Raw genomic sequence first — 222,670 nt, forward strand, 5'->3', positions numbered from 1 at the left:
CTGGTCGATTTCACGACAATCTTGTTACTCCCCGGCGCGCTGCCAGGTGCGTAGAGTCCTTCCCAACGCGCCGAACGCCGGCGCGGCAGAAAGGACGACGCGATGAGCACCTCCACCCCGCAGGCGAGCACGGCAGCGCGCCCCGCCGAGATCGTGCGCGAGTACGGCCCGTTCCCCGGCGGGAGCGCAGTGCACGGCGTGAGCTACGACGGCACCCGCGTCTGGGCCGCGACCGGCGAGAAGCTCCTGGCCATCGATCCCGCCAGCGGCGAGGTGCAGCGCACGCTGCAGCGCGCATGCGATGCCGGCACCGCGTTCGACGGCAAGCACCTCTGGCAGATCGCCGAGTCGCGCATCGACAAGATCGATCCCGCCACGGGCGAGGTGCTGGCGTCCATCCCCGCGCCCGGTGCGGGTGGCGACTCGGGGCTCACGTGGGCCGAAGGCAGCCTGTGGGTGGGCAACTACCGCGGGCGCAGGATCCAGCGCATCGACCCCGCCACGGGTGCCGTGCAACGCACCATCGAGTCGAACCGCTTCGTCACCGGCGTGACGTGGGTGGACGGCGAGCTCTGGCACGGCACCTGGGAGGGCGACGAGAGCGACCTGCGCCGCGTGGACGCGCAAAGCGGCGAGGTGCTCGATCGCCTGCAGATGCCCGCCGGCACGATGGTGAGCGGCCTCGAGTCCGACGGCGCCGACCTCCTGTACTGCGGAGGCGGCGGCAGCGGCAAGGTGCGTGCGGTGCGCCGCCCGAAGCCGAACCGCAAGTAGCCATTTCCGACTTTCCCGTTCGCGGCCTGCCCCGGGTCGGGCCGCCGCATGCCTTCATCAACCGGCTCGTCGAGCCAAGGAGCAAGCCATGACCACCGCCACGCATCCCGTCGCCAGCGACGCGCACTGGACCGAGCAGCGCCTGAAGCTGCTGGCCCGCGAAAAGGAACTCACGCGCCTGCGCGACGAGGTCGCGGCCGAACGCCGCGCGCTGCCCTGGCGCCGCGTCGCGAAGGACTACGCCTTCGACGCGCCGCAAGGCAGGCGCACGCTGGCGGACCTCTTCGGCGGCCGCCGCCAGCTGCTGGTGCAGCATTTCATGTTCGGCCCCGGCTGGGAGCAGGGCTGCCCCAGCTGCTCGTACATGGCCGACCACGTCGACGGCATGACGATCCACCTCGCGCACCGCGACATTTCCTTCGTCGCCGTCTCGCGCGCGCCGCTTGCGGACCTCCTGCGCTTCCGCGAGCGCATGGGCTGGAAGTTCGACTGGGTGTCGTCGCACGGCAGCGACTTCAACTTCGATTTCGGCGTGAGCTTCACGCCGGAGGAACTGGCCAGCGGCGAAGTGGCCTACAACTACCGCAAGGGCTACTTCCCCGCGGAGGAAGCACCCGGCATCAGCGTGTTCTGCAAGGACGACGCCGGCGCAGTCTTCCACGCGTACTCCACCTTCGGTCGCGGCGTGGAGGCGATGATGGGCGCGTACGTCCTCATGGACCTCACGCCGCAAGGCCGCAACGAGCGCGACGTGTTCTACAAGATGGAGTGGGTGCGGCACCACGACCGCTATGCGCCGGAGCACGCGTTCGAGCCTGCGCCGGAGAAGGCGGCGGCGGCCGCGTGCCAGCACTGCGAGGCCTGAGCTTCACCGCACGGCGCGAGGATGACGATGCAAAGCCTCTGGCCCTGGCTCGCCGTCGCCGCGGCGGGCGCGCTGCACGGGATGAACCCGGCGGCCGGGTGGGCGCTCCTTGCATGGGGCGGCCGCGCCAGGGCGATGCAGGCGCTGCTTGCACTTGCGGCGGGGCAGCTCGCCTCGGTCGCTCTCGTCGCGGCGGCGGTGCCGCTCGCCTTGCAGTGGCAGTGGGAGTTCCAGCCGCTGCTGCTGCAGGGCGCCGCCGCGGCGCTGCTGCTCTGGATGGCGGTGCGCCACCTGCGCGGCCGCCGGCGCGCCGCCGAGGCACATGCTGCCGTGGGGCTCTGGTCCTTCATCGTCGCCACCGCGCATGGCATCGGCTGGATCCTCGTTCCCGCGCTCGTGCCGCTGTGCGGGGGCGGCATGCCGGGGCGGGAGATCACCGCGTCCGGCTCCTTGTGGCTGGCGCTCGCGGCGGTGGGTGTCCACCTCGCGGCGATGCTGCTCGCAGCCGCCGCGACGGCTGCCGCCGTACGCCACGCGTGGCATGCCGCCTTCAGGCCCTCGCCGCCTCGATGACGCGGCGCAGGTCGTCCGCCATCTCCATGCGGCGGAACCCGCTCACGTCGGCACCGCCGGTATTGCCGGCAGGGACGAGGCCGAAGCCCGTGAACACCGCGGCCGCGGCAATGCGCCACGCCTGGCCGAGCGCCTCGCCCGGGCGGCGGTGATGCCAGGCGAAGCGCAACATGTGCCAGTGCACGCGCACGTGTTCGCGGGTCGCGGCCTGTCCCAGGACGTGGGCGCGTTCGAGGTGGAGGAAGGCGGCGTCCAGGTCGCCGCGGGCTTCGGCCTCGCGCGCGGTGACGAGTTCGGCCTGCACGTGGGGACGGATGCGGAGGGAGAAGGTGGTCATGGCGCGGATTCTTCGCGTCGCGGCCGGCGATGTCTTGAACGCAGAGGCTGTAAACATGTCATCCCGGGCTCGACCCGGGATCCATGAGGCGCCGGAAGAAGCGCCCTATGGATTGCGGGTCGAGCCCGCAAGGACGACGCGGGGAATCACAGCGGATTCGGCGCGTCGAACACCACGCGGATCGGCCGCTCCGCCCGTTTGCCCTGTTCCACCATCCACTTGCGCGCGAACTCGCGCACGGTCTGTTCCGCGGTGCGTTGCTGCGCGTCGAGGTAGGGCGGCGTCGCGCCACGGCTCGCCAGCTCGGGGCCGAGGTGGCGCAACGCGTTCTCGCGGTTCGGTGCCGCGGCCGGCGAGAACACGCTCTGCTCCGTCGTGAGGATCTCCATGCCGGCGGTGTCGAAGGCCACGGGCCGCTGCAGCTGCAGCGGCGGCACGGACAGCTTGTAGTGGTCGCCCTCCGGTTCCAGCCGCCATTGCGCGGCCAGCGGAATCCGGTACACGTAATGCGCGCGGGCGCGGATCTTCGACACGGTGCGCGGCAGGCTGCTGCAGTCCACGACCGGGCAGTCCCAGGTGGTGCGCCACGCGAACTCCTCCACCTTCGCCATCTCGCTGACCTGCAGGAAGCCGCCCGGCGTGCGAATCAGCTGCACCTGCGCGGGGTCGAGCGTGTCGACCTTCTGTTCGGTCGTCGAGCCGATTCTTCCCAGCTGGTGCCAGGCACCGAGGCCGGCAAGGACAACGAGCGTAGCCAGGGCGAGCGTGCGGATGGGCTTCATGGGCAGCCGGTGCATTGCAGGCATTCTGCGGGATTCGCCGCGGGCGGCGGTGCCGGGCAGCACGCAGCGGCGGCCGCGCGTCGCCCCGGGAAGGAAGAGGATGCGCAGAATCGGGCCCCATGAAGCGCTCCCTGTTCGCCACCCTCGCTGCCGCGCTGCTCTGCGCCTGCGCCGCCCTTCCGCCGGGAACCGCCGCCGCCCGCGACGCCGCCTGTTCGGCCACGGCGAAGCGCGCGCCGGGAGACCCGCGCATCCACCTGGCCATCGCCGAAGCACTGCGCCAGCACGAACTGTTCGGCGGCCAGACCATCGAGCGCAACGGCGGCATGTTCCGCGTGGGGCAGCACGAGGCGGAGTGGGGCCGGGCACCGGGCGACCCCACCGGCGTGTGGCAGCGGGTCGCCGCGTTCTGGCAGGCGCTGGATGCATCGGAGCCGCCGCGCGTGTTGACGAGCCAGGGCTGGGTGGAGCGCACGGAAGCCGCGGGGGGTGCCGCAACGATCGGCAGCAGGGCCGATCTCGCCGTGCGCGAGGCGTTGCTGCGCGCCGCCATCATCGATACGCCCTGGTCCGCCGCGTTCCTCAGCTACGTGATGAAGACGGCGGGCTTCGGGGCCGAGGAGTTCGTCTTCTCGGACAGCCACGTCGACTACGTGCAGGCTTCGTTCCAGGCGTCCGCCGCGGAGGCCGCGGGCAGCGAGGTGCGCTACGCCTACCGCGCCTGCGACGTCGCCACGACGCCGCCGCGCGCGGGCGACATGCTGTGCGCCACGCGCGCGAGCACCGCCGGCGTCGCGAGCTACCGGGCGCTTGCCGCCGCGCTATCGACGCGCATGGGCAGCGAACCTTTCCCGATGCACTGCGAACTCGTCGTGCGCGCCGACGCAGGCGGGGACGCGAAGCTGGAGACCATCGGCGGCAACGTCGTGCAGTCGGTGACCTTGTCGCGCATGACGCTGAATGCGGACAAGGTGCTGGGTGCCGCTTACTTCGCCGGCGCCGCGCCGGCCGCCGACTGCGTGCGCAGCGGGCAGGAGTGCCGCGAGCACCTCGGCCGGCGGCCGTGGGCCGTGCTGATGCAGTTGCGGCGCTGAGTCACGCGGCCGCGCGCAGGGCTCGCCGCGCCAGCAGGCCGACGACGAGCGAGAACACGATCACCACGACGAGGCCTGCCTTCAGCGAGCGCGCCTGCGCGATGAAGCCGATCAGCGGCGGGCCCACCATCATCCCGAAGTAGCCGACCGACGACACGGCGGCGATGGCGTGGGCCGGTGTCACGCCCGGCGTGCGGCCCGCGGCGCTGAAGAGCACCGGCACCATGTTCGCGAAGCCGAGCCCCACGAGGGCGAAGCCTGCCAGTGCCGCCCAGGGCTGCCCCGCGACGAGGGCCAGCGTCATGCCGATGGCGCCGAGCAGTCCACTCCAGCGCAGCAGCGGGACCGGTGCCATGCGGGCGCGCACGGCGTCGCCGGCGAAGCGGCCGGCCGCCATCGCCAGGCTGAAGCTGGCATAGGCGAGGCTCGCGCTGGCCGCGGGCGCCGCGAGTTCCTGCCGCATGTACAGCACGCTCCAGTCGTACATGGCGCCTTCGCCGACGAGGCCGATGGCGGCCATCAGCCCGAGCAGCGCCAACGATCCGCGCGGCAAGCTGAGGTGCCCGCCCTCCGCGTGGCCGTGCCGCTCCTGGCGCAGCATGCAGCGGCTCGCTGCCAGCGACAGCACGCCGAGCGCCACCGAAGCGCCCGCGAGGTGCGCGACGGGCAGCACGCCCGCAATGGCCAGCAGGCTCCACGTGCCCGCTCCCGCCAGCCCACCGAGGCTGAACATGCCGTGGAAGCCGCTCATGAGGTGGCGCCCCGTCGCCAGTTCGAGTGCCGTCGCCTCGTCGTTGATGGCGACGTCGAAGAGGGCCGCGGCCACGCCATAGGCCAGCATCAGCGCCAGCAGCACGGCGTAGCTCGACGTGGTCAGCAGGTTGCCGATGGCCGCCACGCACGCCAGCACCAGCGCGGGCGCGATCTTCCTGGGCGAGCGGTGGGCCAGCACGCGGCCGGCCTGCAGCAGCGCGAACACGGAGCCTGCGCCGCTGGCCAGCATGGCGATGGCGAGCGCCTGCTCGCCGAGGCCGTAGTGGTCCTTGATGCTGGGAACGTGCACGCCCCAGGTGGCGAAGAGGGCGCCGGCGACGAAGAATTGCGCCCGGAGGGCCCAGGCAGCGCGACGCAGGATCTGCGCCGCTTCGGGAGATTCGGTCATGCGACCGGCATGCTAGTGGACGCGGGCGGATCCGGGTTGGGCCCGCGCATGCGTGTCGATCCAGAAGGCCCACGCGACCAGCAGCCACTGCGACTGGCCGACCCAGGCGATCGCGGAGACGGTGGGTGGCGGCGGACCCACGAGGTTCATCGCATGCACGACGGCGAGGAACACGACCAGTGCGCCGAACCCCCAGCGCCCCCGTCGGTCCATCGTCGTCCATGTGCTGCGCGCGTAGAGCCAGGCACCGGCCGCGAAGACCGGCAGTTCGACCGCCAGCGTCGCGGGCATGGAGTTCCACAAGCCGAGGCCCACGCGCGTGGCGCCGCCCGGCGTGAGCGGCAGGTCGGGCACGTGCACGATGGCATCGAGCGCCCAGTGGCTCGCGACGAGGAGGGCGACGACGATGGCACCGCGTGCGTCCTTGCGCAGGAGTGCGTACGCCGCGCCGAGCACGAAACTCCAGCCGACGGCCGCGACGAGGCTGTGCGAGAACGGGTAGTGCTCGAACACGAGCGGCGTGACGGCGGTCGCGCCGGCCTGGATGCGCACGATCTCCCATCCGAGGAGCAGGAACGTGGGCCACAGCAGGTCCAGCCACTGGGCGGCCAGGAAGGCGGTGCCCAGCGACAGCCGCGGCGCCAAGCGCCTGGCGGCGAAGGCGATGCCGAAATGGCCGATGAACATGGGGCTGCCTCCTCGCCTCGATAATGCCAGCGATGAGTGGCAGCAACAGGAGGCGTGGCGTGTTGTGGTTGGGCGTGGTGCTGGCCGTTGCCGTCTTTGCGCTGGTGTTCGTCCTCGGGCGCGGCATCGAAAGCCGTCGCGACGCCGCGTGGCAGCAGGCCGCGGAGCGCCTGCAAGGGACGTTCCGCAGCGGAACGTCATGTGCGGAACTGGAACGCTTCGGCACGCCAGCACCGTGGGCGGAGTGGGCCAGCGACGGGGAGCTGCAATGCCTGCGCGCGATCCACGGCGCGGCGGGCGGCGAGCCCTGGGCGCTGGTGCAGGTCCGTTATTCCGTGCGCCAGCGGCGGGGCGAGGAGCAGCCGGATGCGTGGTACGAGGTCACCGTGGCTGCGCTGCGGCGCCCCGGCGCCGCCGAGGGCTTGTCACCCGTTCCTGCTCCCGAGGGGCACGTGGCCGTCCGCAACGCGCACTCGCTGTTCGTGTGGAAGAAGGGCTCGCCGGGCGCCGGCGCTTCCCTGGACGCGTCCGACTTGCCGCAACTCCTGCAAGCCGCCAGGCGCGTGCCTTCGTAGGGTGGCGCGGCGAAGCCGCGGAAGGTGAGCGCCGCGAACCCCACCGTGCAGCGCCCCTTCACGACCACCCGTCAGAACTCCGCGAGCAGCGCCTGCCGCCGGCTCGCGTACCAGCTGCGCAGGCATGCCGCGTCGCCGCACCGGTCGCGCTGGGCCGCGGCCTGCTCGGCGCGGCGGCGAAAACCCGCGGGGTCGTCGGTCACCGCTTCCGCCTGCGCGCGCAGGCGCGCCAGGTCGGAGGCGAGCTGCTGCAGGTCGGGGGCGGATGCCTGCAGGGCGCGGGCCGCGCGGGAGTCGGCGGCGGGCGGAGTTGCGTCGTCGGGTGCCGGCGGCTTCTCGAGCAGCACGGAGGGCGCCGGCGCCGTCTTGCGCGCAGGCTGTGGCTTCTGGGCCGGGGCTTCGTCGACACGTGCCACGTCCTGCAGCTGTGCCGGGTCCGTCTCGACATCCTGCTCCAAGGCGAGCAGCCGCTGCTGCATCTGTTTCGTCCGCGACGCGTTGGGGCCCAGCGCCACCGCGTAGGTGTCGGCGCTGCGCTGGAAGAGCTCGCGGGCGCGCGCCAGCAGCGCGTCGTGCAACTCCGGTTGCGCATCGGTGCGAGCCGCCGCGACGTACGCTTCGCCGAGGCGAGCCAGCACCCGCGCGAGCGGGACCGTCGGGCGGTCATATGCCAGCTCGTGCTGGCGGCAGGCGGCGATCAGCGCGACTTCCGCATCGCGGGGCCGGTGCTTCGCCGCGGCGACGTCGGCGGCACGCAGGAACACCTTTGCCTTCTCGCCCGGGCCGCCCGGGAAGGGATGCTCCATCCTCGCGCGCCCGTCCGCGGCGCTGCCCGGCGGCACCAGGGGCTCGAAGCTGCAGGCGCCACGCGCTGCCGGCAATGCGGTCGGTGCGGCTGCGGCCGCCAGCGCCTCCTGTCGAGGAGCTTCCAGCCGCATGGCATCGCGCCGCTCCATGGCCGCGTCGACCGCGGCGGTGGGCGACTCCTTCCAGAAACCCGGGTAGTAGTGCCACGCCAACGCGGCAGCGATCGCTGCGAGGGCGATGCCCAGGGTGAAGTCCCGGAGCGGACGCCAGCGGGTGGGGGCCCTGGTTGCCTGCACGACCCGTTGGACGCATGGGAACAAATACAAGTTCCGGCGGTCGGCCTGCCGAGCGTCGCGATCGTGCCGGCCAGGCATGCTCGAGCAGACAATGTGCGCCAGGCGCGCCTACCACGCGGCCGCCCTTCCGCATGACCACCGACCCGCCCGTCCGCCTGGCCCGGCCCGAAGACGCCGCAGAGATTGCGGCGATGTCGCGCGACCTGATCGAGCGCGGCCTGCCCTGGACCTGGCGGCCCGAGCGGGTGCTGAAGGCCATTCGCCATCCTGAAACCAACGTCGCGGTTGCGCGGGTGGACGACGAGCTGGCGGCGTTCGGCATCATGGAATACCTGGAAACCGATGCCTACCTGGCCTTGCTCGCGGTGGCGCCTTCACGCCAGCGCACGGGTCTGGGTACGGAGATCGTGGGCTGGCTCGAAGCGTCCGCCATTGCCGCCGGCGCGCGCCGCATCCGCGTCGAGGCCAGGCGCGACAACGTACCCGCGCGGAACTTCTACAACGAGCTCGGCTACCACGAGGTGGCGATCCGGCGCGGAAGGTACAGCGATGGGGTGGATGGGGTGGTGCTGGAGAAGTGGCTGAGGGGGGCGGGGGAGGGCTGAAGACCATGCAGGACGGCATCACTTCCGAGGCCCTTCTTGTCGTCTAACGGGGTATCGAGCTCCTCCCCTTGGGGGATGTGCGTGCAAAAAAGCCGCGCTTACAAAGCACTGTTGGCAAGAACCGCGGCGTAAGGAAAGCTGCGCATGGAGGTGTGAATGAATGGAGGTCGTTCACAAGTCGTCCGGTTTCTCGGCGCCGCCGCCCGACTCGCAGTGGTCATCGTTCCGCTCGCCTGGGTTCTGGCTCGCGCACAGACGCTGCCGCCGGATCAAACCGAGATTCGCACGCGCGTCGCGGAGGCGGTGCAAGTCGCGGCTTCCGATCTTGGAGTGTTCGTGGATCCGGGAGTCACCGAGGAGATCAGCAAGACTGTCGATGTCTTTGCGGGGAATTTCTGCTTTCCGGCTCATCATCCACCGTCGGTGGCCCGCTGCGAGCGAACCGTGCGACAGCGTGGCGTCCTGGTCGGGGCCGTCCGCGACTATCTTGAGTCTGCCTGGGCGCGAAGGCCGCCGGCCATGCTCTCCGTTGGTGCACGGATGGCTGAACGTGAGGGACTCTCATTCGCGCAGATCGGATGGCCTCCAGAGGTCCCGAACCGGGTGGCGGTCATTGAATTCTCCCGCACGCCCGCCGGTCGCGTCGCGCTGCGCACCGCCAGCGGTCCGGCGCCACTTGGCTCGTCGCGACGGTACGTGCTCACGACTCCTGGATTCCAGGAATTCGAAGTCACGGAAGGAACTGGGCGCAGTGTCGTGCGCGTCAACACCGCCGCCGCGCGCGTGACCCGTGCAGAGCTTGACGGAAATTCGGGTTCTACAATCGCTGCGCCACTTCGGATCGACCCGCCTGTTTCTCGATACTGCGTTGGCGGCTCGCAACCGCCGGCCAGCGGGGCCCTTGCGTTTTTCAACTGGGCACGCGCCACTTACGTGGAACCCGACGAGACCAAGCGTGCAAACCTTGCGCCCATCGCGCGTCAGCCGGCCATCGAAGTTTCGGTCAGAGACGATGCAGGCATCTGCGGTGACGCCTGCCGCGCCGGAGTTGCAACTGCTTTCGTGCAATCCATCGCCCTGTGGCGAGGAGGTTGCAGCCGGTGCGACCAGAATGCAATGAGTGTCGTGAAGGTTAACCAGGACGTGTGGATCGACGCGCGCCTGGCGAGCCGGTTGCGCGGCGACGTCACGTCGCTTGACCTGAATCGGACCGTTCCGTCGGAGACAGCGATAGCTGTCACGGCGCCCGCCATCTCCGTACCGACGAGCGCGATGTATGGTTACGAACCGGTCGTCACGGGCGAGGACATCGAACGGCGTCTGTGTTCCAGCAATATCGCGTCGTCAGGCGGCCCGATCGCGGAGGTTCGGCAGGTTGTCTGCAATCGCAGGTCGCCAGCAGGCGGTGTGCGAGCGACAGTCGTCTTCAGGTCGCGCACCTCCTGCGGGCCGGCCGCCGACTTCATCGCATGCGGGCGGCCGCTTGCGGAGGTAGAGCTCGCTACCGACGACACGCGCTACCGTGTCGCAACCACGGATGGAACCCGTCTTGCTGGCGCTGGCGCCGACGAACCCATTGAATTGCGCGACGTGATCCTCCACGAGGTCGGGCATTGGTTCGGTGTTCCCCACCTCGATGAAGCAGCGCCGGGTGCGGGAGTCGACATCATGTCCGGGACATACACGCAGGGACGCGCCTGCATCTCGGGCGCGAGTCTCGTGATGCTGAACAACGCGGCGGATCTGCGCTGGCCGTTTCGCGTGACGGAGGGGCGCGGGCTGCGCCGCGCCCCGGCGAGCGCTTCGCAACGGACAGCGGTGCCGGCAGCTCCCGCCCTTCCTGTGCCCGTGGCACCGCCTGTCCCACGGCCACCTCCAGGCTACTCCAGATGAGCAAGACCACACATTTCCTGTTCTTTGCCGCCGCTTCGCTTGCGGCGCCTGCTTTCGGATGCGACTTGCCCGACGTACAGGCGAGTGTCAACGAGGCACTGGGTGCACGCGAACGAGCAGGTGCTACGGTCACGCGCGCCGTGCGCGACGACCTGCTCAAGAAGTCGTGCGATGCTGCGAAGCAAGTGGTCGAGGAAAGGCGTGCGACCACGCAAGTCGTGGCGGGCAAGTTGCCGAACGTCGTTGCCAAGCACCTAGAGAGCCAGCTGGATCCTTCGGCTTCGGTGCAGACGGTCAGTGCGCTGCTGCGCAAGGAGCTGGGCGCTTCGGGCCTGTTCCGGCCGGCCGCACGCACTTACGCGATCGTGAAAGTCGCATACCAGGTCAAGGCGGACTGGATCGACGTAGCGGGTGAGCGGTTCAACCCGGCACGGGCAGAGCTCGTCGTGCCCATAGGCGCGTTCAGGCTGGCTGGGTTCGTCGGAGGTACGCAGGTATGCCGAGCCGAGGCGACGGTCGCTGCCGGCCAGCCCGAGACGATCACCTGCAGTGCGCGATGAAACGTTTCTGGCTGCCACTGTTCTACGTCATCCTCGTTGTCGGAGCGTCCATCGCATCGGGGTTCGTTGCGGATACAAGCGTGTTCACCCCGGACATCAAGCTGGCCGACCCGGGCAAGTCCACGCTGGACTATCTGGGCGAGATGATCAAGCTGGCCACCTCGCTGAACACAGCCATGTTCGGTGCCGCCGCGGCGCTCGCAATCAAGGGGAGAGAATGGAGTGCCCGATGGGGTGCGCTCGAGAGTGGGCTCGTCGTTGCGGCATTCGTTGCAGGAGCCATCGCCTACTACGGGATCTACCTCAGTCAGGTCACGATCCTCGAGATGGTGCAGGTGGGCGCCATCAGCCTCGAGCGCTCACGATTGAAGGTGGCGCTTGCGATCCAGTACTACGCGGTGCTGGTTGGGGTGTTCCTTCTCGGCTTTCTTTTCGTCCTTCTCTTGGGCGAGCGCACCGGGCCGAAGCCACCGGGCGGCTGAGACCAACGGACTGCTATCCCAGCGACCCTCGCTACCTCGCCCGACTCCTCATATCGATCACCTCCCGCCGATTCCGCAGCGCGCTCCCCGACCGATGGAACTCCATCTCCGGCATCGCGGCGGCAGGCTGCCTGGCCTTCGCAGCGCCCGCGACGCCGAACGACACGATGCGCCGGAAGGTCGACGCCACCGTGGCAGGGTCGTCGTCGAAGGCACCGTGGGCCATCGCCGTCGACAGCTTGTCGCGGTCCGGTGCGATGACCAGCTCGTGCGGCCCCCGCAGCAGCGGACGCACGGCGTCGAGGAACTTCTCCATCCCGAGCAAGGGCACGCCGTCGTCCCGGAAGAGGGGAATGCGGGGCTGCTTCTCGAAGGCGTTGGAGACGAGGTAGAGGAGCGACTTGTTGTAGATGTGGGCGCAGTGGTCGTCCTGCTCCACCTTGTCGCCCAGCACGTACAGCGCGAACTGGCCGATGCGCTGCTTCTCCAGGGCGGGCCGGTAGTGGTCCTCGAAGACTTCCATGTTGCAGGCCGGAGCCCACAGCGTGCAGGTCGCCACGTCGATGCCCGCCGCACCGAGCTGCGTCAGCAGCGGTGCCAGCAGGATGGAACCCGCGCTGTGCCCGACCAGGTGCACCTCGATCGGGCCGAGCGTCTTCTGCAAGCCGGCCAGGTGCTTCACCACCGCCAGGGCGCCGCCGCCCGCCTTGCTGGCCCGCAGAGCGTTCTCCTTCATCTCGTCCCAGGACGCCTTGCCGGTCAGCACGCGTGCGAGGGGTTCGAGTGCGTCGTCGAGCCGGTCCAGCATGAAGTCCTTGGCTGCGTCGAGCACGCCCTCCGGCCGGCGGCGGCGCACCGCATCCTGGAGCATGTTGGTGATGGTCGTCCAGTAGTCCGTCTTCCAGATGAACGCCAGCGGGTACACCTCGCCTTCGAGCAGGGCCGGGCGGTAGTCCGCCAGGCGCTGCACGGCGTCGGCCTCGCTCACCAGGCCGCCGTGCGCGTACAGCAGGATGCGGCGCTTGCCCCAGCCCTGCGTCACGCGCGGGATGTCCTGCTTGAAGATGGTGGCGAGGCCCGACTCGCTCGTGCCGTAGTCGCCACCCGGGCGCAGTTCCCCGTCGTTGCCGATCGCGACGATGTGCGGCCGCAGGTCGGAGAAGGCATAGGCGACGGATTCGCGCGCGGCCGCCGAGTGCGCGGTGGCCGTCGACTCCGCGGTGCGCAGGATCACGGGCGCGCCCAACCGGGCGACCCAGACGTCCGTGCCGTTGCGCAGCCAGTCGTCGTAGCTGATGCGCGCGAAGCCGCCGAAGCCCCAGTCCGGGCCCCACGAGTTCTGCAGCCAGAAGCCTTCGTCGTCGAAGGCGACGATGGCGAACGCGTGCCCGCCGAGCACCTTCTCCGACATGCGGATGATCCCCCTCTCGTCCACCTCGTCCCAGCCCTGGTGCACCGTGCAGGTCGCATAGAGGATGCCCACCTCCGCGATCGCCGAATGCATCGCCACGATGTCCTTGTGGTTGACGCGGAAGTAGGCGCCGAGCGGTCGGCGCCGTGCCTCGGAGGTGCGCTCGTCGGTGAGTTCCAGGCCGGTGTCCTTGCCTTCGGAGGAGTAGATCGACTCCGGACAGACGCCGTGCTTGTGCCATCCCTTCATCGCGCCGCGGGCGCTGGACCCGTCGTACTTCTCGCCCGGCCATTCGTCGTAGCGCTTGGCCAGGTGGTACAGCATGCGGGGGCTGACCGGCACGGCGTCCGGGATCACCTTGCGGCGCAGGAGCAGGTAGTTGCACACCGTCGCGAGGCCGTAGCCGGTGCACGCGCCCTCCTGGCCCTGGTCGAGGATGGGCACGGCAACATCGAGGTAGTCGCCGAGCGGGATGTGCGTGGGCACCTCGATCAGCGTCGGCACGTACATGATGTCGCGGAAGTCCAGCGTGTCCCGCCGCACGTCGAGGTTGCGCGCGGGCTTGCCCTTCGCCGGAGAGGGCGCCTTCTTCGCTCGTGCGGGAGGCGCGAGCTCGCGGACGGCCTCCGCGCCACGCTCCAGTGCTTCGGCCGGTGGGGCCGCCTTCGCCGCGCGGGGCGCTGCCTGCACCGGGAACACGGGGGCGAGCACCTGCAGGGCGATCTCGTAGAAGCGCTTGCGGTCCTCCAGCCCGTTGATCCCGCCGTTGATGCGGCGCGTGATGCCCTCGAAGTCGTCCGCATCGGCCAGGGCGTTCAGGCCGTTGCGGTTCCAGAACTGGCCGGCGACGCGGAAGCCGACGCTGGCGCTTGCCGCCTGGTCGGGGTCGCTCACCAGGTCCAGGTCCAGCAACTGGCCGTAGGTGGCGTAGTTCGCGCGTCCCGTGACCTGGATCGGTCCGCGCCCGCGATAGCGGAAGCCGTCGCCCTTCTGCGTGTTGCCCAGGCGCTTGGAGAGCGTGGTCACGGGCTCGTAGCGCTTCTGCGCCTCCGTGGGGCCCCACAGCTCCTGCATGAACCGGAACTGCCCCGATTCGTGCGCCAGCTGCGCGACGAAGGCCGCCGCCCGCCGCAGGTTCTGGTCGATCCCGAACTCGCGCATGGCGGCCTCGAGGTGCGGCGCGAAGTCCTTGAGGCGTTGCCGCGAGGCCTGGCGCATGATCTGTTCCAGATGGCTGGCGTCCAGCATGGTCCGTCTCCTGAGAGTGGCAGCCGAGCGGCAGGGACTTGCCGCGTCCGACCGCAACGGTGCCCGCGCAGGCGTCGGCCAGCATCATCCGTTCGGCTGAGTGCCGTGGCACCTTCACGGGATGGCGAGCCGCCGCAGCACCGAGCCTCTATGCTGCACGCATGAACCCCAAGTCCCTTCTCGTCGTCTATCACTCGATGACGGGGGGAACCGAACAGATGGCCCAGGCCGCCGCCGAGGGGGCGCGCGCGGAACCCGGCGTGCACGTCCGCCTGCTGCGCGCCCCGGAGGCGCAACCCGAGGACGTGCTGGGCGCGGACGGCTATGTCTTCGCCACGCCCGAGAACCTGGCCGCGATGGCCGGGCTGATGAAGGACTTCTTCGACCGGTGCTACTACGCCGCGCTCGACCGCGTGAACGGCCGTCCCTACGCCTTGCTGGTGTGCGCCGGCAGCGACGGCCAGAACGCCGTCCGCCAGGTCGACCGCATCGCGACCGGCTGGAGGCTGCGCTCCGTGGCGCCGGCGCTGATCGTGTGCACCCATGCGCAGACACCCGAGGAGATCGCGCGGCCGAAGCAGATCGCCGAGGCCGACCTCGCGCAATGCCGTGAACTGGGAGCCGCGCTGGCGGCGGGGCTGGCGCTCGGGGTGTATTGATGGAGGCGGAGCCCGGGTCCATGCGCCGTTGGTAGGCACGCGTCGCGGTCGCGCCTTCACGGGACCGGTGCCGACGCACATCGCCGAAGCGCGCGATGGAAGCGCGGGCGCCGCCGCCGTACAAACACGCTCCTTCGACGTCACCCAGGAGCGCAACGTGAATCGAATCGTTCTGGCACTTGCCCTCGCGACGACCCTTTCCGTCCATGCCCAGGATGCCGCCCCGCCCGACGGCAAGTGGGACGTGACATGGCAGGCGCCCAACGGCCAGTCGCGCACGGGCGCGCTGGAACTGCAGGGCGGCAATGGAACCTGGAGGTCCGTGGGCGTGATGCGCGGCGCGGACGCGTGCATCACCCGGCCCGCGCCGGCGAAGGTGGAGGTCCACGACGGGCAGCCTCACCTGCTGGTGGCGCGGTCCCAGGTCCTCGCGGGTTGCCAGGACAACCTCCTGAAGCTCACGGTGGAGGCCGACGGCGGCATGAAGTCGGCCTGGCCGGACGGCCGGCCCATCGTGTTCAGGAAGCTGTAGCGGCCGCGGCTCACGCCGCCGAGAACACCTTCAGGCCGACGATCCCCGCCAGGATCAGCGCGATGCACGCGAGGCGCGCCACGGTGGCGGGTTCGCCGAAGAGGACGATGCCCAGCACCACGGTGCCCACCGCGCCTATGCCCGTCCACACGGCGTAAGCGGTGCCGACGGGCAGGTGGCGCATCGCGAGTCCGAGCAGGACGACGCTGCCGACCATGGCGGCGGCAGTGCCCACGCTGGGCCACAGGCGCGTGAAGCCCTCCGTGTATTTCAGGCCGATGGCCCAGGCGATCTCGAGGAAACCGGCGACGGTCAGAAGAATCCAGGGCATGGCCCTCGCTCCACTTGGGGCCGTCCCCGTCGATGCTCCGGTGGGGTCGTCCCCACCCGCACGATTCTAGGGGCCGCGCGCAAGCGCGTGGCGCGCCGGGTCAATGGATTGGCGCCGGCGGTCATGCGCTGCCGCGTCCCTGCGCGCAGACTCGCGGCATGACACGTTACCTGGAACACGAAGGCGGCCGCATCGCCTGGGACGACACGGGCGGCACCGGCCGCGTCATGCTGGCCATCCCCGGCATGGGCGATCTGCGGTCCGAGTACCGCCTGCTGCGCCCGCTGCTGCAGCGCGCCGGCTGGCGCGTGCTCACGATGGACGTGCGCGGCCACGGCGAGAGCTCCGCGCGCTGGGACGACTACTCCGCACGCGCGGTGGCACGCGACGCCGTGGCCTTGCTGGAGCACATCGGGGCAGAGGATGCGGTGGTGCTGGGCAACTCTTTCGCGGCGGGTTCGGCGCTGTGGGCGGCGCGCATGGCCCCTGCCCGTGTCGGTGCCGCGGTGCTGCTCGGGCCCATCGTGCGCGACGCGAAACCTTCCATGCTGATGCGCGCTGCAGTGGCCGCGGGTTTCGCGGGACCGTGGCGGGTCTGGTTCTGGACGACCTACTGGAACAGCCTGTTCCCGCTGTGCAAGCCGGCGGACCACGCGTCCGCCCGGGCGGCACTGGCGCGCAACCTGCGCGAGCCGGGTCGCATGCAGGCCCTGCGCACGATGGTGGGGCTCTCCAAGGCGGACACGGAGGCCATGTTGCCGGAGAGTCGCGTCCCCGCGCTGGTGGTGATGGGCACGCGCGACCCCGACTTCCCGGATGCCGCCGCCGAAGCGCAGTGGCTGGCGACGCGCATCGATGCCGCCGTGATGGACGTCGAGGGTGCCGGCCACTACCCGCACCTCGAGGCGCCGGACCGGGTCGCCGCGAGGATCCTGGAATTCGTGCAGGTCAGCGCGCAGCCGCGCGGGCCGCAGCCGGCGTCCGTCCCGTCCAGCGCTTGAATGCGCGGTGGAAGGGGCTGGGTTCCGAGAACCCGAGCAGGTAGGCCACCTCGCCGATCGCCAGTCCCCGGTCCGCGACGTAGCGCAGGGCGAGTTCCCTGCGCACCTGGTCCACCAGCTCGGCGAAGCGCACGCCTTCCTGCAGCAGCTGGCGCTGCAGGCTGCGCTCGCTCAGGTGCAGGCGGCGTGCGGCGTCGGGCAGCGAGAGCGGACCGGTCGCCAGTTGCGCGGCAATCTCCTGCCGCACCCGGGATGCCACCGACACCTGCGCCGGCGGCAGGGCGGCGAGCAGGTGCTCTGCGTGCCGGGTCACGATGCGCGACAAGGCCGGGTCCGCCGCGGGCAGCGGTGCATCGAGCATGGCGTCGTCCAGGGTCACGGCGTTCACGTCGCGCGAGAACGCCGGCAGGACGCCGAACACCTGCTCGTACGCCGCGGGATCGCCGAGCGCCGCATGGGCGAACTCCACGGCGTGCACCGCGAAGCGGGGGGAGAGCTGCCGGCCGATCACCGCCAGCGACGCGAGCGTGAATTCCGCGGCCTGTGGACAGGCCGGCCGCGTCGCACCGAGCCGGTGTTCCACCCGCAGCAGCCTGCCGCGCGGCTGCAGGTCGAAGGTGGCGAGGTCGTGCACCAGCCGGTTGTAGCGCGCCAGGCGGCGCAGGCTCTCGCGCAGCGTGGGCGCGGTGCGCACGGCGTAGTCCAGCACGTCGAACTGGCCCGGCCGCAGCGACTGCGCGGCGTGCAGCCCGAACTGCGGGTCCTCGCAGGCGGTCGCGGCCTGCTCCCAGAGCGCTTCCTCCGTGGCCAACGGCACGCGGGCATCGGGGTCGGCCAGCACGGCGTCCGCGATGCCCGACGCATGCAACTGGCGGGCGAGCGAGACGCCCCGCGCCTGCGCGGCGGCGGCGATCAGCGAGAGGACGCGGGCGGAAACCGTGGGGGCTGGGGCCATCAGCGGCGCGAGTGTGCCACGGGCTCGATAATGGTCCCGTGTGCAGCAACTACCAGCCCGTCACCCGCAAGGACCGGCTCCTGAAGTTCTTCGGGGTCGAGCGCGAGCGTGACGACGCGCCGGTGGACACCTGGCCCACGGGGCTGGCGCCCTTCATCCGGCTCGCGCAGGAAGGCTCGGGCAACCGGCGCATCGTGCACGACGGCGTGTTCGGCCTGCTGCCCGCGTTCGCCAAGGAGCTCGCGTACGGCCGCCGCACGTACAACGCGCGCAGCGAGACGGTGCACCAGCTTCCCAGCTTCCGCGACAGCTGGCGGCGCGGCTGGCGCTGCATCGTTCCCGCCGAAGTGGTGTACGAGCCGTTCTTCGCGCACGACACGGCGAAGGCGGAACGCTGGGCCATCTACCAGCCGGGCGCGGTGCCGCTGGGCATCGCCGGCATCTACACGCAGTGGACGCACCCGGAAGGCCACGAGCTCTTCTCGTTCGCGATGCTGACCGTCAACGCGGACGACCACCCCTTCTATTCGCGCTTCCACCGCCCCGGCGACGAGAAGCGCATGCCGATCTTCCTGGACCCCGAGGACTACGACGCCTGGCTGGCGTGCCCCGTGAAGGAAGCGCCGAAGTTCTTCCGGCAGTGGACGGGCGAGCTGCTGGCGGAAGCCGCCCCGCTGCCGCCGCGCGCGCCGCAGGCCAGCAGCGTGCGCACGAGCCGCCCGCAGGCGCCGCCGCCACCGGCACCACCTCCGCCGGAGCAGGACGGGCTCTTCTAGCCCTTGCGTCCCGCCACCCGCTCCAGCACCGCATGCGCGGCGCGCACGCGGGCTTCGATGGGGAAGTTGCGGTTCGCCAGCATCACGATGCCCGCGCGGCGCGCAGGCACGAAGGCCGCGTATGCAGCGAACCCGTTGGTGGAACCCGTCTTGTTGTAGAAGGCGCGCCCCGTGGGCTCCGCGGTGGCGATGGCCACCGCGGGCTGCGGCTCCAGCGCCATCGCGGGCGCATTGCCGGCCAGCAGCCGTGCGAGCGGCACCAGGTCGGGGTATTGCTCCCACCCGAGGCCCTGCACCAGGGGTCCGACACGGAAATGCGGCACGTGCGTGGCTTCCACCGCCTGCCGCAAGCGCGGCGCGAGCAGTTCCGGGCGCAGGTTCGCTTCCACGAAGCGGAGCATGTCCGCGATGGTCGACTTCACGCCGTACGCCTGCGCGTCCAGCACGCCCGGGTTGACGCGCAGCCGCTGGCCGTCCTTGCCGTAGCCCCACGCGTAGTCGGGGATGGCGGAGGCAGGCACGCGCAGGTACGTGTCGCGCAGCCCGAGTTGCGGGAACAGATCGCCTTCGAGCAGCTCGCGGAAGTCGCGGCCCAGCGCCTTCGCGGCGACGAGCCCGAAGAGCCCGATGCTCGGGTTGGAATAGCGGCGCACGCGGCCCGGCGCGGCATCCGGCTTCCACGCGCGGAAGTACGCCAGCATCGTTTCGTCCGTCACCGCCTCCGGGAATTGCAGCGGCAGCCCACCCGCGGTGTAGGTCGCGAGGTGCAGCAGGGTGGCGGCGTCGAGCGCGCTGCCGCGCAAGGCGGGCAGGTAGCGCGAAGGTGGGTGGTGCAGCGAGAGCTTGCCGGTGGACAGCGCCTGGGCGCCCAGCGTCGCGGTGAAGGTCTTGCTGAGCGATCCGATCTCGAACAGCGTGCGCGTCGAGACCGGCTGCGCGTCCTCCTTCGAAGCCAGGCCGTAGCAAGCCACGTGCTGCCGGCCGTTCACCGACACGCCGACGGCGAGGCCGGGAATGCCATGCCGCGCCAGCAGCGGCTGGAAGGCGGCATCGACGATCGCGGCGACGTCGCCCCTGGCGCCGGCCGCATGTCCCGCCGCGGGGAGCAAGGTCGCCAAGGTGGCCGCGACCGCCGTGCGGCGGCCTGCATCGAAGCGTTCCGTCACGCGGACCCCGGCTTGCGCTTCGCCTTGCGCGGCGTCTTCGCCGCGGCCGCGCCCCTCGCGGGCTCGCGCGGCAGCTTCTCCACCGCGCGTTCCAGCCACTGCAGCGCCTCGATCTGCACGAGGAAACGCCGCAGGTACTCCGGCGACAGCTCGCGCATCAGCGCCAGAGAGCGCAGCACCAGCACGTGCGAGTTGAGCGGGCCCGCGTTCACGGGCTGGCGCGCCGTCGCGTGCGCGAGCTGCTCCAGCGCCTCCACGCCGTTCCACATGCGGCGAAAGCGCCGCACGCTGCGCAGCTCCTCCTCGTCGTGGGCTTCGCCGGGCTGCAGCGGCTCGGCCGCCTCGGCACGCGCGCGGCGGATGTGGGCGTGGAGATCCGCGAACGGGGAGGGCATCACTTCGCCTGCGCCGGCTTCGTGGCGCGCGGCACCGGCGCCATCTCCACGCGCCGGTTGAGTGCGCGGCCCTTCTCGTCCGCGTTCGAGGCCACCGGCTGCTCCGCGCCGAAGGCGGCGGCGAAGACCTCCGCGGACGGCATGCCTTCCTCGATCAGCGCCCGCGTGACCGTCAGCGCGCGCTGCGCCGACAGCTCCAGGTTGTCCGTGTAGCGGCGGCTGTTTTCCTGCACCTTGCGGTCGTCGGTGAAGCCGCTGACCATCAGCATCTCGTTGCGCTCGGCGAGGTACACGCGCAGGGGGTGCACGAGGCTCTTGAGCACTTGCCGGCCTTCGGGCCGCAGCTCGTCGGAGCCGAGGCCGAAGAGCACGCTGCCGCTGATGCCGATGCGGCCGTTGTCCAGGGTCACGCGGCCGGAAGCCAGGGGAATCGCGAGCGCCTTCTCCAGCGCCATGCGCCGCTGCTCCTCGATGCGGCGCTTCTCCACTTCCTGCTGCAGGCTGGTCACCAGGTCCATCTGCACCACCAGCACCCCGAGCAGCACCAGGACGAAGGCGCCCAGCAGGCCCGTCATCAGGTCGGCGAAGACCGCCCAGACCGGCCCGAAGGCGCCGCTGCTTTCGACGTCGTCGGCCTCGGTCATGCGCGCGCTTCCTCCAGCGCGGGCGCCGGCTTCGCGGCCTTGGGTGCCTGCACCTGCCGCAGCTGCTCCACGAGCGTCTGCTGCGAGCTGATGCTCAGGTCGATCACCTCGCGGGCCTGCGCCACGTAGTACGCGAGCTGCTCGTCGCTGCGCGCCGTGGACTGCACGAGCGAGGCTTCGATGCGGGCCAGCGTCGCGATGAGCTTCTCGTTGCCTTCCTGGAACTGCTGCACGCCTTGCTGGAAGTGCGTGGCCAGCTGGGCGACGTCGTGCGCGCCTTGCGCCACCTGCGCCGCGGTTTCGCCGGCCTGCGCGCCTTGCGCGGCGAGGACGTCGGTAAAGCGCGTGCCGGCCTGTTCCAGAACGGAGGATGCCGACGCGACGAGTGCTTCGGTGGCGGTGCGTTGCTCGCCCGCCGCCGTGTTCACCGCCTGCATCAGCGACCGGAGCTGCTCGAGCAGCTGCGTGCGTTCCTGCAGCGCCAGGTTGTCCTTCTCGCCGATGCGGCTCATCTCCTGCCGCAGCTCGGTGATTACGCCCGCGGCCGCCTGCGGCACTTCGGACGCGGTCTGCAGCAGGCGGGTGAGCGGGGCTTCCAGGGCCGCGCCGAGGTCGGCGAGGTGCTGCGCCACCGCGCCCTGCAGTTCGCCGAGACGCGCGACGGCGGCTTCGCCGCGGCGCGCTTCTTCCTCGCGCAGGGCGGCGAGACCGTCGCGCGAGCGTTCCACCAGCGCTGCGTGATCCTCGCGCGACTGGTCCACCAGCGCCGCGACCTGCGCGTGCGTGCGCTGCCAGTCCGACTGCAGCGACATCGCCAGCGTTTGCAGCGATGCCGTCCACGCGGACAGGCGTTCGCGCTCGGCCTTCGCCTGCGCTTCCTGCTGCCGGGCCAGCGTGGCGTTCACCGATTCCACGGTGCCCGCGAACTGCTGCGACAGGGCATCGGCCTGCGCCTGTGCCACGGTGGCGAGCTTCTCGTGCAGGCGCTGCGATTCGCCGACCACCTGCGCCATCGCGCTTTCCACGACCGGGCGGATCGCCGTGCCGGCCGCCTGCGCGCCGGCGGCGAGGCTTTGCTGCAGCGAACTGCCGACGCTGGTGGCAAGCGTTCCGTACGCCGTCGTCACTTCGCGCTGGAACTGCGCGTGGCGCTCCAGCAGTTGCGTGTCGAGCTGCTCGCTGCGGCGCTCGATGCGCTCCATGAGCGTGCGCAGCGTCTGCGCCACTTCGGGCAGCACGCCGGCCTGCGCCTGCAGCGCGCGCAGGCTCTCCTGCCGCTGGTGCGCCAGCGAGAAAGGCTGCAGCGTGGTGCCGATGCGCGCGTCGAGCGTGCGCGCCGACTGCAGGCGTTCCCGCCGCGCGATCGCCGACATGAGGCCCAGCATCGCCGAGGCGGCCACGCCTGCGACGGAAGTACCGAACGAGAGGCCGAGGCCCTTGATCGGCGCGGCGAGCGCGCCGCGGATCGCGGCGAGGTCCGTGGAGCCCTCCAGGGCGAACACCGCGCCCTGGAAGGTGACCACCATGCCGAGGAAGGTTCCGAGCATGCCCAGCATGACGAGCAGGCCGACGAGGTAAGGCGTCAACGCGGGGCCGGGCAGCACGCCGCGCTCGCCTTCCACGCGCATGCGAACCGGTTCGCGCAGCGATGCGGGCACGCGCTGCAGCCAGTCCGCCAGCCGCGCGGGCGGCTCGGAGAGGCCGGCGAGCGCGGCGTCGAGTCCGGCGGTGGCCGCGCGGAACTGCCGCAGCTCGTGGGCGCCGAGCAGGTACGCGCCGGCGATCAGCACGGTGACGGCCAGCGGCAGCCAGCTGGCGCCGACGAATCCGAGAGCGATCCAGGCGAGGACCGCGAGGCCGGCCGCGAAGGCGCCGGCGAAAGAGAGCTTGGTCATCGTGGGTTGTTTCCTTCGTTCCTTTGCGCGTCCACGAGGCCGGCGATCGGCTCGAGGCGCAGGTCGAGTTCCGTGAGCAGCGCCTGGCGCCAGTCGCGCTCGAAGGCCGCGCGCCAGGCGCCGCTGCCGTCGTCGGCGGCGCGCAGGTCGGCGAAGCGCCGCGCGAGCAGCGCGATCGTCTTCGGCAGCAGCGCCTCCTCGCGGCGGGCGAGCAGTTGTTCCATGGCGGCGTCGAGCGCCGCGAGTTGGCGCATGCGCGGCGAACCGCGCAGCAGCGTTTGCCGCGCGTGGTCGCGCAGCGCGCCCACCATCTGCTCCATCTGGCGCTGCAGTTCCTGGTGGCGGCGCTGCCAGGGCGCGTAGCCGGCTTCCGCCTTCTCCGTCGCGTCCAGGTCCGCCAGGGGATCGCGGGCGATGGCGTTGGCGAGCACGCCGCGGGCCTGGCGGAAGTCCTCCGCCAGGTCGGCGCGGCCTGCGCCCCGGCGCACCGGGGCAGCGGGAGGCACCGAGCGGATCGCCTGGTGCGCCGCCTGCAGGTGGATGGCGTCGAAGGCGTTGAGCCAGAGGCTCAGGCGCTCGGCGAAGTCCATCCCCGCGGGCTCCGCGTCCACGGACACCCAGCCGCCGAAATGGCGGACGAGGGCGGAACGGGCGGGGGTGTTGCGCAAGAAAGCAGATCCTCTGCACCCGGAGGTGCCGACGTGAAGAAGCAGGGTGGGGCGCGCGCCGGCCGGAGGCCGGGCGGGGCGGTTCCCGGGTCCGGGCCGCCTGGCGCGCCCCGTATTAGAAACGATCCGCCGAGGCGCTCCCCCCACGGGAAGCGGGGTTCCGGCTGGGCTGGCGGGGCGCAGGGGCGTCGCGGCGCCGTGGGCGTGCTTTTTTCATGGGCCCCGGCCCGCTCAATTTTTCACCCGGATTTTATTGACGCATGTAATTTGACCCGGGTAGAATTCGCTGATGCACCCCAACGCCCCCCACACCGCCTTCGCCGGAACCCGCCGCCTGGCCTCGGGCCCGCTGCGCGAAGTCGCGCTGGCCGTTCTGCAGGCGCAGGACCCGCAAGGCCCGATGCCGCTGGTGTTCAGCGACGCGACGGGCCGGCAGGTCGAGCTCGACCTGCGCGGCAGCGAACAGGAGATCCTGGCCCGCTACACCCCGGCAGCTTGCGAGGACGCAGCGCCTGCGCGCGGCCGCGGCCGCCCGAAGCTCGGCGTCGTCGCGCGCGAGGTGACGCTGCTGCCCGAACACTGGGAGTGGCTCGCGGCGCAGCCCGGCGGCGCGTCGGTCGCCTTGCGCAAGCTGGTGCACGAAGCGCGCCGCGCCGGGAGCCATCGCCACCGTGCCCGCCAGGCCCAGGAGCGTGCGTACCACGTGATGGCCGCGTTGGCCGGCGACCTGCCCGGCTTCGAGGAAGCGGGCCGCGCGCTGTTCGCGAGCGACCGCGAGCGTCTCGCCTCGCTCATGGCGCCGTGGCCTGCGGACGTCCGCGACCACGTCCTGCGCCTCGCCGATCCCGATTTCGATCCCGTGCCGCCAAGGAAACCGACATGACCACGCCCTCCCTTTCCAGCGCGGACCGCCGCGCCGCCGCGCGCCGCGCCCGCGACGCCTTTCCGCCCATGGGCGTCTACGCGATCCGCGACCGCGTGGCGGGCCGCGCGCGCGTCGGCTCCAGCCGCAACGTGCACGCGACCATCAACCGCATCGGGTTCGAACTGCGCCTGCGCACGCATCCCGACAAGGCCTTGCAGGCCGAGTGGAACGCCAGCCCGGACCGCTACTCCTTCGAGGTGCTCGCGCTGGTGAAGGAGCGCGACGATCCCGCGTTCGACTACGCGGAAGAACTGCGGACGCTCGAAGCGCTGTACCGCGAGGAGGAACAGGCATGAACGCGCTGAAGTCCTGCCTGGAGCGGCACCACGCGCAGGCGGCGCTCGCGCTCGTGCTCGATGAGGAACTCGGCACGCTGCACGGGCTCGCCTGGGCGGACTTCGTGCTGCTGGACGCGCTCGCCTGCGCCGGCGGCACGCTGCCCTCGCGCGAACTCGCGCGGCGGGTGAGCGTCACGCCCGCGCGGCTCGTGCTGCAGCTGCTTCCGCTGGAGAAGACCGGCCTCGTCGCGCGCACGCAGGTGCCCGGTGGCGGCCGCGAGGTCACGCTGCGAGGCAACGGCGCGCGCCTGCTGGCGGAAGCGCGCGACACTGCCGCGGAAGTGTGCGCACGCCCGCCCGCAGCGGCGGCGTGCGTCGGCGCTTTCGCAACGACGCTCGTCGCCGCTTCCTGACCGCGCGGCGGCGCACCGCAGGGCTCCGCCGGCTCGCCGGTATAACGGACCGGACGAATGTGCGGGAGGGCGCGCCATGTTGCGAAGGGCATCCGTTCTGCTGGGGCTGGCCGTGCTGCTGTCCCTGCTGTTCCCCGTCGGGGCCGTGCTGAAGGAAGGCGGGATCGAGCCGTCCGCGCTGCGCCTGCCCGGCATGGACCTGGCCGCGCTGTGCGCGGTCGTGGCCCTGCTGCCGGCCCTGCTGCTCGCACGCGATGCCAAGCTGGCGCTGCGCGTGCCGCGGTGGAATGCGTGGATCGCGCTGCTGCCGCTGTTCTCCCTTCTTTTCATCCTGTTGCACGTGAGCTGGTCGGGCGAACTCGCGGGCGCCTGGCTGCGCGACGCGATCGCGGAGGGAACCCTGCCGCTGCGCGTGTCGGAGGCCACGGTGCTGCGCGTCGCCGAACTCGCCGCGCGCCTGGGCGTGCTGGTGTGCCTGGTGGGCGTGCTGGTCAACCTGGAATCCGTGCCGGAGGAGGAGCCTCCGATGCCGCAGCGGCGGAGGAAGAAATGAAGCGCCTGTACGTCGGCCTCACGCTGCTGCTCGCGGCTTTCTTTTCCACGCTGGACCACGTGGATCGCGCGCACGGCCTCCTCGCGCGCATCGGCGTGCAACGCTGGATGACGGAACTGGCGATGGCCGCGGGGCTGGTGGCGCTGTTCGTGCACACGACGCACTTGCACCGGCGATTGCTGTTCCCCCGCCGAGGGCTGCGCATCCTGCTCGCCGGGATCGTGGTGTATGCGGTGGGCGCCGGCGTGGCGACGGGACTGCTGCCCCGCGCGATGGACCTCGTGCCGGTCGGCGATCCCGCCTGGACCGATGCGGCGCAGAAGTTCGCCACGCTGTCGCCGCTGCCGTTCTTCCTGCTGGCGGAGGTGCTGCTGCTGGTGGGTGCCTTCCGCGCCTTGACCAACCTCGTGCCGCCCGAGGAGTTCGCGGCGGATTACTAGCGCAGAGCTGCGCACTGTAGGCCGAGCGCGCAACCTCGCGCCGCGCGGCCCCACGGTGCAGTCGCGCTTCCTATACTGGCCCGCGCCATGGGAGCCATGTACCTCTTCCGTTTCCTCTCCGCCGCGCTGCTCGCGGCCTCTCCTTTCGCCGTGCGCGCCGCGCTGCTCGACCAGCCGATGCCGCCCGAGCAATTCCAGGCCTGCGTGCAGAACCTCGCGAGCCAGACGGCGCTGTCGGGGCGGCCCCTCACGCGCCAGGAGTTCGAGCAGGTCGCCGCGAACGCGCGCTACGACGACCGCGTGCGCCAGTCGCTGCTGGTGCAGGCGGGCGAGCCCACCTTCTGGTGGGACGAGCTCGCGGCCGTCACCGACGCGCAGCGCGTGCAGGACGGACAGCGCATCCTCGCCGCCAACCTGCCCACCTTGGAGCGCATCGAACAGCAGTTCGGCGTGCCGAAGGAGATCGTCGTCGCGATCTACGGCATCGAGACGAACTTCGGTCCTTCGCAGGGACGCATCCCGGTGGTCGATGCGACCTTCAGCCTCGCGTGCCTGCGGCCGTGCCCTGAAACCGCGACGGCGCCGGGCAGCTGCGCGTCGCGCGAGCGTGCGTTCGCCGCGGCACGCGTGCTGCGCGACAGGCGCGTGCATCCCGAGAACTTCGTCGGCTCCTGGGCGGGCGCGTTCGGCCGCACGCAGTTCGTGCCGGACAGCTTCGAGCAGCTGGCCGTGGACTTCGACGGCGACGGCTATGCGGACATCGTGCAGTCCGAAGCGGATGCGTGGGCCACCACCGCCAACCACCTCAAGACCCGCGGCGGCTGGGACATGAGCCTGCCCGTGTACGTGGAGGTGGCGGTGCCGCCCGCGATGCAGGCGGAGTTCAACACGGGTGGCGAGGCCAAGCGCCTCTCGGACCGCGTGCAGAAGCAGTCGCAATGGAACGCGCAAGGATGGATGGAAGTGCTGCCCGGGGGCGGCACGCGTCCGCTGCAACTCGCCGGCGACCCCGACCTGTACCCGTTCTTCCCGGTGGGCCTGCCCGGTCCCGCGTTCCTGGTCTCGCGCAACTTCGACACCATCCTGCGCTACAACCGCTCGGTGCGCTACGTGATGGAAGTGGCGCTGCTCGCGCACAAGATCGCGGGCGGTTCGGATTTCGCCACGCCCTGGCCGACGGACGATCCCGGCCTGAGCCGTGCGCAGGTGAAGGAACTGCAGGCCTGGCTGGTGCAACGCGGGCACGCGCAGGTGGTGCCCGATGGCGTGATGGGCCGCATCACCCGCGACGCGATCGCCGCCGAACTCACGGCGCGCGGCCTGCCGCCGCAGCGGCGTGCCGGCCAGCGCACGATGCAGCTGCTGATGCAGCCCTGAGGCGATGGCGCAGGGCGGCTACGAATGGGCGGCCTGCATCGGCCGCTTCCAGCTGTTCCACGACGCGCAGCTCGCGCTCCTGCGCAAGGCGCTGGAGCTGGCGCCGCGCGTCGCGGTGCTGGTCGGGTCGGCGCACCAGGCGCGCTCGCCGCGCAATCCGTTCACCTTCGCCGAGCGCGTGGAGGCCATTCGCCTCGTGCTGGACCCGTCCGAGCGCGAACGCGTCACCTTCCTCGCCGTGCGTGACGTCTACGACGAGAAGCGCTGGGTGCAGCAGGTGCGCGGCGCGATGGAGCAGCTCACGGGTTCGCCGAACACGCGCATCGTGCTGGTCGGCCACCGCAAGGATGCGACCAGCGACTACCTCGACGACTTCCCCGGCTGGCCCGTGCACGACGTCGGCCGCCAGGGCGAGGTGCACGGCAAGGCCTTGCGTGCGGCGCTGTATACGGCACCGACGGTGGAGGCGGGGCTCGCCGCGCTGGCGAGCCAGGTGCCGCCGCAGGTCATCGACTTCCTGCGGGGCTGGGCGCAACTGCCTTTCCTTGCGCGCCTGCGCGAGGAGTGGGCGGAGCTCGCGGAGGAACACGACAAGTGGGCCGGCTCGCCGTACCCGCCGGTGTTCGTGACCGTGGATGCGGTCGTGCGCGTCGCCGACCAGGTGCTCCTGATCCGCCGCGGGCGTGCGCCGGGCAAGGGCCTGCTGGCCGTGCCGGGCGGCTTCATCGAGCAGCGCGAGACGGCGTACCAGTCCGCGGTGCGCGAGTTGCAGGAGGAGACGGGGTTCGAGCTGCTGCCGTCGGAGATGGAGCATGCACTGAAGGCCTCGCGCGTGTTCGACCATCCGGACCGCAGCCAGCGGGGAAGGGTGATCACGCACGCCTTCTACTTCGACCTTGGCGAGCGCATGCTGCCGGAGATCGCCGGGAGCGACGATGCGGCGGAGGCGAAGTGGGTGCGCATCGCGGATCTACCGGCCATGGAAGACCAGTTCCACGACGATCACTTCCATATCCTCGATTCGTTCCTGGGGATTACGTGAGTGCTTGCTGGGGTGCACTCCGCGCAACCCAGCCTACAAAACCCCGCACGGCGCGTGCCCGTAGGCTGGGTTGCGCGCAGCGCACCCCAGCATCACCGCGGATGCCCGGTCACGAAATCATTGCCGGCGCGATCGACGCCCTTCAGCAGCCACAACGGCCGGCGCGCGAAGTTCACTGCGACGCCGGTCTTCCCGTCGGACGGCCGCAGGCTGCGGTCGAACAAGGACGTGGACGGCATGTAGCGCAAGGCCACGCCCGTGCGGCGCCGCTCGGACGTGTTCGGCCGCGCCCCGTGGATCATGTACACGTCGTGCAGCGACATCTCGCCGGGTTCGAGCTCCACGTCGACCGCCTGCGCCTCGTCGAAGGCACCCGTCGCCATGCGCTGGTTCAGCGTGAGATCGATTCGGTCCTCGTGCAGGTGCGGATGCAGCGTGCGCGCGGCGTGCGAGCCGGGCACCACGCGCAGGCAGCCGTTGCCGCGGTCGCTGGCTTCCAGCGCCACCCAGACCGTGCAGGTGGCCAGCGGACGGATCGGCCAGTAGTGGCCGTCCTGGTGCCAGGGCGTCTCGTAGCCGTCCACCGGCGGCTTGCAGAACACGTGGCAGCCCCAGAGGATCACGTCCTCGCCGACGACGCCGGAGACCAGGTCGACGATCTCGGGGTCGCGCGCCAGTTCCAGGAAGGCCGCGCTGCCGCGCACGCCTTCGCCGTTGTCGCCCTCGATGTGCGCGGACACCAGCTTCTCCGGCCGCACGCCCGGATTGCGCGCGATGAGCTCGTCGAGCGCCTCGCGCATCGCGTTGGTGCGATCGCGCGGCAGCCGCCACGCGGGCTTCACCCAGCCGTCGCGTGCGTACCGGGCGACCTCGTCGGAGGAGAGGCTGGCCATGCGCGGCTTACTTCGCGACGACCTGCCCGCGGATTTCCCCGCCCGGATGCGCGCGCGTATGCACGTTCACGTACCACCGCCCGGCGAGCAGGTCCGCTTCCTGCGCTTCGGTCAGCGTCGCTTCTCCCTTGATCGGGTCCGCTGGATTCGGGAAGGGGATCACGACGCCCGCGTTCTGTCCCGAGCTGGCGGGGCCGTGGAAGTGCGCGGCCGTCGCGGGGCCGCTCAGGCCGTTGTAGGTGACGGTGTACGTCAGCTTGCGCGTTTGCTTGTTGTACAGGCCTTCGAGCTGCCCCCGGCCCGCGGTGTTCACGACCGGGACTTCCTCCGAGCCCGTCAAGCTGCCCCCGACGCGCACGTGGTTCCAGGGCATAGAGGCGCAGGCGGTGAGCAGAGCCGCGGCGGCCGTGGCAAGGATCAGTTTCTTGGATGTGTTCATGGCGTCCTCTTGGGTGGCGACAGTGCCACCCGCGAGATTGCCATGCAATGGAGGCGGCGGCGAGAGGGATCCGCCCGACGCTCAGCGGCGGTGGTCGTGCGGGCCCGCCCCGTGTGCGTTCCCTTCCTCGTCGTCGTGGGGCGCGACGCCCTCGCGGGACTTGCGTTTCCAGTGGCGTCCGAGTTCCTCGTCGCGAGGAACGCCGTAGCCCTGGAAGTAGTTGCGGGACAAGGTCGCCTGCGCGCGCGGATCGCCCCCGTCGGCGGATTTCTTCAGCCACGCGATCGCGGTCGGCAGGTCCTTGCGCACACCCTGGCCAGCCTCGTAGGCGCCGTACAACGCCAGCTGCGCTTTCGGTGCGCAGCGATCCCTGGAGGTCGCGGTGCGCTGGTACAGCGAGAAAGCCTTGGCGGGATCCTTCGGAGCGCCACCGAGGCCGTCCTTGTAGAAGTCGCCCAGCATGCATTGCGCCGGCACGGATCCGGCCTCCGCGGCCTTGCGGAACCACTGGAACGACTGCGCCAGGTCCTTGCGCACCTGCTGGTTGCCGTTGAAGTAGACGAAGGCCAGCTCCACCTGCGCCGGCAGGTGGCCGAGCTCCGCCGCCTTGCGCAGGTGCACGTGCGCCTGCGCGAGGTCCAGCTTCTGCCCGGTCACGCCGCTGTTGATGCGCGCGAGCTCGTATTCCTTCAGCGCCTCGCCCGTCGCCGCCACCGCGGAGACGGACGCTGCCGTGCACAGCACCAGCAGCGTCCTTCGTATCGCGGTGTGCATCAGCGGAACGTCTGCGTCACGTCCGTGGGCACCACGATCTGGCTATCCCGCGTGAGGGACAGCGTGACCGTGCGGCCCGCGGCTATGGTCGCGAGGATCGCCTGCGCATCCGCCAGCGAGTTCAGGCGCACGGTGCGCAGGTACTCCGGCGGGTGGAAGGTGCCGCGCGCCGCATTCGTGGACTCGATCGGACCGCCCTGGTAGGTGATCGTCGTGCCCAGGCCGGGGCTCAGCTGCGTGAAGCCGTTCGGCAGGAAGCCGTGGTAGACCGGGTCCTGGACGTCGATCGCCACCTGCACGAAGAAGCCGCCCGGGTCGTTGGTGTAGCCGTCGGTGGCGTTCGGGATGCCGTTGGCGAGCAGCGGGATGCGCGGGTTCTTGTTCTGCGCGCCCACGAAGCCCTGGATGATCTTGCCGCCATCGAGCAGCTTCGCCTGCACGTTCACGAGCCCCGTCTCGCGCCCCGGCTTGAACGGGCCGGAGGTCTCGATGCTCTTGTAGCGCGTGTTGGCGGTGTCGCTCGCGGCGTACGTGATCACAGAGCGGCGCTTCTCCAGCTGGTTGGCGAACTCGGTCGTGATGTTCACGCCGTTGACCACCGGCGAGTCGAACACGCGGGAGCGCAGCGCGTCCAGCATCGTGAGCTGCTGGTTCACGTTGGCCGGGTCGCGGTTGTAGGCCTTCAGCGCCTGGTACACCTCGACGATCGGGAACTGGTTCGTGTGCTGGGGCGACACGAAGTCGGTGTCGATCGTGCTTTGCAGGTAGCTGAAGCCGTGCTGCCAGGCGAGGCGGCGCCAGCCGTTGGCCGCGGTCGGCGACTCCATGCCGTTGACGCCGTAGCCACCGTGGTAGCCGAAGGTGTAGAACTTGCCGTCGACGGGGTTCTTCACCTTGAACAGCATGTTGGTGGTGCCGGTGGTGTGGCCGGGCGACCAGATCACCTTGATCTGCACGTTGCCGTAGTCGTACCACTTGTCGAACTCGTAGTAGTTCGTGGTGCGTTCGCGGATCTCGGTTTCGGAAGCGGGCAGCGTGGGCGCGATGTTCCACTGGTTGCCCTGCAGGTCCGCCGTGATGCCGACGATGTCTTCCTTGGACCCCCACAGGCGCAGCGGCTTGCCCGCGTTGTCCATCATGCGGACCTGTTCGACGATGGTGCCGTAGTGGTCCCCGTGGGCGTGCGTGAGCCAGCTGTCGGTCACGGAGCGCGGGTCGAGGCCCAGGAGCTCCATGTTCTTCCAGTACTGGTAGCCGCTGTTGGGCCAGCCGGCGTCGACCTTGATCACGCGGTCGTCCGACGGGTCGGCCGTGCCCATGTCGGCCTTCAGCACGTACGAAGCGACTTCGTTGTCGCCCACGTAGTACATGGTGTTCTTCACCATCTCGAAAGGCTCGGTGCTGCGCGTGTACGGCGCCTGCGTGACGCCGGTGGCGTTGATGGTCGCGAAGGGCTGGCCGGAGACGGGGTCGTTGCCCTTGTCCGCCAGCAGCGGGCTCTGCGTGGGCACGTCCCACACGGGCTTGCCGTCGGAGGTGGTCTTCGGCGTGAAATACCAGATCGCGACGACCTTCGCCTTGTCGGCGTTCTGGTAGTTGTTGTCGAACAGCAGGTAGGCGGCCTGGCGCGACGTGGTGGCGTAGTTGTAGTCGGCGGTGACCGGAATGGACGCGAAGTCCGATGCGGCGCTCTTGCCGTAGTCGGACGTGTCGACGTTGAACACCTTCACGTCGGCGGAGACGGCGTACGTCTCCTCGTAGCGCTTGATCGGCGAGGCGTAGGCGCGGCTGGCCATGTCGGCCGTCACGATGCGGCCGTCGCCCACGGTGATGCTGCCGGAGCCCTTGGCATACACCCAGCCGGCGGCGACCATCGGGCCGGGAACGCCCTCGTTGCGCGTGACGGAGGCGCCGTACTTCGCCAGGTTGAACTGGGCGGCGGCGGAACTGCCCTTGGCGAGGATGACGTTGAAGGTCCGCGCCGCGTCCTCGGCCAGCTTCGCGGTGTTCGCCTCGGTGCCGGGCACCCAGTCCACCAGGTTGCCGGGCACCAGCGTGGCGCGCAGCGCGGTGACCTTGGCGGGATCCACGGGCGGTGTCTTGAGCGTGACGACGCCGGAGGCGGTCATGACGGGAACGCTGACGCTCTGGTCGGCGGCCGTGGTCGGCGCGCCCCAGACGAGGCCCGCTGAACGGAAGCTCTTGGTGATGTCGGGTGCCGGCGCGGGCGCGGGCGCAGGAGCCGGGGCGCCGACGTCGATGCCGCCGCCACCGCCGCCACCGCCGCAGCCGACGAGCGCGGCGGATGCGAAAAGCGCGGTCAGCAGGCTGCTGGGCCTGGTTGCTGTATGCACGATGAATCCTTGTGGGTTGAGATGGGAACGCTGCGCAGCGCCGAGGGATGTTAACGTTAACCAACCGCCGCCTCCGTGAGGGAAATCCCGCGCCTGCCCCTGCTAGCATCGGCACATGCCGTCGAGAAAAGCGTCCGCCCCCGTCACTACCGCGAATCGCGGCCCCACGGCGAAGGCGACGATCCGCGACGTCGCGGCGCTCGCCGGCGTGTCGCTCATGACGGTGTCGCGCGCCATGAAGCAGCCGCAGCAGCTCGCGCCGGAGACGCTGGCGCGCGTGCGCGCCGCGATGGACCAGGTGGGTTACGTGCCGAACATGGCTGCGGTGAGCCTGCGGCTGTCGCAGACGCGGCTCGTCGCGGCGATCGTGCCGACGCTCGCGACGCACGTGTTCGACACCATGCTCGCGGCCCTGACCGCCGCGCTGGCGAAGGAGGGCTATGAAGTCCTGATCGGCCAGACGCAATACCAGCCCGGGCGCGAAGTCGACCTGGTGCGCACGACGCTGGGCCGGCGGCCCGACGGCATCCTCGTCACCGGCTCGGTGCAGGACAAGACGGTGCGCAACCTGCTCGCCGCCTCGGGCATCCCGGTGATCGAGGCCGGCGACCTGGTGCGCAACCACGTCGACATGGCCGTCGGCATGTCCAACGAGAAGCTGGGCGCCGCCGTCTGCAGCCATCTCGCCGGCCTCGGCCACCAGCGGCTCGCGATCTTCAGCGGCGACGACGACCGCGCGCAGCGCCGCAACAAGGCTTTCGCTCGTGAAGCCGCGCGGCTGGGCCTGCCGCCGGTGCACGTCGTGCTGGTGCCGCCGCCGACCAGCCATCCCGTCGGCCGCAAGCTGATGGCCGACCTGCTCGATCACGGCCCGCGGGTCGACGCGATCTACTGCGGCTCCGACATGACCGCGGCCGGCGTGCTGAGCGAATGCCGCGAGCGCGGCATCGCGGTGCCGGGCGAGATCGCGGTGATCGGCACCGGCGACACCGACTTCGCGCAGGCCCTCTACCCGCCGCTCACCTCCGTGCGCGTGGACGGCGCCCGCATCGGCGAATGCGCGGCCGCGATGTTCCTGGAGCGCTTCGCGGGGAAGCCGCAGGAGCAGAAGAGCGTGGACGTGGGGTTCACGATCGTGGAGAGGGAGAGTACGCGGATGGAATCATCTGCCCGCCAACGGGAGTCATCGCGGGCTTGACCTCGGGTCGATGCGATTCCCCCGCGGTAGGCTGGGTTGCGCGTGAGCGCACACCAGCGTTGCGCGAAAAGCGCTGGGGTTCGCTGGCGCGAAACCCAGCCTACGCGTCCTACTCCGCCTTGATGCCGCCGTCGCGGATCAGCCGCCCCAGCCGGGCCGACTCCGCACGCAGGAAAGCTGCCAGCGGCTCGCCGGAAACGAGCGCCTCCGGCGCCGCCATTCCCAGCGTCTCCACCTGCTCCCGCAGCTCCGGCGCACGCCGCGCCTTCTCCCACGCACCCACCAGCGTCGCAATGCGCGCAGGAGGTGTCGCCGCCGGCGCGAACACGACCTGCCAGGCGATGTACTCGAAACCCGAGACGCCCGACTCGGCCACGGTGGGCACGTCCGGCAACCCCGCCATGCGCTCGCGGGACGTCACCGCCAGCAGCCGCAGCGTGCCCGCGCGTGCATGTCGCAACGCCACGTTGGGTGCCGTGAACATCACCTGAATCTCGCCGGAGAGCAGGTCGGCCACCGCCTGGCCTTCGCCCTTGTACGGCACGTGGTGCATCTTCACGCCCAGCGCCTCGCAGAACAGCTCCGTGCACAGATGCGAGGACGAGCCGCTGCCGCCGGATCCGTACGACACGCCACGCGTTCGCGACCGCGCCAGGTCCCGCAGTTCGCCGACGTTCCTCGCGCGCACGGAGGGATGCACCGCCAGCACGAACGCGCCGGCGCCGAGCATGCTCACCGGCACGAGGTCGGTCGCCGGGTCGTAGCCGAGCTTCATCAGGTGCGGTGCGGCGGAGATCGCCGCCGGGCCGGACACGAGCAGCGTGTGCGCATCGGCGGCCGCACGCACCACCGCTTCCGCTGCCAGCGTGCCGCTGGCACCCGGCCGGTTCTCGACGACGAAGGATGGCCCCAGCGCCGCGCCCATGCCCTTGCCATAGAGTCGGGCGAGGAAGTCGCCCGGGCCCCCGGGCGGCGCGCCGACGACCAGCTTCACCGTGTGCGACGGATACGCTTCCGCCCGGGCGAGCGGCGCCAGCGCCGCAGCGGCACCGGCGATCAACAGGCTCCGCCGGTCCGCGCGCACGATCAGGTCACCGGCGCCGGATTGAACAGCACCAGCTGGTTGTGCAGCTTCCACTGCTCGGCCCAGGTCTTCTTGCGGCCGCTCGCCACGTCCAGCATGAGGCGGAACAGTTCCCAGCCCACTTCCTCGATCGTGGCCTTGCCTTCGGCGATGGTGCCGGCGTTCACGTCCATCAGGTCGTGCCAGCGCCTTGCGAGGTCCGAGCGCGTCGCGACCTTGATGACGGGCACTTCGGCCAGCCCGTAGGGCGTGCCGCGGCCGGTGGTGAACACGTGCAGGTTCATGCCGGCGGCCAGCTGCAGCGTGCCGCAGATGAAGTCGCTGGCCGGCGTGGCCGCATAGACCAGGCCCTTCTGCTGCAGCTTCTCGCCGGGGGAAAGCACGCCGGCTATCCGCGAACTGCCCGACTTGACGATCGAGCCCATCGCCTTCTCGACGATGTTGGCGAGGCCGCCCTTCTTGTTGCCGGGGGTCGTGTTGGCGCTGCGGTCGACGGATCCGCGCTTCAGGTATTCGTCGTACCAGCCCATCTCGCGCACGATGGCCTGCGCGATCTCGGGCGTCGCCGCGCGCGCGGTGAGCTGGGCGACGCCGTCGCGCACCTCGGTGGTCTCGGAGAACATGATCGTGGCGCCCGCGCGCACCAGCAGGTCGGCGCAGAAGCCGACGGCGGGGTTCGCGGTGACGCCGGAGAAGGCATCGCTGCCGCCGCACTGCACGCCGACCACCAGTTCGCTGGCGGGCACCGTCTCGCGGCGACGCCTGTTCAATCGCTCGAGATGCACGGTGGCCTGTCGCATGATCGATTCGACCATCGACATGAAGCCGACGTGCGCCTCGTCCTGCAGGCACACCACGTCGAGCTCGGGTGCTTCGCCGCGTGCATCGGAGATCGGGATCGTGCCGGGCGGCAGCAGGCGTTCGGGCTGCAGCTTCTCGCAGCCCAGGCTCACGACCATCACCTCGCCGCCGAAGTTGGGGTTGAGGCTGATGTTGCGCAGCGTGCGGATCGGAATCACCGCATCGGGCGCATCGATCGCCACGCCGCAGCCGTACCCGTGCTCCAGCGCCACCACGTCGTCGACGTTCGGGTAGCGCGGGAGCAGCTCGCGCTTGATGCGCTCCACGGCGAACGCGGTCACGCCCGCGACGCACTGCACGCTCTGCGTGATCGCGAGGATGTTGCGCGTGCCGACCGAGCCGTCCGGGTTGCGGAATCCCTCGAAGGTGTAGCCCTCCAGCGGCGGCTGCGGCTCGCGCTGCGCGGTGGCGAAGGGCAGGTCTTCCAGCGTGCGCGCCTCCGGCATGCGCAGCAGGCGCTCGTGCACCCAGCTGCCCGCGGGGATGTCCTTCTCGGCATAGCCGATGGGCACGTTGTAGCGGCGCACGGCCGCCCCGGCGGGGATGTCCACCAGGGCCACCTTGTGCCCCTGCGGCACCTTGTCGCGCAGGGTCAGGCCGGACGGGAAGGTCGTGCCCGGAGGCAGCCCGCCGTCATTGGCCACGATGGCGACGTTGTCCGCCGCATGCATCGTGATGTAGAGGGGTTCGCTCATTTACTCGGCTTTGATGTTGGCGGCGGCAACCACCTGCGCCCAGCGGCGCCGCTCCTTCTCGAAGAACTGGTCCTGCTGCGCGGGGCTCATGGTCACCACCTCGGCGCCCTGGCCGGCGAGGCGGGCCCGCACTTCGGGATTGCGGATGGCGGCGATGAGTTCCGCGTTGAGGCGCTGGACGACGGATTCCGGCGTGCCGCGTGGGACGAGCACGCCCTGCCAGGTGCCGGACTCGAAGCCGGGCACGCCCTGCTCGGCGATCGTCGGCGTCTCGCCGATCAAGGGCATGCGCGTGCCCTTGGACACGCCCAGCAGCTTGAGCTTGCCGCCCTGCACGTGCGGGTAGGTCGCCAGCATGCCGTTCATCATCACCTGGCACTGGCCGCCCACGGTGTCCGTGATCGCCTGGCTGCCGCCCTTGTAGGGCACGTACTGCCAGCGCGCGCCGCTCGCCTGCGCCAGGGCCACGCCCGCGAGGTGCGGCGCCCCGCCGGTGCCGCTGACCGCGAAGTTCAGGTCCTTCTGCTTCGACAGCGCCACCAGCTCCTTGAGGTTGTTGGCGGGCACCGACGGGTGCACCACCAGCAGGTGGGGCGAGTAGGCGAGCATGGTCACGCCGCGCAGGTCCTTCGACGGGTCGAAGGCCAGCTTCGGGTACATGGAGGGCGAGATGGACAGCGCGCCCACGTCGCACAGCAGCAGGTTGTAGCCGTCGGGGTTGGACTTCGCGACGAGGTCGGCGCCCAGGTTGCCGTTGGCGCCGGGCTTGTTGTCGACGATCACCGACTGCTTCAGCGATTCCGAGAGGACGTTGCTGATGGCGCGCGAGATGATGTCGGAAGAGCCGCCCGGGGGGTAGGGGACGACGATGCGGATGGGCTTGGACGGGAACTTGTCGGACTGGGCGAAGGCGGGGGCGGCGATGCCCGCGGCGGCGCCCAGCAGGATCGTGCGTCGTTGGATGGTCACTGGCTTGTCTCCTGATGGTTGTCATTGCGGGCTTGACCCGCAATCCATGGGGCGCCTCGACGAGGGGCCCCATGGATCCCGGGCCTAGCCCGGGATGACAAGGGTGGGTGGGTTGTTCTCTCTCTCAGCCTTCGGCGACCTGGTGGCCCGCCAGCAGCTCGAGGGCGCGCACCAGCGCGGAGTGGTCCAGCCCCGCCATGCCGTTGCCGGCGCACGCCGCCATCAGCTGCGCGGCGCTCGCCGTCTGGGGGAGCGCGACGCCGAGTTCCCTGGCGCCCTGCAGCGCGAGGTTCAGGTCCTTCTGGTGCAGCGCGATGCGAAAGCCCGGGTTGAACGTGCGCTTGACCATGCGCTCGCCGTGCACTTCCAGCACGCGGCTCGCGGCGAAGCCGCCCATGAGCGCCTGGCGCACCTTGGCCGGATCGGCGCCGGCCTTGCTGGCGAACACCAGCGCCTCGCCGACGGCGGCGATGTTCAGCGCCACGATGATCTGGTTGGCCACCTTGGTGGTCTGGCCGTCGCCGACGCCGCCGACCAGGGTGATGTTCTTGCCCATCTTCTCCAGCAGGGGCTTCACGCGCTCGAACACGGCCGGTTCGGCGCCGCACATGATGGTGAGTGATGCGGCCTTGGCCCCCACTTCGCCGCCGGACACGGGCGCATCGACGTAGTCGGCGCCCAGCGCCTGGATCTTCTGCGCGAAAGCCTTGGTGGCCGTCGGCGAGATGGAGCTCATGTCCATCACCACCTTGCCCTTGGCACCGCCCTGCAGGCCGGCCGCGATGCCGTTCTCGCCGAACAGCACCGTCTCCACGTCGGGCGTGTCGGGCAGCATCGTGATGATCACTTCCGCGTTCTTGGCGACCTCGGCCGCGTTGGCGCAGCGCACCGCCTTCGTCTCGGCGACGGTGGGCGGCACCTGGCTGCGGGTGTGCACGTAGAGTTCGTGGCCGGCGTCGGCGAGGTGGCGCGCCATCGGGGCGCCCATGATGCCGAGGCCGATGAAACCGATCTTCATGGCAGTCCTTTCTGGGGAGGGGTCAGTACGAACCGGAGGCGGGCGGCGTGGGCATGCCCGCGCGCATCGCGCCCATCACCTGCTGCGCGCCGGCCGCCATGAGGCGCGCATCGGAACTCACGGTGACGAATTGGAAGCCCTTGGCGATGCGGGCGAGCGCCGCGGCCGGCGCGCCGTTGTGGATGCCGGCGACGAGGCCGTGCGCTTTCGCGCGATCCAGGATGTGGTCTATGGCTTGCGCGACTTTCGGGTCCACGTCGTCGAACGCCGGCTTGCAGCCGAGGGCGAGCGAGAGGTCGGACGGGCCGATGTAGACGGCGTCCAGGCCTTCGACGGAGCAGATCGCGTCCAGGTTGTCGAGGGCCGCTGCCGTCTCGATCATCGCGAAGGTGACGATCGTGTCGTTCGCCTTTTCCGGATAGTCGGCGCCGCCGTACATCAGCGCGCGCACGGGGCCGAAGCTGCGCGTGCCGCGCGGCGCATAGTGCGTCCAGGCCACGAGCTTCTGCGTGTCCTCGCGCGTGTTCACCATGGGGCAGATCACGGCGTAGGCGCCGGCATCGAGGACCTTCATCAGGATGCCCGGCTCCAGCCAGGGCACGCGCACGACCGGCACGGTGTCGGTGGTGGAGATCGCCTGCAGCATGGGCACGAGCGCGTGATAGTCGACGACGCCATGCTGCAGGTCGATGGTGAGCGAGTCCCAGCCCTGCTGGGCCATGACCTCGGCCGAGAAGCCGTTCGGAACCGCGAGCCAGCCGTTGACCGCGGCTCCTCCCGATTTCCACAACGTGCGCAGGCGGTTGTCCCTCATGGCGTCTCCTCCGGTGGGGACGGGCCCAAGCCGGGCCCGGAGCTTCCTCAGGCCTGGGTGTAGGCCGTCTTCACGGTGGTGTAGAACTCCGCGGCGTAGCGGCCCTGCTCGCGCGGGCCGTAGCTGGAGCCCTTGCGGCCACCGAACGGCACATGGTAGTCCACGCCGGCGGTCGGCAGGTTCACCATCACCATGCCCGCCTGCACGTGGCGCTTGAAGTGCGTGGCGTACTTCAGCGAGGTGGTGGCGATGCCGGCGGACAGGCCGAACTCGGTGTCGTTCGCGAGCGCGAGGGCTTCGTCGTAGTTCTTCGCACGGATCACGGACACGACCGGGCCGAACACCTCTTCGCGGCTGATGCGCATCTGCGCCGTCGCCTCGGTGAAGAGGGCGGGCTTCAGGTACCAGCCGGGCGCGCCGTCGGCGTTCTTCTCCATCGCTTCGCCGCCGGCCACCAGCTTCGCGCCTTCGCCCTTGGCGATCTGGATGTACTCCAGGTCTTGCGCGAGCTGCTTGTCGTCGACCACGGGGCCGATGTCGGTGCCCTTCTTGCGGGCGTCATCGACCTTCAGGTTCTTCATCTTGTCGACCATGGCGGCCACGAACCTGTCGTGGATGCCTTCGGTGACGATCAGGCGCGAGCTGGCCGTGCAGCGCTGGCCGGTGGAGAAGAAGCCGCTGTTGAGCGCGGCGGCGACGGCGACGTCGAGGTCGGCGTCGTCGAGCACCACCATCGGGTTCTTGCCGCCCATCTCGAGCTGGAACTTGGCCATGCGCGCGACGCAGGCCTGCGCGATGCGTTGGCCGGTGGCGACGGAGCCCGTGAAGCTGATGGCCTGTACGCGCTTGTCGTCCAGCAGCACCTGGCCCACTTCGGAGCCGCGACCCATCACGAGGTTGAACACGCCGGCGGGCAGGCCCGCGCGGTGCAGGATGTCGGCGATCGCCCAGGCGCTGCCCGGCACGAGGTCGGCGGGCTTGAGCACCACGGCGTTGCCGTAGGCCAGCGCCGGCGCGATCTTCCACGCGGGAATCGCGATCGGGAAGTTCCAGGGCGTGATGAGGCCCACGACGCCGACCGGCTCGCGCGTGACTTCCACGCCGACGCCGGGGCGCACGGAAGGCACCACGTCGCCGCCGCTGCGCAGCGCTTCACCGGCGAAGAACTTGAAGATGTTGCCGGCACGGACCACTTCGCCGATGGCTTCCGGAAGCGTCTTGCCTTCCTCGCGCGCGAGCAGGTCGCCGAGTTCGGCCCTGCGCGCCAGGATCTCGGCGCCGGCGGCGTCGAGGATGTCGAAGCGCTGCTGCGGCGTGGAGAGGCCCCAGGCGGGCTGCGCCTTGGTGGCGGCCGCGATGGCCTGCCGCGCATCGTCGGCGCTGGCCTGCGCGTACTCGCCGACGAGGTCGCGGGTGTCGGAGGGGTTGATGTTGCGGGAGACGCGGGTGGATTCCACCCATTCGCCGCCGATCAGATTCTTGAACATGGCTTGCCTTTGCTCCCTCTCCCCTTGGGGAGAGGGTGGGGGTGAGGGGGCAGGGCGCAGACCCTCACCCCTGCCCTCTCCCGCAAGCGGGAGAGGGAGATTTCAGGGAGCTATCGGACCAGGCAGGGCTTCTTCGGATCGAACTTCCACCCCGGCACCAGGAACTGCATCGCGATCGCATCGTCGCGCGCGCCCAGGCCGTGCTGCTGGTACAGCGCGTTCGCCTTCTGCAGTTCCGCTTCGTCGATCTCGATGCCCAGGCCCGACTTCTTCGGCACCTGCACGTAGCCTTCGCGGATCTGCAGCGGGTCCTTCGTCAGGCGCTGGCCGTCCTGCCAGATCCAGTGCGTGTCGATCGCGGTGACCTTGCCCGGCGCGGCCGCACCCACGTGCGTGAACATCGCCAGCGAAATGTCGAAGTGGTTGTTGGAGTGCGAGCCCCAGGTCAGCCCCCAGTCGCGGCAGGTCTGCGCCACGCGCACGGAGCCGGCCATCGTCCAGAAGTGCGGGTCGGCCAGCGGGATGTCCACGGACTGCAGCGCGAGCGAATGGGCCATCTGGCGCCAGTCGGTCGCCACCATGTTGGTCGCGGTGGGCAGGCCGGTGGCGCGGCGGAATTCCGCCATCACCTCGCGGCCGGAGAAGCCTTCCTCGGCGCCGCACGGGTCTTCGGCATACGCGACGATGCCGCGCATCTTGTGGCCCAGGCGGATCGCGTCCTTCAGCACCCAGCCGCCGTTGGGGTCGAGCGTCACGCGCGCCTGCGGGAAGCGCTCGTGCAAGGCCGTCACCGCTTCGACTTCGGCGTCGCCGCTCAGCACGCCGCCCTTGAGCTTGAAGTCCTGGAAGCCGTACTTCTTCTGCGCGGCTTCCGCGAGGCGCACCACCGCTTCGGGCGTCAGCGCTTCCTCGTGGCGCAGGCGGAACCAGTCGTCCTTCGCTTCCGGCTCGGAGGCGTAAGGCAGGTTCGTCTTCCTGCGGTCGCCGACATAGAAGAGATAACCGAGCATCTGCACCGCGTCGCGCTGCTGGCCTTCGCCGAGCAGGGCCGCGACGGGGACGCCCATGTGCTGGCCCTGGAGGTCGAGCAGGGCGGATTCGACCGCCGTCACGGCGTGGATGGTCGTGCGCAGGTCGAAGGTCTGCAGGCCGCGGCCGCCCGCGTCGCGGTCCGCGAACTTCGTGCGCATCGCGTTCAGGATCGCCTGCAGGTTGCCGATGGACTGGCCTTCGACGAGGGGACGCGCGTCTTCCAGCGTCTGCCGGATCTTCTCGCCGCCGGGCACTTCGCCGAGGCCGGTGTGGCCGTCGCTGTCCGTCACCAGGACGATGTTGCGGGTGAAGAAGGGCGCATGCGCGCCCGACAGGTTCAGGAGCATGTCGTCCCGGCCGGCGACCGGGACCACACGCATCGTCTTGACGACGGGAGCGCTCATCTTCAGTCCGCCGTGATTTTCCGGGACTCGATGAGGTTCTTCCACTTCGCGAATTCCGCGGCCTGGAAGGTGGCGAACTGCTCCGGCGTGTTGGCGACGATCTCGAAGCCTTGCGCCAGCAGCTTCTCCTTGACCGCGGGGTCGTTCAGCGAAGCGGCGATGGCCGACTGCAGCTTGGCCTTCACGTCCGCGGGCAGGCCCTTGGGGCCGGCGACGGCTTGCCAGGACTGCACTTCGGCGCCCTTGACGCCCTGTTCCGCGAGCGTCGGCACGTCCGGCAGCAGCGGCGAGCGCTTCTCGGAGGAGATGCCCAGCGCGCGCACCTTGCCCGCCTTGATGTGCTGGATGATGCTGTTGATGTTGACGAACGCCGCGTCCACCTGGCCGCCCAGCAGGTCGTTGATGGCGGGGCCGCCGCCCTTGTACGGGACGTGCAGGCCTTCCGTCTTCGTCTGCTGCCAGAACAGTTCGGCGGAGAGGTGGTCCGAGGAGCCGTTGCCGGAGGAGGCGAAGCTCACCTTGCCGGGGGTCTTCTTCAGGTGGGCCAGCAGGTCGGCGAGGTTCTTGTCCGGCGAGGCGACCGGCACGACCAGCACGTTGGGGGCCTGCACGGCGACCGTGATCGGGTCCAGGTCCTTCAGCGCGTCGTACTGCACGCCCTTGATCAGGTGCGGGGCGATCACGAACGGGCCGAGCGAGGACACGAACAGCGTGTAGCCGTCGGCGGGCGCGCGCTTCACGAACGCGGCGCCGATGGTGCCCGTGGCGCCCGGCTTGTTGTCGACGATCCAGGTGCCACCCAGCTTCTTGGGCAGTTCCTGCGCGATCACGCGGGCGATGGCGTCGGTGGAGCCGCCGGGCGGGAAGGGCACGACCAGCGTCACGGGCTTGTCGGGATACGCGAAGGCAGTCGCGGTGGAGGCGGCCAGCGCGAGGGCCATCAGGGTCTTCTTGATCATGGAGAGTCTCCTTCTTGGTGTTGCGGCCTTACTGGGGGCCGAGCTTGCGGATCAGGGCAGCGAGTTCTTCCACTTCCTGGGGCTTCAGGTCCGACAGGGGCGGGCGCACCGGGCCGGCACTGTGGCCGACGATGGTGGCGCCGGCCTTCACGATGGACACGGCATAGCCTTCGCCCTTGTTGCGGATGGCCAGGTAAGGCAGGAAGAACTCGTCGATCAGGCGGCCGGTGGTGGCGGTGTCGCCGGCCCAGTAGGCGTTGTAGAACTCCATCGCGGTGCGCGGGATGAAGTTGAAGATGGCGGAGGAGTAGGTGGGCACGCCCAGCGCCTTGTACGCATGCGCGTAGACCTCGTGCGTGGGCATGCCGCCGATCATGGCGAAGCGGTCGCCCAGCTTCTGGCGGATGGAGACCATGCGCTCGATGTCGCCGGTGCCGTCCTTGAAGCCGATCAGGTTGGGGCAGCGCTCGGCCAGCTTCAGCAGCGATTCGGCGGTCAGCTTCGTCGCGCCGCGGTTGTAGACGATCACGCCGATCTTCACGCTCTTGCAGACGGCTTCGACGTGCTGCACCAGGCCGTCCTGCGTGGCTTCGGTCAGGTAGTGCGGCAGCAGCAGCACGCCTTGCGCGCCGTTGCGTTCCGCTTCCTGCGCGTACTTGATCGCCAGGGTGGTGCCGCCGCCGGCGCCGCCGACGATGGGGGTGCGGCCCTTGCAGGTCTCGGCCGCGGTCCTGATCACCTGCGCGTACTCGCCCGGTTCCAGCGAGAAGAACTCGCCCGTGCCGCCGGCGGCGAACAGCACGGTGGCGCCGTAGGGCATCAGCCATTCCAGGCGGCCCTGGTAGCCCTTCGGATCGAAGCGCAGTTGCTGGTCGAAGTCGGTGAGGGGGAAGGAAAGCAGGCCGGTGGAAAGGGCCTTCTTCAGTTCGTTCGGCGTCATGGTGGGTCCGGTCAAGAGATAGGACATCGTACAACTAGGATGTTAACGTTGCCAAGGGGATGTCCGACAACCAGGAAGGGGCTTAGCGCCCTTCGGCGAGGCGCCGCCGGCGCTCGCGGCTGTTCGCGAGGTGCGTCCGCATGGCGGCACGGGCGCCTTCGGGGTCCTGCCGCGCGATGGCGTCCACGATGCTCTCGTGTTCCGCGTTCACCCGGCGCAGGTAGGCCTGGCGCTCCGGGGTGAGGGGGCCCGGCGGCTCGAGGCGGGCGCGCGGGATCATCATGCCGCCCAGCGTGCCCATGAGGTCCACGAAGTGCTGGTTGTGGGTCGCCCGGGCGATCTCCAGGTGGAACTGGAAGTCGGGGCCGACGGCATCGCGCCCTTCTTCCAGGGCGCTGATGAAGGCCTGCAGCGCGCCGCGCAGGGCCTCCAGGTTCTCCGGCGTCCGGCGCACCGCGGCGAGGGAGGCGCTCTCCGTCTCGACGGCGATGCGCAGCTCCAGCACCTCGATCACGTCGTGCAGGGTGCCGAGCTGGTCGGGCGAGATGCGGAAGGCGGAGCCTTCGCCCAGGCCGACCACGAAGGTGCCGACGCCATGGCGCGTCTCGACGAGGCCCGCGGCCTGCAGGCGGGAGATCGCCTCCCGCACCACGGTCCGGCTGACGCCGAACTCCTCCATGATCGCCGCCTCGGTGGGTAGCTTCTCGCCGGGGGTGAGCGAGCCGTCGCGGATGCGCCCGCTGAGTGCGTCGACCACGTCGTGGGCGAGGCTGCGGGGGCGGCGGCGGGCGGCGACTTCAGTCATTCGGGTTAACCCTCTGGGGCATCGGGCGGGTGCGCGGAAATACTTGTACGACGACTGATAACAGACGACAACACGGGTTGGCCCTAATGTATCAGGGCCCCGACGAAAGGAAAGCATGGAGTCGCCCCAACCCCTCTCCCTCGGCCGGGTGCTGCTGACCGGCGCCGCCGGCGGCCTCGGCCGCCAGCTCCGGGCCCGGCTGCGCAAGCGCTGCAGCCTGCTGCGCGTGAGCGACGTGGCCACGATGGAGCCGGCGCAGGCAGGCGAGGAAGTGGTGGTCGCCCCGCTGGAAGACCGCGCCGCCGTGCACCAGCTGCTGGCCGGCATGGACGCCGTGGTGCACCTCGGCGGCATCTCCACCGAGCAGCCCTTCGACGCGATCCTGCAGGCCAACATCGTGGGCGTCTACAACGTCTACGAAGCCGCCCGCAAGCAGGGCGTCAAGCGCATCGTCTTCGCCAGCTCCAACCACGTCACCGGCTACTACCGGCAGGACGAGGTGATCGACCCCACGATGCCCGTGCGCCCCGACGGCTACTACGGCATCTCGAAAGCGTTCGGCGAGAACCTCTCGCGCTTCTACTTCGACCGCTACGGCATCGAGACCGTGTGCCTGCGCATCGGCTCCTCCTTCCCCGAGCCGCGCGACCGCCGCATGCTCGCCACCTTCCTGAGCTACGACGACCTCGAGCGCCTGGTCGTCGCCAGCCTCACGACGCCCATCGCCGGCCACACCATCCTCTACGGCATGTCCGACAACGCCACGAGCTGGTGGGACAACACGCCCGCGCGCCACATCGGCTACCGGCCGCAGGACAGCTCCGAGCCGTTCCGCGCCGCCAAGGAAGCCGCGCAACCGAAGATCGATCCGAAGGACCCGGCCGCCATCTACCAGGCCGGCGGCTTCGTGCACATGGGCCCGTTCGACAACTGATCCCGCCGCGAGGCGCCACCCCACCACCAAGGAGACAAGCATGCAGAAACGACAGTTCATCCAGGCGGCCCTGGCCGCAGCGCTCGCCTGCGGCACCGGTGCCGCCGCGGCGCAGACCGTGCTGAAAGCCGCGGACGTCCATCCCGCCGGCTATCCCAACGTGGTCGCCATCGAGAACCTGGGCAAGAAGCTCGAGGCGGCGACCAAGGGCAAGTACAAGCTGCAGATGTTCCCGGGCGGCGTGCTCGGCGCCGAGAAGGAAGTGGTGGAGCAGGCCCAGGTGGGCGCCATCCAGATCGCCCGCATCTCGCTGGGCGTGCTGGGCCCGGTGGTGCCGGACGTGAACGTGTTCAACATGCCTTTCGTCTTCCGCGACGAGGCGCACATGCGCAAGGTGATCGACGGCCCGATCGGCGAGGAGATCCTGGGCAAGATCACCGCCAGCCCGGCCCGCCTGGTGGCGCTGGGCTTCATGGACTCCGGCTCGCGCAGCCTGTACACCAAGAAGCCCGTGCGCAAGCCCGAGGACCTGAAGGGCCAGAAGATCCGCATGATGGGCAACCCGCTGTTCGTCGACACGATGAACGCCATGGGCGGCAACGGCATTTCCATGGGCCACACCGAGGTGTTCGGCGCGCTGCAGACGGGCGTGATCGACGGCGCCGAGAACAACCCGCCGACCCTGTTCACGTCCAACCAGTACACGACGGTCAAGTACTACACGCAGACCAACCACCTGATCATCCCCGAGATCTTCGTGATGTCGAAGGTCACCTGGGACAAGATGTCGAAGGACGAGCAGGACCTGGTGCGCAAGTTCTCGCGCGAGGCGCAGCAGGAGCAGCGCGCGCTGTGGGACAAGAGCGTCGCGGAGTACACGCAGAAGCTCAAGGCCGCGGGCATCGAGTTCATCAACGTCGACACCAAGCCTTTCTACGACGCCACGGAGCCCGTGCGCCAGAAGTACGGCTCGCAGTTCAGCGACCTGATGAAGCGCATCGCCGCGGTCAAGTAAGCCACCGCGTTCCGCAACCGCCGCGCGCCCTGCCGCGCGCGGCCCTTCCACGAGTCCTGCCATGAACCATCCTGTCGTCCGCGCGCTGGACGGGCTGTACCTCGCGTGCATCTGGATCTCCGGCTTCGCCCTCGTGGTGATGAGCCTGATCATTCCCGTCGGCGTGTTCGCCCGCTACCTGCTGGGCGTGGGCGCGCAGTGGCCGGAGCCCATCGCCATCCTGATGATGGTGATGTTCACCTTCTTCGGTGCCGCGGCGGCCTATCGCGCGGGCGCGCACATCGCGGTGCAGATGCTCACCGACCGCCTGCCGCGGCCGCTGCAGCGCGCCTGCGCCGGCTTCGTCCACCTGTCGATGGCGGCGGTGAGCCTGTTCGTGTTCGGGTGGGGCCTGCGGCTGGTGGAGGGCACCATGGGGCAGACGATCAGCGAGCTGCCCTGGCTGCCGGTGGGCGTGACCTACCTGCCGCTGCCGCTCGGCAGCCTCGTGACGCTGCTGTTCATCGTCGAACACGTCGTGTTCGGGCCGCAGCACGACCGCCCGGTGGTCACTTTCGATCATGCCGACGACCTGCCCCCGGAAGGAGCGAACTGATGGACACCCTGGTGCTGCTGGGCAGCTTCTTCGTGCTCATGATCGTCGGCGTGCCGGTCGCCTACGCGCTGGGCCTCGCCGCCCTCGCGGGCGCGATGTGGATCGAGCTGCCGCTGGACGCGGTGATGATCCAGATCGCCTCGGGCGTCAACAAGTTCTCGCTGCTGGCGATCCCCTTCTTCGTGCTGGCGGGCGCGATCATGGCCGAGGGCGGCATGTCGCGGCGGCTGGTGGCCTTCGCGGGCGTGCTGGTCGGCTTCATCCGCGGCGGCCTGTCGCTGGTGAACATCCTCGCCTCCACCTTCTTCGGCGCGATCTCCGGCTCCTCGGTCGCCGACACCGCGTCGATCGGCTCGGTGCTCATTCCCGAGATGGAGCGCAAGGGCTACCCGCGCGACTTCTCCACCGCCGTGACCGTGAGCGGCTCGGTGCAGGCCATCCTGATCCCGCCCAGCCACAACGCGGTGATCTACTCGCTGGCCGCCGGCGGCGGCGTCTCGATCGGCGCGCTGTTCATGGCGGGCGTGTTCCCGGGGTTGCTGCTCGGCCTGACCCTGGCGATCCTGTGCCTGTTCATCGCCCGCAAGAGGCAGTTCCCCAAGGGCCAGGTGATCCCGCTGCGCGAGGCGCTGAAGATCTCCGTGGAAGCGCTGTGGGGCCTGGCCACGCTGGTGATCATCCTGGGCGGCATCCTCACGGGCGTGTTCACGGCGACGGAATCGGCGTCCATCGCGGTGCTGTGGGCCTTCTTCGTCACGATGTTCGTCTACCGCGACTACAAGTGGAGCGAGCTGCCGAAGCTGGTCCACCGCACGGCGAAGACGGTCTCCATCGTGATGATCCTGATCGGCTTCGCGGCGAGCTTCGGCTACATCATGACGCTGATGCAGATCCCGCTGAAGGTCACCACCTTCTTCGCCGGGCTCTCGGACAACCGCTACGTGATCCTGCTGATGATCAACGTGCTGCTGCTGGCCCTCGGCACGCTGATGGACATGGCGCCCCTGATCCTGATCCTCACGCCCATCCTGCTGCCGCTGGTGACCAAGCTGGGCGTCGACCCGGTGCACTTCGGCATGATCATGATGGTCAACCTGGGCATCGGGCTGTTGACGCCGCCGGTCGGCGCCGTGCTGTTCGTCGGCAGCGCGGTGGCCAAGCTGAAGATCGAGACGGTGGTGCGCGCGCTCTATCCCTTCTTCGGCGCGATGCTGCTCGTGCTGGCGATGATCACGTACATCCCGGCCATCTCCCTGTGGCTGCCGCAGCTGATGTTCAAGTGAAGCCGCGCGTCCTGCTCACCTACGGCCCCACGGCGCGCCGGAACTACTACGGCGAGGCCGCGCTGCAGGCGCTGCAGCGGATCGCCGACGTGCGGCTGCACGAGTCCGAGTCGCCGCTGGTGGGCGCCGCGCTGCTGGAGGCCGCACGGGGGTGCCGCGTCATCATCAGTGACCGCCAGGCCGCAGCGCCGGCGGACCTGTTCGCCCGGCTGCCGGACCTGGTCGTCTTCGAGCGCTGCGCCGTGGACGTGCGCAACGTGGACATCGCCGCGGCGAGCGCCGCCGGCGTGCTGGTGACGCATGCCAGCGCGGGCTTCGGCAACGCGGTGGCCGAATGGGCGCTCGGCGCCATGATCGCCCTGGCACGGGGCTTTCCCGGCGCGGTGCACGCGTTCCGGCAGGGGCAGCCCGTGCCGGTGGGCATGGGCAGCGAGCTGCGTGGCGCGACCCTGGGCGTGATCGGCTACGGCGTGATCGGCCGGCGCCTGTGTGCGCTGGGCCACGCCCTCGGCATGCGGGTGCTCGTCGCCGACCCGTTCACGCGCATCGACGATCCCCAGGTCACGCAGCTCGCGCTGGACGAACTGCTGCCGCGCGCCGACCACGTGGTGTGCCTCGCGCCGGCGACTGCCGCGACGGAAAACCTGATGGATGCACGCCGCTTTGCGGCCTGCAAGCCCGGCGCATTCTTCCTGAATGCATCGCGGGGAGAGCTGGTCGACGAAGGCGCGCTGCTGCGTGCGCTCGACGAAGGGCCCCTGGCCGGCTGCGCGATGGACGTCGGCCGCGCACCCGACCAGATGCCTTCCCCCGGGCTCGCCGCCCACCCCCGGGTGCTCGCGACGCCGCACATCGGCGGCCTGACGCCGGAGGCGGTGCAGCACCAGTCCCGCGAAACGGTTGCCCAGCTGGAGCAGTTGCTGGCTGGCAAGATGCCGCAAGGCGCGCTGAATCCGGCGCATGCGCGCCGGTTGTCGCGCCTGCAATCCGACTGAGACGCCCATGCAATCCATGCCTGCCTTCGAAACCAGTGTCCGCTACCCCGACCCGCGCATCGAGGTGCTGGACGATCGCTTCCTCGCGCTGCGCCTCTTCAGCGCCAGCGTCGAGCGCCTCTTCACCGGGCTGCGCTGGGCCGAGGGGCCGGTGTGGTTCGGCGACGGCCGCTACCTGCTGGTGTCGGACATCCCGAACAACCGCGTGATCCGCTGGGACGAGGCTTCCGGCGCGGTGAGCGACTTCCGCCAGCCTTCCAACAACGCCAACGGCCATTTCCGCGACCGGCAGGGCCGCCTGCTCTCCTGCGAGCACCTCACGCGCCGCGTGACGCGCACCGAGTACGACGGCAGCATCACCGTGCTGGCCGACCGCCACGGCGGCAAGCGGCTGAACTCGCCCAACGACATCGTGTGCGCGCGCGACGGCAGCGTCTGGTTCACGGACCCGAGCTTCGGCATCCACGGCTACTGGGAAGGCGAGCCCGCGGAGCAGGAACTGCCGCACGCCGTCTACCGCATTGCGCCGGACGGCAAGCTGCAGCAGGTGATCACGGACCTCAACGCGCCGAACGGCCTGGCCTTCTCACCGGACGAATCGGTGCTGTACGTGGTGGAGAGCCGCGCGACGCCGCACCGGAAGATCTGGGCCTATGCGCACAAGGACGGCAAGCTGGGCGAGAAGCGGCTGGCCGCCGATGCGCAGGGGCCGGGTGCCTTCGACGGCTTCCGCGTCGACGTGGCGGGCAACCTGTGGTGCGGCTTCGGCAGCAACGGCGCCCCGGGCGTGGACCCGCAAGGCCTGGACGGCGTGCGCGTGTTCGCGCCGGACGGCCGGGCGATCGGCCACATCCACCTGCCGGAGCGCTGCGCCAACGTCTGCTTCGGCGGGCGGCATCGCAACCGGCTGTTCATGGCGGCGAGCCATTCGGTGTACGCGCTGTACGTGAATACGCAGGGGGCTGTCTAGCGCGTTGTGTGCTGGGGTGCGCTTCGCGCAACCCAGCCTACGAACGTGCACACCGGCGGCCGTACGCTGGGTTGCGCGCAGGCCCGTAGGCTGGGTTGCGCGCCAGCTTTCGTAGGCTGGGTTGCGCGCAGCGCACCCCAGCACCCACCCCTTCACGCCTGCCGCGTCAGCCCCGCCTCCACCTCCGGCACCATCCGCAGCGCCCAATAGCTCGCGCCGCCGATCGCCACGCCGAAGAACCACCCATACAGCCCCCACCACGTGGGCAGCAGGTTCGTGAAGTTCGGCAGCAGCGTCGAGAACACGATCCCGATCCCCGCCGCGACCAGCGCCTTCACGTGCCATCCGCCCTGGTAGCGGTAGCGGCCGTGCTCGCGATAGAGCTCGTCGACGTCGATGCGGCCCTTCGCGATCAGGTAGTAGTCCACCATGATGATCCCGAACAGCGGGCCCATCGTGGAACCGATCGCGCCGACGAAGCCGGCGGCGCTCCCTTCCCAGGGCGCGAAGGGATACAGCACCAGCGCGATCAGCGCCGCGATGTAGCCGCCGCGGTTGAAGCTGATCTTGCGCGGGAAGGTGTTCGAGATGTCGAAGGCGGCGGACACGAAGTTCGCGACCACGTTGATGCCCAGCGTCGCCACGCAGAAGGTGAAGGCGGCGAGCGCGGCCAGGAACCAGCTGTCGAACTTGGCCGAGATCTGGTCCGGGTGGATCAGCACCTCGCCGTACACCTTGTACGCCGCGAGCGTGGTCACCCCGGCCACCAGCGAGAACAGCATCAGGTTCACCGGCAGGCCCCAGAGGTTGCCCTTCTTCACCGCGGCCTCGTCCTTCGCGTAGCGCGTGAAGTCGCAGAAGTTCAGGTACAGCGCCGCGAAGTACGTGATCCAGACGGCGGCCACGGCCATCAGCGAAGCGAAGGAGCCCGGCGTGCCCGGCACGCCCGCGTCCTTCGTCTTCTCCAGCAGGACGTCGGTGGGGATGCTGCTCTCGAAGGAGAAGCCGCCCGCCTTCACCACCAGCCCGAGCGCGAGCACCAGCATCGCGAGCCACACGCCGGGGCCGGCCCAGTCCTGGAACCGCCGCACCGTCTCCATGCCGCGCTGGATGATCAGCAGCTGCAGCGCCCACACGACGACGTAGCAGATCACTTCGAGCGCCGAGTGGTTCACGAAGTGCACGGTCTTGTGGAATTCCAGGATCGCGGGGGAGCGCGTGAGCAGCGCCACGATGGCGCCCGACGCGGCCGCCGTCTGCGCGCCGTACCAGAAGCAGGCGACGATGGCGCGCACCAGCGCGGGGAAGTTCGCACCTCAGACGCCGAAGGAGGCGCGCGCGAGCACCGGATACGGGACGCCGGTGCGGGCGCCGGCCAGGCCCACCATCGTCATCAGGACGTAGATGACCAGCGAGCCGATGCCGATGGCGAGCAGGAAGTTGACGAAGCTGCCGCACAGCAGGAACAGGCTCGCCGCCAGGAAGTAGCCCCAGAGGCTGTGCACGTCCGAGGTCCAGACGTTGAAGATGCTGAACGCGCCCCACGTTCGCTGTGCGGGCGTCGTGGGGGCGAGGTCGGGGTTGGTGAGGCCGGGGCTGTAGCCGCGCGCGGCCGGGGCGTCGGATGGATTCATTGGCATCTCCCTCGCCGCCGGCGGCGGCGCGGAACCATTCCAGCACTTATCGTGCCCGGCCGCCAGTGCTCAGCGGACCCAACCCGTGAGGACGGACCATCCCGAGGTGCCGACCAGCAGCGCCGCCACGGCGCGCGCGATGCGTGCCTGCGCCGCCAGCGACCCTTGCAGGCCGTTGCGCAGCACGGCCGCGGAGAAGGCGACGCCGCCGTACACCAGCAGCTGCGTGGCTGCAATGATCGCGCCCATCGCGGCGACCTGGGCGCCGACGTTCCCGAGCGCGGGCCGCACGAACTGCGGGAACACGGCCACCATGAACACGTAGGCCTTCGGGTTCAGGAGGCAGGTCGCCATCGCGCGGGCGAAGATGCGCGCCGGCGCCCGCGAAGGCTGGGCCTGCACGCCCGCCAGCGTCGCGGGGCTGCGCCAGAGCGCCACGCCCATCCACGCCACGTAGAGCGCTCCCGCCGCAAGCACGGCGTTGAATACCGGCGGCGCGAGCTGCAGCAGCAGGCCGAGGCCGAGCGCCCCCATGAGCGTGTGCACGGCGCCGCCCGCGACCATGCCGGCGACCGCGGCGAGACCCGCGCGCCGCCCGTCGACGAGCGAGCTGGCGAGCACGAAGGCCATGTCCATGCCGGGGAGGACGATGATGCCGAAGACGAAGAGGGCGAAGAGCCAGAGGTGGTCCATTGCGTTGCTCCAGTGGGGACAGCGCAGTGTGCGGGGGCATACATGACATCCCGCGGCATGATTTCCGCCTAGACTCCGCGGCATGCGCGCAAGCCGGCTTCTTTCCATCCAGATGATGCTGGAGACGCACGGCCGCATGAGCGCCACGGCGCTCGCCCGCGCCCTCGACGTGTCGGTGCGCACGTTGCACCGGGACATCGACGAACTGACGTCCGCGGGCGTGCCCGTGTACGCGGAGCGCGGGCGCGCGGGCGGCTTCCAGCTGCTGCCAGGGTGGAAGACGACGCTGACCGGCTTCACGTCCGGCGAGGCGGAGGCCGTGTTCCTCGCGGGGCTCGCCGGTCCGGCGACGGAACTCGGCCTCGGCCCGCAGGTCGCGAGCGCGGAGCGCAAGCTGCTGGCGGCGCTGCCGGCTCCCTGGCGCGGGAGTGCGCGCCGCATCCGGTCGCGGCTGCACCTCGATCCGGTGGAGTGGTACCGCGAGGCCGAACCGGTGCCTTTCCTGCCGGTGGTGGCGCGCGCCGTGTGGGAGGAGCGCCAGCTCGCGATGTCGTACGAGAGCTGGAGCCGGACGGCGCGGCGCACCGTGGATCCGCTCGGCCTGGTGATGAAGGCGGGCACCTGGTACTTCGCCGCCGGACGCGAGGGCAAGGTGCGGACCTGGCGCGTGGCGAGCGTGCTGGACGCGGCGCTGCTCGACACGCCGGTGCAGCGGCCCCGCGGCTTCGAGCTCGCCGACTACTGGCGCGCGTCCGTGCGCCGCTTCGAGGTGGAGCTCTTTTCCGGCGAAGCGGTGGTGCTGGCGACGCGGCGGGGGCTGGCGGAACTGCGGCGGATCAACGCCGCGCTCGCCCGCGCGGTCGCCACCGCCGCCTCACCCGCCGAGGGCGAACGCGTGGAACTGCGCATCCCGATCGAATCGGTGCCGCACGCGGCGGGGCAGCTGCTGCGGCTGTGCCCCGAGGTGGAGGTGCGCGCACCCCGCGAACTGCGCGAGGCGATCCGCGAGCGCGCGCACGTCGCGGCGCGCATGTACGGCACGCGCTGATTCAGTCGAAGTCGAACAGCTCGCCGAGGAAGCCCTCGCGCTTCTTCTTCTTGTAATAGCCGCCCGGCGGATAGGGCTGCTGCGGGTAAGGCTGCGGCTGCTGGTACTGCGGCTGCGGCTGCGGCTGCGGCGCGGCGGCCTGCGGCGCCGCGCGCTCGATGATCTTGTCGAGTTCGCCGCGATCCAGCCACACGCCCCGGCACTGCGGGCAGTAGTCGATCTCGATGCCGCTGCGTTCGGCCATCGTGAGGTTCACGGTCTTGCACACCGGGCATTGCATGGGTCGGCTCCTTGTCGCTGCCCGGTGGACCCTGCGACGGCCGCGGAGTTCCTGTGCCGCCTCCGCTCCGTCAGCCTTCGTAGGCTGGGTTGCCGCAGGCACCCCAGCGGTCAGCGAAGCGTTCAGCGAAGCGCCAGCTCCGCCATCCGCAACGCCCCTTCGAAGCTGCGCGCCACCGCGATGAACAGGTTCGTATGGCAGAAGAGCGCGTCCGGCACGCCGCTCGCCGCCACAAGCTGCGCGTCACGGAGGCCGGCCCACGCCCTCGGCAGGTCCATGCGGTTCGCGAAGGAGTCGGCCGCCACCGGCACGGTGCGCAGCACGAAGCGCTGCCCGCCTTCGTCGGTCTCGGGGTAGATCACCAGCCGCACGTCCGGCATCTCCTGCACCACCACCGCGGTCCAGGGCATGCCGCCTTCGCGCAGGTACAGCACGCGTCCGTGCAGCAGGCGTTCGGCACCGCGCACCTTCTCGGCGGCGAGCTCCTGGCCGATGCGGCGCGTCACGAGGCGATGCAGCAGCCGCTGCACGATGGCCATCGCTTCGCGGAAACGCTCCATCTGCAGGCGCGCGAGCGCCCGCGCGTCCAGGCCCTGCTCTTCCAGCCAGCTGCTGTTCAGGAGCGCGACCTGGCTCGAGAGACCGAACACGCCCGGGGCGACCATCTGCGCGCCGGTGTCCACGAGGTCGAGGTGACGCACGAGGGAGGCATCCACCTCCTGGGCGACGCGCAGGACCGCATCGTCACGCAGCGTGGCGCCGAGCTCCTGCGCAGCGAGGCGAACGTAGGCTTCCCCGAACGCGTGCCAGACGAGGCCGGCACTGGCGTAGCCTTCGCCCGCGGGCCGGCGGCCGTCGAAGCCGCGCTGGTGGTGGTCGAAGCGGCCGCGCGCCGCGTCCCATTCTCCGCCGACGTCCACGAGGAACGCCGCGCCCGCCAGGACCGCGGGGTCGCGGCTGCGCACGATCTCGTGTCGCGGGTGCAGCGCCGCGAGCACCGCCACGCCGAAGACGTCGTCGGCATGGAAGGAGCCGCTGTGGGTCGCGATGCGGGCCGTCATCGGGTCAGTGCGCCTCCGCCTGCTGCGCGGCGTAGATGGCGGCGGCCTGGTCTTCGCGGGCGCCGTTGAAGAACAGGTTGAGCACCACCGCGGTCACGGAGGACAGCAGGATGCCCGATTCGATCAGCGGGTGGATGGCGTGCGGCATCCACTGCTTGAACTGCGGTGCGATGAGCGGAATCATGCCCATGCCGATCGCGATGGCGACGATCAGCGCGTTGTGGCGGTTGCCCTTGAAGTCGACGCCCGCCAGGATGCGGATGCCCGTCGCGGCAACCATGCCGAACATCACGAGGCCGGCGCCTCCCAGCACCACGGTGGGCAGCGACTCCACCAGCGCCGCCATCTTGGGCAGCAGCCCCAGCACCAGCAGGATGACGCCGCCCGCCGCGCAGACGAAGCGGCTGCGCACGCCGGTGACGGCGACCAGCCCCACGTTCTGCGAGAAGCTCGTGTAGGGGAAGGTGTTGAAGATGCCCCCCAGCAGGGTGCCGAGGCCGTCGGTGCGCAGGCCGCGCGCCAGCGCCGGCTGGTCCACGGGCTTGCCCGTCATCTCGCCGAGCGCGAGGAACATGCCGGTGGACTCGATCATCACCACGATCATGACGATGGTCATGGTGAGGATCAGCATCGGGTCGAAGTGCGGCATGCCGAACTGGAAGGGCAGCACGACGTCCACCCAGGCCGCCTTGCCGACTTTCTCGAACGTCATGAGGCCGAAAGCGGCGGCCACCACGCCCCCCGCGACGATGCCGAGCAGCACCGAGATGTTGGCGAGGAAGCCGCGCGCGAACTTGGCGACCGCCAGGATGGTCAGGAGAACCAGCCCCGCGATCGCGACGCCGTGCAGGTCCGCGTACTTCGGGTTGGGGATGCTGGGCACGAGCGCGAGGCCCTTGGGCGCCGCGGGCAGCGGCGAGCCCGGGGCGCCGGCGGCGGCCGTGGCCTGCGCCAGCCACTGCGCATGTTCGGGGCTCACCACCGACGGCGCGGTGGGGCCGAAGGGATTGCCGAAGATCCAGTTGATGCCGATGCGCATCAGGCTGATGCCGATCACGGCGATGATCGTGCCCGTGACCACCGGCGGGAAGAAGCGCAGCAGCCGGCTGACCATGGGCGCGATCAGCACCGAGATGACGCCCGCGCCGATGATGGCGCCGAAGATCAGCTGCGCGCCTTCCGTGCCCGAAGTGACGTTGGCCATCGCCACCATGGGCGCGACGGAGGCGAAGGTCACGCCCATCATCACGGGCAGGCGGATGCCGAACCACTGCGTAAGGCCCAGCGACTGGATCAGCGTGACCAGGCCGCAGCAGAACAGGTCCGCCGAGATCAGCATCGCCACCTGTTCGGGCGACAGCTTGAGCGCGCGGCCCACGATCAGGGGCACGGCGACCGCGCCCGCGTACATCACCAGCACGTGCTGCAGGCCGAGGGCGGCCAGCTTGCCGGTGGGCAGTCGTTCGTCCACGGGGTGAACGTTGGTATCCATGGTTGTCTCCTTCGGTTCCTTCGGGGGATGCGTGCCGGCTTCTCAGGCGAGCAGGTCACGCAGGGTGCGCGCGACGACCTTGGTCGCGCGGCGCAGGTCTTCGAGGTCCAGGCGTTCGTCGGCGCGCTTCGCGTGGGACTCCAGCACGGTGCGCGGGCCGGCGCCGTAGATCACGCCGGGAATGCCCGCTTCGCCGTACAGGCGCACGTCGGTGTAGAGCGGCGTGCCCATGGCGGGGATGTCCTGGCCGAAGAGTTCCTTGCCGTGCTTCTGGATCGCGTCGACCAGGGGCTTGTTGCCGGCGAGGGGCTTCAGCGAATTGGCCAGCAGCATGCGCCGGATGTCCACCGTGATGCCGGGGAAGGTGGCGGCGGCTTCGGCGATCACGCGGCGGATGTCCGCTTCCACTTCCTGCGGGTTCTCCTCGGGGATCATGCGGCGGTCCAGCTTGAACGCCACCTTGCCGGGGACCACGTTCGTGTTCGTGCCGCCCGTGATGAGGCCCACGTTCAGGTAAGGATGCTTGATGCCCTCGACCTTCGACGTGACCTGCTGGTACTTCGCGTTCTGTGCGTAGAGCGCGTTCAGGATCCTGACCGCACCCTGCAGCGCGTCGACCCCGGTGTGCGGGATGGCCGCGTGCGCCATCTTGCCGTGCACCGTCACCTCCATCTGCAGGCAACCGTTGTGGGCGGTGACGACTTCGTAGCTGAAGCCCGCGGCGATCATGAGGTCGGGCTTCGTGATGCCCTTCTTCAGCAGCCAGCCCGGGCCGAGCTCGCCGCCCCATTCCTCGTCGTAGGTGAAGTGCAGCTCCACGCCGCCCTTCAGCGGCGCGCCCAGCGATTCCAGCGCCCGTACCGCGAAGGTGAAGCTGGCGAAGTCGCACTTGCTCACGGCGGCGGCGCGGCCGTAGATCTTGCCGTCGACGATCTCGCCGCCGTAAGGGTCGTGGGTCCAGCCTTCGCCGGGGGGGACGACGTCGCCGTGCGCATTGAGCGCCACGGTGCGCCCCTGGCCGTACTTGCGGCGCACGACGAGGTTGGTGATGGACTGCAGGCCGTAGGCTTTCACCTCCGCTTCCGGCACGGGATGCTTCTCCGCTTCCATGCCGAAGGCCTTCAGCAGTTCGGCGGTGCGCTCCGCATGCGGCGCGTTGTTGCCCGGGGGCGTGTCGGTGGGGACGCGGATCAGCTCCTGGAGGAAGCGCACTTCCTCGTCGAAGTGGGCGTCGATCCAGGCGTCGAGTTTCTGGTGGTCGTTCATGCTTGCTCCTGCGCGAGCTGCTCCAGCAGGTGCTGGAAGGCGCGCACGCCCAGCTCCATGTCGTCGCTGGTGGTGGATTCGAGGGGGTTGTGGCTGATGCCGGAGTTCTGGCCGCGCACGAAGAGCATCGCCTGCGGCATCGTCTCGTGCAGCTTCATGGCGTCGTGGCCGGCGCCGCTGGGCATGCGGTACAGCGGCAGGCCGAGCGATTCCACGGCGGCCTCCCAGCGGCGCTGCCAGGCGGGAGCGCTCGGCGCGGCGGCGGCGCGCATGGTCTCTTCGACCGCGTGGTGCAGCCCGCGGCGCGCGCAGATCTCCTGCAGCTTCGCGAGCACGTCGTCGACCAGGGCATCGCGCTGCGGGTCCGTCGGCGCGCGCAGGTCCAGCGAGAACAAGCAGCGCCCCGGCACCACGTTGATGGAGCCGTTCGGGACCTGCAGCATGCCGATGGTGCCGACCGAATCGCCGTCTTGCGACGCGCGCCGTTCGACGTACAGGGCCAGCTCGGCGACCGCGACGGCGGCATCGCGCCGGCGGTCCATCGGGGTCGTGCCCGCGTGGCTCGCCATCCCCGTCACCTCGCAATGGAAGCGGCGGCCGCCGTTGATGGACGTGACGATGCCCAGCGGGATGTCGATCTCGTTGAGCACCGGGCCTTGCTCGATGTGCACTTCGACGAAGCCGAGATAGTGTTGCGGGTCGCGTTTCAGCGCGGCGATCGCGTCCAGGTCCGCGGGCAGGCCGGCGTGGCGCATCGCGTCGCGCATCGTCACGCCGCCGGCATCCTTCTGGTCCAGCCAGGCCGGATCGAAATGGCCGGTGAGCGCGCCCGAGCCGAGGAAGGTGGCCTTGTACCGCTGGCCTTCTTCTTCCGCGAAGGCGACCACCTCGACGCCGAACGGCAGCCGGCGCTTCGCGCGGGCCAGTTCGCGCACGCAGGCCATGGGCGTGAAGATGCCCAGGCGCCCGTCGTACTTGCCGCCGTTGCGGACGGTGTCGTAGTGGGAGCCGGTGAGGACGTATTTCGCGCCTGCCGTCGCGCCCCGGTAGCGGCCGACCACGTTGCCGACGGCATCGATCTCGACTTCGTCGAAGCCGGCCTCGCGCATGTCCGCCACGATCTGCTTCGCCGCCGCGCGGTGCGCATCGGTCAGGTAGGTCACCGTGAGCTGGCCGGGCTGGTCGCTGTGCTGCGCGAGCGCTTCCTGCCAGTCCCACACCCGATTGCCCTGCACCGGCTCGACGCCGAACTTGTCGTTCAGGCGCAGTTCCACGATGCGGTGGATGTTGCGCAGGGCTTCGGCGCGCTCGAAGTCGGGGTGGTTCTCCAGCCGGCGCGCGAAGGTGTCGATGATCTGCTGGCGCGTGAGGCCGGTGCCGCGCGGGCCGCGCACGGCCAGGATGAAAGGGAAGCCGAACTTCGCGTTGTAGCCGGCATTCAGCTCCTGGATGCGGGCGAACTCCTCGGGCGTGCAGTTGGTGAGGCCCGCCTTGCTCTGCTCGTTGGTCGATTCGCTGGTGAGCGTGTTCGCGACCATGGCCTTGCCGGCCAGCTCGGGGTGGGCGCGGATCAGCGTGAGCTGCTTCGCCTCTCCCGCTTCGCGCACGATGTCGGCCATCGCCTGCTTCAGGTGCCCCAGCGAGCGGAAAGGTCGCTGCGCGAGGGCCGCTTCGGCGATCCAGGGCGAATGTTCGTAGAGGCCGTCCAGCAGGCGCGCAGCTTCCTTCGCGTCGGCGGCATTGAGTTGTTCGAGGGTGAGGGCCATGTCAGGCCTCCTGGTAGGGGTGGACCTGCTTCCAGTGCCGCGCGATGTCCAGGCGCGTGCACACCCACACGCGGTCGTGCGTCGCGACGTGGTCCAGGAAGCGCTGCAGCGCCGTGATGCGTCCGGGGCGCCCGAGCAGGCGGCAGTGCATGCCGACGCTCATCATCCTGGGTGCCTCGTCGCCTTCGGCGTAGAGCGCATCGAAGCTGTCCTTCATGTACTGGAAGAAGGGATCGGCGTGCGAGTAACCCTGGGGCAGGGCGAAACGCATGTCGTTGCAGTCCAGCGTGTAGGGCACGACCAGGTGCGGCACGACGTTGCCGTCGGTCTTCTTCACCTTCATCCAGAAGGGGAGGTCGTCGCCGTAGTAGTCGCTGTCGTACTCGAAGCCGCCGTAGTCCGCCACCAGGCGCCGCGTGTTGGGGCTGTCGCGGCCGGTGTACCAGCCCAGGGGCCGCTCGCCCGTGAGCTTGACGATGGCTTCCATGCCCAGGCGCATGTGCTCGCGCTCCACTTCTTCCGGCACGTTCTGGTAGTGGATCCACTTCCAGCCGTGGCAGGCGATCTCGTGGCCGAGTTCGACGAAGGCCTGCGTGATGTCGGGACAGCGTTGCAGCGCGGAGCCGATGCCGAAGACGGTCAGCGGCAGCTTGCGCTTCTCGAACTCGCGCAGGATGCGCCAGACGCCCGCGCGCGAGCCGTATTCGTAGATCCCTTCCATGCTCAGGTGGCGCTCGGGGAAGGCGGCCGGGTTGAACATCTCGGAGAGGAACTGCTCCGACGCGGGGTCGCCGTGCAGCGTGCAGTTCTCGCCGCCTTCCTCGAAGTTCAGGACGAACTGCACGGCGATGCGTGCGTTGCCCGGCCACTGCGCGTGGGGAGGGTTGCGGCCGTAGCCGGCCAGGTCGCGCGGGTAAGGCGCGGTGGAGTCGTAGACGGTACTCATGCCAGGGCGAGTGCGATGTCGTGGGTGGGGACGGTGCGGTCGAAGGCGAGGCTTTCTTCCACGTGGAGCAGGTGTTCTTCCATCAGCTTCACGGCGCGCTTCTCGTCCTTCGCGGCGAGGGCCTTGATCAGCTCGACGTGCTCCTCCTGCGAGTGCGCCTCGAAGCTGTCGCGCTGGTACATGAGGGTGATGAGCGAACTGCGGGAGACGAGGTCACGCAGGATCTGCGCCAGCACCGCGTTGTCGGCGAGTTCGGCCATGCGCACGTGGAAGTCGCCGAGCAGCTGCTGGCGCTCGGTGGCGTCGCCGCCCGCCATCGCCGCCTTTTCCTGCGCGACGTGCTCCCGCAGCGCCTTCAGCCTGGCGGGGGTCTGGTTGCGCAGGAACTCGCGGACCATTTCCACCTCGAGCAGGCGGCGGACCTGGAAGACCTGGCGCGCTTCTTCGACGGTGGGGGCAGCAACGAAGGCACCGCGCGCGGGCTCCATCTTCACGAGGTGCTTCTGCACCAGCTGGAACAGGGCCTGGCGCACCAGCGTGCGGGAGACGCCGAAGTGGTCGGCCAGCTTCTGTTCCGCCAGCTTGGTGCCCGGCTGCAGCCGGTGCTCCACGATCGCGCGCGTCAGCGCGTCGACGATCGTGCGGGTGGTGGAAGGCTCCATGCGGCCATCATAGTCGCGGGTTCCAAAAGTGTATACACTGCAGTCGACAATCTCCGGAGAAACCCCCATGGGCCTGAGCACCCACGTCCTCGACACGATGCACGGCACCCCCGCGGCGGGCATGGCCGTCGAGCTGCATGCCACCGCCGGCGGCACCGCCACGTTGGTGAAGCGCTTCGTGCTGAATGCGGATGGCCGCAATCCGGACGGCCCGCTGTTCGACAACGCGAGCCTGAAGAAGGGGACCTACCGGCTGGTGTTCGACGTGGCGGCGTACTTCCGCGCACGCGGGGTGGAGTTGCCCGATCCGCCCTTCCTCGATCGCGTGACGCTGGACTTCGGCGTGGCGAACGTGGAGCAGCATTACCACGTGCCGCTGCTGGTGAGCCCGTGGAGTTATTCGACGTATCGGGGGTCGTGAGGGGGATCGGTGGGGTTCGCGTTCGCTCACCGTCCGCGGCTTCGCCGCGCCACCCTACAGCTTCGTGTCGGACCCCGTTCGCAGGGTGGCGGCGGCGTGCCGCCGGAAGGTGAGCCGCAGGCGAACCCCAGCGCAAAAGAAAAGCGGCCCGCGGGCCGCTTTTTCGATCGTGTCGGGGCGAGACTCAGTCCTGCCCCTCCGTCAGCGTATCCAGCTGGAACCGTCCGCTCTTGTGCCACAGCCACGTGTCCGTGTACACCACCTTGCCCATGCGGGCGGGCACCGGGTACGGCGCGGCGGAGCGCACGGTCCGCTCGATCTCCGCGATCACTTCCGGTGCGTGGCGCGGTGCGCGCATCCAGCTCAGGTTGCGCACCTGGCCCTGGCCGTCCACTTCCACCTGCAGCACGCCGATCGCGTACAGCAGGGGCGGCATGCGGCCCTTCCAGATGCGTTCCTGGTTGAGGGCGTAGAGGTGCTGCGCGGCGTCCTGGCGGTAGGCGCGCGGGTTCGTCGCGGCGGACGTCTTGATCACCATGGCGGGCGCGGGCTGCGCCGACCGGGCCACGGGGTCTTCGGCAGGCGCCGGCTGGACGACGGCGGCGCGCGGTTGCTCCGGCGCCGGGGGCGGCGCCGAGCTGCAGGATGCGAGCAGCACGGCGGTGCCGGCCAGCATGGCGGGCGTCAGGGATTGCAGGGTCGGGCGATACTTCATCTCGGGTCTCCTCGCGAGGACACGCGTACGGCGTGCGGCGCCAATCTACAACGGCAGCGCTACGCGCAATGATGACCTTCGTTACGAAACGCTTCGTGTTCTTGCCTCCCGCTTCACTGTAAAGAATGCTGCCCATCAAAGAAGTCACGAGCCGGCTCGCGTCGCAGGACGCGGTGTTGGTGGACGTCCACGCCACTGCGGGATCGGTGCCCCGCGAGGCGGGCGCGTGGATGGCGGTGTTCCGCGACGCGGTCGTCGGCACCATCGGCGGCGGGCACCTGGAACTGCAGGCGATCGAGGAGGCGCGCCGCCGCTTGTCGCAGACGACCGGCGAGGCGGTGTTGCGTTATCCCCTCGGTCCGGCGCTCGGCCAGTGCTGCGGCGGCGTGGTGCACCTGCGCTTCGAACGCGTGACGGCGGCGGACGCGCCGGCGCTCGTGCAGCGGCTGCAGTCCCATTTCGTGCCGGTCGCGCTGTTCGGTGGCGGCCACGTCGGCAAGGCGCTGGTGCGCGTGCTGGGCACGCTGCCCTTCGCGGTGACCTGGATCGACAGCCGCGACGAGATCTTTCCGGAGGAGGTGCCGGAGAACGCGCAGTGCGAGCACTCCGACCCCGTGCAGGCCGCGGTGGCGGACCTCGCGCCGGGCTCGCGCGTGCTGGTCATGAGTTTCAGCCACGCGGAAGACCTCGACGTCGTCGCGGCCTGCCTGAAGCGCCTGCGCGAACGCGGCGACCTGCCGTACGTGGGCCTGATCGGCAGCAAGACGAAGTGGGCGACCTTCCGCCACCGGCTGGAGGAGCGTGGCTTCACCGGCGAGGAGCTGGCGCGCATCACCTGCCCGATCGGCATCCCGGGCATCACGGGCAAGGAGCCGGAGGTGATCGCGGTGGCCGTGGCGGCCCAGCTCCTGCAACTCCCGCTTTCGTGAAGCGGCCAGAGTGTATACACTCCGGTCCACAGTCGCAGCGGCGCCCGAAATTGGAATCTGACCCCAATAAGGAGTGCGCGACAAGTCTCTGCTCAGAGCGCCCGCGGTGGTGAGCAGGTCACTCGGCAAGAAGCATGGAAAGCTATCTTCTCGACTGGGCCAACCTCCTGCTGCGCTGGCTGCACGTCATCACCGCGATCGCCTGGATCGGGTCCTCCTTCTACTTCGTCTTCCTGGACAGCAGCCTCGTGCCGGCGGCGGATCCGAAGCTGCGCGCGGAGGGGGTCACCGGCGAACTGTGGGCCGTCCACGGCGGGGGGTTCTACCACCCGGTGAAGTACGCCGTGGCGCCGCCACAGCTGCCGCCGCACCTCCACTGGTTCTACTGGGAGGCGTATTCCACGTGGCTCTCCGGCTTCGCGCTCTTCACGGTGTCGTACATCTGGAACGCGAGCAGCTACCTGGTCGACAAGTCGCTCGTGAACTGGGCGCCGGGTGCCGCCGTGGGCGTCGCCCTGTGCTTCCTGGTCGTGTTCTGGATCCTCTACGACGCGATCTGCCAGGTGTTCGGGCGGCGCAAGAACGGAGATGCGATCGTCGGCGCGCTGGTGTTCCTGCTGGTGTGCGTGGCCGCGTGGCTCGCATGCCAGTGGTTCGCGGGACGCGCGGCCTTCCTCCTGGTGGGCGCGATGATCGCGACGGCGATGAGCGCCAACGTCTTCTTCTGGATCATCCCCGGCCAGCGCAAGGTGGTGAAGTCCATCGAGGCGGGCGAGGCGCCGGACCCGATCCACGGCTGGCGCGGCAAGCAGCGCAGCGTGCACAACACCTACTTCACGCTGCCGGTGCTGTTCGCGATGCTGTCCAACCACTACAGCTTCCTCTACACGCACAAGCTGAACTGGGTGGTGCTGGTGCTGATGATGTTCGCCGGCGCGGCGATCCGCCAGTTCTTCGTCATGCGCCACGGGTACAAGCTGGGACGCAACCGGCATCCCGCGGGTTACGCGCTCGTGGGCGTCGCGCTGATCGTCGCGACCGCCGTCTGGCTCACCCCCGCGCCCAGCGAAGCCGCGAAGGCGCCCGCCGCCGCGGCCGACTATGCCGCCGTGAGCAAGGTGCTGGAGCAGCGCTGCGTGCAGTGCCACGGCGCGCAGGTGCAGATGAAGAACGTGCGCCTCGATTCGCCGGACGCCGTGAAGCTGCACGCGCAGGCGGTGTACCAGCAGGCCGTGGTCGCCAAGACCATGCCCTTGAACAACGCGACGCAGATCACCGAAGGCGAACGCGCGCTCATTGGCCAGTGGTTCCAGGCGGGCGCGAAGACGCCCTGACGCGCGGCCGGTAAAGAGGCAAGGGCACCGCCCCCCGCCGGTGCGGATCGGCGCGATACTGTCGGGATGCGCCATACCGTGCTTGCCGCCGCCGCGGCGCTCGTGCTTGCAGCGTGCGCTGCTCCCAGGCCGTCCCCGTTTCCGCCCGACCCGGGCCGCGTGGGTGCCGGGCCGACCTGCGGGCCGCAGCAGTACCCGTTCCAGGCGCTGCAGGACTTCCAGCGTGGACAGGCGATCGTGCGTGCCCAGGTGGGCCCCGACAGCCGCCTGGTGAACCCGGTGCTGGAGGAGGCTCCCATGAACCAGTACCTCGCAGCCGGCGCGCTCGATGCGGTGCGGCAGTGCAGCCTGCCGCAGGCACGGCCCGGCAGCGACGTGCGCCTGCTGGTCGCCTACGACTTCCACGGACAGAACGAGTACCTGCCGAACGGCGTGGTCACCGTGCTGTTCGCGCCGCTGCCGGCCCGCTAGGAGCCTGCTCCCGGCTCCGGGCCTGGCGCGCGGGGCGTCACAATCCGCGGCTGGAGAACGCCCATGACCGCCCCCGATCCGCACGCCGACCCCCGCGCCTTCCTCGAACACCTCTACCGCGCGGCCGTGCACCGCGCGCTGCCGCTGCACAACACGGCGGCCTTCCTGCCGCCGCCGCCGCGCGGCCGCACGCTGGTGCTCGGCGCCGGCAAGGCCGGGGGCGCGATGGCACAGGCGGTCGAAGCCTTGTGGCCGCGGGACGCGCCGCTCTCCGGCCTCGTGGTCACGCGCTACCACCACACGCCGCCGCGCCCCGCGGGGCTGCCGCAGCGCATCGAGGTGGTGGAAGCCGCGCACCCGGTGCCGGACGCCGCCGGGCTGCGCGCCGCGGAACGCATCCTCGCCCTCACGCGCGGGCTCACCCCCGACGACCTCGTGCTGTGCCTCATCTCGGGTGGCGGCTCGGCCCTGCTGACGCTCCCCGCGGAGGGGCTGAGCCTGGAGGAGAAGCAGCGCATCAACCGCGAGCTGCTGGAGTCCGGCGCCAACATCGTGGAGATGAACTGCGTGCGCAAGCACCTCTCGCGCATCAAGGGCGGGCGCCTCGCCGCGGCCTGCGCACCCGCGCGCGTGGTGACGCTGACCATCAGCGACGTGCCGGGCGACGACCCGTCGGTGATCGCGAGCGGGCCCACGGTGCCGGACGCGAGCACCTGCGCGGACGCGGTGGCCATCCTGCAGCGCTACGGCATCGCGGTGCCCGGCGCCATCATGAGCCTGCTGGAGCAGGGCGCGCTGGAGACGCCGAAGCCCGGCGACGCCGTGTTCCAGGGGCAGCCGGTGCACCTGATCGCCACGCCGCAGCAGTCGCTGGAGGCCGCGGCGGCCGCGGCACGCGCCGCGGGGCTGGACGCGCACATCCTGAGCGACGAGATGGAAGGCGAGTCGCGCGAAGTCGGCAAGGTGCAGGCGGCGCTCGCACGCGCCGTGGCGCAACGCGGGCAGCCGTTCCGCCGCCCTTGCGTGATCCTCTCCGGCGGCGAGACCACCGTCACCGTGCGCAAGCAGGCGGAAGGCACGCCGCGCGGCCGCGGCGGGCGCGCGGGCGAGTTCTGCCTGGGCCTCGCGCAGGCGCTGCAGGGCCAGCCGGGCGTGTGGGCGCTGGCCGCGGACACGGACGGCATCGACGGCATGGAAGACAACGCGGGCGCCTTCGTCGCGCCCGACACGCTGGGCCGCGCGCTCGCGCAAGGCATGAAGGTCGACACCTTCCTCTCGCGCAACGACGCGTACGGCTACTTCTCGGCGCTGGGCGACCTGGTGGTCACCGGGCCCACGCACACGAACGTCAACGACTTCCGCGCGCTGCTGGTGCTGTGAGCCGCGCAGGCTCCTGGCTTCAGGCGGTGAACCGTTTCGCGAACTCCTGCGCGAGGTGGTCCACGAAAGCGCGCACGCGCGCCGTGCCCTGGTGGCGCACCGGGTACACCGCGTGGATGTCCGCGGGCGGCGTCTGCCAGTTCTCCAGCACCTGCTGCAGCCGGCCGCTGCGCAGGTAGCGCAGGATGTCCCACTCGGCGCGCAGCAGGATGCCGTGGCCGGCGAGCGCCCAGCTGACGGCGATCTCGCCGTCGTTGGTGCTCAGGTTGCCGCGCACGCGCACCGTCTCCACGCGCTTGCCGGAGCGCAGGCGCAGCGACCCGAAAGCTTCGTCGCCCTGGCGGATCAGGATGATCTGGTGCGAGGCCAGGTCCTGCGGCGCGCGCGGCGTGCCGTTGCGCTGCAGGTAGGCGGGGGAGGCGCACAGCAGGCGCCGGTTGGGCGCGAGCAGGCGCGCGACGACGCGCGCGTCCGGCGGTTCGCCGAAGCGCACGCAGACGTCGAAGGCGTCGTCGGTCAGCGGCGGCGGGTTCACGGACAGCTGCAGCTGCACTTCCACCTTCGGGTACAGCTTCGCGAAGCTCGCGATCACCGGCGCGACGTGTACGCGGCCGAAGCCGAGCGTCGCGTTCACGCGCAGCAGGCCCGTGGGGTCCGAGCGCGCGCCGTGGAGCTCGCGTTCCAGTGCCTCGATCTCCTCCAGGATGCGCCGCGCGTGGGCGAGGTAGGTCTCGCCTTCGTGGGTGAGCGTGAGCCGGCGCGTCGTCCGGTGCAGCAGCGTGACGCCCAGGCGCGCCTCCAGGGCGGCCAGGCGCTTGCTCACGGCCGGCGGGCTCACCTGCAGTTCGCGCGCCGCCGCGGCCAGGCTGCCGCAGCGCATGAGCACGCTGAAGAACTGCATTTCCTGCGAGGCGGTGTGGGCGGCCATGTGTGGTTTGGTCGGGAAACAAACCGATTCTGCCCGGCGGGATGGGGGGTTCCGCGGGGAGCCGCTGGTACAGTGAAGCGCAGGAGGAAAGCAAGCATGTCGAACGGAAAGCCGGCGCCGGGCGGAGCCCAGGGCCGCGCCGCGATCGAGGCCGTGCTGGACCGCGTCCATCGGCGCGTGAAGGAGCTCAGGAGCTTCGACGTCGCCGGCATCCAGGACCGCTGGGACACGCGCCTGGAAATGGCGCAGAAGAACTTCAACAAGCTCGTGGGCGAGGCTTTCGGCATCGGCACGGCGCTGTACAAGGAATTCGCCATCCCCCCGCTGGACGCGGCGCTCGATACGACGTTCGGCGACCGCATCACGCTGGAGGAGATGCACGGCGAACTGCGCAAGGCGCTCGCGCAGGCCGCCACGCGGATGGAGGCGATGGCAGGCAAGCTGAAGGAGCGGCTGGAGCATCCCGAGGCGGAAGCGGAAGCGCCCGCGGAGCCGGAGCCGACGCCTGCGCCCACGCCGGCACCGACGCCTGCTCCGACTCCGGCGCCGACGCCTGCGCCGACACCCGCGCCGACGCCTGCTCCGACGCCTGCGCCGACGCCTGCGCCGACGCCTGCGCCGACGCCTGCGCCGACGCCCGCACCGACGCCCGCACCGACGCCCGCGCCGACGCCTGCACCGACGCCTGCACCCACCCCCGCCCCCCCGCCCGCCCCCACCCCGGCGCCTACCCCCGCACCGACACCGACACCGACACCGACTCCCACGCCCACGCCCACGCCCATGTCCGCTGCCGCACCCGCACCCGCACCCCTGCCCATCTCGGTTCCTGCTTCCTCCGCCGATGGCGCCGCGACGCGGGTCGCGATCGTCTGCCGGGCCGGGGACGAGGCCGCGAAGACGCTCGCCGCCTTCCTCAAGGACATGGGCATCGATTCGGTCACGGGCGGCGCGGGTGCGTCGCCTTCGCCGGACACGCTGGAGAAGCTGCGCCCCGTGCGCTTCGCCGTGCTGATGCGTTCGGACCGGCCTCTGGAGACCGGCTTCCTGCTCGGCGCCCTGGGCGCGGCGCGGGTCTGCCTGCTGCTGCCCACGCAGTCCACCGCGCCCGGCCTGGACCAGCTCGCGCGCATCCCGGTGGACGCGGGCGGCGTGTGGAAGCTGCTGCTCGCGCGCCAGATGAAGCAGGCCGGCCTCGACATCGACCTCAACAAGGCGCTGTGACGACGCCTCCATTGCTGCCCTGGCGGTTAACAATGGAATGAAATCCCGGATGTCCGTTCCGGCGCGTGCGGCCTAGACTCGCGCAGGAAAGGACATCCCATGAAGACGTACAAGATCGCCTGCATCCCGGGCGACGGCATCGGCAAGGAAGTGGTGCCCGCAGGCCAGGAAGTGCTGGAGGCGCTGGCCGCCTCGGGTGCCGGTTTCCGCTTCGAGTTCACGAGCTTCGGCTGGGGCGGCGACTGGTACCGCGCCCACGGCAAGATGATGCCGGACGACGGCCTCGAGGCACTGCGGGACCAGGACGCCATCCTCTTCGGCTCCGCCGGCGACCCGCACATCCCCGACCACGTCACGCTGTGGGGCCTGCGCCTGAAGATCTGCCAGGGCTTCGACCAGTACGCGAACGTGCGGCCCACGCGCATCCTGCCCGGCATCGATGCGCCGCTGAAGCGCTGCACGCCCAAGGACCTCGACTGGGTCATCGTGCGCGAGAACTCCGAGGGCGAATACGCGGGCGTCGGCGGCCGCGCCCACCAGGGCCACCCGATCGAAGTCGCCACGGACGTGAGCATGATGACCCGCGCCGGCGTGGAACGCATCATGCGCTTCGCGTTCAAGCTGGCGCAGTCGCGTCCGCGCAAGCAGCTCACCGTCGTCACCAAGTCCAACGCGCAGCGCCACGCCATGGTGATGTGGGACGAGATCGCGCTCGCCGTGAGCAAGGAGTTCCCCGACGTGAAGTGGGACAAGGAACTCGTCGACGCCTGCACGGCGCGCATGGTGAACCGCCCCGCGTCGCTCGACACGCTGGTCGCCACCAACCTGCACGCGGACATCCTGAGCGACCTCGCGGCCGCGCTGGCCGGCAGCCTGGGCATCGCGCCCACCGGCAACATCGACCCGGAACGCCGCTATCCCTCGATGTTCGAGCCGATCCACGGTTCGGCCTTCGACATCATGGGCAAGGGCCTCGCCAACCCGGTCGGCACCTTCTGGAGCTGCGTGATGCTGCTGGAGCACCTCGGCGAGAAGGAAGCCGCGGCGCGCCTGATGCAGGCCATCGAGGAAGTCACGGCCGATCCGAAGCTGCACACCGGCGACCTCGGTGGCAAGGCGAAGACCGCCGACGTCACGGCCGCCGTGGTTTCCCGGTTGAAGAACCGCTGATTCCGTGCCACAAACCCGCACCGCAGTCCACAACAAACAGGAGACGACAGCATGAAGCGCATTCTTTCCCTGCTCGCCCTCGCGGCGGCCGCCCCGCTCGCGATGGCGCAGGCCCCCGGATCAGGTCCGGGGCAGGGTCCCAGCTGCCCCACGGGCAACGTGCAGTACTGGCAGGCCTTCCCGCCCGGCGGCGAGTCCGACCTCTCGGCCCGCCACCAGCAGGCGGTGCTGAAGAAGAAGTGCCCCGCGATCGAGACCATCGTGCAGTACAAGGCGGGTGCGGGCGGCGCGCTGATGTGGACGCAGATGAACCAGCTGCCGCCCGACGGCCTCAACGTCGTCGGCGTCAACCTGCCGCACATCGTGTTCCAGCCGATCCAGGGCGACGTGCAGTACAAGACGCAGGACGTCACGCCGGTGTTCTGGTTCCACTTCACGCCGGACATCCTGGTGGTGAGCTCGAAGACCAACATCAAGAACTTCCAGGACTTCCTCGCCGCGGCCAAGGCCAACCCCGGGAAGCTGAGCCTCGCGGGCTCGGGCCAGTACTCGGCCAACCACGCCGCGCACGAGCGCCTGGATGCCGCGTTCCACGTCAAGACGCTGTACGTGCCGTTCAAGGGTACGGGTGACCTCGCCACTTCCGTGCTGGGCGGCCAGGTGGACGGCGCGATGACGTACGTGCCGTTCGCCATCGCCAACAAGGACAAGGGCGTGCGTCCCATCGCCGTCGCGATGGAGCACCGCCATCCGCTGATGCCCGACGTGCCCACCTTCAAGGAGCTGGGCGTCGACTGGGTCGACGGCGCCTACCGCGGCATCGGCATGCCCAAGTCCACGCCGGCGGCGGAGCGCAAGCGCATCTCCGACCTGTGGCGCGCCCTGAACAACGATCCCGAGATGAAGGAGAAGGCCGCGGCCTCCGGCTTCGAGCTCGTGAACGTCGGCGTCGAGGACATGGACAAGTTCATGGCGGAAAAGGGCAAGCTGTACACCGAAGGCGCTGCCCGGATGGGTCTCGGCAAGAAGTAAAGCCGCGTTCCTACAGGCTCGCCGCGAACGGCGCCCTACGATGGGCGCCGTTTTTCGTTGGTCGCCCATGAAACCCGCCAAGGTGCCGCGCAGCGCGCGCGTGCTCGTCCTCGTCGACTTCATCAACCCGCTCAACTTCCCGGGCGCGGAGAAGCTCGCCAAGCCGGCCCTGGCCGCCGCCAGGGCGACGGTCCGGCTGCGGGAGAAGCTCGACGACCAGAAGGTGACGGTGGTCTACGCCAACGACAACTATGGCTACTGGCAGTCGGACTTCCAGAGCCAGGTGGCGCAGTGCTGCGAGCGCGACGACATCAGCGGCGAGATCGCGCGCCTGGTCGCGCCGCGTCCGCGCGACGTGACGCTGCTGAAGCCACGGCACTCGGCCTTCTTCTGCACGGCGCTGGAACTGCTGCTGCACGAGATGGGCGCCCGCGAGCTGGTCCTCGCGGGGCTCGCCACGGACATCTGCGTGCAGATGACCGCGGCGGACGCCTTCCTGCGCGGCTACGAAGGCGTGTGGGTGCCGTCGGACTGCACCGCGGCCGAGACGACGAAGGCGAAGAACGCGAGCCTGGCGTACATGCGGGACGTGCTCAAGTGCGACGTGCGGCCGGCGTCGAGCGTGCGGAAGGTTTGAGGTTCGAAGACGGACAGCCGGACGCAAAAGTCGCAAAAGCTACGCAAAAGTCGCAGAAAAGACCTTTGATGGGTTTCCCCTTTTGCGACTTTTGCGGAACCTTTGCGACTTTTGCGTCCGGCTGTTGGTGGTTTCTATGAACAGGCGCGCTTGATTTCGTCCGGCGCAACGACCGCCCGGATCCCCGGCACGTCGCCTTCGCGCTTCGCCGCGAAGATGCGCACCTCGTCGCATTCCATGATCGCGTCCTCCCCGCGGAAGCAGCGGTAGCGCTGCACGAAGCTCTTGCCGCGCCATTCGGGGATGCTCGTGCGGAACTGCAGCACGTCGCCGTAGCTCGCGGTCTGGATGAACTTCGCGTGCGTGTCCACCAGCGGCGTGCCGATGATGCCGAACAACTTTTCCGTCTCGTGCCAGGGCGGGACGCCGCATTCGACGAAGAAGTGGCGCGACGCGGCGTCGATCCAGCGGAAGAAGTTCGGGAACCAGACGATGCGCGCGGGGTCGCAGTCGCCGAATTCCACCTTGACGGTGTAGATGATCTCTTTGGACATGGCGTTCAACCCATCTTGCCGGGGAGCCAGAGGGCGATGATCGGGAAGGCGACGAGGATCGCGAGGCGCAGCACGTCGGTGAAGACGAAGGGCGAGACGCCGCGGAAGATGGTGGAGAAGCTCACGTCCGGCACCACGCTCTTGATGACGAACACGTTCATGCCCACGGGTGGCGTGATCAGCCCGAGTTCGACGGTCATCACGATGATGATGCCGAACCAGATCGGGTCGAAGCCCAGGTGCTGGATCACGGGGAACAGGATGGGGACGGTCAGGATGATCATCGCCATCGCGTCCATCAGGCAGCCGAGCACCAGGTACATCAGCAGGATCAGCAGCAGCACGCCGTAGGGGCCGACGCCCAGGCCGGTGAGGAACTCCGTGACCTTCTGCGGCGTCTGCGTGATGGTGAGGAAGTAGCCGAACATCAGCGCGCCGATCAGCACGGTGAACACGGCGGCGGCCGTGCGCGTCGCCGACAGCAGGGCCTCCTTGATCTTGGCGCGGTCGAGGCGACCGCGCACCAGGCCCAGGAGGAAGGCGCCGCTGGCGCCCACGCCGCCGGCCTCGGTCGGCGTGAAGAAGCCCCCGTACAGCCCGCCGATCACGAAGAGGAACAGCACGAGCGGCGCCCACACGTTCTTCAGTTCCTTGACCCGCTCCACCCAGGGTTGCTGCTCGCCGCGCGGCAGCCAGTCCGGACGCACGCGCACGATGATCATCACGGTGATCACGTACAGCAGCATGGCCAGCAGGCCGGGGATGATGCCGGCCATGAACAGCTTGCCGATGTCCTGCTGCGTGAGGATGGCGTACACCGCCAGCACGGTGGACGGCGGCAGCATGGCGCCCAGCGTGCCGCCCGCGGCGATCACGCCGGTGGAGAACGACTGCGGGTAGCCGAAGCGCCGCATCTCGGGGTAGGCCACGCCGGAGAAGGTGGCGGCCGTCGCGACCGAGGAGCCGGAGATGGCGGCGAAGCCGCCGCAGGCGAGCACGGTGGCCACGCCGAGGCCGCCCCGCAGGTGGCCGATCATGGCGTTGGCGGCGCGGAACAGCTCGCGGCTGATGCCGGACACCGAGACGAACGCGCCCATCAGCATGAACATGGGGATCACGCCGAAGGTGTAGTCGGTGACGGTGCGCATCGACGTCTGGCCCACCAGCTTCAGGGCGGGGCCGGGGCCGGCGATCATGCTGTAGCCGGTGATGCCCACGAGGCCCATGGCCATGCCGACGGGCACGCGCAGGAGCATCAGGGCGAACAGGGCGAGGAAGCCGAGGACGGCAAGGAGATCGAGGTTCAAGAGGGCCTCACTCGACTTCGTGCATCGGGGAGTCGAAGTGCTCGTCGTGGAGCGACTCGGGGTTGAAGACCAGGCGCCAGGTGCGCACGGCAATCAGGAGCACGGCGCAGATGTCGCCGACCCAGGCGACGGCGTAGAAGGGCCAGGTCGGAAGGTTCAGGTCGTAGGTCAGGACGTTGTCCTTCCAGGTGCCTTCGACCTTGTCGAACAGCATGACCGTCTGCACGATCACCACGAACAGCAGCACCAGCGTGGCGAACACGTCGATGATGCGCTTCCAGCGCTTGTTCACGGCGCCCCACAGCAGGTCCACCGTGATGTGGCCGCCGCGGTAGCTGGTGGCCGCGATGCCCCAGAAGATCAGGATGCCCAGGAGCATCCGGCCGAAGTCGTAGTAGTCGGGGATCGACGTGCTGAAGAACTTGCGCAGCAGCACGTTGACGAAGATGTTGAGGGCGACGATGCCGACGAAGATGGCGGCGAGCCACTCGATGCCGTTGATGAAACGGTCGGCGAAGTTCTTTTTCATGGCGTCCACGGATGGAACAAGGGCCGGCCTGCTTCTTGGGCAGGCACGGCCCCGGGGCTCAGGCGCTGCGGATTACAGCGCCGACTTGTACTTCACCAGGTTGGACTTCAGCGAGTCCATCACCTTGGCCGGGTCCTGGCCCACCTTCTTCACGCTCTCGGCCCAGGTCTGCTCGCCGGAAGCCGTGGCGTCGCGCCAGGCCTTCAGCTGCTCGGGGGTGAGCTTGTAGATCTCGTGGCCGCCGGCGGCCATCTTGGCGCGGCCGCCGTATTCGAAGTCGGCCCAGGGGGTGGCGACCTTCTCGGCCCACTCGGTGGTGCAGTGGTCGTCGATCACCTTCTTCTGGCCGGCCGACAGCGCGTCGTACTTGGACTTGTTCATCACCCAGACGAACGGGGTGACGTACAGCGGCACGTCCATGTGGTACTTGACGACCTTGTCGATGCCGAACAGCGGGATCGAGCCCCAGGGGAAGGTGATCGCGTCGGCCACGCCGCGCTCCAGCATCTCGCGCGCCTCGGGCGCGGAGGACTGCACGTTGGTGCCGCCCAGCGAGGTGACCATCTGCGCGATGGTGCTGGTGGCGGGACGGATCTTCATGCCCTTGATGTCGGAGGGCAGGGTGATCTTCTTGCGGGCGTGGAAGGTGCCGGGATCGTGCACGAAGGCGAAGCAGAACTTCACGTCCTTCATCTCGGTCGCGGCGTACTGGCGGTACCAGGCGTCGATGGCGGCGGTGCCGCCCTTGCCGTTGGCGAACAGGAAGGGCAGCGAGGCGCCGGCGAAGATCGGGAAGCGGCCCGGCTGGTAGCCCGGGTTCACGTACGCGAAGTCGGCGATGCCGTCGCGCGCCATGTCGTAGTGGTCGAAGGCCTTGCCCAGCTGCTCGCTCGGGAACAGCGTGGCGGTGATCGTGCCGCCGGACGCCTTCTTGATGTCGTCGGCCCAGGCCTGCAGGCTCGGGTTCAGCGGGTGCTGCGCCGGCACCCAGCTGGAAAGCTTCATCATCACCGGCTTGTCCTGCGCCTGCGCCAGGCCGGCGGAGAGGGCGAGGGAGGCGGCCAGGGCCGCCATCGTGATTCGGTTGCGCATCATTGTGGTCTCCTGGGGTCGTAGAACGTTACTTTGTATAACGAAAGAGCCCGTCCCGCCTATCGTGGTTTCCCTCAGTCGCCCACGATCCTGCGCTCGCGGATCAGGGCGCCGAAGCGCTTGCTGTCCTCCTGGGCGCGCGCACCGAACTCCTGCGGCGAGAAAGGCGCGGGGATGGCGCCGATGGCGTTCATGCGCTCGACGAACGCCGGCGAGCGCAGGACCTTGTTGATCTCCGTGTTCAGGCGCGCGACCACGGGCTGCGGCGTGCCGGCGGGCGCGTAGAAGCCGAACCAGGTGTCCGCGTCGAAGCCCTTGAGGCCGGCTTCTTCCATCGTGGGAACGTCCGGGTACAGGGGCGAACGCTTCGGGCTGCCGATCGCCAGCAGCTTCAGCTTGCCGGCCTTCGTGTGCTGCAGGCCGACGCCGGGGTCGAACATGAAGTCCACCTGGCCCGCGAGCAGGTCCTGGATGGCGGGCGCGGCGCCGCGGTACGGGATGTGCGTGGCGTACACGTTGCCCATGGACTTCATCATCTCGCCCGCGAGGTGCGGCGAGCTGCCGTTGCCGGGGGAGCCGAAGCTGAGCTTGCCGGGGTTCGCCTTCATGTACGCGAGGAATTCCTTCGCGTTGTTCACCGGCACCTTGGCCGGGTTCACCTGCAGGTAGACCAGCACGCGGGCGGCGGACGCCACCGGCACGAGGTCCTTGGCCGGGTCGAACGACATCTTCGCGTACAGGTGCGGGTTGATCGAGACCGTGCCGCCGGAGCTCATGAGCAGCGTGTAGCCGTCGGCGGGCTGCTTGGAGACGAAGTCGCCGGCGATGTTGCCGTTGGCGCCCGCGCGGTTCTCCACCACGACGGGCTGCCCCAGCGCCTGCGCGAGCGGCTCGGAAACGGCGCGCGCGATCTGGTCGGCGGCGCCGCCGGGCGCGAAGCTCACGATCACGCGGATCGGCTTGGCCGGGAAGGCCTGCGCGAGGGCGATGCCGGGCAGGGCGGTGGCGAGGGCCGCGGCCAGCAGGACGCGGCGGGCGAGGGTCGTCGTTCTCATGGTTTCTTTTCCGTTCGGTCTTCTTGTGGGTTCAGGCGGAGGCGCGTTCCAGCGGCGGGATCTGGATCTCCAGCACTTCGCTCTCTTCCGCGGCCTGCAGGGCCTGCGCCTCGCCCTCGGTGCGCAGCAGCGCATGCGGCCGCCACTCGCCGCCGCCGGCGGTGCCGCGGCCCGAGAAGACGAAAGCGAGCGAATGGGGCGCGAGCGTGGCCGTCGCGCCCGGCGCGATGCCGAGCACGCTGATGCGCGTCGCGCGCGCCGAGAACACGCCGAGCAGCTTGCGCCGCACGCCGGCGGCACCGGGCTCGTCCTGCCAGGCAACGGCCTGCGGATCCATGAACACCGGTTCGCCGTGCTCGCTCTTCGGATACTCCAGCTTGCGGCCGTGGATGTGTTCCCACACCGCTTCGTAGGCGTCCTGGTTCTTGCGGCCGCCACCTTCCTTGGGGCGGTGGAACACGCCCTTCTCGAAGGTGCCGAACTGCTTCAGCTCCTCCACGCCCTGCTGGAAGCGCTCCTCGGAGATGTAGCCGCTGCCGCTCGCGCCGCCGAACTGCAGCACCAGCGTCTTCGACTCGCCGGCGTTCTCCTGCGGCCCGTAGTACACGCCTTCGGGGAAGTAGCCGATCATGCCGGGGCGCATGACGCCGTCGCGGGTGAAGCTCGCGTCGCCCACGAGCTGCACGCGCACCTGGTCGAAGTTGTGGCGATGGCGCGGCGAGAAGAAGTCGTTGTGCAGCTGCGAGAGCTGCACGTAGAAGTTGTCCTTGCTGCCTTCGCGGCCGCCCAGGAGCGACTGCGAATGGAACAGGCCCGCGCGCGCGTGCTGGCGTTCGACCACCGGGACGTCGGAGATGTTGACGAGGGCTGGCATGGGATCAGTTGGTCTTCAGGTTGGTCTCGTCGGCCGCGGCCACGCCGCGGGGCTTGCGCACCCAATGGATGGGAACGGCTTTCACGGGGCGTGGGGGCGCGCCGTGCTGCACGAGCGTGGCGTCGAGCGCCTTGCCGGCATCGTCGGCCAGGGCCGCCACGCGGGCAGCGCGCACCGCGGCGGCGGCTTCCGCGGGGACGCCGCCCTTGGCCAGGTGCTCCAGCACGTGCAGCAGGTTCTCCTTGCCGCGCTCGTTGGTGGAGCCGTAGCCCTTGATCAGGCGGCCGCACAGCGCGATCTCGTGGCCCAGGTCCCACAGGCGCTGCGTGCCTTGCACGACGCCTTGCAGCCACTGCTCGATCATGCGCTGCTCCAGGGCGAAGCGGCTGCCGTGCGGGCGCAGCCACCTGGTGCCGGCCAGCGTGCGCAGCGCCAGCATGCCGAACACGCTGTGCGTGCCGATCTTCAGCGGCAGCGCCCAGGGCTGCTTGCCGCCGGCGACGCGACGGCGGTCCCACGCGACCAGCTTGTCCGCGAAGGACTGCGGCAGCATGGCGGCGAACTCGGGCACCCCCGGCTTGAAGTGGTCGTAGACCTTCAGCAGGTCGTCCTCGCCGGCCTTCACCTCGCCTTGCACGCGGGTCCAGCGGGAGGCGCGGCTCTTGAGGTCGGCGACGCGCACGATGTCGTCGAACGCCATCCACAGCGCGAGCCAGCGCGCCATCTCCTTCGTGATGGCGTAGCCGCGCTCGCCACGCGGGTCGGCGTCGGTTTCCGCTTCCAGCACGGACTTCAGGCGCTTCACGTACAGGTCGGCGTAGGCCTTGCCCTGGTACTCGACGAGGCGGGCGTAGCCGAGCCCGAACATCTCCTCGACCTGCGCCGGGAAGATGCCCGTGGGGTGCACCGACTTGCTGCGCACCGGCTGTGCCGCCTTGGGCTGCATCACCTGCGCCAGGAAATCCTGCTGCTGCTTGCCCTTCGCCACGATGTCGAACGCCTTCGCGAAGCCCCGCAGGCTCGCTTCCGCGCCCTTGCCGCCGGACTTCACGACCGCTTCGTAGTCCTCGCGCCGGAAGGGGAACAGCCCGCTGCCCGCGATCGCGCCGAGCAGCACCGCGCTGACGACGGTACCCGCTTCCTTCGCGATGGCGTTCATGTCGAAGACGTGGTGCACCTTGCTGAACTGCTGCACCACTTTCAGGAGCTCCGCGTTGTCGACGCGGCCGTCGCCCATCTGCATGCGTTCCATCGTGGTCAGCGCGCGGGCGGAGGACGAGATCACGACGGTGCGGTCCGGCGAGGCCAGGCCGTTGCCGACCTGGCGCGCCGTCTCGAGCAGCTCGGAGCACACGAGCGCGTCCAGCGCGCCCGGCACCGGGTTCAGGCTGAACACCGGGCGCTTGCCGCCCAGGTCCTTCATCGCCACCGGGAACACTTCGATGTAGTAGGTGGTTGCGCCGGTGCGCTGCGCGACACCGGGGATCGAGGTGGCCTGCGCCGGGTAGCCGGCGTGGCGCGCGGTCTCGACCAGCCATTCGGTCAGGACGCCGCCGCCTTCGCCGCCGAGGGCGCCGACCAGGAGGGTGATGGGTTTCGTCTTCATGCCGGTTGCAGGGCGCGCACGATGGCGCCGCGGAAGGAGTTCAGGAGCCGTTCGTGCCACTTGGGGTTCTGCACGACTTCGGCGCGGTAGAAGCTGGGGCACAGCGTCGCCGCGTGCGCGTTGGCGCCGCAGAGGCCGCAGCCCACGCAGCCGTCGATCACGGTCGCGACCGGGTCCACCTTCAGCGGGTCCGGGTTGTCCTTGATCGTGAGCGTCGGGCAGCCGGAGAGGCGGATGCAGGCGTGGTCGCCGTTGCAGACGTCCTCGTCCACGCCGTACTTCACGCGCACGACGCGCTCGCCCTTCTTCAGCAGCGACTGGATCCAGGGCTTGATGCGGCGCTGGCGCTCCAGCTGGCACTCGCCCTCGGCGATGATCACCTTCAGGCCGTTGAAGTCGCTCGTGAAGGCGTCGGTCAGCGTGCGGCGCATCTCTTCCACCTCGTAGGTGGTCACGGTGCGCATCCACTGCACGCCCAGGCCCTTGAGCGCGGACTCGATGGTCTGGTTGGTGTGCACGATGCTGGCGGACTTGTCGGCGGCGTTGTACTTCGCGTCCTCGTGCGGCGTGGAGATGATCTCCTGCGTGCCGGTGGCGGAGGTGTAGCCGTTCTTGAAGATCAGCAGCACGGCGTCGTCGCCGTTGAACAGCGCGCTCTGCACGCCCGTGAGCAGGCCGTTGTGCCAGAAGCCGCCGTCGCCCATGATGGCCAGCGTGCGCCGCTGCATCATCGGCGACACGCCGGCGCGCGAGGCGAGCGACATGCCGTAGCCCAGGATGGAGTGGCCGCTGGAGAAGGGCTCGAAGGTGCCCAGCGCGTGGCAGCCGATGTCGGCGGCGATGTGCACCTTGCCGATCTGCTCCTGCGCCAGCTTGAGCGCGGAGAACACGGGGCGCTCGGGGCAGCCGATGCAGAAGCCGGGCGGACGCGCCGGCAGCGGCTGCGTCAGCTTGGCGGCGGCCTCGCGGCGGTCCTTGTTGCCGGCGAGCCAGCGCTTGGCTTCCTCGACGGCGGGGCCGGGCAGGTAGCTCGAAGCGAACTGCGTGAGGCCGATGGACAGCGCTTCGACGGTGTACTCGCCGCCCATGGGCAGCAGGTCCTTGCCGTGCAGCTTCGTCTGGATGTCGCGCCGGCGCAGCAGCGTGGCGATCTCCTGCTCGATGAACTCGGGCTGGCCTTCCTCCACCACCAGCACCGCGCGGCGGCCGACGCAGAAGTCGGCGACCTGCTCCGGCACCAGCGGGTAGGCGACGTTCAGGCACAGGATCGGGATGTCGGTCTCGCCGAACGCGTCCGCCAGGCCCAGCTGCTGCAGGCTGCGGATCAGGGCGTTGTAGAGGCCGCCCTGCACGATGATGCCGAGGTCCGTGTGCTTGCCGTCGAACAGCTCGTTGAGCTTCTGCTCCACGATGTACTGGCGCGCGGCGGGGATGCGCTGCTCGTACTTCAGCTTCTCGTGGCGGAAGGTCACGGGCGGGTGCGCCAGCTTCATGTAGTCGAAGCCGGCGGGGTTCTCCATCAGTGCGCGCGTGGAGACCGGCGGCTTCAGGTTGTCCTTCGCCTCGAAGCTGCCGCGCACGTGGCAGGCGCGGATGCGCAGCTCCAGGATGGCGGGCATGTTGGAGGTCTCGGAGAGGCGGAAGCCTTCCTCCACCATGCGCGTCATCACGCCGAGGTCGGGCCGCGGGTCCAGCAGGCACATGCCGGACTTCAGCGCGAAAGCATGCGTGCGCTCCTGGATCACGGAGGCGCCTTCGCCGTAGTCCTCGCCCACGACGATCAGCGCGCCGCCGGTGACGCCGGGCGAGCTGAGGTTGGACAGCGCGTCGGCGGCGACGTTGGTGCCGACGATGGACTTCCACGTGACGGCACCGCGCAGGGGGTAGTGGATGGAGGCGCCGAGCATCGCGGCGGCGGAAGCCTCGTTGGAGCAGGCCTCGACGTGCACGCCGAGTTCGTCCATGTAGCCCTTGGCCTGCACCATCACGTCGAGCAGGTGCGACACGGGCGCGCCCTGGTAGCCGCCGACGTAGGCCACGCCGGACTGCAGCAGCGCCTTCGTGATCGCGAGGATGCCCTCGCCGTGGAACGTGTCGCCGGCGCCGAGGCGCAGGGACTCGATCTCCTTGCTGAATGAAACTTCCAAAGCCTTGTCTCCAGGGAATCCGGCAGTGTCCGCGAACGGGCGCCATCGATCAATCCGATGAGGCGACTAAGCGGTATGCGATCCGTGCATGACGCGGCGACGCTCGCGCAAGCTCTTGCGCAACGTTCGTCTCAATTTGCGACACATCGCGTCCAGGCCGCTTCCCTACCGTGCGCGCGCCTAAGGGAATGCGCTATGTTCGCGCTCCGCGCGCCGCTGATCTACTTTCCAGCGCGAATCGTCGCACCACGGAGGAAAGACATGAAGCACCTGCCCAAGCTCGTTGTCCTCGCCACCCTTTGCTGCGCGGGGATCGCCCTCGCGCAGCAGCCACCCGCGGAAGAGCCGGGGTGGGCGAAGGGACGTCCCAAGGCGAACGACTCGGCGATGCAGATGGCGCCGGTGCCGGCCTTCCCGATCCCGACCGCGCCCGACAAGCTGCCGACCGCGAAGTTCAAGCTGCCGCCGGGCTTCAAGGTGGAGACCTGGGCCTCGGGCATCCTCGACGCGCGCGGCCTGCGCCAGGGACCGAACGGCAACATCCTGGTGAGTTCGCTCTTCGTGGCGAACAAGGTCTACATGGTCCCGGAGCAGGGCAACCGCCAGGCCAAGGTGATCATCGACAAGATGCCCTTCGCGACCGGCATCGAGTACCACAACGGCAGCCTCTTCCTCGCCACCAACGAGAAGATCTACCGCTGGGACAACGTCGACAACCGGCTCGACAACCTCGGCGAGCCGAAGGTCATCTACGACAAGCTGCCCGGCGGCGGCGACCACAGCTGGAAGTTCCTGCGCATCCGGGACAACAAGCTGTACTACGCGATCGGCGCGCCCTGCAACATCTGCGATCCGGGCCAGTACGCGAAGATCTACCGCATGAACCTGGACGGCACCGGGATCGAGACCATCGCCTCCGGCGTGCGCAACACGGTGGGCTTCGACTTCGACCCGAAGACGGGCAACCTCTGGTTCACGGACAACGGGCGCGACTGGTTCAGCGAGGAGTTGCCCAACGACGAACTCAACGTCGTCACCAAGCCGGGCCAGCAGCACTTCGGCTACCCGTACTGCCACCAGGGCAACATCCCGGACCCGGAATTCGGCTGGGGCAAGTCCTGCAACGACTACCAGAAGCCCGCCGCCTTCCTCGGCCCGCACGCCGGTTCGCTGGGCCTGATGTTCTACAAGGGCAAGATGTTCCCGGCCAAGTACCAGGGCGCCATGTTCATCGCGCGCCACGGCCCGTGGAACCGCACGACCAAGTACTCCGACATCTCGGTCGCCTGGCCTGACGGCAAGGGCGGGGCGAAGGTCGAGCCCTTCATGACCGGCTTCGTCGAGAACAACCAGTACCTCGGCCGCCCGGTGGACTTCCTCGTCCTCAAGGACGGTTCGATGCTCGTGAGCGACGACCACGCGGGCGCCATCTACCGCATCAGCTACGGGAAGTGATGACGAAACGGGCTGCAGGCTGGCTGTCCTGGGTGGCGGCGGCGATGTTGGTGGTGGTTTCGCCGCAAGCCGGTGCACAGCAGAAGGGCCAGGCAGCCCGTGCCGCGGGGACGCCCCCCGCGGCGGCGGCGAAACCGGCGGGGCCTTCGTACGCGGAGCGCTTCGCCGGCCTCTGCGCGGCCTGCCACGGCGCGAACGGTCGCTCCACCGACCCGCTCACGCCCGTGCTGGCCGGCCAGCCGTCGCTCTATGCGATCACGCAGCTGTTCCTCTTCCGTGAAGGCCGTCGCCCCAACGAGGCGATGACGGCCGTGGCCAAGACGCTCACGGACGACGACATGCGCGGCTTCTCCGACTACATCGGGACCTTGCCGGCCGTTGCGCCGCCGCCGCCGGCCACGCCGCCGGATGCCGCGCGCATGGCCCGCGGGCAGGTGCTCGCGGAACACCACAAGTGCTTCTTCTGCCATGGCCCCGCGCTCGCCGGCGGCCAGCAGGTGCCGCGGATCGCGGGCCAGCACGAGCAGTACCTGCACGACACCCTGCGCGGCTTCCACTCCGGCAAGCGTCCGGGCTACACGCAGGCCATGACGGCCGCGGTGAGCACGATCCCCGTGGAAGACCTCGACGCCCTGGCGTATTTCGTGGCGCGCTTCCCCGGCCCGGCGGGCGGCAAGTAGCGGCGGTCGCGATAATCGGCGCGACCCTCATTCGCGCCATGCATCTCAAGGACGTCGACCTCAACCTCCTGCGCCTGTTCGACGCCGTCTACCGCACGCGCAACGTCAGCCGCGCCGCCGAACTGCTCGACCTGACGCAGCCCGCTGCCAGCCAGGGCCTGAGCCGGCTGCGCACGCTGATCCAGGACCCGCTGTTCATGCGCAGCGCCGGTGGCGTGCAGCCCACGCCCAAGGCGCAGCGCCTCGCGGACCCGGTGCGCCAGGCGCTCGCCACGCTGGAGCAGGCCCTGGGCGAGACGGCGGGCTTCGACCCCGCGCGGTCCAGCCGCACCTTCCACATCCACATGAGCGACATCGGCGAGAGCCGCTTCCTGCCGGAGCTCATGGTGGTGCTGCGCGATCGCGCCCCGAACGTGCGCGTGCAGACGCGCCCGGTGCCGCGCGACCAGATCACCGAGTCGCTCGATGCGGGCCGCATCGACTTCGCCTTCGGCTTCCTGCCCATGGTGAAGGAGAGCCAGCGCGTGCGCCTGCTGGAGGACCGCTACATCGTGCTCCTGCGCGAAGGCCATCCGTTCGCGCGCAAGCGCCGCACCGGCGCGGCGCTGCTGGAGGCCTTGCGCGACCTGGAGTTCGTGGCCGTGCGCTCGCACGCGGAGACGCTGCGCATCGTGGAGCAGGTCGGGCTGGAGGACAGGCTGCGGCTCGTGACGGAGCACTTCCTCGTGCTGCCCGAGATCGTCAAGGCGACGGACCTGGCCGCGATCATGCCGCGCAACATCGCGCGGGGCTTCGCGGGCGGCTACGCGATCGTGGAGCCCGCGTTCCCGCAGCGCGAGTTCGTCGTCTCGCTGCACTGGAGCAAGCGCTTCGAGGGGGATCCCGGCAACCGCTGGCTGCGGGCGCAGATCGAGGAACTGTTCAGGCAGTGAGCGCGGCGCGGCGGCATTCCTCGCGCCACTGCCGCCAGGCGACCATCGCGTCGAGGCCGAGCTTCATCTGCACGGCCGCGCCGAGGCCCACCTGCGCTTCCAGCTCGGGAGGCGCCTCGCCGTCCCAGCGCAGCACGGCGAGCGCGAGCTCCAGGGCCGCGACGCTGCCCGCGTCCGCCGGGTCGTCGCCCAGCCGCCGCTGCAGGTCGAGCAGCAGCCGGTGCAGGAACTCGAGTTCCGTGCGGGAGAGGTGCACGTGGGGCGCGTCCATGGGGGTGGAGCGTGAGGCCGGATGCGCGTGCGGGCTGTCAGCGCAACGCTGCGCTCGATCGAGGAAAACGGAGGACTTCTTGTAGGGTGGCGGTGAACGAAGTGAACCCCACCGTTGGGCGCCTGCCAGCGCGGTGGGGTTCACTTCGTTCACCTTCCGGCGGCGCGCCGCCGCCACCCTACATCCGAAGGCCGGTCATTTCGCGGATTGTTCCAGCCGCGCCGCCGCTTCCCGCTTGCCGATCTTGCGCAGCGCCGCGATCGCTTCCAGCTGCTTCGCGCGCGGGCGGGACTCGCCATGCTCCCACTTGTAGACGGACTGGCCGGAAACGCCGAGCAGCGCCGCGAAGTCCGCGGCCGAGAGCCCCAGCTTCCTGCGTTGCGCCGCGAGCCGGGTCGCGCTGAAACGCAGCTGCTTGCCGCCGTCGCCCTCGCCGTCCTCCGCCGACTCGGGCACGGCCCGCCCGGACCCCTTGCGCACGCGCTTGAGCTCCCGCTCCAGGTCGTCGATCCTGCGGCGCAGGCTGGCGATGTGGCTGCGGTATTGGGCGGAGGCCTTGCGGACGTCTTCCGTCTGCGCACGCACTTCCTTGCGTGCGATGCGGGCGATCTCGTCCTTGAGGAGGGCGGCGATGTTCGGCATGTGTGGTGGTCTGGGCCGGCTCCGCGCGCGGGGGCGCGCATGCCGGTTGTTGGGGCTCCCCTGGGCGCCCATCATAGTCGCGCAGGGCCGCTCCCGGTAACGGGCCACAATCGCCGCATGCCAGAACTCCAACTCGCGGTCATCGACGTGCAGCCCGGGGCTGCGATGGAAAGCCAGTCCGGCCTGCAGCTGCTGCGTCCGCGCATCTATGGTGCATGGATGCAGCCGGCGGGCCCGAAGCGCGCCGCCGCCATCGTGATGCACCCCACGAGCAACTTCATGGGGCACTACCTGATCGAGCCGCTGGCCGCGCGCGGCGTGGCCTGCATGGGGCTCAATTCGCGGTACGCAGGCAACGACACGCTGCTGCTGATGGAGCGCGTGATCCAGGACCTCGGCGCGGGCGTGCAGTTCCTGCGCGCGCAGGGCTACGACAAGGTCGTGCTGGTCGGCAACTCGGGGGGCGCGTCGCTGTCCTGCTTCTACCAGGCGCAGGCGGAGCGCCTCACGATCGAGCACATGGTCGACGGCGATCCCGCGCGCCTGTCCCCGCAGGACCTGCCGCCCGTGGCGGGCCTCGCGCTCTGCGCCGCGCACGAGGGACGCTCCACGCTGATGCGCAACTGGATCGACCCGTCGCTCACCGACGAGCGGGACGGCCTCTCGTGCGACCCGGCGCTCGACATGTACGACCCGCGCAACGGCCCCCCCTTCGGCCGCGCGTTCCTCGCCCGCTTCCGCGAGGCGCAGCAACGGCGCTACGAACGGGTGGACCAGTGGGTGGGCGAGCGCCTGCGCCAGCTGCGCGGCCTGAAGGAGCCGGGCAGCCCGCGCGACGAGGTGTTCGTCGTCTACCGCACGCATGCGGACCCGCGCTTCCTGGACCTTTCGCTGGACGCGAACGACCGCGCCGTGGGCAGCGTGTGGGGCGCCGGCGCCCATGGCGCGCGCGCCGTCAACTACGCCGCCAGCCAGATGGGACGGATCACCTCCCTCACGGCCTGGTTGTCGCAGTGGTCGCCGCGCAGCCGCGCGGACGGGCCGTCCAACCTCGCGCGGACGTCGGTGCCCACGCTGCTGTGCACGTATACGGGCGACCAGTCCACCTTCCCGAGCACCCGGGACGCCTGGATGGCCGCGGGCGGCTCCCGCATCCGCAACGTGGACATCGCCGGCGGCAACCATTACCTTGCCGGACAGCCCGCGCTGGTGCAGGAAACCGCGGAAGTGATGGCTGACTGGATCCTGTCCCTCTGACGCAGCGCACAATGGCCCGGGGCGCCATGCGTCGGATTCCGACATGGCTGTCGGGCTTGTCCTACAGCAATGGACGCGCCCGGCTCCTACCATTCGCCGCTCGTTCGGAGATTGCCCATGGAACCGAAAGCCATCAGCGTCGTCCCCGACCGCCCGGGCAAGACCTCCTTCTGGACGACCTCGCGTGCGGCGGGCAAGTACGACAGGCCGGAGACGATCCCCAGCAGCACGCAGCCGCCCACGCTCAGCGTGGGCACCCTGGACAACGTGCGCTCGGTGTTCTGGTCGTCGTACCGCCACCTCTTTCCGCCGCACTCCATCGCGGCCCAGGCGCCCAACGGCAGCCTCGTGATCTCGTGGTCCATCATGGACGACCCGCATGCCAAGTACCCGTATGCCGCGCCCGTGATGCTGCGCTTCGACGAGGCGCTGGTCGACACGATGTGGAAGGCCGACACTCGCCAGCGCAACCGCATCGCGCAGAACCACGAGCCCACGCTGCGCGAAGGCCTGCGCGGCTACGACCCCTTCGCCCGCTTCCCGAACGCGCGCGTGATCAACATCGGGTAGCGCCCGCCCGCGCTTGACAGCCGCGGGCGCGCCTGCGGAAATGCTTCCTCCCGCGAGGAGGAAGCGATGGACGATCACCCCGCGATGCCCGCGCGCCTGCTGCGCACGGCCGGCCCGCTGCCCGCGCCGGGCACCCTTCCGCATCCTTATCCGTTCGAGACGGTCGCTCCGCGCAAGGAGGGCTTCGTCGAACGGGAGGGCGTGAAGTCCTGGTACGCGCAGTTCGGCGACAGCGGCCCCTGGCTCGCTTTCGCGCCGATCTTCCAGATCGCCAACACCCACCTGCTGCGCGGCGTGCTGCCGTACCTGTCGCAGCACTTCCGCGTCGCCTGCATGGACCTGCGGGGCAACGGGCGCTCCGACCGGCCGGCGACGCAGGACCAGTATTCGTTCGACCACTACTACGCCGACTTCGTCGCGGTGCTCGATCGGCTGGAGGTGGGCCGCGCCGCCGTCGTCGGCATCTCGGCCACCGCGATGACGGCGATCCGGCTCGCGTACGAGCAGCCGCACCGCGTGGGCCACCTGATGCTGTGCGGCGGATGGATGGAGCGGCGGCTGGAGCATCCGGCCGCCGTCGAAGCAGTGCAGCAGCACCTCGCGAAGATGCGCTCCGACTGGCCCGCTTACCTCGACGAGTTCTTCACGATCTGCTTCAGCGAGCCGCACGGCACCAAGCCCTACGAGGACGGCGTGCGCGCCGGGTGGGCGGCCGAAGGGCCGCACGTGGCGATGGGGCTCGCCGGCTGGATGGGCCACGACATGCGGCCGATCGCGCGCCAGCTCGCGTGCCCCACGCTGGTCGTCCACGGCGACAAGGACGCTCGCGTGCCTTACAGCCAGGGACAGATGGCCGCCAAGGCGATTCCGGGCGCGCGCTTCGTCACCGTGGGCGGAGGCGGGCACCTGCTGCCCGCGCGCGATCCCGTCGCGTTCTGCCGCATGCTGCTGGAGTTCACCGGCGTGGCGCCCGCCGCGTCGACCTGGGTGCGCGCGATGGCGCGCAAGCGCAAGGCCTTGTTCGTCTCCAGCGCGATCGGCCTCGGCCACGTGCAGCGCGACCTCGCGATCGCCCGCGCGCTGCGCCGGCTGCAGCCGGACCTGGAGGTCGACTGGTTCACGGTCCCTCCCGCCTCCACCTACCTCGAGCGCGAAGGCGAGCGCGTGCATCCCGCCTGCGCGCGCCTGGCCAACGAGAGCCGCCACTTCGAGGACCAGGCCGGCGAGCACGACCTGCAGGCCTTCTTCGCGCTGCGCACCATGGACGAAGTGATGGCGCGCAACTTCCTCGTGTTCGCCGACGTCCTGCGCGAGGAGCACTACGACATCGTGATCGGCGACGAAGCCTGGGAAGTCGACTACCACCTGCACGAGAACCCGGAGCTGAAGCGGCAGCCCTTCGTCTTCCTGACCGACTTCGTCGGCTGCCTGCCGATGGAGGAGGGCAACGAGCGCGAAGCCTTCCTGTGCGCGGACCGCAATGCCGACGACATCGAGCACGTCGCGCGCTATCCGTGGATCCGCGACCGCGCCATCTTCGTCGGCAACCCCGAGGACGCCCCCGAGCAGCCCTTCGGCCCCGGGCTGCCGGTGATCCGCGACTGGACGCGGCGCAACTTCACCTTCACCGGCTACGCGCTGCCGTTCGACCCCGCATCGCTCGCCGACACCGACGCCCTGCGGGCGCGGCACGGCTACCGGCGCGACGAGAAGCTGGTGATCGCGGCGGTCGGCGGCACCGGCGTCGGCGCGCCGCTGCTGCAGCGGATCGCGGCCGCCTTCCCGCGCATGAAGAAGCAGGTGCCGGAACTGCGCATGGTTCTCGTCGCGGGCCCGCGCGTGGCGCGCGAGAGCCTGCCCACGCACGAAGGCCTGGACGTGCTGCCTTACGTGCACAACCTGTTCGAGCACCTCGCCTGCTCGGACCTGGCCCTCGTGCAGGGCGGACTGAGCACGTGCATGGAACTGGTGGCGACGCGGCGGCGCTTCCTCAGCTTCCCGCTGGAGCGGCATTTCGAGCAGTGCATCCACGTGCGCCACCGCCTCCACAACTACTGCGCGGACTGCGCGGTGCGCTTCCGGGAGCTGGGCGTCGACGAACTCGCCGACAGGGCGCTGGCCGCGATGCATGCACCGGTGGCGTACAAGCCGGTGGAAACGGACGGCGCGGAACGCGCAGCGCGCGTGATCGCCTCCGTGCTCGAGAACCGGCATTGGGCGGCGGCGTAGCCGCGCGCCTCACTCCTGCCGGGGAGCCGAAGCCTGCAACTGCCGCAGCAGCCCCCAGGCGACGCCACCGAGGACCAGCACGCCGAGGAGGAGCACGGCCCAGAGCCCCGCGGTCTTCGGTTCGACGTGGCGCGGCAGCCAGCCGAGCGGGCCTTCCCCGGCCGGGCCGCCTTGCACGGCGCCGACGCGCGCCGGCGGCAGCGCGTCCAGCGGCGTGCTTGTCGTCGCGGCCAGCAGGGAGGCCGGCAGCGCGACGGGCTTCGCCGCGGGATGCCCCGCGGCGAGCAGGTAAGGCGTGGCGCCGCCCGCGGCGAACACCACGTCGACCGGATCGAACAGCGCCCGCACTTCCAGCGGGATGCCTTCGATGCGCGCACCATGCGTGGCTTCCACGCGCAGCCAGCGCACCGAAGGGCGCCCCAGCAGGACGGGCGTGTTCGTGCTCTCCTGTCCGTTGCTGCCCAGGCGGTACACCACCGCCTGCGCGAGCACGCGCCACGGCTCGGAAGGGCGGTTGCGCCCCAGCACGCGCAGCGGCAGCACCGTGTTCCCGCGCGAGGTCGTGAAGGCGAGGCCCGCGAGCGGCGTCGCGAAAGGAAGCTGCCATTCCAGCGCGGACGCGCCGTCGGCCGCCGGCGTCCCCAGCACCGCGGCAGGCCGCTCGGGGTCCGGCTTCGCGGGCGCGAGCAGCCCCGTGAGCGCTTCGACGCTGACGCCCTCGTGCCCGCTCCAGTCCACGCGCAGGTAGCGGTCGCGCAAGGCGAGCGGCGCGCGCAGCTCCAGCGTGTCCTGCGCGGGCGCGCCTTCGCCCGCGAAGCGGTAGATGCGCCCCGACACGGGCGCGGGCGTCCAGGCCTCCAGGTCGGGGCTGGTGGCGAACGTGAGACGCACCGGCACGTTGTCCGGGATGCGGGCGCGCACGACGAGGCCGGTCACCGGGTCCTGCTGGCCGCGCGTGTCGAAGAGCGCCGCGGGCAGGCGCTGCGCGCCGGCAGGTTCGGCGGCTTTCGCATCCTGTCCCATCTGCACCCACAGCGAACGGCGCTCGCCGTTCTCCTCGATGCGCAACTGCACCGCTCCCGGCGGGAGCTTGCCGCCGGCCGGCGCCGCATGCAGCGGCAGCGCGGTGAAGGTCGCGGTCTGCCGCCGCGCCTGCGCTTCGGGCGCACGCGGCGCCACCAGCGTGAAAGGGACCGCCTGGCCCGCCGCGTCGAACACGCGCACGTCCGCCGCGACGGGCGACTGCAGGCGCGCCAGCGCGTCGGCGGGCACGGGCACGCGCACCAGCCCCTGGCCCGGGGTTTCCAGCGTGCCGCGCCAGGCGAAGGAGGAGGGCGTGGGCTCGTCCGCGGCCATCGCGGCGCCGCAGAGCAGCCACGCCGCGGCCAGGATGCGCACGCGGCTCATGGCGCCGCTCCCTGCAGCGCGTCGGCCTCCTTGGCCCGCCGCTGCGCCGGCGGCAGCGGCGCGAACCAGCCGACCACCAGCATCAGCACGCCGACGCCGATGAAGCTCACGATGCGCTCGCTGCCGCCGCGGTTGGACAGGTCGATCACGAACAGCTTCAGCACGGTCAGGGCGAGCAGCCCGGCGCCCAGCATCCACGGCAGGCGCTGCCCGCGCCGGTGCGCGGCCACCATCAGCACCACGGCGATCAGCGTCCACAGGATCGAGTAGCCCGCCTGCACGAGGAAGGAGTCGAACAGCGCGGGACCGTTCCAGGCCACGCCGCCGAAATGGTGGGCCACGCGCAGCCACACGGTGTTGAGGGCGACGAAGCCGATGCCGGCGAGCACCGCGGGCACCTCCACGCCGCGCAGCACGCCCGGCAGCGGGACGACGCCCGCGCGCAGCTTCTGCAGCCACAGCGCGCAGACCAGCAGCGCGATGGCAACCGCCAGGTCGGTCGGGTTCAGCAGGGGCACGTAAGGCAGCGGCCGCGCCTCGCCGCTGGACAGCACGGCCACGACCAGGGCACCAGCCGCGAGGGCGGCGGCCAGCGGCGCCGCGGCACGCACCGCGTAGGCCGCCAGGAAGCGGTCCAGCGGCCAGCGCGCGGCCGCACCTTGCAGCGCTCGGCGGCACGCGACCACGAGCGCCAGCAGCACGAGGCTGCCCGCCGCGAGCAGCACGACGCTCGCCCATGCGGTGCGCCACAGCTCGGCCCGGTCGATCGCGAACACGAGCACGTTGCCCGCCAGCAGTACCAGCAGCCACACGCCGCCGGCGTGCACCCATGGCCACCACGCGCTCGGGCGGCCGGCATCCAGCCGGCGCAGCATGACGGCGTGCACGAGCAGCACGACGGGCCATGCGATCCAGCCGAGGCCTTCGAACACGTGGTTCTGGTGCGCCATGCCGATGAAGGCCGCATACAGCATCACGGGCACCGCGAACCACGCGGGCGTCGCCGCGATGGTCCAGGGTCGCGCGCGGCCCGGCAGCGCGAGGCGGTGCAGCACGAACGCGCTGAGCACCCAGCCCGCGGCGCGCAGCAGCTCGCGCTGGCCGAGCCCCAGGTTCGCCACGGGGTAGCCTTGCGCGTTCGTCGTCGTGCGCCCGATCTCCACGCCCAGCGCCACCATCCACCACGCGAAGCCGATCCAGAACAGCACCGGGGAGAGGCCCGCGTCCACCTCGCGGAAGGTCCTCGCGCCCCAGCCTTCGCCGGCGGCGCGCATGGGCTCGCGCGACCACCACGCGATCGCGAGGGCCGACCCTGCGAGCATCGCCGCGCCCAGGAACGCCGGATTGGCGATGGGCCACGCGCCGGCTGCGTCCGCGCGCCAGCCCGCGTCCAGGTACAGCAGGGCCGCCAGGCCTTGCAGCAGCAGGCCGAAGGCGCAGGCGAGCCAGCGCCCCTGGCGGCGCGCCATCCAGTACACCGCCGCGCCTTCCACGGCCCAGGCGGCCGAGGTCCAGCGGTTGTCCACCGCGAGCGGCACCGCCAGCGTGACGAAGCCGAGCGCGAGCGCCGCGAAGCATTCGGCCAGCCAGCGCTGCACCGTGCCTTCGCCGGTGCGCCGCGCGAGCAGCCACCAGCCGAGCGCCGCATACACGGCGCCCAGCGCGAGCGAGGAGAAGGCGGTGGCGTACGGGATGTCGCGCACCAGCGCTGCCTGCAGCGCCATCGTCACGATCGCGTTGCCGAACACCAGCGTCGCGTCGACGGCGCGCTTCGCGGACTGGCCATGCCGCAGCGCGTAGAACAGCGCGGCCAGCAGGTACAGCACGAAGAAGGCGACCAGGAAGGGCTCGGTGCTCGCGAACTGCTCCGGCCGGTAGCGCAGCACCCCCCAGAGCGTCGCCACGCCGAAGGTCGCGAAGAAGCCCAGCAGGTTCAGCGCGCGCCAGGCGCGCAGCCACGCGATCACGACGATCGCCACGCCGAGCAGCAGGTAGTAGCCGAACAGGCCGACGTGGTTGCCCTGCCCGGTGGAGACCAGCACCGGCGCCGCGAAGCCGCCGGCGAAGCCGATGAACGCGAGCGCCTGCGCATCCAGCGCCAGGGCGATCACCGCGGAGAACAGGCAGACCAGCGCCAGCGCCGCGAAGGCGGCACCTGCGGGGAGGAAGTGCCAGACGCGGAAGGCCGCGAACAGCGTCAGGTACAGCACCGCGATGCCGGCGCCTTGCAGCGTGAGCGCGTAGGTGGCGCGCTCCGGCCGCGCGCGCATGCGGAAGCCGAACACGAAGAGGGCGATGCCCGCCAGGCCGATCGCGGCCAGCCGCAGTTCCGGCGGCAGCATCGCGTTCTCGATGGCGTACTTCGCGAGGAAGGCCAGGCCGATGAAGAGCACCAGCACGCCGATGCGCACCACCGTGTTGCCGCCCACCAGCCAGTTCCACGCGCGGGAGACGAGGGCGGTGACGAAGTCCGGCTCTTCGCGCGTGCGGGGCGCGGGGCGGGCCGGCGCTTCGCGCACGGGAACCGCCTGCGGGTGCGTGTCCTCGAAGGCGGGCGGCTCGGTGCGCGTGGCCACGACCGGGGCGGGCAAGGGCGCGGCGGTGGCCGTGGGCGGCTCCGCTGCGCGCTCCTGCCGCACGGCCGGCGCAGGTGCCGGCGCGGCTGCCGGCGCCGGCTGCACGGCCCTGTGCTGGCGGGCGACCTCCGTGCGCACGACCTGCCGCAGCGTGACGCCTGCCAGCGCCCCGAGCACGGCGCCGGCGATCACCTGCCAGTCGTTGTCGTAACCGTGGCCCGGCCACAACCAGCCGAGCACGGCGCCCCACGCGATACCCCAGAACACCATGGCGTTCCCTCCGAGAAGTGGCCGCCAGAGGATGCCGCGGCCCGGTCCCTCGCCGGGGACCTGCTCGCGCCAGTATAGGGAGGCGATACCGGCGGGCCTGCGCGGTGCCACCCGGCGCGGGCAAGCGCGTGGCAAGACGACCACGCACCGGCGACGACGGTCGGCGCGAGCCGGCCGGTCATCGGCGCCGGCGGGGCGCTCATCCGTCCGGGCGATGCCCCTGCCGGCACGCGCCGCCTAGCATCCCGCCCCAAACAAGACAGGAGAGGTCGGGTGGCGGCGGAGATCGAGATCAAGGTCAAGCAGGCGCAGATCGCGCCGTTCTGGCACAAGCTGCCGTTCTTCCTGGGCTTCCCCTTCCGGTTCGGGCCGCTCGTCGTCCTGGTGTGCCTGGTGGCGGCCAGTGCGGTGGCGGGGCTGGTGCTCGGGCCGTTCGGCATGCTCTTCCGCGGCATGCTCGTCTACCTGGGCCTGCGCTACGCGTTCAACGTGCTGGAGCTGTTCTCCAAGGGCCGGTTCGAGGGCGAGTCGCCGGACCACAGCCTCTGGGGACCGGAGAAGCGCCCGGCCAAGCTGGGGCTCGTGATCGCCCTGTTCATCGTCGCGAGCGCTTCGCTCGGCGACTACGCGGTGCAGTCGCGCATCGCGAAGGATGCCCGCGTGCAGGAGCGGCTGGTCGCCATGTACCGGCACGACCACGCCGGGGAAGTCGCGGCCTTCGAGCGGGACCGCCGCGAGTGGGAGCAGCGCCAGGCGGAACGTGCCGCGCGCCTGCAGGCGCCGGCGAAGCCGGGCGAGGCCTATGCGGCGCCGGCGGACGAGGACGAGGGGCCGGCAGCCGTGCGCGGCATCGCCGAAGCGGAGGCCGAGGAGCCGCCGCCCGCATTCGGCGTCAGCCGTGAAGACATGCTGCAGCAGTACACGCCGCGCTTCGGCGACCCGCTGTGGTTCTCGCTGCAGCCGGCCTGGTACTGGATCGTGGTCACGCTCCTCAGCCTGCTGCTGCCTTCCGCCGCGGTGGTGATCGCGCTGGAGGACAGCTTCTTCCGCGCGCTGAACCCGTTCAACGCGCTGCACCTGCTCGGCGCCATGGGGCGCGCGTACTTCGTGCTCTGGGTGCTGTTCCTCGCCATCGCGGGCGCGCGCCAGGCCGCCTTCCACATGGGGGCGGACTGGCCATCCTTCCTGCGGCTGCCGGTGGAGATGGCCGTGGTGACCTACCTGGGCTTCGTGCTGTTCGCGATCATGGGCTACGCGCTGTACCAGTACCACCAGGAACTGCACCTCGAGGTGGACGTCGACTTCGACGAGCACCGCGAAGCCGGCGGCGCCGAGGCCATCGCCGGGGCCGGTTCGGCACGCGCCGCGCTCGCCGCCGCTTCGCCCGCGAAGGATCCCTGGGAGCGCAAGCTGCAGGAGCTGGAAGCCGCCGGCAACTTCCGCGAGGCGATCGCCGAGGTCAAGGACCGCATGCGCTACGACCGCTTCGACGTGCCGCTCAACACGCGCCTGCACGCCCTGTACGAGAAGCTCGGCGACCGCGACCTGGTGCTCGCCCACGGCCAGCAGTACCTCTCGGCGCTGGCGCGGGCGGGGCAGGGCCGGCCCGCGGCGGACGTGTTGAAGAAGCTGCAGGCACTCGACCCCGCCTACCAGCCGCAGGACGGCGACGTGGTGCTGCCGGTGGCCACGGTGGCCTTGCGCCAGGGCGAGATGCCGCTGGCCAGCGCGCTGCTGCGCGGCTTCGACAAGCGCTTCCCGCAGCACAAGGACACCGCGCCGGTGTTCGTGCTGGGCGCGCGCCTGCTCAGCGAAGGCGGCCGCCAGCATGCGCAGGCCGCGAAGATCCTGCGCGCGGTGCTCCAGCGCTTCCCGGAGCATCCGGTGGCGGCGGAGGCGAAGGTGTACCTGCAGGTGCTGGAGAAGGCGATGGGGGTGGCGGCGTAGCTCGGTGGGGTTCGCTTCGCTCACCTTCCGGCGCTGCGCACCGCCACCCTACGAAGACCGACACCGCCGCAAGAATGTAGGGTGGCGGCGCGCCAGCGCCGGAAGGTGAGCGCCAGCGCACCCCACCGATCACCCTTCGCTCAGCACCGCCTCCGCATCCTCGCACCACCACCCCGCGGCCGCATACCACCCTTCCCACACGCACCCGCTGCACCCCCGCCCGCAACAGGTCGTGGGCTCCGGAGGCGGTGCGCGAAAGGAGATGCCGCGCTCGGCCAGGCGTTGGCGGAGCGCGGCGAAGCGTTCGTGGGCGGAAGCGACGGAAGGGAACACGGGCGCGACTCTAACCGCGGCCGCGCGTCCTCAGGCCTGCAAGGCCTTCAGCACGTTCTCCGCCGTCGCGGGCGCGTCCATGTGCACGCGCCCGTCCGGCCGCGCGGCCGCGGCCGCATCGCGCAAGGCTTCCCACACGCTGATCGCCAGCATGAAGGGCGGCTCGCCGACGGCCTTGCTGCCGCCGACGTTGTCCTCGCGGTTCGCCTCGTGCCAGAGCTCCACGTGGAAGTGCTCGGGCACGTCGCCCGTCGCCGGGATCTTGTACGTGCTCGGCGCGTGCGTGGCGAGGTAGCCCTTCTCGTTCCACACCAGCTGCTCGGTGGTGAGCCAGCCCATGCCCTGGATGAAGCCGCCCTCGATCTGGCCGATGTCGATCGCCGGGTTGATGGAGGTGCCCGCGTCGTGGAGGATGTCCACCTTCAGCACGCGGCTCTCGCCGGTGAGCGTGTCGATCGCCACTTCGCTGCAGGCGGCGCCGTAGGCGAAGTAGAAGAACGGCCGCCCGGTCAGCGTGTGCTTGTCGTAGTGGATCTTGGGCGTCCGGTAGAAGCCGTCGCTCCACAGCTGCACGCGCGAGTGGTAGGCGTCGTCCACCAGCTGCTCGAAGCTGATGACCGCGTCGGGCCCGCTCACCTGGCCGTTGGCGAAGATCACCTGCTCGGGCCGGCAGTTCTGCTTCTCCGCGACGTAGTCCGCCAGGCGCTGCCGCACCTGCCGTGCCGCGAACTGCGCCGCGCGCCCGTTCAGGTCCGTGCCGCTGGAGGCGGCCGTGGCGCTGGCGTTGGGCACCTTGCTCGTGTCGGTGGCGCTGATGCGCACCTTGTGGAACGGCACGCCCAGTTCGTCGGCGACGATCTGGCAGATCTTCGTGTGCAGGCCCTGGCCCATCTCGGTGCCGCCGTGGTTCACCTGCACGCTGCCGTCGGTGTACACGTGCACCAGGGCGCCCGCCTGGTTGAAGAAGGTCGCCGTGAAGGAGATGCCGAACTTCACCGGCGTGAGGGCGATGCCGCGCTTGATCACGGGGCTGCGCGCATTCCAGGCCGCGATCTCGTCGCGCCGGCGTCGGTATTCCGCCGTCTCCTCGAGGCGCGCCACCAGCGGGTCCAGGATGTTGTCCTCGACGGTCATCTGGTAGTGCGTGACGTTGCGCTCTTCGATGCCATAGAAGTTGGCCCTGCGCACGTCCAGCGGGTCCTTGCCCAGCGCCCGCGCGATGTCGCCGAGGATCGCCTCCATGACGATCATCCCCTGCGGGCCGCCGAAGCCGCGGAAGGCCGTGTGGCTCTGCACGTTGGTCTTGCAGCGGTAGGAGACGATCTCCACGTCGCCCAGGAAGTACGCGTTGTCGACGTGGAAGACCGCGCGGTCCGCCACCGGGCCGCTCAGGTCGGCGCTCCAGCCGCAGTTGGCCGCCAGCACCAGCTTCAGGCCGGTGACCTTGCCGTCGTCGTCGAAGCCCACTTCGTAGTCGTAGGCGAACGGGTGGCGCTTGCCCGTGACCATGAAATCGTCGTCGCGGTCCAGGCGCAACTTGACGGGCTTCTTCAGCTTGTTCGCGGCCAGTGCCGCCCACACCGCGATGTGCCCGGCCTGCGTCTCCTTGCCGCCGAAGCCGCCGCCCATGCGCCGGCATTCCACCTTCACCGCGTGGTTCTCCAGCCCGAGCGCATGCGCGACCCAGTGCTGGACCTCCGCGGGGTGCTGCGTGCTGGAGTAGATCCACCAGTTGTCCTGCTCCAGGGGCAGGGCGTAGCCGACCTGGCCTTCCAGGTAGAAGTGCTCCTGGCCGCCCACGTCCAGCGAGCCGGAAAGGCGGTGCGGCGCGCGGGCGATGCCTTGTTCCGGCTCGCCGCGGCGCACCGTCACCGGCGGCAGCACGAAGCTTTGCGCCTTCACGGCTTCACGCACGTCCACGATCGCGGGCAGCGGCTCGATGTCCACCTTGACCTTGCGCGCGGCGCGGCGCGCCTGCATCACGGTGTCGGCCACGACCACGCCGACCACCTGCCCGATGCACTCCACGGTGTCGAAGGCGAAGACGGGTTCGTCGTGCGTGAAGGTCGCGAGGATGCGGTCGCCGGGGATGTCCTGCGCGAGGATCACGCCTTTCACGCCGGGCATGGTCCGCGCCTCCGACGCATCCACGCCCCGCAGCTTGCCCCGTGCCACGCTGGAGAGGATGGGCGCGGCATGCAGGGTGCCGCGCACCTCCGCGATGTCGTCGATGTACGTCGCCGCGCCGGCCACCTGCGCGCGGGCGCTCTCGTGGATGTGGGAGGTGCCGGTGGCGGGCGCGACCGCCGTGCCGGCCAGGAACTTCTCGGGGGCGTTCATGGCGTCGTGGCTTCCGCCAGGCGGAAGCTCTCCAGGTTGATGTGCTGCAGCCCCTGGGTCTCGAGCCAGAAGCGCTGCATCAGGTTGCCGAGGACTTCGGAGCGATAGGCGGCAGAGGCGCGCATGTCGCTGATCGGCTGGAACTCGGAGCGCAAGGTGGCGGTGGCCGCCTTGGCGGCGTCCAGCGTCCACGGCTGGCCGCGCAGCGCGGCTTCGGTCTTCACCGCGCGCACGGGCGTGGCGGCCACGCCGCCGGCGCCGATGCCGACGTGGGCGACGACGCCGTCCTGGATGCGCGCGTTCACCACCAGGCACACGGCGGAGATGTCGTCGTCGTAGCGCTTGGAGATCTTGTACGCGCGGAGGAATTCACCGTCCGCCGGCTTCGGGACCTTGATCCACGCCACGACTTCATCGGGCGCCAGCACGTTCTTGCGGTAGCCCGTGTAGAAGTCTTCCAGCGGCATGTCGCGGTGGCCGCGTTCGGACATCAGCACGACGTGCGCCCCCAGCGCGATCAGCAGCGGCATGGAGTCGCCGATGGGCGAGCCGTTGGCCACGTTGCCCCCCAGCGTGCCCGAGTTGCGCACCGGCAGGCCGGCGAAGCGGTTGGCGAAGGTCTTGAGCTGCGGCCGGTCGGCCACCAGCGCCTCGAAGGCGTCCGTCAGCGTGACGGCGGCGCCGATGGCGACGTGGTGGTCATACCGTTCCACCTGCTTGAGTTCGGCCACGCGCGTGACGTCCAGCACCTGCGGGAATTGCATGTGCATCTTGGTGACCCACAGGCCCACGTCCGTGCAGCCGGCGACGACCTGCGCCTGCGGATGCCGCGCACGCAGCGCCAGCAGCTCGGGCAGGGACCGGGGGTCGAGATAGGTGCCGCTGCTCGGCACCAGCTCGCGCCTGGCCCGCAGTTGCTCCAGTTGCGCGATCACCGCCTGCTCGTCGACGGAGACGCGCGGCAGGTTCTCCATTTCCTGCGCGGCATCGAGGATGGGGCGGTAGCCCGTGCAGCGGCACAGGTTGCCCGAGAGCTCCTCCTGGGCGAGCTCGCGCGTGACGGCTTCGCCCTTGCACACGTGGTTCTGGTACATGCCGAACAGGCTCATGACGAAGCCCGGCGTGCAGAACCCGCACTGCGAGCCGTGGCACCGGACCATCGCTTCCTGGGCGGGGTGGAGGCTGCCGTCTGCGCCGGCCAGGTCTTCCACCGTCCACAGCGCCATGCCGTCCACGGAATGGGCGAGCCGGATGCAGCTGTTGATGGCGCGGTACTCCAGCGCGCCGTGCGGGCCGGGTTCGGCGAGCACCACGGTGCAGGCGCCGCAGTCGCCTTCGCCGCAGCCCTCCTTGGTGCCGGTGCACTGCAGGTCTTCCCGCAGCACCTCCAGCAGCGTGCGGTCGGGTGGTACATTGGTCAAGCTGACGAGTTCGCCACGCCGGACAAATCGGATCGTCTTCGATTCCATGCGATTCAGTATGGGTCTTTTCTACTGGGGAGTACAACGCGGAGGTTAGGGGGAACCCTCGGCCACCGCATACCGCTGGCCTTATGGGTGAGATGCAGGCAAAGGTATGAGGGATCAGGTTCTTTTCGACAAGATCGACCTCCACTTGATCAGGGTCCTGCATACCGTGTTGACCGAACGAAGCGTGTCGCGAGCCGCCCTCAAGCTGGGGATGTACCAGCCTGCGGTGTCGGCGTCCTTGAAGCGCCTGCGCGAACTGGCGGGCGACCCCCTCCTGGTGCGGTCGGGCGCCGGAATGGTGCCTACGGATGCGGGACTGCGCATGATCGAGCCCAGTGCCAGCATTCTTCGTGCCGCCGAGGTGCTGTTCTCGGATGCGCGCGGTTTCGAGCCCCAGACCTCCGCCCACGTCTTCCGCATCGCGGCCGCGGACTACCTCGATCCCGAGTTCCTGCCGCAGCTCGTTGCGCAGCTGAAGCACCAGGCGCCGCGCAGCCAGGTGGAGATCCACCCGCTCACCGCCGCGGCCGACTACCACGCGCAGCTCGCCAACGGCGACGTCGACCTGGTGATCGGCAACTGGCTGCAGCCGCCCGAGGACCTCCACCTGGGCAAGCTCTTTTCGGACGAGATCGTGTGCCTGGTCGCCCGCGATCATCCCGCGGTCAAGCGTGGCTGGACGGCGGAGAGCTGGCTCGCGTCCGAGCACATCGCGCCCACGCCCACGCACCCGGGCGCGCGCGGCGTCATCGACGAATTCCTGGAGGCCCAGGGACTTGCGCGTAACATCACGGCCCGCTGCCCGCATTTCGGGCTGCTGCCGCGCGTGGTGGCATCGAGCTTGCTCATCCTCACCACCGGCCGGCAATTCTGTGAACGCTACCTGAGCCTGCTGCCGGTGCAGATCCTGCCTTGTCCCGTGCCCTTCCCCGAACTCGTCTACTACCAGCTGTGGCACGAACGCAGCCATCCTTCCACCGCGGGCCGCTGGCTGCGCGAACGCGTGAAGGCCGTCGCCGCCGGGCTGCGGCCCACCCCGTGACGGAGATCCGCCCTTGAGCATCCCGCGCCTGCAGCTCGCGCACATCACCAAGCGCTTCCCGTCCGTGGTGGCCAACAGCGACGTGTCGCTGACGGTCCAGCCCGGCGAAACGCACGCCGTGCTCGGGGAGAACGGCGCCGGCAAGTCCACGCTGATGAAGATCATCTACGGCGCGCTCAAGCCCGACGAGGGCAGCGTGCTGTTCAACGGGCAGCCGGTCCACATCCGCAACCCGCAGGAAGCGCGGGCGCTGGGCATCAGCATGGTGTTCCAGCACTTCAGCCTGTTCGACACGCTCACCGTGGCGGAGAACGTGTGGCTGGGCCTGGACAAGAGCCTCACCCTGCAGCAGGTGACGCACAGCATCAGCGCCAAGGCGCGCGAATACGGGCTGGACGTCGACCCGGCGCGGCCGGTGCACACGCTGTCGGTGGGCGAGATGCAGCGGGTGGAGATCATCCGCGCACTGCTCACCAACCCCAAGCTGCTGATCCTCGACGAGCCCACCTCGGTGCTGACGCCGCAGGCGGTGGAGAAGCTGTTCGTGGTGCTGAAGCAGCTGGCGTCCGAAGGCTGCAGCATCCTGTACATCAGCCACAAGCTGCACGAGATCCGCGAGCTGTGCACGGCCTGCACGGTGCTGCGCGGCGGCAAGGTCACGGGCGTGACCGACCCCCGCCGCGAGAGCAACGCGTCCCTGTCCCGGATGATGATCGGCGCCGAGCCGCCGCAGCTGGAGCACCACGAGCGCACCCCGGGCGAGGTGGTGCTGCGCGTGCAGAACCTCACCCTGCCGCGCGAGGACCAGTTCGGCCACGACCTCGACGACATCTCCTTCGACGTGCGTGCCGGCGAGGTCGTGGGCGTGGCGGGCGTGTCGGGCAACGGGCAGCGCGAGCTGCTGTTCGCGCTCTCGGGCGAGGACACGCGGGCGGCGCCGGCGATGATCCAGGTGGATGGCAAGCCCGTGGGCCGCTTCGGCCCGGCGCACCGGCGCCACCTCGGGCTGCACTTCGTGCCCGAGGAGCGCCTGGGGCGCGGCGCGGTGCCGACCCTGGGCCTGTCGCAGAACCTGCTGCTCACGCGCACGGATGCGGTCGGCAAGAGCGGCTGGATCCGCACGGGTGCCTTGCGCCAGCAGGCCGCGGACATCATCAAGCGCTTCAACGTGAAGGCCGGCGGTCCGGACGCGGCGGCGAAGTCGCTGTCCGGCGGCAACCTGCAGAAGTTCATCGTGGGCCGCGAGATCGACGCCAGGCCGAAGCTGCTGATCGTGTCGCAGCCAACCTGGGGCGTGGACGTCGGCGCCTCGGCGCAGATCCGCTCGGAGATCCTCGCGCTGCGCGACGCGGGTTGCGCCGTGCTGGTGCTGTCCGAGGAGCTGGAGGAGCTGTTCGAGATCAGCGACCGGCTGCACGTGATCGCGAAGGGAAGGTTGTCGCCGAGCGTGGAGCGGGCGAGGGCGACGGTGACGCAGATCGGGGAGTGGATGAGCGGACTCTGGGTCGTGCATCCGTTGCGGGGGGATGCCCCTCACCCCAGCCCTCTCCCCAGGGGGGAGAGGGAGCAAGTCCGGGAGGATGGCAAGAATGTTTAAGCTGGAACCTCGTCCGGAGGCTTCGAAGTTCTGGAGCGTCGCTTCGCCCCTGCTGGCGCTCGTGATCACCGTGGTGATCGGCACGCTGCTGTTCGTGGCGCTGGGCAAGGACCCGGTGCGCGGGCTGCAGGTGTTCTTCTGGGAGCCGATCAGCTCCGGCTACCGGATCGGCGAGTTGATGGTGAAGGCCACGCCGCTGCTGCTGATCGCCCTGGGCCTCGCCGTGTGCTTCCGCTCCAACGTGTGGAACATCGGTGCCGAAGGCCAGTTCGTGATCGGCGCCGTGGTCGCCGGGGGCGTCGCGCTGCTGGCGGGCAAGGACACGAGCCGGCTGATCGTCGTCGCCGTGCTGCTCGCAGGCGTGCTGGGCGGCATGGCCTGGGCGGCGATCACGGGGCTGCTGCGTGACAAGTTCAACGCCAACGAGATCCTCGTGAGCCTGATGCTGGTGTACGTCGCCACGCTGGTGCTGAACTACCTGGTGTTCGGGCCCTGGAAGGACCCGGCCGGCTACAACTTCCCGCAGACCAAGACCTTCGAGGCAGCCACGCAGATTCCCCGCCTGTTCACCGGCTCGCGGGTGAACATCGGCGTGATCCTGTCGCTCGTCGGCGTGGCGGCGCTGTGGGTGTTCCTGTTCCGCACGCGCGCCGGCTTCGCGCAGCAGGTGGGAGGGCTCGCGCCGGCGGCCGCGCGCTACGCCGGCTTCTCCTCGCGCAAGGCGCTGTGGACGGCGCTGCTGGTCTCCGGCGGCGCCGCGGGCCTGGCGGGCGCGCTGGAAGTCGCCGGCCCCATCGGCCAGCTCACGCCCTACGTGCCGGCGGGCTACGGCTTCGCCGCGATCATCGTGGCCTTCGTCGGCCGGCTGCACCCGGTGGGCATGGTGTTCTCGGCCATCCTCATGAGCATGTTCTACATCGGCGGCGAGCTGGCGCAGTCGCGCCTGGGGCTGCCCAAGTCGCTGACCGGCGTGTTCCAGGGCCTGCTGCTCTTCACGCTGCTCGCCTGCGACACGTTGATGGCCTACCGCATCCGCTTCCTGCCTTCCACGCAGCCCGCCAAGACCTGAACATGGACCAGTACGCACTCCTCTTCGCCTCCATGCTCAATGCCGGCACGGTGCTGGCGATCGCGGCGCTGGGGCTCCTGATCAACGAGAAGGCCGGCATCGTGAACCTCGGGGCCGAGGGCATGATGCTGTGCGCGGCCATCGCGGGCTTCGCGGCGGTGGTCCACACGGGCAGCGACTGGATCGGCTTCCTGGCGGGCATAGGCGCGGGCGCGCTGCTGGCGGCGGCGTTCGGGCTGCTCGTGATCTGGATGAACACCAACCAGTACGCGACGGGCCTGGCGCTCAGCCTGTTCGGCGCGGGTTTCTCCGCCTTCGCCGGCATCCAGTACGTGCAGGAGAAGCTGCCGGAGCGGCCGCATTTCTCCATCCCGCTGCTGGGCGACATCCCCCTGATCGGGCCGGCGCTCTTCCGCCAGCATCCCATGGTGTACCTGGCGATCGGCCTGGTGGTGTGGTTGATGTGGTTCCTGTACCGGTCGCGCGCCGGCCTGGTGCTGCGCTCGGTGGGCGAGTCGCCCGAGTCCGCGCACGCCCTGGGCTATCCGGTGCGCCGCATCCGGCTGGCGGCGGTGATTGCCGGCGGGGCGCTGTGCGGGCTGTCCGGCGCCTACATCTCCATCATCTACACGCCCCTCTGGGTCGAGGGGATGGTGGCCGGCAAGGGCTGGATCGCCCTGGCGCTCACCACCTTCGCCACCTGGCGTCCGGCACGCGTGTTGCTTGGCGCCTACCTGTTCGGCGGCGTCACCATGCTGCAGTTCCACCTGCAGGGCACGGGCGTGGAGGTTCCCAGCGAATTCCTCGGCATGCTGCCCTACGTGGCGACCATCGTGGTGCTGGCGCTGATCTCGCGCAATCCGGCGTGGATCCGGGTCAACATGCCGGCCTCGCTTGGAAAACCGTTTTATCCCGGAACATAATTCGACCTTTCGTCCCAGACCTCGAAGAGGGGAAACAATGACCGACACGAAGAAACGCGCACTGCTCCAGGCGGCGGCCCTCGCCGCCGCCGTGGCAGGCCTGGCCGCCTGCAGCAAGCAGGAAACCCCCGCTCCCGCCCCGGCGCCCGCACCGGCCGCCGCCCAGGCTCCGGCGCCCGCCCCGGCCCCGCAGAAGCTCAAGGTGGCCTTCGCCTACGTCGGCCCGGTGGGCGACGGCGGCTGGACCTTCGCGCACGACAACGCGCGCAAGGCGGTGCAGCAGGAGTTCGGCGACAAGATCGAGACCTCCTTCGTCGAGAAGGTCCCCGAGTCGGCGGACGCCGAGCGCGTGATGCGCGACATGGTCGCCCAGGGCAACAAGCTGATCTTCGGCACGACCTTCGGCTACATGGAGCCGATGCTCAAGGTCGCCGCGGACCACAAGGACGTCAAGTTCGAGCACGCCACCGGCTACAAGACCGCCGAGAACCTGCGCACCTACGACAGCCGCACCTACGAAGGCGCGTACATGGCCGGCGTGATCGCGGGCAGCATGACCAAGACCAACACGCTGGGCGTGGTGGGCTCGGTGCCGATCCCCGAGGTGGTCCGCAACATCAACTCGTTCACGCTGGGCGCCCAGTCGGTGAACCCGAAGGTCAAGACCCGCGTGGTGTGGGTGGGCGACTGGTTCAATCCGCCGAAGGAAACCGAAGCGGCCACGTCCCTGATCAACGGCGGCGCCGACGTGCTGATGCAGAACACCGACTCGTCGGCCGTGCTGCAGACCGCCGAGAAGATGGGCAAGCGCGCCTTCGGCTGGGACAGCGACATGAGCAGCTACGGCCCCAAGGCGCACCTGGGTTCCGCGATCATCAACTGGACGCCTTACTACAAGAAGGCGATCGGCGACGCGCTGAACAACACCTGGTCCACGGGCCAGAGCTGGTGGGGCGTCAAGGAAGGCGCGATCGACTTCGTGTCCGTCGCCGCCGACGTGCCCGACGCCGCCAAGCAGCAGCTGGAGAAGGTGAAGGCCGGCCTGAAGGACGGCACGCTGCAGATCTGGAAGGGCCCGATCGCCGACAACTCCGGCAAGGAAATCCTGGCCAAGGACGCCGTCGCCGACGACAAGTTCCTGGGCGGCATCAACTTCTACGTCAAGGGCGTGGAAGGCAAGGTGCCGGGCGGGGAGAAGAAGTAAGGTTCCGGAATGGAACATGCAAAGGGCCGCTCGCGCGGCCCTTTGCGTTTGCTGGGGTGCGCTTCGCGCAACCCAGCCTACGGGTGGAATGTAGGCTGGGTTGCGCGAAGCGCACCCCAGCAAGGTGAGACGCGATGATTGAACGACAGCATTGGCATCCGGTGGCAGGCAGCGAAGCGATCCGCGACGCCCCTTTCGCCGTGCGCCTGCTCGGCGAAGACCTCGTCCTCTGGCGCGACCCCGCCGGCGCGGTGCACGCCTGGCCGGACCGCTGCCCGCACCGTGGCGCGCGCCTGTCGCTCGGGCGCGTGGAGGACGGCCACCTCGAGTGCCCGTACCACGGCTGGCAGTTCGCGGCTTCGGGGCGGTGCGTGCACGTGCCGGCGCTGCCGGCCTTCACGCCGCCGGCGACGCATTGCGTGAAGGCCTTCGACGTGCGCGAAGCCCACGGCCTCGTCTGGGTGCGGCTGGAGACGGGTGCCATCGACCTCCCCGCCTTCGCGGCGGAAGCGGACGCCCGCCTGCGCAAGCTGAATTGCGGCCCTTACACGGTGGAGGCCAGCGCGCCGCGCATCGTCGAGAACTTCCTCGACCTCTCGCACTTCGCCTTCGTGCACGAGGGCTGGCTGGGCGCGCGCGGTGCGTCGGCCATAGCCGACTACAAGGTGGAAGAGACGCCCACGGGCCTGCGTGCCACGCAATGCAAGGCCTGGCAGCCGCAGTCCAACCTGCACTCCACCGCGCCGGCGCAGGTCGAATACACGTATGAGGTCACGGCGCCGTACACCGCGGTGCTGACCAAGATCCCCGAGAGCGGCACGACCGCGGTGGCGGACTGGCGCGAGTCCATCGCGCTGTTCATCGCGCCGGTGGAGGCCGAGCGCAGCACCTGCTGGTTCCGCCTCGCCGTGGCGGACTTCGACTCGCCCGACGAGAAGCTGCGCGCCTTCCAGGACACCATCTTCCGGCAGGACCAGCCGGTGCTCGAATCGCAGCAACCCAAGCGCCTGCCGCTCGACCTGCGCGCGGAGCTGCACACCAGCGCCGACCGTGCGTCGTCCGCGTACCGGCGCTATCTTTCGCGCCAGGGCATCACCTTCGGAGTCCACCCATGAACCTCCCCACGCTGCTCGCCACCATGCCCAAGGCGGAGCTGCACATCCACATCGAAGGCTCGCTGGAGCCCGAGCTGATCTTCCAGCTGGCGCAGCGCAACGGCGTCGCGCTCCCGTATGCCAGCGTGGAGGAACTGCGGCGCGCGTACGCCTTCACCAACCTGCAGAGCTTCCTCGACATCTACTACGCCGGCGCCAGCGTGCTGCTGCGCGAGCAGGACTTCCACGACATGGCGTGGGCCTACCTGCAGAAGGCGGCGGCCGACCACGTGATCCGGACGGAGATCTTCTTCGACCCGCAGACGCACACGGCACGCGGCGTGTCCATGGAGACCGTGATCCGCGGCCTCTCGCGTGCGTGCAAGGACGCGAAGAAGCTCGGCGTCGATGCGGAACTGATCCTCTGCTTCCTGCGGCACCTGAGCGAGGAGGACGCGTTCGCGACGCTGGAGCAGGCGCTTCCGTTCAGGGAGCACTTCATCGGCGTCGGCCTGGACTCGAGCGAGCTGGGGCATCCGCCGGAGAAGTTCGCGCGCGTGTTCGCGAAGTGCCGCGCGGAAGGCCTGCACCTGGTGGCGCACGCCGGCGAGGAGGGCCCGCCCGCCTACGTGTGGTCGGCGCTCGACGTGCTGAAGGTGGAGCGCATCGACCACGGCGTGCAGTCCGCGAAGGACCCGGCACTCATGAAGCGGCTGGCGGACGAACGCATCCCGCTCACGGTGTGCCCGCTGTCGAACCTGAAGCTGTGCGTCTTCCCGGACCTGCAGCAGCACAACCTGCGCGAGCTGCTGGAGGCGGGGCTGTGTGCGACGGTGAACTCGGACGACCCTGCGTACTTCGGCGGCTACATGAACGACAACTTCCTGCAGACGGCCGCGGCGATCGGGCTGGACCGTCAGCATGCCTACCAGCTGGCGCGCAACAGCTTCGAAGGATCGTTCGCGGAACCGTCGGCCAAGGCGCGCTACATCGAGCGGCTGGACGCGGCGTTCGCCGCGGCTTGAGGTCTTACCGCTGGGCTTGGCGCGCAAATTTCCCGCGCCTCGGCCGCACGCGGCGCAAATTGGTTCCCGGAAGGCGGAACTTCCGCGCGTAGGACGGCACTGACTTCCTCATGACGCGAGAAGTCCCTGCGCGCCGGGCCGCCCGCTGGCTCGTCCTCCTCCTTTTTCCCTTGTTCGCCCTCGGGGTCCAACCCGCCGAGGCCGCCAAGGCCCGCACCACGCAGCATGCGGTGAAGAAGAAGGTTTCGTCCGCCAAGAAGCCGGTCGCGAAGAAGAAGGTCGCGAAGAAGAGCAGCGCCCGCAAGACGGTCGTGGCGAAGAAGGGAACGAAGAAGAAAGTCGTCGCGAAGGCGCGGCCGGCGAAAGCCTTCGTGGCCGAGGCGCCGTTCACCGGGCCGCTGAAGGTCAGCGCGAGCGCCGCGTACGTGATCGACCAGCAGACCGGCGAGGTCCTGTTCGGCAAGAACCCGGAGTCGGTGCAGCCGATCGCGTCGCTGACCAAGCTGATGACCGGCTTCATCATCGCCGAAGCGAAGCTGCCGATGAACGAGAAGATCACGATCTCCGACGAGGACGTGGACCGCATGAAGTTCAGCAGCTCGCGCCTGAAGGTGGGCACCGAGCTCACGCGCGCGCAGGCGCTGCACCTGGCGCTCATGTCCAGCGAGAACCGCGCGGCGCACGCGCTGGCGCGCACCTACCCGGGCGGCGAGAGCGCCTTCGTGAGCGCGATGAACGTGAAGGCGGCGCAGCTCGGGATGAAGCAGACGCGGTACGTGGAGCCCACGGGTCTCTCGAGCGCCAACCGCTCGAGCGCGCACGACCTGGCGCTGCTCACCGCGGCGGCCTACGACCAGCCCCTGCTGCGCCGCTACAGCACGTCGCCGGGCTACCGCCTGGGCACGGACCACGGCACGCTGCAGTACGTGAACAGCAACCGCCTGGTGCGCAGCGGCAGCTGGGACATCGGCGTGCAGAAGACCGGCTACATCCGCGAGGCGGGCTACACGCTCCTGATGCAGGCGGAGCTGGCCGGGCGCAAGCTGATCATGGTGTTCCTGGATTCCGCGAGCAAGGTGACGCGGATGAAGGACCCGGAGAAGATCCGGCAGTGGCTGAAGAGCCATCCGGAGGTGACGGCGGGGGACAAGGCGAACGCGCCGGGGTGAGGGTGGGGCGGGTGAGCGGTGGGGTTCGCTTCGCTCACCTTCCGACGCTGGCGCGTCGCCACCCTACAGGGAACCGGCCTTTCGTGTAGGGTGGGCCGGCGAATGCCGGCGAAGGTGAGCGCCAGCGAACCCCACCGCCGCGAAGCGGTTCAGGCCCCCGCTTCGACCGCATGCAACGCCGCCGCGGTCTCCTGTGCCTCGTTTGGGACCGCCCCGCGCGGAAACACCGCGTCATACTGCGTATCCCACTTCCACGCCGCCGTCTCCGCATTCGGCGCGCACACATAGATCTCCTCCGCCGGCCGCGCCGTCACGCGCAGGCCGCTCGAACGCAGCATCGCCTCGATGCCGGCGTGGTTCGGCACCCACCAGTTCGTGCGGTCGTTGGAGAAGCGGTGCTCGATGAAGGACATCTTCGGCCAGCCCGGGTCCAGCAGCGGCTCGCGCTGCGTGATCGGGTGGTCCTCGGTGTCCGGATAGACCTCCTCGCCCGGCAACGACAACGTCTGGAACATCATCATCCGCTGCGTGCGGCGCGAGAGGATGTCCAGCGCCAGCAGCGGGTAGCGCAGGTGGTAGAAGACGCCCATGAACCACACGAGGTCGAACTGCTCGTTGCTGCGCGCCAGGTCATAGACCTGCTGCTGGCGGAACTCGACGCGGTCCTGCAGGCCGAACTGGCGCGCGGCCCACTGCGCCTGGTCCAGGTACAGCGGCTCCATGTCGAGGGCGACGACCGAGGCGCCGCGCTTTGCCAGCTCGAAGCTGTAGAACCCGGCGTTGCACCCCACGTCCAGCACGCGCCAGCCCGCCAGGTCTTCGGGGATGTGGGCGCGGATCTGCTCCCATTTGAACGAGGGGAAGTCGCCGCCCAGGAAGTGGTCCGGCACCGTCTGGTGCCCCGAAGGAAGGTGCAGGTTGTGGAACCAGGGGCCCAGCGCGTCGATCTGGCGCTGCACTTCGTCTGCCATCGTCCTCTCCCTTCTTCTTCAGGCGGCGACGCCGCTCAGCAGCTCCGTCGCATGGGCCTCGAGTTCGGCGGCCCGGTGGGCGGCCGTGTGCTCCGCGAGGATGCGGCGGCGCGCGCGTTCGGCCATGCGCAGGCGCTCGTCCTCGCCGCAGCGGCGCAGGATGTCCAGCACGTCCGCGGTACGGTCCACCAGCAGGATCTCCTGGTGCGGCACCAGCAGCGACTCGATGCCCGGCCAGCGGTCGCTGATGATCGGCGTCGCGCACGCGGCCGCCTCGAACAGGCGCACGCTCGGCGACCACCCGGCGGCGATCATGTCCTGGCGCGTCACGTTCAGCGTGAAGCGCTGGCTGTTGTAGAAGGCGCGGTGCTCCGCCGGCGGCAGGTGCGGCTGGTGCGTGACGTTGCCGGGCCAGCGGTCGGTGTCCGGGTACTGCGGCCCCGCGACGATGAAGGGCTTCTGCGGCTCGTGCCGCGCCGGCTCCAGCAGGAAAGCCTGCACGCTCGCCTGGCGGTCGTCGCTGTAGGTGCCCATGTAGCCGAGGTCCCACTTCAGCTCGCGGGCCTCGGGGAAGTACAGCTCCGGGTCGAACGAGCAGTAGAACGCCCGTGCGCGCGGCGAGCCGTACTGGCGCTCCAGCTTCTTCAGCGTGGGGCCGCCGGTGAAGGACAGGTACAGGTCGTAGTGGGGGACCTGCCGCGGGTGCAGGTACTCGAAGTCGCCGCGCGCGATCTTCGCGAGCGTCACCGGCGTGTCGATGTCGTAGAAGGCGGTCACGCCTTCCGCCGTGTCGTGCACCCAGTCGCCGACGCGCACGCCCTCGGTGACGTAGGAGCCCACGATCACGAGGTCCGCGTCGCGCACGACGTGCGCATGCGCATCGCGCAGTTCCTCGAAGCTGCCGTACAGGAGGGTGGTGCCGTACGGCGGCTCCGCGAGGTCGCGGTTGGAGGCGTACCAGGGCTGGTCGCGCTCCAGGAAGGTCACGTCGTGCCCGCGCTTCTCCAGCTCGCGCACGAGGCCGCGGTAGGTGGTCGCGTGCCCGTTGCCCCAGGAGGAGGTGATCGACAGCCCGAGGATCGCGACCTTCATGCGGCCTCCGCCAGCACGGGCCGCGCGCCGCAGCCTTCCAGCACCGCGTCGACCTGCGCCGCCCGGTGCGCGTAGGTGTGTTCCGCCAGCACGCGGCGGTACGCGGCCTGGCCGATCTCCCGCGCGCGCGCCGCATCCAGCGTGCGCACGTGCTGCGCCACCTCGTCGCCGTTGCGGGCGACCAGCACCTCGGTGCCGGGCTCGAAGAAAGTCTCCAGTCCTTCCCAGGCGTCCGTGATCAGGCAGGCGGCCGCGCCGGCCGCCTCGAACACGCGCGTGGCGGGCGAGAAGCCGTAGCGGGCCATGCTCTCGCGGCTCACGTTGAGAACGGCCAGCGGTGTGCAGTTGAAGGCGTTGTGGTCCGCGGTGTAGACGTGGCCCAGGTACTGCACGTTGCCGGGCAGGGGCTTGTCGCCCCAGCCGCTGCCGCCCAGGAGCATGCGCCGCTCCGCAAGCTGCGCCGCGGCGCGCAGGAAGAACTCCTCCACGCGCGCTTCGCGGTCCGGCAGGCGGTTGCCCAGGAAGGCGAGGTCGCACGCGAAGCGCGGCTCCGGCGGCACGGGGTGGTGCGTGCTCGGGTCCAGCGCGTTGTAGATCGGCACGCAGTCGCGCGCGCCCAGGCCGCGGTAAGCCTGGCGCACCGGTTCGCCGCCGCCGTAGGTGAGCACGATGTCGTAGCGCGGGATCAGCGGGCGGAAGGCGTCGCTCGCGTCGCCGTGCACGCGGTCCAGCGTGGCCGGGGCGTCGACGTCCCAGAAGGCGACCAGCGTGCCGGGCCGCTGCAGGTCCAGCACCGCCTTTTCCAGCAGGGCGTCGTGCACGCCCACGCCGCTCGCCTTGACCACGAGGTCGGCGCCGCGCGCCTGTTCCACGGTCTGCAGCACCTCGGCTTCCGATTGCGCCGAATACACGACGACCTTGGCCCACGGCGGGTCGGGGATGTCGCGGTGCTTCTGGCGGTCGTAGGCGTCCGGTTCGTAGAACGTGACTTCGTGGCCGCGCTCGTGCAACGCGCGGACGATGCCGCGGTAGTAGGTCGCGGCGCCGTTCCAGTACGCCGACACCAGGCTGGATGCAAAGAAGGCGATCTTCATCGTTGTCAGGCTTTCAGGACTTCGTTCACCGGGTGCAGCTCTTCGTAGATGTCCAGCAGCTCGTCCACGCGATGCGCGCAGGTGTGCCGGGCGAGGATCGTGCGCAAGCCATGCTCCGCGAGCGACGCGCACAGGGCGTCGTCCGCCATCAGGGCGCGCAGGTGCTCGCGCATCTCGGCACCGTCGCGCGCCACCAGGAAGTCGGCGCCGGGCTCGAACAGCCCTTCGCAATCGTCCCAGGGCGCGGAGACGAGCGGGATGCCGCAGGCGAGCGCCTCGAACACGCGGATGGTGGGGATGCCGGGCAGCGCCTGCACGTAGGGGCGGCGCGGCACGTGCACGGTCATGCGGTAGCGGGCGAACAGCTGCGGCGCCTGGTAGTTGGGCAACCAGCCGCCATAGGTGATGCCGGCGTCGCGCAGGGCTGCGAGCGCGTGGTCCGGATAGCGGACGCCGTGGATGCGGGCCTGCAGGTGCAGGTCCTTCACCGGGCCGAGCAGGAACTCGTGCAGTTCGGCGGTGCGCTCCTCGTCGCCCCAGTTGCCCACCCACACCAGGTCGCCCTCGCGCTGCGCGCCGGGGATCGGATGGAACACGCGCGGGTCCGCGGCTTCGTGCCAGGTCCAGGCGCGCGCGGCCCAGCCGCGGGCGCGGTAGAGGTCGCGGATGGCGCTGCCGAAGGCGAGCACGCCGTCGTAGTGGCGCAGGTCGTAGGCGGCCATGCTGTCCGGCTCGGTGACGGCGCGGTGGTGCGTGTCGTGGAACAGGAGCCGGTACTGCGGGTTGGCGTGGCGGTGCTCGCCGATGCGCTTCACGAGGCCGTGGTCGTTCCATTCGTGCACCAGCACGAGGTCGGCCTCGCCCAGCGCGGCGTCCAGGTCCAGCGTGTCCGGCGTGTAGCGGGTGCTGTGCAACTGCGGGTAGGCGGCGGCGAAGCCCTGCAGCGGTGCCTCGCCGTGTTCCGCCACGAGGTTCTGCACGCTCCACGCGTCGGCGGGTTCGTAGACGCGCACGTCGTGGCCGCGCGCGCTCAGGTCGCTGCAGACCCCGCGCAGGAAGTGGGCGTTGCCGTGGTTCCAGTCGGAGACCAGCGAGTGGCAGAAGACGATCACGCGCATGCCAGTTCCTCCCCGTGCGCGAACCGCGGCGCGAGTTCGGCGTAGCAGGCCAGGTAGCGGTCGGCCATGGCGCGGGCGGTGTAGCGCTGCGCGCGTGCCTGCGCCGCCTGGGCGAGCCGCGCACGCTCTTCCGGCGCGGCGATGAGGGCTTGCAGGCTTTCATGCAGCGCGCGTGCATCGCCCGGCGGCACGTAACGCGCGGCCGGGCCCCAGACTTCGCGCAGGCTGGCGATGTCGCCGAGGACGAGCGCGCAGCCGCTGAGGGCGGCTTCCAGCACGGACAGCCCGAAGGGTTCGTAGCGGGCCGGCAGCGCATAGATCGCGGCCTGGGCCAGCTCGCGCGCCAGCGCTTCGCGGGGCAGCTCGCCGAGGAACTGCACGCCTTTCGGATGCACGGTTCCGCCATCCGGATGCGCTGCCGAGCCGGCGACGCACACGGGCCAGGGCAGTCCGGGTGCAGCCTGCTCCAGCGCGCGCAGGTTCTTGGCTTCGTCCCAGAAGCGGCCGGCGGCGAGGATGCGCGGCTGCTTGGGCGCGGGCGCGAAGGCTTCGGGGACGCAGCCGTTCGGCAGCACGAGTCCTTCGCCGTCCCAGGCATATTCGGCCCGCAGCGCATCGAGCATGGCGCGTGTGGGTGCCGCGACGCGCGTGGCGCCGGCGAGGCCTTGCTGCACGCGATGGCGGTACGGGGCCCACTCCGCGGGTGCGGGTCCGGCATGCACCGCGCGCCACCAGGAGGCGACGCAGGAGTGCGCCACGACCAGCCTGGGGGCGCGGAACGGTAGCGCGCCGAAGGCGAACTGGTTCAGGTGCACGAGGTCGGGCCGCACGTCGCGCTCCAGCGCCATGAGCCACTCGCCGGCGGCATTGACGTCGTCCCAGGGCTCCTGCATCCATTCGAGGCGGAAGGTGCTCTCGAACAGCGTGACGCCGTCGCAGCCTGCCAGCGCCGCGCGCTGGTGCGCCGCCACCGGCGCGCCCATCGTCGCGAGCGCGACGCGCACGCCGCGGGCATCGAGTTCGCGCGCCAGTTCGACGGCATGGGTCCAGACACCGCCCACGGTGTCCGCCGTCATCAGGACCCGGGGCGCGCGCTTACCGGCCATAGACCCGGTCCAGAACGCCGGCCACCTGCACGAGCGTCTCGACGGACTTGTCGTAGCGGGCGCCCGCAGCGAGCTTGCGCGCCCAGTCGACCACTGCGCGGCCACCCCACGCGTCGGGCGGATCCGCGAGCGGGAAGCGCTCGGTGCCGTGGAAGCGGGCCGCGGCGAAGTCGTAGAAGGAGCCGTTGACGTTGGTCATCGCGGCGCCGCCCTGGGTGCCGTGGAAGTGCGCCTCGATCGCCGCATCGCGGCCGAAAGGCAGGTTCCAGGAACAGGCCATGCGCACGACGGCGCCCGTGGCGAGCTCGAACTCCGCGACGGCGTAGTCCTCCACCTGCGTGCTGCCGGCTTGCAGCGGTTGCCCCTGCGCGTAGAGATGGCTGCTGACGCGCGTGACCTCGGGGAAGCCCAGCGTCCACAGCGCGAGGTCGACGAGGTGGATGCCGAGGTCGATGGCGCAGCCGCCGCCCGCGAGCTGCGGGTCGCGGGCCCAGGACTTGTCGGGGCCGTAGGCGTTGTGGAACACCAGGTCGACCGCGTAGATGGAGCCCAGCTCGCCTTCGACCACCGCGTTGCGGATGCGCTTCATTGCTTCCGTGTGGCGGTAGGAGAGGTCGCAACCGAGCAGCCGGTCGGCCTTGCGCGCAGCGTCGATGATGGCCTGGTTCTCCGCCGCCGTGCGCGCCAGCGGCTTCTGGCAGAACACGGCGAGGCCGCGCTCCAGCGCCGCGAGCGACTGCTGCGCGTGCAGAGCGCTGGGGGTGGCGATGACGAGGCCGTCCAGTTCGTGCTGCAGCAGTTCGTCGAGGGTGGCGGCGACGGCCGCTTCGGGCACGAGCTCCCGGGCGCGGCTGCGCACGTCAGGAGAGGGATCGGCGACGGCCACCAGGCGGCAGGCCTGCTCGTCGCGCAGGGCCTGCATGCGGTGCTGGCCTATCCATCCGAGGCCGAGGAAGCCGAGGCGGGGGAGATCGTTGTTCTTCTGGGTGGATGTCATGTCGTCACGAGTGCTTTCATGAAACCGTCGGGACGGGTGCGCGTGAGTTCCAGCGCTTCTCCCAGGCGGTCGAGCGGCAGCGTGTGCGTGTACAGCGGCCTGGGGTCCATCACGCCCTCCGTGAGCCACTGCACGGCGCGCTTCATGCCGTCGACGTACATCTGCGGGTCGCGTTCGTGCGCATTGATGACGTCGAGGCCGCGCCAGTTCCACAGCTGCACGTTCACCTGGCGCATGCCGTCCTGGTGGTAGCCGGCGATGACGAGGCGGCCGCGTTCGGCGGTCATTTCGCCCGCCAGGTTCAGCGGCCACTCGAGGCCGGTGCACTCGATGACGCGCTGGCACCACTTGCCGTCGGTGAGGGCCTTGACCTTCTCCAGGATCTTCCAGTGGTCGTCCATCAGCAGCGTGTGGTCCGCACCCGCCTGCTTCGCGAACTCCAGCGAGAAGGGGCGGCGCGACAGCGCGATCACGCGCGCACCTGCATGCTTGCAAAGCTGCGTGAGCAGCGCGCCCAGGAAGCCGATGCCCACGATGGCCACCGTCTGGCCGGCGCGGATCTCGGCGCGCTGGAAGATATTGGTTGCGCAGCCCAGGGGCTCGCCCAGCACCGCCGTGTCCGCAAGCGCCTCGGGCAGCTTCACCACCGAGCCCGCGTCGGCCACGTCGTATTCGGCGTGCGCGCGATAGGTGAGGGCGGCGACGCGGTCTCCGGTGCTGAAGCCCGCGACGCCTTCACCGATCGCCGCCACCCGCCCCCAGCCTTCGTGGCCGGGCGCGCCCGGCGGCTGCGGATACGTGAACCACTCGCGGCCTTCCCACAGCGGAAGGCTGGACGCGCACACGCCGGAGCCTTCCATGCGCACGAGGACCTGGCCGGGACCGGGCTCCGGCGGGGCCACGCTCTGGAGCACTGCGTTGCCGGGCCCGGATAGCACTGCTGCCTGCATCGCCGCCATCAGTGCGCCCCCGCCGTCACGACTTCGCTCGCCAGCGCAGCGCTGCTGCGCTTCTCCTGCCGTGCGGCCAGCCAGTCGAAGAGGAGGGCGATGCCTTCCTCGGCACCGACCTGCGGCTCCCAACCCGTCTCGCGCTGGAAGGCCGAGGTGTCGGACACGTAGTAGCGCTGGTCGCCCGTGCGCCACGCGTCGAACGCCACCGAAGGCCGCTTGCCGTGCAGGCGCTCGATGCGATCGAGCAGGTCCTGCAGGCTGATCGCGTTGCCCGGCCCGCCGCCCATGTTGAAGGCACGGCCCTTGAGGCGCGGTGCGTTCTGCTCCGCCAGCAGGAAGGCGTCGACCAGGTCGTCGACGTAGAGGATGTCCCGCACCTGCATGCCGTCGCCGTACAGCGTGATGCGCTCGCCGCGGAGCGCCCGCAGGATGAAGTGCGCCACCCAGCCCTGGTCCTCCGTGCCGAACTGGCGCGGGCCGTAGATGCAGCTCATGCGGAACACGAGCGTCGTCATGCCGTAGCTGCGCGCATAGTCGACGACGTACTGGTCGGCCGTGCCCTTGGAGCAGCCGTAAGGGCTGTGGAAGTCGAGCGGCCGCGACTCGCCGATGCCGGTGCCGGCGACCTGCGTGTCGACGGGCAGGTAACGCTGGCCCTGCACGGAGAGCTCGAGGTCTTCCAGGCCGCCGTAGACCTTGTTGGTCGACGTGAGGATCACGCCGGGCGCCACGGGCCGCGCACGCGCGGCCTCCAGCACGTTGAGCGTGCCGAGCGCGTTGATGTCGAAGTCCTCGCGCGGGTTCTCCAGGCTGGTGGTCACCGCGACCTGCGCCGCGAAGTGGAAGACCTGCTGGACGCCGTTGATGGCCTGGTTCACCGCCGCGCCATCGCGCACGTCGGCGCGCACGAACTCGAGCAGGCTGCCGTGCTGCTGGCGCAGCCACTGCAGGTTCTGCTCGACGCCGGGACGCGAAAGGTTGTCGAGGACGCGCACGCGCCGCCCCTGCGAGAGGAGGCGGTGCGCCAGGTTGGAGCCGACGAAGCCGGCCCCGCCGGTGATGAGCGTGGTCGCCTGTGTCATACGGTCAGCCCGCGTGCGCTCAGTTCGGCGCTGGCCTGCGCCACCCGGTCGACGGCGGCCTGGCTCGCGAGCCAGGACGACAGTTCGACCAGCCCGTCCTCCAGCCGCACCTGCGGCGTGAAGCCGAGGATGCGCTGCGCCTTCGCGATGTCGGCGTAGCAGTGGCGGATGTCGCCGACGCGGTACTTGCCGAGGATGTCGGGCTGGATGTTCTCCTTGCCGACCACCTTCGCGAGCTTGGCCGCGATCTCGCGCACGGTGCGCGGCTGGCCGCTGCCGATGTTGAAGGTCTCGCCGGCCGCGTCGGGCGTCTCGAGCGCGAGGCGGCAGGCACGCGCGATGTCGTAGACGCTCACGAAGTCGCGCTGCTGCAAGCCGTCCTCGAAGATCGCCGGCGCGTTGTTGTTCAACAGGCGCGACGCGAAGATGGCCAGCACGCCCGTGTAAGGATTGGAAAGAGCCTGGCGCGGGCCGTACGCATTGAAGAAGCGCAGGGCCACCGTCGGGAGGTTGTACGCGCGGCCCGTCATCAGGCACAGGCGCTCCTGGTCGTACTTCGACAGCGCATACACGGAGGCGAGCGCGGGCTGCTTGCTCTCGGGCGTGGGCATGGGCGACAGCGCGCTGCCGTCCTCGTCGAGGAACTCCCACTGCGCGGCCTTCAGCTGCTCCAGCGTGCGCTCGCCCACGAGGCGCGCGCCGCCCGACGATCCCTGGTACAGGCCCTCGCCATAGAGGCTCATGCTCGAGGCCACCACCAGGCGCTCCACGGGGTTCCGGATCAGCGCTTCGAGGACGACCGCGGTGCCGAGGTTGTTCACGCGCGTGTAGTGGGCGATCTCGTACATGCTCTGCCCCACGCCCACGGCCGCCGCGAAGTGGTACACCGCGTCGACGCCCTGCAAGGCTTCGTCGACCTTCGCGCGATCGCACACGTCGCCGACGACCAGTTCCACGTCCTTCGCGAGGTACTCGGGCCGCCTTCGCTGCTCGCCGTGGACCTGCGGATCGAGCACGTCCAGCACGCGCACCTGGTAGCCGTGCGCCAGCAACTCGTCGGCCAGATGCGAGCCGATGAAGCCGGCGCCTCCCGTGATCAACACCTTTTGCATGAGGCATCCCTGTTGTTGTCGATGCTTCATGTTAGGACCACGGCTCAACCGACGGGGGCGTTCCGAACAAAATTTCGAAAACGACGCATGGCAGAGCACGATGTATGTACGATGCCTCTCCGCCTTCTCGATGAGCCGAGCGCAGCGCGACCGCCCGATAAGGTGTACGAAAAAAGGGAGAAGAAGATGGGCAAGATCCGTGTCGCCATCATCGGCGTCGGCAACTGCGCTTCCTCGCTCGTGCAGGGCGTGCAGTTCTACCGCGATGCCGCACCCGACGATTTCATCCCCGGCCTCATGCACGTCGATCTCGCGGGCTACCACCCGCGGGACATCGAGTTCACCGCAGCGTTCGACGTGAGTGCGCACAAGGTCGGGCTCGACCTGGGCGAAGCGATCTTCGCGGAGCCGAACAACACCTTGCGCTTCGCGGAGGTCCCTCACCTCGGCGTTCCCGTGTACCGCGGCATGACGCACGACGGGCTCGGTACCTATCTCAAGGACGTGGTGCCGAAATCCGGGCGCAGCACGGACGACATCGTCGGCATCCTGAAGTCGACGAAGACGGACGTCGTCGTCTCGTACCTGCCCGTCGGCTCCGAGATGGCGACCAAGTGGTACGTCGAGCAGATCCTGGAAGCGGGCTGCGCCTTCGTGAACTGCATTCCCGTGTTCATCGCGTCGCAACCCTACTGGAACAAGCGCTTCGCGCAGCGGCGCCTGCCCATCATCGGCGACGACATCAAGTCGCAGGTGGGCGCGACCATCGTGCACCGCATGCTCACGGACCTGTTCCGCAAGCGCGGCGTGAAGGTCGACCGCACGTACCAGCTGAACGTCGGCGGCAACACCGACTTCCTCAACATGCTGGAGCGCGAACGCCTCGCCTCCAAGAAGATCTCCAAGACGCAGGCCGTCACCAGCCAGCTCGGGCACCCCATGCCCGAGAGGGACGTGCACGTCGGGCCGAGCGACTACGTGCCGTGGCTCGCCGACCGCAAGTTCGCCTTCATCCGCATGGAAGGAACCGCGTTCGGCAACGTTCCCCTCAGTTGCGAACTGAAGCTGGAAGTGTGGGACTCCCCCAACTCCGCCGGCGTGGTGATCGATGCGATCCGCTGCGCCAAGATCGCGCTCGACCGCGGCATCGGCGGCGCGCTCAACGGGCCTTCGAGCTACTACATGAAGTCGCCTCCGCTGCAGTTCACCGATGACGAGGCGCGCGAACTCGTCGAAGCCTTCATCCGCGGCGACGAGGAGGTCGCGACGGCGCAGCCGAAGCCGCGCGCGGTGGGCGGCGGCAAGGCCGAGAAAGTCACCGTGCAGCAGCAGAAGAACGACTGAACCACGCCAACCATGATCGAAGCCGTCAAGTTCTGGAACGAACCGAACAACAAATCGCATTGGGACCCTGAAGTCGATCCGGACTGGGTGAAGTTCGCGCAGATGGTCAAGCTGTCCTCCGCCGCGGTCCGCGCCGAGGCGCCCGGCCTCACCAAGGTGCTGGGCGGCATCTCCCCGATCGACGCCAACTTCATCCAGAACCTGCAGCAGAAGGGCGTGCTGGACACCGTGGACGCGGTCGCCGTGCACGGTTTTCCGCTGGACTGGAACAACTGGCAGATCCACATCTGGCCCGAGCGCATCGCCGAGATCGAGGCGGTGACGAAGCTGCCCGTGTGGGTGACGGAAGTGGGCGTGTCCACTTTCGGTGCGGAGGAGGTGCAGGAGTTCGGCCTGAAGCGCACCGCCGAACTGCTCACGGGCCGCGTCCCGCGCATCCACTGGTATTCGCTCTGCGACCTGCCGAAGGCCTGGCCCGCGACGACGCGCCACCGCGAGGCCGAGGGGTCCAGCTACTACCGGCATTTCTACATGGGGCTGCTGCGCGAGGACGGCACGCCGAAGCTCGCGGCAAGGCACTTCGCGAACTACACGCCCGCGTTCGGCATCTGCCAGTGGTTCCACTTCGAGGACCATCGCCTGGACGACGCCGTGAAGTGGTTGAAGAAGCTGGGCGTGAAGAAGCTGCGCACGGGCCTGAGCTGGGCCGACAGCTACCGGCCGAATGCGGACGCCTGGTTCGACCGGCAGATGGCCGCGCTCGAGGATTTCGACGTGACCGTCACCTTCTGCTTCACGCCGGAGCACCGCGGCATCCAGCCGCACCACACGAGCGCGCCCCAGGTGCCCGAAGAGTTCGCGGAGTTCTGCGGCCGGATGGTGCGGCGCTACGTGGGCGGCAGCGCGACGCCGGTGGAGCAGGAAGCGAAGCTGGTCGCGCTGGCGTGACCACGTTCGTCGTCCTGCGCCATGCCAACCATGACTGGGTGGGGCGCGGGATTGCCGGGCGGCAGCCCGATGTCTCGCTGAACGAGGAAGGGCGCAGGCAGTCGCAGGAGCTCGTGCGGCGGCTGCAGGGCGTCCCGTTCGACGCCATCGTGTGTTCGCCGCAGCCCCGGACGCAGCAGACGGCGGAGCCGCTCGCCGAGGCGCTCGGCATGGAGATCCAGGTGCATGCGGGCTTCGACGAAGTCGACATGGGCGAATGGGTCGGCATGAGCTTTCGCGAACTCGATGCGCTCGGCGAGCCGTGGCGGCACTGGTGCGAGCGGCGAGCGAGCGCGCATCCGCCGGGGGGTGAGGCGTTCACGGAGGTTCCGAAGCGGGCCATGGCGGCGTTGCGGGAGTTGCGCGAGCGCTACCCGGAGGGCAAGGTGCTCGTCGTCTCGCACGGCGATGTCATCAAGTCCATCGTCGCGACCTGCTTGCGCATGTCGCTGGACGACCTGGAGACCTTCGACATCGCGCCGGCGAGCGCGACGGTGATCGCGATGGGAGAGGACTGGGCGCAACTCAGGCTCCTCAACGGGACCGGGCCGTCGTAGGCTGGGTTGCGCGAAGCGCACCCCAGCGTTCGGCGAAGCTGGGGTGCGCTTCGCGCAACCCAGCCTACATGGACACGGTTTGGCGGCGCGCGTGCGCGGCGGCGACGATCTTCAACGACGCGGCCACCTGCTGCGCCATGCCGCGCCAGTCGCCCGGCTTCGGCTGCCGGAACAGGCGCACCGTCGGATACCACGGCGAATCCTCGCCGCTGGCCATCCAGCGCCAGTCCGCTTCGTGCTTCAGCAGCACCCACGTCGGCCGCCCCAGGCAGCCGGCCAGGTGCACGGGCATGCTGTCGATGCTGATCACGAGGTCGAGCGCGCACATCGCTGCCGCGGCCATGCGGATGTCGGTCGTGCGCGCGGAGAGCGGCTCGATGTCGAGCCTTTGCAGCAGCGGGTCCGAAGCGGCCTCGCCCTGCTGCAGCGAGAAGAACTGCACCTCTTCCAGCGCGAAGAGCGGCGCCAGGTCCGCGAGCGGCGCGGAGCGCGACTGGTCCCAGTGGCTGCACGACCAGACCAGCCCGACGCGCAAGCGTCCTTCGTCCGCGATGGCGAACGCCTCGCGCGACGGCAGCCGTTCCGCCAGGTGCGGGTAAGGTGGGGGCAGCCGGGGAACGGTCATGCGCAGCGCATAGGCGAGCTCCATCACCTCCATGTCGACGTCGTGGGGCGGCAGGGGATCGTCGGTCCAGTAGTTGCGCACTTCGCCGAGTCCGGGTGCATCGCGCAGCAGGTCGACCAGGGGCGGCTGCACGAGGAAGTGCACGTGCCGCGCATGCAGCAGCGGCAGGAAGCGCATGAACTGCAGGGTGTCGCCCAGGCCGTGCTCGCAGCGGACGAGAACCGAGCGACCGGCAGGAGGCGTGCCGTCCCAGCGCAGGTGCTCCGGGCGGCGCTCGAAGCCGGGCGCGTGTTGCCGCGCACGCCGCGGCAGCTCCAGCCGGTCGGTGGCGCGCCACGCCGCCTCCCAGTCGCCGCGCCGCATGGCGGCGAACCAGGCGCCGGAGACGTCGGGCAGCTCTTCCCCGGTCAAGCTGCGAGCACCGCGCGGCGGCCGTTGCCGTTGCGGGCGTCGGGCTGGCGGCTGGAAGGCTTCACGTTGGGCGCATCCTGCGTGGCGGCTGCGCGCGTGAGCAGCTTGTCGAAGTAGGTGATGGTCTTCTTCAGGCCTTCCGCGAGCTGCACCTTCGGCTCCCAGTTCAGCTTCTCCTGGGCCAGCGTGATGTCGGGACGCCGGCGCGCCGGGTCGTCCACCGGCAGGTCCGCGTACACGATCCTCGACTTGGAGCCCGTGAGCTCGATCACCTGCTTCGCGAGCGAGAGGATCGTGAACTCGCCCGGATTGCCGAGGTTGATCGGTCCGGGGTACGTGTCTTCCAGTGCCATGAAGCGCAGGAAGCCATCCACCAGGTCGTCCACGTAGCAGAAGCTGCGCGTCTGCTGCCCCTTGCCGTAGACCGTGATCGGCTGGCCCTTGAGCGCCTGCACGATGAAGTTGGAGACCACGCGGCCGTCGTTCGGGTGCATGCGCGGGCCGTAGGTGTTGAAGATGCGGCCGATGCGGATGTCCACGCCGTACTGGCGGTGGTAGTCGAAGAACAGCGTTTCGGCGCAGCGCTTGCCTTCGTCGTAGCAGCTGCGCGGGCCGATCGGGTTCACGTTGCCCCAGTAGCCCTCGGGCTGCGGATGGTAGGCGGGGTCGCCGTAGACCTCGCTCGTGGAAGCCTGGAAGATGCGCGCGCCCGTGCGCTTGGCCAGGCCCAGCACGTTGATGGCGCCGATCACGCTCGTCTTGGTGGTCTGCACGGGGTCGTGCTGGTAGTGGACCGGGGAGGCGGGGCAGGCGAGGTTGTAGATCTCGTCGACCTCCACCTGCAGCGGCACCGTGACGTCGTGCCGCAGCAGTTCGAAGCGCGGGTGACTGAGCAGGTGCTCGATGTTGTCCTTGGTGCCGGTGAAGAAGTTGTCGGCACAGATGACATGGTGTCCTTGCGCGACGAGCCGATCGCAGAGATGACTGCCCAGGAATCCCGCGCCGCCGGTGACGAGGACCGTGCTGCTGCCGTTGTACTTGCGCATTCGTTCTTCCCTGTCGTAATGAATTTTTGCGAAGCACTCTTGGCGGGGCTTCGGGTTTCTTTATACGCAAACGCAAGCTGCTCGTGGGGCGATGGAACTCGGCGCTAATGCAAATAGTGATCGCGGCTGTTCCGTGGAGAACTGGGCCATGCGCATACAATCGCAAGCATGAGGTCGCGCCCCGGCGACCTTTTTTCTTTGTCGAGTCCGGGGCCATGTAGAGGAACACCATGTACAAAAACCTCGCTGCCATGGCATTGGCAGCCAGTTGCATTGCACTCCCCACGCACGCACAGAAGACCGAGCCGCTGAAGGTGGGCTTCGTCTACGTCGCGCCGCTCACCGACGCAGGCTGGGTCCGGCAGCACGAGGAAGGACGCCTGGCCGTGCAGGCCGCGTTCGGCGATCGCGTGAAGACCTCGTACGTCGAGAACGTCGCCGAAGGACCGGACGCCGAGCGCGTGATCCGCGACCTCGCGAGCACGGGCCACAAGCTGATCTTCACGCCCAGCTTCGGCTACATGGAGCCGACGCTGAAGGTCGCGAAGGACTTCCCCGACGTGAAGTTCGAGTCGGTCACGGGCTACAAGACCGCGCCCAACGTCGCGGCCGCGAACGCGCGCTACTACGAGGGGCGCTACCTCGCCGGCGTCGCGGCGGGACGCATGTCGAAGTCGCACCTCGCGGGCTACGTCGCGGGCCTGCCCATTCCCGAAGTGCTGCAGGGCATCAACGCCTTCACGCTGGGCATGCGTTCCGTCGACCCGAAGGCGCAGGTGAAGGTCCTCTGGATCAACACCTGGTTCGATCCCGCGAAGGAGCGCGAAGCCGCGATGGCGCTGATGGACCAGGGTGCGGACGTCCTCTCCTTCCACACCGCGTCGACCGCCGTCATGGCGGCAGCACAGGAACGCGGCAAGTTCGCCATCGCCTACCACTCCGACATGCGCAAGGTCGCGCCCGACGCGCAGCTCGTGGCCGTGACGCACCAGTGGGGCGACTACTACAAGCGCCGCACGCAGGCCGCGCTCGATGGCACGTGGAAGCCGGCCAACCTGTGGGGCGGCGTGAAGGAAGGCATGATCCGCGTCGGCTGGTTCGGCTCCAAGGTGCCCAAGGCGGTGCAGGACGAAGTGCTGGCGCGGCAGAAGGACATCGCATCCGGCAAGCTGCGCCCCTTCGCGGGTCCGATCGCGGACAACGCCGGCAGGACGGTCGTCGCCAGGGGGCAGGCCCTGACGGACTCGCAGATACTCCTCATGGACTATCTCGTATCCGGCGTGCAGGGGAAGGTTCGACAATAGCGCCCATGCACGCCTACCGCGCCGCCCTCCTGTCCTTTGCCGACGACGGCTCCGCCCGCTACGAGCAGGACGGCCTGCTGGTCGTGGGCCCCGACGCCGCCGGCGCTCCCGTCATCCGCGCTGCCGGCGCGTACGCTGCGCTCGCCGGCAACTATCCGGGCGTGCCGGTGACGCACCTGCCCGGGCGCATCCTGGCGCCGGGCTTCGTCGACCTGCACGTGCACTTCCCGCAGACCGACGTGATCGGCTCGCCGGCCGAGGGCCTGCTGCCCTGGCTGGAGAACTACACCTTCCCGCACGAGGCGCGCTTCGCGGACCACGGCTACGCCACGGGCGTGGCGCAGGTCTTCCTCGACGAGTTGCTGCGCAATGGCGTGACGACCGCGCTCACCTTCTGCACATCGCATCCGCATTCGGTGGACGCGTTGATGGAGGCGAGCGAGGCACGCGGCCTGCGCATGATCGCCGGCAAGGTGCTGCAGGACCGCCATTCGCCCGACGGCGTGCGCGACGACACCGAGCAGTCGCTGGTGGACACCGAGGCGCTGATCCGCCGCTGGCACGGCCGCGGCCGCCTGGGCTACGCGATCACGCCGCGCTTCGCCCCGAGCTGCAGCGAGGCGCAACTGCGCGGCGCCGGCGAGCTCGCCGCGAAGCACCGCGACGTGTGGATCCAGTCGCATGTGGCGGAGAACAAGGACGAGATCCGCTGGGCGCGCGAGCTCTTTCCCGAGGCACGCAGCTATCTCTCCATCTACCAGGACTTCGGCCTGATGCGCGAGCGCGCGATCTACGCGCACTGCATCCACTTCGACGACGAGGACCGCGCGCTGATGCGCGACACCGGCGCGGCGGCGGCCGTGAGCCCCACCAGCAACCTGTTCCTGGGCAGCGGCTTCTTCGACTACGAGGGCGCGATCCGCGTCGGCTTCCGCTACGGGCTCGCCAGCGACGTCGGCGGCGGCACCAGCTTCTCGCCCTTCCACACCATGCTCGCCGCGTACTACGTGGGGCGCGAAGGGCAGACGAAGCCAGGCATCAGCCTGAGCCCGCAGAACCTCTGGTGGCAGCACACCGCGGGGGCCGCAGAGGCGCTGGGCCTCGACGGCGTCGTCGGCAACCTGCGCGCGGGTTGCGAAGCGGACTTCCTGGTGCTGGACCCGCAGGCGACGCCCTTGCTGGCGCGCAAGACGAAGAACGCGCGGGACCTCGACGAACTGCTGTTCTCGCTGATCGTCCTCGGGGACGACCGGGTGGTCCAGGCGGCCTACGTCAACGGGCGGCCGGCCGGCGCTCCTACAATCCGGGCCGAGGAGCCCTGAGCATGACCATCAAGAGCGACAAGTGGATCCGCCGCATGGCGGAACGGCATGGCCTGATCGAACCCTTCGAGCCCGGGCAGGTGCGCGAGGTGGACGGCCGCCGCGTGATCAGCTACGGCACCTCGAGCTACGGCTACGACATCCGCTGCGCGCCGGAATTCAAGGTCTTCACCAACATCCACAGCACGGTGGTGGACCCGAAGAACTTCGACGAGAAGAGCTTCGTCGACTTCCACGGCGACTCCTGCATCATCCCGCCGAACAGCTTCGCGCTGGCGCGCACGGTGGAGTACTTCCGCATCCCGCGTAACGTGCTCACCATCTGCCTGGGCAAGAGCACGTACGCTCGCTGCGGCATCATCGTCAACGTCACGCCGTTCGAGCCGGAGTGGGAAGGCTACGTGACGCTGGAGTTCTCCAACACCACGCCGCTGCCCGCGAAGATCTATGCGGGCGAGGGCTGCGCGCAGGTCCTGTTCTTCGAGAGCGACGAGGAGTGCGACGTCAGCTACAAGGACCGGGGCGGCAAGTACCAGGGACAGCACGGGGTGACCCTGCCGAAGGCGTAGCGCCCGCAGCGCCCGCAGGCTGGGTTGCGGAGCGCCCGCAGCGACCGTAGGCTGGGTTCGCGCCCAGCGCCCGTAGGCTGGGTTCGCGGAGCGACCCCAGCGTTCGGACGCCATCGCCCTTGTAGTCCTCCGCACCCCCTCGCGCCACCCCTCCACGTGTGCGCTCGCTTCGGATCCTTCTACGGCCGAGCAGCCGCGAAGCGCGCAAGGTGCCTCGAGCACCATCCTCGGTGTTGCCTCGCTGCCACTGCGCACCGCAAGAACGCGGCGCGCCGCCCGAGAACGGCGTCGGAAGGTGGCTGCAACGCAACGGCCGCGTGCGACATGGCGCGTCCGTGCACCACGTGCTGGCATGCGGCGGAACCGGCGCACGTCACCCGCGCGTCATCGGCGTCAGCGACGCTGGTGACCCGCCCACGGTCGCGTCTGGAAGTCGTCCTACAGCATGTCGCGCACGCCACTCTGGCGCGCCGCGGGGTGGAAGCCTACGATCTTTTCACCCCAAGGAAGTTCGCCGCCATGTCCTCCATCACCGCCAACGACGTCGACGCAGGCACGCAGCCTGCGCGCTCCCGCATGTTCTGGGTGCTCCTCGGCGCGCTCGCCGCGGGACAGCTGTTCGCCTTCTGGCTCCTGTGCAGCCACCAGGTGCGCAAGGCGGAGGCCCGTCACAACGAGACGGTGGTGCAGCAGATGGCGCTGGCGGACTGCCTGCAGTACATCCCCGGTTCCACGATCGCGAGCTGCACGGCGCGTGGCGACGTGCAGGCTTCCGCGGACAAGGCGAACGTGTCCGCCGCGGTGCCGGTCAGCTTCAGTTTCCGTTGAGGCCGATGCCATGGACAACCTGCACGCGCATGCCGCCCGCGGCGAGACGGCCGCAACCCTGGACCCCGCCTCCCTTGAGGCGTCCGACGACCTCGAGCTGAACGAGGACGCACCCCGCTACTGCCCCATGCGCCTGCTCGCGCGCTTCGCGCTGCTGATGGCGGGACATGGCCGCTGCGTGATCACCGACATGATGCTCGGGGACCGCGAGTACGCGATGTGGCAACTCGCTTGCGCCCGCGCGATGGACGATGCCGAACTGGGCGAGGTCGCCGCGAAGCTGTTCGCGTACTTCGACGACGCGCAGCATTCGGGCATGGCGGTGATGGGAACGGCGTAAGCCCCCGCGGCAGGCGGCTCAACCGACAGGCTGGAAGTGCCTGAGCGTGGGCACCGCGGCACGGAGCGCACGAAGCTCCGTGGACGAAGCCTTCATCGTTGTGCGCAGGGAAGCAAGCTGCCGCAAGGAGTGCAAGGGCGCCAGGCCGCCCTCCTGCACCTGCAGGCCCACCAGCCAGAGTAACTGGACATGCGGGAGCGAGCCCAGGGGCTCGAGCGTCCGTACGCGCAGTTGGCGGCCCCGGGGCGCAGCTAGGCCGAACTCCCGCAGCTCCCGCAGCTCCTCGAGGAACGAAAGGTCGACCGGGTCCTGAACATTCTCGATGAAGAGATGCTCCAGGCCGCACAGCGAGGAGATTGGCGCCAGGCAGGCGATGCCGGGCGAACTCCCGAGGAACAGGGCCCGCAGCGATCGAAGCTTGCGCACGGCTTCCAGCGACTCGATGGCGCTCCACTTCACGTGGAGCGCTTCCAGCCCGGGCACCGAGCAGGCGGCATCGAACAGGCGCTGGGGAACCTTGGAAGAAAGAACCAGTGTCTTGACCGCAAGGGAGGGCAGCATTCGCACCATTCCTCGACCAGCCGTTCCTGCTGCGCCCTGGGGAGGCCCGTCTGGGTACAGGCGACGTTGAGCGTGCCGGACCCGGCGTACTGGCCCGGGTGTCGTACGGGAGGCGGAATGTCGCCGCGCAGTTGCCTCGCGGGCCAGTAGCCGAAGACGAGCTCGTCGTGCGGGAGTGCCATCAGGTTCGTTGCGTGCGGCCGGGCCGGTCCCGCCACTTTCGAGTGAAGTGTGGCTGTGGAGGGTAGCACGCGGCCTGCGGCGTGCAGTCCGGGAAGGTCCTGCGCAAGATCGGCGATCGCGGACAATGCCGCCTGGCCGGCCTGGAGGCCCGTCCCTCCGCAGGTTCCGCGGATGCGGGGCGAACAACAACAAGATCACCACTCATGGCAAACCCGAGAGCCTGGCTGCATGCCCGTTCGACCCATGCGGACCTCCCCATCTACTTTCGCCGGCCCGCCGTCCCGGTCGCCGAGTTCGATGCGCTGCGTCCGAAGTACCCGCGGCTCCTGTCGGTCACGCACCACCTCGGCCACGTCATGGGGTCGGGCCTTCCCGAACCGGCCTACAACGAATCCCTCGCCGCGCTCGACGCCGCACTGACGGGACCCTTCGACGACGAGGTTGACGGCCTGGTGGCGCTCGTCGAGACCTTCGCGGGCAAGCGTACCTACTACGTCTATCTGGCGCCGGCGTTCGAGGCGGACGCGTTCATGGCGGGCGTCGCCGCCAGGTTCTCCGCACAGAAGCTCTCCTGGAAACTGCACGATGACCCGACATGGCGGCTGTTCAACGGCTATGCAAAAGACTTCCAGTTCGCCTGATCCGTCCGGGCACGCGTGGAGCACACACTGAAATGAACCAGGAAGCATTCGTCTGCGACACTTGTGGGGAGCGCCACGAAGGACTCCCGACCGACTTCGGCTTCCGCCTGCCGGACGAGGTGCACGCTCTCTCGTACCTCGATCGCTACCTGAGAAGCCGGTACAACGCGGACCTCTGCACTCTCGACGAAAGCAGGTACTTCGTACGCGGCGTGCTGCGCGTTCCGCTGCTCGAGGCACGCGAGGACTTCGGGTGGGGCGTCTGGGTCGAGGTGTCGGCCGCGGACCACGACAACTACGTCAGGCGTTTCCACGACGCAGCCGAAAATGCTCCGCGCTTCCCGGGAGTCCTGGCGAATGCGATACCCGGACACGAACGGGCGCTCGGGCTGCCCTTGGAGGTTCAGCTGGGGCGGGAAGACCAACGTCCGATGCTGCATTGCCTTGCCGCCAGCACCCATGCCCTGGCGATCGAGCAGCGGGAAGGGATTTCGGCCAGGAGGCACCATGCCATCCTCGAGTGCACCGGCTTCTTCCAGCACGATGGGGACGGTGCCTGACGGGGGCTCGCCCTGCGCCTGGGTCAGAACTCCGCGCCCTCGACGAGGAAGCGCACCCTCCGCACCCCCTGCCATTCATCCGCCTCCAGGCGGAACGCGAGCTTCACCTTTCCCGGCAGCGGCTCGGTGCGGCCGAACCAGATGCCGTCGACCGGCTGGCCCTGGTGGCGCAGCTTCAGCGACAGGTGCTTCTCGCCCACGAGCTTCTGCGACACGACCTCCACTTCCTCGCTGAACACGGGCGGCGCGAAGCCCTGGCCCCACACCTCCTGGTGCAGCGTGTCGACGAGGTCGGGACGGCGGTATTCCGGGGCGAGCGGGCCGTCCGTGTGCAGGCTGCGCAGCAGCGTGGCGGCGTCCAGCCACTCCTGCGCCACCTGCGCCAGGGCATGCTCGAAGACGTCCAGGTGCTCCTCCGCCACCGTGCAGCCCGCGGCCATCGCGTGTCCGCCGAAGCGCAGCAGCACGCCGGGATGGCGCTTGGCGACCAGGTCCAGCGCGTCGCGCAGGTGGAAACCGGGGATGGAGCGGCCGGAGCCTTTCAACTCGTGCTCCTTGCCCGGCGCCTGGCTCGCGGCGAACACGAAGGTCGGGCGGTGCAGCTTGTCCTTGATGCGCGAGGCCACGATGCCGACGACGCCTTCGTGGAAGTCGGGATCGAACACGCAGATCGCCGGCGGCGGCTCCTCGCCTTCCTCGAACATGGCCTCCACCATCTCCAGCGCCTGCTCGCGCATGTCGCCCTCGATCTCGCGCCGGTCGCGGTTGATCCCGTCCAGCGTGCGCGCGAGTTCGTCGGCGCGCGCGGCATCGTCGGTGAGCAGGCATTCGATGCCCAGCGTCATGTCGGCCAGGCGCCCCGCCGCGTTGATGCGCGGGCCGAGGGCGAAGCCGAAATCGAAGGTGGTCGCGGCTTCCGCCTTGCGGCCGGCCACCTGGAACAGCGCCGCGAGCCCGCAGGGCAGCGCGCCCGCGCGGATGCGCCGCAGGCCTTGCGCGACGAGCCGGCGGTTGTTCGCATCGAGCTTCACGACGTCGGCCACGGTGCCCAGCGCCACGAGCGGCAGCAGCGCGTCGAGCTTGGGCTGGGTGCGCTCGTCGAACACGCCGCGCGCGCGCAGCTCGGCGCGCAGCGCGAGCAGCACGTAGAACATCACGCCCACGCCGGCGACGGACTTGCTCTCGAAACCGCAACCGGGCTGGTTGGGGTTCACGATCAGCGCGTCCTGCGGCAGGGTGGCGCCCGGGAGGTGGTGGTCGGTCACCAGCACCTGCAGGCCCAGCTCGCGCGCGGCGGCCACGCCGTCGATGCTCGCGATGCCGTTGTCGACCGTGATCAGCAGGTCGGCGCCGAGCTGGCGCACGCGCTGCGCGATGCTGCGCGTGAGGCCGTAGCCGTCGACGACGCGGTCCGGCACCAGGTAGGAGACGTTCTTCGCGCCCAGCAGGCGCAGCCCGCGCACACCAACGGCGCAGGCGGTGGCGCCGTCGCAGTCGTAGTCCGCGACGATGCACAGCTTGCGGTCCGCCGCGATCGCGTCGGCCAGCAGGCGGGCGGCTTCGGTCGCGCCCTTCAGCGTCGCGGGCGCGAGCAGGCGCCCGAGGCCGTTGTCCAGTTCTTCCTTGGCGGCCACGCCGCGCGCGGCGTAGAGGCGCGCGAGCAGCGGGTGGATGCCCGCCTGCTCCAGCGCCCAGGCGGCGCGCGGCGGCACGTCGCGGGTGATGATCTTCACAAGCCCTCCAGCAGGCTGGCCGCCGAGGGGGCGGCAAACAATCGTGTGAGGCGGCGCCAGCCGCCTTGCGGGACCGCGGACGACCACGTGCGCGCGGCCACTTCGCCGCACAGCGTGAGTCGGACCGTGCGGCCCTTGTCGAGTTCCTTGAGCAGGCGCGCGAACTCGCGCGCGTCCAGCTGTTCCCAGGCGGTGGCCCAGGCCTTCCAGTCGCCCAGCAGCGCCGCATCGCGCAGGTAGGGCGTGACCTGCAGGCCGGGCACCTGCCGCGCGTCCACGCCCGGAGGCAGCGCGCCCGAGCCGCTCACCCAGAAGGAGTTGACCGGGAGCTGCCCGCCGCGCTGGCGCGCGTCGTTGAGGGGCAGCGTGTAGAGCAGCATCTGCATCTCCTGCTGCAGGCGCCGCAAGGGCCGGCCGCTCTCGCCGGTGGGCAGCCACGGCTCGATGCGGCGGCCCGCCACGCGGTCCAGGGACGCGGTGGGCAGGCTGCGGAAGGCCTCGCCTTCGGCCAGCCAGCGCAGCGGCGCGTCGTAGCGCAGGGTGATGCCGTCCTCCGCGAACCAGGGCTGCATGGCCTGCAGCAGCGCGCGCGAGTCCTCCGCGTCCAGCCGCAGGTCCTGCGGGTGCGCCATCGCGATGTGGTCGGCGCCCACGCGCCAGTGCGCGGGGTGGATCCAGGCCCAGCCCGCGCCGGTCTCGGCGGGGTCGGCCTGGCGCACCTGCAGGGCGGCCAGCGGGATCAGGCCGTCGGGCGTGTCCAGGCCGTAGGCGCGGGCCAGCGCCCGCTCGTGGGGCGGGGACAGGCTGGCCGGGTCGCCCACGTCGGCCGACTCGGGCGCGAGCCGGCGCGCGAGGCGCTGCAGGTTGGGCAGCGCCAGGCCTTGCAAGGCCTGCGCGCACTCCGCCGCCGAGCAGGCGGCGAAGGGAACGAGCAAGTGGACTCCGTCTGACACAGCCGTATTGTCGGGGATGCCACAATCCCCGCCGATGCAATCCTTCTACTGAACGGGCACGCATGGCCCTTCCTTACGAGCTCGTGCTGGGTTGGCGCTACACCCGCGCCGGCCGCGCCACCCGCCGCAACGGCTTCATCTCCTTCATTTCCGGCGTCTCGATGCTCGGGATCTCGCTGGGCGTGGCCGCCCTCATCATCGTGCTCTCGGTGATGAACGGGTTCCAGAAAGAGGTGCGGGACCGCATGCTGGGCGTCGTCTCGCACATCGAGGTGTACGGCCCCGGCGGCGGCACGCTGCCGGACACGGCGCGCACGCTGGAGGAAGTGCGGAAGAATCCCGAGGTTGTGGGCGCAGCGCCCTTCGTGGCGGCGCAGTCGCTGCTGGCGCGCGGCGAGGACATGCGCGGCGCCATCGTCCGCGGCATCGACCCGAAGCTGGAAGGCCAGGTCACCGACCTCGCGGCCACCGCGCAGGCGACGCTGGACAAGCTCCAGCCCGGCCAGTTCGGCGTGGTGCTCGGCGTGGAACTCGCCCGCAACATGGGCGTGCGCGAAGGCGATGCGGTCACCATGATCGCGCCCGGCGGCCAGGTCACGCCCGCGGGCGTGGTGCCGCGCCTGAAGCAGATGACGGTGGTCGGCACCTTCGATTCCGGCCACTTCGAGTACGACAGCGGCCTGGCGATGGTGCACATCGAGGACGCCGAGCGGCTGTTCCGGCTGGAGGGCCCGACGGGCGTGCGGCTCAAGCTGCGCGACCTGAACCGCGCCCGCGAGGTGGCCGCGGATCTCACGACGCAGCTCTCCGGCGACTTCCTGGTGCGCGACTGGACCCGCCAGAACCGCACCTGGTTCGCCGCCGTGCAGCTGGAGAAGCGGATGATGTTCATCATCCTCACCCTGATCGTCGCGGTGGCCGCCTTCAACCTCGTGAGCACGCTGGTGATGACCGTGACCGACAAGCGCGCCGACATCGCCATCCTGCGCACGCTGGGCGCCAGTCCTTCCAGCATCATGGGGATCTTCGTCGTGCAGGGCGCCGCCGTCGGCGTGATCGGCACGCTCGCGGGGCTCCTGATCGGGCTGGCCGTCGCCTTCAACATCGACACGCTGGTGCCCGCCCTGGAGCACGCGCTGAACGCGAGCTTCCTGCCCAAGGACATCTACCTGATCAACCGCATGCCCAGCGACCCGCAGGCCAACGACATCGTGCCGATCGCGCTGATCTCGCTCGCGCTCGCCTTCGTCGCGACGCTTTATCCCAGCTGGCGTGCCAGCCGCGTCAACCCCGCGGAGGCGCTGCGCTATGAATGACATGGTCGTCCCCCACACGGGCATCGTGCTTTCCTGCACCGGCCTCACCAAGCGCTTCAGCGAAGGCGGCCTCGACGTCGAGGTGCTGCGCGGCGTCGACATGGAAGTGCATGCCGGCGAGACGCTCGCCATCGTCGGCGCCTCGGGCTCCGGCAAGAGCACGCTGCTGCACGTGCTTGGTGGCCTGGACGCGCCCACGTCCGGTTCCGTGCAGCTGATGGGTCAGGACCTCGCCCGCCTCGACCCGTCGACGCAAGGCCGGCTGCGCAACCAGCACCTGGGCTTCGTCTACCAGTTCCACCACCTGCTGCCCGAGTTCAGCGCGCTGGACAACGTGGGCATGCCGCTGCGCATCCGCCGCGAGCCGCTGGAGAAGGTGCACGCCCAGGCGGCGGAGATGCTGGCGGCGGTGGGCCTGAAGGACCGCATGAAGCACCGGCCCGCGGAACTCTCGGGCGGCGAACGCCAGCGCGTGGCGATCGCGCGCGCACTCGTGGCGCATCCCGCCTGCGTGCTGGCCGACGAGCCCACCGGCAACCTCGACCGGCGCACGGCCGACACGGTGTTCGAGCTGATGCTGCGGCTCGCGCGCGAGCGCGGCACCGCCTTCGTGATGGTGACGCACGACGAGCAACTGGCCGCCCGCTGCGGCCGCACGCTGCGGCTCACGCTGGGCCGCCTGGATCAGCCCGCCGCGGCGCTCGCCTGAGCGAGCCCTTCGAACGCCTCGGTGAGGCGTTCGGCGAAGAGACGTCCATCGAACAACGGCGAGCGGCGCACCTGTGCGCGCAGCCCTGCGCGCAGCGCTTGCAGCGCCTGCGGGTCGCCGGCGAAGCGCACGGCCTTCTCCACGTACTCGTGCGGATCCTGCGCGACCCACTCCGGCAGCCCCGCGGCCGCGAGCAGCGCCGCGCCCTGGCGGGCCAGCATGCGGTCGCCACGCAGCGTCAGCGTGGGCACGCCCATCCACAGCGCCTCGCAGGTGGTGGTGCCGCCCGGATACGGGAAGGTGTCCAGCAGCAGGTCCACGTCGGCATGCGCGGCGAGGTAGGCCGGACGCGGCAGCTGCCCGTGCAGGTGCACGCGCTCGGGGTCGATCGCGTGGCGGCGCAGGCGCTGCACGAAGGCGTCGCGCGTGCGTGCGTCGCCCAGCGCCTTGTTCTGCAGCCGCAGCGTCGCCTCCGGCACGCGCGCGAGGACGGCGCTCCACAGCTGCAGCACGTCGTCGCCGATCTTCCCCAGCATCTGGAAGCAGCCGAAGGTGACGGCGCCCTGGCGCAGCGCAGGCGTCGGCGCCACTGCCGGCGCGTCCTCCGGCGGCGCGAAGCACAGGCGGCTGCCGGGCAGAGTCCACACGCGTTCCGTGAAGTGGGCTTGGTGCTCCGGCGGCACGCTCGCCTCGTCGGCGAGCAGCCAGTCGATGGCGGGCACGCCCGTGGTCGCGAAGTAGCCGAGCCAGCTGGCTTGCACCGGCGCCGGCTTCCACGCGAACACGGGCAAGGCGTTGTGCGCGGTGTGGCCGGCGAGGTCCACCAGCAGGTCGATGCCGTCGGCATGGATGGCCCGCGCGGCCGCTTCGTCCGAGAGGCCGGCGATGCTGCGCCACGCCGCGAAGTGCGGCCGCAGGCGCGCGGTGAGCGCGTCCTCGCGCGTGACGGTCGGATAGGCCACCAGCGCGATGCGGCGGCGGTCCACGTGCGGAAGCCAGCCTTCCAGGAAGTAGCCGACGGGGTGCGATCGCAGGTCCCCGCTGACGAAGCCCACGCGCAAGGGACCGGGATGCGGGCGCGGCGCGCCGGCGAGCGGGCCGCCCGCACGGGACTGCACGGCGGCCCCGAAGCGGCGCGCTTGCGCGAGCGCCTCTTCCAGCGGCAGGGTGGCGTCGTGGTTCAGCGCGAGCAGCAGGTTGCTGTGCGCGCCGGCGAACCCGGGGGCGAGCGCCATGGCTGCGCGATAGCACTCGCGCGCCTCGGCCAGCCGGCCCTGGTCCTTCAGCAGGTTGCCGAGGTTGCTGTGCACCTCGCCCCGTTGCGGGTCGATCGCCAGCGCACGCCGGTACGCGGCTTCGGCTTCGGCGGCCTGGCCCAGGTCGGCGAGCGTGTTGGCGAGGTTGTTCTCCGCCTGCGCCAGGCCCGGCTGCAGTTCGAGGGCGCGCCGATAGCAGCGCGCCGCCTCCGGCATGCGGTGCAGCTCGCGCAATGCGGTGCCCAGCTCGTTGTGGGCGTCCGCCGAATCCGGCTGCAGTTCCACCAGGCGCTGCAGCGCGTGCTCCGCTTCGGGAAAGGCATGCGCGCGCATCAGTGCACGTGCCAGCACCTGCCACGCCTCCGGTGCGTCCGGCCGCAGCCGTGCCGCTTCGCGAAAGCAGTGCAGCGCGCCCTGGAGGTCGCCAGCGGCGGCGAGCGCGTTGCCCAGGTTCGCCTGCGCCTCGGCATCCTGCGGCAGCAGCACCACGGCCTGCCGCTTCGCCTCGAGGGCTTCGCTGGCGCGGCCCTGCGCCGCGAGGGCGACGCCCAGTGCCTTCCACAGGCCGCCGTGGCGCGGCTGCCGCGCGATCAGCGCGCGCGCCGCTTCTTCCAGTTCGCGGTAGCGGCCTTCGGAGAAGAGCCGCGGGAGGTCGGGGGCGTCGCGACCGGCGGCGTCCGTCACAGGATCCGGTTGAACCAGACCAGCGACAGCCCGGCCGACAGCAGCGCCAGCGCGGCGGCGGCGAGGGCGAACAGCGCCGAGATCTCCGTTTCCTTCTTCTCCACGGTCAGCTTGGAGCTGAGCGTCTCGTAGACCTTCTTCAGGTCGTTCGCCGTGCCCGCGTAGAAGTATTCGGCCGAGGTCTTCTGCGCGATGGCCTTGAGCGTTTCCTCGTCGAGGCGCACGCGCATGGACCAGCCTTCGAAGCCGATCGTCTCGCCGTCGACCGTGCCGATGCCCACCGTGTACACGCGCACGCCGCGGTCGGCGGCGATCTTGGCGGCTTCCAGCGGGTCGACGCCCGTGGTGCGCTGGCCGTCGGTCAGCATGATGATCGCCGCGGACGGGTACGAGCCCGGCGCTACCGGCGTGAACTCCTTCTTCGGCTTCTTCTCGTTGTCGAGCGAGAAGCCGCGCATGCGCTGGCCGCCCTGCATGGATTCGAGGTCGATGCCCGCGTCCGGGAACAAGGTGGCGAGCGAGATGACGATCGCGTTGCCCGTCGCCGTGGCGCGCTGCAGCTGGAAGCGGTCGATCGCGGTCACCAGGTCCTCGCGGTTGGTCGTCGGCAGCTGCGCGACCTGGGCGGAGCCGGCGAAGGCGACCACGCCGACCTTCACGTGCCGGGGCAGTTCCTGCAGGAAGGCCTTGGCCGCGTTCTGCGCGGCGACCAGGCGGTTCGGCTGCACGTCGGTGGCGCGCATGCTGCCGGACACGTCCATGGCCAGGATGATCGTCTGCTGGTTGGAAGGCAGCGTGACCACCGCCACCGGGCGCGAGGCCGCGAGCAGCAGCGCCGTCATCGACAGCAGGAACAGCACCGGCGGGATGTGGCGGCGCACCTGCGAGCCCGTGCCCATGGCCTCCTTCACGATCGAGAGCGAGGCGTAGCGCACCGCCAGCTTCTTCTTGCGGCGCAGGAGGTAGACGTACAGCCCCACCAGCAGCGGCAGGGCCAGCAGCAGCCAGAGGAATTGGGGCCAGAGGAATTGCATGGCTTGTCTCCAGGTTCAGGCCACGTGCCGCAGGTGGGCGGGCAGGCTGCCGGAAGCGAGTTGGCTGCGGCGCTTGCGCATGTCCACGAAGCGCACGATGGCATCCACCAGGTCCGCGTCGGTGGAGAGCTCCAGCGCGTCGACGCCGCTGCGGGTGAGCGCTTCGCGCAGGTCGGCTTCGCGCTGCGCGGCGATGCGCGCGAAGCGCTTGCGGAAGCCGGCGTCGTGCGTGTCCACGACCACCTGCTCGCCGCTTTCCGCGTCGCGCAGGGTGAGCAGGCCGAGGTCGGGCAGGTCGAGTTCGAGCGGGTCGAGCACGCGCACGGCCACCACTTCGTGGCGCTGCGCGAGCTGCGCCAGCGCCTTCTCCCAGCCGGGTTCGCTGATGAAGTCCGACACCACGAAGACCGTGGAACGGCGCTTGATCAGGCTGGCGCCGGAAGCGAGCAGGTCCGCCAGCCGCGTCGGGCTGCCTTCGGCCGTCACGCGGTCCAGCATGCTGTGCAGCAGGTGCAGCACGTGGCGGCGGCCGCTGCGGGTGGGGATGACGGCGTCGACGCCGGAGCCGTAGAGCATGGCGCCCACGCGGTTGCCGTGGCGCGTCAGCAGGCGCGCGAGCACGGCGACGAACTCCGCGGACACGTTGCGCTTGCGCAGCTCGCCCGAACCGAAGTCCACCGAGGGGCTCAGGTCCAGCAGGAACCAGGCCGACATCTCGCGGTCTTCGGTGAAGACGCGCACGTGCGGCGACTGCATGCGCGCGGTGACGTTCCAGTCGATGTGGCGCACGTCGTCGTGCAGCTGGTATTCGCGCAGGTCGGCCAGGTCCAGGCCGGTGCCGCGCAGCAGCGTGCGGTAGTCGCCCTGCAGCAGCCCGTCGAGCCGGCGGATGACCTTCCACTCCAGCCGGCGCAGCACGTGCTCGGCATGGTGGGCCGGCGTTGCCGGTGCCACGACGGCCGGCGCCGGCGCGGGGGCTGCTTTCCTAGGCCACCAGCTTTTCATGTTCGAGGGGCTTCGGCGGCGCCGGGATCTTGGCCATGATCTTCTGGATCAGCGCGTCGGCGGTCATGCCTTCGGACAGGGCCTCGTACGACAGCACCACGCGGTGGCGCAGCACGTCGGGCACCAGGTCCACCATGTCCTCCGGCAGCGCGTAGCCGCGGCCGCGCAGCATCGCCATGGCGCGCGCGCCTTCCACCAGGCCGATGGTGGCGCGGGGGCTCGCGCCGTAGGTGATGAAGCGGCCGAGGTCCTTCAGGCCGTGGCGATCGGGTTGGCGCGTCGCCGACACGAGCTTCACGGCGTACTGCACGTACGAGGGATCGACGTAGACCGCGCGGCATTCCTTCTGCAGGGCCGCGAGCTGCTCGGTCGTGGCGACCGGCGTGACGTCCACGTTCGGGCCGGTCACGCGCTGCACGATCACGAACTCTTCCTCGTCGGTCGGGTAGTCGACGAGCACCTTCATCATGAAGCGGTCGACCTGCGCCTCCGGCAGCGGATACGTGCCTTCGGTCTCGATCGGGTTCTGCGTGGCCATGACGAGGAAGGGATTCGGCACCTTGTGCGTCTCGCCCGCGATCGTGACCTGGCGCTCCTGCATCACCTCGAGCAGCGCGCTCTGCACCTTGGCGGGCGCCCGGTTGATCTCGTCGGCGAGCAGCAGGTTGGCGAACACCGGGCCCAGCGAGGTGGAGAAGTCGCCCGTCTTCTGGTTGTAGATGCGCGTGCCCACCAGGTCGGCCGGTACCAGGTCGGGCGTGAACTGGATGCGCTTGAACTGCCCCCGCATGGTGTTGGCCAGCGTCTTGACGGTCAGCGTCTTCGCGAGGCCCGGCACGCCTTCCACCAGCAGGTGGCCCTGCGCCAGCATCGCGACCATGACGCGCTCGAGGAAGCGGTCCTGCCCGACGACGACGCGCTTGACCTCGTAGAGGATCTGTTCCATCAATTGCGCCGTGGCGCTGTCCGTGCGACTCGAGGTTTCCATGGAGGTCCTGCTGGGGGGTGGAACGGGCGTGCCGTCAGAACGGCGGCAGGCCGGCGGCCGAGGCGGCGTTCTCGATCGGCACGGCGAAGCCGATGCCGAGGAAGGTACGCGCCGACGTGGGGTTGAGGATGGCGGTGACGATGCCCACCACCTCGCCATCCATGGTGACCAGCGGCCCGCCGGAATTGCCGGGGTTGGCCGCCGCGTCGAACTGGATCAGGTTCTTCATCTCCTGCTTGCCCTCGGGCGAGCGGAAGACGCGGCCGAGGCCGGAGACCACGCCGCCCGAGGCGGAGGGCCCGATGCCGAAGGGGAAGCCGACCGCCAGCACCTTGTCGCCGGGGGCGAGGTCGGAGGTCGAGCGCATGGTGGCCGCGATCAGGTCGTCGGGGATCTTGCCCGCCTGCAGCACCGCGAGGTCGTTCTCGGCCTGCACGCCGGTGATGGTGGCGGGGGCTTCGAGGCCGTCGTAGAAGATGACCTTCACGCGGTCGGCGCCGCTCACCACGTGCAGGTTGGTGAGGATGACGCCCTTGTCGATGATGACCACGCCGGTGCCGACGCCGTTCTCGACCTCGTCGCCCTCGCCGGTGAGGTCGTCCTTCGCGGGGCCGAGCGGCTTGGGCTTGGCGCCCTTCTGCAGCAGTTTCTGGTCTTCCTCGCGCAGGCGGCTCTTCTTCACGTAGCTGACCACGCGCACGACCGCGGGCCGCACGTTCTCGTACGCGCGGGCGTACTCGGACGGCATGACCTGCGTCTCCATGGTCTTGAGCACCGCGGCATTGATGTCTTCCTGGGTCAGGCGGCGCTGGTGCGGGCGCAGCAGCACGCTCGTGGCCAGCGCGATCCCGAGCACCAGGATCGCGGTCCAGAGCAGGGCGGGGCTGGACGGGGAGAACGCCAGGCGACGCCGGCGCGGCGCGGATGCGGCCGCCGCGGCGGGCTCGGCCTGGGACGGTCCGGAGGAGGAGGGCGGCGCCTCTGGGGTGGCCGCCGTGGCGCGGGCAGGGCGGCTGGAGCTGTAGAGGGCGGGCCTGCGCATCCGTGATCCTTGGGCTGTTGCGTGCGACCGGGGGCCACCACGATGACAGCCCTGGCGATGGCACACGGTATCACGGTTTTCCGGCATGTGCACGGCTTGCGGCATCATGGCCGGCACGATGTGGATTGATACGCACTGCCACCTGGACGCGCCCGAATTCGATGCGGATCGCGCCGCGGTGCGCGCCCGCGCGGCGGCCGCGGGCGTGGCGCACATCGTCATCCCCGCGGTGGCGGCCGGGAACTTCGACGTCGTGCGCGCGCTCGCCCATCGGCATGGCGACTGCTATGCCTTGGGCATTCACCCCCTGTGCACCGGCGCCGCGACCGAGGAAGATCTCGTGTTGCTCGACCGTGCCCTGTCCGCGCATCGCCACGACCCGCGGCTGGTCGCCGTCGGCGAGATCGGGCTGGACTACTTCGTGCCCGGCCTCGACGGCCCGCGCCAGGAACACTTCTACCGCGAGCAGCTGGCGCTCGCGCGCCGGCACGGCCTGCCCGTGCTGCTGCACGTCCGCCGCTCCGCCGACCAGCTCCTGAAACAGCTGCGCCGCGCGGAGGTCACCGGCATCGCCCACGCGTTCAACGGCAGCGCGCAGCAGGCCGCCGAATTCGTGAAGCTGGGATTCAGGCTGGGGTTTGGCGGCACCGTCACGTACGAGCGGGCGCTGCAGGTGCGGCGGCTCGCCCGCGACCTGCCGCTGTCCGCGCTGGTGCTGGAAACGGACGCGCCGGACATCCCGCCGCACTGGCTTTACCGGACCGCGGAAGAGCGCAGCGGGGGCGCGCCGCAGGGCCGCAACGAGCCCGGCGAGCTGCCGCGCATCGCCCAGGTGCTCGCGCAGCAGCGCGGCATGGAGCCCGGCGCGCTGGCCGAAGCCACCTTCCGGAATGCGTGCGCGGCGCTGCCGCGGCTGGCGGCGATCGCGCGCGTTACTGCGGGTTGAGCGCGCGGGCCTTGTCTTCCATCGCGGCAAGCGCAGCGGCGAGCTCCGCCTGCCCGTCGCCCAGGCGCGCGATCCGCGCGCTGGCATGCGCCAGGTCCACCTGCAGCTCGTGGCTGGCCTCGATCGCGCCGATCAGCTCCGTGGGCACCAGCACGCGGTAGGCGGCGGCGTGCAGCAGCGGCTGCACGGCCTCGTCGAGCCGGGTGCAGGCGGGCAGCACCCGGTCCTGCAACATCGTCCACAGGCCGGTGCGCTCGGCCGCCATGCGCTCGCTCAGGCCGTGCACGCTGCGCGCATGGGTGCAGAGGCGGTGCACGGCCTGCAGGCGCTCGTGCATGCCGGTGGCGCGGCGGGCGAGCTCGTCGATCGCGCGCTGCGTGATCGCGTTGTTGGCGGCCTTGCGCCGCTGGAGCAGGTCGTGTTCCATCTCGGCGAGCCAGCGCGCGCCCTGGCGCACGCGCTTGCGCAGCGACCCGGATTCGACCACCAGGTCCATCCAGACCAGGCGCGTCACCGGCGCGCCCACCGCTTCGCGCTGCAGGAACTCGGCGAGGCCCGGGCCCAGGCGGCGCAGCGCCGCCACCAGGTCCTCGCCCTGGCGCAGGAACTCGCCCGAGCGCTCGCCGCCGCTGCGTCCGGCCAGGAAGTCGACCGCCCCCGTGGCCGCCTGCAAGGCCTGCAGCGCCTGCGCCACCTCGTCCAGCGGCAGCCCGGGACGACCCGCCTGCAGCCGCTGCCGCACGGCGTCGAGCCGCGGCACGCGCTTGCGCGCCATCGACTCCAGCAGTTCGTTGACGTCGGCGGCCAGCGCCGGCGCGGGGCGGCGGGCGGGGCGCAGGGCGGGCGCCGGCTCCTGCAAGGTGCCGGGGCCGGAGGGCTCCCAGAACTCCGCACCCGACGAGGGGGGCGATTCGATCCATGCGGATTCCGGCGAGAAGTCGGTCATGCGTTACATCTTTGCGGCTACTGGCAACATTCTGTAACCATTACTCATCCGTTCGGAGGTGGGCACGTGAAGTGCGTCACGGAAGACGCCGGGTGCTGGCTGGCATGCCTGTCCATGGCGACGGACGGCCGCCGCGGCGGCACGGATGGCTGCGCCACGTATGATCCGCCGCCGTGAAAGCCGCTGCCCGCCCGCTCCCCGAAGTCAATTTCTCCGACCAGGGCGATACCCGCTACCTGCACCTCGGCACCGAGTGGATCCAGGGGTCGATGCTCCTGGACGACCCGTACGCGATCGACCTCGAATACGTGCAGCGGATGATGGCCTGGCTGCTGTTCGTGGAGCCGGAGCAGGTGACCAAGCGGCATGCGATGCAACTGGGGCTCGGTGCCGCCTCGCTCACCAAGTTCTGCCACAAGAAGCTGCGCATGAAGACCACCGCGATCGAGCTGAATCCGCAGGTCGTGGCCGCATGCCGCCTCTGGTTCAAGCTGCCGAAGGACGACAGCCGCCTGTCCGTCGTCCTCGGCGACGCGCAGGAGGTGGCCGCGCACGAACACTGGCGCGGGCAGGTCGACGCGCTGCAGGTGGACCTCTACGACCACGAGGCGGCCGCGCCCGTCCTGGACAGCGAGGCGTTCTACCGGGACTGCCGCGCGCTGCTCACGGAGGACGGCTGCATGACCGTCAACCTGTTCGGCCGCTCTTCCAGCTACGAGCGCAGCCTCAAGCGCATCCGCTCCGCCTTCGGCGACGACGCCGTGTGGGCGTTCAAGCCGACGCGCGAAGGCAACACCGTGGTGCTCGCGCTGCGCGAGCCGCAGCACCCCACCCGCGCATTGCTTTCCGCACGCGCCGACGTGATCGAATCCCGCTGGGGCCTGCCCGCGCGCAAGTGGCTGCGCGTGTTCCGTCCGGCGGCATGAGTACCATGCGGGAATGAGCGTGCACGCCCAGACCCGCATCTCCGCCCGCACCGCGCCGCGCGGCCCCTTGCACTGGCAGCAGCTGGTGGAATGGCTGTCGGAAGACGGCGTCATCTCTCCCGAGGAGGCCCGCCGCACCATCGCGCGCTGCTCCCAGGCGGAAAGCCAGCAGCACGCGCTCGTGCGGCTGGCCGCGGTGGCGATGACGCGCGTCTCGGACGGCAAGCCGCTGGACATCGAGTCGCTCGCGCAATACCTCGCCGGCCGCGCGCAGCTGGACTACCTGCGCATCGACCCGCTGAAGGTCGACGTCGCCAAGGTCGCCGACGTCATGAGCGCCGGCTACGCCGAGCGCCACCGCGTGCTGCCGGTGCAGGTCACGTCCGGCGAGGTGGTGGTCGCCACGGCGGAGCCCTTCGTCGCCGACTGGGTGGACGAAGTGGAGCGCCAGACCAAGCGCTCGGTGCGCCGCGTGGTCGCCAACCCGCAGGAGATCCATCGCTACACCGCGGAGTTCTTCGCGCTGGCCAAGTCGGTGCGGGCCGCGCAGAAGTCGGGCGGCAACACCGGCGCCGCGAGCTTCGAGCAGCTGGTCGAACTCGGGCGCAGCAACAAGCAGCTCGATGCCAACGACCAGGGCGTCGTGCAGGTCGTGGACTGGCTCTGGCAGTACGCCTTCGACCAGCGCGCGAGCGACATCCACCTGGAGCCGCGGCGCGAGCAGGGCGTGATCCGCTTCCGCATCGACGGCGTGCTGCACCCCGTCTACCAGATGCCGATCACGGTGCTCAACGCGATGACGGCCCGCGTGAAACTGCTCGGCCGCATGGACGTGGTGGAGAAGCGCCGGCCGCAGGACGGCCGCATCAAGACCCGCAACCCGCGCGGCGACGAGGTGGAGATGCGCCTGTCGACGCTGCCCACCGCCTTCGGCGAGAAGATGGTGATGCGCATCTTCGACCCCGACACCGCGGTGAAGGACCTCGACGCGCTCGGCTTCGCGCCGCACGACGCGCAGCGCTGGGAACAGCTGGTGAAGCGCCCGCACGGCATCATCCTGGTCACCGGCCCCACCGGCTCGGGCAAGACGACGACGCTGTATTCCACCCTGAAGCGCCTGGCCACGGAGGAAGTCAACGTGAGCACGGTGGAGGACCCGATCGAGATGATCGAGCCGTCCTTCAACCAGACGCAGGTGCAGCCGCAGCTGGACTTCGGCTTCGCGGAAGGCCTGCGCGCGCTCATGCGGCAGGACCCGGACATCATCATGGTCGGCGAGATCCGCGACCTCGCCACCGCCGACATGGCGGTGCAGGCCGCGCTGACCGGCCACCTCGTGTTCTCGACGCTGCATACCAACGACGCCGTTTCGGCCGTGAGCCGGCTGATGGAACTCGGGGTGCCGCCCTACCTGATCAATGCCACCGTGCTGGGCGTGCTCGCGCAGCGCCTGGTGCGCACGCTCTGCCGCCAGTGCAGGGAGCCGGACAGCGCCACCGCCCGCGAGGCGCTGGACGAGGTGGTGAAGCCCTGGAAGATCAGCGGCAGCTGGCAGCCCTACCGCCCCGTGGGTTGCGTCGACTGCCGCATGACCGGTTTCCTGGGCCGGATGGGCCTGTACGAGCTGCTGACCGCCACCGATGCGTTCAAGGACCTCGTCAACAAGGAACCCAGCCTGCAGACCCTGCGGCGCCAGGGCATCTCCGACGGCATGCGGCCCCTGCGGCTGGCCGGCGCGCTGCGGGTCGCGGAGGGGCTGACCACCCTGGAAGAGGTCCTCAGCGCCACGCCGCCGCTGGAGTGAACGGGCCCCGCCACGCGCGGGGAGGCGGTGGCCGGGGGTAACCGGATGTAGGTGGAACCCACATGGGGAGGGCTGTGCTTTGCCCCCAAAATCCGCCGGTTCTATTCCCTGTCACTGGAGACAACATGAAAATCAAGAGCCAGAAGGATTTCTGGTCCGGGCTCATGTTCATGGCGTTCGGCATCGCGTTCGCGTGGGGCGCCACCAACTACACCATCGGCGAGGGCGCCCGCATGGGCCCCGGCTACTTCCCGCTGATGCTGGGCATCCTGCTCACCATCATCGGCCTGTTCGTCACGTTCGAAGCCCTCGTGGTGGAGACCGAGGACGGCGAGCCGATCGGCAAGTTCGCCTGGAAGCCGCTGTTCTTCATCATCGGCTCCAACCTGATCTTCGGCATCCTGCTCGCGGGCCTGCCCAAGATCGGCATTCCGGCCATGGGCCTGATCGTCGGCATCTACGCGCTCACGTTCGTGGCCGCGCTGGCCGGCGAGGAGTTCAAGGCGAAGGAAGTGGCGATCCTCGCCACCGTGCTCGCCGTCGGCTCCTACCTGGCATTCATCGTGCTGCTGAAGCTGCAGTTCCCGGTGTGGCCCAGCTTCATCACCGGCTGACAGGACGACAACCATGGATCTCTTTAGCAACCTCGCCCTCGGCTTCGGCGTCGCCGTCACGCCCATCAACCTGCTGTACGCCTTCATCGGCTGCCTGCTCGGCACGCTGATCGGCGTGCTCCCCGGCATCGGCCCGGTGGCGACCATCGCCATGCTGCTGCCCGCCACGTACGCGCTGCCGCCCGTGTCCGCACTCATCATGCTGGCCGGCATCTACTACGGTGCGCAGTACGGCGGCTCCACCACCGCCATCCTGGTGAACCTGCCGGGCGAATCGTCCTCGGTCGTGACAGTGATCGACGGCTACCAGATGGCGCGCCAGGGCCGCGCGGGCCCCGCGCTCGCGGCTGCCGGCCTCGGTTCGTTCTTCGCGGGCTGCGTCGGCACGCTGATCCTGGCGGGCTTCGCCGCGCCGCTGACGGAAGTCGCGTTCAAGTTCGGCCCCGCCGAATACTTCTCGCTGATGGTGCTGGGCCTGATCGGCGCCGTGGTGCTGGCCTCCGGTTCGCTGATCAAGGCGATCGGCATGATCGTGCTGGGCCTGCTGCTCGGCCTGATCGGCACCGACGTGAACTCCGGCGTCGCGCGCTTCTCGTTCGACATCCCGGAACTCACCGACGGCATCGGCTTCATCACCATCGCCATGGGCGTGTTCGGCTACGGCGAGATCATCTCGAACCTGGGCAAGAGCGAGGAGCACCGCGAGGTGTTCACCGCCAAGGTGCACGGCCTGTTCCCGACCAAGGAAGACTTCAAGCGCATGGCGCCCGCGGTCCTGCGCGGCACGGCGCTCGGTTCGGCGCTGGGCATCCTGCCGGGTGGCGGCGCGCTGCTGTCCGCCTTCGCGGCCTACACGATCGAGAAGAAGACCAAGCTGCAGCCGGGCGAAGTGCCCTTCGGCAAGGGCAACATCCGCGGCGTGGCGGCTCCCGAGTCGGCCAACAACGCCGGTTCGCAGACCTCCTTCATCCCGCTGCTGACGCTGGGCATCCCGCCCAACGCGGTGATGGCGCTGATGGTGGGCGCGATGACGATCCACAACATCCAGCCGGGCCCGCAGGTGATGACCAGCAACCCGCAGCTGTTCTGGGGCCTGATCGCCTCCATGTGGATCGGCAACCTGATGCTCGTGATCCTGAACCTGCCGCTGATCGGCATGTGGATCAAGCTGCTGACGGTGCCCTACCGCTGGCTGTTCCCGTCCATCGTGCTGTTCTGCGCCATCGGCGTGTACTCCACGAACAACAACGTGTTCGACATCTGGATGGTCGCGATCTTCGGCGTCGTGGGCTACCTGTTCATCAAGCTCGGCTGCGAACCCGCGCCGCTGCTCCTGGGCTTCATCCTGGGGCCGATGATGGAGGAGAACCTGCGCCGTGCGCTGCTGCTGTCGCGCGGCGACTGGAGCGTGCTGGTCACGCGCCCGCTGTCGGCCGGCCTGCTCGCCGCGGCGGTGCTGCTGGTGGTCATCGTGGCCCTGCCCGCGGTGAAGAGCAAGCGCGAGGAAGCCTTCGTCGAGGACTGATCGCGCGAAGCACGCCTTCGCCACAAGAGAAGGGCGCCCTGCGGGGCGCCCTTTTTCATGGGCTACGATCGGTGGATGGCCGTGCCCGCCGCCCACCCGCAACGGGTGGTGCTCCACAACGAGATCCACGCCCGCCCGCCGGAGGCGATGAGCGCGCCGCTCGCGCTGTCGCACCTGGTGATGGTGGGCGACGCCGCGATGCGCGAGGCGAGCCGCGTGCACCTCGCGGCGCTGCTGCGGGACCACCACCTGCCGGAGCCCGCCCCGGGCAGCACGCACGTGCGCATGGAGGTCGCGGGCTTCCGCGTGCGGTGGGAGCTGCACACGGAGTTCGTCACCTGGACTTTCTCCCGCGCCTTCGACGCCGCCGGCTTCGGCGAAGGCGAGGCGCCCACCGCCATCCAGGCGGTGCCGCAGGAATGGCTCGCCGCGTTGCCGGGACACGGCCTCGCCGCGCTGCACCTGTGGGCCTTGCCCGCGCGCGAGCTGCCGGCGGAGGTGCTCACGCGCTCGGTGCTGAACGAGGAGACGCTGGTGGGCTCGGCGATCGCCGGCGGCCAGGGCGCGGTGTACACGGACTTCGCCATCCACGCCGACGGCTTCTCGCGCATGGTGCTGCTCGCCGGCAGCATGCCGGAGCGCAAGCTCGGGCGGATCGTGCAGCGGCTGCTGGAGGTCGACACGTACCGCATGGCGGCGCTCCTGGGCCTGCCGCCCGCGCGCGAGTCCGCGTCGGTGCTGGGCGTGGCGGAAGCCGAACTCGCGGCGCTCGCCGAAGCGATCCGCGTCGCCGGCCGCGACCAGGAGCCGCAACTCCTCGACCGCCTCACGCGCCTCGCGGGACAGGTGGAAAGCCACTATGCCGCCACGCACTCGCGTTTCTCCGCGAGCGCTGCCTACTTCGAGCTGGTGGACGCGCGCCTGGAGGACATCGCCGAGGCGAAGCTGGGCACGCTGCAGACGCTCGGCGAATTCATCGAGCGGCGCCTCTCGCCCGCGCGTGCCACCTGCGCGTGGGCCGTGCGGCGGCAGGATGCGCTGTCGCAGCGGGTCTCGCGCATCAGCAACCTGCTGCGCACGCGCGTGGAGATCGAGCAGCAGCAAAGCAGCCAGGCCCTGCTCGCCGGCATGAACCGCCGGCAGGACCTGCAGCTGAAGCTGCAGGCGACGGTGGAAGGCCTGTCGGTCGCCGCCATCACCTACTACATCGTGGGGCTCGTGAGCTATCTCGCCAAGGGCGCGCAGGCGCTCGGCTGGCCCTTCAGCCCGGAGGCGACGGCCGCCTGCGCGATCCCGGTGGTCGCGATCGGGGTGTGGCTCTCGCTGCGGCGCCTGCATGCACGGCTCCTCGGGCACTGAGGCGCGCGCCGTCCCGGTGTCCGGTGTGGTGCTCGCGCTGGCGGGCGCCATGGCCTTCAGCGGCAAGGCGATCATCGTGAAGCTGGCCTACCGCTACGGCGTCGATGCCGTCACGGTGATCATGTACCGCATGCTGTTCGCGCTGCCGATCTTCCTGGCCATGTCCTGGTGGGCGGGGAGGGGGCAGCCGCCGCTCTCGCGCCGCGACTGGCTGGGCGTCCTGGGGCTGGGCGTCACCGGCTACTACCTCGCGAGCTTCCTCGACTTCCTGGGGCTGCAGTACGTCACGGCATCGCTGGAGCGGCTGATCCTGTACCTCAATCCCACGCTGGTGCTGCTGCTCGCGTGGGTGCTGCACAGGCGGCCGTTCGGCCGCGCGCAGCTCGCGGGCATGGCCATCAGCTACGCCGGCGTGATGCTGGTGTTCGGGCACGAGGCCCGGCTCGAAGGCCGCAACGTGGCGCTGGGCACGGCGCTCGTGTTCCTGAGTGCGGTGAGCTACGCGGTCTACCTGGTGTACAGCGGCGAGATGGTCAAGCGCCTGAGGTCGCTGCGCCTCGTGGGGCTGGCGACCACCGTGGCCTGCGTGCTGTGCATCGCGCAGTTCCTGGTGCTGCGGCCGGTCGACGTGGCGCTGGCGGTCGCCCCGGAGGTGGTCTGGCTGTCGCTGCTGAACGCGGTGGCGTGCACCGCGGTGCCCGTGCTGCTGGTGATGATGGCGATCGAGCGCGTCGGCGCTTCCGTCACGGCGCAGACCGGGATGGTGGGCCCCTTGTCCACGATCCTGCTGGGCGTGTGGCTGCTCGGCGAACCGTTCACGGCGTGGATCGCGGCAGGCACGGCGCTGGTGATCGTGGGTATCTTCGTATTCACGCGCGCCGCAAGGCGCTGAAAGCATTGCTTCAAAAGCAGTAAGTGGTTTCGCGTAACGCGCCCCACTGGTCACTGCAGGCAGCCCGACTGTGCCATATGCACTGGGCCGCGCTGTCGAAGAGCGGCAGAATCCAGCCCCGTTGGAGAGTCCTGCAGGCAGGAGCGCATGACGAAGAAGAACGGAAGTACCCAGGCGGGATTCACGCTCATCGAGCTGATGATCGCCGTCGCGATCGTGGCCATCCTCACGTCGGTGGCATATCCCTCGTACACGCAGCACGTGCGCAAGTCCCACCGGGCGGAGGCGCAGAGCCATCTCATGGCCCTCGCGAGCCGGCAGCAGCAATACCTGCTGGACACGCGCGCCTACGCGGCCGACGTGGGGGCGCTCAACGTGCCGGCGCCCGGGAGCGTCTCGGCCCACTACAACGTGACGCTTGCGCTCGGTGCGGGCACCGCGCCCACGTTCACGCTGAGCGCCGCGCCGCTCGGCTCGCAGGCGGCCGACAAGTGCGGCACCCTCTCGATCGACAACGCGGGAGTGAAGACACCCGGCAACTGCTGGTAGCCATGCGCAGAACCAGCAGTACCCGGCGGGGCACCCGCCAGCAGGGCTTCACCCTGGTCGAATTCATCATCACGCTGGTCGTCGCCGCCGTGCTGCTGGGACTCGCCGTTCCCGGCTTCCAGAAGATCGTGTCCGCGCAGCGCCTGCGCGCGGCCAGCTACAACCTGGTCTCCGACCTGGTCCTCGCGCGCAGCGAGGCCGTCAAGCGGCGCGCCGCCGTGCAGATCGTGCCCTCGGCGAGCGGCTGGGGCGGCGGCTGGAGCGTCCAGTTCGCCGGCGGCACGCTGGCCCAGCGCGGCGGGCTCGGCGTGGCCGTCACGTCGGCGCCCGCGCAGATCACCTTCGGCGTCGATGGCCGCGTGGTCACCACCGACCCCGCGGTGCGCATCGGGCTGGAGGGCGTCTCCGGCAAGCGCTGCATCTCGCTGGACCCCTCCGGGCGTCCGAAATCCGTCTCCATGGAGTGCCCGTCATGAGCAAGGCGTCCGCGCAAGGCGGCTTCACGCTGCTGGAAACGCTGGTGGCGATGCTGATCGTCGCCTTCGGCGTGCTGGGTTACGTGGGCCTGCAGGCGCGCACGGTGGTGAGCACCCTCGAGGGCTACCAGCGCGCGCAGGCGCTGGTGCTCGTGGCCGACATCGCGCAGCGCATCAACCTCAATCGCCATTCCGCCGCCGCCTACGTGGCCGACGACGTGGGCGTCGACGATCCCGGCGCCTGCCCGGCGACGCCGGTCGCGACGCGCGACCTGTGCCAGTGGGCGCACCTTCTGCGCGGCGCGGCGGAGCAGCAGGACGGCAACAAGGTGGGCGCGATCACCGCGGCGCGCGGCTGCATCGCGAGCCTCGGGGGCGACCAGTACATGGTGAGCGTGGTGTGGCAGGGCGTGCAGGCCACCGGCCCCACGCCGCTCGCCTGCGGCACCGGCGAGTACGCCGACGAGAACCTGCGCCGCGGCGTCTCCACCGTCATCCGCATCGCCAACCTGACCGCATCATGAGCACGACGCCGCGCACCCGCCGCCGCCAGGGCGGCTTCTCGATCATCGAGCTGATGGTCGGCGTGACCCTCGGTCTGATGCTGGTGGCCGGCCTCGCGCTGCTGTTCGCGAACAGCAGCCAGTCCTCCGCGGAGCACGAGAAGAGCCTGCGCCAGATCGAGAACGGGCGCTATGCCGTGGACCTGCTCACCGAGGACCTCAGCGTCGCCGGCTATTTCGGCGAAGCGGTGGCCGAAGGACTGGCGGCGACGGTCTCCCCGTGCTCCGCGAGCGCCGCGGTGGCGGCCGACCTCGAGGCCAAGCGCGCCGCGACGCCCGCGACCCTGCCGTTCGGCGTGCAGGGGCTCACGCCGGAAGAGGCCGCCGCCCTCGGCTGCCTGGACCACCACCTGGCGGGCACGCCCGCGATCGTGGTGCGCCGGCTCGCCACCGCCGCCGTGCCGGTGGCCAGCATGGAGGCGGGCCACGTGTACCTGCAGGCATCGAACAACCCGGCCGACCTGAACGCCACTTACCTGGCGGCCACGGACGCGGCCTCGCTGGTGCTGAAGGACATGGACGGCACGGTGAACAAGGTTCGGCGCTACGTCTCGCGCGTGTACTACGTTTCCAGCTGCAGCGACTGCGCGGTCGACACGATCCCGACGCTCAAGCGGCTGGAGCTGCAGGGCGGCGGGGTGGTGGCCGCGCCGCTCGCCGAAGGCATCGAGCGCATCGGCTTCGACTACGGCTTCGACACGGACGCGAACGGCGTGCCGGACAGCTGGATCGGCCTGAACGGCGCGGGCGCGTCGGCGGCCGCCACCGCCGCGGCGGCGAAGGGCTGGGAGAACGCGGTGGCCGTGCGGGTGTACCTGGTGGCACGCACGACCGAGCCGTCGCCCGCCTTCAACGACGCGCGCACGTACGAGATCGGGCTCGACGGCGATGCGACCCCCGTGGTCGCCGGCCCCTTCAACGACGCCTTCAAGCGCCGTGCCTACGTGACGACGGCGCGCCTCAACAGCATCGCGGGACTGCGGGAATGAGCAGCATGAACAAGCCAGCGCAGGACGGCTCGGCCCTGGTGGTCGCGCTGATCTTCCTCGTCCTCATGAGCCTGTTCGCCATCAGCGCGTTCGACGGCTCCAGCACCAACATGCGCGTGGTGGGGAACATGCAGGCGCGGCAGGAGGCGATCGGCGCCGCCCAGGTCGCGATCGAGCAGACGCTCAGCTCGCCCACCTTCAGCAGCAACCCCGACATCGTCGCCGCCAACGCCGTGAACGTGGACGTCGACGGCAACGGCACGCCCGACTACAAGGTGACGATGACCCCGCAGCCGAAGTGCTACCGGGCCCGCGCCATCAAGACGGTGGAACTCGACGCCGCCGTCCCGGCCGACCTCGCGTGCATGAAGTCCGGCGTGGTCAACACCGGCGGCCTCGACGACGGCGAGGCGGGCGGCATCGCCGGCAACTCGCTGTGCTCCAACACGGAGTGGAACGTGCGCGCGCAGGTGCTCGACGAGCGCAGCGGCGCCCAGGTGGCGGTGAACCAGGGCGTGGCCATCCGCGTCCTGGAGACCGACGCCATGAACTCTTGCAAGTAAGAAGAAGGGAACAGACGATGGGACGCTTCCTGCGCCAGCTCTCCGCAGTGGCCGCGATGCTCTTCGCGGCTCTCCATTCCACGCCCGCGCTCTCGCAGTACACGAGCGACATCGACATCTACAGCGGCGTGCCCTCGCAGCAGGACCTGCCGAACGTCTTGATCCTGGTGGACAACGGCGCCAACTGGGACTACCGCGCGATGAAGACGGCGTTCCAGTCGACGTTCTCGTCCCTGCCGCCCGACAAGTTCCGCGTCGGCATGGCGATGTTCACCCAGCGGTCCAGCGAGGAAGGCGCGTTCATCTGGTCGGGCATTCGCAAGCTGGACGCCAACTATCGCGAGAAGCTGGTCAACCTGGTGGGGGCGTGGTCGGACAAGCCGCTCTCGCAGTCCGGGCACAAGGCCAGCATGAGCGTGTCGCCTTCCATGGGGATGGCGGAAGCCTGGAACTACTTTGCGGGCAAGCAGCCAATCTCCGGCGTGCCGGGCAAGGAGGACAAGGTCGACGCGTACAACAACACGAGCAACAAGATCCTGCCGGAGGAGCGCGCGATCTTCAACCTGCCGGGGAACGCGATCACGTCCTCGAGCGCGCCGAACTACAGCAACCTCTTCGCCGTCGGCAACTGCGCGCCCAACTACGTCATCTTCATCAGCAACGGCCCGGCCGGCAAGACGAACGAGTGGGACGACGGCAAGACCACGGGTTCGACGCGCAACCGGCTGGACGAGGCCATCCGCGAGTTCAACTACGCGCACCCGAACAGCAAGATCCCGCCCGCATCCGCGCTCGTGATCACCCCGAACAAGTACCAGGGACTCACCGCCGACGAGTGGGCGAAGTTCATGAAGCAGTCGGACCAGCAGATCACGACCTTCACGATCGACGTGGCGAAGGCGGCGCAGGCCGACGACTGGCGGCCCCTTCTCAAGAACATGGCATCGGTGAGCGGCGGCGAATACTTCTACGCCGCCGACGACGTGGGCACGCAGCTCGACGCCGCCATGCGCAGCATCTTCAACAAGATCCAGGCGGTCGACAGCGTGTTCGCCTCCGCCAGCCTGCCGGTGTCGGTGAACGCGCGCGGTACCTACCTGAACCAGGTGTTCATGGGGATGTTCCGCCCCGACGCCAAGGCGAAGCCGCGGTGGCGCGGCAACCTGAAGCAGTTCCGCTTCGGCTACGACGTGACCACCGATTCGCTGAGCCTGGTGGACCCGTACGGCAAGCCCGCGATCACGGGCGCGACCGGCTTCGTCAACCCGGAAGCCACGTCGTACTGGACGCATGCCAGCTCCTTCTGGATCAACGAGCCGCAGGGCTCGATCGAGGCCACCCGCACGTCGGACGCACCGGACGGCGAGGTGGTCGAGAAGGGCGGCGTGGCGCAGGGCATCCGCGACACCTACGCGACCAGCCAGGACAGCCGCAAGATCTTCACCTGCCAGAAGTGCGCGGCGAACACGAACCTCGCCACGGCGGACGCCACGCAGTTCAACACGACCAACATCACCCGCGATGCGGTGGGCGTGGCGACGGACGCGGAGCGCAACCTGCTGGTGAACTGGTTCCGCGGCACCGACAACTACGCCGGGGACGAGAAGGGCCCGGGCGGCGGCGTCACCATCCGCCCCAGCGTGCACGGAGACGTGCTGCACTCGCGGCCGGCGGTGGTGAACTACGGCGGCACCACCGGCGTGGTGGTCTTCTACGGCACCAACGACGGCCTGCTGCGCGCGGTGAACGGCAACCAGACCGGCACCGGCGCGGGGCAGGAGCTCTGGGGCTTCGTCGCCGAGGAGCACCTGAAGAACATCAAGCGGCTGCGGGCGAACACGCCGCTGGTGCGCCTGTCGACGACGATCATGCCCGGCACGCCCAGTGCGTCGGACCCGGCGCCGCGCGACTACTTCGCCGACGGCCCGATCGGCGTGTACCAGAAGATGAACAAGGGCGTCGCCGAGAAGGTGATCCTCTATGCCGCCATGCGCCGCGGCGGCCGCTTCCTCTACGCGCTCGACGTGACGAATCCGAAGCAGCCCGTGTTCCTCTGGAAGAAGTCGGACGCGGACATCCCGGTGCTCGGCCAGACGTGGTCGGAGCCGAAGGTGGCGCGCCTGCGCGGCCACACGAACCCGGTGCTGATCATGGGCGCGGGCTACGACGCCGGCGCGGAGGACATCACGCCTCCCGGCAAGACCACGATGGGCCAGGCCGTGCTCGTGCTGGACGCCACGGACGGCTCGGTCGTGAAGAAGTTCGACACGGATCGCAGCGTTCCCGCCGACGTGTCGCTGGTCGACGCCGACTACGACGGCCTCGTGGACCGCGCGTACGCGGTGGACGTGGGCGGCAACCTCTACCGCCTGGACTTCGAGACCGCGAACAGCACCGCGAAGGACGACTGGAGCATCTACAAGGTGGCGTCCCTCGCGGGCGGCTCGGTGCGCAAGTTCTTCTATCCGCCGGACGTCGTGCTGGCCAAGAGCTTCGCGGCGGTGCTGCTCGCCACCGGTGACCGCGAGAAGCCGCTGGCGACGACCAGCGACGACCGCTTCTTCACCGTCTACGACAGGAACGTGACCAAGGGCAAGCCGGACCCCGTGCCGACCGCGATCACGGCGGCGCAGCTCGCCCAGGTCGGCAGCCAGGACTCCATGGAAGCCGGTTGCTACATCCCGTTCGCGCAGAATGGCGAGAAGGCCGTCAACGCGCCCGTCACGGCCGCCGGCATCACGTACTTCAGCACGAACCGGCCGACGCCGCCGGAACCCGGCATGTGCGTGAACGACCTCGGCGAAGCGCGGATCTACTCGGCGCCCCTCTTCTGCAAGGCCGCGACCTTCCAGGAGATCGAGGGCGGCGGCCTGCCTCCCAGCCCGGTGGTCGGCGTCGTGACCGTGAGCTACACGGTCACCGCGGCCGACGGCAGCGAGCAGACGGTGGAGAAGCAGGTCCCCTTCATCATCGGCGGCCCGAACAGCAAGAACTCGGGCATCGAAGGCTCGAAGGTGAAGCCCACGGTCACGCCGACGCGCAAGCGCAAGTACTGGTACCTGGAGAACGCCCGCTGAGCGGCGGCAGCGCTCAGCGCTGCTGCACGCGGCGGGCGATCGCCACCGAAGGCTTGCCGGAGTAGCCGTCGAGCCGCGAGCCCATCGCGGCTTCCAGCTGCTCCAGGCGCTGCTGCGCCGGCGGGTGCGTGGCGAGCGTCAGCGTGAACAGCGGGTTGTCCGGTGCCGCGGTGCGCAGCTGCTGCAGCACCGACGGCAGCCCGTAGGGGTCGAAGCCGGCGCGCGCGGCCAGCGCCACGCCCTGGCGGTCGGACTCGTATTCGTCGGACTGGTCGAGGCCGCTGGAGTACAGGTCGCGCCCGAGCGCCAGCATCTGCGCGGAGACGGCGCCTCCGAGGTTGTTGCGCAGCTGCGAGGCGAGGAGCTGGGTCGCGAGGCCCGAACGTGCCTTGGCGGACAGCGCCTTCAGGTGGTGCTTCTCGACGACGTGCGTCGCTTCGTGCGCGAGGATGCCGGCGAGCTCCGCCTCGTCGACGCGGTCCACCAGCCCCTTGGTGACGAACACGTACCCGCCCGGCGCCGCGAAGGCGTTGAAGCCGGGGTCGTCCAGCACGCCGAAGGTCCACGGCAGCTGCGGCCGCGGCGTCTGCAGCGCGATCCAGCGCCCGAGGCGGTTGACGTAGCGCTGCAGCGCCGCGTCTCGGTGCAAGGGCTTGCTCCCGAGCAGCACCGCGGCGAGCTGCCGACCGATCTCGATCTCCTTGCCCTCGTCGATGCTCTCCACCGACTGCGAGAGCAGCTGGATCAGTTCGTTGGGCGCCGGCGCATTCGCCACCGGCGGCGTGACCAGCGCGCCGGGCGCGATCTGGCGCAGCAGGCCGCCGAGGGCGCGGGTGGGATCCTGCGCGTGCGCGGCGCACGCGCAGGCCGCGATGCAGCCGGCGAGGAGGGTGGGTGTCCAGCGCTTCATGGCATCTCCGACTGGCCGGGGTTGCGGGCCGGTGCGCTGCTGCGCACCATGGGCGCCGCGGGCAGGGGCTCCACGGCGGTCGGCTTCCACGCCGAACGATCCGCGAAGGAGCGCACGTCCGCGTCGCTGGGCCGCAGGGCGTCCATCTGCTTCACCGCGTTGAGGTCCGGTTGCGACTGCGCGAGGTCTTCCGCACCGAGGCCGCGGATGCCGGCCGTGGTGGACGTCTGGGCCTGCCGCGGGCCGCCGCCGCCGAAGAGGCTGCCCACGCTGCGCAGGGCGCCGCCCACCACGTCGCCGCCGCCCGACGAGGACGCGGCCGTCGCCGTCGCCGGGCCGAGGTCGAAGAGGTGGACCCAGCCGGTCGCGCCGGCGGCCGTGCGCACCTGGACCCAGGGGCCCTGGCGCTGCTCCAGCCGCGTGACGGCGGCCTGGGCCGGCAGCGGGGCCATGCTGCGGCCCGCGTCCGAAGGGGTCTCGCGCAGTTCGGTGGCGCGGCGCGTGACGGCGGCCTCCTGTGCCCAGGCCGAAGCCAGCAGCAGGAAGACGAGCATCGCGCCGCGCAAGGCGGTGCGTATCATTCGCGGATCCATCCTTTCTGGCAGGCATTCTATGAACTTGGGTATCGCGGGCAAATGGGCGCTGGTGTGCGGCGCGAGCAAGGGTCTCGGTTTCGGTTGCGCGCAGGCACTCGCGCGTGAAGGAGTGCACGTCGTCATCGTCGCGCGCGGTGCCGAAGCCCTGGAGGCGGCCGCCGCGCGGCTGCGGCAGGACGCGCCGGCCGGAACGCAGGTCGAGCCGATCGCGGTGGACATCACCACCGCCGACGGCCGGGCGAAGGTCTTCGCGTTCCGCAAGGACTACGACATCGTCGTCACCAATGCGGGCGGCCCGCCTCCCGGCGACTTCCGCGACTGGGACCGCGAGGCGTGGATCAAGGCCGTGGACGCCAACATGCTCACGCCCATCGAGCTGATCAAGGCCACCGTGGACGGCATGGCCGCGCGCGGCTTCGGCCGCATCGTGAACATCACGTCCAGCTCCGTGAAATCGCCGATCGACATCCTGGGCCTGTCCAACGGCGCGCGCAGCGGCCTGACCGGCTTCGTCGCCGGCGTCGCCCGCACGAGCAAGCTGGCGTCGGCCAACGTGACGATCAACAACCTGCTGCCGGGCACCTTCGACACGGACCGCATCAAGACGACGCTCGAAGGCACGTCGAAGAAGACCGGCAAGTCCGTGGAGGAAGTGCGCCAGCAGCGCATGGGCACGATCCCCGCGAAGCGTTTCGGCACGCCGGAGGAGTTCGGCACGGCCTGCGCGTTCCTGTGCAGCGCGCACGCGAGCTACATCACGGGGCAGAACCTGCTGATCGACGGCGGCGCGTACCCCGGCACGTACTGACGCGCGCGCCGTGGCCGCGGACATCCTCGCCCTCGGCGAGGCGATGGTGGAGTTCAACCAGACGGGCGCCGGCGAAGGCCGGCTGTACCTGCAGGGGTTCGGCGGCGACACCTCCAACTTCGCCATCGCCGCGGCGCGGCAGGGTGCGTCGGCCGGTTATCTCTCGGCCCTGGGCGACGACGACCACGGCCGCGCCTTGTGCGCCTTGTGGGACCGGGAAGGCGTCGACCGGTCGGGCGTGCGCTGCGACCCGACCGCCTTCACCGCCGTGTACTTCGTGACGCACGACGCGGCCGGCCACCACTTCTCGTTCCTGCGCTCCGGCTCCGCCGCGAGCCGGATGCGCCCGGAGCACCTTCCCGCGGACCGCATCCGCTCCGCGAAGGTGCTGCATCTCTCGGGCATCAGCCTCGCGCTTTCGGCCTCCGCGCGCGAGACCTGCAGCGCGGCGATCGACATCGCCCGCGCGGCCGGCGTGCAGGTGAGCTTCGACACGAACCTCCGGCTGAAACTCTGGAGCCTCGAGGACGCGCGTGCCGCGATCACGCAGGTCCTGCGCCGCTGCGACATCTGCCTTCCCAGCTTCGACGACGTGGCGGCGATCAGCGGCTTGCGCGATCCCGACGCGATCGTCGACTGGTGCCTCGGGCTCGGCGCGAGGATCGTGGCGCTGAAACTCGGGGAGCAGGGCGCGATCGTTGCCGATGCTTCGAGCCGGCACCGGATCCCTCCGCATCCCTGCCACGCGGTGGATGCCACGGGCGCGGGCGACACCTTCGGCGGCGCCTTCGTGGCACGGCTGATGGCCGGCGACGCGCTGCCCATTGCGGGACGATACGCCGCGGTGGCCGCGGCGCTGTCCACCGAAGGCTACGGCGCGGTCGAACCGATTCCGACGGCGCAGCGCGTGCGCGCGGCGCTGGAAGCCGCGGGCTGAGCGCTGGGCAGAAGCCTAGCGACAGGTCTTTCCGTCGTCGCCCGCCGTGGCGCGCTCGCGCGGCTTCCGCGCTTCCGGCTGCGTGGGTGTCGCCTCGTTCAGCCCCTGGCTCGTCGTGCCGTCCATGACGGTCACGCTCTGCTGCGCCTCGGCCACGGTGACCTCGCCATCGAGCGCGGCGACGATGCGATCGGCCGGGTCCGACGCGGTCGGCGCCGGCGCGGGTGAGGGTGCGGGCGTCGGTGCAGGCGTCGGCGCCGGGGTGGGGGGCGGCGTCGGCGCAGCCGTCGGTGCCGGCGTGGGGGCGGGCGTCGGCGCCGGCGTGGGCGCGGGCGTCGGTGCCGGCGTCGGCGCCGGCGAGCCGGCCGGCGCCTGCGCCACGAGGCGCATGGCCACGGCCGGCGCGGGCGGCGACGAAACCGTGGAGACCGTGAACTTGTCGACGGGCGGCAACGGGCCCGAGATGTTGCCGGACCCGCTGCGGACCACGTCGAACGCATCGTTCGTGACGTAGCTCGCGCCGGGCAGGTCGCTGCGCTCCACCGTGCTGCCCGTCCCGAACACCACGTTGCCGGACACATCCACGACGTCGTACTCCGTGGTGTCCGCCACCTGGAGCACGAGCCGGCCGTTCGAGGTGTCGAGGTTGCCGACGATGGAGAGCGTGCCCGCGCTGTTCCCGGGCGCGATCAGGCCCTCGTTCACGAGCGTGGAGGACGTGCCCACGTCGTAGGTGCCAGAGCCCGCGAGCGTGCCGGTGTTCGTGAAGCCACCCGGCACGCGCAAGGTGCTTCCCGCGGCCGTCTGCATGTACCCCGACTGCGTGGTCGCATGCGGCAGGACCAGGACGCCCTGGCCGACGCCCAGGTTCCCGCTGTTCCGGAAACTGGTGAGCGTCGACAGGTCCTGCGTGGCGGTCGGCGATCCGCCGAACTGGTCCAGCGTGCCTTCGTTGATGACGTGCCCGGTGCCGCTCCACAGGTACAAGGGATACGGGTGCGTGCTGTCGAGGCGGAAGGTCGCCCCGGCCGCGTTGCGCAAGGTGTTCGTCCCGCCGGAGAAGTAGCCGAGGTAGATCGCGTCGTCGCCTTCCAGCGTCAGGACGCCTTCGTTCACCCACGTCTTGCCGCCGGTGAGCCCGACGATGTCCGAAGTCCCCGCGAGCCCGACGTTGGTCGATCCGCGCGTGGTCAGCGTGCCCGGTCCCGACAGCAGGCTGAAGCCGCTGATCCGCATGTCGCCCGTCACGGTCACGTCGGCGGCGCCGTCCAGCACCGCGCCGGACGACATGTCCACCGTTCCCATGGTGAGCGCGCTGTTGGCCCTCAAGGTGCCCGCGGAGATCGTGACCGGCATGCCGGCGGCAGCGAAGTCGAGCGCATGGTTGACGTTCACCAGCCCGCCCGTGATCGCCATGGTGCCGGGGCCGGCGAAGGAGGATCCGGCCTCCAGGTTGCGCGTTCCGGAGTGGAAATCCAGCGTGCTGCCGGCCGCCACGGCGTACCGGCCCGTGTCGGTGCCGCCGCTGGCGAGGGCGAAGGTGCCGGCGTTCACGTTCATGGTGCCCGTGTTGTTGAACGTGACGCCACCCGCGACGGTGTGCGTCCCCGCGGCGTTCTGGTTCAGCGTGCCGGCGTTGTTGAACGTGGCCGTCCCGCCCCAGAAATTCAGCGGGAAGGCGTTCGACGAGTCCACATTGAACGTGGCGCCGGCGGCGTTGTTGAAGGTGTTGTTCCCCGAAGCGAAGTAGCCGAAGTACAGGAAGCCGTCGGCGCCGAGGTTGACGGTGCCTTCGTTGGTCCAGGTCTTCCCGCCGCCGAGGCCCACCCAGCCGCTCGTGACGGACGTGGTCCCTTGCGTGCGCAGCAGGCCGGTGCCGGCGAGCACGCTCACGCCGGTGATGTTGAACGGGCCCGCGACCGTGGCGTCGCCGCTGCCGCCCAGCGTGCCGCCGGACATGTTCAGCGTGCCGAAGGTGAAGTCGTTGTTGGCGTTCAGCGTGCCACCGCTGATGTTCACCGACGTCCCCGTGGTGGACAGGTCCAGCAGGCCGTTCACGTTGACGGTGCCGCCGGAGACGGTCATCGTGCCCGCGCCGCTCACGTTGGAGCCGGCTTCCAGGCTGCGCGTGCCGCCGACGAAGTCCAGCGTGGCGCCGGCGTCCACCGCGTACAGGCCGGTGTCCGTCCCGCTGCTCGCGACGGCGAAGGTGCCGGCGTTCAGGTTGACGGTCCCCGTGTTGTTGAACGCGACGCTGCCCGCGACGTTGTGCGTCCCCGCGGCGTTCTGGTTCAGCGTACCGGCATTGTTGAAGGTCGCCGTCCCGCCGTAGTAGTTCAGCGGGAAGGTGTTCGACGAGTCCACGTTGAACGTGGCGCCCGCGGCGTTGTTGAAGGTGTTGTCGCCGGAAGCGGAGTAGCCGAAGTACAGGAAGCTGTCGGTGCCGAGGTTCACGGTCCCTTCGTTGGTCCAGGTCTTGCCGCCGCCCAGCCCCACCCAGCCGCCGGTGATCGACGTGGTCCCGCGCGTGCGCAGCAGGCCGGTGCCGGCGAGCTGGCTCGTGCCGGTGATGTTGAAGGCCCCCGCGATCGTGGCGTTGCCGGTGCCGCCCAGCGTGCCGCCGGACAGGTTGACGGCGCCGAAAGTGAAGCTGTTGTTCGCGTTCAGCGCGCCGCTGCTGATGTTGACGGCCGTGCCCGTGGACGACAGGTCCAGCTGCCCGTTCACGTTGACCACGGCGCCGGAGACGCTCAGCGTGCCCGCGCCGGTCACGTTGGAGCCCGCTTCCAGGTCGCGCGTGCCGGCGCCGAAGTCCAGCGTGCTGCCCGCGGCCACGGTGTAGAGGCCCGTGTCGATGCCGCCGCCGTCGATGGAGAGCGTGCCCGCGTTCACGTTCACGGTGCCGGTGTTGTGGAAGCCGATGCCGTTGCCGATGTTGTGCGTGCCCGCGGCGCCGTGGTTCAGCGTGCCGGCGTTGCGGAAGTTCGCCGTGCCCGTCCACAGGTACAGGGGATTGGCGTTCGTGCTGTCCAGGTTGATGGTGCCGCCTGCCACGTTCTCCAGCGCGTTGTTGCCGCCCGTGGAGTAGCCGAAGTAGATCGCGTCGTCGCCGCCGATGGTGAGCGTGCCCGCGTTGGTCCAGGTCTTGCCGCCCGTGAAGCCGATGAAGCTGCTGCCGCCGGCGATGCCGACCGTCGTGGTGCCTTCCGTGCGCAGCTGGCCGCTGCCCGTGATCATGCTGAAGCCCGTGATGTTGAACGGACCCGTGATCGTGGCGTTGCCGGTGCCGCCCAGCGTGCCGCCGGAAAGGTTGACGGTGCCGAAGGTGAAGCTGCTGTTCGCGTTGAGCGTGCCGCCGCTGATGTCCACGGCGGTGCCGGTGGTGGACAGGTCCAGCAGCCCGTTCACGTTGACCGTGCCGCCGGAGACGCTGAGCGTGCCCGCGCCGGTCACGTTGGAGCCGGCCTCCAGGTTGCGCGTGCCGGCGCCGAAGTCCAGGGTCGTGCCCGCGTCGACCGCGTAGAGACCCGTGTCGGTGCCGCCGCCGTCGATGGACAGGGTGCCCGCATTCACGTTCACGGTGCCCGTGTTGTGGAACGCCATGCCGTTGCCGATGTTGTGCGTGCCCGCCGCGTCGTGGTTCACGGTGCCGGCGTTGTTGAACGTCGCCGTGCCGGTCCACAGGTACAGGGGATTCGCGTTCGTGCTTTGCAGGTTGACGGTACCGCCGGCCACGTTGTCCAGGACGTTGGCGCCGCCCGTGGAGTAGCCGAAGTAGATCGCGTCGTCGCCGGCGATGGTGAGCGTGCCGGCGTTGGTCCAGGTCTTGCCGCCGGTGAAACCCACGAAGCTCGTGCTGCCGGCGATGTTGACCGTCGTGTCGCCTTCCGTGCGCAATCCGCCGGTGCCCGTGATCGTGCTGAAGCCGGTGATGTTGAAGGGGCCGGTGATCGTGGCGTTGCCGGTGCCGCCCAGCGTGCCGCCGGAGAGGTTCAGCGTGCCGAAGGTGAAGTCGTTGTTGGCATTGAGCGTGCCGCCGCTGATGTCGACGGCCGTGCCGGTGGTGGACAGGTCCAGCCCGCCGTTCACGTTCACCGTACCGCCGGACACCCCCAGGGTGCCTTCGCCGTCGACGTTGGAGCCGGCCTCCAGGTTGCGGGTGCCGCCGCCGAAGTTCAGGACGCTGCCGTTCGCCACGGAGTACAGGCCGGTGTCGGTGCCGCCGCCGTTGATCGAGAGCGTGCCGGCTTCCACGGACACCGTGCCGCTGTTGTGGAACGCGAGGCTGCCGGCGATCGCATGCGCGCCCGCGGCGGTCTGGCGCAGGAGGCCGTGGTTGTCCACGGTTCCGGTCCCGGTGTACAGGTTCAGCGGCGTCGCATGCGTGCTGGAGAGGTTGAACGTCCCGCAGGAGCAGTTCTTCAGCACGTTGTTGCCGCCGCTGAAGTACCCGAAGTAGATGGCGTCGTCGCCGCCGAGGTTCAGGGTGCCTTCGTTGCTCCAGAACTTGCCGCCGGTGAGCGCCACGAAGGTGCTGCTGCCCGGGATGTCGATGGTGGTCGTGCCGCGCGTCGTGAGCAGGCCGCTGCCGCTGATCGTGCTGAACCCGGTGATGTCGAATGCGCCCGTGGTCGTGAGGTCGCCCGCGCCCGTGAGGGTGCCGCCCGACAGGTTCAGGCGGATGGGGATCGTCAGCGCGTCGTCGACGCTGACCGTGCCGTTGGCGACCTGCACGTTGCCGCTGCCCGAGAACTCCACGCCCGAGGCCAGGTTGCGGGTGGTGTTGGCTCCCGCGAACGAGAGCACGGTGCCGGCCAGCGTCGTGTACTCGCCCGTGTCCGTGCCGCCGGCCTCGATCGACAGCGTGCCCGTCTGCACGTTGACGACGCCGGTGTTGTTGAAGGTGGTGCCGGCGCCATTGCCGATCGCATGGGACAGGCTCGCCACCTGGTTCAGCGTGCCGGCGTTGTTGATGAGCGTCGTGCCGGTGTAGTGGCTGAAGGGCCGCGCGTGCGTGCTGCCCAGGACGATCGTGCCGCCCGCCAGGTTGTTGAGCGTGTTCGTGCCGCCGGAGAAATACCCGAACAGGATGTAGTCGTCGTTCGCGACGTTGATCTGGCCGATGTTGTTCCACGTCTTGCCGCCGGTGACCGCCAGGAAGTCCGAGCCCGGCAGGTTCAGCGTCGTGGTGCCCTCCGTGCGGAACAATCCGGAACCGGTCAGGGTGCCGCGCCCGATCACGTCGAAGTTGCTCGCGACGGTGAGGTCGCCCGGGCCGGTCAGGGTGGCGGTGCCGAGTTCCACCGTCGGCGTGGCGATCGTGAGCGCGTGCTCCACGTTCACCGTGCCGCCGGACATGCGCAGCGTGCCGGTGCCCGTGAAGGTGGTGCCGGCTTCCAGGTTGCGCGTGCCGCCCGCGAAGTCGAGGACGGTGCCGTCGGCGATGGCGTACGTGCCGGAGTCGTCGCCGCCGCCGATCGCGAGCCGGCCGGCGTTGACGGCCACCGTGCCCATGTTGTCGAAGAGGATGCCGGTCTCGATCGCGTGGGCGCCCGTGGCATTCTGGTTCAGCGTGCCTTCGTTGTAGATCGTGCTGGTGCCGGTGTAGTGCGCCAGCGGCGTCGCGTGCGAGCTGGCGAGGTTCAGCGTGGCGCCGGCCGCGTTCACCAGGAGGTTGTTCCCGCCGCTCGTGTAGCCGAAGTAGATGAAGTCGTCGCCGCCGACGGTGAGGGTGCCTTCGTTGACCCAGGTCTTGCCGCCGGCGAGCGCCACGAAGTCACCGGTCGAAGGCATGTTCACCAGGGTCGGGCCGCGGGTGGTCAGCAGGCCCGGGCCGGTGAGGGTGCTGCGTCCCGTGATGTTGAAAGGCCCTTCGATGGCGAGGCTGCCGATGCCGCCCAGCGTGCCGCCCGCCAGGTTCAGCACCGTGGGCGCCATGACGGTCAGCGCCCCGTTCACGTTGACCGTGCCGCTGGCGATGCGCACGGTGCCGGGCCCGGTGAGCGCGGTGCCCGCATTGAGGTTGCGGGTGGTGCTGGGCGCACCGGCGAATGCGACGACGGCGCCAGTGCCGGCGTTCCAGGTGCCGGTGTCGTTGCCGCCGGCCTTGATCTCCGTGGTTCCCGACTGGCCGTTGAAGGTGCCGGTGTTGTTCACGTCCAGGCCGCTGCCGTTGCCGATCGCGTGCGTGAGGCTCGCCACCTGGTTGACGGTGCCCGCGTTGTTGAACGTGTTGGCGCCGGTGTAGTGGTTGATCGGGGTCGCGTTGGTGCTGCTCAGGACGATCGTGCCGCCCGGCTGGTTGTTCAGCGTGTTCGTGCCGCCGCCCGTGTACCCGAGGTAGATGGCGTCGTCGCCCGTGACGTTGATCTGCCCCGTGTTGTTCCACGTCTTGCCGCCCGAGACCGCGAGGAAGCCGCTGCCGGACGCCGTGTTGATCGTCGTCGTGCCGGGCGTGTTGAAGGCGCCCGTGCCGGCGAGCGTCGACGTGCCCGTGACGTTGAACGCGCCCTGCACGTCGATGTCGCCGGTGGCCGCGAGCGTGCCGCCGGACAGCGTCAGGCTGCCCATGGTGAACGGCGACTGGATGCTGGTGGTGCCTGCCGACTTGGTGACCGACTTGCCCGCGGCGTCGATGGTGCCGCCGTTCGCGTTCAGGGTGGCGTTGCCCAGCACCACGGCGCCGTCGCCGTTGAGGTCCTGGTCCGGCGTGAACACGATGTCCAGCTTGCCCGCGCTGGAGGTGATGCTCTGGTTGACCTCCACGTTCCGGTGCGCCTTGAACGTCAGCGTGGCGTCGGTGCCCGCCGTCTTGGCGATCGCCGCCTCGACGAGGATGTCGCCGATGTTGCTGGCGTCGCTGGTGGTGTCGACGATGACGTTGTTGCCCCCGTTCAGCACGCCCGCGATCGTCGCGGCCGACACCTCCGAGGTACCGCCGGGGCTGCGGAAATCGGCGCTCGCGTCCCGGTCCACGTCCACGATCTGGTTGTCGCGGTTCGTGATGCGGATCTGCGCCGGGTCCAGCAGCCAGGTGCCGCCGCGTCCCAGCGGGGCCCCCACGTCGATGCGGATGCCGCTCACGTCCAGCGCGTGGCTGGAGGTCTCGATGAAGCCGCCGTTGCCGCCGAGAAGGCCGCCGCGCGCCGAGATGCTGCCGTGCACCCGCGCGGATTCGTCCGCCCAGACGATCACGCGGCCGCCGTCGCCGCGCAGCGTCGCGTCCGCGCGCAAGGTCGCGCCGGGAGCGACGTAGGTGCGCGCCGCGTTGGGCACCGCTGCGTTCTTTCCCTGGTAGTCGCCGCCGACGCGGATGCGCCCGCCACCGGCGGGGCCGCTGGCGTCGATCTCGGCGCCTCCGAGTAGCCCGACGCGCTCGCCGAGCACGTCGATGCTGCCGCCCTTGTCGCCCGCGCTCGCGCGCACCCGGCCCGCCACGATGGCGTCGCCGCCGTCGGCACGGAGCACCACCTTGCCGCCCTCGGTCGAGACCGCCTGCGCGCGCACGAGGCCGCTGTGCGTCAGCGTGCCGGCGAAGATGCCGACCGCATCGCCCTGCAGCGTGCCGAGGTTCACCGCCTGGTCGCCGGCCTGCACGTGCAGGTGGATGCCTTCGAGGCCGCGGCCGGTGATGTCCACGGACTGCCCGGCCGCCAGGAGGGTGGCACCGCCGTTCGACGTGACGACGGCGGGCTGCCCCACGTCCACGCGGGGCGCGACCAGCACGACGTCACCGCCGCGCGCCACGATCCGCCCCTGCACGTCGACCGCGCCGGCCGAGCCCGCGTTGGTGAAGCGCAGGCGTCCGGCAATCGCGTCGGCATCGGTCATCGAGAGCGTCGAGGCGGTGAAGCCGGCCGTGTCCACGACACCGCCGGGCCCCACCGCGATGCCGGCCGGATTCACGAGCACCAGCTTCCCGTTGGAGCCCAGCCGGCCGTAGATCGAACTCGGATCGCCGCCGAGCACGCGGTTGATGGACAGGCTGCCCACGCCCGGCTGCTGGAACCACGTGGTGCTTCCGGCCGGGACGCTGAAGCTTTGCCAGTTGATCGCGGAGTGGCTGGTGCGCAATCCGTTCTGTGTCGTCACCGTGAGTGACGAACCGTTGCGGACGAAGGAGGCGCTGCCGTGCACGACCTGGGCGCCGGACGGCTGCGCGAGGCCCGCCGGGGGCGTGAAGCAGCCGGCCAGCGCCAGCACGAGCACGAGGGGCCGGTGGCCCGCGGTCGCGGGCGACGCTGCCGGCGGGCGCGGCGCGATGGGCGGGCGGGAATCGCGAAGCATGGGATGCACCTCCCTGCCGGGACTTACAGGCTTTGCATTTCGCAATGCCTTGGCCGGAGGCGCATTCTCGGCCCGCGCCTGCGCCTTGTCATCGGGATCGCAGGCGTGCAGCGAGACTTTGTGCCCTGTCGAGCAGGGTGCTCGCGCCGACGCGCGATGCGGTCGCGGTCGCCGTTAGCGGCGGGAGCTCACCACGATCCCGCCAACGATGAGCAGGAAGGCGAGCCCGTGGTACAGGTGCGGCGGCTCGCCGAGGAACGCGGCGGAGAAGACGGCCGCGAAGAGCGGCGTGAGGTTGGAGAAGAAGCCCGCGACGTTGGGCCCCACCCGCTGCACGCCCGCCCCCCAGCAGCGGTAGGCGAGGATGGCGGGGCCGGTGGCGACGAAGGCCAGGGCCAGCACGAGCGGCAGGCCCCAGGTGATCGACTGCGTGGTGACCACCGTCTCGGCGGCCGCGAACAGGCCGGACCAGGCGAGGCCCGGGACGAGCTGCGCCATGAGGAAGCCGGCCCAGTCGGAGCGCACTTCCGGCGGGTCGCCCGGGCGCGTGAGCAGCCAGCTGTAGAGCGCCCACGATGCGGTCGCGAGCAGGATGTAGAGGTCGCCGGGCACGAGCCGGACTTCGGCCAGGTGCGAGAGCTCGCCGCGGGACAGCACGACCAGCACGCCCGAGATGGACAGGGCCGCGCCCACGACCTGCCGGAGCGTGATGCGCTGGCCGAAGAAGGCCGCGCCCAGTCCGAGCATGAAGGCCGGAATGCTGGCGGCGACGAGCGTCACGTTGATCGGCGTGGAGGTCTTCAGCGCCAGGTACTGCAGCGCGTTGTAGCACCCGACGCCCAGCAGCCCGAGCACCGTGTAGCGCCCGATGCGGTCCCACACCGGGCTGGCCGCACCCAGCAGCCGCCACGCGAAGGGCAGCAGCAGCACGAAGGCGATCGCCCAGCGCAGGAAGTTGAGCGTGAGCGGCGGCACGAGCGGTGCCACGATGCGGCCCACCACCGCGTTGCCCGCCCACATCAGCGGCGGCAGCGTCAGGAGGAGGGCGGTGGAGAACGTGAGGCGCTGGTTCATGGAGGCGGCGATGCAGCCGCGCACTGTAGCGGAAGGGCCGTTTCCCTTCCGGGGCGGTGGCCGCGGATTCGTGGCAGGATGCGCGCCATTCCCCAAGCCACAACGCAGGAGACTCACGTGAGCAAAGCGGTCCAGATCCGCCAGCATGGCGGCGCCGAGCAGATGGAAATCGTGGACGTGCAGGTCGGCGACCCCGGCCCGGGCGAGATCCGCATCCGCCACAAGGCCATCGGCCTGAACTTCATCGACGTCTACCAGCGCAGCGGCCTCTATCCGATGGCCATGCCGCTCACGCTGGGCATGGAAGGCTCCGGCGTGGTGGAGGCCGTGGGTCCCGGCGTCACGCACCTGAAGGCGGGCGACCGCGCCGCGTACGCGAGCCATCCGCCCGGCTCCTATTCCGAGCTGCGCGTCATGCCGGCCAAGAACGTGTGCAGGCTGCCCGACGCCATCAGCTTCGAGACGGGCGCGGCGATGATGCTCAAGGGGCTCACGGCGCAGTACCTGCTCAAGCGCACCCTGCCCCAGGGCGGCCTGCAGGCCGGCGACTACGTGCTGTTCCACGCGGCCGCGGGCGGCGTGGGCCTGATCGCGTGCCAGTGGGCGAAGGCCCTGGGCCTGCAACTGATCGGCACCGCGGGCAGCGAGGAGAAGTGCCAGCTCGCGAAGTCCCTGGGCGCCGCGCACGTGATCAACTATGCGAAGGAAGACTTCAAGGCCCGCGTCATGGAGATCACGGGCGGGCAGGGCGTGAAGGTGGTGTACGACTCGGTGGGCAAGGACACCTGGGACAAGTCGCTGGACTGCCTGCGGCCTTTCGGCCTCATGGCGAGCTTCGGCAACTCCTCCGGCGCCCCGGCGCCCTTCGCGCCCGGCATCCTGGGCGTCAAGGGCTCGCTGTACGTCACGCGCCAGACCCTGTTCACGCACATCGCCACGCGCGAAGCCAACCAGCAGATGGCCGACGACCTGTTCGAGGTCGTCACCAGCGGCAAGGTGCAGATCCGCATCGACCAGCGCTTCCCGCTCGCGCAGGTCCGAGAGGCGCACCAGGCGCTGGAAGCGCGTAAGACGACCGGCAGCACGATCCTGACGCTGTAACCCGGCCAGGAAAGGGTTCACGCACGGCACCGGCGGGGTATCGTTTCCTACAAAGGCATGGCTCGCGCGCTTTCAGCCGGGCGCCTAGGCGCCGCCTAAAGTCCAGCCAGGGCAGGAAAGGGACTTCCTGCCCGCGGAGACCCAAGCCATGACCTTTCGCGCCTACATCGTCGAGGACAGCTCGACGATCCGGGACAACCTGATCGAGACCCTGAAGGACCTGGCGCAATTCGAGCCGGTCGGCACCACCGCCTCGGAGCACGAAGCCAAACGCTGGCTCGCCGGCAATGCGTGGGACCTGGCCATCATCGACCTGTTCCTGCGGGAGGGCAGCGGCATGAACGTGCTGGAAGCCTGCCGCAAGCGCCAGCCGGCGCAGAAGATCGTCGTGCTGTCCAACCACTCCTCGCGCGACGTGCGCTGGCGCTGCCAGCAGCTCGGCGCGGATGCCGTGTTCGACAAGTCGACGGAGCTGGAGGCGCTGGTGGACTATTGCGCGCAGCTGCGCGCGCGGGCGGACGCCGGCGAGGCGGCGCTCACAGCACCCGCGACGGCTGCTCCGGCATCACCGGCGGCCTGAGCCGGCTGGGCGCCAGGGCGCCCGCCGAATCCAGGATGGGATAGGCGATCGAGCAGATGTGGGAGTTGATCCGCTTGAGGTCGCTGATCAGGTCCAGGTGCAGGGAGCTGGTCTCGATGCTCTGCGCCGTGTTCTCGGCCAGGCGCGTGAGGTGCGTGCCGGCGTAGGCACGCTCCAGGTCGCGGAAGCGCGCCTTCTCTTCCAGCAGCTTCTGGGCGTCGCGGATCGAGCCGTTGAGGAACACGCTCATCCCGAGCCGCAGGTTGTCGACCAGCCGGGCGTGCAGCTCGCAGATCTCGGCCATGCCGGCGTCGGAGAAGTTGCGGCCCTTCCTGATCTTCTTGTCCTCGATGTCGATGAGGATCCGCTCGATGATGTCGCCGATCTGCTCCATGTTGATCGTGAAGCTGATGATGTCGGTCCAGCGTCGGCTTTCCTCCTCGCCGAGGGCCTCGCGCGAGATCTTGGTCAGGTAGTACTTGATCGCGGAGTAGAGCTGGTCGACGGTGTCGTCCATCTTGCGCAGCTCCTCGGCCATGCGCAGGTCGTTGTCCTTGATCACCCGCAGCATGCCGAGCAGCATGGTCTCGACCACGTCGGCCTGGTGCAGCGCCTCGCGCGCGGCGTTCGAGATGGCGAGCGAGGGAGTGGCGAGCGCGGAGGGGTCGAGGTGGTGCGGGCGGCCGGCCACCATGTTCTTGTCCTGCTTGGGCAGCCACTGCTCGACGAGCCGCGAGACGTGGTGCGTGAGCCCGAGGAAGACGAGTCCGATGATGATGTTGAACGTGAGGTGGTACAGCACCACCAGCGTGGCGTGTTCGGCGATGTAGGGGCTCACGTGGCGCACCCACAGGCCCACGAAGGGCGCGGCGAGGAGCACGCCCACCGCCTTGAACACCAGGTTGCCCATGGGCACCTGGCGCACTTCGACCGCGGAATTCGCGGTGGCCACCACGGCGAGCAGGCCGCTCCCGAGGTTCGCGCCCAGCGTCAGGCCCAGGGCGACGTCGACCGGGATGGCGCCGGAGCTGGCCAGCGTGGCCGTGAGCAGCACGATCGCGAGGCTGGAATAGGCGAGCACCGAGAGCACGGCGCCGACGGTGATCTCCAGCAGGATGTCGCTGGAGAGGGATTCCAGCATCGCCTTGACGGCCGGGGCCCGCACGATGATTCCCGTGGACTCCGCGACGAGGCGCAGCGCCAGCAGCATCAGGCCCAGCCCGATCAGCACCCGGCCGAAGCGGCCCAGCGGGCTGGACTGGCGCGTGATGAACAGCACCACGCCCACCAGGATGAACAGGGGGGACAGCCAGGACAGGTCGAAGGAGAACACCACCGCCATCAGGCTGGTGCCCACGTCGGCGCCCAGCATGACGGCCAGCGCCGTCGCGAGGCCGACGAGGCCCTGGCCGACGAAGGAGGAGACGATCAGCGCGGTGGCGGTGCTGGACTGGACGAGGGCCGTGACGCCCAGGCCGGCCATCGCCGCCGCGGGGCGGGTGGCGATGCTGCGCGCGAGCACGTGGCGCAGGTTGGCGCCGAAGACTCGCAGGATGCCGGTGCGTACGAGGTATGTGCCCCAGACCAGCAGCGCCACGGCCGCCAGCAGGTTCAGCAGATGCTTCATTCTTGAAACAATGATACGCCCGGTCCCCGGAGGACAGGGTAAAGCCGTATCGCGGGGCCCACAGTGCCTGGCTTCGTCACCCCCGCCTCCGCGGGGATGACGGTCAGGAGGCCTTGCTCTTGCGCACCCGCAGGAGCTCGTCCAGGATCAGCCCGATCGCCCCGATCGTGATCGCCGTGTCCGCCACGTTGAAGGCCGGGAAGTACCAGCGCTGCTCCCAGTGGAACTGCAGGAAGTCCACCACGTACCCGTGCAGCAGCCGGTCGATCACGTTGCCGACGGCGCCGCCCAGGATGCAGGCGAGCGCGAAGCAGAACAGCCGCTGCCCCGCGTGGGTGCGCAGCAGGTACAGGATGAACAGCGTGGCGACCGCGCCGATGCCGACGAACAGCCAGCGTTGCCACCCCGAGGCCGCGGCCAGGAAGGAGAAGGCCGCGCCGGTGTTGTGCGCCCGCACGATGTTGAAGAAGGGCGCCACGTAGGTCGAGTCGCCGTACTGGTAGTAGCCGAGGATCAGGACCTTGGTCAGCTGGTCGGCGATCAGCACGATCAGCGCGAGACCCAGCCAGGGCAGCATGCCGTGGCGGTTCACCTCGGGCCGCATGAAGGAGGTACCGCGCGCCATCAGGCGTGCTCCCGCGGCTCGCCCGCGCCGAACAGGTTGCTCACGCAGCGGCCGCAGATGGCCGGGTGTTCCGGGTCGACGCCCACGTCGGAGCGCCAGTGCCAGCAGCGGTCGCACTTGGCCTGCGTGCTCGGGTGGGCCTCGACGGCCAGCTCGTTGCCCGCCTGCAGCTTCACGGCGGAGGCGATGAAGATGAACTTCAGGTCCTCGCCCAGGCTGGCCAGCAGCGCATGGTCTTCCGGCGGCGCCGTGATCACGAGGTTCGCCTGCAGCGACGAGCCGACGCGGCCCGTCGCGCGCAGCGCCTCGATCTCCTTGTTGGCCAGGTCGCGGACGGCGCGGATGCGGTTCCACTTCGCCAGCAGCGCCGCGTCCGGGCCGCCGATCTCGGCGTACTCCTCCAGGAAGATGGACGGCGAGTGGCCGAACACCTTCCAGGCCTCTTCGGCCGTGAAGGACAGGAAGGGCGCCATCCAGCGCAGCATGGCGTGCGTGATGTTCCACAGCGCCGTCTGCGCGCTGCGGCGGGCGAGCGACTTGGGCGCCGTCGTGTACAGGCGGTCCTTCAGCACGTCGAGGTAGAAGGCGCCCAGGTCCTCGGAGCAGTAGACCTGCAGTTTCGCGACCACCGGGTGGAACTCGTAGACCTCGTAGTGCGCCAGCACCTCCGCCTGGAATTCGGCCGCGCGCGCGAGCGCGTACCGGTCGATCTCCAGCATCTCGGCGCGCGGCACGGCGTCCTTCGCGGGGTCGAAGTCGCTCACGTTGGCGAGCAGGAAGCGCAGCGTGTTGCGGATGCGGCGGTACGCATCCACGACGCGGGCGAGGATCTTGTCGTCGCCGGCGATGTCGCCCGAGTAGTCGGAGGCGGCCACCCACAGGCGGATGATTTCCGCGCCCAGCTTCTTGCTGGTCTCCTGCGGATCGACGCCGTTGCCCAGCGACTTGGACATCTTGCGCCCCTGGCTGTCCACCGTGAAGCCGTGCGTGAGCAGGCCGCGGTAGGGGGCGCGGCCGTACATCGCGCAGGCGGTCAGCAGCGAGCTGTGGAACCAGCCGCGGTGCTGGTCGTGGCCTTCCAGGTACAGGTCGGCCTCGGGACCGTTCTCGTGCGCGGCGCCCTTGTGCGAGCCCTTGAGCACCGTGGTATGCGTCGTGCCGGAGTCGAACCACACTTCCAGGATGTCCTGGCTCTTGGTGTAGTTCGGCGCGTCCGCCGCGGCGCCCACCTTGGCGAGGATCTCCTCGGTGGAGGCCTTGCTCCAGGCCTCGATGCCGCCGGCCAGCACGATGTCGGCCGCGACGTCGAGGATCTCCGGCGTCTTCGGGTGCAGCTCGCCCGAGTCCTTGTGCAGGAACAGGGGCAGGGGCACGCCCCAGCTGCGCTGGCGCGAGATGCACCAGTCGGGGCGGCCGGCGATCATGTCGCGCAGCCGGGCCTTGCCGTTCTCGGGGAAGAAGCTGGTGTCCTCGATGGCCTTCAGCGCCATGTTGCGCAAGGTGTCGGGGGCCTTGTCCTTCGTGAACACGCCTTCGCCCTCGTCCATGCGGATGAACCACTGGGCCGCGGCGCGGTAGATGACCGGCGTCTTGTGGCGCCAGCAGTGCGGGTAGCTGTGGACGATGGCTTCGGTCGCGAACAGGCGGCCCGCCTTGTCCAGCGTGTCGATGATGTGCGGGACGGCCTTCCAGATGTTCTCGCCGCCGAACAGGGCGAAGTCCGGCGCATAGGCGCCGTTGCCCTGCACCGGGTTGAGGATGTCGTCGTAGCGCATGCCGTGCGCCACGCAGCTGTTGAAGTCGTCCAGGCCGTACGCGGGCGAGGAGTGCACGATGCCGGTGCCGTCCTCCGCCGTGGCGTAGTCGGCGAGGTAGACGGGCGAGAGGCGGCGGAAGCCGGCGTCCGCGTCGTACAGCGGGTGCTGGAACTCCAGGCCGCCCAGGTTCTTGCCGGGCGTCGTGGCCAGCACCTGGCCGGGCAGCTTGTAGCGGGCCAGGCACTTCTCCACCAGCGACTCGGCCACGATGAGGCGGCCGCGCGGCGTGTCGACCAGCGCGTAGACGATCTCGGGGTTGAGGTTCAGCGCCTGGTTGGCGGGGATGGTCCAGGCAGTGGTCGTCCAGATCACCGCGAAGATGTCGCTGCCGGCCGCGGGCGCGCCGAACGCCGCCGCCACCTTCGCGGGGTCGTTCGCCTTGAAGCCGACGTCCAGCGTCTGCGACTTCTTGTCCGCGTACTCGATCTCGAACTCCGCGAGCGAGGAGCCGCAGTCGAAGCACCAGTACACGGGCTTCAGGCCGCGGTACACGAAGCCGCGCTCCATCACGCGCTTGAAGGCGCGGATCTCCAGGGACTCGTTGGTGAAGTCCATGGTCTTGTACGGATGGTCCCAGTCGCCCAGCACGCCCAGGCGCTTGAAGTCGCCCATCTGGATGCCGATCTGCTCGGTGGCGAACGCGCGGCTCTTGGCCTGCATCTCGTCGCGCGGCAGGTTGCGGCCGTACTTCTTCTCGATCGCGTTCTCGATCGGCAGGCCGTGGCAGTCCCAGCCCGGGATGTAGGCGGCGTCCAGCCCCTTGAGCTGGCGCGACTTCACGATCATGTCCTTGAGGATCTTGTTGACCGCGTGCCCCATGTGGATCTGGCCGTTGGCGTATGGCGGGCCGTCGTGCAGGATGAACTTCTGGCGCCCGCAGCGCGCTTCGCGCAGGCGCTTGTAGAGGCCCTGGTCCTCCCACTCCTTCACCCAGCCGGGTTCCCGCTTGGGCAGGTCGCCCCGCATCGGGAAGGGCGTGTCGGGCAGGTTCAGGGTGGCGCGGTAGTCGGTCTTGTCGGTCATGGGAAGCCCTGATTTGTCATCCCGGCCTCGAGCCGGGATCCATACGGAGGTGGAAATGCCATGGATTGCGGGCTTGCCCCGGACTCGATCCGGGGTCGGTCCGCAATGACAAATTCAAATTCGGTCGCGCGTGGTCTGCCGGCGCGTCTCGGCATGCGTAGACGCGAAGAAGGCGCGCGCCGCGTCGCAGTCGCGCGCGATGCCCGCCTGCAGGGCGCCGAGGCTGTCGTAGCGCAGCTCGTCGTGCAGTTTGTGCAGCAGTTCCACGCGGATGATTTTACCGTACCCCCCCTCCGGGCCGAGGTGGGCGGGCCATTGCAGGCAATGCGTCTCCAGCAGGACGCGCCCGCCATTGACGTCGCGGGGGTCCAGCGAAGGGCGGATGCCCAGGTTGGCGACGCCTTCCAGGGGCTGGTCGCCCAGGCCGTGGACCTGGACGGCGAAGATGCCGCTGGCCGCCGGCTTCCAGTGGGAGAAGCGCAGGTTGAGGGTCTTGAAGCCGAGGTCGCGGCCCAGCTTTCGGCCATGGACCACGTGGCCGCTGATGCTGTACGGCCGGCCGAGCAGGGCGGCCGTGCCCGCCATGTCGCCGCGGGCGAGCGCCTCGCGTACCGCCGAGCTCGAGACGCGCAGGCCGTGCACCTCGTAGCTGTTCATGCGCGCCACGTCGAAGCCGAGGCGGCTGCCGGCGGAATCCAGCATCGCGTAGTCGCCGGCGCGCTTCGCGCCGAATCGGAAGTCGTCGCCCACGAGCACGTACTTCGCGCCCAGGCCCTTCACCAGCACGTCGGAGATGAAGTTTTCGGGCTGCTGGCTGGACAGGCGCGCGTCGAACTTGAGGATCACGCACTGGTCGACGCCGCACTTGCGCAGCTCCGTGAGCTTGTCGCGCAGCGTGGCGATGCGGGCGGGCGCGAGCTCCGGCTTGCGGTGCAAGCCAGCGAAGTAGTCGCGCGGGTGCGGCTCGAAGGTGAGCACGCAGCTGGGCACGCCGCGGTGGCGGGCCTCGTTGTTCAGCAGCGCCAGCATCGCCTGGTGGCCGCGGTGCACGCCATCGAAGTTGCCGATGGTGAGCGCGCACGCCCGGGCGATCTGGGGGTGGTGGAAGCCGCGCAGGATCTGCATGACGGTGGTATCTTTTTTGTAGCAACGGGTGCACGTTGGACGGCGCCAACGCACCGATGGCCTGCCACGAGCGCATCCTCAAAACACGGTATATTGTCTCTTAGCCTGCCGCCAGGCGCTGTCGGTCTGTTCGTCGTTGAATGGAGGCGCGTTTTGAAGGTCTTGAAGCTGTCCGCCCAGGGACTGCCCCAGTCGTGGATTTCGCTGGAGCAAGCCGTCCTGCACTATGCCGCCGACCAGGTCCGGTGGGAGGCAGGCGCCGAGGTGGCCATCTTCCGCGGCGGGCTCAATGCGCGCACCGGGCGGCAGTCGCTGGTCACGGTCAACAGCATCATCGGCACCAAGGGCGTGCCGAACATCAACCCCTTCGAGCTGAAGCCGGGCCTCACCAACGGCAAGCTGTTCGCGCGCGACCGCAACATCTGCGCCTATTGCGGCGAGCAGCACGCCGAGGACGAACTCACCCGCGAGCACATCGTGCCGTTCGCGCAGAACGGCAAGGACCACTGGATGAACGTGGTGACCGCCTGCCGGGGCTGCAACCACCGCAAGGGCAGCCGCACGCCGGAGCAGGCGGGGATGTCGCTGCTGTACACGCCTTACATTCCCAGCCTCTGGGAGGACTTCATCCTGCGCAACCGCCGCATCCTGGCGGACCAGATGGAGTTCCTGATGGCGCATTTGCCGAAGAACTCGCGGCTGCACGACGCGTAGCGCTCTCGCGCATCGCTGGGTGCGCATGCGCGCAACCCAGTCTACGCCGCCCCGCCGGCATCCGTTAATACGTCAACTCCAGCACCGTCACCTCGTTGTTCGCCGTCGGCCACGTGCGCCCGACGACTTTCTCCCCGTTGAACTCCGCCACCACCGCGCGCTGCGGCCCGTTCGGCTTGAGCCGTGAACTGGAGACGCCGGCACCCGGCAGCGCCCCCGGCGGCGGCGTCTGGCCGTCGAAGGCCATCCGGTCGCGCGCAGGATCGAAGTAGCCGCGCGGCCGCGTCATGATGACCAGCGAGGGGCCGGAGCGGTCCGTCTCCGGGATGCGTTCCGGACGCAGGTGCACGTAGTGGCTCGAACGCGCGAAGGGGCTGCGGTAGATGTGCGTGGTGGCGTAGCCGGGCGCGCCCACGACGAACTCGTACGGCGTGCCGCGCTGCGCCTGCAGGGGGCCCCAGCTTCCGTCGGCCCCGATCACCTGCGTGTGCACCGCGGCGCCCTGGCGCTGGCCGGTGGCCGCATCGACGGCGTAGACCTCCAGCCGCGCGCCCGGCAGCGGCAGGTTGTTGCTCACGTTGCCGCTGGCGGGATCGGTGGACGAGACGCCCATCCCCGTCACCTTGCCGCGCAGCAGGACGCGGTCTTCCGGCACGATCTCCACCGTGCGCGGCTCCCTGCCCGTGATGAAGCGGTAGGTCGCCGCGAACGCCTCGGGCGAGAACGAGACCTCGCGGTGGTCCGCCCGCGGCAGCACGACGTTCGTCGCGCCCTTCAGTTCCGGGCCCGCGTACGTCACGCCGGTGTTCAACTTGGGGTCGCCGATCCAGGTGCCCAGGGGCTGCGCGTACTTGTCGTTGTTGTCCGAGCGCAGCGTCAGCCACTTCACGGGGCCCGTCACCTCGTCGCCGGCGGCGTTCTTGGGCGCGTTGAGGGCTTGCAGGAAAGGGCCGTTGCCGGCGAATTCGTTGTCCGGCGCGCGGCCCGGCACGTTCCACACGCCGTGGTTCGGCACGCCGCCCAGGATCGCGTGGCTCACCTTGGCAGCGCCGCCGCCGTTCTGGATGTAGTTGCGCACCGCGTAGCCGCCGCGCGAATTGGCCACGAGCACCACCTGGCGCGCGCCCGTGGCCGCGAGGACCTTGTCGACTTCCGAGCGCAGGAAGGCCATGGATTCCGCGGCCGACGTGCGCCCGGGCTCCGGCTTGCTGTTCTCGGCCCGCGCGAGCGGATAAGGCAGATCGATCGCGACCAGCCGGTCGCGCGGCCAGCCGTTGGATTCGAAGCGCCAGATCGTCGTCTGCCAGAGCGCGGCGCTGTCGCCGTTGCCGTGGACGAAGACGATGGGCGGGTGCTCGGACATGAAGGGGCCGGTCGTGCAGGCAGTGGCGGTCAGCGTCAAGGCTGCGCCAAGGAACTGGCGGCGGCTGGTCATCGTTGTGGTTCTCCCAAAGGAAACGCCCGCGCGCGGCGGGCGTTGACGGCGTGGCGCGCGGGTCAGGCGAACACGCCCGCCGTGTCCTGCATTCTTTCCGACACCTCGCCGAGGTGGTGCAGGGTATCCCCGTACTGCAGTTCGAGCTGCGTGAGCTTCTTGAAGTAGTGGCTGCCCACGTATTCGTCGGTGACGCCGATGCCGCCGTGCAGCTGCACCGAGTTCTGTCCCACGAAGCGCAGGCTCACGCCCAGCTGGTACTTCGCGCGCGCCATCGCCCGGCGGCGTTCCTCGGCCGGCGCATTGAGCTTCAGCGAGGCGTAGTAGCTCATGGACCGCGCGAGCTCCTGCTGCATCTTCATGTCCGCCATGCGGTGGCGCAGCGCCTGGAAGGTGGCGAGCGTCACGCCGAACTGCTTGCGCGTGTTCAGGTATTCGGCCGTGAGCTCCATCGTGCGGTCGATCGCGCCCACGCCTTCGGCGCAGGTGCAGGCGATGGCGATGTCCACCGCATGTTCCAGCGCGGGCAGGCCGTCGGCGGTGACCAGCGTGGCGGGCGCGTCGCGCAGGCTCACTTCGGCGGCGCGGCCTTCGTCCACGGTGGGATAGCCGCGGGTCGCGACGCCTTGCGCCGAGCGCTGCACGAGGAAGAGGCCGATCCTGCCGTTCGCCTTGGCGGGGACGATGAAGGCGTCGGCCTGGTCGCCCGCGGGCACGACGCTCTTGTCGCCCGAGACCTTCCAGCCGCCGCCCGCCTGCGTCGCGGTGGCCTCGACCTGGTCGAGGCGGTAGCGCGCCTTGCGTTCCTGCTGCGCGAGCACGACGAGCGCTTCGCCGGAGGCGATCTTGCCCAGCCAGGCCGATTTGACGTCCTCACCGGCGTACGCGCCGAGGACGCCGCTCGCGACGAGCGTCTGCGCCAGCGGCTCCAGCACGATGCCGCGCCCGAGCTCCTCCATCACCACCATCGCCTCGACCGGGCCCATGGCCATGCCGCCGTGGTCTTCGCTGACGTAGAGGCCGGTGAGGCCCAGTTCGGCGAGCTCGCCATAGGCCGCGCGGTCGAAGCCGCCCGCCTTGGCGATGCCTTGCCGGCGCTCGAACGTGTAGCTGCGGTCCACCCACTTGCGCACGGCGTCGCGCAGCTGTTCCTGGTCGTCGGAAAAATTAAAATCCATATCTCATTCCTCGCGTAGCGACAAGCTGGAGCCCCCTCGCGGAGGGGGCGCGGGGGAGCGGTGTATTGGCGCAATGCGCAGGTTGTTCATAGGCGTCAGCCGAGAACGACCTGCGCCACGATGTTGCGCTGCACTTCGTTGGAGCCGCCGTAGATCGTGGTCTTGCGCATGTTGAAGTAGGTGGCGGCCAGCGGCGCCAGGGCGGCGGCGCCCACGTAGTCGCCCTGGTAGCCGGCTTCCATCGCTTCGCGGATGAAGGGGATGGCGTACGGGCCCGCGGCGAGCATCATCAGCTCCGTGTAGCGCTGCTGGATCTCGCTGCCCTTGATCTTCAGCAGGCCGGCGATGTCCAGCGGGTTCTTGCCCGACTTCTCGGCCGACAGAACGCGCAGCACCAGCATCTCCAGCGCCACGATGTCCACTTCCAGCTTCGCGATCTCGTCGCGGAAGCGCTGGTCGCTGTAGACGCCTTCGCTCTTGGCGATGCGCTTGAGGCGCTCCAGCTCGCGCTTGGCGCGGTTGACGTCCGCGATGTTGGTCCGCTCGTGCGACAGCAGGTGCTTGGCGTAGGTCCAGCCCTTGTTCTCCTCGCCGATCAGGTTCTCCGCGGGCACTTCGACGTTGTCGAAGAACACCTCGTTCACCTCGTGGCCGCCATCGAGCATGATGATCGGGCGCACCGTGACGCCCGGCGACTTCATGTCGATCAGCAGGAAGGAGATGCCGGTCTGCGGCTTGCCTTCGGTGGAGGTGCGCACCAGGCAGAAGATCCACTCGCCGTACTGGGCGAGCGTGGTCCACGTCTTCTGGCCGTTGACGATGTACTTGTCGCCGCGGCGCTCGGCGCGGGTCTTCAGCGACGCGAGGTCCGAGCCGGAGCCCGGCTCGCTGTAGCCCTGGCTCCACCAGACCTCGCCGCTCGCGATGCCGGGGAGGAAGCGCTTCTGCTGCTCGGGCGAGCCGAACGCCATGATCACGGGGGCGACCATCACCGGCCCGAAGGGCACGATGCGCGGCGCGCCGGCGAGGGCGCACTCTTCCTCGAACAGGTGCTTCTGCACGGCGGTCCAGCCCGGGCCGCCGAACTGCTTGGGCCAGCCGTAGCCCAGCCAGCCCTTCTTGCCGAGGATCCTGGCCCAGCGCTGCATGTCCTCGCGCGTGAGGTGCAGGGCGTTGTGCACCTTGTGGGCGATGTCCTGCGGCAGGTTCTCGCGCACCCAGGCGCGGATGTCCTCGCGGAACTTCTGTTCTTCAGGGGTGAAAGCTAGGTCCATGGGGGTGTCTCCGGGGGATCGCGCATTTAAGCACGGTCGTTCGTTTCCGTCTGTCCGGGCCGTGACAAACCGAGTTGCGCGAGCAGGTCCTGCACCTGCGCACGCAGCTCGGCGACTTCGGATTCCAGCGCTGCCACGCGCGCCTCGAGCGCGCCGGCCTCCTCCGCGGGGGCGGCGGGTGGCGCCTGCACGGGGACGCTGGTGTCGACGGGGCCGCACAGGAGGTGCGCCCAGCGAGTCTCGCGCGACCCGGGCGCGCGTGGCAATTGCACGACCAGGGGACCCCCGCGTTCCTCGCTGCGGTCCCGCATCTCTTCCAGGAAGGCTTCCACGGAGGAGATGTCCGCGAAGCGGTACCAGCGCTCCGAATGGATCCGCAGTTCGCCGGCCGTCTGCGGCCCCCGCAGCATCAGCAGGCCCAGCAGCACGGCGGATTGCTCCGGCACCACCATCGCCCGCTGGAAGTTGTGCTCCCAGCGGTCCGTGCGGCTGCCGCGGGTGGTGAACGCCAGCGAGCGGCGCTTCAGCCCGTCCAGCGCCTCCTGCACTTCGCCTTCGCCGAGGTTGGTGATCGGGTCGCGGCTGCTTTTCTGGTTGCAGCCGGCGACGAGCGAATTCAGCGTCATGGGATAGCTGTCCGGCACCGTGCGGGCCTTCTCCATGAGCGTGCCCAGCACGCGGGCCTCGGCGGCCGTCAGCGGGCTCATCGCGCGCCCTCCGGGATAATCGCGCTCGACATGAAGAACATCGTGATCCTGATTTCCGGTGGGGGCTCGAACATGGCCGCCATCGTACGCGCGGCGCAGCGCGACGATTGGCGCCAGCGGCACGGCGCCGTGGTCCGGGCCGTCATCAGCAATCGCGCGGATGCGCGAGGCCTGGCCTTCGCGCGGGAGCAGGGCATCGCCGCCGAAGTGGTCGACCACAAGCCGTTCGCCACGCGCGAAGCCTTCGACGACGCGCTCGCGGCCACGATCGACCGCCATGCCCCGGCGCTCGTCGTGCTCGCGGGCTTCATGCGCATCCTCACGCCGGGCTTCGTCGCACGGTATGCGGGGCGCCTGGTCAACATCCACCCCTCGCTGCTGCCCGCGTTCCCGGGCCTGCACACGCACCAGCGTGCGCTGGAGGCGGGCTGCCGCTTCACCGGTGCCACGGTGCACCAGGTGACGGCCGAACTGGACCACGGCCCCATCCTGGACCAGGCGGTGGTGCCCATCCTCGCCGGCGACACGCCGGAGGCGATCGCGGCCCGCGTGCTCACGCAGGAGCACATCGTCTATCCCCGCGCGATCGCGCAACTGCTCCCCCGCCTGCAGGAAGTCCATGCATCCTAAAGCGCTGCTCGAAGCCTGCGCCGCGCTCGTCGCGCAGGTGCTCCGCCTCGACCACCCCGCCGACGCGATCGTGTCTCGCCACTTCCGCGAGAACCGTTCCCTGGGCCCGCGCGAACGCGCCACGCTCGCCGAGACCGCCTACGCGGTGCTGCGGCGCAAGCTCCTGTACGAGAACCTGGCGCAATCGGGCAGCGGCCCGCGCGAGCGCCGGCTGGCCATCCTGGGCTTCGCCGGCCCGCGCGATTTCCTCAAGAGCGCGCTGTCGGAACAGGAGAAAGCCTGGCTGGACCATTGCGACGCCATCGACGTCGCCTCGCTGCCCGAACGCTTCCGCCACAACCTGCCGGAGTGGCTCGCGGAACCGTTGAAGGCGCAGGTCGGCGACGACTTCTGTCCGCTCGTCGCGGCCCTGGAGCAGCCCGCGCCGCTGGACCTGCGCGTGAATGCGTTCACCGACAAGCGCGAGGACGTCCGCAAGGAGCTGGAGCTCGCCGGCATCCACGCGAAGCCCACGCCCTATTCGCCGTGGGGACTGCGGATCGACGGCAAGCCCGCGCTCACGAAGCTGGATGCCTTCGCCCGCGGTGCCGTGGAAGTGCAGGACGAGGGTTCCCAGCTGCTGGCCCTGCTCACCGACGCGCGGCGCGGCCAGATGGTCGTCGACTTCTGTGCCGGCGCGGGCGGCAAGACGCTGGCGCTGGGCGCGGCGATGCGCAACACCGGCCGGCTCTACGCCTTCGACGTGTCGGCGCACCGCCTGGACAACCTCAAGCCCCGGCTGGCCCGCAGCAAGCTGTCCAACGTGCATCCGGCGGCGATCGCCCATGAACGGGACGACCGGATCAAGCGCCTCGCGGGCAAGATCGACCGCGTGATCGTGGACGCGCCGTGTTCCGGCCTGGGCACCTTGCGGCGCAACCCGGACCTCAAGTGGCGCCAGTCGCCCCAGGCTTTGGCGGAGCTGACGGCCAAGCAGGCGGCCATCCTCGAAAGCGCTGCAAGGCTGCTGAAAGCCGGCGGGCGCATCGTCTACGCCACGTGCAGCGTGCTGCGGGCGGAAAACGAGGACATCGCGGCGGCTTTCACGGCCTCCCACCCGGGGTTTCGGCGGCTGCGCGTGGAGGAACTGCTGGAACAGGCCAAGGTGCCCGGCGCGGCGAGCCTCTGCAATGCGGAGGGAGCCGACCTGCGGCTCTGGCCGCACCGCCATGCGACGGACGGTTTCTATGCCGCTGCCTGGGAAAAAGTCCAGCCCTGACAACACCCTGGCAAATAAACGGGGCCGGATTGAACCCCCGGCCCTAAAATCCCTCCAACGTCTTCGCAGTGCATTTCTGCGGGCTTTTGTCTTACAAGAGAAAGAGACTCTCCCTCCATGTTGCTTCCCGACTGGGCCGTGCTGAACGCGGCCATCGACTGGCTCGGCCACGGCCTCTGGGACCTGTCCTGGTGGCAGATCGTGCTGTACACGCTGGTCACCACGCACTTCACGATCGCCAGCGTCACGATCTTCCTGCACCGGAGCCAGGCGCACCGGGCCATGGACCTGCACGCCATCCCGTCGCACTTCTTCCGCTTCTGGCTGTGGCTGGGCACGGGCATGGTGACCAAGGAGTGGGTGGCCATCCACCGCAAGCACCACGCGAAGTGCGAGACCGAGGACGACCCGCACAGCCCGCAGACCCGCGGCATCGACACCGTGCTGTGGCGCGGCGCCGAGCTGTACCGCGCGGAAGCGAAGAACAAGGAAACGATCGCCAAGTTCGGCCACGGCACGCCCAACGACTGGATCGAGCGCAACCTGTACACCCGCTACAGCTGGCAGGGCGTGGGCCTGATGCTGATCCTGAACCTGGCGCTGTTCGGCGCGGTCGGCGCGGCCGTCTGGGCCGTCCAGATGCTGTGGATCCCGATCACCGCCGCCGGCATCATCAACGGCATCGGCCACTACTGGGGCTACCGCAACTTCGAGGCGCCGGACTCCAGCACGAACATCTCGCCCTGGGGCCTGATCATCGGCGGCGAGGAGCTGCACAACAACCACCACACGTACCCGACCTCGGCCAAGTTCTCGGTCAAGCCGTACGAATTCGACCTGGGCTGGTTCTACATCAGCGTGATGTCGAAGATCGGCTGGGCCACCGTGAAGAAGGTGCCGCCGAAGCTGCGCCTGGGCACGATCAAGCCGGTCGCGGACGAGAAGACGCTGGAGGCGCTGATTGCCAACCGCTACGAGGTGATGGCCGGTTACGCCCGCGAAATGCGCCGCGTGTGCAAGGCCGAGATCGCCCAGCTGCAGGCCAAGGGCCACGAGGCCGGCATGCTGCAGGCCGCCAAGCGCTGGCTGCACCGCGATGCCGACAAGGTGCCGGCTTCCGCGCGCCCGCAGCTCGAGCAGGTCCGCGCCGCGCACCCGGTGCTGGACAAGATGGTCAGCATGCGCGAAGAGCTGCGCCAGATGTGGCTCAACACGAACCAGTCGCGCGAGCAGCTCGCCGCCGACCTGCAGGCCTGGTGCCGCCGGGCCGAGGAAAGCGGGATCGAGGCGCTGCGTCAGTTCTCCATGAAGCTGCGCGCCGCCCACGCCTGAGTCAGGCCCGCGCCACGAAAGCCCCGCCATGCGGGGCTTTTTTCATGTTCCGCTGAGCAGGACGGGCCTACGGGGCCACGCGCCCTTGCCGCACGGACGACGAGGCCGCAACTGCTACTCCTGCCGCGCTCGTCGCGGTGCAATGGCCAGTAAAGGAGATTGCAGCATGAAGAAGTTCATCCTTGGCGCGGTCGCGGCCGGTGCGCTGGCCGTGGGCGGCGCGGCCTCGGCGCAGGACCTGGGGGCCGTCCTGAACAACATCCTCGGCTACGGTTACGGCGATCGCACCTCGCAGGACACGATCCAGGGCTCGTATCGCGACGAATACGGCCGCCTCTGGGTCGTGGACGGCGGCGGGAAGCACACCATGGTCACCCCGGGCGCGGGCAGCGCCGGCGTGGGGTCCTGGGGTCAGGGCACGTATGGGGTGCAGGCCAATGGCGGCTACTACCGCGACAGCGACGGTGACGGCGTCGTGGACGCGCGCGACCGCCGCCCCAACAATCCGCGGCGCTGGTAAGGCTCAGTCCAGCAGGTTGGCGGGAACCTTCCCGCCGTTCTGCTCCATGCGGCGCAGCACTTCCTTGTGCAGCCACATGTTCATCTTCGCGGTGTCGCCCTTGTCGCCGGAGTAGCCCAGTTCCTCGGCGAGTTCGCGCCGCTCCTGCAGCGTGCTGTCCATCCCGACCAGCTTCATGAGGTCGACGATGGACGTGCGCCAGTTCAGCTTCTGCGGATGGTTGGCGGCGAGCCCGTCCAGCACCTTCTCGATGTCGACGCGTTCCAGGGTGGCGGCCGCGGCGGCGCCCTGCTGGGGCGCGGCTTGCGGTGCCTGGGGCTGTGCGGCGGGGCGTGCGGGCGCCGCCTGGACGTTCGTGGGCTGCGGCGCCGAGGGCGTGGCGACGGTCGCCTGGCCGGCGTTCGCGTGCGGGAAGATGCGGCCGAAGATCTTGCCGAGGATGCTCATCGTGCGGTCTCCATGAGGTTGGGCGCCCATCTTCGGCATCCGCGGCCGGCGGGGCAGTGGGAATGCCGCGCACGCAGCCCGGGTGTTTCTCCTGCAAGGTGGTGCGCGGACATGGACCTAGGGCCCATGGACCGCCGCGACGCGTGCCTCCTACGATGCCGTACCATGCCCGCCCCGCCGCCCATGCTCTCCGCCGACGAGGCGCTCGTCCGTCTCCAGGAGGGCAACGCGCGTTTCGTGCGCGGCGAAGCCCGCTTCCCCACCGTGCAGAAGGACGTCCTGGCCGACCTGGCGAAGGGGCAGCACCCGTTCGCGACCATCCTCGGGTGCAGCGACAGCCGGGTGCCGCCGGAACTCGTGTTCGATGCTTCCTTCGGCGAGCTGTTCGTGGTGCGGGTCGCGGGCAACGTGCTCGGCGCGTCCATCCTGGGCACCCTGCAGTACGCGGGCTCCCACCTGCACACGCCGCTCTTCGTCGTGCTGGGGCACGAGGGCTGCGGCGCGGTGGAGGCGGCGGTGGAGTCGCGCTTTCACGGCGCCACCCACGGCAGCCGCATCGAGGTGCTGCTCGAGGAGATCGTCCCGGCGCTCGAGGGCCTGGACCCGCGGCAGGAGCACGACGCGCTGCTGCACGCCGCCGTCGAGGCGAACGTCCGCCACACGATCGCCGAACTTCGCCGCACGCCCGAAGCCCGCGCACGCGCGGCCGTGGGCGGGATGAAGCTGGTGGGCGCGATCTACGAGCTGGCCTCGGGCACGGTGCGCTTCCTGGACGCGGAATGAAAAAGCCCCGCGGGGCGGGGCTTTCTTGCCGGAAGCGGGGCCGAATTACTTCAGCTTCGTTTCCTTGTACTCGACGTGCTTGCGAGCCTTCGGGTCGAACTTCATGATCGACATCTTCTCGGGCATCGTCTTCTTGTTCTTGCTCGTGGTGTAGAAATGGCCGGTGCCCGCGGTGGACTCCAGCTTGATCTTCTCGCGACCGCCTTTGCTAGCCATGGTGCTTTCTCCTGCGAATTAAGCCTGGCCGCGGGCACGCATGTCCGCCAGCACAGCATCGATACCGTTCTTGTCGATCAGGCGCACGGCGGCGTTGGAAACGCGCAGGCGCACGAAGCGGTTCTCGCTCTCGACCCAGAAACGGCGGTATTGCAGGTTCGGCAGGAACCGGCGCTTGGTCTTGTTGTTGGCGTGGGAGACGTTGTTCCCCACCATCGGGCCCTTGCCCGTCACTTCGCAGACTTTGGACATCTGGAATTCTTTCCTTGAACCGCCCGTCACTCCCGTGAGGGGCTCACCTCGCCCTGACGGGGGCGGTAACCGGCCGGACGTGAATCCGGCGAAGCCCGCGATTATAGCGCGGGTTGCTGGGGTGCGCTGCGCGCAACCCAGCCTACCGCGCGTTGCGCCCCCGAGCCTCGTAGGCTGGGTTGCGCGCAGGGTCCGTAGGCTGGGTTGCACGAAGCGCACCCCAGCAACCCGTCACTCCTCCTGCTCCAGGAAGCGCTGCGCGTCCAGGGCCGCCATGCAACCCGTCCCGGCACTGGTGATCGCCTGGCGATACACATGGTCCTGCACGTCCCCGGCGGCGAACACGCCCGGGACGCTGGTCATCGTGGCGAAGCCGTTGAGGCCGCCCTTGGTGATGATGTAGCCGTCCTTCATCTCCAGCTGGCCCTGGAAGATGTCGGTGTTCGGCTTGTGGCCGATGGCGATGAACGCGCCCTGCAGCTTCAGCTCCTCGGTCTCGCCGGTCTGGGTGTCCTTCAGCCGCACGCCCGTGACGCCGCTCGCGTCGCCCAGCACCTCGTCGAGCACCTTGAACAGCTTCAGCTCGATCTTGCCTTCGGCGACCTTCTGCTTCACCTTGTCCACCAGGATCGGCTCGGCGCGGAACTTGTCGCGGCGGTGCACGAGGTACACCTTCTTCGCGATGTTGGACAGGTAGAGCGCTTCTTCGACGGCGGTGTTGCCGCCGCCGATCACGCAGGTGACCTGGTCGCGGTAGAAGAAGCCGTCGCACGTGGCGCAGGCGCTCACGCCCTTGCCCATGAAGGCAGTCTCGGACGGCAGGCCGAGGTACTGCGCCGACGCGCCGGTGGCGATGACCAGCGAGTCGCAGGTGTAGGTGCCGCTGTCACCCGTGAGCGTGAACGGGCGCTTGCTGAAATCGACCTTGTTGATGTGGTCGAAAACGATCTCGGTCTTGAAGCGTTCGGCGTGCTCCAGGAAACGCTGCATCAGCTCCGGGCCCTGCACGCCGTGCACGTCGGCGGGCCAGTTGTCCACTTCGGTCGTGGTCATGAGTTGCCCGCCCTGCGCGATGCCGGTGACCAGCACCGGGTTGAGGTTCGCCCGCGCGGCATACACGGCGGCCGTGTAGCCGGCAGGGCCGGAACCGAGGATCAGAACTTTCGCGTGCTTGTTGTTCATGGGTCAAAACCTGTGTGGGAAACACGACAGGTCGGTGTACATTTGTGGGCGGTTCGAGAAGTATCCAGCATGCGGACACGGCCGATGCTTGCGGCTTCTTGATCACGGGGATTGTAAGAACCCATCACGGCCGCTGAAGCAGGAGGGATTTGAAACATGTCGATGCTGTCCAACCTGGAGTTGATCCGCCGGGTGCCCTTGTTTGCCCTGCTGACCTCCAACCAGGCGGAGGCGGTGGCCGATGCAGTCGTCAAGCGGCGCTTCAAGCGCGGCGAGACGATCGTGGAGCAGGGCGAGAAGACCAACACGCTCTTCATCATCCTGACCGGCCGGGTGCGCGTCGTGACGTCGGACAAGCGCGGGCGCGAGGTGATCCTCGCCACGCTGAACCCCGGCGACTACATCGGCGAGATGAGCCTGATCGACAACGAACCGCACTCGGCCACCTGCCGCGCCGAAGTGCAGACCGACATGCTGACGCTCGGCCGCGCCGAGTTCGCGCGCTGCCTGCCGGAAAACAGCTCCATGTCGTACGCGATCATGAAGGGACTGGTGCAGCGCCTGCGCCAGGCCGACCGCAAGATCGAGTCGCTGGCGCTGATGGACGTGTACGGGCGCGTGGCGCGCGCGCTGCTCGAGTTCGCGCAGCCGGATCGCGAAGGCCTCATGACCATCCGCGAGCGCATCTCCCGCCAGGACATCGCCAAGATGGTCGGCGCCTCGCGCGAGATGGTCAGCCGGGTGATGAAGGACCTGGAGGACCGCGGCTTCATCGAGACGCGCGAGGACGGGTCGATGCTGGTGAAGGACCGGCTGACGACGCTGGGTTGACCCGCAAACAACACGGATGCCCTGGGTCCCCGTCTCCACGGGGATGACGGTGTCGCACTGCGCTAAGCTCGTGCTTGCGCCATGACGTACTCCCTGAACACCCTGACGGACGCCGCGCCCGCGCCGGCGTCCGGGCCGCGCGCGGGGCTGGCCCGCTTTGCCCACGAGACGGCGCTCGTGCTCGGGGCCGCGGCCCTGGTCTTCTGGCTCCTCGCGCTGCTGTCCCATTCACCCGCCGACGCGGCCTTCTCCACGTCCGGCGACGGCGGCCCGGTGCGCAACTGGGGCGGCCGCGTCGGTGCCTGGCTCGCGGACGGCAGCTTCTTCCTCCTCGGTTATTCGGCCTGGTGGTGTTTCGCCGTCGGCCTGCGGGCCTGGCTGGCGTCGCTCGCGCGCTGGATGCGAGGCGGCGAGGCCGCCCCCGAACCGGCGCCCGTGCACCGCTGGCTGCACGGCAAGCTCGCCTTCTGGATCGCGCTCGCCGTGCTGCTCGCCGCCAGCACCGGCCTCGAGTGGTCGCGCCTGTACCGCTTCGAACCGCGCCTGCCGGACCACGCGGGCGGGGCGCTCGGCTACCTGGTCGGTCCCGCGGGCATGAGCTGGCTGGGATTCCCGGGCTCCGGGCTGCTGTTCGTCGCGCTCATGGTGCTCGCGGCAGGCATCGTCTTCCGCTTCTCCTGGAGCCACGTCGCGGAGCGCATCGGCGCCTCCATCGATGCCTTCATCGTCTCGCGCCGTGAAAAGCGCGAGATCGCCGAAGACCTCGCCGTCGGCCAGCGCGCCGCGAAGGAGCGCGAGGAGACGCTGCAGGAGGAACGCATCGAGATCGAGGAGCACCATCCCACGCCGGTGCTGATCGAGCCGGTGGTGGTCGAAGTGCCCAAGAGCGAGCGCGTCGCCAAGGAGCGCCAGAAGCCGCTGTTCTCCGAGATGCCGGACAGCAAGCTGCCGCAGGTGGACCTGCTCGATGGCGCAACGGCGCGCCAGGAGACCGTCTCGGCCGAGACGCTGGAGATGACCTCGCGGCTGATCGAGAAGAAGCTCAAGGACTTCGGCGTCGAGGTGCGCGTGGTGGCCGCCGCGCCGGGCCCGGTGATCACGCGCTACGAGATCGAACCGGCCACGGGCGTGAAGGGCTCGCAGATCGTCAACCTCGCGAAGGACCTCGCGCGCTCGCTGTCGCTCGTGTCCATCCGCGTGATCGAGACGATCCCCGGCAAGAACTACATGGCGCTGGAACTGCCCAACGCCAAGCGCCAGTCGATCCGGCTGTCGGAGATCCTCGGTTCTCAGGCGTACAACGAGGCCAAGTCGCAGCTCACGCTGGGCCTGGGCAAGGACATCGTCGGCAACCCTGTCGTGGCCGATCTCGCCAAGATGCCGCACGTGCTGGTCGCCGGCACGACGGGCTCGGGCAAGTCGGTCGGCATCAACGCGATGATCCTCAGCCTGCTGTACAAGGCCGAGGCGCGCGACGTGCGCCTGCTGATGATCGACCCCAAGATGCTGGAGATGTCGGTCTACGAAGGCATCCCGCACCTGCTCGCGCCCGTCGTGACGGACATGCGGCAGGCCGGCAACGGCCTGACCTGGTGCGTCGCCGAGATGGAGCGGCGCTACAAGCTGATGTCGAAGCTGGGCGTGCGCAACCTGGCCGGCTACAACAACAAGATCGACGAGGCCAAGGCGAAGGGCGAGTTCCTCTACAACCCCTTCAGCCTCACGCCGGACAGCCCCGAGCCGCTGGAGCGCCTGCCGTACATCGTGGTGGTGATCGACGAACTCGCCGACCTGATGATGGTGGTGGGCAAGAAGATCGAGGAACTGATCGCGCGGCTCGCGCAGAAGGCGCGCGCCGCGGGCATCCACCTGATCCTCGCCACGCAGCGCCCGAGCGTCGACGTGATCACGGGCCTGATCAAGGCCAACATCCCCACGCGCATCGCGTTCCAGGTCTCGAGCAAGATCGACAGCCGCACCATCCTCGACCAGATGGGCGCCGAGGCGCTGCTCGGGATGGGCGACCAGCTGTACATGGCCAGCGGCACCGGCCTGCCGGTGCGCGTGCACGGCGCCTTCGTGAGCGACGACGAGGTGCACCGCGTGGTGGCGTACCTGAAGGAGCAGGGCGAGCCGAACTACATCGAGGGCGTGCTGGAGGGCGGCACGGTCGACGGCGAAGGCGGCGGGGACCTCCTCGGCGGCGAAGGCGCTGCCGGCGGAGAGGCCGATCCGCTGTACGACAAGGCCGTCGAAGTGGTGCTGAAGAACCAGAAGGCGAGCATCTCGCTGGTGCAGCGGCACCTGGCCATCGGCTACAACAAGGCGGCGAACCTGCTGGAGGCGATGGAGAAGGCCGGGCTGGTGAGCCCGATGAACGCCCGCGGCCAGCGTGAAATCCTGGTGCCCGGGCGCGCGGAGTGAGCATTTCGGCCCGTCCATAACGGTTCGTAACGAACTTCGCCGGCAGGGCTCCACCCAACGGACAATGCACTGTTGGGAGAGCCCATGATCAAGAAACTGTTCGCCAGCCTCGCGCTGTCCGCCCTCGCCGTGGCCGCCCATGCGGGCGCCATGCAGAGCCTCGAGAACTTCGTGCGCACGGCCAAGACCGGCCGCGCCGATTTCACGCAGACCATCACCGCGCCGCCCCGCGAAGGCCAGGCCGCGCGCACGAAGACGTCCAGCGGGTCCTTCGAGTTCCAGCGGCCGGACCGTTTCCGCTTCGAGTACCGCAAGCCCTTCGAGCAGACCATCGTTGCCGACGGCAAGACCGTGTGGCTGCACGACAAGGACCTGAACCAGGTGAGCCAGCGCCGCCAGGCCCGCGTGCTGGCGCAGACGCCGGCAGCCGTCATCGCGGCCTCGCCCGACATGGCCACCATCCAGCGCGATTTCGACCTGAAGGAGCTGCCGGACAGCGGCGGCCTGCAGTGGGTGCAGGCCACGCCGAAGCAGAAGGAAGGCCAGCTCACGAGCATGAAGGTGGGCTTTCGCGGGGACCAGCTCGCGGCCCTGGAGATCCTGGATTCCTTCGGCCAGCGCTCGCTGCTCACGTTCAACAACATGCAGGTGAACGCGCCCATGACCGCGGAGGCGTTCCGCTTCACGCCGCCGAAGGGCGTGGACGTGGTCGAAGCCCCTTAACCCAGTTCGAAGCTCGTGATGCCATAGAGGCGGTCCATCGGGACCGCCGGCGCCTGGCCCGTGTACATGCGGGCCGTCTCGAACACCATCCGCATGCCGTGGCGGCGCGTGAGCGCCAGGGCCGCGGCATTGGGCTCGGGGATGTCGAGGTAGACCGGCTCCTCCGGCGCTGCATGGCTGGCGAGGCCCGCGAAGAGGGCGTCCGCGATCGCCTCGGTGTCGGCGACGAGCGGGCCGATCTTCCAGCCGCGGCGGCAGGCGCGGATCACGCCGAAGCCGCGCATGGCGCCGGCTTCGACCCACCCGAGCCCCGTGGCATCCGCCTGCCGCAGCCAGCCCGCGAGAAAGGCGCCGCGCTCCGCGGGAAAGAACGGCTGGTCGCAGGCGCGCACGCTTTCGAAGGGCAGGGAATCCAGCCGGTGGAGGCGGGCATCCGGCGCCATCGCCGGCCCGCCCCGGCCTTCGTAGCGCACGTTGCGCCAGGCCAGCGCGAAGCCGGACTTGCGGTAGTTGTCCTGCTGCGCGACCACGCCGTCCAGCCCCACCCGCCGCCCCGCGGCCGTGCCCATGCCGTGCTGCCAGAGCGCCCAGCCCAGGCCGCGACCCCGGAACCCGGGCCGCACGATGTACAGCCCGAGGAAGGCGAAGCGGGCGCCGTACTTGACGACGGACAGGGACGCGACAGGCTCGTCGTCGAGCAGGCCGACGAAGAAGCCGCCGGGATCCGCGGCGTGGAAGGTCTCGTGGTCATGCAGGCCCGGGTTCCAGCCTTCCTGCGCCGCCCAGTCGATCGCCTGCGCGACTTCGTCCCGGGTCATCGTGCGGCAGGTGTAGCCGGGGAGCGTGGCGCCCATGTCAGATCTCGCGCGCGATCTGATCGAGCTGCTTGCGCTCGATGTATTCGTCCATGCGGGAGAGCAGCCGCCACCATTCGGAGCCGTCCTCGCGGTAGACGCGGATGGCGCCGGCGCGCACCAGGATCTTGCGCAGCTCGTCGTCCGCGAAGCCACCGAGGTGGTTGCGCAGCGTCTCGAAGGAACGATCGGTGTAGCTCTTGTGGCTGAGGAAATGGCGCGCGGTGGTCTCCGCCATGAATTCCACCTTGTGCTGCTCCTGCAGCGTGCGCAGCTGGTTGGCGAGCTGCTGGCGGTTCAGCAGCCAGCTGATGCCGCCGCCCACGAGTGCGCCGAGCAGGGCGGAGAGGGAGGACCAGAGCGCCGGATCCATGATGCGCGCAATATAAACTGCCCGGGATGAGCAGCAAATCCGCCCACGCGCCGCTGGCCGAGCGCCTGCGGCCGCAGTCCCTGGGCGAAGTCATCGGCCAGCAGCACCTCCTGGGCGAGGGCATGCCGCTGCGCATCGCCTTCGAATCCGGCCAGCCGCACAGCTGCATCCTGTGGGGGCCCCCGGGCACCGGCAAGACGACGATCGCGCGCCTGATGGCCGACGCCTTCGACGCGCAGTTCATCACCATCAGCGCGGTGCTGGGCGGCGTCAAGGACATCCGCGAAGCCGTGGAGCAGGCGCAGGTCGCGCAGGCGCACGGCCGCCGCACCATCGTCTTCGTCGACGAGGTGCACCGCTTCAACAAGAGCCAGCAGGACGCCTTCCTGCCGCACGTGGAATCGGGCCTCTTCACCTTCATCGGCGCGACCACCGAGAACCCGTCCTTCGAGGTGAATTCCGCCTTGCTCTCGCGCGCCGCGGTGTACGTGCTGCAGCCGCTGTCCGAGGACGACCTGAAGCAGATCGTGCAGCGGGCGCAGGCGATCGACGCGGTGCCGCCCATCGAGGCGGCGGCCCTGGACCGGCTGATCGGCTACGCCGACGGCGACGCGCGCCGGCTGCTGAACACCCTGGAGACCCTGGCGGTCGCCGCCACCAGGGAGAAGCGCAGCGAGGTGAGCGACGAGTGGCTGCTGAAGGTGCTCGGCGAACGCATGCGCCGCTACGACAAGGGCGGCGAGCAGTTCTACGACACCATCAGCGCCCTGCACAAGTCCATGCGCGGCTCCGACCCGGACGCCACGCTGTACTGGCTGGTGCGCATGCTCGACGGCGGCGTGGATCCGCGCTACATCTGCCGCCGGATGATCCGCATGGCCGTGGAGGACGTCGGCCTCGCGGACCCGCGTGCCCTGCGCATGGCGCTGGACGCCGCGGACGTCTACGAGCGCCTGGGCAGCCCCGAAGGCGAGCTGGCGATCGCCGAGTGCCTGGTCTACCTCGCGGTCGCGCCCAAGTCGAACGCCGTCTATGTCGCGTACAACGAGGCGCGCGCGCTGGTGCGCAAGGACGGCACCCGCCCCGTCCCGATGCACCTGCGCAATGCGCCCACCCGCCTGATGAAGGACCTGGGCTACGGCAAGGAGTACCGGTATGCGCACGACGAGGCGGGCGGGTTCGCGGCGGGGGAGAACTACTTCCCGGAAGGCATGCGGCCGCCGAATTTCTACCGTCCGGTGGAACGCGGACTGGAGATCCGCATTGCGGAAAAGCTGCGCGAGCTGCGCGCCCTGAACGCGCGCGAACAAGGGAGAAACCCCTAGAAATAACGTCCGGGACCGCTCAGGCAGCGCCCTTAAAATTCCGCCCCAAGAACCCGCCCAGGATCCGCATGGCGGGTTTTTTGCTAGATGGCGAGGCCGTCCCACGAAGGCGGCCATCGACACGACAAGCGGCGAAGAAACGGAGAACCCTTCTATGGAAGTCCTGCTGCAGCAGATCATCAACGGTCTGGTCCTCGGCAGCATGTACGCCCTGGTGGCCCTCGGCTACACCATGGTGTACGGCATCATCAACCTGATCAACTTCGCCCACGGAGAGGTCCTGATGGTGGGCGCGCTCACCAGCTGGGCGATCATCACCACGGCGCAGGAGGCGATGCCCGGCATTCCCGGCTGGCTGCTGCTCCTCGTGGCGCTCGTGATCTCCTGCGTGGTCGCCGCCACCCTGAACTTCGTCATCGAGAAGGTCGCCTACCGGCCGCTGCGCAACAGCCCCAAGCTGGCGCCCCTGATCACCGCCATCGGCATGTCGATCCTGCTGCAGACGCTGGCGATGATCATCTTCAAGCCGAACTACAAGCCGTATCCCACGCTGCTGCCGGCTGCACCCATCCAGTTCGCGGGCGCGGTGATCACGACGACGCAGATCATGATCCTGGGCATGACGGCGGTTTCGCTCGCCGTGCTGATGTACCTGGTGAACTACACCCGCCTGGGCCGCGCGATGCGCGCCACGGCGGAGAACCCGCGGGTGGCCGCGCTGATGGGCGTGAAGCCCGACATGGTCATCTCCGCGACCTTCATCATCGGTGCCGTGCTCGCCACCATCGCCGGCGTGATGTACGCCTCGAACTACGGCACCGTGCAGCACACCATGGGCTTCCTGCCGGGGCTCAAGGCCTTCACCGCGGCCGTGTTCGGCGGCATCGGCAACCTGGCCGGCGCGGTGGTGGGCGGCGTGCTCCTCGGGCTGATCGAATCGATCGGCTCCGGCTACCTCGGGGTGCTCACGGGCGGCGTGCTGGGCAGCCACTACTCCGACATCTTCGCGTTCATCGTCCTGATCGTGGTGCTCACGCTGCGGCCTTCCGGCCTGCTCGGCGAACGCGTCGCGGACCGCGCCTGAAGGAGTCCGCGCCATGCTCGACAAGCAAAAGAAGATGGTGCTGTGGGTGCTGGGCGCCCTGGCGCTCGCGATCCTGCCGCTGCTGTTGCAGGCTGCCGGCAACTTCTGGGTGCGCATCGCGGACACCGCGCTGCTCTACGTGCTGCTGGCCCTCGGCCTCAACATCGTCGTCGGCTACGCCGGCCTGCTGGACCTGGGCTTCGTCGCGTTCTTCGCGATCGGCGCCTACATGTACGGCCTGATGGCCTCGCCGCACCTGTCCGAGAACTTCCCCTGGTTCGCGCAGATGTTCCCGAACGGGCTGCACACCTCGATCTGGCTGGTGATCCCGATGGGGGCGGCGCTGGCGGGCTTCTTCGGGATCCTGCTGGGCGCGCCGACGCTGAAGCTGCGCGGCGACTACCTGGCCATCGTGACGCTCGGCTTCGGCGAGATCATCCGCGTGTTCCTGAACAACCTGGACCACCCGGTGAACCTCACCAACGGTCCCAAGGGCCTGTCGCAGATCGACAGCATCACGCTCTTCAAGTTCGATGCGCTGGGCATTCCCGGCCTCAACCTGGCCAAGCGCATCGACGTCACCGAGGACTACTCGATCAACTCGGTGACGCTCTACTACTACCTGTTCCTGGCGCTCGTGGTGCTCAGCGTCGTCATCTGCCATCGCCTGGAGCTCTCGCGCATCGGCCGCGCATGGATGGCGATCCGCGAGGACGAGATCGCGGCCAAGGCGATGGGCATCAACACGCGCAACATGAAGCTGCTCGCGTTCGGCATGGGCGCCACCTTCGGCGGCGTGTCCGGCACGATGTTCGCGGCCTTCCAGGGCTTCATCTCGCCCGAGTCCTTCAGCCTGATGGAGTCCGTGATGATCGTGGCCATGGTGGTGCTGGGCGGCATCGGCCACCTGCCCGGCGTGATCCTCGGCGCGGTGCTGCTGTCGGCGCTGCCGGAGGTGCTGCGCTGGGTGTCGGGCGTGTTCGACCTGCAGTCCGTGACCGGCGGCCGCCTCGACGCGTCCATCCTGCGGCAGCTGCTGATCGCGCTGGCGATGATCATCGTGATGCTGCTGCGCCCGCGCGGGCTGTGGCCGACGCCGGAGCACGGCAAGTCGCTCCAGCGCGCGAACGGCACGAAGCCGGGGGCGGCAGCATGACGGACACCGTTCTCCGCGTCGCCGGCATCAGCAAGCGCTTCGGCGGCCTGCAGGCCCTGTCGGACGTGGGCCTCACCATCGAGCGCGGCCAGGTCTACGGCCTGATCGGCCCCAACGGCGCCGGCAAGACCACGTTCTTCAACGTGATCACGGGCCTCTACACGCCGGACAGCGGCACCTTCGAACTCGCCGGCAAGCCCTACACGCCCACGGCGGTGCACGAGGTGGCCCGCGCGGGCATCGCGCGCACCTTCCAGAACATCCGCCTCTTCGCCGACATGACGGCGCTGGAGAACGTGATGGTCGGCCGCCACGTGCGCACGCGCTCGGGCCTCCTCGGCGCGATGTTCCGCACCAAGGGGTTCAAGGCGGAGGAGGCGGCGATCGCCCAGCGCGCGCGCGAACTCCTCGACTACGTCGGCATCGGCCGGCTCGCCGACTTCAAGGCACGCACGCTCTCGTACGGCGACCAGCGCCGGCTGGAGATCGCCCGTGCGCTCGCCACCGACCCGCAGCTGATCGCGCTCGACGAGCCCGCGGCCGGCATGAACTCCACGGAGAAAGTGGTGCTGCGCGAACTGATCGACCGCATCCGCAACGACGGCCGCACCATCCTGCTGATCGAGCACGACGTGAAGCTGGTGATGGGCCTGTGCGACCGCGTCACCGTGCTGGACTACGGCAAGCAGATCGCCGAGGGCTCGCCCTACGACGTCCAGCGCAACGAGAAGGTGATCGAGGCCTACCTCGGGCACAGCCACAAACCCACGCAGGCGCTGCCGACGGGAGACGCCACATGAGCGAGACGCTGCTGAAGGTGAGCGGCCTGAAGGTGGCCTATGGCGGCATCCAGGCCGTCAAGGGCGTGGACTTCGAAGTGCGCGCGGGCGAACTGGTCACGCTGATCGGTTCCAACGGCGCGGGCAAGACGACGACGATGAAGGCCATCACCGGCCTGCTGCCGCTGAACGACGGCGACATCGCCTTCATGGGCCGCAGCATCAGGGGCCGCGGCGCGTGGGACCTCGTGAAGCAGGGGCTCGCCATGGTGCCGGAAGGCCGCGGCGTGTTCACGCGCATGACGATCACCGAGAACCTGCAGATGGGTGCCCACATCCGCACGGACAAGGCCGGCATCGCGGAGGACATGGAGCGGGTGTTCACCACCTTCCCGCGCCTGAAGGAACGCAAGGACCAGCTCGCGGGCACGATGTCCGGCGGCGAGCAGCAGATGCTCGCCATGGGCCGCGCGCTCATGAGCCGGCCCAAGGTGCTGCTGATGGACGAACCCTCCATGGGCCTGTCGCCCATCATGGTCGACAAGATCTTCGAGGTCGTGCGCGACGTGCACGCGCAGGGCGTCACCATCCTCCTGGTGGAACAGAACGCGAGCCGCGCGCTGGAGATCGCGGACCGCGGCTACGTGATGGAGTCGGGCGTGATCAGCATGAGCGGCAACGCCCGCGAGATGCTGGACGACCCGAAGGTGCGCGCCGCGTACCTGGGCGAATAGCCGAGGAGCGGGCGCCTAGTACCGCCACTGCAGCCCGAGGCTCGTGCGCACGTCGCGCACGTCGCCCAGGCTGCCGCGGATGTCGTAGCTGTCCAGGCCCATGGAGGCCGAGGCGGTGCGCGAGAAGTCCCAGCTCAAGCCCACGCCGTAGCTCAGGCCGCCTTCGCCGTTGGCGGTGCCCGCCAGGGCCGGCGTGGTGCGGTTCAAGGTGGTGCCGACCCGTCCGTAGACGCCGAGGTCCTGCGCGATCCCCGCCTTGCCCACGACGGCAACGTTGAGACCTTGCGTGCGCTGCAGGCGCAGCGCGGTGGAAGGCTCGCCGGGGCTCACCTGCATGCTGACGCTGCGCGGTGCCGTGACGCTGGCGTAGAGGGGGACGCTCGCGCTGTCGCCGCAGGAGAGGGTGTAGCTGTTGCACGGCAGCCGAGCTTCGGCGCCGGCCGCCTGCAGGCCGAGCGCCGTGCTCCCGGCCCGCCAGCGCAGCGCGCCCTGGGTCTGCGCTGCGGCCGTGCCGGCCGCCGCTGCCGCGAGAACCAGAACCAGGAGAGTGCGCTGCAACGTCATGGCGGGCTCCTACCTTTGCCTCGGCCGAATGTGCTGCCCGGCTGAGGTAGTCCGTGTCAGACGAATCTCACAAGCAGTGTAGGAGCCGCGGCTCAGCTGTCAATCGACCTTAGCGCCCGAGGCTTTGACCACTTTCTCGTATTTGGCGAGTTCGGATTGCATGAAGCGGCCGAATTCCTCGGGCGTGGTGGCGACGGGTTCGGCCAGCAGGCCCGCGAAGCGGGTCTTCGCTTCCGGCGAGTTCAGCGCGGCGACGAAGGCCTGGTTGAGGCGCTGCACCACGTCGCGCGGCGTGCCGGCGGGCGCGACCAGGCCCCACCACGTGTCGATGGCGAAGCCCTTGAGCGTGTCGGCGACCGCCGGGACCTCCGGCAGGCTGGGCGAGCGGTGCAAGGTGGTCACCGCGAGCGGCTTCAGCTTGCCGGCGCGGATGTTCGGGGCGGCCGTGGCGAGGTTGTCGAAGTTGAAGTCGACCTGGCCGGAGAGGAGGGCGAGCTGTGCCGGGTTGCCGCCGTTGTACGGAATGTGCACGGCGAAGATGCCGGCGTCACGCTTGAACATCTCGCCCGCGAGGTGGCCGGCGCTGCCGTTGCCGCCACTGCCGTAATTGAGCCTGCCCGGGTTGGCCTTCGCATACGCGATGAGGTCCTGCAGCGTGGCGATCTTCAGGCGCGACGCCGTCTCGGCATTCATCACCAGCACGTTCGGCACGCGCACCATCTGCGTGATGGGCGCGAAGTCCTTCACGGGGTCGAATGGCAGCTTCGAGAACAGCCACGGGTTGATGGCATGCGTGGCCACCGCGGAGATGCCGATGGTGGTGCCGTCCGGCGCGGCCTTCGCGATCGCGTCGACCCCGATGTTGCCGCCGCCGCCCGGGCGGTTCTCGATGATGACGGTGCCCAGCGAGTCCTTGACGCGCTCGGCCAGCACGCGGGCCGTGACGTCGATGGGCCCGCCTGCCGCGTAGGGCACGACGAGCCGGATGGGACGGGACTGCGCCCGCGCGACGGGGGTGGCGACGACCGCGGCTGCGGCCAGCGAGGACAGGATCAGTGAACGGCGTTTCATCCCGCCATTGTCGCAACTTGGCGGGGCCAAGGCCGAGTCTGCTTCGTCCGACGATCCGCATCCGCAGCCTCCGACGCGCTGCGGCGTCGGCCCCGCGTTGTGGAAAGACCCTCCGCAAAGGAACCACGCCATGAAGCTTCCCGTCCTCCTCGTTGCGCTCGGCCTCGCCGCCGGGACCGCACTGGCCCAGGCGCCCGTCGGCAGCGCCAGGATGTCCGGCGACACGACCGCCGCACCCGCGACCGCAGCGCCCTCGACGTCCGGCGCGAAGTCGGCGTCCAAGGTGCACAAGAAGAAGGTGTCGCACAAGCAGAAGGCCGGCAAGGCGGGCGAGAAGCACGCCAGCGCCCATCACGCCAGCCGCCACGCGAGTTCGCACCCCGGCACGCGGGCGATGGGCGCGGGCGCCGCGTCGCCGATGACCGACCTCGACGCCACGGCGCGCCAGCACCGCATGGACCAGGCGTACGCGGACTGGCGCGCGCGCCGGCGCTGATCAGCGGCTGGCGCCGAACAGCCTCTGCCACCAGCCCTCGCGGCGCGGCTCGACGGCCGGCAGCGGGGGCACCGCCGACGGCGGCACGTTGCGCAGCATGCATTCCTGGCGGCCGCGCACCAGCAGGTCCGCCTCTTCGCGCCCGAGCATGCGCTCCGCGATCGCGTGCGCCTTGGACATCACGGGCGAACGGCGCCCGTTCGAGTGCGCGTCGGTGGCGAGGATGTGCGTGAGCCCGTCGTCGAGGAAGCGTTCGCTCCAGTACTTGGCGCGCGCGCCGAAGACGCCGGACAGCGAGGCGGCGGTGAGCTGCATCCACGCGCCCTGCTTCACGAGCTCGCCGAACACCGGGTAGTGGTCCTCCACCCAGGTCAGGCGCTCGGGGTGCGTGATCACCGGCACGTAGCCCTCGGCCACCAGGCGGAAGACCGACTCCTGGAAGTGCGGCGGCGCCACGTGGTGCGAAGGCTCCAGCAGCAGGTAGCGCGTGCGGTGCAACGTCGGGACGATGCCGGAACGCAGGCCGTCGACGAGGCCAGGCACCAGGTGCACGTCGGCGCCCGTCGTGAGCTGCAGGGGGATGCCGCGCTCGTCGAACTCGCGCTGCAGCTTGTCGCGCGCCGCCGTGATGCCGGCGGTGTCGTTCATGTACAGCCCCGGGTAGATGTGGGGCGTGCACGCGATCATGGTGATGCCGTCGTCGACGGCCATCCTGGCCATCTCCAGCGACATCTCGAGGCTCTTCGAGCCGTCGTCGATGCCGGGGAGGATGTGGCAGTGCAGGTCAATCATTTGCAACGGCTTCCTGGGGCTGCTCCGGCGTCCTGGACGGATCGTCCTCGAAGGGCCTCAGGAAGATCCCGGCCAGCAGCGACGCCATGATCGCATTGGCGGGGATGTGCATGTTGAATTCCACGAAGGAATGGAGAAGAAATCCCAGGAGGCCGAGCCCGCAGATGGCGCAGAGCATCTCCTCGCGGCGCAGGCGGCGGCGGCGGGCGGTGCGGACGAGCAGGACCGTGCGCTTGCCTGCCAGCCACGCGAAGGCCGCCATCAGCACGATGGCAAAGATGCCGCCTTCGAACAGGAGCTGGGCGTAGTCCTGGTGGGCGTAGTTCGCCACGCCGACGATCTCGGCCGGCTGGAAGCGGGGGTAGACCGTTTCGTAGGTGCCCCAGCCCGCACCGGTCGGCCAGAACTGGAGGGCGCCTTCCAGGGTGGTCCTGGCGAGCAGGTTGCGGATTTCGGCGCTGGCACCCAGGTCTTCCGTCCGGAAGCGCGACAGGGCGAAGTCGAAGCCGACCATCGCCACCGCCAGGCCGAGGGCGATGCCCAGGACCGGCGCAATGACGCGCCAGTTGCGGGTGCGGGTGGCGTCGATGACCACCAGCGCCAGGGCGGCCAGCGCCGCGGGGAGGCCGGCCAGCATCGCGCCGCGCGAGCGGGCAATGAAGAGGCCGATCGCGATGATCAGTCCGCCGGCGCCCCAGATGGCCAGCCGGCGCACCCTGGAGTCCGTGCCGCGTTCCAGGTGCAGGCGGTTGCGCGAGCGGGCGAGCGTCGTCCATGCCAGCCAGATGTACAGCGTCAGCGCGATGGCGAGGTAGTTCGCCAGGTGGTTGGGATTGGCGAACGTGCCCATGGGACGCCCGCCGGCGGCTCCGAAATACAGCGGTGACTTGGTGCCACCAGCCGCCTGCAGCAACGCGAGCACGATCTCGATGAACGCCAGCCCGAGGATGACTTTGACGACCATCTGTAACTGAGGCAGGCTGAGCCAGTAGCCCGCGAGAAAGCCCGCGACCAGGAGGATGCCGGCGCTCAGCGACGTGGCGGTTGCATCCGGAACCAGGGATACGGGCAGCCAGGTCGTGTCCGTGATTCCCGCGCGCGACATCACTTGCGCATACTCCGCCCGGCCCGGCATGGCCGTCCAGAGCTCGCCGGGCAGCGGCAGGAGGTAGATGATCGCCAGCCACACGGGACTGGTCAGCAGGACGAGGAGGAGCGCCGTGTCGAGCGACGGTCGGCGGAACGTGAAGGTCCGGCCCGTCAGGCCCAGGGCCAGGAACGCCATCGCTGCGCCTTCGAGCAGGATCAGGGCCACGTGACGGTTGCCGCCACGCATGATCGGCGCAGCGGCAACCAGCAACACGAAGGCAAAAACAGCCACGGGGCCCAGGGGCCCCGTGCCTTCAGTCGCCTCGCGGGCGGACTGCCGTCGTTTCACCGACCGCTGAGGTTCGTGTCGTCCTTCGTCGCGTCTTGCAGGACGGTCGCCGCGAGGCCGATACCGGCAGCGGCAAGCACGCCGTTCGCGGCCCCGACACCGGCGGGCAGCGGTGCCTGCGTCGCCACAGCAGGCACGGGCTGGACGGCCGCGGTCAATTGCTGGCAGGTCATGCTCTGGAGAACCGTGACGCTGTGGTTGGCGGGGACGGTCACCGTGCAGCCGCTGTTCAGGCGCAGCGTGACGGTGCCACGGCTGGTGGTCACGAAACGCATCCCGTTCTGCACGGCCGTGCCGGGTGCCACGGTGACGCCGCTCGCTCCCTGGGTCGCGGTGACGACGCCTTGCACGTCCGTGACGGTGCCCAGCGGCGCCTGCGCCATGGCAGAGAAGGACACGGAAGCCAGCGCGAGAAGGAGATAGCGGATGTTCATTTGTATTCTCCCCAATATGGGTATGGCCAATATAACACGGTCGAGCCGCCGCACGCGTGAATTTTCACTGGGAGGGCATGGCCCTGGCGAGGCTGAACGCGTCGAAGGAGTAGTGGCCGCGGATGCCGGTCCGGGCCTCGAAGGCGGCCGCTGGCCTCAGTTCCAGGCTCACCACGGGACCGCAGGCGTCGGGAACGGTGAACTCGACCTCCAGCGACTTCCAGACACCGCCGGTATCGAGCAGCGACTCCGACCGCCCGAGGTCCGTTGCCTGGTTCCCCAGGCAGCGCACGAACCAGGCGAGCCCCTGCTCGGAACGCACCCGCGTGCCCATGAACTCGCCTTTCAGCCGGTAGGTGCCCGGAGGAGAGAAGACGAACTGCCGCACGAGCGGCGGGGCGAAGGGCTTGCCGGTGAATTCCACGTCGAGGACAAGGCCCCGCCGGGCGACGGTGTCCTGCTCGATCAGGGCGCCTGATTTCGTGCGCGGCGCATTGTTCAACTCCCAGTCGAAGCCCTCCGGCTGGAAGGGCTGGTCGAACCCGGAGTTGTAGAGGAGCGGCACGAGTTCCTTGTGCAGCGCGACCCACAGGCCGTACGCATCGAGCCACTGCCCCGCATTCTTCAGCACGCGCATGTAGCGCCGCACGTAGCGTGCCGGGATCGGCGCCTCCCGGATCGCTGCGGCCATGACGGGCAGCAGTTCGCCGGGCTCCTGCTTCAGCTTCTCGCTGGCATCCAGGACCTGCGGCAGCCACTCGTTGGCCGTCTTCAGGTGCGGACGCAGCAACTCGAGGCCATTGGGCTGCGCCGCGAACTGCGCCAGCACGCGCGCGGTGTCCGGCGAGCGCCGGTAGCGAAGGATCTCGATGATCTGCGCGACGGCTTCTTCCGTGCGCCCGCCTTCCAGCGCCTGCGCGGCCTTCCAGCGCGACACGCTGTGGTTGTGGGGCGAGGTCAGCGTGGCGCCGGGCAGCACCGCGTACGGGTCCGGCAGCCCTTCGCTCACGAGCAGCCCCGACCAGGCGGTGGAGTCCCCCGGGTTGCGGGCAATCCTGTCCTTGAACGCCGCGGCAGCCTCTTCGCCCTGCACGGGAGTCTCCGCGCAGAGCGGGATGTACGGCGTATCGCGCTCCACGCAGGAGGCGCGCAGGTGCGCGGACGCCGTCACGTAGTAGAGGGCCGCCACCGCCACGGCGGCAGACAGGCCAACGATCCAGCGCCTCGGTGCTTCGGTCATCTCTCGTTCAATCCGGCGCGGTGCCGAGCCCGGTGAGGTGCACCTTCCCGCTGCGCTGGGCGAATTCCGCGCGGAGGACGAGCTTCTGCCCGAAGGAGCCGATGGTCGGCTCCCCGGCATGCAGGCGGATGCGGCCGGTCACCAGCAGGGTGCCGCCCTCGCGCGGTTCGGCCGTGAAATCCACCTGCGAGAGGCGGATCGGGCGCCCGCCCCGCACCATCTGTTCGTACTGGCGCGAGAGCGCCTGCGCGCCGGGCTGGACGCGCGCGTCGCTGTCCAGCAGGCGGAGCACCTGGTCGCCGTTTCCGGTTTCCAGCACCTGCAGCAATTGCGTGAGGAGGGGCTGTGCGTCTTCCAGCGTCGGTGCCGGTACTTGCGGAAGGGCGAGGGTCACGGTCATCCTGCTTGCTGGCGCCGCGGTGGCCACGGGCGCCAGCGGCGCTGCGGAAGCAGGCATCGGCGGGAGCGGCCGCGGCTCGGGCGCGGTCATGGCCACGGCTGCCACGGCCTCGGCGGGCCTGGTCGGCGGCGTCTCCAGGACGGCAGGCCTCGCGATGGCCGGTGCTGCCACCGGCATTGCACCCGCGGTCGGAGGAACTGGCGGCCGGAGCGGCGGCGCCGGCATCGGCCGCACAAGAGCGACTTCGTTCGGCACCGCACGTGCGGAGGCAGCCGGCTGCGCTGCTGCGCCCTGGACGATTTCGGGTCCGGGCAATGCGGGCGAAGCCGCAGGAACCGGAGCGGGCGCGGCAAGGTTCGCGTCGGGCTGCACGCTGGGGGCGGGCTGCGACGGAGTTGCAGGTACCGCGGACGGCGTCGCCAGGGAAGCCACGCTGGGCGCAGGAGCTGGAGCGGCAGGACGTGCGCGCGGACGCTGCACCAGGTGCTCGGGCTCGCCGCCGGACATGAGCAGGATGCCCGCCGGGATCAGCGCCGCCGCACCGAGCACCCAAGCCAGCTTGCGACCGACCGGCCGCCGCACGGTTGCCGGACGCGGCGCAGGCCGCGGCGCCACGGCACGCGGGCGCACCGGCGCCTCCGGTGCGACGGGGCGTCGCGTGCGCAGGCTGGCGAGCTGCTCGTCGTACTCGCGCCGCAGCACGGGCGAGGAGAGCACCTCGTACGCGCGGTTCACGCGAACCGCCGCATCGTCCGGCCACGCGATCGCTGCACCCGCGGCGTAGTCCGGGTGGATCAACCGCATCAGCAGCCGGTAGCGTTCCTTGAGGTCGGAAGTGGCTTCTCCGGGCGGGAGGCCGAGCAGGGCGTAGTGGTCGGCACCCGGGTAGAGCAAGGCTGCCCGGAGGAAGAAGCTCGCTGCCTCCCGCAGCTTGGGCGACTGGGGCGCGTCGGCCGACCCCCGGCCCGAGGCGAGTTGCAGGATCTCCCGCACCGAGGCGAAAAGCACCGCGGGCTGGCGCAGGGTCAGCTGGTACTTGCCCGGCGCCTCGAAGTAATCGAGCAGGGCTGCCGGGACGCTCGGCGTGGTGGGAGCCGCTGGCTCGGAGGCTTTCATCGCTGCCCGAGCTTACCGGGCCCGGGGCAGCGCTGCATTGGGAGTGGCCCCTTCCGCGGTATAGCCATAGTAGGACTCGTAGTCCTGCGGCAACGCATGTTGCAGCGTCTGCGTGAGGACCGCCCCGCGCGGCACCAGCCCCGCCTGGCGCAGGCGCCGCAGCGCGCTCTTGATCTGCGCGCGGCGGGTGCTGCCCGCGCGCACGACGTACAGCACGTTCTGCAGCTGGTTGCCGAGCACCACCGCGTCGGCCAGCCCCAGCATCGGGGGCGCATCGACGATCACGTAGTCGATGCCCAGGGCGGCGGTGATGTTCAGGAGCAGGAGCAGCTTGGGGCCGGTCAGCAGGTCCACCGGATTCGGCGGGATCGGGCCGGCCGTCAGCACGGACAGGTTCGGGATCACCGTCGGCGTGATCATCTTGTCGCCGCGGTTGTCGCTCGATAGCAGGTTCGACAGGCCGAAGTCGTTGGGAATGCCCAGGAACTTGTGGATCGTCGGGTTGCGCATGTCCGCGTCGATCAGCAGCACGCGCTGCCCCATCTGCGCGAAGTTGATCGCCAGCGACAGCGAGGTCGTGCTCTTGCCTTCGTTGCGCGTCGTGCTGGTGATGACGAGGCGCTTGGGCGCGCCCTCGGGCGTGGAGAACTGCAACGCCGTCCGCACGGAGCGATACGCCTCCGCCACCGTCGATCGCGGGTCCTCGTGCACTTCCATCGCGACCGGCGTGGTGCTGCCGCGCTTGCGATTGAGCTTCGGGATGATGCCCATGAGCGGCAGCCCCAGCACCCGTTCCACTTCGTCGGGGTACTTGATGGAATCGTCGACGACCTCCAGGCCGATGACGATCGCGGCACCGAGGAGGACACCCGCCACGAGGCCGATCAGCAGGTTCACCAGCAGGTTCGGCTTGTACGGGAACAGCGACGGCTCCGCCGCATCCACGACGGACACGTTGTTGCTCATGATGTTCGCGGAGACACCGAGCTCCTTGAACCGCTGCAGCAGGTTGTCATAGAGCTGCCGGTTGGTGTCCACTTCGCGCTTCAGCAGGTTCAGGTCGATGCTCTGGCCCTGCTTGGTCAGGACCTGGTTGAGCGTCTCGTTGACCCTCGCCTTGAGCACTTCCTCCTGCTTCGCCGCCGCGTCGCGCGACGCCGAGAGGCTGCCGACCACGTTGGTGATCTCCTCCTTGATCTGGGAGTCCATCTCCGTGATCTGCGCCTTCAGCTGGATCATCTTCGGATAGTCCGGCTTGAAGATCCGGAGGTTCTCCTGGTAGTCGATCATCAGCTTGGCGCGACGCTCCTTGAAGGTCTGGATCGTCTTGTTCTCGACGACCGCCGTCGACGCTTCGGGGTTGCGCTTCACTTCCGCGAGCACCGTCTCGGCGCGGATGCGCTCCTGTTCCGCCTTGGCCAGCGCCGCCGCGAAATCCGTGTACGTCATGCCCACGGCGCTCGTCTTGTCGTCGATGGTCAGGATCTGGTTGCTCTGCGCATAGGCATTCAGGCGCCGCTCGGAGTCCTCGAGCTTCGCCTTCACCTGCTTGATCTGGTCTTCGAGGAAGCTCTTGGCGTACGACGTGGCCTCCAGCCGGCGCTCCATGCCCATGGCGATGAAGGCCTGCACCGTGGAATTCGCGATGCGCGCGGCGAGCTTCGGGTCCGTGTTGTCGACGTGGACCTTCACCAGGCGCGAGCTGCGCACCGGCTCGATCGTGAGCGCGTCGAGGAAGCGCCGGACCACGGATTCCCGTCCCAGCACTTCGACCTTGTCGACGCTGGGACTCGTCATCTTGCGGTAGCCGTTGATGAGGCGGTCGAGATAGTCGCCCTTCTCCTCGGGCTGCTGCTCCGCCGCCGGATCGGCGGAATCCCCGGCGGCGACCGGCGCGGTGGACACCGAGAGATCCAGCGCCTTGTCCCCGCTCGGCGTGGAGCGGTCCAGCCGCAGTTCGTCGATCACGCGTTCCGCCAGCGAGCGGCTTTTCAGCAGTTCCTGCTGCGTGCGCATGGCGATGGCGTCGTCGCTTCCGAGGCGCTCCTGTTCCGGATCGTTCTCGAAGCGCACGACACGGGGGGAGGCGCGGTCGATCTGGAGGATCACCGTGGACCGGTAGATCGGCGTGCTCAGGAGCGTGCGCACGACCGCGGCCGTGCAGGCCAGCGCGATCACCACCAGCAGCGTCCACTTGTGCTTGAGGATGATCCGGCCGATGTCCGTCAGCGTGAGGGAGTCGTCCGCGACGTGCTCCTCCTCCGGCCGCGCGAGCCCCGTCTGGAGCTGGTACGACTGGCGCACCGCCAGCTCGTTGGAGATGGTCGGGGCGAAGCCGGAGGTGTCGTCGCGGGAGATTTCGGAAGCTGCCATGGTCTTGCTGTTGTTGGTCGGGCGGTCCGGCGGATCACCCGACGGCATCACAGGAAGTCGAAAGCTTACCTGCCTATCCAGTAGAACGGATTCACGACGTTGAGCACGTCGCGGAACACGGAATCGGTGATCGCCGCCCGGGTCGAATCACGCTGCACCACGATCAGGTCATCCCCGCGGATGGGGGGATCGGGCTGCTGCCCGGCCCGGATCTTTTCGATGTCGAACGTGGCGACCTGGCGCTCCCCGCCATCGCCTTGCCGGAAGAGCATCACCTGGTCGCGCCTGGCGATCTGGGCGAACCCGCCGGCGAGGGCCAGCACGCGCAGGAGCGTCATCTGGCCGACCAGGGGATAGATGCCCGGCTTCGCGACGGCGCCGTCCACGGTGATGCGCTCCGTGGTGAATTCCTTGATGAACACGGAAACCTGCGGATCCTGCAGGTACTTGTCCCCGTACAGGTTGGCGAGGTGGCCTTCCACTTCCTGCTGCGTGAGGCCCGCCACGATCACCGCGCCGATGAGGGGCAGGGTGATCGCGCCGGCGGCGTTGACCCGCACGGTGCGCTTGGCGTTCTCCAGGTTCAGGATCTCGATTTCCAGCAGGTCGTTCGGCCCGATCCGGTATTCCCGGCCGATCGTGTAGACGGCGGATGGCTGGGACGGCTCCATGGCCGGCTTGGCCTGTTGCTCCGGCTCCTGGCGGATCTGCTGTGGCTGGGATCCCGCGGGCCGGAACATGCCGTCCGCCGGGGAGCCCGGGCTTCCGCCCTGCAACTGCACACCCGTGGACGTCTGCGCCGCGGAAACTGTGGAAATGAACAGCCAGGCTGTCGCGAGCGCGTATTTGTGGATGATCGAGGACATACATCCCCCGAGGTAAAAGGGAAATTCTAGGGAAGTCGCGCTTCCCTTCCAAGAACGGAGGCTGGCGCCTTAATGCTTGTCGGCTTCGGAGGTGAAGGAATCCGCGAAAAATTCCTCCGGAGGCAACCCGCAGTGCGCACTGTAGTCCGCACGCGCCGAATCTACGACGATCGGAGCCCCGCATGCGTACACCTGGTGGCCCGAAAGATCAGGGTAATCCTCCATCACCGCCTTGTGGACGAAGCCGGTGCGGCCGGTCCAGTTGTCTTCGGGCAGCGCATTGGAGACCACCGGCACGTACTTCAGTTGCGGCAGGTCGATCAGGCGCTCGCGCACCCAGGCGTCCATGTAAAGATCGCCCGGCCGGCGTCCGCCCCAGTACAGCGTGGCGGGGCGCTGGATGCCCTTGGACTGCATGTGCTCGATCAGCGCCTTGACCGGCGCGAAGCCCGTGCCCGAGGCGAGCAGGATCATCGGCTTGTCCGAATCCTCGCGCAGGAAGAAGCTGCCGAACGGCCCTTCCACCCGCAGGATCTCCTTCTCCTTCATCGCGGTGAAGACGTGGTCCGTGAACTTGCCCCCCGGCATGTGCCGGATGTGCAGTTCGACCCCCGGGCCGTTGTGCGGCGCGTTGGCCATGGAGTAGCTGCGGCGGGCGCCGTCCCGCAGGATGAACTCGATGTACTGGCCTGCGTGGTACCGCATCGTGTCGTTGGCCGGCAGCTGCAGCTTCACGATCATCACGTCGTGCGAGACCTTCTCGAGCGAGCTCACGCGGGAGGGCATCTTGCGCACCGGGAAGGCGCTTTCGTCGGTCACCTGGCGCGACTCCAGGACCACGTCCGACTGGGGAACGGCGCAGCAGGTGAGGATCAGCCCCTTCGCTTCCTCCTCTTCGGAGAGCGCCTTGCTCTGGTGCGGGCCGTGGACGACCGTGCCCTCGAGCTTCTTGCACTTGCACGAGCCGCACGCGCCGTCCTTGCAGCCGTACGGCATGCCTACGCCCTGCCGGATGGCCGCCGCGAGGATCGCCTCGCCGCCGTCGGCGGAAAACGCGCGGCCGCTGGGCTGCACGGTGATCTGGAAGGGGCCGGCGCTGCCGGTGGCGGCTGTCATGCTTTGGATATCCTTGGGCTCTTTTCGTCGTCGCTGGCAGGATTTTGCCCTCAAACCAGACCCCCCTCGGCGCGCTGCCCGGCCGCTTCCGCCGCCTGCGCGTGCTCATCGCCGGTTGCGGCGACGTGGGCCTGCGCACCGCGCGCGCCCTGCCGCCTCGGGTGCGCGTGCTGGCCCTGACCTCGTCGCCCGAGCGCGTGCCGGCACTGCGCGCCGCCGGCATCGTGCCGCTGCGAGGCAACCTCGACGAGCGCGCCAGCCTGGTCCGGCTGGCCGGCCTGGCGCATCGCGTCGTGCACCTGGCGCCGCCGCCCCCGGACGCCGCCGAGGCGTGGTGGCGCGATCCGCGCACGCGGGACCTGCTGCGCGTGCTGCGCCTGCGCGAGCCGCCGCAAGTCCTGGTCTATGCCTCCACGAGCGGCGTGTACGGCGACTGCGCCGGCGAGCGCGTCGCGGAGGAGCGCGTCCTGTCGCCGCGCACGCCGCGCGCGCAGCGCCGGGTCGACGCGGAGCGGCAGGTGCGCTTCTTCGGCCGCGGCACGGGGGCGCGCACCAGCGTGCTGCGCATCCCCGGCATCTATGCGCCGGACCGCGCCGGCGGCACGCCGCGCGAGCGGCTCTTGCGGGGCACGCCCGTGCTGGTGCCCGAGGACGACGTCTACACCAACCACATCCACGCCGACGACCTCGCCCGCGCGGTGCTGGCCGCCTTGTGGCGCGGCCGGCCCCAGCGCGTCTACAACGCGAGCGACGACAGCGAGCTGAAGATGGGCGACTACTTCGACCTGGCCGCGGACCTGTACGGGCTGCCACGCCCGCCGCGCGTCCCGCGCCACACCGCGCAGGAGCAGCTGCCGCTCGTGGTCCTGAGCTTCATGGGCGAGTCGCGCCGGCTGGACAACACGCGCATGAAGAAGGAACTGCGCGTCCGCCTGCGGCACGCGACGGTGGACAGCGGCCTGCGCGCCTGAGCGGTCCTACTGCGTGAGCGATGCGCCCGTGAGCGCAGCCTCGGCGCGCAGCTCGTGGCAGCGCTGGGAAAGCGCCTGGTGCAACTGCCGGTGGCGGCGCGCGATCTCGTCGTCGCCGTCCAGTGCGGGTGCCGCGGTCGCCAGCCGCTCCGCGCAGTTGTCGCGGCGCAGGTCGGGGCCGACGGCCGCCACGTAGCGTTCCAGGCGCAGCAGGCTGCTGTCGCTCGAACGTGCCGCATAGCGCTCCAGTTCGGCCTGCAGCTGCAGCCAGCGGGCCGCCGCGGGATCGGCGGCGAGCGCGGGGCTGCCCAGCGCGAGCAGCGGCTTCGCCTGCTGCACCAGCAGGTCGAGGCGCGTGGCCGTGCGGCTGAACGAGGGCGGCACGGGCGAGCCGGGGTCCGCCGCCCCGAGCGCCTGCGCGAGCGGCAGCGGGTCGCCCTGCCACCAGCTGAAGTCGCTGACCCGCGGGTCCTGCAGCGGCTGCTGGCGCCAGTCGTCCTGCAGCGCCGCCAGCCGGCGCACCAGTTCGCCGTCGAGCGTCGCGACGAGGCGATCGCCGAGCCCGCCGCCGCCCGTCTCCTTGAGCACCGCCTGCAGGGCGAGCACCTGCTCGCGCTGCTGGCGGAATGCGGCGGTGTCCAGCGGGCCTTTCGCATCCGACGGCCAGGCCGCCTTGACGATCCGGAACGCGCGCTGGTAGATCAGCTCGGACACGCGTGCGTCCACCACGCGCGCGACCACGGGCTGCGCGTGCGGAGGGAAGAGGGGCAGGACCTCCGCGACGGCGCGCGCGCGCTCGGAAGCCAGGGCGCGCGCTTCCTGCAGCACCTTGGGAAGGGTGCCCGCCTCGCGGACGTCCTTGCCCGCCGGATGCGGTACGGCTGTCTCCGCCATGAAGGACGTCTTCAGCAGCGCCGAAAGTCCCGCGCGCAAGGCGGCGCGCTCGGAGGAGAGCCCGAAGCGGTTCTCGGCGGCCAGCCAGACGATCCCCGGCTCGCCGTGGCCGCCGAAGGCGATCTCGAACTGGCGCCGGAACTCGATGAAGGCCGCGCCGGACTGGCCTTGCAGCTGCTGCAGGGTCTCGGGCCCGAACAGGCGCGTGCGCTCGATGCGCCGCAGGACGTCCTGGTAGGCGCTCCCGAGCTGCAGCGTCCCCTGCCGCATCCAGTCGTTGCGCCCCTTCGACAGCAGCGCGTTCTGGTCTTCCAGCAGGGCATGCACCGCCTTGTAGCGCTCCAGCGTGCGGTCGAACGCCACCGCGCGGGTCGAAGGCTCGAAGAGGCCGGTGCTGCGCTCCACGTACCCCTGTTCCAGGGCGAACAGGTCGTTGGTGTTGAGCAGGCGCGTGTGCAGCGCGCCCATCGCCTTGGACAGCGAGCAGCGCGTGGCCCACTGCAGGCGCGACTGCATCAGCACCGGCTCGATGCTCACTTCCTCGCTGCCCTGGAACATGCGCACGGCGCCTTCGAGCGCGCCAGGCAGCTCCTTGCCCAGGGTGTAGGCCACGAGCTTGCGCAGTTGCTCGGGCTGGCCGCCCGCGTACTGCAGCGAGAGGAAGGACTGCACCGCGCCATCGAGCCGTTCGACGTTGGCGACGTAGTCGGCGACCGCCACGAACTCGGGCAGGTCCTCGGCGGCCGCGGTCAGTCGGCGCTCCAGGTTCTGCGGCACGGGCGACTGGCATTCGACCCCCATCTGCAGGTCGCCCGAGCCGCGCACCAGCGGCACGCCGGTCAGCTGGCCCGCGCGCGCGTAGAGCTCGCGCCTGAGGGTCTCCACCACGATGTCGCCGAACTCGCGCGCAAGCCGCGCCTGCACCTGTTCCTCGAGGTTGTCGAAGGGGCGCCAGGAACCCGGGAGGAATATCGTCCACGCAGCGTCCTGCTGCAGCCTTTCCGTCGCCGTGAGCAGCGCCAGCGCCTTGCGCCGGTACCACTCCGGATCCACGGCCTCGCGGGTGTGGGCGCGGGCACGGAAGCGCGCATCCGCATTGAGCTGCAGCAGGGTGCGCGAGAGGTCCTGGCGCCATCCGTCCAGTTGCACGGCCGCCGCGAGGATGGCAAGCGCCCACGCAGCGAGCAGCAGCCACGCCAGCGTGAGCCAGGGAGACCGGCCGCGCAGCAGCTCGCGCGCGCGATGGAGCGGCGACGTCATGGGGATTTCGTCGTCGCGGGCACGGGTTGCAGCAACTCGCGCACGGGCCAGGTCTGCCAGAGCCAGATCGCTTCCGACAGGAGCAGCAGCGCGCCTGCGGCCAGCGCGACGCGCAGCCACGGCCGCCAACCGCCCGGCGCGGCCGTCGACCGTGTGGACCCGGGTACTTCCGCCGACATGAACTCCCCCTTCCGAATGCCGAGTGCCAAGGCTAAGGACCGCGGCGCGGATCCCTGTCAGGTTTTATCCGTAGGGACTGTCGGACGCGGCTGTCAGTTCAGATGCCGGCCGGCTTGCGGATCGTCTTCATGCGATCCACCGCCCGCACCGTCACCTGCAGCACCTCGGCGCCGTGGAGGACCGTGAGTTGCACCTCACTTTCCGGCTCGGGGCGTGCCCACAGCTTCTTGTAGAAACCTTCGAGGGTCGTCACCTTCTCGCCATCGATCGCGAGCACGAAGTCGCCGACCACCAGCCCCGCGTCCTGTGCGGGACTGTCCCGATTGACGCGCACGATCCGGATGCGCCCGCCTTGCTCCGTGGAGCTGAGGCCCAGCCAGGGCCGCCGGCTCACGCGGGTGCTGCCCGTCTGCTGCATCTCGGGGAGGATCGGCTTGAGCAGGTCGACCGGCACGAACATGTTGCCCGGGACCTGCTGCGCGTCGCCGAGGGCATTGCCGACGAAGAGGCTGCCGATGCCCAGGAGTTCACCGCGCTGGTTGAACAAGGGTGCGCCACTGTGGTTGCGCAGCGGCGGGCTGGTGAACAGCGCGCTGTCGATGTGGTACTCCCAGTAGCCGGAGAAAGGACGGATGCCCACGAGCTGCGTCAGGCCCATCCCGCCGTCTTCGCCGCCCGTCGCGGCGAGCAGCGCGCCGCGCAGCGGCGCCTCCTTCGCGACGCCGAGCGTGACCGGCTGGATGCCGCGCAGCGGCAGGACGGAGCGCACCAGCCCGAAGCCCGTGGCCTGGTCGTAGCCCACCGCGCGGGCGGGGATCACGCGGTTGTCGTGGGTGCGGACCTGGATGCTGTCGGCTTCGAGAATGAGGTAGCCGATGGTGAGGATCAGGCCGTCCGGGCCGATCACGACGCCGGAACCTTCCCGCTCCTTGCCGAGGGTTTCCGCCGAACGGGCGTCGTCGGCGGCGGTGACCTCCAGGCCGACGACGGCCTCCATCGCGCGCGTGATGGCATCGACGCTGGCCTGCTGCGGCGTGGTGGCGGCCCGCACGGGCATGCCCGCCGCAAGCACCAGGAGCACGACGCCGGCGAGGCGGCTCGCCACGGTCTGGAACGACATGGCCTTCTCCGAAGTTGCCGGGCCAGAATGCGGCAAAAGAATCGGCGCGGCAAGTTGGCCGAAAGGAACCCTGTCCGCGGCGGGGAACATCGCACCGGAATGGCGCATTGTTTTTTGCATAATGCTCCGCACCCGATCCAGAGGAAATTGCGTGGCAACTTATCTCGAATTGAAAGAGCAGGCGGAAAAGCTCCTGGCCGAAGCCGAAAGAATGCGCGAACAGGAAATCGCCGACGCGATTGCCGACATCAAGCGCAAGATCGAGCTTTATGGATTGACCGCCGCGGATCTCGGATTTGCGCGGTCCGGCCCGGTCGGCAATTCACGCCCGAAATCGGCGCGCCCGCCGGCGGCCGTGAAATACCGCGGGCCGAATGGCGAGACCTGGTCCGGCGGACGCGGTCGCAAGCCGCAATGGGTGACGCAGGCGCTGCAGGAAGGCCGCAGCCTGGAGGAATTCGCCGTCAAGAACGGCCGCTAGCGGCCGCGGGGCGCGCGTTGGGCGCGCTCAGGCCCGCACGTCGGCTGCGGGCTCGGCCAGCTCCGGCTCCAGCGCCACCGCGAGGCGGCGATAGAACAGGTGGTAGGCCAGGGCGCAGAGCAGCAGCGCCGGCAGCAGGATCTCCTGGCGCCCGCTGAAGAACACGGCGGGCAGCACCGGCACGATCGCGCAGATCCACATCACCATCGACACGGCCGCGTTGCGCAGGTTCGCGGGCAGGGCCGTCAGGTTCGGCTGCACCAGCTGCGTGGCGACGAGGCTGTGGAGGTGGCGGCGATCCGGCTCGCCGGGGGAGCGGCGCTGGCGGCTGCGGCGCCAGATGCTGTAGACCACCTCGATCGTCGGGTAGCCGCACAGCAGGACGCTGGCCCACGGCGACACGCCGGGGTTGCGCGCGAGCAGTTCGACGGAGAGCCACGCCAGCGCGAAGCCGGAGAAGTACGCGCCGCCGTCCCCCAGGAACAGCTTGCCCCACGGGAAGTTCACCAGCCAGAAGCCGCCGACGGCCGCTGCGAGGACCAGCGCCACGTTCGCGAGCGCCACGTCGCCGACGCTGTACGCGATCGCGGAGAGCGCCAGCGACGAGATGATCACGGTGCCGCTGGCGAGGCCGTGGAAGCCGTCGATGATGTTGATGGAGTTCGCCACGCCGCCGACCGCGAACGCGGTGAACAGCACCGCGACGGGCCACATGGAGAGAAGCATGTCTGCCAGCGGGATGTCGACCCGCGTCAGGCCCACGCCCGTCCACAGCGCCGCGAGGCCGCCGCTGCCCATGGTGAGCAGCAGGCGTGTGCGCACGCTCACGCGCTTGGTCACGTCCTCGGTGAGGCCGCCCAGGAGCGCCGGCATGCCGGCCAGCAGGAGCGTCGTGAGCAGCGCCGATTCGCCGGGCTTCGCGATGAACATCCACGCGCCCGTCATCGCGACGTAGATCGCGATGCCGCCCACGCGCGGCGTGGGGCTCGAATGGAACTTCTGCACGGCCCCCGGCAGGTCCATCGTGAAGTGCCCATGCTTGTGGGCGCTCAGCACGAGCGACTGGGCCACGGCAAATGAGCCGACCAGGGTCGCCGCGATGACCAGGAGCACAGGGACAGACAGCACGCGTTTCCTTTTTTGCCGCTCGAGACGGTTTGTTCTAACCTCCATCACAACAGAATGTGACAGAGGGACGCACTTTATTGCAGACCTGCCTGCGAGGCAACTGGGACGTGGTGCCGATACCAAGAGCATGCGATATGACTGCTTTGGTACCAATGCACGCCATGCTCGACAGTGAACACTCACGCGGCGCAGGTCGTTGGCGGCGACGGGGCTGGAGTGTCGCCGCAGGACGCTCCGGTGGGTGTTACATGCGTGTTAAGAACGCTTCCGGCGTGCGAAAGGGGCGCCTGCGTGGCGCTGCAGTCACTGGAGCGGAAGCAGGGAAGGGAGAGGCGCGAGGCCTGGTGCCGGAGCCCGGAATCGAACCGGGACGGTGTTGCCACCGGCAGATTTTGAGTCTGCTGCGTCTACCGATTTCGCCACTCCGGCAGCGAGGGAAGGGGAATCGGAAATTATGGCACAGTGCCGTGCATGCACTACCCCACGATCGAAGACGCGATCGGCAAGACTCCGCTGGTGGCGCTGCAGCGCATCGGCGCCGCGGACAACCACAAGCGCGGCAACGTCCTCCTCGGCAAGCTCGAAGGCAACAATCCCGCCGGTTCCGTGAAGGACCGGCCCGCCGTTTCCATGATCCGGCGCGCGCAGGAGCGCGGCGAGATCCGGCCCGGCGACACCCTCATCGAGGCAACCTCCGGCAATACCGGCATCGCCCTCGCGATGGCCGCGGCCATCATGGGCTACCGCATGGTCCTGATCATGCCGGAGGACCTCTCCATCGAGCGCGCGCAGACGATGAAGGCGTTCGGCGCGGAGCTGCTGCTCACGCCCAAGAGCGGCGGCATGGAATACGCGCGCGACCTCGCCGAGAACATGCAGCGCGAAGGCAAGGGCCGCGTGCTCGACCAGTTCGCCAACCCCGACAACCCGCGTATCCACTACGAGACCACCGGTCCCGAGCTGTGGGAGCAGACGGGCGGACGCATCACGCACTTCGTCAGCGCCATGGGCACGACGGGCACCATCACGGGCGTGTCGCGCTTCCTCAAGGAAAGGAACCCCGCGATCCGCATCATCGGCGCGCAGCCGAGCGAGGGCTCGCGCATCCCCGGCATCCGCAAGTGGCCGCAGGAATACCTGCCGAAGATCTACGACCCTTCGGCGGTGGACGAACTCGTGCTCGTGAGCCAGGAAGACGCCGAGGACATGTGCCGCCGCCTCGCCAGCGAGGAAGGCATCTTCGGCGGCATTTCCGCAGCGGGCGCGTGCTGGGTCGCGCAGCAGGTGGCGCGGCAGGTGGAGAACGCCACCATCGTCTTCGTCGTGTGCGACCGCGGCGATCGCTACCTTTCCACCGGAGTCTTCCCCGCGTGAGCGGCGCCTGGCGGTTCTGTCCGCAGTGCGCCGCGCCGCTCGCGTGGATCGCGCAGCAGGAAGACGGCGGCGAGAAGCAGCGGCTGCGCTGCCCCGCCTGCGGCTGGACGCACTGGAACAACCCGACGCCGGTGCTCGCCGCCGTCGTCCAGTACCAGGACCGCATCCTGCTCGCGCGCAACGCAGCGTGGACCCACAAGATGTATGCGCTGATCACCGGCTTCATGGAAGCCGGCGAGACGCCGCAGGACGGCATCGCGCGCGAGATCGCCGAGGAGACGAACCTGCGCGCCACGTCCCTGGACCTCATCGGGGTCTACGACTTCCAGCGCATGAACCAGGTCATCATCGCCTACCATGCGGAGTGCGAAGGCGAGGTGAAGCTGTCGCCCGAACTGGTGGACTACAAGCTGTTCGCGTACGACCAGGTGCGCTGCTGGCCCGCGGGGACCGGCCACGCTCTGGCCGACTGGCTGCGCAGCCGCGGCCACGAGCCGCAGTACATGGAGCTCCCTCGCCGCGAGTGAGGAGACACGGTGATGCAGATCGACAAGGAAATCGACACGCGCGGGCTGAACTGCCCGCTGCCCATCCTGAAGGCGAAGAAGGCCCTGACCGACATGCAGAGCGGGCAGCTGCTGAAGGTGGTCTCCACGGACGGCGGGTCGCTGCGCGACTTCCAGGCCTTCTCCAGGCAGACGGGCAACGAGCTGGTGGAACAGCAGACCGTGGGCGACGAGTTCATCCACGTGCTGCGCCGGCGCTGATGCAGGCCGGCGCGGACGTCGTGCTGCGCAATGGCGCGGGCGACGAGGCGCGGCTGAGCACGCAGGGGGCGCAACTGCTGTCCTGGCAACCCGCAGGCGAGGGCGAGCAGCTGTACCTGAGTCCGCTGTCCCGTCCGGCCCCCGGTGTCGCGGTGCGCGGCGGCGTGCCGGTGTGCTTCCCGCAGTTCTCCGAACGCGGTCCGCTGCCCAAGCACGGATTCGTGCGCACGCAGGAGTGGCAGCTCCTGGTGCCGCCCGTCCCGCACGCGCCCATCGCCGAAGCGCGCTTCCAGCTCGACTCCTCCATGCCGGGTCCGTGGGACCGTGCGTTCTGCGTCGTGCTGGTCGCGCGGCTCGGCGCGCGTTGGCTGGAGCTGGAGCTGCAGGCGGCCAACACCGGGCGCACGCCCTGGTCCTTCACCGCCGCACTGCACACGTACCTGCAGGTGGGCGACGTGCGCGCGGTGCGCATCGCCGGACTGCGCGGCCTCGACTACGAGGACATGGTGGGCGGCAACACCTTGCGCAGCGAGACCGAGCCGGTGCTCGCCATCGCGGACGAGACCGACCGCGTCTACCGTGAGGCCGCCCGTGCGATCGACGTGACGGAACCGGGCAGGCCGCCACGGCACGTCACGCAGCAGGGGTTCCGCGACGCGGTGGTGTGGAACCCGGGCCCGGCCAAGGCTACCCGGCTCGGCGACATGCCAGCCGACGACTGGCCGCGCATGCTGTGCATCGAAGCTGGCGCCATCGCGCAGCCCGTGGAACTCGCGCCAGGCAAGACCTGGAGCGGGATCCAGCGGATCGCGCTTGCCTAGCGCTCGCCGAAACGCAGCGTCCCGAGGTATTCGCGGAAGGCCGCGCCCACCTCGGGGTGCTTCAGCGCGAACTCCACCGTCGCTTCCAGGAAGCCTTCCTTGCTGCCGCAGTCGTAGCGCTTGCCGCGGTAGCGGTAGGCATGCACGCCTTCGCTGCCGATCAGCTGCGCGATGCCGTCGGTGAGCTGGATCTCGCCGCCCGAGCCGCGCGGCTGGTTGCGGATCTTGTCGAAGACGGCAGGCGTCAGCACGTAGCGACCGGCCACGCCCAGCCGCGAAGGCGCGTTCTCGGGCGAGGGCTTCTCCACCATCTGCCGCACTTTCACGAGCCTGTCCGCCACGGGGTCGCCCGCCACGATGCCGTAGCGCTTCACGTGTTCGGTCGGGACCTCCTGCACCGCGAGGATCGACGTCTGCAGCTCCAGGAACTGCTCGACCATCTGCGCCAGCACGCCGGGGCTGCCTTCGCCGCCCGTCATCAGGTCGTCGGCGAGCAGCACGGCGAAAGGTTCGTCGTTGACGATCGGTGCCGCGCACAGCACGGCATGGCCGAGGCCCAGGGCGCGCGGCTGGCGGACGTAGGAGCAGTCCATGTCGTCGGGGATGACGGAGCGCGCGACGGCGAGCAGCTCCTTCTTGCCGGCGGCCTCGAGCTCGTTCTCCAGCTCGTAGGCGGTGTCGAAGTGGTCCTCGATGGCGCGCTTGTTCTTGCCGGTGACGAAGATCATGTGGCGGATGCCCGCCTCGTACGCCTCTTCGACGGCGTACTGGATCAGCGGCTTGTCGACGACCGGCAGCATTTCCTTCGGCGAAGCCTTGGTCGCCGGCAGGAAGCGCGTCCCCAGGCCCGCAACCGGGAACACCGCTTTGTTAACATGTGTGAACTTTTTCATCGACCGCCTGTAGAGTTGTAGCTAGAGTGCGCAGCCTGGCACTTGCAGCGATTGTGCTGAAGAAGCAGTCCCGCGTGGTGCACTCCCAAGGAATGCTGTCTTGGAAATCCTTCTTCTCGAGCGGCTCGTCCCCGAAGCCCAGGCCTGGCTGGAAGCCCGCCACCAGGTGGTGTACCGGCCCGAGCTCGCCCAGGACTCCGCGGCGCTCCGCAGCCAACTCTACAACGTGCAGAGCCTCGTCCTTCCCCGGAAGGTGACGGTCACGCGCGAATTCCTCGACTTCGCGCCGGTGCTGCGCGGCCTCGCGCGCATGCACGTCGGCACCGACAACACCGACCTCGAAGCCTGCCGCGACCGGCGCGTGCGCGTGATCCAGCCGATCAACGCGCACGTGCGCTCGAACGCCGAGTACCTGCTCGCAAGCCTGCTGCTGCTGTTCCGGCGCGGCATCGGCACGGCGCTGAAGGGCGAGCGCAATGCGCCGGCGACGCTCGGGCGGGAGCTGCATGGCAGCACCGTGGGCCTGCTCGGTCTCGCCCCTTCGGCCCATGCGCTGGCCGCGATGCTCGATGCGCTCGGTGCGAAGCTGGTGGGCTACGACCCCGCCGTGCACCACACCTCCCCGATGTGGGGGCGCCTGAAGGTGCAGCCGGTCGGTCTCCAGGAACTCGTCGCGCAGGCCGACGCGGTGACCGTGCAGGTGCTCTACGCCTCGCGCTACGAGCATTTCATCAACGACAAGGTGCTGGCCCATTGCCGGCCGGGGCAGGTGTGGACGGGCACCACGCGTTCGTCCATCTTCGATCCGGATGCCCTCGCGCGGGCGCTCTCCGACGGCCGCATCGAGGCGGCCATGCTGGATGGCGCCGAGGCCGGTTTCGCCGCGCGCGGCACGCCGCTCGGCGAGCAGCGCAACCTGTACCTCACGCCGCGTGTCGGTTCGTGGACGCGCGAGTCGCGCGTGCGCGCCAGCTGGTACGTGGCGCAGCGCCTGCACGAGACGCTGACGGCGCCGCGCCACTCCGGCTTCGAGCCCATCCTCAGCGCCCCGATGGGGCTGGACTCGGTGTCGCCGCCGGAGAGCATGCCGGCGGCCTTGCGGGACGACTGATCAGCCGAGGCGCTTCAGCTGCGCCTGGATCTTCTCCAGCGCCGCCGTGAAATCGGCGATGCGCTTGCGTTCCTGCTCGATCACGGCCGGCGGAGCCTTCGCCACGAAAGCTTCATTCGACAGCTTGCCCTTCGCCTTGGCGAGCTCGCCTTCCAGGCGCTTCTCCTCCTTGGCGAGGCGCACCTTCTCGGCGGCGACGTCGATCTCCATGTAAAGGCACAGGCGCGCATCGCCGGCCACCGCCACCGGCGCGGCCTGCGCAGCCGCGGCCCAGGCCGCCTCGTCGTCGAACACCTTCACTTCGCTCAGCTTCGCCAGGGCCTGCAGCACCGGCGCCGCTTCGCGCATGAACGCGGCATCGCCCAGCACGTACGCGGGCAGGCGGGTGCCCGGCGAGACGTTCATCTCCCCGCGCAGCGTGCGGCACGCGTCCACCACCGCCTTCAGCTTCGCCATCCAGGCTTCGGCCTCGGGGCTGACGTTGGCGGGATTGGACTGCGGGTAGGGCGCGAGGCTCACCGACTCTCCGTCCTTGCCGGCGACGGGGGCCACCTTCTGCCACAGCTCCTCGGTGATGAACGGGATCACGGGATGGGCGAGGCGCAGGATCGCTTCGAGCACGCGGATCAGCGTGCGGCGCGTGCCGCGCAGCTGCGCGCGACCCGCTTGCGGGTCCTTCGCATTCTCGCCGCCCTGGATCTGCACCTTCGCGATCTCCAGGTACCAGTCGCAGTACTCGTCCCAGACGAACTGGTAGATCGCGTTGGCGACGTTGTCGAGCCGGTACTCCTCGAAGCCCTTCGCCACGTCGGCTTCCGCCTTCTGCAGCAGCGAGATGATCCAGCGGTCCGCCGGGGTGAGGATCGCGTCCTGCTCGGAGAGGTCGTGGCCCTCCGTGTGCATCAGGACGAACTTCGTCGCGTTCCAGAGCTTGTTGCAGAAGTTGCGGTAGCCCTCGCAGCGCTTCGAATCGAAGTTGATCGACCGGCCCAGGGTCGCGAGCGCCGCGAAGGTGAAGCGCAGCGCGTCCGCCCCGTAGGCCGGGATGCCTTCCGGAAATTCCTTCTGCGTGTTCTTGCGGACCTGCGGCGCCGTCTCGGGCTTGCGCAGGCCGGTGGTGCGCTTGTCCAGCAGCGGCTCCAGCGCGATGCCGTCGATCAGGTCGACCGGGTCGAGCACGTTGCCTTCCGACTTGCTCATCTTCTTGCCGTGCGAGTCGCGCACCAGCCCGTGGATGTACACGTGGCGGAACGGCACCTGGCCGGTGAAGTGGGTGGTCATCATGATCATCCGGGCGACCCAGAAGAAGATGATGTCGTAGCCGGTCACCAGCACCGTCGACGGCAGGTACAGGTCCATGTCCTGCGTCTTCTCCGGCCAGCCCAGGGTGGAGAAGGGCACGAGCGCGGACGAATACCAGGTGTCGAGCACGTCGGGATCGCGCGTGAGCTTCTTGCCCGGCGCCTGGGCCTGGGCTTCCGCTTCGCTGCGCGCGACGTAGACCTCGCCCTGTTCGTCGTACCAGGCCGGGATCTGGTGGCCCCACCAGAGCTGGCGCGAGATGCACCAGTCCTGGATGTTGTTCATCCACTGGTTGTAGGTGTTGACCCAGTTCTCCGGCACGAAGCGCACGGCGCCGCTCTGCACGGCATCGATGGCCTTCTGCGCGATGGACTTGCCCGTCGGGTCCTGGTCGCTCACCTTCGTCATCGCCACGAACCACTGGTCCGTGAGCATGGGCTCCACCACCTGGCCCGTGCGGGCGCAGCGCGGGACCATGAGCTTGTGCTTCTTCGTTTCCTCGAGCAGGCCGAGGGCT

At 69.7% G+C, this 222,670-nt stretch carries 208 protein-coding genes, 1 tRNA gene and 3 pseudogenes (2 of these 212 only partly in view); 104 read left to right on the forward strand and 108 right to left on the reverse strand.

Annotated features, from left to right (window positions below; genetic code table 11):
- The 4 genes from H8N03_RS01075 to H8N03_RS01090 form a co-directional block, all read left to right on the forward strand.
- On the forward strand, positions 1-54 hold the 3' end of the coding sequence (locus H8N03_RS01075; protein WP_187074269.1) for a helix-turn-helix domain-containing protein. It extends 1,167 nt beyond the left edge of the window; only the last 54 of its 1,221 coding nucleotides appear in the window; its start codon lies beyond the left edge, outside the window; the stop codon is at positions 52-54.
- A gap of 48 nt (positions 55-102) precedes the next feature.
- On the forward strand, positions 103-774 hold the full coding sequence (locus tag H8N03_RS01080) for a Vgb family protein (protein ID WP_187074270.1): 672 nt from the start codon (positions 103-105) through the stop codon (positions 772-774).
- A gap of 88 nt (positions 775-862) precedes the next feature.
- Positions 863-1,639 (forward strand): DUF899 domain-containing protein, encoded by a 777-nt coding sequence (locus tag H8N03_RS01085; RefSeq protein WP_187074271.1) that lies wholly within the window; start codon positions 863-865, stop codon positions 1,637-1,639.
- Positions 1,640-1,666: 27 nt separating this feature from the next.
- Positions 1,667-2,212: a hypothetical protein gene (locus H8N03_RS01090; protein ID WP_187074272.1), complete on the forward strand. Its 546-nt coding sequence runs from the start codon at positions 1,667-1,669 to the stop codon at positions 2,210-2,212.
- Here H8N03_RS01090 and H8N03_RS01095 read toward each other — a convergent pair.
- Entirely contained in the window at positions 2,190-2,549 is a 360-nt protein-coding gene (locus H8N03_RS01095; protein ID WP_187074273.1) for a DUF3703 domain-containing protein, read from the reverse strand. The two genes, H8N03_RS01090 and H8N03_RS01095, sit on opposite strands and share 23 nt — an antisense overlap.
- A 146-nt stretch (positions 2,550-2,695) precedes the next feature.
- On the reverse strand, positions 2,696-3,346 hold the full coding sequence (locus tag H8N03_RS01100; RefSeq protein WP_187074274.1) for a hypothetical protein: 651 nt from the start codon (positions 3,344-3,346) through the stop codon (positions 2,696-2,698).
- A 104-nt stretch (positions 3,347-3,450) separates the two neighbouring features.
- Here H8N03_RS01100 and H8N03_RS01105 point away from each other — a divergent pair, with 104 nt between their 5' ends.
- Positions 3,451-4,425 (forward strand): DUF2272 domain-containing protein, encoded by a 975-nt coding sequence (locus H8N03_RS01105; RefSeq protein WP_187074275.1) that lies wholly within the window; start codon positions 3,451-3,453, stop codon positions 4,423-4,425.
- A gap of 1 nt (position 4,426) precedes the next feature.
- Here the strand turns inward: H8N03_RS01105 and H8N03_RS01110 are convergent, their stop codons facing one another.
- Positions 4,427-5,587 carry an MFS transporter gene (locus H8N03_RS01110; protein ID WP_187074276.1) on the reverse strand — a complete coding sequence of 387 codons (1,161 nt, stop codon included), beginning with the start codon at positions 5,585-5,587 and terminating at the stop codon, positions 4,427-4,429.
- Between the two features lie 12 nt (positions 5,588-5,599).
- Entirely contained in the window at positions 5,600-6,274 is a 675-nt protein-coding gene (locus tag H8N03_RS01115) for a hypothetical protein (protein ID WP_187074277.1), read from the reverse strand.
- 32 nt (positions 6,275-6,306) lie between these two features.
- Between H8N03_RS01115 and H8N03_RS01120 the strand changes: the two genes are divergently transcribed.
- Positions 6,307-6,849 (forward strand): hypothetical protein, encoded by a 543-nt coding sequence (locus H8N03_RS01120; protein WP_187074278.1) that lies wholly within the window; start codon positions 6,307-6,309, stop codon positions 6,847-6,849.
- Between the two features lie 71 nt (positions 6,850-6,920).
- Here the strand turns inward: H8N03_RS01120 and H8N03_RS01125 are convergent, their stop codons facing one another.
- Positions 6,921-7,952 (reverse strand): lysozyme inhibitor LprI family protein, encoded by a 1,032-nt coding sequence (locus tag H8N03_RS01125; protein WP_187074279.1) that lies wholly within the window; start codon positions 7,950-7,952, stop codon positions 6,921-6,923.
- A gap of 131 nt (positions 7,953-8,083) precedes the next feature.
- On the opposite strand from H8N03_RS01125, the gene H8N03_RS01130 reads away from it, so the two are divergent.
- The 4 genes from H8N03_RS01130 to H8N03_RS01145 all read left to right on the forward strand — a co-directional run bounded on the left by H8N03_RS01130 (position 8,084) and on the right by H8N03_RS01145 (position 11,492).
- Entirely contained in the window at positions 8,084-8,557 is a 474-nt protein-coding gene (locus H8N03_RS01130; RefSeq protein ID WP_187074280.1) for a GNAT family N-acetyltransferase, read from the forward strand.
- Between the two features lie 156 nt (positions 8,558-8,713).
- On the forward strand, positions 8,714-10,450 hold the full coding sequence (locus tag H8N03_RS01135) for a hypothetical protein (RefSeq protein WP_187074281.1): 1,737 nt from the start codon (positions 8,714-8,716) through the stop codon (positions 10,448-10,450).
- Positions 10,447-11,010: a hypothetical protein gene (locus H8N03_RS01140; RefSeq protein WP_187074282.1), complete on the forward strand. Its 564-nt coding sequence runs from the start codon at positions 10,447-10,449 to the stop codon at positions 11,008-11,010. Before H8N03_RS01135 ends, H8N03_RS01140 begins: the two co-directional genes overlap by 4 nt.
- Positions 11,007-11,492: a hypothetical protein gene (locus H8N03_RS01145; protein WP_187074283.1), complete on the forward strand. Its 486-nt coding sequence runs from the start codon at positions 11,007-11,009 to the stop codon at positions 11,490-11,492. Before H8N03_RS01140 ends, H8N03_RS01145 begins: the two co-directional genes overlap by 4 nt.
- Before the next feature lie 31 nt (positions 11,493-11,523).
- On the opposite strand, the gene H8N03_RS01150 is transcribed toward H8N03_RS01145, so the two are convergent.
- On the reverse strand, positions 11,524-14,151 hold the full coding sequence (locus H8N03_RS01150) for a glycoside hydrolase family 19 protein (protein ID WP_187074284.1): 2,628 nt from the start codon (positions 14,149-14,151) through the stop codon (positions 11,524-11,526).
- A 161-nt stretch (positions 14,152-14,312) separates the two neighbouring features.
- Here H8N03_RS01150 and H8N03_RS01155 point away from each other — a divergent pair, with 161 nt between their 5' ends.
- A complete protein-coding gene (locus H8N03_RS01155) occupies positions 14,313-14,810 on the forward strand; it encodes a flavodoxin family protein (RefSeq protein WP_187074285.1) in 498 nt (165 codons plus the stop codon).
- 157 nt (positions 14,811-14,967) lie between these two features.
- Entirely contained in the window at positions 14,968-15,342 is a 375-nt protein-coding gene (locus H8N03_RS01160) for a hypothetical protein (protein WP_187074286.1), read from the forward strand.
- Positions 15,343-15,352: 10 nt separating this feature from the next.
- Here the strand turns inward: H8N03_RS01160 and sugE are convergent, their stop codons facing one another.
- The gene (sugE, locus tag H8N03_RS01165; protein WP_187074287.1) at positions 15,353-15,673 is read right to left on the reverse strand and encodes a quaternary ammonium compound efflux SMR transporter SugE; all 321 of its coding nucleotides are present in this window, start codon (positions 15,671-15,673) and stop codon (positions 15,353-15,355) included.
- Between the two features lie 158 nt (positions 15,674-15,831).
- Between sugE and H8N03_RS01170 the strand changes: the two genes are divergently transcribed.
- Positions 15,832-16,674, forward strand: coding sequence for an alpha/beta fold hydrolase (locus H8N03_RS01170; RefSeq protein ID WP_187074288.1), 843 nt, complete (start codon positions 15,832-15,834; stop codon positions 16,672-16,674).
- Here the strand turns inward: H8N03_RS01170 and H8N03_RS01175 are convergent.
- Positions 16,622-17,629 (reverse strand): AraC family transcriptional regulator, encoded by a 1,008-nt coding sequence (locus H8N03_RS01175; RefSeq protein ID WP_187074289.1) that lies wholly within the window; start codon positions 17,627-17,629, stop codon positions 16,622-16,624. The two genes, H8N03_RS01170 and H8N03_RS01175, sit on opposite strands and share 53 nt — an antisense overlap.
- A 38-nt stretch (positions 17,630-17,667) precedes the next feature.
- On the opposite strand from H8N03_RS01175, the gene H8N03_RS01180 reads away from it, so the two are divergent.
- Positions 17,668-18,405: an SOS response-associated peptidase gene (locus H8N03_RS01180; protein ID WP_187074290.1), complete on the forward strand. Its 738-nt coding sequence runs from the start codon at positions 17,668-17,670 to the stop codon at positions 18,403-18,405.
- Here the strand turns inward: H8N03_RS01180 and ampC are convergent.
- The 5 genes and pseudogenes from ampC to H8N03_RS01205 form a co-directional block, all read right to left on the reverse strand.
- Positions 18,402-19,571, reverse strand: a complete 1,170-nt coding sequence (gene ampC / locus H8N03_RS01185; RefSeq protein WP_187074291.1) for a class C beta-lactamase — start codon at positions 19,569-19,571, stop codon at positions 18,402-18,404. The two genes, H8N03_RS01180 and ampC, sit on opposite strands and share 4 nt — an antisense overlap.
- Positions 19,568-20,050, reverse strand: a pseudogene (locus H8N03_RS01190) (DUF2894 domain-containing protein); the annotation flags it as partial. The gene ampC and the pseudogene H8N03_RS01190, both read right to left, overlap by 4 nt.
- Positions 19,966-20,610 (reverse strand): OmpA family protein, encoded by a 645-nt coding sequence (locus tag H8N03_RS01195; RefSeq protein WP_187074293.1) that lies wholly within the window; start codon positions 20,608-20,610, stop codon positions 19,966-19,968. The gene H8N03_RS01195 and the pseudogene H8N03_RS01190, both read right to left, overlap by 85 nt.
- On the reverse strand, positions 20,607-22,505 hold the full coding sequence (locus H8N03_RS01200) for a coiled-coil domain-containing protein (protein WP_187074294.1): 1,899 nt from the start codon (positions 22,503-22,505) through the stop codon (positions 20,607-20,609). Before H8N03_RS01200 ends, H8N03_RS01195 begins: the two co-directional genes overlap by 4 nt.
- Positions 22,502-23,173, reverse strand: coding sequence for a DUF3348 family protein (locus H8N03_RS01205; protein WP_187074295.1), 672 nt, complete (start codon positions 23,171-23,173; stop codon positions 22,502-22,504). The genes H8N03_RS01200 and H8N03_RS01205 overlap by 4 nt, the downstream gene beginning before the upstream one ends.
- 289 nt (positions 23,174-23,462) lie before the next feature.
- On the opposite strand from H8N03_RS01205, the gene H8N03_RS01210 reads away from it, so the two are divergent.
- The 7 genes from H8N03_RS01210 to H8N03_RS01240 all read left to right on the forward strand — a co-directional run bounded on the left by H8N03_RS01210 (position 23,463) and on the right by H8N03_RS01240 (position 28,201).
- The gene (locus H8N03_RS01210; protein ID WP_187074296.1) at positions 23,463-24,056 is read left to right on the forward strand and encodes a DUF2239 family protein; all 594 of its coding nucleotides are present in this window, start codon (positions 23,463-23,465) and stop codon (positions 24,054-24,056) included.
- The gene (locus H8N03_RS01215; RefSeq protein WP_187074297.1) at positions 24,053-24,394 is read left to right on the forward strand and encodes a GIY-YIG nuclease family protein; all 342 of its coding nucleotides are present in this window, start codon (positions 24,053-24,055) and stop codon (positions 24,392-24,394) included. The genes H8N03_RS01210 and H8N03_RS01215 overlap by 4 nt, the downstream gene beginning before the upstream one ends.
- Positions 24,391-24,789, forward strand: coding sequence for a helix-turn-helix domain-containing protein (locus H8N03_RS01220; RefSeq protein ID WP_187074298.1), 399 nt, complete (start codon positions 24,391-24,393; stop codon positions 24,787-24,789). The genes H8N03_RS01215 and H8N03_RS01220 overlap by 4 nt, the downstream gene beginning before the upstream one ends.
- Positions 24,790-24,865: 76 nt before the next feature.
- The gene (locus H8N03_RS01225; RefSeq protein WP_187074299.1) at positions 24,866-25,342 is read left to right on the forward strand and encodes a hypothetical protein; all 477 of its coding nucleotides are present in this window, start codon (positions 24,866-24,868) and stop codon (positions 25,340-25,342) included.
- Positions 25,339-25,782 carry a hypothetical protein gene (locus H8N03_RS01230; protein ID WP_187074300.1) on the forward strand — a complete coding sequence of 148 codons (444 nt, stop codon included), beginning with the start codon at positions 25,339-25,341 and terminating at the stop codon, positions 25,780-25,782. Before H8N03_RS01225 ends, H8N03_RS01230 begins: the two co-directional genes overlap by 4 nt.
- A gap of 87 nt (positions 25,783-25,869) precedes the next feature.
- Entirely contained in the window at positions 25,870-27,159 is a 1,290-nt protein-coding gene (locus tag H8N03_RS01235) for a lytic murein transglycosylase (RefSeq protein ID WP_187074301.1), read from the forward strand.
- Between the two features lie 4 nt (positions 27,160-27,163).
- Positions 27,164-28,201, forward strand: coding sequence for a bifunctional nicotinamide-nucleotide adenylyltransferase/Nudix hydroxylase (locus tag H8N03_RS01240; RefSeq protein WP_187074302.1), 1,038 nt, complete (start codon positions 27,164-27,166; stop codon positions 28,199-28,201).
- 92 nt (positions 28,202-28,293) lie between these two features.
- Here H8N03_RS01240 and H8N03_RS01245 read toward each other — a convergent pair whose 3' ends face one another.
- The 4 genes from H8N03_RS01245 to H8N03_RS26575 all read right to left on the reverse strand — a co-directional run bounded on the left by H8N03_RS01245 (position 28,294) and on the right by H8N03_RS26575 (position 32,661).
- Positions 28,294-29,094, reverse strand: a complete 801-nt coding sequence (locus H8N03_RS01245) for a phytanoyl-CoA dioxygenase family protein (protein ID WP_187074303.1) — start codon at positions 29,092-29,094, stop codon at positions 28,294-28,296.
- A gap of 7 nt (positions 29,095-29,101) precedes the next feature.
- Positions 29,102-29,533: a CHRD domain-containing protein gene (locus H8N03_RS01250; protein WP_187074304.1), complete on the reverse strand. Its 432-nt coding sequence runs from the start codon at positions 29,531-29,533 to the stop codon at positions 29,102-29,104.
- Between the two features lie 81 nt (positions 29,534-29,614).
- Complete coding sequence (locus H8N03_RS01255; RefSeq protein WP_187074305.1) at positions 29,615-30,307, reverse strand: tetratricopeptide repeat protein; 693 nt, start codon at positions 30,305-30,307, stop codon at positions 29,615-29,617.
- Positions 30,307-32,661, reverse strand: a complete 2,355-nt coding sequence (locus H8N03_RS26575; protein WP_187074306.1) for an MBL fold metallo-hydrolase — start codon at positions 32,659-32,661, stop codon at positions 30,307-30,309. The genes H8N03_RS01255 and H8N03_RS26575 overlap by 1 nt, the downstream gene beginning before the upstream one ends.
- A gap of 115 nt (positions 32,662-32,776) precedes the next feature.
- Between H8N03_RS26575 and H8N03_RS01265 the strand changes: the two genes are divergently transcribed.
- Positions 32,777-33,859 (forward strand): LacI family DNA-binding transcriptional regulator, encoded by a 1,083-nt coding sequence (locus H8N03_RS01265; RefSeq protein WP_187074307.1) that lies wholly within the window; start codon positions 32,777-32,779, stop codon positions 33,857-33,859.
- Positions 33,860-33,968: 109 nt separating this feature from the next.
- On the opposite strand, the gene H8N03_RS01270 is transcribed toward H8N03_RS01265, so the two are convergent.
- From H8N03_RS01270 to H8N03_RS01315, 10 genes and pseudogenes are all read right to left on the reverse strand, one after another.
- On the reverse strand, positions 33,969-34,919 hold the full coding sequence (locus H8N03_RS01270; RefSeq protein WP_187074308.1) for a Bug family tripartite tricarboxylate transporter substrate binding protein: 951 nt from the start codon (positions 34,917-34,919) through the stop codon (positions 33,969-33,971).
- Positions 34,920-34,945: 26 nt separating this feature from the next.
- A complete protein-coding gene (gene garD / locus H8N03_RS01275) occupies positions 34,946-36,499 on the reverse strand; it encodes a galactarate dehydratase (RefSeq protein WP_187074309.1) in 1,554 nt (517 codons plus the stop codon).
- The gene (locus H8N03_RS01280) at positions 36,500-37,468 is read right to left on the reverse strand and encodes a Bug family tripartite tricarboxylate transporter substrate binding protein (protein WP_187074310.1); all 969 of its coding nucleotides are present in this window, start codon (positions 37,466-37,468) and stop codon (positions 36,500-36,502) included.
- A gap of 124 nt (positions 37,469-37,592) precedes the next feature.
- A pseudogene (locus H8N03_RS01285) lies at positions 37,593-38,492 on the reverse strand (2-hydroxy-3-oxopropionate reductase); the annotation flags it as partial.
- A 16-nt stretch (positions 38,493-38,508) separates the two neighbouring features.
- Positions 38,509-39,300 (reverse strand): HpcH/HpaI aldolase family protein, encoded by a 792-nt coding sequence (locus H8N03_RS01290; protein ID WP_187074312.1) that lies wholly within the window; start codon positions 39,298-39,300, stop codon positions 38,509-38,511.
- 47 nt (positions 39,301-39,347) lie between these two features.
- Complete coding sequence (locus H8N03_RS01295; protein ID WP_187074313.1) at positions 39,348-40,787, reverse strand: aldehyde dehydrogenase family protein; 1,440 nt, start codon at positions 40,785-40,787, stop codon at positions 39,348-39,350.
- A 110-nt stretch (positions 40,788-40,897) separates the two neighbouring features.
- Entirely contained in the window at positions 40,898-42,223 is a 1,326-nt protein-coding gene (gene gudD, locus H8N03_RS01300; RefSeq protein WP_187074314.1) for a glucarate dehydratase, read from the reverse strand.
- 2 nt (positions 42,224-42,225) lie between these two features.
- Positions 42,226-43,182 (reverse strand): Bug family tripartite tricarboxylate transporter substrate binding protein, encoded by a 957-nt coding sequence (locus H8N03_RS01305; protein WP_187074315.1) that lies wholly within the window; start codon positions 43,180-43,182, stop codon positions 42,226-42,228.
- Between the two features lie 28 nt (positions 43,183-43,210).
- Positions 43,211-44,122, reverse strand: a complete 912-nt coding sequence (gene kdgD / locus H8N03_RS01310) for a 5-dehydro-4-deoxyglucarate dehydratase (RefSeq protein WP_187075180.1) — start codon at positions 44,120-44,122, stop codon at positions 43,211-43,213.
- Between the two features lie 82 nt (positions 44,123-44,204).
- Positions 44,205-44,927, reverse strand: a complete 723-nt coding sequence (locus tag H8N03_RS01315) for a FadR/GntR family transcriptional regulator (RefSeq protein ID WP_187074316.1) — start codon at positions 44,925-44,927, stop codon at positions 44,205-44,207.
- A 115-nt stretch (positions 44,928-45,042) separates the two neighbouring features.
- On the opposite strand from H8N03_RS01315, the gene H8N03_RS01320 reads away from it, so the two are divergent.
- The 6 genes from H8N03_RS01320 (at position 45,043) to H8N03_RS01345 (ending at position 50,719) form a co-directional block, all read left to right on the forward strand.
- On the forward strand, positions 45,043-45,861 hold the full coding sequence (locus H8N03_RS01320) for an NAD-dependent epimerase/dehydratase family protein (RefSeq protein WP_187074317.1): 819 nt from the start codon (positions 45,043-45,045) through the stop codon (positions 45,859-45,861).
- Positions 45,862-45,901: 40 nt separating this feature from the next.
- On the forward strand, positions 45,902-46,876 hold the full coding sequence (locus H8N03_RS01325) for a TRAP transporter substrate-binding protein (RefSeq protein ID WP_187074318.1): 975 nt from the start codon (positions 45,902-45,904) through the stop codon (positions 46,874-46,876).
- A gap of 61 nt (positions 46,877-46,937) precedes the next feature.
- A complete protein-coding gene (locus H8N03_RS01330) occupies positions 46,938-47,471 on the forward strand; it encodes a TRAP transporter small permease (protein WP_187074319.1) in 534 nt (177 codons plus the stop codon).
- On the forward strand, positions 47,471-48,754 hold the full coding sequence (locus H8N03_RS01335; protein WP_187074320.1) for a TRAP transporter large permease: 1,284 nt from the start codon (positions 47,471-47,473) through the stop codon (positions 48,752-48,754). The genes H8N03_RS01330 and H8N03_RS01335 overlap by 1 nt, the downstream gene beginning before the upstream one ends.
- Positions 48,751-49,749, forward strand: a complete 999-nt coding sequence (locus H8N03_RS01340) for an NAD(P)-dependent oxidoreductase (protein ID WP_354005058.1) — start codon at positions 48,751-48,753, stop codon at positions 49,747-49,749. The genes H8N03_RS01335 and H8N03_RS01340 overlap by 4 nt, the downstream gene beginning before the upstream one ends.
- Entirely contained in the window at positions 49,715-50,719 is a 1,005-nt protein-coding gene (locus H8N03_RS01345; RefSeq protein ID WP_187074321.1) for an SMP-30/gluconolactonase/LRE family protein, read from the forward strand. Before H8N03_RS01340 ends, H8N03_RS01345 begins: the two co-directional genes overlap by 35 nt.
- 152 nt (positions 50,720-50,871) lie before the next feature.
- On the opposite strand, the pseudogene H8N03_RS01350 reads toward H8N03_RS01345, so the two are convergent.
- Together H8N03_RS01350 and H8N03_RS01355 are read right to left on the reverse strand one after the other, a co-directional pair.
- Positions 50,872-52,353 (reverse strand): annotated as a pseudogene (locus H8N03_RS01350) (NCS1 family nucleobase:cation symporter-1).
- A gap of 69 nt (positions 52,354-52,422) precedes the next feature.
- A complete protein-coding gene (locus H8N03_RS01355; protein WP_187074322.1) occupies positions 52,423-53,046 on the reverse strand; it encodes a LysE family translocator in 624 nt (207 codons plus the stop codon).
- An 82-nt stretch (positions 53,047-53,128) separates the two neighbouring features.
- On the opposite strand from H8N03_RS01355, the gene H8N03_RS01360 reads away from it, so the two are divergent.
- The gene (locus H8N03_RS01360; RefSeq protein ID WP_187074323.1) at positions 53,129-54,094 is read left to right on the forward strand and encodes a helix-turn-helix transcriptional regulator; all 966 of its coding nucleotides are present in this window, start codon (positions 53,129-53,131) and stop codon (positions 54,092-54,094) included.
- A 1-nt stretch (position 54,095) separates the two neighbouring features.
- On the opposite strand, the gene H8N03_RS01365 is transcribed toward H8N03_RS01360, so the two are convergent.
- The 7 genes from H8N03_RS01365 to H8N03_RS01395 all read right to left on the reverse strand — a co-directional run bounded on the left by H8N03_RS01365 (position 54,096) and on the right by H8N03_RS01395 (position 61,567).
- On the reverse strand, positions 54,096-54,374 hold the full coding sequence (locus H8N03_RS01365; protein WP_187074324.1) for a TFIIB-type zinc ribbon-containing protein: 279 nt from the start codon (positions 54,372-54,374) through the stop codon (positions 54,096-54,098).
- Positions 54,375-54,496: 122 nt separating this feature from the next.
- A complete protein-coding gene (locus H8N03_RS01370) occupies positions 54,497-55,435 on the reverse strand; it encodes an MYG1 family protein (protein WP_187074325.1) in 939 nt (312 codons plus the stop codon).
- 4 nt (positions 55,436-55,439) lie between these two features.
- On the reverse strand, positions 55,440-56,927 hold the full coding sequence (locus tag H8N03_RS01375; protein ID WP_187074326.1) for a nucleobase:cation symporter-2 family protein: 1,488 nt from the start codon (positions 56,925-56,927) through the stop codon (positions 55,440-55,442).
- Positions 56,928-56,969: 42 nt separating this feature from the next.
- On the reverse strand, positions 56,970-58,193 hold the full coding sequence (locus H8N03_RS01380) for a M20 family metallopeptidase (RefSeq protein WP_187074327.1): 1,224 nt from the start codon (positions 58,191-58,193) through the stop codon (positions 56,970-56,972).
- Complete coding sequence (gene uraD / locus H8N03_RS01385) at positions 58,190-59,959, reverse strand: 2-oxo-4-hydroxy-4-carboxy-5-ureidoimidazoline decarboxylase (RefSeq protein ID WP_187074328.1); 1,770 nt, start codon at positions 59,957-59,959, stop codon at positions 58,190-58,192. Before uraD ends, H8N03_RS01380 begins: the two co-directional genes overlap by 4 nt.
- 1 nt (position 59,960) lies before the next feature.
- On the reverse strand, positions 59,961-60,905 hold the full coding sequence (gene puuE / locus H8N03_RS01390) for an allantoinase PuuE (protein WP_187074329.1): 945 nt from the start codon (positions 60,903-60,905) through the stop codon (positions 59,961-59,963).
- Entirely contained in the window at positions 60,902-61,567 is a 666-nt protein-coding gene (locus tag H8N03_RS01395; protein ID WP_187074330.1) for a GntR family transcriptional regulator, read from the reverse strand. The genes puuE and H8N03_RS01395 overlap by 4 nt, the downstream gene beginning before the upstream one ends.
- 67 nt (positions 61,568-61,634) lie before the next feature.
- Here H8N03_RS01395 and uraH point away from each other — a divergent pair, with 67 nt between their 5' ends.
- Entirely contained in the window at positions 61,635-61,988 is a 354-nt protein-coding gene (uraH, locus tag H8N03_RS01400; protein ID WP_187074331.1) for a hydroxyisourate hydrolase, read from the forward strand.
- A 184-nt stretch (positions 61,989-62,172) separates the two neighbouring features.
- Here uraH and H8N03_RS01405 read toward each other — a convergent pair whose 3' ends face one another.
- Complete coding sequence (locus tag H8N03_RS01405; protein ID WP_255428008.1) at positions 62,173-62,703, reverse strand: hypothetical protein; 531 nt, start codon at positions 62,701-62,703, stop codon at positions 62,173-62,175.
- Positions 62,704-62,828: 125 nt separating this feature from the next.
- Here H8N03_RS01405 and xdhC point away from each other — a divergent pair, with 125 nt between their 5' ends.
- The 4 genes from xdhC (at position 62,829) to H8N03_RS01425 (ending at position 66,817) form a co-directional block, all read left to right on the forward strand.
- Positions 62,829-63,632: a xanthine dehydrogenase accessory protein XdhC gene (xdhC, locus tag H8N03_RS01410; protein ID WP_187074332.1), complete on the forward strand. Its 804-nt coding sequence runs from the start codon at positions 62,829-62,831 to the stop codon at positions 63,630-63,632.
- A gap of 134 nt (positions 63,633-63,766) precedes the next feature.
- Positions 63,767-64,966, forward strand: coding sequence for a urate hydroxylase PuuD (locus H8N03_RS01415; RefSeq protein ID WP_187074333.1), 1,200 nt, complete (start codon positions 63,767-63,769; stop codon positions 64,964-64,966).
- 66 nt (positions 64,967-65,032) lie between these two features.
- Positions 65,033-65,437, forward strand: coding sequence for a hypothetical protein (locus H8N03_RS01420; RefSeq protein WP_187074334.1), 405 nt, complete (start codon positions 65,033-65,035; stop codon positions 65,435-65,437).
- 63 nt (positions 65,438-65,500) lie between these two features.
- Positions 65,501-66,817, forward strand: coding sequence for a glycerate kinase type-2 family protein (locus H8N03_RS01425; RefSeq protein WP_187074335.1), 1,317 nt, complete (start codon positions 65,501-65,503; stop codon positions 66,815-66,817).
- A 19-nt stretch (positions 66,818-66,836) separates the two neighbouring features.
- Here the strand turns inward: H8N03_RS01425 and H8N03_RS01430 are convergent, their stop codons facing one another.
- Positions 66,837-67,745: a LysR family transcriptional regulator gene (locus tag H8N03_RS01430; protein WP_187074336.1), complete on the reverse strand. Its 909-nt coding sequence runs from the start codon at positions 67,743-67,745 to the stop codon at positions 66,837-66,839.
- 96 nt (positions 67,746-67,841) lie between these two features.
- Here H8N03_RS01430 and H8N03_RS01435 point away from each other — a divergent pair, with 96 nt between their 5' ends.
- From H8N03_RS01435 to H8N03_RS01450, 4 genes are all read left to right on the forward strand, one after another.
- Positions 67,842-68,969, forward strand: coding sequence for a hypothetical protein (locus H8N03_RS01435; RefSeq protein ID WP_187074337.1), 1,128 nt, complete (start codon positions 67,842-67,844; stop codon positions 68,967-68,969).
- Between the two features lie 99 nt (positions 68,970-69,068).
- Positions 69,069-70,139 (forward strand): tartrate dehydrogenase, encoded by a 1,071-nt coding sequence (locus tag H8N03_RS01440; protein ID WP_187074338.1) that lies wholly within the window; start codon positions 69,069-69,071, stop codon positions 70,137-70,139.
- 51 nt (positions 70,140-70,190) lie between these two features.
- Positions 70,191-71,171 carry a tripartite tricarboxylate transporter substrate binding protein gene (locus H8N03_RS01445; RefSeq protein WP_187074339.1) on the forward strand — a complete coding sequence of 327 codons (981 nt, stop codon included), beginning with the start codon at positions 70,191-70,193 and terminating at the stop codon, positions 71,169-71,171.
- 67 nt (positions 71,172-71,238) lie between these two features.
- Positions 71,239-71,808 carry a cysteine hydrolase family protein gene (locus H8N03_RS01450; RefSeq protein WP_187074340.1) on the forward strand — a complete coding sequence of 190 codons (570 nt, stop codon included), beginning with the start codon at positions 71,239-71,241 and terminating at the stop codon, positions 71,806-71,808.
- A gap of 134 nt (positions 71,809-71,942) precedes the next feature.
- Here H8N03_RS01450 and H8N03_RS01455 read toward each other — a convergent pair whose 3' ends face one another.
- The 8 genes from H8N03_RS01455 to H8N03_RS01490 form a co-directional block, all read right to left on the reverse strand.
- Positions 71,943-72,362: an acyl-CoA thioesterase gene (locus H8N03_RS01455; RefSeq protein WP_187074341.1), complete on the reverse strand. Its 420-nt coding sequence runs from the start codon at positions 72,360-72,362 to the stop codon at positions 71,943-71,945.
- A 5-nt stretch (positions 72,363-72,367) separates the two neighbouring features.
- Positions 72,368-73,669 (reverse strand): TRAP transporter large permease, encoded by a 1,302-nt coding sequence (locus H8N03_RS01460; protein ID WP_187074342.1) that lies wholly within the window; start codon positions 73,667-73,669, stop codon positions 72,368-72,370.
- Between the two features lie 7 nt (positions 73,670-73,676).
- Positions 73,677-74,198: a TRAP transporter small permease gene (locus H8N03_RS01465; protein ID WP_187074343.1), complete on the reverse strand. Its 522-nt coding sequence runs from the start codon at positions 74,196-74,198 to the stop codon at positions 73,677-73,679.
- A 72-nt stretch (positions 74,199-74,270) separates the two neighbouring features.
- Complete coding sequence (locus H8N03_RS01470) at positions 74,271-75,293, reverse strand: TRAP transporter substrate-binding protein (protein WP_187074344.1); 1,023 nt, start codon at positions 75,291-75,293, stop codon at positions 74,271-74,273.
- Positions 75,294-75,364: 71 nt separating this feature from the next.
- A complete protein-coding gene (locus H8N03_RS01475; protein WP_187074345.1) occupies positions 75,365-76,345 on the reverse strand; it encodes a Bug family tripartite tricarboxylate transporter substrate binding protein in 981 nt (326 codons plus the stop codon).
- Between the two features lie 31 nt (positions 76,346-76,376).
- Positions 76,377-77,219 (reverse strand): hypothetical protein, encoded by an 843-nt coding sequence (locus H8N03_RS01480; protein WP_187074346.1) that lies wholly within the window; start codon positions 77,217-77,219, stop codon positions 76,377-76,379.
- A 4-nt stretch (positions 77,220-77,223) separates the two neighbouring features.
- On the reverse strand, positions 77,224-78,825 hold the full coding sequence (locus tag H8N03_RS01485) for an indolepyruvate oxidoreductase subunit beta family protein (protein WP_187074347.1): 1,602 nt from the start codon (positions 78,823-78,825) through the stop codon (positions 77,224-77,226).
- Positions 78,822-80,972 (reverse strand): thiamine pyrophosphate-dependent enzyme, encoded by a 2,151-nt coding sequence (locus tag H8N03_RS01490; RefSeq protein ID WP_187074348.1) that lies wholly within the window; start codon positions 80,970-80,972, stop codon positions 78,822-78,824. Before H8N03_RS01490 ends, H8N03_RS01485 begins: the two co-directional genes overlap by 4 nt.
- Positions 80,973-81,233: 261 nt before the next feature.
- Between H8N03_RS01490 and H8N03_RS01495 the strand changes: the two genes are divergently transcribed.
- Genes H8N03_RS01495 through H8N03_RS01505 form a run of 3 tightly spaced genes read left to right on the forward strand, consistent with a single transcriptional unit; the run spans position 81,234 to position 84,039 of the window.
- Positions 81,234-82,427: a PQQ-dependent sugar dehydrogenase gene (locus tag H8N03_RS01495; protein ID WP_187074349.1), complete on the forward strand. Its 1,194-nt coding sequence runs from the start codon at positions 81,234-81,236 to the stop codon at positions 82,425-82,427.
- A complete protein-coding gene (locus H8N03_RS01500) occupies positions 82,427-83,107 on the forward strand; it encodes a c-type cytochrome (protein ID WP_187074350.1) in 681 nt (226 codons plus the stop codon). Before H8N03_RS01495 ends, H8N03_RS01500 begins: the two co-directional genes overlap by 1 nt.
- Before the next feature lie 38 nt (positions 83,108-83,145).
- A complete protein-coding gene (locus H8N03_RS01505) occupies positions 83,146-84,039 on the forward strand; it encodes a LysR family transcriptional regulator (RefSeq protein WP_187074351.1) in 894 nt (297 codons plus the stop codon).
- On the opposite strand, the gene H8N03_RS01510 is transcribed toward H8N03_RS01505, so the two are convergent.
- On the reverse strand, positions 84,029-84,310 hold the full coding sequence (locus H8N03_RS01510; protein WP_187074352.1) for a hypothetical protein: 282 nt from the start codon (positions 84,308-84,310) through the stop codon (positions 84,029-84,031). The genes H8N03_RS01505 and H8N03_RS01510 overlap by 11 nt on opposite strands.
- Before the next feature lie 195 nt (positions 84,311-84,505).
- Positions 84,506-84,952, reverse strand: a complete 447-nt coding sequence (locus H8N03_RS01515; RefSeq protein ID WP_187074353.1) for a helix-turn-helix domain-containing protein — start codon at positions 84,950-84,952, stop codon at positions 84,506-84,508.
- Positions 84,953-85,069: 117 nt separating this feature from the next.
- Between H8N03_RS01515 and H8N03_RS01520 the strand changes: the two genes are divergently transcribed.
- From H8N03_RS01520 to H8N03_RS01530, 3 genes are all read left to right on the forward strand, one after another.
- A complete protein-coding gene (locus H8N03_RS01520; RefSeq protein WP_187074354.1) occupies positions 85,070-86,209 on the forward strand; it encodes an alpha/beta hydrolase in 1,140 nt (379 codons plus the stop codon).
- Between the two features lie 117 nt (positions 86,210-86,326).
- Positions 86,327-86,779, forward strand: a complete 453-nt coding sequence (locus H8N03_RS01525) for a hypothetical protein (protein ID WP_187074355.1) — start codon at positions 86,327-86,329, stop codon at positions 86,777-86,779.
- A gap of 66 nt (positions 86,780-86,845) precedes the next feature.
- Entirely contained in the window at positions 86,846-89,008 is a 2,163-nt protein-coding gene (locus tag H8N03_RS01530) for an alpha/beta hydrolase (RefSeq protein ID WP_187074356.1), read from the forward strand.
- A 9-nt stretch (positions 89,009-89,017) separates the two neighbouring features.
- Here H8N03_RS01530 and H8N03_RS01535 read toward each other — a convergent pair whose 3' ends face one another.
- Both H8N03_RS01535 and H8N03_RS01540 read right to left on the reverse strand, forming a co-directional pair.
- Positions 89,018-90,415, reverse strand: a complete 1,398-nt coding sequence (locus tag H8N03_RS01535) for a DUF3999 family protein (protein WP_187074357.1) — start codon at positions 90,413-90,415, stop codon at positions 89,018-89,020.
- Complete coding sequence (locus H8N03_RS01540) at positions 90,412-93,261, reverse strand: DUF2339 domain-containing protein (RefSeq protein WP_187074358.1); 2,850 nt, start codon at positions 93,259-93,261, stop codon at positions 90,412-90,414. Before H8N03_RS01540 ends, H8N03_RS01535 begins: the two co-directional genes overlap by 4 nt.
- 273 nt (positions 93,262-93,534) lie before the next feature.
- On the opposite strand from H8N03_RS01540, the gene H8N03_RS01545 reads away from it, so the two are divergent.
- On the forward strand, positions 93,535-95,208 hold the full coding sequence (locus H8N03_RS01545) for a tetratricopeptide repeat protein (protein WP_187074359.1): 1,674 nt from the start codon (positions 93,535-93,537) through the stop codon (positions 95,206-95,208).
- A 129-nt stretch (positions 95,209-95,337) separates the two neighbouring features.
- Here H8N03_RS01545 and H8N03_RS01550 read toward each other — a convergent pair whose 3' ends face one another.
- From H8N03_RS01550 to xdhA, 3 genes are read right to left on the reverse strand one after another with little or no spacing between them, the layout of a single operon-like run.
- Positions 95,338-95,541 (reverse strand): oxidoreductase-like domain-containing protein, encoded by a 204-nt coding sequence (locus H8N03_RS01550; RefSeq protein WP_187074360.1) that lies wholly within the window; start codon positions 95,539-95,541, stop codon positions 95,338-95,340.
- A gap of 30 nt (positions 95,542-95,571) precedes the next feature.
- Positions 95,572-97,881, reverse strand: coding sequence for a xanthine dehydrogenase molybdopterin binding subunit (xdhB, locus tag H8N03_RS01555; RefSeq protein WP_187074361.1), 2,310 nt, complete (start codon positions 97,879-97,881; stop codon positions 95,572-95,574).
- Positions 97,878-99,350 carry a xanthine dehydrogenase small subunit gene (xdhA, locus tag H8N03_RS01560; RefSeq protein WP_187074362.1) on the reverse strand — a complete coding sequence of 491 codons (1,473 nt, stop codon included), beginning with the start codon at positions 99,348-99,350 and terminating at the stop codon, positions 97,878-97,880. The genes xdhB and xdhA overlap by 4 nt, the downstream gene beginning before the upstream one ends.
- Before the next feature lie 106 nt (positions 99,351-99,456).
- On the opposite strand from xdhA, the gene H8N03_RS01565 reads away from it, so the two are divergent.
- The 8 genes from H8N03_RS01565 (at position 99,457) to H8N03_RS01600 (ending at position 108,473) form a co-directional block, all read left to right on the forward strand.
- Complete coding sequence (locus H8N03_RS01565) at positions 99,457-100,392, forward strand: LysR family transcriptional regulator (protein ID WP_187074363.1); 936 nt, start codon at positions 99,457-99,459, stop codon at positions 100,390-100,392.
- 13 nt (positions 100,393-100,405) lie between these two features.
- Complete coding sequence (locus H8N03_RS01570) at positions 100,406-101,989, forward strand: ABC transporter ATP-binding protein (protein WP_187074364.1); 1,584 nt, start codon at positions 100,406-100,408, stop codon at positions 101,987-101,989.
- Positions 101,982-103,058 carry an ABC transporter permease gene (locus H8N03_RS01575; protein ID WP_187074365.1) on the forward strand — a complete coding sequence of 359 codons (1,077 nt, stop codon included), beginning with the start codon at positions 101,982-101,984 and terminating at the stop codon, positions 103,056-103,058. Before H8N03_RS01570 ends, H8N03_RS01575 begins: the two co-directional genes overlap by 8 nt.
- 2 nt (positions 103,059-103,060) lie before the next feature.
- Positions 103,061-103,981 carry an ABC transporter permease gene (locus H8N03_RS01580; protein WP_187074366.1) on the forward strand — a complete coding sequence of 307 codons (921 nt, stop codon included), beginning with the start codon at positions 103,061-103,063 and terminating at the stop codon, positions 103,979-103,981.
- A 37-nt stretch (positions 103,982-104,018) separates the two neighbouring features.
- A complete protein-coding gene (locus tag H8N03_RS01585; protein WP_187074367.1) occupies positions 104,019-105,185 on the forward strand; it encodes a BMP family ABC transporter substrate-binding protein in 1,167 nt (388 codons plus the stop codon).
- A gap of 134 nt (positions 105,186-105,319) precedes the next feature.
- Positions 105,320-106,300, forward strand: coding sequence for an aromatic ring-hydroxylating dioxygenase subunit alpha (locus H8N03_RS01590; protein WP_187074368.1), 981 nt, complete (start codon positions 105,320-105,322; stop codon positions 106,298-106,300).
- A complete protein-coding gene (locus H8N03_RS01595) occupies positions 106,297-107,304 on the forward strand; it encodes an adenosine deaminase (RefSeq protein WP_187074369.1) in 1,008 nt (335 codons plus the stop codon). The genes H8N03_RS01590 and H8N03_RS01595 overlap by 4 nt, the downstream gene beginning before the upstream one ends.
- A gap of 110 nt (positions 107,305-107,414) precedes the next feature.
- On the forward strand, positions 107,415-108,473 hold the full coding sequence (locus H8N03_RS01600; RefSeq protein WP_187074370.1) for a D-alanyl-D-alanine carboxypeptidase family protein: 1,059 nt from the start codon (positions 107,415-107,417) through the stop codon (positions 108,471-108,473).
- A gap of 149 nt (positions 108,474-108,622) precedes the next feature.
- Here H8N03_RS01600 and H8N03_RS01605 read toward each other — a convergent pair whose 3' ends face one another.
- Genes H8N03_RS01605 through H8N03_RS01645 form a run of 9 tightly spaced genes read right to left on the reverse strand, consistent with a single transcriptional unit; the run spans position 108,623 to position 117,998 of the window.
- Positions 108,623-109,444, reverse strand: a complete 822-nt coding sequence (locus tag H8N03_RS01605; protein WP_187074371.1) for a TIGR04290 family methyltransferase — start codon at positions 109,442-109,444, stop codon at positions 108,623-108,625.
- Positions 109,445-109,462: 18 nt separating this feature from the next.
- A complete protein-coding gene (locus H8N03_RS01610; RefSeq protein ID WP_187074372.1) occupies positions 109,463-110,536 on the reverse strand; it encodes a CgeB family protein in 1,074 nt (357 codons plus the stop codon).
- Positions 110,533-111,630: a CgeB family protein gene (locus tag H8N03_RS01615; RefSeq protein WP_187074373.1), complete on the reverse strand. Its 1,098-nt coding sequence runs from the start codon at positions 111,628-111,630 to the stop codon at positions 110,533-110,535. The genes H8N03_RS01610 and H8N03_RS01615 overlap by 4 nt, the downstream gene beginning before the upstream one ends.
- Before the next feature lie 5 nt (positions 111,631-111,635).
- Positions 111,636-112,748 carry a CgeB family protein gene (locus H8N03_RS01620; protein ID WP_187074374.1) on the reverse strand — a complete coding sequence of 371 codons (1,113 nt, stop codon included), beginning with the start codon at positions 112,746-112,748 and terminating at the stop codon, positions 111,636-111,638.
- A complete protein-coding gene (locus H8N03_RS01625) occupies positions 112,739-113,854 on the reverse strand; it encodes a glycosyltransferase family 4 protein (protein ID WP_187074375.1) in 1,116 nt (371 codons plus the stop codon). Before H8N03_RS01625 ends, H8N03_RS01620 begins: the two co-directional genes overlap by 10 nt.
- Positions 113,844-114,851 (reverse strand): Gfo/Idh/MocA family protein, encoded by a 1,008-nt coding sequence (locus H8N03_RS01630; protein ID WP_187074376.1) that lies wholly within the window; start codon positions 114,849-114,851, stop codon positions 113,844-113,846. Before H8N03_RS01630 ends, H8N03_RS01625 begins: the two co-directional genes overlap by 11 nt.
- The gene (locus H8N03_RS01635; RefSeq protein WP_354005060.1) at positions 114,848-115,753 is read right to left on the reverse strand and encodes an MDR/zinc-dependent alcohol dehydrogenase-like family protein; all 906 of its coding nucleotides are present in this window, start codon (positions 115,751-115,753) and stop codon (positions 114,848-114,850) included. The genes H8N03_RS01630 and H8N03_RS01635 overlap by 4 nt, the downstream gene beginning before the upstream one ends.
- A 56-nt stretch (positions 115,754-115,809) precedes the next feature.
- Positions 115,810-116,886 carry an SDR family NAD(P)-dependent oxidoreductase gene (locus tag H8N03_RS01640; protein WP_187074378.1) on the reverse strand — a complete coding sequence of 359 codons (1,077 nt, stop codon included), beginning with the start codon at positions 116,884-116,886 and terminating at the stop codon, positions 115,810-115,812.
- A complete protein-coding gene (locus tag H8N03_RS01645; protein WP_187074379.1) occupies positions 116,883-117,998 on the reverse strand; it encodes an NAD-dependent epimerase/dehydratase family protein in 1,116 nt (371 codons plus the stop codon). The genes H8N03_RS01640 and H8N03_RS01645 overlap by 4 nt, the downstream gene beginning before the upstream one ends.
- A gap of 186 nt (positions 117,999-118,184) precedes the next feature.
- On the opposite strand from H8N03_RS01645, the gene H8N03_RS01650 reads away from it, so the two are divergent.
- The 3 genes from H8N03_RS01650 to H8N03_RS01660 are packed head-to-tail and all read left to right on the forward strand — an operon-like array spanning position 118,185 to position 120,886.
- Positions 118,185-119,342: an inositol-3-phosphate synthase gene (locus H8N03_RS01650; RefSeq protein ID WP_187074380.1), complete on the forward strand. Its 1,158-nt coding sequence runs from the start codon at positions 118,185-118,187 to the stop codon at positions 119,340-119,342.
- 12 nt (positions 119,343-119,354) lie between these two features.
- The gene (locus H8N03_RS01655; protein ID WP_187074381.1) at positions 119,355-120,290 is read left to right on the forward strand and encodes a glycosyl hydrolase; all 936 of its coding nucleotides are present in this window, start codon (positions 119,355-119,357) and stop codon (positions 120,288-120,290) included.
- Positions 120,287-120,886, forward strand: coding sequence for a histidine phosphatase family protein (locus tag H8N03_RS01660; RefSeq protein WP_187074382.1), 600 nt, complete (start codon positions 120,287-120,289; stop codon positions 120,884-120,886). The genes H8N03_RS01655 and H8N03_RS01660 overlap by 4 nt, the downstream gene beginning before the upstream one ends.
- Positions 120,887-120,950: 64 nt before the next feature.
- Here the strand turns inward: H8N03_RS01660 and H8N03_RS01665 are convergent, their stop codons facing one another.
- Together H8N03_RS01665 and H8N03_RS01670 are read right to left on the reverse strand one after the other, a co-directional pair.
- Positions 120,951-121,922, reverse strand: a complete 972-nt coding sequence (locus tag H8N03_RS01665; RefSeq protein ID WP_187074383.1) for a glycosyltransferase family protein — start codon at positions 121,920-121,922, stop codon at positions 120,951-120,953.
- Positions 121,919-122,968: a UDP-glucuronic acid decarboxylase family protein gene (locus H8N03_RS01670; RefSeq protein ID WP_187074384.1), complete on the reverse strand. Its 1,050-nt coding sequence runs from the start codon at positions 122,966-122,968 to the stop codon at positions 121,919-121,921. The genes H8N03_RS01665 and H8N03_RS01670 overlap by 4 nt, the downstream gene beginning before the upstream one ends.
- A gap of 230 nt (positions 122,969-123,198) precedes the next feature.
- Between H8N03_RS01670 and H8N03_RS01675 the strand changes: the two genes are divergently transcribed.
- The 5 genes from H8N03_RS01675 to H8N03_RS01695 all read left to right on the forward strand — a co-directional run bounded on the left by H8N03_RS01675 (position 123,199) and on the right by H8N03_RS01695 (position 127,331).
- Positions 123,199-124,272, forward strand: a complete 1,074-nt coding sequence (locus H8N03_RS01675; RefSeq protein ID WP_187074385.1) for a BMP family ABC transporter substrate-binding protein — start codon at positions 123,199-123,201, stop codon at positions 124,270-124,272.
- 5 nt (positions 124,273-124,277) lie between these two features.
- A complete protein-coding gene (guaD, locus tag H8N03_RS01680; protein WP_187074386.1) occupies positions 124,278-125,594 on the forward strand; it encodes a guanine deaminase in 1,317 nt (438 codons plus the stop codon).
- A 2-nt stretch (positions 125,595-125,596) separates the two neighbouring features.
- On the forward strand, positions 125,597-126,163 hold the full coding sequence (dcd, locus tag H8N03_RS01685) for a dCTP deaminase (RefSeq protein ID WP_187074387.1): 567 nt from the start codon (positions 125,597-125,599) through the stop codon (positions 126,161-126,163).
- Between the two features lie 519 nt (positions 126,164-126,682).
- On the forward strand, positions 126,683-126,991 hold the full coding sequence (locus H8N03_RS01690) for a hypothetical protein (protein WP_187074388.1): 309 nt from the start codon (positions 126,683-126,685) through the stop codon (positions 126,989-126,991).
- Between the two features lie 10 nt (positions 126,992-127,001).
- Complete coding sequence (locus H8N03_RS01695) at positions 127,002-127,331, forward strand: hypothetical protein (protein ID WP_187074389.1); 330 nt, start codon at positions 127,002-127,004, stop codon at positions 127,329-127,331.
- An 18-nt stretch (positions 127,332-127,349) separates the two neighbouring features.
- On the opposite strand, the gene H8N03_RS01700 is transcribed toward H8N03_RS01695, so the two are convergent.
- Entirely contained in the window at positions 127,350-127,892 is a 543-nt protein-coding gene (locus H8N03_RS01700; RefSeq protein ID WP_187074390.1) for a leucine-rich repeat domain-containing protein, read from the reverse strand.
- Between the two features lie 386 nt (positions 127,893-128,278).
- On the opposite strand from H8N03_RS01700, the gene H8N03_RS01705 reads away from it, so the two are divergent.
- Positions 128,279-128,716, forward strand: coding sequence for a DUF695 domain-containing protein (locus H8N03_RS01705; RefSeq protein ID WP_187074391.1), 438 nt, complete (start codon positions 128,279-128,281; stop codon positions 128,714-128,716).
- A 32-nt stretch (positions 128,717-128,748) separates the two neighbouring features.
- Positions 128,749-129,276 (forward strand): DUF2199 domain-containing protein, encoded by a 528-nt coding sequence (locus H8N03_RS01710; protein WP_187074392.1) that lies wholly within the window; start codon positions 128,749-128,751, stop codon positions 129,274-129,276.
- A 23-nt stretch (positions 129,277-129,299) separates the two neighbouring features.
- Here the strand turns inward: H8N03_RS01710 and recJ are convergent, their stop codons facing one another.
- Positions 129,300-131,009: a single-stranded-DNA-specific exonuclease RecJ gene (recJ, locus tag H8N03_RS01715; RefSeq protein ID WP_187074393.1), complete on the reverse strand. Its 1,710-nt coding sequence runs from the start codon at positions 131,007-131,009 to the stop codon at positions 129,300-129,302.
- Positions 131,006-131,944 (reverse strand): phosphoglycerate mutase, encoded by a 939-nt coding sequence (locus tag H8N03_RS01720; protein ID WP_222622788.1) that lies wholly within the window; start codon positions 131,942-131,944, stop codon positions 131,006-131,008. Before H8N03_RS01720 ends, recJ begins: the two co-directional genes overlap by 4 nt.
- Before the next feature lie 80 nt (positions 131,945-132,024).
- On the opposite strand from H8N03_RS01720, the gene H8N03_RS01725 reads away from it, so the two are divergent.
- Together H8N03_RS01725 and lolD are read left to right on the forward strand one after the other, a co-directional pair.
- Positions 132,025-133,278, forward strand: coding sequence for a lipoprotein-releasing ABC transporter permease subunit (locus H8N03_RS01725; protein ID WP_187074395.1), 1,254 nt, complete (start codon positions 132,025-132,027; stop codon positions 133,276-133,278).
- Complete coding sequence (gene lolD, locus H8N03_RS01730) at positions 133,271-133,987, forward strand: lipoprotein-releasing ABC transporter ATP-binding protein LolD (RefSeq protein ID WP_255428010.1); 717 nt, start codon at positions 133,271-133,273, stop codon at positions 133,985-133,987. Before H8N03_RS01725 ends, lolD begins: the two co-directional genes overlap by 8 nt.
- Here the strand turns inward: lolD and H8N03_RS01735 are convergent.
- Genes H8N03_RS01735 through H8N03_RS01755 form a run of 5 tightly spaced genes read right to left on the reverse strand, consistent with a single transcriptional unit; the run spans position 133,963 to position 139,996 of the window.
- Complete coding sequence (locus tag H8N03_RS01735; protein WP_187074396.1) at positions 133,963-135,927, reverse strand: O-linked N-acetylglucosamine transferase, SPINDLY family protein; 1,965 nt, start codon at positions 135,925-135,927, stop codon at positions 133,963-133,965. The genes lolD and H8N03_RS01735 overlap by 25 nt on opposite strands.
- Positions 135,924-136,961: a VWA domain-containing protein gene (locus tag H8N03_RS01740; protein WP_187074397.1), complete on the reverse strand. Its 1,038-nt coding sequence runs from the start codon at positions 136,959-136,961 to the stop codon at positions 135,924-135,926. The genes H8N03_RS01735 and H8N03_RS01740 overlap by 4 nt, the downstream gene beginning before the upstream one ends.
- Before the next feature lie 15 nt (positions 136,962-136,976).
- Entirely contained in the window at positions 136,977-137,966 is a 990-nt protein-coding gene (locus tag H8N03_RS01745) for a DUF58 domain-containing protein (protein ID WP_187074398.1), read from the reverse strand.
- Complete coding sequence (locus H8N03_RS01750) at positions 137,947-138,954, reverse strand: AAA family ATPase (RefSeq protein WP_187074399.1); 1,008 nt, start codon at positions 138,952-138,954, stop codon at positions 137,947-137,949. The genes H8N03_RS01745 and H8N03_RS01750 overlap by 20 nt, the downstream gene beginning before the upstream one ends.
- Positions 138,955-138,988: 34 nt before the next feature.
- A complete protein-coding gene (locus tag H8N03_RS01755) occupies positions 138,989-139,996 on the reverse strand; it encodes a S1C family serine protease (RefSeq protein WP_187074400.1) in 1,008 nt (335 codons plus the stop codon).
- Positions 139,997-140,081: 85 nt separating this feature from the next.
- Here H8N03_RS01755 and H8N03_RS01760 point away from each other — a divergent pair, with 85 nt between their 5' ends.
- On the forward strand, positions 140,082-140,942 hold the full coding sequence (locus H8N03_RS01760) for a TatD family hydrolase (RefSeq protein ID WP_255428011.1): 861 nt from the start codon (positions 140,082-140,084) through the stop codon (positions 140,940-140,942).
- Here H8N03_RS01760 and H8N03_RS01765 read toward each other — a convergent pair.
- Positions 140,929-141,888, reverse strand: a complete 960-nt coding sequence (locus H8N03_RS01765; RefSeq protein ID WP_187074401.1) for a hypothetical protein — start codon at positions 141,886-141,888, stop codon at positions 140,929-140,931. The genes H8N03_RS01760 and H8N03_RS01765 overlap by 14 nt on opposite strands.
- A 173-nt stretch (positions 141,889-142,061) precedes the next feature.
- Between H8N03_RS01765 and H8N03_RS01770 the strand changes: the two genes are divergently transcribed.
- The 12 genes from H8N03_RS01770 (at position 142,062) to H8N03_RS01825 (ending at position 155,225) form a co-directional block, all read left to right on the forward strand.
- A complete protein-coding gene (locus H8N03_RS01770) occupies positions 142,062-142,814 on the forward strand; it encodes a class I SAM-dependent methyltransferase (protein WP_187074402.1) in 753 nt (250 codons plus the stop codon).
- A 13-nt stretch (positions 142,815-142,827) separates the two neighbouring features.
- Positions 142,828-144,618 (forward strand): type IV pilus assembly ATPase TfpB, encoded by a 1,791-nt coding sequence (tfpB, locus tag H8N03_RS01775; protein ID WP_187074403.1) that lies wholly within the window; start codon positions 142,828-142,830, stop codon positions 144,616-144,618.
- Between the two features lie 125 nt (positions 144,619-144,743).
- Positions 144,744-145,232 carry a tripartite tricarboxylate transporter TctB family protein gene (locus tag H8N03_RS01780; RefSeq protein WP_187074404.1) on the forward strand — a complete coding sequence of 163 codons (489 nt, stop codon included), beginning with the start codon at positions 144,744-144,746 and terminating at the stop codon, positions 145,230-145,232.
- A 13-nt stretch (positions 145,233-145,245) separates the two neighbouring features.
- The gene (locus H8N03_RS01785; protein WP_187074405.1) at positions 145,246-146,757 is read left to right on the forward strand and encodes a tripartite tricarboxylate transporter permease; all 1,512 of its coding nucleotides are present in this window, start codon (positions 145,246-145,248) and stop codon (positions 146,755-146,757) included.
- A 75-nt stretch (positions 146,758-146,832) separates the two neighbouring features.
- A complete protein-coding gene (locus H8N03_RS01790) occupies positions 146,833-148,116 on the forward strand; it encodes a DUF3422 family protein (protein ID WP_187074406.1) in 1,284 nt (427 codons plus the stop codon).
- Positions 148,094-149,008: a DMT family transporter gene (locus H8N03_RS01795; RefSeq protein ID WP_187074407.1), complete on the forward strand. Its 915-nt coding sequence runs from the start codon at positions 148,094-148,096 to the stop codon at positions 149,006-149,008. The genes H8N03_RS01790 and H8N03_RS01795 overlap by 23 nt, the downstream gene beginning before the upstream one ends.
- Positions 149,009-149,155: 147 nt before the next feature.
- Complete coding sequence (locus tag H8N03_RS01800) at positions 149,156-149,557, forward strand: type IV pilin protein (protein WP_187074408.1); 402 nt, start codon at positions 149,156-149,158, stop codon at positions 149,555-149,557.
- Between the two features lie 2 nt (positions 149,558-149,559).
- Positions 149,560-150,033, forward strand: a complete 474-nt coding sequence (locus H8N03_RS01805) for a GspH/FimT family pseudopilin (protein WP_187074409.1) — start codon at positions 149,560-149,562, stop codon at positions 150,031-150,033.
- On the forward strand, positions 150,030-150,557 hold the full coding sequence (gene pilV / locus H8N03_RS01810; RefSeq protein WP_187074410.1) for a type IV pilus modification protein PilV: 528 nt from the start codon (positions 150,030-150,032) through the stop codon (positions 150,555-150,557). Before H8N03_RS01805 ends, pilV begins: the two co-directional genes overlap by 4 nt.
- Positions 150,554-151,585: a PilW family protein gene (locus H8N03_RS01815; protein WP_187074411.1), complete on the forward strand. Its 1,032-nt coding sequence runs from the start codon at positions 150,554-150,556 to the stop codon at positions 151,583-151,585. The genes pilV and H8N03_RS01815 overlap by 4 nt, the downstream gene beginning before the upstream one ends.
- 5 nt (positions 151,586-151,590) lie before the next feature.
- A complete protein-coding gene (locus H8N03_RS01820; RefSeq protein WP_187074412.1) occupies positions 151,591-152,148 on the forward strand; it encodes a pilus assembly PilX family protein in 558 nt (185 codons plus the stop codon).
- A gap of 17 nt (positions 152,149-152,165) precedes the next feature.
- A complete protein-coding gene (locus H8N03_RS01825) occupies positions 152,166-155,225 on the forward strand; it encodes a pilus assembly protein (protein WP_187074413.1) in 3,060 nt (1,019 codons plus the stop codon).
- Positions 155,226-155,238: 13 nt separating this feature from the next.
- Here H8N03_RS01825 and H8N03_RS01830 read toward each other — a convergent pair whose 3' ends face one another.
- Together H8N03_RS01830 and H8N03_RS01835 are read right to left on the reverse strand one after the other, a co-directional pair.
- Complete coding sequence (locus H8N03_RS01830; RefSeq protein ID WP_187074414.1) at positions 155,239-156,135, reverse strand: M48 family metalloprotease; 897 nt, start codon at positions 156,133-156,135, stop codon at positions 155,239-155,241.
- Positions 156,132-156,716 (reverse strand): SH3 domain-containing protein, encoded by a 585-nt coding sequence (locus H8N03_RS01835; protein WP_187074415.1) that lies wholly within the window; start codon positions 156,714-156,716, stop codon positions 156,132-156,134. Before H8N03_RS01835 ends, H8N03_RS01830 begins: the two co-directional genes overlap by 4 nt.
- Before the next feature lie 31 nt (positions 156,717-156,747).
- On the opposite strand from H8N03_RS01835, the gene H8N03_RS01840 reads away from it, so the two are divergent.
- Together H8N03_RS01840 and H8N03_RS01845 are read left to right on the forward strand one after the other, a co-directional pair.
- Positions 156,748-157,539 carry an SDR family oxidoreductase gene (locus H8N03_RS01840; RefSeq protein ID WP_187074416.1) on the forward strand — a complete coding sequence of 264 codons (792 nt, stop codon included), beginning with the start codon at positions 156,748-156,750 and terminating at the stop codon, positions 157,537-157,539.
- Between the two features lie 10 nt (positions 157,540-157,549).
- Positions 157,550-158,476, forward strand: coding sequence for a sugar kinase (locus H8N03_RS01845; protein ID WP_187074417.1), 927 nt, complete (start codon positions 157,550-157,552; stop codon positions 158,474-158,476).
- Positions 158,477-158,491: 15 nt separating this feature from the next.
- Here H8N03_RS01845 and H8N03_RS01850 read toward each other — a convergent pair whose 3' ends face one another.
- Both H8N03_RS01850 and H8N03_RS01855 read right to left on the reverse strand, forming a co-directional pair.
- The gene (locus tag H8N03_RS01850; protein ID WP_187074418.1) at positions 158,492-166,762 is read right to left on the reverse strand and encodes a two-partner secretion domain-containing protein; all 8,271 of its coding nucleotides are present in this window, start codon (positions 166,760-166,762) and stop codon (positions 158,492-158,494) included.
- 174 nt (positions 166,763-166,936) lie between these two features.
- Complete coding sequence (locus tag H8N03_RS01855; RefSeq protein ID WP_187074419.1) at positions 166,937-167,836, reverse strand: DMT family transporter; 900 nt, start codon at positions 167,834-167,836, stop codon at positions 166,937-166,939.
- Positions 167,837-167,953: 117 nt separating this feature from the next.
- On the opposite strand from H8N03_RS01855, the gene H8N03_RS01860 reads away from it, so the two are divergent.
- Together H8N03_RS01860 and H8N03_RS01865 are read left to right on the forward strand one after the other, a co-directional pair.
- Positions 167,954-168,937, forward strand: coding sequence for a quinone oxidoreductase family protein (locus H8N03_RS01860; RefSeq protein ID WP_187074420.1), 984 nt, complete (start codon positions 167,954-167,956; stop codon positions 168,935-168,937).
- A gap of 148 nt (positions 168,938-169,085) precedes the next feature.
- On the forward strand, positions 169,086-169,517 hold the full coding sequence (locus tag H8N03_RS01865; protein WP_187074421.1) for a response regulator transcription factor: 432 nt from the start codon (positions 169,086-169,088) through the stop codon (positions 169,515-169,517).
- On the opposite strand, the gene H8N03_RS01870 is transcribed toward H8N03_RS01865, so the two are convergent.
- The 4 genes from H8N03_RS01870 to H8N03_RS01885 form a co-directional block, all read right to left on the reverse strand.
- Positions 169,474-171,144, reverse strand: a complete 1,671-nt coding sequence (locus tag H8N03_RS01870) for a Na/Pi cotransporter family protein (protein ID WP_187074422.1) — start codon at positions 171,142-171,144, stop codon at positions 169,474-169,476. The genes H8N03_RS01865 and H8N03_RS01870 overlap by 44 nt on opposite strands.
- A 103-nt stretch (positions 171,145-171,247) precedes the next feature.
- A complete protein-coding gene (lspA, locus tag H8N03_RS01875; protein WP_187074423.1) occupies positions 171,248-171,769 on the reverse strand; it encodes a signal peptidase II in 522 nt (173 codons plus the stop codon).
- Positions 171,769-174,609, reverse strand: a complete 2,841-nt coding sequence (gene ileS, locus H8N03_RS01880; RefSeq protein WP_187074424.1) for an isoleucine--tRNA ligase — start codon at positions 174,607-174,609, stop codon at positions 171,769-171,771. The genes lspA and ileS overlap by 1 nt, the downstream gene beginning before the upstream one ends.
- A gap of 114 nt (positions 174,610-174,723) precedes the next feature.
- Positions 174,724-175,734, reverse strand: coding sequence for a bifunctional riboflavin kinase/FAD synthetase (locus tag H8N03_RS01885; protein ID WP_187074425.1), 1,011 nt, complete (start codon positions 175,732-175,734; stop codon positions 174,724-174,726).
- Between the two features lie 153 nt (positions 175,735-175,887).
- Here H8N03_RS01885 and H8N03_RS01890 point away from each other — a divergent pair, with 153 nt between their 5' ends.
- The gene (locus H8N03_RS01890) at positions 175,888-176,448 is read left to right on the forward strand and encodes an HNH endonuclease (protein WP_187074426.1); all 561 of its coding nucleotides are present in this window, start codon (positions 175,888-175,890) and stop codon (positions 176,446-176,448) included.
- A gap of 64 nt (positions 176,449-176,512) precedes the next feature.
- Here H8N03_RS01890 and H8N03_RS01895 read toward each other — a convergent pair whose 3' ends face one another.
- From H8N03_RS01895 to H8N03_RS01910, 4 genes are all read right to left on the reverse strand, one after another.
- Complete coding sequence (locus H8N03_RS01895) at positions 176,513-177,883, reverse strand: alpha/beta fold hydrolase (RefSeq protein WP_187074427.1); 1,371 nt, start codon at positions 177,881-177,883, stop codon at positions 176,513-176,515.
- 62 nt (positions 177,884-177,945) lie between these two features.
- Positions 177,946-179,061 carry an acyl-CoA dehydrogenase family protein gene (locus H8N03_RS01900; protein ID WP_187074428.1) on the reverse strand — a complete coding sequence of 372 codons (1,116 nt, stop codon included), beginning with the start codon at positions 179,059-179,061 and terminating at the stop codon, positions 177,946-177,948.
- A 95-nt stretch (positions 179,062-179,156) separates the two neighbouring features.
- Complete coding sequence (locus tag H8N03_RS01905) at positions 179,157-180,335, reverse strand: acyl-CoA dehydrogenase family protein (protein ID WP_187074429.1); 1,179 nt, start codon at positions 180,333-180,335, stop codon at positions 179,157-179,159.
- A gap of 26 nt (positions 180,336-180,361) precedes the next feature.
- A complete protein-coding gene (locus H8N03_RS01910; RefSeq protein ID WP_187074430.1) occupies positions 180,362-181,042 on the reverse strand; it encodes a YceH family protein in 681 nt (226 codons plus the stop codon).
- Positions 181,043-181,072: 30 nt separating this feature from the next.
- Between H8N03_RS01910 and purN the strand changes: the two genes are divergently transcribed.
- The 4 genes from purN to H8N03_RS01930 all read left to right on the forward strand — a co-directional run bounded on the left by purN (position 181,073) and on the right by H8N03_RS01930 (position 184,782).
- Complete coding sequence (gene purN, locus H8N03_RS01915) at positions 181,073-181,672, forward strand: phosphoribosylglycinamide formyltransferase (protein ID WP_187074431.1); 600 nt, start codon at positions 181,073-181,075, stop codon at positions 181,670-181,672.
- Entirely contained in the window at positions 181,662-182,930 is a 1,269-nt protein-coding gene (locus H8N03_RS01920; protein ID WP_187074432.1) for an RsmB/NOP family class I SAM-dependent RNA methyltransferase, read from the forward strand. The genes purN and H8N03_RS01920 overlap by 11 nt, the downstream gene beginning before the upstream one ends.
- Positions 182,931-183,047: 117 nt before the next feature.
- A complete protein-coding gene (locus H8N03_RS01925; protein WP_187074433.1) occupies positions 183,048-184,262 on the forward strand; it encodes a DesA family fatty acid desaturase in 1,215 nt (404 codons plus the stop codon).
- Positions 184,263-184,428: 166 nt separating this feature from the next.
- Entirely contained in the window at positions 184,429-184,782 is a 354-nt protein-coding gene (locus H8N03_RS01930) for a hypothetical protein (RefSeq protein WP_187074434.1), read from the forward strand.
- A 3-nt stretch (positions 184,783-184,785) separates the two neighbouring features.
- Here H8N03_RS01930 and H8N03_RS01935 read toward each other — a convergent pair whose 3' ends face one another.
- Positions 184,786-185,229, reverse strand: a complete 444-nt coding sequence (locus tag H8N03_RS01935; RefSeq protein ID WP_187074435.1) for a DUF3597 domain-containing protein — start codon at positions 185,227-185,229, stop codon at positions 184,786-184,788.
- A 165-nt stretch (positions 185,230-185,394) separates the two neighbouring features.
- Here H8N03_RS01935 and H8N03_RS01940 point away from each other — a divergent pair, with 165 nt between their 5' ends.
- Positions 185,395-186,012 (forward strand): carbonic anhydrase, encoded by a 618-nt coding sequence (locus tag H8N03_RS01940; RefSeq protein ID WP_187074436.1) that lies wholly within the window; start codon positions 185,395-185,397, stop codon positions 186,010-186,012.
- A gap of 45 nt (positions 186,013-186,057) precedes the next feature.
- Here H8N03_RS01940 and rpmG read toward each other — a convergent pair whose 3' ends face one another.
- The 3 genes from rpmG to trxB all read right to left on the reverse strand — a co-directional run bounded on the left by rpmG (position 186,058) and on the right by trxB (position 187,662).
- A complete protein-coding gene (gene rpmG / locus H8N03_RS01945) occupies positions 186,058-186,228 on the reverse strand; it encodes a 50S ribosomal protein L33 (protein WP_055899695.1) in 171 nt (56 codons plus the stop codon).
- An 18-nt stretch (positions 186,229-186,246) separates the two neighbouring features.
- The gene (gene rpmB / locus H8N03_RS01950; protein WP_187074437.1) at positions 186,247-186,480 is read right to left on the reverse strand and encodes a 50S ribosomal protein L28; all 234 of its coding nucleotides are present in this window, start codon (positions 186,478-186,480) and stop codon (positions 186,247-186,249) included.
- Between the two features lie 231 nt (positions 186,481-186,711).
- The gene (gene trxB / locus H8N03_RS01955) at positions 186,712-187,662 is read right to left on the reverse strand and encodes a thioredoxin-disulfide reductase (protein ID WP_187074438.1); all 951 of its coding nucleotides are present in this window, start codon (positions 187,660-187,662) and stop codon (positions 186,712-186,714) included.
- A 156-nt stretch (positions 187,663-187,818) separates the two neighbouring features.
- Between trxB and H8N03_RS01960 the strand changes: the two genes are divergently transcribed.
- The 3 genes from H8N03_RS01960 (at position 187,819) to lolA (ending at position 191,640) form a co-directional block, all read left to right on the forward strand.
- Positions 187,819-188,493 carry a Crp/Fnr family transcriptional regulator gene (locus H8N03_RS01960; RefSeq protein ID WP_187074439.1) on the forward strand — a complete coding sequence of 225 codons (675 nt, stop codon included), beginning with the start codon at positions 187,819-187,821 and terminating at the stop codon, positions 188,491-188,493.
- Positions 188,494-188,574: 81 nt separating this feature from the next.
- Positions 188,575-190,917: a DNA translocase FtsK gene (locus H8N03_RS01965; protein ID WP_187074440.1), complete on the forward strand. Its 2,343-nt coding sequence runs from the start codon at positions 188,575-188,577 to the stop codon at positions 190,915-190,917.
- Positions 190,918-191,001: 84 nt separating this feature from the next.
- Positions 191,002-191,640, forward strand: a complete 639-nt coding sequence (gene lolA / locus H8N03_RS01970; RefSeq protein WP_187074441.1) for an outer membrane lipoprotein periplasmic chaperone LolA — start codon at positions 191,002-191,004, stop codon at positions 191,638-191,640.
- Here the strand turns inward: lolA and H8N03_RS01975 are convergent.
- On the reverse strand, positions 191,637-192,494 hold the full coding sequence (locus H8N03_RS01975; protein ID WP_187074442.1) for a GNAT family N-acetyltransferase: 858 nt from the start codon (positions 192,492-192,494) through the stop codon (positions 191,637-191,639). The two genes, lolA and H8N03_RS01975, sit on opposite strands and share 4 nt — an antisense overlap.
- Before the next feature lies 1 nt (position 192,495).
- On the reverse strand, positions 192,496-192,867 hold the full coding sequence (locus H8N03_RS01980) for a hypothetical protein (RefSeq protein WP_187074443.1): 372 nt from the start codon (positions 192,865-192,867) through the stop codon (positions 192,496-192,498).
- A 26-nt stretch (positions 192,868-192,893) separates the two neighbouring features.
- On the opposite strand from H8N03_RS01980, the gene H8N03_RS01985 reads away from it, so the two are divergent.
- The 5 genes from H8N03_RS01985 to H8N03_RS02005 all read left to right on the forward strand — a co-directional run bounded on the left by H8N03_RS01985 (position 192,894) and on the right by H8N03_RS02005 (position 197,945).
- Positions 192,894-194,192, forward strand: a complete 1,299-nt coding sequence (locus H8N03_RS01985; RefSeq protein ID WP_187074444.1) for a replication-associated recombination protein A — start codon at positions 192,894-192,896, stop codon at positions 194,190-194,192.
- A gap of 154 nt (positions 194,193-194,346) precedes the next feature.
- Positions 194,347-195,276 (forward strand): branched-chain amino acid ABC transporter permease, encoded by a 930-nt coding sequence (locus H8N03_RS01990; protein WP_187074445.1) that lies wholly within the window; start codon positions 194,347-194,349, stop codon positions 195,274-195,276.
- 13 nt (positions 195,277-195,289) lie between these two features.
- Positions 195,290-196,432, forward strand: coding sequence for a branched-chain amino acid ABC transporter permease (locus tag H8N03_RS01995; protein WP_255428012.1), 1,143 nt, complete (start codon positions 195,290-195,292; stop codon positions 196,430-196,432).
- Positions 196,429-197,232 carry an ABC transporter ATP-binding protein gene (locus tag H8N03_RS02000; RefSeq protein ID WP_187074446.1) on the forward strand — a complete coding sequence of 268 codons (804 nt, stop codon included), beginning with the start codon at positions 196,429-196,431 and terminating at the stop codon, positions 197,230-197,232. Before H8N03_RS01995 ends, H8N03_RS02000 begins: the two co-directional genes overlap by 4 nt.
- Positions 197,229-197,945 carry an ABC transporter ATP-binding protein gene (locus H8N03_RS02005; RefSeq protein ID WP_187074447.1) on the forward strand — a complete coding sequence of 239 codons (717 nt, stop codon included), beginning with the start codon at positions 197,229-197,231 and terminating at the stop codon, positions 197,943-197,945. The genes H8N03_RS02000 and H8N03_RS02005 overlap by 4 nt, the downstream gene beginning before the upstream one ends.
- A 15-nt stretch (positions 197,946-197,960) precedes the next feature.
- On the opposite strand, the gene H8N03_RS02010 is transcribed toward H8N03_RS02005, so the two are convergent.
- Both H8N03_RS02010 and H8N03_RS02015 read right to left on the reverse strand, forming a co-directional pair.
- On the reverse strand, positions 197,961-198,509 hold the full coding sequence (locus tag H8N03_RS02010; RefSeq protein WP_187074448.1) for a hypothetical protein: 549 nt from the start codon (positions 198,507-198,509) through the stop codon (positions 197,961-197,963).
- A gap of 99 nt (positions 198,510-198,608) precedes the next feature.
- Complete coding sequence (locus H8N03_RS02015; RefSeq protein WP_187074449.1) at positions 198,609-199,580, reverse strand: Bug family tripartite tricarboxylate transporter substrate binding protein; 972 nt, start codon at positions 199,578-199,580, stop codon at positions 198,609-198,611.
- A gap of 130 nt (positions 199,581-199,710) precedes the next feature.
- Between H8N03_RS02015 and H8N03_RS02020 the strand changes: the two genes are divergently transcribed.
- Complete coding sequence (locus H8N03_RS02020; RefSeq protein WP_187074450.1) at positions 199,711-200,076, forward strand: hypothetical protein; 366 nt, start codon at positions 199,711-199,713, stop codon at positions 200,074-200,076.
- Here H8N03_RS02020 and H8N03_RS02025 read toward each other — a convergent pair whose 3' ends face one another.
- The 8 genes from H8N03_RS02025 to H8N03_RS02060 all read right to left on the reverse strand — a co-directional run bounded on the left by H8N03_RS02025 (position 200,077) and on the right by H8N03_RS02060 (position 209,851).
- Positions 200,077-200,868 (reverse strand): tyrosine-protein phosphatase, encoded by a 792-nt coding sequence (locus H8N03_RS02025; RefSeq protein WP_187074451.1) that lies wholly within the window; start codon positions 200,866-200,868, stop codon positions 200,077-200,079.
- A complete protein-coding gene (locus tag H8N03_RS26580; RefSeq protein WP_187074452.1) occupies positions 200,861-202,249 on the reverse strand; it encodes an O-antigen ligase family protein in 1,389 nt (462 codons plus the stop codon). Before H8N03_RS26580 ends, H8N03_RS02025 begins: the two co-directional genes overlap by 8 nt.
- A 53-nt stretch (positions 202,250-202,302) precedes the next feature.
- Positions 202,303-202,740 carry a FecR family protein gene (locus H8N03_RS02035; protein WP_187074453.1) on the reverse strand — a complete coding sequence of 146 codons (438 nt, stop codon included), beginning with the start codon at positions 202,738-202,740 and terminating at the stop codon, positions 202,303-202,305.
- A gap of 64 nt (positions 202,741-202,804) precedes the next feature.
- Entirely contained in the window at positions 202,805-203,980 is a 1,176-nt protein-coding gene (locus H8N03_RS02040; protein WP_187074454.1) for a hypothetical protein, read from the reverse strand.
- A 7-nt stretch (positions 203,981-203,987) separates the two neighbouring features.
- Positions 203,988-205,496, reverse strand: coding sequence for a J domain-containing protein (locus H8N03_RS02045; RefSeq protein ID WP_187074455.1), 1,509 nt, complete (start codon positions 205,494-205,496; stop codon positions 203,988-203,990).
- A gap of 12 nt (positions 205,497-205,508) precedes the next feature.
- On the reverse strand, positions 205,509-207,869 hold the full coding sequence (locus H8N03_RS02050; protein ID WP_187074456.1) for a GumC family protein: 2,361 nt from the start codon (positions 207,867-207,869) through the stop codon (positions 205,509-205,511).
- A gap of 65 nt (positions 207,870-207,934) precedes the next feature.
- Positions 207,935-208,735, reverse strand: a complete 801-nt coding sequence (locus H8N03_RS02055; RefSeq protein WP_187074457.1) for a polysaccharide biosynthesis/export family protein — start codon at positions 208,733-208,735, stop codon at positions 207,935-207,937.
- Between the two features lie 69 nt (positions 208,736-208,804).
- Positions 208,805-209,851 carry a CDP-6-deoxy-delta-3,4-glucoseen reductase gene (locus tag H8N03_RS02060; RefSeq protein WP_187074458.1) on the reverse strand — a complete coding sequence of 349 codons (1,047 nt, stop codon included), beginning with the start codon at positions 209,849-209,851 and terminating at the stop codon, positions 208,805-208,807.
- 44 nt (positions 209,852-209,895) lie between these two features.
- On the opposite strand from H8N03_RS02060, the gene H8N03_RS02065 reads away from it, so the two are divergent.
- A complete protein-coding gene (locus H8N03_RS02065) occupies positions 209,896-210,822 on the forward strand; it encodes an NAD-dependent epimerase/dehydratase family protein (RefSeq protein ID WP_187074459.1) in 927 nt (308 codons plus the stop codon).
- A 6-nt stretch (positions 210,823-210,828) separates the two neighbouring features.
- Here H8N03_RS02065 and H8N03_RS02070 read toward each other — a convergent pair whose 3' ends face one another.
- The 3 genes from H8N03_RS02070 to H8N03_RS02080 all read right to left on the reverse strand — a co-directional run bounded on the left by H8N03_RS02070 (position 210,829) and on the right by H8N03_RS02080 (position 214,276).
- Complete coding sequence (locus H8N03_RS02070) at positions 210,829-212,976, reverse strand: hypothetical protein (RefSeq protein WP_187074460.1); 2,148 nt, start codon at positions 212,974-212,976, stop codon at positions 210,829-210,831.
- Positions 212,973-213,155, reverse strand: a complete 183-nt coding sequence (locus H8N03_RS02075) for a hypothetical protein (RefSeq protein WP_187074461.1) — start codon at positions 213,153-213,155, stop codon at positions 212,973-212,975. The genes H8N03_RS02070 and H8N03_RS02075 overlap by 4 nt, the downstream gene beginning before the upstream one ends.
- Before the next feature lie 98 nt (positions 213,156-213,253).
- Positions 213,254-214,276, reverse strand: coding sequence for a S1C family serine protease (locus H8N03_RS02080; RefSeq protein WP_187074462.1), 1,023 nt, complete (start codon positions 214,274-214,276; stop codon positions 213,254-213,256).
- On the opposite strand from H8N03_RS02080, the gene H8N03_RS02085 reads away from it, so the two are divergent.
- Entirely contained in the window at positions 214,275-214,757 is a 483-nt protein-coding gene (locus H8N03_RS02085; protein ID WP_255428013.1) for an H-NS histone family protein, read from the forward strand. The two genes, H8N03_RS02080 and H8N03_RS02085, sit on opposite strands and share 2 nt — an antisense overlap.
- Before the next feature lie 27 nt (positions 214,758-214,784).
- Here the strand turns inward: H8N03_RS02085 and H8N03_RS02090 are convergent, their stop codons facing one another.
- Positions 214,785-215,885, reverse strand: a complete 1,101-nt coding sequence (locus H8N03_RS02090; RefSeq protein WP_187074463.1) for an MraY family glycosyltransferase — start codon at positions 215,883-215,885, stop codon at positions 214,785-214,787.
- Positions 215,886-216,227: 342 nt separating this feature from the next.
- A tRNA-Leu gene (locus tag H8N03_RS02095) sits at positions 216,228-216,314 on the reverse strand.
- A gap of 42 nt (positions 216,315-216,356) precedes the next feature.
- Here H8N03_RS02095 and cysM point away from each other — a divergent pair.
- From cysM to H8N03_RS02115, 4 genes are read left to right on the forward strand one after another with little or no spacing between them, the layout of a single operon-like run.
- On the forward strand, positions 216,357-217,259 hold the full coding sequence (gene cysM / locus H8N03_RS02100; protein ID WP_187074464.1) for a cysteine synthase CysM: 903 nt from the start codon (positions 216,357-216,359) through the stop codon (positions 217,257-217,259).
- On the forward strand, positions 217,256-217,786 hold the full coding sequence (locus H8N03_RS02105; RefSeq protein ID WP_187074465.1) for an NUDIX hydrolase: 531 nt from the start codon (positions 217,256-217,258) through the stop codon (positions 217,784-217,786). The genes cysM and H8N03_RS02105 overlap by 4 nt, the downstream gene beginning before the upstream one ends.
- 12 nt (positions 217,787-217,798) lie before the next feature.
- Positions 217,799-218,026 (forward strand): sulfurtransferase TusA family protein, encoded by a 228-nt coding sequence (locus tag H8N03_RS02110; RefSeq protein WP_187074466.1) that lies wholly within the window; start codon positions 217,799-217,801, stop codon positions 218,024-218,026.
- Positions 218,026-218,847: a D-hexose-6-phosphate mutarotase gene (locus H8N03_RS02115; RefSeq protein WP_187074467.1), complete on the forward strand. Its 822-nt coding sequence runs from the start codon at positions 218,026-218,028 to the stop codon at positions 218,845-218,847. The genes H8N03_RS02110 and H8N03_RS02115 overlap by 1 nt, the downstream gene beginning before the upstream one ends.
- On the opposite strand, the gene galU is transcribed toward H8N03_RS02115, so the two are convergent.
- A complete protein-coding gene (gene galU, locus H8N03_RS02120) occupies positions 218,844-219,740 on the reverse strand; it encodes a UTP--glucose-1-phosphate uridylyltransferase GalU (protein WP_187074468.1) in 897 nt (298 codons plus the stop codon). The two genes, H8N03_RS02115 and galU, sit on opposite strands and share 4 nt — an antisense overlap.
- A gap of 100 nt (positions 219,741-219,840) precedes the next feature.
- Here galU and H8N03_RS02125 point away from each other — a divergent pair, with 100 nt between their 5' ends.
- Positions 219,841-220,851, forward strand: coding sequence for an NAD(P)-dependent oxidoreductase (locus tag H8N03_RS02125; RefSeq protein WP_187074469.1), 1,011 nt, complete (start codon positions 219,841-219,843; stop codon positions 220,849-220,851).
- Here H8N03_RS02125 and H8N03_RS02130 read toward each other — a convergent pair whose 3' ends face one another.
- A protein-coding gene (locus tag H8N03_RS02130; RefSeq protein WP_187074470.1) for a valine--tRNA ligase crosses the window boundary here: on the reverse strand, positions 220,852-222,670 show its 3' portion. 1,022 nt of this gene lie beyond the right edge of the window; only the last 1,819 of its 2,841 coding nucleotides appear in the window; its start codon lies off the right edge, out of view — the gene reads right to left on this strand; its stop codon occupies positions 220,852-220,854.

This window comes from Ramlibacter cellulosilyticus, assembly GCF_014297465.1.
GTDB lineage: Bacteria > Pseudomonadota > Gammaproteobacteria > Burkholderiales > Burkholderiaceae_C > Ramlibacter > Ramlibacter cellulosilyticus.

Excerpts from the sequence above, each read along its gene's own strand:
- H8N03_RS01155 (WP_187074285.1), top strand. The coding sequence starts at position 14,313 with ATGAACCCCAAGTCCCTTCTCGTCGTCTATCACTCGATGACGGGGGGA.
- H8N03_RS01935 (WP_187074435.1), bottom strand. The coding sequence starts at position 185,229 with ATGAGCATCCTCGGCAAGATCTTCGGCCGCATCTTCCCGCACGCGAAC.
- H8N03_RS02110 (WP_187074466.1), top strand. The coding sequence starts at position 217,799 with ATGCAGATCGACAAGGAAATCGACACGCGCGGGCTGAACTGCCCGCTG.
- H8N03_RS01590 (WP_187074368.1), top strand. The coding sequence starts at position 105,320 with ATGATTGAACGACAGCATTGGCATCCGGTGGCAGGCAGCGAAGCGATC.
- H8N03_RS01850 (WP_187074418.1), bottom strand. The coding sequence starts at position 166,762 with ATGCTTCGCGATTCCCGCCCGCCCATCGCGCCGCGCCCGCCGGCAGCG.
- puuE (WP_187074329.1), bottom strand. The coding sequence starts at position 60,905 with ATGAGTACCGTCTACGACTCCACCGCGCCTTACCCGCGCGACCTGGCC.
- H8N03_RS01505 (WP_187074351.1), top strand. The coding sequence starts at position 83,146 with ATGCATCTCAAGGACGTCGACCTCAACCTCCTGCGCCTGTTCGACGCC.
- H8N03_RS01235 (WP_187074301.1), top strand. The coding sequence starts at position 25,870 with ATGGGAGCCATGTACCTCTTCCGTTTCCTCTCCGCCGCGCTGCTCGCG.
- H8N03_RS01095 (WP_187074273.1), bottom strand. The coding sequence starts at position 2,549 with ATGACCACCTTCTCCCTCCGCATCCGTCCCCACGTGCAGGCCGAACTC.
- H8N03_RS01585 (WP_187074367.1), top strand. The coding sequence starts at position 104,019 with ATGACCGACACGAAGAAACGCGCACTGCTCCAGGCGGCGGCCCTCGCC.
- H8N03_RS01220 (WP_187074298.1), top strand. The coding sequence starts at position 24,391 with ATGAACGCGCTGAAGTCCTGCCTGGAGCGGCACCACGCGCAGGCGGCG.
- H8N03_RS01470 (WP_187074344.1), bottom strand. The coding sequence starts at position 75,293 with ATGATGCGCAACCGAATCACGATGGCGGCCCTGGCCGCCTCCCTCGCC.
- H8N03_RS01335 (WP_187074320.1), top strand. The coding sequence starts at position 47,471 with ATGGACACCCTGGTGCTGCTGGGCAGCTTCTTCGTGCTCATGATCGTC.
- H8N03_RS01265 (WP_187074307.1), top strand. The coding sequence starts at position 32,777 with ATGCCGTCGAGAAAAGCGTCCGCCCCCGTCACTACCGCGAATCGCGGC.
- H8N03_RS01210 (WP_187074296.1), top strand. The coding sequence starts at position 23,463 with ATGCACCCCAACGCCCCCCACACCGCCTTCGCCGGAACCCGCCGCCTG.
- sugE (WP_187074287.1), bottom strand. The coding sequence starts at position 15,673 with ATGCCCTGGATTCTTCTGACCGTCGCCGGTTTCCTCGAGATCGCCTGG.
- dcd (WP_187074387.1), top strand. The coding sequence starts at position 125,597 with ATGACCATCAAGAGCGACAAGTGGATCCGCCGCATGGCGGAACGGCAT.
- H8N03_RS01745 (WP_187074398.1), bottom strand. The coding sequence starts at position 137,966 with ATGAAAAGCTGGTGGCCTAGGAAAGCAGCCCCCGCGCCGGCGCCGGCC.
- H8N03_RS01475 (WP_187074345.1), bottom strand. The coding sequence starts at position 76,345 with ATGAGAACGACGACCCTCGCCCGCCGCGTCCTGCTGGCCGCGGCCCTC.
- H8N03_RS01870 (WP_187074422.1), bottom strand. The coding sequence starts at position 171,144 with ATGAAGCATCTGCTGAACCTGCTGGCGGCCGTGGCGCTGCTGGTCTGG.
- H8N03_RS01325 (WP_187074318.1), top strand. The coding sequence starts at position 45,902 with ATGCAGAAACGACAGTTCATCCAGGCGGCCCTGGCCGCAGCGCTCGCC.
- H8N03_RS02075 (WP_187074461.1), bottom strand. The coding sequence starts at position 213,155 with ATGTCGGCGGAAGTACCCGGGTCCACACGGTCGACGGCCGCGCCGGGC.
- H8N03_RS01620 (WP_187074374.1), bottom strand. The coding sequence starts at position 112,748 with ATGCGCGTGATCGTCTTCTGCCACTCGCTGGTCTCCGACTGGAACCAC.
- rpmG (WP_055899695.1), bottom strand. The coding sequence starts at position 186,228 with ATGGCTAGCAAAGGCGGTCGCGAGAAGATCAAGCTGGAGTCCACCGCG.
- H8N03_RS01835 (WP_187074415.1), bottom strand. The coding sequence starts at position 156,716 with ATGATACGCACCGCCTTGCGCGGCGCGATGCTCGTCTTCCTGCTGCTG.
- H8N03_RS01920 (WP_187074432.1), top strand. The coding sequence starts at position 181,662 with ATGCATCCTAAAGCGCTGCTCGAAGCCTGCGCCGCGCTCGTCGCGCAG.
- H8N03_RS01255 (WP_187074305.1), bottom strand. The coding sequence starts at position 30,307 with ATGCACACCGCGATACGAAGGACGCTGCTGGTGCTGTGCACGGCAGCG.
- H8N03_RS01110 (WP_187074276.1), bottom strand. The coding sequence starts at position 5,587 with ATGACCGAATCTCCCGAAGCGGCGCAGATCCTGCGTCGCGCTGCCTGG.
- H8N03_RS01600 (WP_187074370.1), top strand. The coding sequence starts at position 107,415 with ATGACGCGAGAAGTCCCTGCGCGCCGGGCCGCCCGCTGGCTCGTCCTC.
- H8N03_RS01700 (WP_187074390.1), bottom strand. The coding sequence starts at position 127,892 with ATGCTGCCCTCCCTTGCGGTCAAGACACTGGTTCTTTCTTCCAAGGTT.
- H8N03_RS01820 (WP_187074412.1), top strand. The coding sequence starts at position 151,591 with ATGAACAAGCCAGCGCAGGACGGCTCGGCCCTGGTGGTCGCGCTGATC.
- H8N03_RS01540 (WP_187074358.1), bottom strand. The coding sequence starts at position 93,261 with ATGGTGTTCTGGGGTATCGCGTGGGGCGCCGTGCTCGGCTGGTTGTGG.
- galU (WP_187074468.1), bottom strand. The coding sequence starts at position 219,740 with ATGAAAAAGTTCACACATGTTAACAAAGCGGTGTTCCCGGTTGCGGGC.
- H8N03_RS01830 (WP_187074414.1), bottom strand. The coding sequence starts at position 156,135 with ATGAAGCGCTGGACACCCACCCTCCTCGCCGGCTGCATCGCGGCCTGC.
- H8N03_RS02045 (WP_187074455.1), bottom strand. The coding sequence starts at position 205,496 with ATGAAAGCCTCCGAGCCAGCGGCTCCCACCACGCCGAGCGTCCCGGCA.
- H8N03_RS01225 (WP_187074299.1), top strand. The coding sequence starts at position 24,866 with ATGTTGCGAAGGGCATCCGTTCTGCTGGGGCTGGCCGTGCTGCTGTCC.
- H8N03_RS01790 (WP_187074406.1), top strand. The coding sequence starts at position 146,833 with ATGGCCGTGCCCGCCGCCCACCCGCAACGGGTGGTGCTCCACAACGAG.
- H8N03_RS01145 (WP_187074283.1), top strand. The coding sequence starts at position 11,007 with ATGAAACGTTTCTGGCTGCCACTGTTCTACGTCATCCTCGTTGTCGGA.
- H8N03_RS01710 (WP_187074392.1), top strand. The coding sequence starts at position 128,749 with ATGAACCAGGAAGCATTCGTCTGCGACACTTGTGGGGAGCGCCACGAA.
- H8N03_RS01515 (WP_187074353.1), bottom strand. The coding sequence starts at position 84,952 with ATGCCGAACATCGCCGCCCTCCTCAAGGACGAGATCGCCCGCATCGCA.
- H8N03_RS01825 (WP_187074413.1), top strand. The coding sequence starts at position 152,166 with ATGGGACGCTTCCTGCGCCAGCTCTCCGCAGTGGCCGCGATGCTCTTC.
- lspA (WP_187074423.1), bottom strand. The coding sequence starts at position 171,769 with ATGGCGCGCGGTACCTCCTTCATGCGGCCCGAGGTGAACCGCCACGGC.
- xdhA (WP_187074362.1), bottom strand. The coding sequence starts at position 99,350 with ATGGAATCGAAGACGATCCGATTTGTCCGGCGTGGCGAACTCGTCAGC.
- H8N03_RS01895 (WP_187074427.1), bottom strand. The coding sequence starts at position 177,883 with ATGACCAGCCGCCGCCAGTTCCTTGGCGCAGCCTTGACGCTGACCGCC.
- pilV (WP_187074410.1), top strand. The coding sequence starts at position 150,030 with ATGAGCAAGGCGTCCGCGCAAGGCGGCTTCACGCTGCTGGAAACGCTG.
- H8N03_RS01215 (WP_187074297.1), top strand. The coding sequence starts at position 24,053 with ATGACCACGCCCTCCCTTTCCAGCGCGGACCGCCGCGCCGCCGCGCGC.
- H8N03_RS02060 (WP_187074458.1), bottom strand. The coding sequence starts at position 209,851 with ATGACAGCCGCCACCGGCAGCGCCGGCCCCTTCCAGATCACCGTGCAG.
- H8N03_RS02115 (WP_187074467.1), top strand. The coding sequence starts at position 218,026 with ATGCAGGCCGGCGCGGACGTCGTGCTGCGCAATGGCGCGGGCGACGAG.
- H8N03_RS01755 (WP_187074400.1), bottom strand. The coding sequence starts at position 139,996 with ATGCGCAGGCCCGCCCTCTACAGCTCCAGCCGCCCTGCCCGCGCCACG.
- H8N03_RS01510 (WP_187074352.1), bottom strand. The coding sequence starts at position 84,310 with ATGGACGCGCCCCACGTGCACCTCTCCCGCACGGAACTCGAGTTCCTG.
- H8N03_RS01930 (WP_187074434.1), top strand. The coding sequence starts at position 184,429 with ATGAAGAAGTTCATCCTTGGCGCGGTCGCGGCCGGTGCGCTGGCCGTG.
- H8N03_RS01150 (WP_187074284.1), bottom strand. The coding sequence starts at position 14,151 with ATGCTGGACGCCAGCCATCTGGAACAGATCATGCGCCAGGCCTCGCGG.
- lolA (WP_187074441.1), top strand. The coding sequence starts at position 191,002 with ATGATCAAGAAACTGTTCGCCAGCCTCGCGCTGTCCGCCCTCGCCGTG.
- H8N03_RS01785 (WP_187074405.1), top strand. The coding sequence starts at position 145,246 with ATGGATCTCTTTAGCAACCTCGCCCTCGGCTTCGGCGTCGCCGTCACG.
- lolD (WP_255428010.1), top strand. The coding sequence starts at position 133,271 with ATGAATGACATGGTCGTCCCCCACACGGGCATCGTGCTTTCCTGCACC.
- H8N03_RS01480 (WP_187074346.1), bottom strand. The coding sequence starts at position 77,219 with ATGCCAGCCCTCGTCAACATCTCCGACGTCCCGGTGGTCGAACGCCAG.
- H8N03_RS01995 (WP_255428012.1), top strand. The coding sequence starts at position 195,290 with ATGCTCGACAAGCAAAAGAAGATGGTGCTGTGGGTGCTGGGCGCCCTG.
- H8N03_RS01320 (WP_187074317.1), top strand. The coding sequence starts at position 45,043 with ATGGAGTCGCCCCAACCCCTCTCCCTCGGCCGGGTGCTGCTGACCGGC.
- H8N03_RS01645 (WP_187074379.1), bottom strand. The coding sequence starts at position 117,998 with ATGCAAAAGGTGTTGATCACGGGAGGCGCCGGCTTCATCGGCTCGCAT.
- H8N03_RS02010 (WP_187074448.1), bottom strand. The coding sequence starts at position 198,509 with ATGACGTTGCAGCGCACTCTCCTGGTTCTGGTTCTCGCGGCAGCGGCG.
- H8N03_RS01415 (WP_187074333.1), top strand. The coding sequence starts at position 63,767 with ATGGAAAGCTATCTTCTCGACTGGGCCAACCTCCTGCTGCGCTGGCTG.
- H8N03_RS01595 (WP_187074369.1), top strand. The coding sequence starts at position 106,297 with ATGAACCTCCCCACGCTGCTCGCCACCATGCCCAAGGCGGAGCTGCAC.
- H8N03_RS01425 (WP_187074335.1), top strand. The coding sequence starts at position 65,501 with ATGACCGCCCCCGATCCGCACGCCGACCCCCGCGCCTTCCTCGAACAC.
- H8N03_RS01535 (WP_187074357.1), bottom strand. The coding sequence starts at position 90,415 with ATGAGCCGCGTGCGCATCCTGGCCGCGGCGTGGCTGCTCTGCGGCGCC.
- purN (WP_187074431.1), top strand. The coding sequence starts at position 181,073 with ATGAAGAACATCGTGATCCTGATTTCCGGTGGGGGCTCGAACATGGCC.
- H8N03_RS01655 (WP_187074381.1), top strand. The coding sequence starts at position 119,355 with ATGATCGAAGCCGTCAAGTTCTGGAACGAACCGAACAACAAATCGCAT.
- H8N03_RS01525 (WP_187074355.1), top strand. The coding sequence starts at position 86,327 with ATGGAACCGAAAGCCATCAGCGTCGTCCCCGACCGCCCGGGCAAGACC.
- guaD (WP_187074386.1), top strand. The coding sequence starts at position 124,278 with ATGCACGCCTACCGCGCCGCCCTCCTGTCCTTTGCCGACGACGGCTCC.
- H8N03_RS01130 (WP_187074280.1), top strand. The coding sequence starts at position 8,084 with ATGACCACCGACCCGCCCGTCCGCCTGGCCCGGCCCGAAGACGCCGCA.
- H8N03_RS01605 (WP_187074371.1), bottom strand. The coding sequence starts at position 109,444 with ATGGCAGACGAAGTGCAGCGCCAGATCGACGCGCTGGGCCCCTGGTTC.
- tfpB (WP_187074403.1), top strand. The coding sequence starts at position 142,828 with ATGAGCGTGCACGCCCAGACCCGCATCTCCGCCCGCACCGCGCCGCGC.
- H8N03_RS01435 (WP_187074337.1), top strand. The coding sequence starts at position 67,842 with ATGTCGAACGGAAAGCCGGCGCCGGGCGGAGCCCAGGGCCGCGCCGCG.
- H8N03_RS01195 (WP_187074293.1), bottom strand. The coding sequence starts at position 20,610 with ATGACCGAGGCCGACGACGTCGAAAGCAGCGGCGCCTTCGGGCCGGTC.
- H8N03_RS01940 (WP_187074436.1), top strand. The coding sequence starts at position 185,395 with ATGCCCGCCCCGCCGCCCATGCTCTCCGCCGACGAGGCGCTCGTCCGT.
- H8N03_RS01900 (WP_187074428.1), bottom strand. The coding sequence starts at position 179,061 with ATGGATTTTAATTTTTCCGACGACCAGGAACAGCTGCGCGACGCCGTG.
- H8N03_RS01295 (WP_187074313.1), bottom strand. The coding sequence starts at position 40,787 with ATGTTCAAGAATCTGATCGGCGGCGAATGGGTGGAATCCACCCGCGTC.
- cysM (WP_187074464.1), top strand. The coding sequence starts at position 216,357 with ATGCACTACCCCACGATCGAAGACGCGATCGGCAAGACTCCGCTGGTG.
- H8N03_RS01405 (WP_255428008.1), bottom strand. The coding sequence starts at position 62,703 with ATGAAGTATCGCCCGACCCTGCAATCCCTGACGCCCGCCATGCTGGCC.
- H8N03_RS01695 (WP_187074389.1), top strand. The coding sequence starts at position 127,002 with ATGGACAACCTGCACGCGCATGCCGCCCGCGGCGAGACGGCCGCAACC.
- H8N03_RS02015 (WP_187074449.1), bottom strand. The coding sequence starts at position 199,580 with ATGAAACGCCGTTCACTGATCCTGTCCTCGCTGGCCGCAGCCGCGGTC.
- H8N03_RS01885 (WP_187074425.1), bottom strand. The coding sequence starts at position 175,734 with ATGCAGATCCTGCGCGGCTTCCACCACCCCCAGATCGCCCGGGCGTGC.
- H8N03_RS01520 (WP_187074354.1), top strand. The coding sequence starts at position 85,070 with ATGCCAGAACTCCAACTCGCGGTCATCGACGTGCAGCCCGGGGCTGCG.
- H8N03_RS02025 (WP_187074451.1), bottom strand. The coding sequence starts at position 200,868 with ATGATTGACCTGCACTGCCACATCCTCCCCGGCATCGACGACGGCTCG.
- H8N03_RS01450 (WP_187074340.1), top strand. The coding sequence starts at position 71,239 with ATGAAACCCGCCAAGGTGCCGCGCAGCGCGCGCGTGCTCGTCCTCGTC.
- H8N03_RS01200 (WP_187074294.1), bottom strand. The coding sequence starts at position 22,505 with ATGACCAAGCTCTCTTTCGCCGGCGCCTTCGCGGCCGGCCTCGCGGTC.
- gudD (WP_187074314.1), bottom strand. The coding sequence starts at position 42,223 with ATGAGCGCTCCCGTCGTCAAGACGATGCGTGTGGTCCCGGTCGCCGGC.
- H8N03_RS01345 (WP_187074321.1), top strand. The coding sequence starts at position 49,715 with ATGCGCGCCGGTTGTCGCGCCTGCAATCCGACTGAGACGCCCATGCAA.
- H8N03_RS01245 (WP_187074303.1), bottom strand. The coding sequence starts at position 29,094 with ATGGCCAGCCTCTCCTCCGACGAGGTCGCCCGGTACGCACGCGACGGC.
- H8N03_RS01085 (WP_187074271.1), top strand. The coding sequence starts at position 863 with ATGACCACCGCCACGCATCCCGTCGCCAGCGACGCGCACTGGACCGAG.
- H8N03_RS01910 (WP_187074430.1), bottom strand. The coding sequence starts at position 181,042 with ATGAGCCCGCTGACGGCCGCCGAGGCCCGCGTGCTGGGCACGCTCATG.
- H8N03_RS01500 (WP_187074350.1), top strand. The coding sequence starts at position 82,427 with ATGACGAAACGGGCTGCAGGCTGGCTGTCCTGGGTGGCGGCGGCGATG.
- H8N03_RS02020 (WP_187074450.1), top strand. The coding sequence starts at position 199,711 with ATGAAGCTTCCCGTCCTCCTCGTTGCGCTCGGCCTCGCCGCCGGGACC.
- H8N03_RS01650 (WP_187074380.1), top strand. The coding sequence starts at position 118,185 with ATGGGCAAGATCCGTGTCGCCATCATCGGCGTCGGCAACTGCGCTTCC.
- H8N03_RS02005 (WP_187074447.1), top strand. The coding sequence starts at position 197,229 with ATGAGCGAGACGCTGCTGAAGGTGAGCGGCCTGAAGGTGGCCTATGGC.
- H8N03_RS01705 (WP_187074391.1), top strand. The coding sequence starts at position 128,279 with ATGGCAAACCCGAGAGCCTGGCTGCATGCCCGTTCGACCCATGCGGAC.
- H8N03_RS01365 (WP_187074324.1), bottom strand. The coding sequence starts at position 54,374 with ATGCAATGCCCGGTGTGCAAGACCGTGAACCTCACGATGGCCGAACGC.
- H8N03_RS02035 (WP_187074453.1), bottom strand. The coding sequence starts at position 202,740 with ATGAACATCCGCTATCTCCTTCTCGCGCTGGCTTCCGTGTCCTTCTCT.
- H8N03_RS01855 (WP_187074419.1), bottom strand. The coding sequence starts at position 167,836 with ATGAACCAGCGCCTCACGTTCTCCACCGCCCTCCTCCTGACGCTGCCG.
- H8N03_RS01250 (WP_187074304.1), bottom strand. The coding sequence starts at position 29,533 with ATGAACACATCCAAGAAACTGATCCTTGCCACGGCCGCCGCGGCTCTG.
- trxB (WP_187074438.1), bottom strand. The coding sequence starts at position 187,662 with ATGAACAACAAGCACGCGAAAGTTCTGATCCTCGGTTCCGGCCCTGCC.
- H8N03_RS02080 (WP_187074462.1), bottom strand. The coding sequence starts at position 214,276 with ATGTCGTTCCAGACCGTGGCGAGCCGCCTCGCCGGCGTCGTGCTCCTG.
- H8N03_RS01465 (WP_187074343.1), bottom strand. The coding sequence starts at position 74,198 with ATGAAAAAGAACTTCGCCGACCGTTTCATCAACGGCATCGAGTGGCTC.
- H8N03_RS01360 (WP_187074323.1), top strand. The coding sequence starts at position 53,129 with ATGCGCGCAAGCCGGCTTCTTTCCATCCAGATGATGCTGGAGACGCAC.
- garD (WP_187074309.1), bottom strand. The coding sequence starts at position 36,499 with ATGAGCGAACCCCTCTACATCACGATGCATGCGGCGGACAACGTCGCC.
- kdgD (WP_187075180.1), bottom strand. The coding sequence starts at position 44,122 with ATGACGCCGAACGAACTGAAGAAGGCCCTTTCCACCGGCCTGCTTTCC.
- H8N03_RS02040 (WP_187074454.1), bottom strand. The coding sequence starts at position 203,980 with ATGACCGAAGCACCGAGGCGCTGGATCGTTGGCCTGTCTGCCGCCGTG.
- H8N03_RS01985 (WP_187074444.1), top strand. The coding sequence starts at position 192,894 with ATGAGCAGCAAATCCGCCCACGCGCCGCTGGCCGAGCGCCTGCGGCCG.
- H8N03_RS01765 (WP_187074401.1), bottom strand. The coding sequence starts at position 141,888 with ATGACCGACTTCTCGCCGGAATCCGCATGGATCGAATCGCCCCCCTCG.
- H8N03_RS01315 (WP_187074316.1), bottom strand. The coding sequence starts at position 44,927 with ATGACTGAAGTCGCCGCCCGCCGCCGCCCCCGCAGCCTCGCCCACGAC.
- xdhC (WP_187074332.1), top strand. The coding sequence starts at position 62,829 with ATGCTGCCCATCAAAGAAGTCACGAGCCGGCTCGCGTCGCAGGACGCG.
- H8N03_RS01440 (WP_187074338.1), top strand. The coding sequence starts at position 69,069 with ATGAAGACGTACAAGATCGCCTGCATCCCGGGCGACGGCATCGGCAAG.
- H8N03_RS01330 (WP_187074319.1), top strand. The coding sequence starts at position 46,938 with ATGAACCATCCTGTCGTCCGCGCGCTGGACGGGCTGTACCTCGCGTGC.
- H8N03_RS01840 (WP_187074416.1), top strand. The coding sequence starts at position 156,748 with ATGAACTTGGGTATCGCGGGCAAATGGGCGCTGGTGTGCGGCGCGAGC.
- H8N03_RS01380 (WP_187074327.1), bottom strand. The coding sequence starts at position 58,193 with ATGAACGACCACCAGAAACTCGACGCCTGGATCGACGCCCACTTCGAC.
- H8N03_RS01905 (WP_187074429.1), bottom strand. The coding sequence starts at position 180,335 with ATGGACCTAGCTTTCACCCCTGAAGAACAGAAGTTCCGCGAGGACATC.
- H8N03_RS01080 (WP_187074270.1), top strand. The coding sequence starts at position 103 with ATGAGCACCTCCACCCCGCAGGCGAGCACGGCAGCGCGCCCCGCCGAG.
- H8N03_RS01495 (WP_187074349.1), top strand. The coding sequence starts at position 81,234 with ATGAAGCACCTGCCCAAGCTCGTTGTCCTCGCCACCCTTTGCTGCGCG.
- H8N03_RS01760 (WP_255428011.1), top strand. The coding sequence starts at position 140,082 with ATGTGCACGGCTTGCGGCATCATGGCCGGCACGATGTGGATTGATACG.
- H8N03_RS01240 (WP_187074302.1), top strand. The coding sequence starts at position 27,164 with ATGGCGCAGGGCGGCTACGAATGGGCGGCCTGCATCGGCCGCTTCCAG.
- xdhB (WP_187074361.1), bottom strand. The coding sequence starts at position 97,881 with ATGAACGCCCCCGAGAAGTTCCTGGCCGGCACGGCGGTCGCGCCCGCC.
- H8N03_RS01780 (WP_187074404.1), top strand. The coding sequence starts at position 144,744 with ATGAAAATCAAGAGCCAGAAGGATTTCTGGTCCGGGCTCATGTTCATG.
- uraH (WP_187074331.1), top strand. The coding sequence starts at position 61,635 with ATGGGCCTGAGCACCCACGTCCTCGACACGATGCACGGCACCCCCGCG.
- H8N03_RS01290 (WP_187074312.1), bottom strand. The coding sequence starts at position 39,300 with ATGAGGGACAACCGCCTGCGCACGTTGTGGAAATCGGGAGGAGCCGCG.
- H8N03_RS01115 (WP_187074277.1), bottom strand. The coding sequence starts at position 6,274 with ATGTTCATCGGCCATTTCGGCATCGCCTTCGCCGCCAGGCGCTTGGCG.
- H8N03_RS01140 (WP_187074282.1), top strand. The coding sequence starts at position 10,447 with ATGAGCAAGACCACACATTTCCTGTTCTTTGCCGCCGCTTCGCTTGCG.
- H8N03_RS01670 (WP_187074384.1), bottom strand. The coding sequence starts at position 122,968 with ATGCGCAAGTACAACGGCAGCAGCACGGTCCTCGTCACCGGCGGCGCG.
- H8N03_RS01175 (WP_187074289.1), bottom strand. The coding sequence starts at position 17,629 with ATGGCCCCAGCCCCCACGGTTTCCGCCCGCGTCCTCTCGCTGATCGCC.
- H8N03_RS01815 (WP_187074411.1), top strand. The coding sequence starts at position 150,554 with ATGAGCACGACGCCGCGCACCCGCCGCCGCCAGGGCGGCTTCTCGATC.
- H8N03_RS02055 (WP_187074457.1), bottom strand. The coding sequence starts at position 208,735 with ATGTCCTCGATCATCCACAAATACGCGCTCGCGACAGCCTGGCTGTTC.
- H8N03_RS01750 (WP_187074399.1), bottom strand. The coding sequence starts at position 138,954 with ATGGAAACCTCGAGTCGCACGGACAGCGCCACGGCGCAATTGATGGAA.
- H8N03_RS01805 (WP_187074409.1), top strand. The coding sequence starts at position 149,560 with ATGCGCAGAACCAGCAGTACCCGGCGGGGCACCCGCCAGCAGGGCTTC.
- H8N03_RS01795 (WP_187074407.1), top strand. The coding sequence starts at position 148,094 with ATGCACGGCTCCTCGGGCACTGAGGCGCGCGCCGTCCCGGTGTCCGGT.
- H8N03_RS01455 (WP_187074341.1), bottom strand. The coding sequence starts at position 72,362 with ATGTCCAAAGAGATCATCTACACCGTCAAGGTGGAATTCGGCGACTGC.
- H8N03_RS01120 (WP_187074278.1), top strand. The coding sequence starts at position 6,307 with ATGAGTGGCAGCAACAGGAGGCGTGGCGTGTTGTGGTTGGGCGTGGTG.
- H8N03_RS01170 (WP_187074288.1), top strand. The coding sequence starts at position 15,832 with ATGACACGTTACCTGGAACACGAAGGCGGCCGCATCGCCTGGGACGAC.
- H8N03_RS01690 (WP_187074388.1), top strand. The coding sequence starts at position 126,683 with ATGTCCTCCATCACCGCCAACGACGTCGACGCAGGCACGCAGCCTGCG.
- H8N03_RS01105 (WP_187074275.1), top strand. The coding sequence starts at position 3,451 with ATGAAGCGCTCCCTGTTCGCCACCCTCGCTGCCGCGCTGCTCTGCGCC.
- H8N03_RS01925 (WP_187074433.1), top strand. The coding sequence starts at position 183,048 with ATGTTGCTTCCCGACTGGGCCGTGCTGAACGCGGCCATCGACTGGCTC.
- rpmB (WP_187074437.1), bottom strand. The coding sequence starts at position 186,480 with ATGTCCAAAGTCTGCGAAGTGACGGGCAAGGGCCCGATGGTGGGGAAC.
- H8N03_RS01355 (WP_187074322.1), bottom strand. The coding sequence starts at position 53,046 with ATGGACCACCTCTGGCTCTTCGCCCTCTTCGTCTTCGGCATCATCGTC.
- H8N03_RS01375 (WP_187074326.1), bottom strand. The coding sequence starts at position 56,927 with ATGGATACCAACGTTCACCCCGTGGACGAACGACTGCCCACCGGCAAG.
- H8N03_RS02085 (WP_255428013.1), top strand. The coding sequence starts at position 214,275 with ATGGCCTTCTCCGAAGTTGCCGGGCCAGAATGCGGCAAAAGAATCGGC.
- H8N03_RS01725 (WP_187074395.1), top strand. The coding sequence starts at position 132,025 with ATGGCCCTTCCTTACGAGCTCGTGCTGGGTTGGCGCTACACCCGCGCC.
- H8N03_RS01395 (WP_187074330.1), bottom strand. The coding sequence starts at position 61,567 with ATGGAGCCTTCCACCACCCGCACGATCGTCGACGCGCTGACGCGCGCG.
- H8N03_RS01980 (WP_187074443.1), bottom strand. The coding sequence starts at position 192,867 with ATGGATCCGGCGCTCTGGTCCTCCCTCTCCGCCCTGCTCGGCGCACTC.
- H8N03_RS01865 (WP_187074421.1), top strand. The coding sequence starts at position 169,086 with ATGACCTTTCGCGCCTACATCGTCGAGGACAGCTCGACGATCCGGGAC.
- H8N03_RS01485 (WP_187074347.1), bottom strand. The coding sequence starts at position 78,825 with ATGAAGACGAAACCCATCACCCTCCTGGTCGGCGCCCTCGGCGGCGAA.
- ileS (WP_187074424.1), bottom strand. The coding sequence starts at position 174,609 with ATGACCGACAAGACCGACTACCGCGCCACCCTGAACCTGCCCGACACG.
- H8N03_RS01230 (WP_187074300.1), top strand. The coding sequence starts at position 25,339 with ATGAAGCGCCTGTACGTCGGCCTCACGCTGCTGCTCGCGGCTTTCTTT.
- H8N03_RS01990 (WP_187074445.1), top strand. The coding sequence starts at position 194,347 with ATGGAAGTCCTGCTGCAGCAGATCATCAACGGTCTGGTCCTCGGCAGC.
- H8N03_RS01430 (WP_187074336.1), bottom strand. The coding sequence starts at position 67,745 with ATGGCCGCCCACACCGCCTCGCAGGAAATGCAGTTCTTCAGCGTGCTC.
- H8N03_RS01575 (WP_187074365.1), top strand. The coding sequence starts at position 101,982 with ATGTTTAAGCTGGAACCTCGTCCGGAGGCTTCGAAGTTCTGGAGCGTC.
- H8N03_RS01580 (WP_187074366.1), top strand. The coding sequence starts at position 103,061 with ATGGACCAGTACGCACTCCTCTTCGCCTCCATGCTCAATGCCGGCACG.
- H8N03_RS01135 (WP_187074281.1), top strand. The coding sequence starts at position 8,714 with ATGAATGGAGGTCGTTCACAAGTCGTCCGGTTTCTCGGCGCCGCCGCC.
- H8N03_RS01565 (WP_187074363.1), top strand. The coding sequence starts at position 99,457 with ATGAGGGATCAGGTTCTTTTCGACAAGATCGACCTCCACTTGATCAGG.
- H8N03_RS01975 (WP_187074442.1), bottom strand. The coding sequence starts at position 192,494 with ATGGGCGCCACGCTCCCCGGCTACACCTGCCGCACGATGACCCGGGAC.
- H8N03_RS01445 (WP_187074339.1), top strand. The coding sequence starts at position 70,191 with ATGAAGCGCATTCTTTCCCTGCTCGCCCTCGCGGCGGCCGCCCCGCTC.
- H8N03_RS01420 (WP_187074334.1), top strand. The coding sequence starts at position 65,033 with ATGCGCCATACCGTGCTTGCCGCCGCCGCGGCGCTCGTGCTTGCAGCG.
- H8N03_RS01800 (WP_187074408.1), top strand. The coding sequence starts at position 149,156 with ATGACGAAGAAGAACGGAAGTACCCAGGCGGGATTCACGCTCATCGAG.
- H8N03_RS01530 (WP_187074356.1), top strand. The coding sequence starts at position 86,846 with ATGGACGATCACCCCGCGATGCCCGCGCGCCTGCTGCGCACGGCCGGC.
- H8N03_RS01610 (WP_187074372.1), bottom strand. The coding sequence starts at position 110,536 with ATGAAGGTCGCGATCCTCGGGCTGTCGATCACCTCCTCCTGGGGCAAC.
- H8N03_RS01965 (WP_187074440.1), top strand. The coding sequence starts at position 188,575 with ATGACGTACTCCCTGAACACCCTGACGGACGCCGCGCCCGCGCCGGCG.
- H8N03_RS01640 (WP_187074378.1), bottom strand. The coding sequence starts at position 116,886 with ATGACACAGGCGACCACGCTCATCACCGGCGGGGCCGGCTTCGTCGGC.
- H8N03_RS01960 (WP_187074439.1), top strand. The coding sequence starts at position 187,819 with ATGTCGATGCTGTCCAACCTGGAGTTGATCCGCCGGGTGCCCTTGTTT.
- H8N03_RS01370 (WP_187074325.1), bottom strand. The coding sequence starts at position 55,435 with ATGACGGCCCGCATCGCGACCCACAGCGGCTCCTTCCATGCCGACGAC.
- H8N03_RS01675 (WP_187074385.1), top strand. The coding sequence starts at position 123,199 with ATGTACAAAAACCTCGCTGCCATGGCATTGGCAGCCAGTTGCATTGCA.
- uraD (WP_187074328.1), bottom strand. The coding sequence starts at position 59,959 with ATGGCCCTCACCCTCGAACAACTCAATGCCGCCGACGCGAAGGAAGCT.
- H8N03_RS01615 (WP_187074373.1), bottom strand. The coding sequence starts at position 111,630 with ATGAAGATCGCCTTCTTTGCATCCAGCCTGGTGTCGGCGTACTGGAAC.
- H8N03_RS01740 (WP_187074397.1), bottom strand. The coding sequence starts at position 136,961 with ATGCAATTCCTCTGGCCCCAATTCCTCTGGCTGCTGCTGGCCCTGCCG.
- H8N03_RS02070 (WP_187074460.1), bottom strand. The coding sequence starts at position 212,976 with ATGACGTCGCCGCTCCATCGCGCGCGCGAGCTGCTGCGCGGCCGGTCT.
- H8N03_RS01100 (WP_187074274.1), bottom strand. The coding sequence starts at position 3,346 with ATGCACCGGCTGCCCATGAAGCCCATCCGCACGCTCGCCCTGGCTACG.
- H8N03_RS01625 (WP_187074375.1), bottom strand. The coding sequence starts at position 113,854 with ATGGCCGGTAAGCGCGCGCCCCGGGTCCTGATGACGGCGGACACCGTG.
- H8N03_RS02000 (WP_187074446.1), top strand. The coding sequence starts at position 196,429 with ATGACGGACACCGTTCTCCGCGTCGCCGGCATCAGCAAGCGCTTCGGC.
- H8N03_RS01630 (WP_187074376.1), bottom strand. The coding sequence starts at position 114,851 with ATGACATCCACCCAGAAGAACAACGATCTCCCCCGCCTCGGCTTCCTC.
- H8N03_RS01305 (WP_187074315.1), bottom strand. The coding sequence starts at position 43,182 with ATGATCAAGAAGACCCTGATGGCCCTCGCGCTGGCCGCCTCCACCGCG.
- H8N03_RS01090 (WP_187074272.1), top strand. The coding sequence starts at position 1,667 with ATGCAAAGCCTCTGGCCCTGGCTCGCCGTCGCCGCGGCGGGCGCGCTG.
- H8N03_RS02050 (WP_187074456.1), bottom strand. The coding sequence starts at position 207,869 with ATGGCAGCTTCCGAAATCTCCCGCGACGACACCTCCGGCTTCGCCCCG.